This window comes from Ruegeria sp. D7 (assembly GCF_056534355.1).
Genome location: NZ_JBQFPG010000005.1, coordinates 53904 through 279443 on the forward strand (window position 1 = coordinate 53904; position 225540 = coordinate 279443).

213 protein-coding genes, 1 tRNA gene and 1 riboswitch (1 of these 215 cut by a window edge) are annotated in these 225540 nt (G+C 57.8%); of the genes, 90 read left to right on the top strand and 124 right to left on the bottom strand.

Going from position 1 to position 225540, the window contains the following annotated elements; translation table 11 throughout:
- On the bottom strand, positions 1 to 1038 hold the 5' portion of the coding sequence (locus ACRZ9U_RS09285; protein ID WP_170404221.1) for an aspartate aminotransferase family protein. It extends 150 nt beyond the left edge of the window; only the first 1038 of its 1188 coding nucleotides appear in the window; its start codon is at positions 1036 to 1038; its stop codon lies beyond the left edge, outside the window.
- A 294-nt stretch (positions 1039 to 1332) separates the two neighbouring features.
- Between ACRZ9U_RS09285 and ACRZ9U_RS09290 the strand changes: the two genes are divergently transcribed.
- Entirely contained in the window at positions 1333 to 2223 is an 891-nt protein-coding gene (locus ACRZ9U_RS09290; protein ID WP_170397236.1) for a DMT family transporter, read from the top strand.
- On the opposite strand, the gene ACRZ9U_RS09295 is transcribed toward ACRZ9U_RS09290, so the two are convergent.
- Positions 2205 to 3008 (bottom strand): ABC transporter permease, encoded by an 804-nt coding sequence (locus ACRZ9U_RS09295; RefSeq protein ID WP_170397238.1) that lies wholly within the window; start codon positions 3006 to 3008, stop codon positions 2205 to 2207. The two genes, ACRZ9U_RS09290 and ACRZ9U_RS09295, sit on opposite strands and share 19 nt — an antisense overlap.
- Before the next feature lie 126 nt (positions 3009 to 3134).
- Here ACRZ9U_RS09295 and ACRZ9U_RS09300 point away from each other — a divergent pair, with 126 nt between their 5' ends.
- Positions 3135 to 3704 carry a GcrA family cell cycle regulator gene (locus ACRZ9U_RS09300; RefSeq protein WP_170397240.1) on the top strand — a complete coding sequence of 190 codons (570 nt, stop codon included), beginning with the start codon at positions 3135 to 3137 and terminating at the stop codon, positions 3702 to 3704.
- A 53-nt stretch (positions 3705 to 3757) separates the two neighbouring features.
- On the opposite strand, the gene ACRZ9U_RS09305 is transcribed toward ACRZ9U_RS09300, so the two are convergent.
- The 3 genes from ACRZ9U_RS09305 to ACRZ9U_RS09315 all read right to left on the bottom strand — a co-directional run bounded on the left by ACRZ9U_RS09305 (position 3758) and on the right by ACRZ9U_RS09315 (position 8305).
- Positions 3758 to 4849 carry a Hint domain-containing protein gene (locus tag ACRZ9U_RS09305; RefSeq protein ID WP_170404224.1) on the bottom strand — a complete coding sequence of 364 codons (1092 nt, stop codon included), beginning with the start codon at positions 4847 to 4849 and terminating at the stop codon, positions 3758 to 3760.
- Positions 4850 to 4959: 110 nt separating this feature from the next.
- Complete coding sequence (locus ACRZ9U_RS09310) at positions 4960 to 6036, bottom strand: DUF2235 domain-containing protein (RefSeq protein WP_170397244.1); 1077 nt, start codon at positions 6034 to 6036, stop codon at positions 4960 to 4962.
- Positions 6014 to 8305, bottom strand: coding sequence for a xanthine dehydrogenase family protein molybdopterin-binding subunit (locus ACRZ9U_RS09315; RefSeq protein ID WP_170404227.1), 2292 nt, complete (start codon positions 8303 to 8305; stop codon positions 6014 to 6016). Before ACRZ9U_RS09315 ends, ACRZ9U_RS09310 begins: the two co-directional genes overlap by 23 nt.
- A gap of 177 nt (positions 8306 to 8482) precedes the next feature.
- Between ACRZ9U_RS09315 and ACRZ9U_RS09320 the strand changes: the two genes are divergently transcribed.
- The 4 genes from ACRZ9U_RS09320 (at position 8483) to ACRZ9U_RS09335 (ending at position 14316) form a co-directional block, all read left to right on the top strand.
- Positions 8483 to 9382, top strand: coding sequence for a phytanoyl-CoA dioxygenase family protein (locus ACRZ9U_RS09320; protein ID WP_170404230.1), 900 nt, complete (start codon positions 8483 to 8485; stop codon positions 9380 to 9382).
- Positions 9383 to 9475: 93 nt separating this feature from the next.
- Positions 9476 to 12637, top strand: a complete 3162-nt coding sequence (locus ACRZ9U_RS09325; RefSeq protein WP_170404233.1) for a valine--tRNA ligase — start codon at positions 9476 to 9478, stop codon at positions 12635 to 12637.
- A gap of 146 nt (positions 12638 to 12783) precedes the next feature.
- Positions 12784 to 13944, top strand: a complete 1161-nt coding sequence (locus ACRZ9U_RS09330) for a benzoate/H(+) symporter BenE family transporter (RefSeq protein ID WP_170404236.1) — start codon at positions 12784 to 12786, stop codon at positions 13942 to 13944.
- Between the two features lie 39 nt (positions 13945 to 13983).
- The gene (locus tag ACRZ9U_RS09335; RefSeq protein WP_170404239.1) at positions 13984 to 14316 is read left to right on the top strand and encodes a DnaJ family domain-containing protein; all 333 of its coding nucleotides are present in this window, start codon (positions 13984 to 13986) and stop codon (positions 14314 to 14316) included.
- Here ACRZ9U_RS09335 and ACRZ9U_RS09340 read toward each other — a convergent pair whose 3' ends face one another.
- Positions 14317 to 15099, bottom strand: coding sequence for a crotonase/enoyl-CoA hydratase family protein (locus ACRZ9U_RS09340; RefSeq protein WP_170404242.1), 783 nt, complete (start codon positions 15097 to 15099; stop codon positions 14317 to 14319).
- Positions 15100 to 15248: 149 nt separating this feature from the next.
- On the opposite strand from ACRZ9U_RS09340, the gene ACRZ9U_RS09345 reads away from it, so the two are divergent.
- Positions 15249 to 16358 carry a pyridoxal phosphate-dependent aminotransferase gene (locus ACRZ9U_RS09345; protein ID WP_170404245.1) on the top strand — a complete coding sequence of 370 codons (1110 nt, stop codon included), beginning with the start codon at positions 15249 to 15251 and terminating at the stop codon, positions 16356 to 16358.
- An 80-nt stretch (positions 16359 to 16438) separates the two neighbouring features.
- Here ACRZ9U_RS09345 and ACRZ9U_RS09350 read toward each other — a convergent pair whose 3' ends face one another.
- The 6 genes from ACRZ9U_RS09350 to ACRZ9U_RS09375 all read right to left on the bottom strand — a co-directional run bounded on the left by ACRZ9U_RS09350 (position 16439) and on the right by ACRZ9U_RS09375 (position 25264).
- The gene (locus ACRZ9U_RS09350) at positions 16439 to 17629 is read right to left on the bottom strand and encodes an aminotransferase class V-fold PLP-dependent enzyme (protein ID WP_170404249.1); all 1191 of its coding nucleotides are present in this window, start codon (positions 17627 to 17629) and stop codon (positions 16439 to 16441) included.
- Positions 17630 to 17680: 51 nt separating this feature from the next.
- Positions 17681 to 18313, bottom strand: a complete 633-nt coding sequence (locus ACRZ9U_RS09355; protein WP_170397269.1) for a bifunctional 4-hydroxy-2-oxoglutarate aldolase/2-dehydro-3-deoxy-phosphogluconate aldolase — start codon at positions 18311 to 18313, stop codon at positions 17681 to 17683.
- 4 nt (positions 18314 to 18317) lie between these two features.
- Positions 18318 to 20123 (bottom strand): phosphogluconate dehydratase, encoded by a 1806-nt coding sequence (gene edd, locus ACRZ9U_RS09360; protein WP_480901638.1) that lies wholly within the window; start codon positions 20121 to 20123, stop codon positions 18318 to 18320.
- A 2-nt stretch (positions 20124 to 20125) separates the two neighbouring features.
- Positions 20126 to 21571, bottom strand: coding sequence for a glucose-6-phosphate dehydrogenase (zwf, locus tag ACRZ9U_RS09365; RefSeq protein WP_170404252.1), 1446 nt, complete (start codon positions 21569 to 21571; stop codon positions 20126 to 20128).
- Positions 21572 to 21736: 165 nt separating this feature from the next.
- Entirely contained in the window at positions 21737 to 23980 is a 2244-nt protein-coding gene (ptsP, locus tag ACRZ9U_RS09370) for a phosphoenolpyruvate--protein phosphotransferase (RefSeq protein WP_170404255.1), read from the bottom strand.
- A 45-nt stretch (positions 23981 to 24025) separates the two neighbouring features.
- Complete coding sequence (locus ACRZ9U_RS09375; protein ID WP_170397275.1) at positions 24026 to 25264, bottom strand: aspartate kinase; 1239 nt, start codon at positions 25262 to 25264, stop codon at positions 24026 to 24028.
- Positions 25265 to 25419: 155 nt separating this feature from the next.
- Between ACRZ9U_RS09375 and ACRZ9U_RS09380 the strand changes: the two genes are divergently transcribed.
- A complete protein-coding gene (locus ACRZ9U_RS09380) occupies positions 25420 to 25776 on the top strand; it encodes a hypothetical protein (protein WP_170397277.1) in 357 nt (118 codons plus the stop codon).
- Here the strand turns inward: ACRZ9U_RS09380 and ACRZ9U_RS09385 are convergent.
- The 5 genes from ACRZ9U_RS09385 to ACRZ9U_RS09405 form a co-directional block, all read right to left on the bottom strand.
- Positions 25770 to 26408, bottom strand: coding sequence for an SDR family NAD(P)-dependent oxidoreductase (locus tag ACRZ9U_RS09385; protein ID WP_170404258.1), 639 nt, complete (start codon positions 26406 to 26408; stop codon positions 25770 to 25772). The genes ACRZ9U_RS09380 and ACRZ9U_RS09385 overlap by 7 nt on opposite strands.
- A 3-nt stretch (positions 26409 to 26411) precedes the next feature.
- Positions 26412 to 26867 (bottom strand): DUF1178 family protein, encoded by a 456-nt coding sequence (locus tag ACRZ9U_RS09390; RefSeq protein ID WP_170397281.1) that lies wholly within the window; start codon positions 26865 to 26867, stop codon positions 26412 to 26414.
- A 71-nt stretch (positions 26868 to 26938) separates the two neighbouring features.
- Positions 26939 to 27424, bottom strand: coding sequence for an NUDIX hydrolase (locus ACRZ9U_RS09395; RefSeq protein WP_170404261.1), 486 nt, complete (start codon positions 27422 to 27424; stop codon positions 26939 to 26941).
- Positions 27425 to 27504: 80 nt separating this feature from the next.
- Positions 27505 to 28272, bottom strand: a complete 768-nt coding sequence (locus ACRZ9U_RS09400) for an EcsC family protein (protein ID WP_170404266.1) — start codon at positions 28270 to 28272, stop codon at positions 27505 to 27507.
- 53 nt (positions 28273 to 28325) lie between these two features.
- Positions 28326 to 28820 carry a GNAT family N-acetyltransferase gene (locus ACRZ9U_RS09405; protein ID WP_170404788.1) on the bottom strand — a complete coding sequence of 165 codons (495 nt, stop codon included), beginning with the start codon at positions 28818 to 28820 and terminating at the stop codon, positions 28326 to 28328.
- Between the two features lie 72 nt (positions 28821 to 28892).
- On the opposite strand from ACRZ9U_RS09405, the gene ACRZ9U_RS09410 reads away from it, so the two are divergent.
- A complete protein-coding gene (locus tag ACRZ9U_RS09410; RefSeq protein WP_170397289.1) occupies positions 28893 to 29498 on the top strand; it encodes a flavin reductase family protein in 606 nt (201 codons plus the stop codon).
- Entirely contained in the window at positions 29498 to 30142 is a 645-nt protein-coding gene (locus ACRZ9U_RS09415; protein ID WP_170397291.1) for a CatB-related O-acetyltransferase, read from the top strand. Before ACRZ9U_RS09410 ends, ACRZ9U_RS09415 begins: the two co-directional genes overlap by 1 nt.
- A gap of 30 nt (positions 30143 to 30172) precedes the next feature.
- Here the strand turns inward: ACRZ9U_RS09415 and ACRZ9U_RS09420 are convergent, their stop codons facing one another.
- Positions 30173 to 31807, bottom strand: coding sequence for a SulP family inorganic anion transporter (locus tag ACRZ9U_RS09420; protein WP_170404268.1), 1635 nt, complete (start codon positions 31805 to 31807; stop codon positions 30173 to 30175).
- Between the two features lie 205 nt (positions 31808 to 32012).
- Here ACRZ9U_RS09420 and ACRZ9U_RS09425 point away from each other — a divergent pair, with 205 nt between their 5' ends.
- Positions 32013 to 32885: an S-methyl-5'-thioadenosine phosphorylase gene (locus tag ACRZ9U_RS09425; RefSeq protein WP_170404278.1), complete on the top strand. Its 873-nt coding sequence runs from the start codon at positions 32013 to 32015 to the stop codon at positions 32883 to 32885.
- A 2-nt stretch (positions 32886 to 32887) separates the two neighbouring features.
- Here the strand turns inward: ACRZ9U_RS09425 and ACRZ9U_RS09430 are convergent, their stop codons facing one another.
- On the bottom strand, positions 32888 to 33745 hold the full coding sequence (locus tag ACRZ9U_RS09430; protein WP_480901641.1) for an alpha/beta hydrolase: 858 nt from the start codon (positions 33743 to 33745) through the stop codon (positions 32888 to 32890).
- 284 nt (positions 33746 to 34029) lie between these two features.
- On the opposite strand from ACRZ9U_RS09430, the gene ACRZ9U_RS09435 reads away from it, so the two are divergent.
- Entirely contained in the window at positions 34030 to 34659 is a 630-nt protein-coding gene (locus tag ACRZ9U_RS09435) for a LysE family translocator (protein ID WP_170397298.1), read from the top strand.
- 2 nt (positions 34660 to 34661) lie between these two features.
- Here the strand turns inward: ACRZ9U_RS09435 and ACRZ9U_RS09440 are convergent, their stop codons facing one another.
- Entirely contained in the window at positions 34662 to 34835 is a 174-nt protein-coding gene (locus ACRZ9U_RS09440) for a hypothetical protein (RefSeq protein WP_170404284.1), read from the bottom strand.
- A gap of 107 nt (positions 34836 to 34942) precedes the next feature.
- On the opposite strand from ACRZ9U_RS09440, the gene ACRZ9U_RS09445 reads away from it, so the two are divergent.
- The 3 genes from ACRZ9U_RS09445 (at position 34943) to ACRZ9U_RS09455 (ending at position 36353) form a co-directional block, all read left to right on the top strand.
- Positions 34943 to 35077, top strand: a complete 135-nt coding sequence (locus tag ACRZ9U_RS09445) for a hypothetical protein (RefSeq protein ID WP_255612018.1) — start codon at positions 34943 to 34945, stop codon at positions 35075 to 35077.
- Between the two features lie 82 nt (positions 35078 to 35159).
- Positions 35160 to 35699 (top strand): adenine phosphoribosyltransferase, encoded by a 540-nt coding sequence (locus ACRZ9U_RS09450; protein WP_010441681.1) that lies wholly within the window; start codon positions 35160 to 35162, stop codon positions 35697 to 35699.
- Between the two features lie 171 nt (positions 35700 to 35870).
- Complete coding sequence (locus ACRZ9U_RS09455) at positions 35871 to 36353, top strand: fasciclin domain-containing protein (RefSeq protein WP_170397302.1); 483 nt, start codon at positions 35871 to 35873, stop codon at positions 36351 to 36353.
- 39 nt (positions 36354 to 36392) lie between these two features.
- Here ACRZ9U_RS09455 and ACRZ9U_RS09460 read toward each other — a convergent pair whose 3' ends face one another.
- The 11 genes from ACRZ9U_RS09460 to coxB all read right to left on the bottom strand — a co-directional run bounded on the left by ACRZ9U_RS09460 (position 36393) and on the right by coxB (position 46339).
- Positions 36393 to 37805, bottom strand: a complete 1413-nt coding sequence (locus ACRZ9U_RS09460) for an FAD-binding oxidoreductase (RefSeq protein WP_170404287.1) — start codon at positions 37803 to 37805, stop codon at positions 36393 to 36395.
- 38 nt (positions 37806 to 37843) lie between these two features.
- Positions 37844 to 38662 carry an MBL fold metallo-hydrolase gene (locus ACRZ9U_RS09465; RefSeq protein WP_170404290.1) on the bottom strand — a complete coding sequence of 273 codons (819 nt, stop codon included), beginning with the start codon at positions 38660 to 38662 and terminating at the stop codon, positions 37844 to 37846.
- A 101-nt stretch (positions 38663 to 38763) separates the two neighbouring features.
- Positions 38764 to 39348, bottom strand: coding sequence for a GNAT family N-acetyltransferase (locus ACRZ9U_RS09470; protein WP_170397308.1), 585 nt, complete (start codon positions 39346 to 39348; stop codon positions 38764 to 38766).
- Positions 39348 to 40610 carry a M16 family metallopeptidase gene (locus ACRZ9U_RS09475; RefSeq protein WP_170404293.1) on the bottom strand — a complete coding sequence of 421 codons (1263 nt, stop codon included), beginning with the start codon at positions 40608 to 40610 and terminating at the stop codon, positions 39348 to 39350. Before ACRZ9U_RS09475 ends, ACRZ9U_RS09470 begins: the two co-directional genes overlap by 1 nt.
- On the bottom strand, positions 40607 to 41995 hold the full coding sequence (thrC, locus tag ACRZ9U_RS09480; protein ID WP_480901644.1) for a threonine synthase: 1389 nt from the start codon (positions 41993 to 41995) through the stop codon (positions 40607 to 40609). The genes ACRZ9U_RS09475 and thrC overlap by 4 nt, the downstream gene beginning before the upstream one ends.
- Positions 41992 to 42669: an SURF1 family protein gene (locus ACRZ9U_RS09485; protein WP_170404301.1), complete on the bottom strand. Its 678-nt coding sequence runs from the start codon at positions 42667 to 42669 to the stop codon at positions 41992 to 41994. Before ACRZ9U_RS09485 ends, thrC begins: the two co-directional genes overlap by 4 nt.
- A gap of 156 nt (positions 42670 to 42825) precedes the next feature.
- On the bottom strand, positions 42826 to 43641 hold the full coding sequence (locus ACRZ9U_RS09490) for a cytochrome c oxidase subunit 3 (RefSeq protein WP_170397316.1): 816 nt from the start codon (positions 43639 to 43641) through the stop codon (positions 42826 to 42828).
- A gap of 22 nt (positions 43642 to 43663) precedes the next feature.
- On the bottom strand, positions 43664 to 44239 hold the full coding sequence (locus ACRZ9U_RS09495; RefSeq protein WP_170404304.1) for a cytochrome c oxidase assembly protein: 576 nt from the start codon (positions 44237 to 44239) through the stop codon (positions 43664 to 43666).
- Positions 44239 to 44400 (bottom strand): hypothetical protein, encoded by a 162-nt coding sequence (locus ACRZ9U_RS09500; protein WP_010441671.1) that lies wholly within the window; start codon positions 44398 to 44400, stop codon positions 44239 to 44241. Before ACRZ9U_RS09500 ends, ACRZ9U_RS09495 begins: the two co-directional genes overlap by 1 nt.
- The gene (cyoE, locus tag ACRZ9U_RS09505; protein WP_170404307.1) at positions 44397 to 45353 is read right to left on the bottom strand and encodes a heme o synthase; all 957 of its coding nucleotides are present in this window, start codon (positions 45351 to 45353) and stop codon (positions 44397 to 44399) included. Before cyoE ends, ACRZ9U_RS09500 begins: the two co-directional genes overlap by 4 nt.
- A 74-nt stretch (positions 45354 to 45427) precedes the next feature.
- Positions 45428 to 46339, bottom strand: coding sequence for a cytochrome c oxidase subunit II (gene coxB / locus ACRZ9U_RS09510; RefSeq protein ID WP_170404310.1), 912 nt, complete (start codon positions 46337 to 46339; stop codon positions 45428 to 45430).
- A gap of 176 nt (positions 46340 to 46515) precedes the next feature.
- Here coxB and tldD point away from each other — a divergent pair, with 176 nt between their 5' ends.
- From tldD to ACRZ9U_RS09535, 5 genes are all read left to right on the top strand, one after another.
- On the top strand, positions 46516 to 47937 hold the full coding sequence (gene tldD / locus ACRZ9U_RS09515) for a metalloprotease TldD (protein ID WP_170404313.1): 1422 nt from the start codon (positions 46516 to 46518) through the stop codon (positions 47935 to 47937).
- Positions 47938 to 48178: 241 nt separating this feature from the next.
- Positions 48179 to 49315: a DNA-processing protein DprA gene (gene dprA, locus ACRZ9U_RS09520; protein ID WP_170404316.1), complete on the top strand. Its 1137-nt coding sequence runs from the start codon at positions 48179 to 48181 to the stop codon at positions 49313 to 49315.
- A 169-nt stretch (positions 49316 to 49484) separates the two neighbouring features.
- A complete protein-coding gene (gene topA / locus ACRZ9U_RS09525; protein ID WP_170404320.1) occupies positions 49485 to 52109 on the top strand; it encodes a type I DNA topoisomerase in 2625 nt (874 codons plus the stop codon).
- 92 nt (positions 52110 to 52201) lie between these two features.
- Positions 52202 to 52906: a CoA transferase subunit A gene (locus ACRZ9U_RS09530; protein ID WP_170404323.1), complete on the top strand. Its 705-nt coding sequence runs from the start codon at positions 52202 to 52204 to the stop codon at positions 52904 to 52906.
- Complete coding sequence (locus ACRZ9U_RS09535; protein ID WP_170397333.1) at positions 52906 to 53532, top strand: 3-oxoacid CoA-transferase subunit B; 627 nt, start codon at positions 52906 to 52908, stop codon at positions 53530 to 53532. The genes ACRZ9U_RS09530 and ACRZ9U_RS09535 overlap by 1 nt, the downstream gene beginning before the upstream one ends.
- A 45-nt stretch (positions 53533 to 53577) precedes the next feature.
- On the opposite strand, the gene ACRZ9U_RS09540 is transcribed toward ACRZ9U_RS09535, so the two are convergent.
- Positions 53578 to 54396 (bottom strand): lytic transglycosylase domain-containing protein, encoded by an 819-nt coding sequence (locus tag ACRZ9U_RS09540; RefSeq protein ID WP_480893663.1) that lies wholly within the window; start codon positions 54394 to 54396, stop codon positions 53578 to 53580.
- A gap of 400 nt (positions 54397 to 54796) precedes the next feature.
- Here ACRZ9U_RS09540 and ACRZ9U_RS09545 point away from each other — a divergent pair, with 400 nt between their 5' ends.
- From ACRZ9U_RS09545 to pdeM, 15 genes are all read left to right on the top strand, one after another.
- On the top strand, positions 54797 to 54997 hold the full coding sequence (locus ACRZ9U_RS09545; protein WP_170404329.1) for a hypothetical protein: 201 nt from the start codon (positions 54797 to 54799) through the stop codon (positions 54995 to 54997).
- 70 nt (positions 54998 to 55067) lie between these two features.
- A complete protein-coding gene (locus tag ACRZ9U_RS09550) occupies positions 55068 to 55274 on the top strand; it encodes a hypothetical protein (RefSeq protein WP_480885549.1) in 207 nt (68 codons plus the stop codon).
- Positions 55275 to 55440: 166 nt separating this feature from the next.
- On the top strand, positions 55441 to 56322 hold the full coding sequence (cpaB, locus tag ACRZ9U_RS09555; protein ID WP_170404333.1) for a Flp pilus assembly protein CpaB: 882 nt from the start codon (positions 55441 to 55443) through the stop codon (positions 56320 to 56322).
- A 196-nt stretch (positions 56323 to 56518) separates the two neighbouring features.
- Positions 56519 to 57925: a type II and III secretion system protein family protein gene (locus ACRZ9U_RS09560; protein ID WP_170404336.1), complete on the top strand. Its 1407-nt coding sequence runs from the start codon at positions 56519 to 56521 to the stop codon at positions 57923 to 57925.
- Positions 57926 to 57942: 17 nt separating this feature from the next.
- A complete protein-coding gene (locus ACRZ9U_RS09565; RefSeq protein WP_170404339.1) occupies positions 57943 to 58566 on the top strand; it encodes an OmpA family protein in 624 nt (207 codons plus the stop codon).
- A gap of 201 nt (positions 58567 to 58767) precedes the next feature.
- On the top strand, positions 58768 to 60000 hold the full coding sequence (locus ACRZ9U_RS09570; protein WP_170404342.1) for an AAA family ATPase: 1233 nt from the start codon (positions 58768 to 58770) through the stop codon (positions 59998 to 60000).
- Positions 60001 to 60017: 17 nt separating this feature from the next.
- On the top strand, positions 60018 to 61457 hold the full coding sequence (locus ACRZ9U_RS09575) for a TadA family conjugal transfer-associated ATPase (protein ID WP_170404345.1): 1440 nt from the start codon (positions 60018 to 60020) through the stop codon (positions 61455 to 61457).
- A 12-nt stretch (positions 61458 to 61469) separates the two neighbouring features.
- Complete coding sequence (locus tag ACRZ9U_RS09580) at positions 61470 to 62438, top strand: type II secretion system F family protein (protein WP_170397358.1); 969 nt, start codon at positions 61470 to 61472, stop codon at positions 62436 to 62438.
- An 11-nt stretch (positions 62439 to 62449) separates the two neighbouring features.
- Entirely contained in the window at positions 62450 to 63427 is a 978-nt protein-coding gene (locus tag ACRZ9U_RS09585; RefSeq protein WP_170404348.1) for a type II secretion system F family protein, read from the top strand.
- Between the two features lie 52 nt (positions 63428 to 63479).
- The gene (locus ACRZ9U_RS09590) at positions 63480 to 64022 is read left to right on the top strand and encodes a tetratricopeptide repeat protein (RefSeq protein ID WP_480503818.1); all 543 of its coding nucleotides are present in this window, start codon (positions 63480 to 63482) and stop codon (positions 64020 to 64022) included.
- A gap of 30 nt (positions 64023 to 64052) precedes the next feature.
- Complete coding sequence (locus tag ACRZ9U_RS09595) at positions 64053 to 64904, top strand: tetratricopeptide repeat protein (RefSeq protein WP_170397362.1); 852 nt, start codon at positions 64053 to 64055, stop codon at positions 64902 to 64904.
- A 3-nt stretch (positions 64905 to 64907) separates the two neighbouring features.
- Positions 64908 to 65453 carry a prepilin peptidase gene (locus tag ACRZ9U_RS09600; protein ID WP_170404351.1) on the top strand — a complete coding sequence of 182 codons (546 nt, stop codon included), beginning with the start codon at positions 64908 to 64910 and terminating at the stop codon, positions 65451 to 65453.
- Between the two features lie 116 nt (positions 65454 to 65569).
- Positions 65570 to 66877, top strand: coding sequence for an ATPase (locus tag ACRZ9U_RS09605; RefSeq protein ID WP_170397365.1), 1308 nt, complete (start codon positions 65570 to 65572; stop codon positions 66875 to 66877).
- 49 nt (positions 66878 to 66926) lie between these two features.
- On the top strand, positions 66927 to 69338 hold the full coding sequence (locus ACRZ9U_RS09610) for a ligase-associated DNA damage response DEXH box helicase (protein WP_170404354.1): 2412 nt from the start codon (positions 66927 to 66929) through the stop codon (positions 69336 to 69338).
- Between the two features lie 40 nt (positions 69339 to 69378).
- On the top strand, positions 69379 to 70041 hold the full coding sequence (pdeM, locus tag ACRZ9U_RS09615; RefSeq protein WP_170404357.1) for a ligase-associated DNA damage response endonuclease PdeM: 663 nt from the start codon (positions 69379 to 69381) through the stop codon (positions 70039 to 70041).
- Positions 70042 to 70044: 3 nt separating this feature from the next.
- Here pdeM and ACRZ9U_RS09620 read toward each other — a convergent pair whose 3' ends face one another.
- The 18 genes from ACRZ9U_RS09620 to ruvC form a co-directional block, all read right to left on the bottom strand.
- Positions 70045 to 70674, bottom strand: coding sequence for a LytTR family DNA-binding domain-containing protein (locus tag ACRZ9U_RS09620; protein WP_480901651.1), 630 nt, complete (start codon positions 70672 to 70674; stop codon positions 70045 to 70047).
- Positions 70675 to 71003: 329 nt separating this feature from the next.
- A complete protein-coding gene (gene folD, locus ACRZ9U_RS09625; RefSeq protein WP_170397373.1) occupies positions 71004 to 71894 on the bottom strand; it encodes a bifunctional methylenetetrahydrofolate dehydrogenase/methenyltetrahydrofolate cyclohydrolase FolD in 891 nt (296 codons plus the stop codon).
- A gap of 53 nt (positions 71895 to 71947) precedes the next feature.
- Positions 71948 to 72253: a chorismate mutase gene (locus ACRZ9U_RS09630; RefSeq protein ID WP_170404363.1), complete on the bottom strand. Its 306-nt coding sequence runs from the start codon at positions 72251 to 72253 to the stop codon at positions 71948 to 71950.
- 57 nt (positions 72254 to 72310) lie between these two features.
- Positions 72311 to 73987: a formate--tetrahydrofolate ligase gene (locus ACRZ9U_RS09635; RefSeq protein ID WP_170404366.1), complete on the bottom strand. Its 1677-nt coding sequence runs from the start codon at positions 73985 to 73987 to the stop codon at positions 72311 to 72313.
- Positions 73988 to 74153: 166 nt separating this feature from the next.
- Entirely contained in the window at positions 74154 to 74729 is a 576-nt protein-coding gene (locus tag ACRZ9U_RS09640) for an MOSC domain-containing protein (protein ID WP_170404368.1), read from the bottom strand.
- 95 nt (positions 74730 to 74824) lie between these two features.
- Positions 74825 to 76741, bottom strand: coding sequence for an ATP-dependent zinc metalloprotease FtsH (gene ftsH / locus ACRZ9U_RS09645; RefSeq protein WP_170397380.1), 1917 nt, complete (start codon positions 76739 to 76741; stop codon positions 74825 to 74827).
- 77 nt (positions 76742 to 76818) lie between these two features.
- Entirely contained in the window at positions 76819 to 78072 is a 1254-nt protein-coding gene (tilS, locus tag ACRZ9U_RS09650; protein WP_170404371.1) for a tRNA lysidine(34) synthetase TilS, read from the bottom strand.
- Entirely contained in the window at positions 78069 to 78899 is an 831-nt protein-coding gene (gene ybgF / locus ACRZ9U_RS09655) for a tol-pal system protein YbgF (protein ID WP_170404791.1), read from the bottom strand. The genes tilS and ybgF overlap by 4 nt, the downstream gene beginning before the upstream one ends.
- Positions 78900 to 78903: 4 nt before the next feature.
- Positions 78904 to 79407 (bottom strand): peptidoglycan-associated lipoprotein Pal, encoded by a 504-nt coding sequence (gene pal, locus ACRZ9U_RS09660; protein ID WP_170397385.1) that lies wholly within the window; start codon positions 79405 to 79407, stop codon positions 78904 to 78906.
- Between the two features lie 86 nt (positions 79408 to 79493).
- Entirely contained in the window at positions 79494 to 80813 is a 1320-nt protein-coding gene (gene tolB, locus ACRZ9U_RS09665; protein ID WP_170404374.1) for a Tol-Pal system beta propeller repeat protein TolB, read from the bottom strand.
- On the bottom strand, positions 80810 to 81913 hold the full coding sequence (locus ACRZ9U_RS09670) for an energy transducer TonB (RefSeq protein WP_480901655.1): 1104 nt from the start codon (positions 81911 to 81913) through the stop codon (positions 80810 to 80812). Before ACRZ9U_RS09670 ends, tolB begins: the two co-directional genes overlap by 4 nt.
- A gap of 15 nt (positions 81914 to 81928) precedes the next feature.
- Positions 81929 to 82399 carry a protein TolR gene (gene tolR, locus ACRZ9U_RS09675; protein WP_170404383.1) on the bottom strand — a complete coding sequence of 157 codons (471 nt, stop codon included), beginning with the start codon at positions 82397 to 82399 and terminating at the stop codon, positions 81929 to 81931.
- 2 nt (positions 82400 to 82401) lie between these two features.
- Entirely contained in the window at positions 82402 to 83097 is a 696-nt protein-coding gene (tolQ, locus tag ACRZ9U_RS09680) for a protein TolQ (protein ID WP_170397391.1), read from the bottom strand.
- 105 nt (positions 83098 to 83202) lie between these two features.
- Positions 83203 to 83586 (bottom strand): tol-pal system-associated acyl-CoA thioesterase, encoded by a 384-nt coding sequence (gene ybgC / locus ACRZ9U_RS09685; protein WP_170404386.1) that lies wholly within the window; start codon positions 83584 to 83586, stop codon positions 83203 to 83205.
- Positions 83583 to 84206, bottom strand: coding sequence for a hypothetical protein (locus tag ACRZ9U_RS09690; RefSeq protein WP_170404389.1), 624 nt, complete (start codon positions 84204 to 84206; stop codon positions 83583 to 83585). The genes ybgC and ACRZ9U_RS09690 overlap by 4 nt, the downstream gene beginning before the upstream one ends.
- Positions 84207 to 84270: 64 nt before the next feature.
- Positions 84271 to 85290: a Holliday junction branch migration DNA helicase RuvB gene (gene ruvB, locus ACRZ9U_RS09695; RefSeq protein WP_170397397.1), complete on the bottom strand. Its 1020-nt coding sequence runs from the start codon at positions 85288 to 85290 to the stop codon at positions 84271 to 84273.
- Between the two features lie 16 nt (positions 85291 to 85306).
- Positions 85307 to 85984: a Holliday junction branch migration protein RuvA gene (gene ruvA / locus ACRZ9U_RS09700; protein WP_170404392.1), complete on the bottom strand. Its 678-nt coding sequence runs from the start codon at positions 85982 to 85984 to the stop codon at positions 85307 to 85309.
- On the bottom strand, positions 85981 to 86478 hold the full coding sequence (ruvC, locus tag ACRZ9U_RS09705; RefSeq protein WP_170404395.1) for a crossover junction endodeoxyribonuclease RuvC: 498 nt from the start codon (positions 86476 to 86478) through the stop codon (positions 85981 to 85983). The genes ruvA and ruvC overlap by 4 nt, the downstream gene beginning before the upstream one ends.
- A 333-nt stretch (positions 86479 to 86811) precedes the next feature.
- On the opposite strand from ruvC, the gene ACRZ9U_RS09710 reads away from it, so the two are divergent.
- Positions 86812 to 87027, top strand: a complete 216-nt coding sequence (locus ACRZ9U_RS09710; protein ID WP_170397404.1) for a DUF1127 domain-containing protein — start codon at positions 86812 to 86814, stop codon at positions 87025 to 87027.
- A 108-nt stretch (positions 87028 to 87135) separates the two neighbouring features.
- Here the strand turns inward: ACRZ9U_RS09710 and ACRZ9U_RS09715 are convergent, their stop codons facing one another.
- The 4 genes from ACRZ9U_RS09715 to ACRZ9U_RS09730 all read right to left on the bottom strand — a co-directional run bounded on the left by ACRZ9U_RS09715 (position 87136) and on the right by ACRZ9U_RS09730 (position 92031).
- Positions 87136 to 87480 (bottom strand): hypothetical protein, encoded by a 345-nt coding sequence (locus ACRZ9U_RS09715; RefSeq protein WP_170404398.1) that lies wholly within the window; start codon positions 87478 to 87480, stop codon positions 87136 to 87138.
- A gap of 104 nt (positions 87481 to 87584) precedes the next feature.
- On the bottom strand, positions 87585 to 88457 hold the full coding sequence (locus ACRZ9U_RS09720; protein WP_170404401.1) for a 50S ribosomal protein L11 methyltransferase: 873 nt from the start codon (positions 88455 to 88457) through the stop codon (positions 87585 to 87587).
- A 66-nt stretch (positions 88458 to 88523) separates the two neighbouring features.
- A complete protein-coding gene (locus ACRZ9U_RS09725) occupies positions 88524 to 89756 on the bottom strand; it encodes an MFS transporter (protein WP_170404404.1) in 1233 nt (410 codons plus the stop codon).
- Positions 89757 to 89835: 79 nt separating this feature from the next.
- Complete coding sequence (locus tag ACRZ9U_RS09730) at positions 89836 to 92031, bottom strand: primosomal protein N' (protein ID WP_170404407.1); 2196 nt, start codon at positions 92029 to 92031, stop codon at positions 89836 to 89838.
- An 88-nt stretch (positions 92032 to 92119) separates the two neighbouring features.
- Between ACRZ9U_RS09730 and fsa the strand changes: the two genes are divergently transcribed.
- The 4 genes from fsa to ACRZ9U_RS09750 all read left to right on the top strand — a co-directional run bounded on the left by fsa (position 92120) and on the right by ACRZ9U_RS09750 (position 95362).
- On the top strand, positions 92120 to 92773 hold the full coding sequence (gene fsa, locus ACRZ9U_RS09735; RefSeq protein WP_170404410.1) for a fructose-6-phosphate aldolase: 654 nt from the start codon (positions 92120 to 92122) through the stop codon (positions 92771 to 92773).
- A gap of 196 nt (positions 92774 to 92969) precedes the next feature.
- Entirely contained in the window at positions 92970 to 93677 is a 708-nt protein-coding gene (locus tag ACRZ9U_RS09740) for a DUF484 family protein (protein WP_170397417.1), read from the top strand.
- Entirely contained in the window at positions 93674 to 94594 is a 921-nt protein-coding gene (locus ACRZ9U_RS09745) for a tyrosine recombinase XerC (RefSeq protein WP_170404413.1), read from the top strand. The genes ACRZ9U_RS09740 and ACRZ9U_RS09745 overlap by 4 nt, the downstream gene beginning before the upstream one ends.
- A 54-nt stretch (positions 94595 to 94648) precedes the next feature.
- The gene (locus ACRZ9U_RS09750; protein ID WP_170397421.1) at positions 94649 to 95362 is read left to right on the top strand and encodes a CDP-alcohol phosphatidyltransferase family protein; all 714 of its coding nucleotides are present in this window, start codon (positions 94649 to 94651) and stop codon (positions 95360 to 95362) included.
- On the opposite strand, the gene ACRZ9U_RS09755 is transcribed toward ACRZ9U_RS09750, so the two are convergent.
- From ACRZ9U_RS09755 to ACRZ9U_RS09805, 11 genes are all read right to left on the bottom strand, one after another.
- Entirely contained in the window at positions 95347 to 95814 is a 468-nt protein-coding gene (locus ACRZ9U_RS09755) for a hypothetical protein (protein WP_170397423.1), read from the bottom strand. The genes ACRZ9U_RS09750 and ACRZ9U_RS09755 overlap by 16 nt on opposite strands.
- A 76-nt stretch (positions 95815 to 95890) precedes the next feature.
- Positions 95891 to 96349 (bottom strand): methylated-DNA--[protein]-cysteine S-methyltransferase, encoded by a 459-nt coding sequence (locus ACRZ9U_RS09760; protein ID WP_480901660.1) that lies wholly within the window; start codon positions 96347 to 96349, stop codon positions 95891 to 95893.
- Between the two features lie 137 nt (positions 96350 to 96486).
- Positions 96487 to 99396 (bottom strand): isoleucine--tRNA ligase, encoded by a 2910-nt coding sequence (gene ileS / locus ACRZ9U_RS09765; RefSeq protein ID WP_170404419.1) that lies wholly within the window; start codon positions 99394 to 99396, stop codon positions 96487 to 96489.
- A 164-nt stretch (positions 99397 to 99560) separates the two neighbouring features.
- Complete coding sequence (locus tag ACRZ9U_RS09770; RefSeq protein ID WP_170404422.1) at positions 99561 to 102269, bottom strand: DUF2339 domain-containing protein; 2709 nt, start codon at positions 102267 to 102269, stop codon at positions 99561 to 99563.
- A gap of 101 nt (positions 102270 to 102370) precedes the next feature.
- Positions 102371 to 102790 (bottom strand): DUF2269 domain-containing protein, encoded by a 420-nt coding sequence (locus ACRZ9U_RS09775; protein ID WP_170404425.1) that lies wholly within the window; start codon positions 102788 to 102790, stop codon positions 102371 to 102373.
- On the bottom strand, positions 102790 to 102888 hold the full coding sequence (locus tag ACRZ9U_RS09780; RefSeq protein WP_480758414.1) for a hypothetical protein: 99 nt from the start codon (positions 102886 to 102888) through the stop codon (positions 102790 to 102792). The genes ACRZ9U_RS09775 and ACRZ9U_RS09780 overlap by 1 nt, the downstream gene beginning before the upstream one ends.
- A 2-nt stretch (positions 102889 to 102890) precedes the next feature.
- Positions 102891 to 103058 carry a hypothetical protein gene (locus ACRZ9U_RS09785; RefSeq protein WP_480885527.1) on the bottom strand — a complete coding sequence of 56 codons (168 nt, stop codon included), beginning with the start codon at positions 103056 to 103058 and terminating at the stop codon, positions 102891 to 102893.
- A gap of 119 nt (positions 103059 to 103177) precedes the next feature.
- Positions 103178 to 103888, bottom strand: coding sequence for a VIT1/CCC1 transporter family protein (locus ACRZ9U_RS09790; protein ID WP_170404431.1), 711 nt, complete (start codon positions 103886 to 103888; stop codon positions 103178 to 103180).
- 54 nt (positions 103889 to 103942) lie between these two features.
- Entirely contained in the window at positions 103943 to 104932 is a 990-nt protein-coding gene (locus tag ACRZ9U_RS09795) for a YcjF family protein (protein ID WP_170404434.1), read from the bottom strand.
- Positions 104925 to 105380 carry a GNAT family N-acetyltransferase gene (locus tag ACRZ9U_RS09800; protein WP_170404436.1) on the bottom strand — a complete coding sequence of 152 codons (456 nt, stop codon included), beginning with the start codon at positions 105378 to 105380 and terminating at the stop codon, positions 104925 to 104927. The genes ACRZ9U_RS09795 and ACRZ9U_RS09800 overlap by 8 nt, the downstream gene beginning before the upstream one ends.
- Complete coding sequence (locus ACRZ9U_RS09805; protein ID WP_170404440.1) at positions 105377 to 106792, bottom strand: YcjX family GTP-binding protein; 1416 nt, start codon at positions 106790 to 106792, stop codon at positions 105377 to 105379. The genes ACRZ9U_RS09800 and ACRZ9U_RS09805 overlap by 4 nt, the downstream gene beginning before the upstream one ends.
- 107 nt (positions 106793 to 106899) lie before the next feature.
- Between ACRZ9U_RS09805 and truA the strand changes: the two genes are divergently transcribed.
- Positions 106900 to 107667: a tRNA pseudouridine(38-40) synthase TruA gene (gene truA / locus ACRZ9U_RS09810; RefSeq protein ID WP_170404443.1), complete on the top strand. Its 768-nt coding sequence runs from the start codon at positions 106900 to 106902 to the stop codon at positions 107665 to 107667.
- A gap of 2 nt (positions 107668 to 107669) precedes the next feature.
- Here truA and ACRZ9U_RS09815 read toward each other — a convergent pair whose 3' ends face one another.
- The 5 genes from ACRZ9U_RS09815 to ACRZ9U_RS09835 all read right to left on the bottom strand — a co-directional run bounded on the left by ACRZ9U_RS09815 (position 107670) and on the right by ACRZ9U_RS09835 (position 111940).
- Positions 107670 to 108608: a HoxN/HupN/NixA family nickel/cobalt transporter gene (locus ACRZ9U_RS09815; protein ID WP_170404446.1), complete on the bottom strand. Its 939-nt coding sequence runs from the start codon at positions 108606 to 108608 to the stop codon at positions 107670 to 107672.
- On the bottom strand, positions 108593 to 109240 hold the full coding sequence (locus ACRZ9U_RS09820; RefSeq protein ID WP_480901664.1) for a DUF1007 family protein: 648 nt from the start codon (positions 109238 to 109240) through the stop codon (positions 108593 to 108595). Before ACRZ9U_RS09820 ends, ACRZ9U_RS09815 begins: the two co-directional genes overlap by 16 nt.
- Before the next feature lie 69 nt (positions 109241 to 109309).
- Positions 109310 to 110110: a thioesterase family protein gene (locus ACRZ9U_RS09825; protein ID WP_170404452.1), complete on the bottom strand. Its 801-nt coding sequence runs from the start codon at positions 110108 to 110110 to the stop codon at positions 109310 to 109312.
- Between the two features lie 15 nt (positions 110111 to 110125).
- A complete protein-coding gene (locus ACRZ9U_RS09830) occupies positions 110126 to 111361 on the bottom strand; it encodes an acyl-CoA dehydrogenase family protein (RefSeq protein ID WP_170404455.1) in 1236 nt (411 codons plus the stop codon).
- A gap of 222 nt (positions 111362 to 111583) precedes the next feature.
- Positions 111584 to 111940 carry a hypothetical protein gene (locus tag ACRZ9U_RS09835; RefSeq protein WP_170404458.1) on the bottom strand — a complete coding sequence of 119 codons (357 nt, stop codon included), beginning with the start codon at positions 111938 to 111940 and terminating at the stop codon, positions 111584 to 111586.
- Between the two features lie 176 nt (positions 111941 to 112116).
- Between ACRZ9U_RS09835 and ACRZ9U_RS09840 the strand changes: the two genes are divergently transcribed.
- The 3 genes from ACRZ9U_RS09840 to ACRZ9U_RS09850 all read left to right on the top strand — a co-directional run bounded on the left by ACRZ9U_RS09840 (position 112117) and on the right by ACRZ9U_RS09850 (position 114420).
- Positions 112117 to 112950 (top strand): bifunctional allantoicase/(S)-ureidoglycine aminohydrolase, encoded by an 834-nt coding sequence (locus ACRZ9U_RS09840; RefSeq protein WP_170404460.1) that lies wholly within the window; start codon positions 112117 to 112119, stop codon positions 112948 to 112950.
- Between the two features lie 102 nt (positions 112951 to 113052).
- Entirely contained in the window at positions 113053 to 113376 is a 324-nt protein-coding gene (locus ACRZ9U_RS09845; RefSeq protein ID WP_170397457.1) for a hypothetical protein, read from the top strand.
- A 54-nt stretch (positions 113377 to 113430) separates the two neighbouring features.
- The gene (locus ACRZ9U_RS09850; RefSeq protein ID WP_170404464.1) at positions 113431 to 114420 is read left to right on the top strand and encodes a glyceraldehyde 3-phosphate dehydrogenase NAD-binding domain-containing protein; all 990 of its coding nucleotides are present in this window, start codon (positions 113431 to 113433) and stop codon (positions 114418 to 114420) included.
- A gap of 39 nt (positions 114421 to 114459) precedes the next feature.
- On the opposite strand, the gene ACRZ9U_RS09855 is transcribed toward ACRZ9U_RS09850, so the two are convergent.
- The 3 genes from ACRZ9U_RS09855 to puuE all read right to left on the bottom strand — a co-directional run bounded on the left by ACRZ9U_RS09855 (position 114460) and on the right by puuE (position 117855).
- Positions 114460 to 115887 carry a nucleobase:cation symporter-2 family protein gene (locus tag ACRZ9U_RS09855; protein ID WP_170404468.1) on the bottom strand — a complete coding sequence of 476 codons (1428 nt, stop codon included), beginning with the start codon at positions 115885 to 115887 and terminating at the stop codon, positions 114460 to 114462.
- A gap of 67 nt (positions 115888 to 115954) precedes the next feature.
- A complete protein-coding gene (locus ACRZ9U_RS09860) occupies positions 115955 to 116440 on the bottom strand; it encodes an ureidoglycolate lyase (protein WP_170404471.1) in 486 nt (161 codons plus the stop codon).
- Entirely contained in the window at positions 116437 to 117855 is a 1419-nt protein-coding gene (gene puuE / locus ACRZ9U_RS09865; RefSeq protein WP_170404474.1) for an allantoinase PuuE, read from the bottom strand. The genes ACRZ9U_RS09860 and puuE overlap by 4 nt, the downstream gene beginning before the upstream one ends.
- A gap of 163 nt (positions 117856 to 118018) precedes the next feature.
- On the opposite strand from puuE, the gene uraH reads away from it, so the two are divergent.
- On the top strand, positions 118019 to 118375 hold the full coding sequence (uraH, locus tag ACRZ9U_RS09870) for a hydroxyisourate hydrolase (RefSeq protein ID WP_170404478.1): 357 nt from the start codon (positions 118019 to 118021) through the stop codon (positions 118373 to 118375).
- Between the two features lie 2 nt (positions 118376 to 118377).
- Here the strand turns inward: uraH and ACRZ9U_RS09875 are convergent, their stop codons facing one another.
- Positions 118378 to 119292 carry a LysR family transcriptional regulator gene (locus ACRZ9U_RS09875; RefSeq protein WP_170397469.1) on the bottom strand — a complete coding sequence of 305 codons (915 nt, stop codon included), beginning with the start codon at positions 119290 to 119292 and terminating at the stop codon, positions 118378 to 118380.
- Positions 119293 to 119387: 95 nt separating this feature from the next.
- Here ACRZ9U_RS09875 and ACRZ9U_RS09880 point away from each other — a divergent pair, with 95 nt between their 5' ends.
- From ACRZ9U_RS09880 to ACRZ9U_RS09890, 3 genes are all read left to right on the top strand, one after another.
- The gene (locus ACRZ9U_RS09880) at positions 119388 to 120611 is read left to right on the top strand and encodes a urate hydroxylase PuuD (protein ID WP_170404482.1); all 1224 of its coding nucleotides are present in this window, start codon (positions 119388 to 119390) and stop codon (positions 120609 to 120611) included.
- 153 nt (positions 120612 to 120764) lie between these two features.
- Entirely contained in the window at positions 120765 to 122570 is a 1806-nt protein-coding gene (locus ACRZ9U_RS09885; protein WP_170404485.1) for a BamA/TamA family outer membrane protein, read from the top strand.
- Positions 122570 to 126652, top strand: coding sequence for a translocation/assembly module TamB domain-containing protein (locus ACRZ9U_RS09890; protein ID WP_170404489.1), 4083 nt, complete (start codon positions 122570 to 122572; stop codon positions 126650 to 126652). The genes ACRZ9U_RS09885 and ACRZ9U_RS09890 overlap by 1 nt, the downstream gene beginning before the upstream one ends.
- A gap of 48 nt (positions 126653 to 126700) precedes the next feature.
- On the opposite strand, the gene fdhF is transcribed toward ACRZ9U_RS09890, so the two are convergent.
- The 3 genes from fdhF to ACRZ9U_RS09905 form a co-directional block, all read right to left on the bottom strand.
- The gene (gene fdhF, locus ACRZ9U_RS09895) at positions 126701 to 129487 is read right to left on the bottom strand and encodes a formate dehydrogenase subunit alpha (protein WP_170404492.1); all 2787 of its coding nucleotides are present in this window, start codon (positions 129485 to 129487) and stop codon (positions 126701 to 126703) included.
- An 11-nt stretch (positions 129488 to 129498) separates the two neighbouring features.
- Complete coding sequence (locus ACRZ9U_RS09900; protein WP_170404495.1) at positions 129499 to 131202, bottom strand: NAD(P)H-dependent oxidoreductase subunit E; 1704 nt, start codon at positions 131200 to 131202, stop codon at positions 129499 to 129501.
- 85 nt (positions 131203 to 131287) lie between these two features.
- The gene (locus ACRZ9U_RS09905; RefSeq protein WP_170404498.1) at positions 131288 to 132169 is read right to left on the bottom strand and encodes a LysR family transcriptional regulator; all 882 of its coding nucleotides are present in this window, start codon (positions 132167 to 132169) and stop codon (positions 131288 to 131290) included.
- A gap of 269 nt (positions 132170 to 132438) precedes the next feature.
- On the opposite strand from ACRZ9U_RS09905, the gene ACRZ9U_RS09910 reads away from it, so the two are divergent.
- Complete coding sequence (locus tag ACRZ9U_RS09910) at positions 132439 to 132867, top strand: DUF4275 family protein (RefSeq protein ID WP_170404500.1); 429 nt, start codon at positions 132439 to 132441, stop codon at positions 132865 to 132867.
- A 28-nt stretch (positions 132868 to 132895) separates the two neighbouring features.
- Here ACRZ9U_RS09910 and ychF read toward each other — a convergent pair whose 3' ends face one another.
- Positions 132896 to 133993 carry a redox-regulated ATPase YchF gene (gene ychF / locus ACRZ9U_RS09915; protein ID WP_170397486.1) on the bottom strand — a complete coding sequence of 366 codons (1098 nt, stop codon included), beginning with the start codon at positions 133991 to 133993 and terminating at the stop codon, positions 132896 to 132898.
- A gap of 202 nt (positions 133994 to 134195) precedes the next feature.
- Between ychF and ACRZ9U_RS09920 the strand changes: the two genes are divergently transcribed.
- From ACRZ9U_RS09920 to ACRZ9U_RS09950, 7 genes are all read left to right on the top strand, one after another.
- Entirely contained in the window at positions 134196 to 134681 is a 486-nt protein-coding gene (locus ACRZ9U_RS09920; RefSeq protein WP_170404502.1) for an acyloxyacyl hydrolase, read from the top strand.
- 79 nt (positions 134682 to 134760) lie between these two features.
- Complete coding sequence (gene trpA / locus ACRZ9U_RS09925) at positions 134761 to 135552, top strand: tryptophan synthase subunit alpha (RefSeq protein WP_170404505.1); 792 nt, start codon at positions 134761 to 134763, stop codon at positions 135550 to 135552.
- A 163-nt stretch (positions 135553 to 135715) separates the two neighbouring features.
- Positions 135716 to 136882 (top strand): alpha-hydroxy acid oxidase, encoded by a 1167-nt coding sequence (locus ACRZ9U_RS09930; RefSeq protein WP_170397492.1) that lies wholly within the window; start codon positions 135716 to 135718, stop codon positions 136880 to 136882.
- Positions 136883 to 137136: 254 nt separating this feature from the next.
- On the top strand, positions 137137 to 137790 hold the full coding sequence (locus ACRZ9U_RS09935) for a 50S ribosomal protein L25/general stress protein Ctc (RefSeq protein ID WP_170397494.1): 654 nt from the start codon (positions 137137 to 137139) through the stop codon (positions 137788 to 137790).
- A gap of 130 nt (positions 137791 to 137920) precedes the next feature.
- The gene (gene pth / locus ACRZ9U_RS09940) at positions 137921 to 138604 is read left to right on the top strand and encodes an aminoacyl-tRNA hydrolase (protein WP_170404509.1); all 684 of its coding nucleotides are present in this window, start codon (positions 137921 to 137923) and stop codon (positions 138602 to 138604) included.
- Between the two features lie 72 nt (positions 138605 to 138676).
- Positions 138677 to 139840 carry a serine hydrolase domain-containing protein gene (locus ACRZ9U_RS09945; protein WP_170404511.1) on the top strand — a complete coding sequence of 388 codons (1164 nt, stop codon included), beginning with the start codon at positions 138677 to 138679 and terminating at the stop codon, positions 139838 to 139840.
- A 9-nt stretch (positions 139841 to 139849) separates the two neighbouring features.
- Positions 139850 to 140230, top strand: a complete 381-nt coding sequence (locus ACRZ9U_RS09950; RefSeq protein WP_170397502.1) for a DUF2237 family protein — start codon at positions 139850 to 139852, stop codon at positions 140228 to 140230.
- Here the strand turns inward: ACRZ9U_RS09950 and ACRZ9U_RS09955 are convergent.
- The 9 genes from ACRZ9U_RS09955 to ACRZ9U_RS09995 all read right to left on the bottom strand — a co-directional run bounded on the left by ACRZ9U_RS09955 (position 140227) and on the right by ACRZ9U_RS09995 (position 148609).
- Complete coding sequence (locus tag ACRZ9U_RS09955; protein WP_170404514.1) at positions 140227 to 140859, bottom strand: class I SAM-dependent methyltransferase; 633 nt, start codon at positions 140857 to 140859, stop codon at positions 140227 to 140229. The genes ACRZ9U_RS09950 and ACRZ9U_RS09955 overlap by 4 nt on opposite strands.
- 51 nt (positions 140860 to 140910) lie before the next feature.
- Positions 140911 to 142158: a tryptophan synthase subunit beta gene (gene trpB / locus ACRZ9U_RS09960; RefSeq protein ID WP_170397508.1), complete on the bottom strand. Its 1248-nt coding sequence runs from the start codon at positions 142156 to 142158 to the stop codon at positions 140911 to 140913.
- 67 nt (positions 142159 to 142225) lie between these two features.
- Positions 142226 to 142561 (bottom strand): hypothetical protein, encoded by a 336-nt coding sequence (locus ACRZ9U_RS09965; RefSeq protein WP_170404517.1) that lies wholly within the window; start codon positions 142559 to 142561, stop codon positions 142226 to 142228.
- A 45-nt stretch (positions 142562 to 142606) separates the two neighbouring features.
- The gene (locus ACRZ9U_RS09970) at positions 142607 to 143251 is read right to left on the bottom strand and encodes a phosphoribosylanthranilate isomerase (protein ID WP_170404520.1); all 645 of its coding nucleotides are present in this window, start codon (positions 143249 to 143251) and stop codon (positions 142607 to 142609) included.
- A 9-nt stretch (positions 143252 to 143260) separates the two neighbouring features.
- Positions 143261 to 143611 carry a LapA family protein gene (locus ACRZ9U_RS09975; protein WP_170397774.1) on the bottom strand — a complete coding sequence of 117 codons (351 nt, stop codon included), beginning with the start codon at positions 143609 to 143611 and terminating at the stop codon, positions 143261 to 143263.
- Between the two features lie 7 nt (positions 143612 to 143618).
- Positions 143619 to 143903: an integration host factor subunit beta gene (ihfB, locus tag ACRZ9U_RS09980; protein WP_050603110.1), complete on the bottom strand. Its 285-nt coding sequence runs from the start codon at positions 143901 to 143903 to the stop codon at positions 143619 to 143621.
- Between the two features lie 270 nt (positions 143904 to 144173).
- Positions 144174 to 145850, bottom strand: coding sequence for a 30S ribosomal protein S1 (gene rpsA, locus ACRZ9U_RS09985; protein WP_170404523.1), 1677 nt, complete (start codon positions 145848 to 145850; stop codon positions 144174 to 144176).
- 336 nt (positions 145851 to 146186) lie between these two features.
- Positions 146187 to 147872 (bottom strand): tryptophan halogenase family protein, encoded by a 1686-nt coding sequence (locus ACRZ9U_RS09990; protein ID WP_480901679.1) that lies wholly within the window; start codon positions 147870 to 147872, stop codon positions 146187 to 146189.
- A 200-nt stretch (positions 147873 to 148072) separates the two neighbouring features.
- Positions 148073 to 148609, bottom strand: coding sequence for a hypothetical protein (locus ACRZ9U_RS09995; RefSeq protein ID WP_170404529.1), 537 nt, complete (start codon positions 148607 to 148609; stop codon positions 148073 to 148075).
- Positions 148610 to 148828: 219 nt separating this feature from the next.
- Here ACRZ9U_RS09995 and ACRZ9U_RS10000 point away from each other — a divergent pair, with 219 nt between their 5' ends.
- Positions 148829 to 149305 carry a YHS domain-containing (seleno)protein gene (locus tag ACRZ9U_RS10000; protein WP_170404533.1) on the top strand — a complete coding sequence of 159 codons (477 nt, stop codon included), beginning with the start codon at positions 148829 to 148831 and terminating at the stop codon, positions 149303 to 149305.
- Positions 149306 to 149331: 26 nt separating this feature from the next.
- Here the strand turns inward: ACRZ9U_RS10000 and cmk are convergent, their stop codons facing one another.
- The 10 genes from cmk to miaB form a co-directional block, all read right to left on the bottom strand.
- Complete coding sequence (cmk, locus tag ACRZ9U_RS10005) at positions 149332 to 149946, bottom strand: (d)CMP kinase (protein WP_170404536.1); 615 nt, start codon at positions 149944 to 149946, stop codon at positions 149332 to 149334.
- On the bottom strand, positions 149943 to 151289 hold the full coding sequence (aroA, locus tag ACRZ9U_RS10010; protein ID WP_170404539.1) for a 3-phosphoshikimate 1-carboxyvinyltransferase: 1347 nt from the start codon (positions 151287 to 151289) through the stop codon (positions 149943 to 149945). Before aroA ends, cmk begins: the two co-directional genes overlap by 4 nt.
- 69 nt (positions 151290 to 151358) lie before the next feature.
- Positions 151359 to 152069 carry a tRNA (guanosine(46)-N7)-methyltransferase TrmB gene (trmB, locus tag ACRZ9U_RS10015; protein WP_170404543.1) on the bottom strand — a complete coding sequence of 237 codons (711 nt, stop codon included), beginning with the start codon at positions 152067 to 152069 and terminating at the stop codon, positions 151359 to 151361.
- Between the two features lie 92 nt (positions 152070 to 152161).
- On the bottom strand, positions 152162 to 153343 hold the full coding sequence (gene metK, locus ACRZ9U_RS10020) for a methionine adenosyltransferase (protein WP_170404546.1): 1182 nt from the start codon (positions 153341 to 153343) through the stop codon (positions 152162 to 152164).
- A gap of 5 nt (positions 153344 to 153348) precedes the next feature.
- Positions 153349 to 153397, bottom strand: a riboswitch (SAM-SAH riboswitch).
- A gap of 15 nt (positions 153398 to 153412) precedes the next feature.
- On the bottom strand, positions 153413 to 154945 hold the full coding sequence (gene lnt / locus ACRZ9U_RS10025; protein WP_170404549.1) for an apolipoprotein N-acyltransferase: 1533 nt from the start codon (positions 154943 to 154945) through the stop codon (positions 153413 to 153415).
- Complete coding sequence (locus ACRZ9U_RS10030) at positions 154942 to 155826, bottom strand: hemolysin family protein (protein ID WP_170397541.1); 885 nt, start codon at positions 155824 to 155826, stop codon at positions 154942 to 154944. Before ACRZ9U_RS10030 ends, lnt begins: the two co-directional genes overlap by 4 nt.
- Before the next feature lie 36 nt (positions 155827 to 155862).
- On the bottom strand, positions 155863 to 156357 hold the full coding sequence (gene ybeY, locus ACRZ9U_RS10035) for an rRNA maturation RNase YbeY (RefSeq protein ID WP_170404552.1): 495 nt from the start codon (positions 156355 to 156357) through the stop codon (positions 155863 to 155865).
- Between the two features lie 41 nt (positions 156358 to 156398).
- On the bottom strand, positions 156399 to 157421 hold the full coding sequence (locus ACRZ9U_RS10040) for a PhoH family protein (protein ID WP_170404555.1): 1023 nt from the start codon (positions 157419 to 157421) through the stop codon (positions 156399 to 156401).
- Between the two features lie 146 nt (positions 157422 to 157567).
- A complete protein-coding gene (locus ACRZ9U_RS10045) occupies positions 157568 to 158332 on the bottom strand; it encodes an outer membrane beta-barrel protein (protein WP_170404558.1) in 765 nt (254 codons plus the stop codon).
- 165 nt (positions 158333 to 158497) lie between these two features.
- Positions 158498 to 159817 carry a tRNA (N6-isopentenyl adenosine(37)-C2)-methylthiotransferase MiaB gene (gene miaB, locus ACRZ9U_RS10050; RefSeq protein ID WP_170404560.1) on the bottom strand — a complete coding sequence of 440 codons (1320 nt, stop codon included), beginning with the start codon at positions 159815 to 159817 and terminating at the stop codon, positions 158498 to 158500.
- A 120-nt stretch (positions 159818 to 159937) separates the two neighbouring features.
- Between miaB and ACRZ9U_RS10055 the strand changes: the two genes are divergently transcribed.
- Complete coding sequence (locus tag ACRZ9U_RS10055) at positions 159938 to 160801, top strand: hypothetical protein (RefSeq protein ID WP_170404564.1); 864 nt, start codon at positions 159938 to 159940, stop codon at positions 160799 to 160801.
- 3 nt (positions 160802 to 160804) lie between these two features.
- Here ACRZ9U_RS10055 and ACRZ9U_RS10060 read toward each other — a convergent pair whose 3' ends face one another.
- Positions 160805 to 161602: a phytanoyl-CoA dioxygenase family protein gene (locus ACRZ9U_RS10060; RefSeq protein ID WP_170397571.1), complete on the bottom strand. Its 798-nt coding sequence runs from the start codon at positions 161600 to 161602 to the stop codon at positions 160805 to 160807.
- A gap of 85 nt (positions 161603 to 161687) precedes the next feature.
- Here ACRZ9U_RS10060 and ACRZ9U_RS10065 point away from each other — a divergent pair, with 85 nt between their 5' ends.
- Positions 161688 to 162584 (top strand): LysR family transcriptional regulator, encoded by an 897-nt coding sequence (locus tag ACRZ9U_RS10065; RefSeq protein ID WP_170404567.1) that lies wholly within the window; start codon positions 161688 to 161690, stop codon positions 162582 to 162584.
- A 3-nt stretch (positions 162585 to 162587) separates the two neighbouring features.
- Here the strand turns inward: ACRZ9U_RS10065 and irrA are convergent, their stop codons facing one another.
- Positions 162588 to 163004, bottom strand: a complete 417-nt coding sequence (gene irrA, locus ACRZ9U_RS10070; protein WP_170397577.1) for an iron response transcriptional regulator IrrA — start codon at positions 163002 to 163004, stop codon at positions 162588 to 162590.
- Positions 163005 to 163191: 187 nt separating this feature from the next.
- Between irrA and fabA the strand changes: the two genes are divergently transcribed.
- The 4 genes from fabA to ACRZ9U_RS10090 are packed head-to-tail and all read left to right on the top strand — an operon-like array spanning position 163192 to position 166006.
- Positions 163192 to 163701: a bifunctional 3-hydroxydecanoyl-ACP dehydratase/trans-2-decenoyl-ACP isomerase gene (gene fabA, locus ACRZ9U_RS10075; protein ID WP_039538618.1), complete on the top strand. Its 510-nt coding sequence runs from the start codon at positions 163192 to 163194 to the stop codon at positions 163699 to 163701.
- 30 nt (positions 163702 to 163731) lie between these two features.
- Positions 163732 to 164961, top strand: coding sequence for a beta-ketoacyl-ACP synthase I (gene fabB / locus ACRZ9U_RS10080; RefSeq protein ID WP_170397584.1), 1230 nt, complete (start codon positions 163732 to 163734; stop codon positions 164959 to 164961).
- 5 nt (positions 164962 to 164966) lie between these two features.
- Positions 164967 to 165758, top strand: a complete 792-nt coding sequence (locus ACRZ9U_RS10085; protein WP_170397587.1) for an enoyl-ACP reductase FabI — start codon at positions 164967 to 164969, stop codon at positions 165756 to 165758.
- A 59-nt stretch (positions 165759 to 165817) separates the two neighbouring features.
- Entirely contained in the window at positions 165818 to 166006 is a 189-nt protein-coding gene (locus ACRZ9U_RS10090; protein WP_170397589.1) for a hypothetical protein, read from the top strand.
- 11 nt (positions 166007 to 166017) lie between these two features.
- Here ACRZ9U_RS10090 and ACRZ9U_RS10095 read toward each other — a convergent pair whose 3' ends face one another.
- Positions 166018 to 166446: an FKBP-type peptidyl-prolyl cis-trans isomerase gene (locus tag ACRZ9U_RS10095; protein WP_170404570.1), complete on the bottom strand. Its 429-nt coding sequence runs from the start codon at positions 166444 to 166446 to the stop codon at positions 166018 to 166020.
- A gap of 124 nt (positions 166447 to 166570) precedes the next feature.
- Here ACRZ9U_RS10095 and ACRZ9U_RS10100 point away from each other — a divergent pair, with 124 nt between their 5' ends.
- The 7 genes from ACRZ9U_RS10100 to ACRZ9U_RS10130 all read left to right on the top strand — a co-directional run bounded on the left by ACRZ9U_RS10100 (position 166571) and on the right by ACRZ9U_RS10130 (position 173207).
- Positions 166571 to 167257, top strand: a complete 687-nt coding sequence (locus tag ACRZ9U_RS10100) for a haloacid dehalogenase type II (RefSeq protein WP_170397595.1) — start codon at positions 166571 to 166573, stop codon at positions 167255 to 167257.
- Positions 167257 to 168084 (top strand): alpha/beta fold hydrolase, encoded by an 828-nt coding sequence (locus ACRZ9U_RS10105; RefSeq protein WP_170397599.1) that lies wholly within the window; start codon positions 167257 to 167259, stop codon positions 168082 to 168084. Before ACRZ9U_RS10100 ends, ACRZ9U_RS10105 begins: the two co-directional genes overlap by 1 nt.
- Complete coding sequence (locus ACRZ9U_RS10110) at positions 168081 to 169055, top strand: threonine/serine dehydratase family protein (protein ID WP_170404573.1); 975 nt, start codon at positions 168081 to 168083, stop codon at positions 169053 to 169055. The genes ACRZ9U_RS10105 and ACRZ9U_RS10110 overlap by 4 nt, the downstream gene beginning before the upstream one ends.
- A 75-nt stretch (positions 169056 to 169130) precedes the next feature.
- Positions 169131 to 169919 carry a 3-oxoadipate enol-lactonase gene (pcaD, locus tag ACRZ9U_RS10115; protein ID WP_170404576.1) on the top strand — a complete coding sequence of 263 codons (789 nt, stop codon included), beginning with the start codon at positions 169131 to 169133 and terminating at the stop codon, positions 169917 to 169919.
- An 11-nt stretch (positions 169920 to 169930) separates the two neighbouring features.
- Positions 169931 to 170644: an alpha/beta fold hydrolase gene (locus ACRZ9U_RS10120; RefSeq protein WP_170397608.1), complete on the top strand. Its 714-nt coding sequence runs from the start codon at positions 169931 to 169933 to the stop codon at positions 170642 to 170644.
- 214 nt (positions 170645 to 170858) lie between these two features.
- Positions 170859 to 171953 carry a Zn-dependent alcohol dehydrogenase gene (locus ACRZ9U_RS10125; protein WP_170404579.1) on the top strand — a complete coding sequence of 365 codons (1095 nt, stop codon included), beginning with the start codon at positions 170859 to 170861 and terminating at the stop codon, positions 171951 to 171953.
- A gap of 21 nt (positions 171954 to 171974) precedes the next feature.
- On the top strand, positions 171975 to 173207 hold the full coding sequence (locus tag ACRZ9U_RS10130; RefSeq protein ID WP_170404582.1) for a mandelate racemase/muconate lactonizing enzyme family protein: 1233 nt from the start codon (positions 171975 to 171977) through the stop codon (positions 173205 to 173207).
- Between the two features lie 23 nt (positions 173208 to 173230).
- Here the strand turns inward: ACRZ9U_RS10130 and ACRZ9U_RS10135 are convergent, their stop codons facing one another.
- Complete coding sequence (locus ACRZ9U_RS10135; protein ID WP_480901693.1) at positions 173231 to 176272, bottom strand: ABC transporter transmembrane domain-containing protein; 3042 nt, start codon at positions 176270 to 176272, stop codon at positions 173231 to 173233.
- 169 nt (positions 176273 to 176441) lie between these two features.
- On the opposite strand from ACRZ9U_RS10135, the gene ACRZ9U_RS10140 reads away from it, so the two are divergent.
- A complete protein-coding gene (locus tag ACRZ9U_RS10140; RefSeq protein ID WP_170397621.1) occupies positions 176442 to 176831 on the top strand; it encodes a DUF3307 domain-containing protein in 390 nt (129 codons plus the stop codon).
- A gap of 3 nt (positions 176832 to 176834) precedes the next feature.
- Here ACRZ9U_RS10140 and ACRZ9U_RS10145 read toward each other — a convergent pair whose 3' ends face one another.
- Positions 176835 to 177296: an Lrp/AsnC family transcriptional regulator gene (locus ACRZ9U_RS10145; protein ID WP_170404589.1), complete on the bottom strand. Its 462-nt coding sequence runs from the start codon at positions 177294 to 177296 to the stop codon at positions 176835 to 176837.
- 146 nt (positions 177297 to 177442) lie between these two features.
- On the opposite strand from ACRZ9U_RS10145, the gene ACRZ9U_RS10150 reads away from it, so the two are divergent.
- Positions 177443 to 180838 carry an indolepyruvate ferredoxin oxidoreductase family protein gene (locus tag ACRZ9U_RS10150; protein ID WP_480901696.1) on the top strand — a complete coding sequence of 1132 codons (3396 nt, stop codon included), beginning with the start codon at positions 177443 to 177445 and terminating at the stop codon, positions 180836 to 180838.
- On the opposite strand, the gene ACRZ9U_RS10155 is transcribed toward ACRZ9U_RS10150, so the two are convergent.
- The 6 genes from ACRZ9U_RS10155 to ACRZ9U_RS10180 all read right to left on the bottom strand — a co-directional run bounded on the left by ACRZ9U_RS10155 (position 180835) and on the right by ACRZ9U_RS10180 (position 188078).
- Complete coding sequence (locus ACRZ9U_RS10155; protein ID WP_170404596.1) at positions 180835 to 182139, bottom strand: FAD-dependent oxidoreductase; 1305 nt, start codon at positions 182137 to 182139, stop codon at positions 180835 to 180837. The genes ACRZ9U_RS10150 and ACRZ9U_RS10155 overlap by 4 nt on opposite strands.
- Entirely contained in the window at positions 182126 to 182809 is a 684-nt protein-coding gene (locus tag ACRZ9U_RS10160) for a TetR/AcrR family transcriptional regulator (RefSeq protein ID WP_170404600.1), read from the bottom strand. The genes ACRZ9U_RS10155 and ACRZ9U_RS10160 overlap by 14 nt, the downstream gene beginning before the upstream one ends.
- Positions 182810 to 184354, bottom strand: a complete 1545-nt coding sequence (locus ACRZ9U_RS10165) for a trimethylamine methyltransferase family protein (RefSeq protein WP_170404603.1) — start codon at positions 184352 to 184354, stop codon at positions 182810 to 182812.
- 2 nt (positions 184355 to 184356) lie between these two features.
- Positions 184357 to 186759, bottom strand: coding sequence for a GcvT family protein (locus tag ACRZ9U_RS10170; RefSeq protein WP_170404606.1), 2403 nt, complete (start codon positions 186757 to 186759; stop codon positions 184357 to 184359).
- 98 nt (positions 186760 to 186857) lie between these two features.
- Complete coding sequence (locus tag ACRZ9U_RS10175) at positions 186858 to 187487, bottom strand: glutathione S-transferase (RefSeq protein ID WP_170404609.1); 630 nt, start codon at positions 187485 to 187487, stop codon at positions 186858 to 186860.
- A 93-nt stretch (positions 187488 to 187580) separates the two neighbouring features.
- Positions 187581 to 188078, bottom strand: coding sequence for a class I SAM-dependent methyltransferase (locus ACRZ9U_RS10180; RefSeq protein ID WP_170404613.1), 498 nt, complete (start codon positions 188076 to 188078; stop codon positions 187581 to 187583).
- Positions 188079 to 188306: 228 nt separating this feature from the next.
- Between ACRZ9U_RS10180 and ACRZ9U_RS10185 the strand changes: the two genes are divergently transcribed.
- From ACRZ9U_RS10185 to ACRZ9U_RS10205, 5 genes are read left to right on the top strand one after another with little or no spacing between them, the layout of a single operon-like run.
- A complete protein-coding gene (locus tag ACRZ9U_RS10185) occupies positions 188307 to 190079 on the top strand; it encodes an ABC transporter ATP-binding protein (RefSeq protein WP_170404616.1) in 1773 nt (590 codons plus the stop codon).
- On the top strand, positions 190072 to 191985 hold the full coding sequence (locus ACRZ9U_RS10190; RefSeq protein WP_170404619.1) for an ABC transporter substrate-binding protein: 1914 nt from the start codon (positions 190072 to 190074) through the stop codon (positions 191983 to 191985). Before ACRZ9U_RS10185 ends, ACRZ9U_RS10190 begins: the two co-directional genes overlap by 8 nt.
- A 15-nt stretch (positions 191986 to 192000) precedes the next feature.
- A complete protein-coding gene (locus ACRZ9U_RS10195; RefSeq protein ID WP_170397654.1) occupies positions 192001 to 193029 on the top strand; it encodes an ABC transporter permease in 1029 nt (342 codons plus the stop codon).
- The gene (locus ACRZ9U_RS10200; protein ID WP_480901702.1) at positions 193026 to 194180 is read left to right on the top strand and encodes an ABC transporter permease; all 1155 of its coding nucleotides are present in this window, start codon (positions 193026 to 193028) and stop codon (positions 194178 to 194180) included. Before ACRZ9U_RS10195 ends, ACRZ9U_RS10200 begins: the two co-directional genes overlap by 4 nt.
- The gene (locus tag ACRZ9U_RS10205; protein ID WP_170404622.1) at positions 194177 to 195532 is read left to right on the top strand and encodes a CoA transferase; all 1356 of its coding nucleotides are present in this window, start codon (positions 194177 to 194179) and stop codon (positions 195530 to 195532) included. The genes ACRZ9U_RS10200 and ACRZ9U_RS10205 overlap by 4 nt, the downstream gene beginning before the upstream one ends.
- Positions 195533 to 195619: 87 nt before the next feature.
- On the opposite strand, the gene ACRZ9U_RS10210 is transcribed toward ACRZ9U_RS10205, so the two are convergent.
- The gene (locus ACRZ9U_RS10210) at positions 195620 to 198016 is read right to left on the bottom strand and encodes a mechanosensitive ion channel family protein (protein WP_170404625.1); all 2397 of its coding nucleotides are present in this window, start codon (positions 198014 to 198016) and stop codon (positions 195620 to 195622) included.
- A 382-nt stretch (positions 198017 to 198398) separates the two neighbouring features.
- Between ACRZ9U_RS10210 and ACRZ9U_RS10215 the strand changes: the two genes are divergently transcribed.
- The 8 genes from ACRZ9U_RS10215 (at position 198399) to rpe (ending at position 205713) form a co-directional block, all read left to right on the top strand.
- A complete protein-coding gene (locus tag ACRZ9U_RS10215) occupies positions 198399 to 199613 on the top strand; it encodes a hypothetical protein (protein ID WP_170404628.1) in 1215 nt (404 codons plus the stop codon).
- Complete coding sequence (locus tag ACRZ9U_RS10220) at positions 199610 to 200857, top strand: glycosyltransferase (protein WP_170404631.1); 1248 nt, start codon at positions 199610 to 199612, stop codon at positions 200855 to 200857. The genes ACRZ9U_RS10215 and ACRZ9U_RS10220 overlap by 4 nt, the downstream gene beginning before the upstream one ends.
- Positions 200857 to 201930 (top strand): glycosyltransferase, encoded by a 1074-nt coding sequence (locus ACRZ9U_RS10225; protein ID WP_170404633.1) that lies wholly within the window; start codon positions 200857 to 200859, stop codon positions 201928 to 201930. Before ACRZ9U_RS10220 ends, ACRZ9U_RS10225 begins: the two co-directional genes overlap by 1 nt.
- Positions 201930 to 202508 carry a histidine phosphatase family protein gene (locus ACRZ9U_RS10230; protein WP_170404636.1) on the top strand — a complete coding sequence of 193 codons (579 nt, stop codon included), beginning with the start codon at positions 201930 to 201932 and terminating at the stop codon, positions 202506 to 202508. Before ACRZ9U_RS10225 ends, ACRZ9U_RS10230 begins: the two co-directional genes overlap by 1 nt.
- Positions 202509 to 202510: 2 nt before the next feature.
- Positions 202511 to 203653: a glycosyltransferase gene (locus ACRZ9U_RS10235; RefSeq protein WP_170404639.1), complete on the top strand. Its 1143-nt coding sequence runs from the start codon at positions 202511 to 202513 to the stop codon at positions 203651 to 203653.
- On the top strand, positions 203650 to 204402 hold the full coding sequence (locus ACRZ9U_RS10240) for a polysaccharide deacetylase family protein (protein ID WP_170404641.1): 753 nt from the start codon (positions 203650 to 203652) through the stop codon (positions 204400 to 204402). The genes ACRZ9U_RS10235 and ACRZ9U_RS10240 overlap by 4 nt, the downstream gene beginning before the upstream one ends.
- A gap of 19 nt (positions 204403 to 204421) precedes the next feature.
- The gene (locus tag ACRZ9U_RS10245) at positions 204422 to 204898 is read left to right on the top strand and encodes a class I SAM-dependent methyltransferase (RefSeq protein WP_170404645.1); all 477 of its coding nucleotides are present in this window, start codon (positions 204422 to 204424) and stop codon (positions 204896 to 204898) included.
- 125 nt (positions 204899 to 205023) lie between these two features.
- On the top strand, positions 205024 to 205713 hold the full coding sequence (gene rpe / locus ACRZ9U_RS10250) for a ribulose-phosphate 3-epimerase (protein ID WP_480901709.1): 690 nt from the start codon (positions 205024 to 205026) through the stop codon (positions 205711 to 205713).
- A 153-nt stretch (positions 205714 to 205866) separates the two neighbouring features.
- On the opposite strand, the gene ACRZ9U_RS10255 is transcribed toward rpe, so the two are convergent.
- The 8 genes from ACRZ9U_RS10255 to ACRZ9U_RS10290 all read right to left on the bottom strand — a co-directional run bounded on the left by ACRZ9U_RS10255 (position 205867) and on the right by ACRZ9U_RS10290 (position 215463).
- Positions 205867 to 207960 carry a 3-hydroxyacyl-CoA dehydrogenase NAD-binding domain-containing protein gene (locus tag ACRZ9U_RS10255; RefSeq protein ID WP_170404653.1) on the bottom strand — a complete coding sequence of 698 codons (2094 nt, stop codon included), beginning with the start codon at positions 207958 to 207960 and terminating at the stop codon, positions 205867 to 205869.
- Positions 207961 to 208292: 332 nt separating this feature from the next.
- Positions 208293 to 208369: transfer RNA gene (locus ACRZ9U_RS10260), tRNA-Met, on the bottom strand.
- Positions 208370 to 208451: 82 nt separating this feature from the next.
- Complete coding sequence (locus ACRZ9U_RS10265; protein WP_170404656.1) at positions 208452 to 209423, bottom strand: alpha/beta fold hydrolase; 972 nt, start codon at positions 209421 to 209423, stop codon at positions 208452 to 208454.
- 202 nt (positions 209424 to 209625) lie between these two features.
- Complete coding sequence (locus ACRZ9U_RS10270) at positions 209626 to 210429, bottom strand: PaaX family transcriptional regulator C-terminal domain-containing protein (RefSeq protein ID WP_170404659.1); 804 nt, start codon at positions 210427 to 210429, stop codon at positions 209626 to 209628.
- Positions 210430 to 210481: 52 nt separating this feature from the next.
- The gene (paaZ, locus tag ACRZ9U_RS10275; RefSeq protein ID WP_170404662.1) at positions 210482 to 212506 is read right to left on the bottom strand and encodes a phenylacetic acid degradation bifunctional protein PaaZ; all 2025 of its coding nucleotides are present in this window, start codon (positions 212504 to 212506) and stop codon (positions 210482 to 210484) included.
- 27 nt (positions 212507 to 212533) lie between these two features.
- Positions 212534 to 213886, bottom strand: coding sequence for a TRAP transporter large permease (locus ACRZ9U_RS10280; RefSeq protein WP_170404665.1), 1353 nt, complete (start codon positions 213884 to 213886; stop codon positions 212534 to 212536).
- On the bottom strand, positions 213886 to 214389 hold the full coding sequence (locus ACRZ9U_RS10285) for a TRAP transporter small permease (RefSeq protein WP_170397701.1): 504 nt from the start codon (positions 214387 to 214389) through the stop codon (positions 213886 to 213888). Before ACRZ9U_RS10285 ends, ACRZ9U_RS10280 begins: the two co-directional genes overlap by 1 nt.
- Positions 214390 to 214443: 54 nt before the next feature.
- Complete coding sequence (locus ACRZ9U_RS10290) at positions 214444 to 215463, bottom strand: TRAP transporter substrate-binding protein (protein WP_170397704.1); 1020 nt, start codon at positions 215461 to 215463, stop codon at positions 214444 to 214446.
- A gap of 200 nt (positions 215464 to 215663) precedes the next feature.
- Between ACRZ9U_RS10290 and paaG the strand changes: the two genes are divergently transcribed.
- The 5 genes from paaG (at position 215664) to ACRZ9U_RS10315 (ending at position 219106) form a co-directional block, all read left to right on the top strand.
- Complete coding sequence (paaG, locus tag ACRZ9U_RS10295) at positions 215664 to 216449, top strand: 2-(1,2-epoxy-1,2-dihydrophenyl)acetyl-CoA isomerase PaaG (RefSeq protein WP_170404667.1); 786 nt, start codon at positions 215664 to 215666, stop codon at positions 216447 to 216449.
- Position 216450: 1 nt separating this feature from the next.
- Positions 216451 to 216879, top strand: a complete 429-nt coding sequence (paaI, locus tag ACRZ9U_RS10300) for a hydroxyphenylacetyl-CoA thioesterase PaaI (RefSeq protein WP_170397710.1) — start codon at positions 216451 to 216453, stop codon at positions 216877 to 216879.
- A gap of 15 nt (positions 216880 to 216894) precedes the next feature.
- Complete coding sequence (gene paaK / locus ACRZ9U_RS10305; RefSeq protein ID WP_170404670.1) at positions 216895 to 218202, top strand: phenylacetate--CoA ligase PaaK; 1308 nt, start codon at positions 216895 to 216897, stop codon at positions 218200 to 218202.
- A gap of 22 nt (positions 218203 to 218224) precedes the next feature.
- Positions 218225 to 218821 (top strand): TetR/AcrR family transcriptional regulator, encoded by a 597-nt coding sequence (locus tag ACRZ9U_RS10310; protein WP_170404673.1) that lies wholly within the window; start codon positions 218225 to 218227, stop codon positions 218819 to 218821.
- Between the two features lie 69 nt (positions 218822 to 218890).
- Positions 218891 to 219106 (top strand): hypothetical protein, encoded by a 216-nt coding sequence (locus ACRZ9U_RS10315; protein ID WP_170404676.1) that lies wholly within the window; start codon positions 218891 to 218893, stop codon positions 219104 to 219106.
- Between the two features lie 3 nt (positions 219107 to 219109).
- Here the strand turns inward: ACRZ9U_RS10315 and ACRZ9U_RS10320 are convergent, their stop codons facing one another.
- The 7 genes from ACRZ9U_RS10320 to pcaF are packed head-to-tail and all read right to left on the bottom strand — an operon-like array spanning position 219110 to position 224719.
- Positions 219110 to 219868 carry a Phenylacetic acid catabolic protein gene (locus ACRZ9U_RS10320; RefSeq protein ID WP_170736610.1) on the bottom strand — a complete coding sequence of 253 codons (759 nt, stop codon included), beginning with the start codon at positions 219866 to 219868 and terminating at the stop codon, positions 219110 to 219112.
- A gap of 12 nt (positions 219869 to 219880) precedes the next feature.
- Entirely contained in the window at positions 219881 to 220954 is a 1074-nt protein-coding gene (locus tag ACRZ9U_RS10325) for a 2Fe-2S iron-sulfur cluster-binding protein (RefSeq protein ID WP_170404683.1), read from the bottom strand.
- Between the two features lie 14 nt (positions 220955 to 220968).
- Positions 220969 to 221427 carry a 1,2-phenylacetyl-CoA epoxidase subunit PaaD gene (gene paaD / locus ACRZ9U_RS10330; RefSeq protein ID WP_170404686.1) on the bottom strand — a complete coding sequence of 153 codons (459 nt, stop codon included), beginning with the start codon at positions 221425 to 221427 and terminating at the stop codon, positions 220969 to 220971.
- 6 nt (positions 221428 to 221433) lie between these two features.
- Entirely contained in the window at positions 221434 to 222201 is a 768-nt protein-coding gene (paaC, locus tag ACRZ9U_RS10335; RefSeq protein ID WP_170404689.1) for a 1,2-phenylacetyl-CoA epoxidase subunit PaaC, read from the bottom strand.
- Positions 222201 to 222485, bottom strand: a complete 285-nt coding sequence (gene paaB / locus ACRZ9U_RS10340) for a 1,2-phenylacetyl-CoA epoxidase subunit PaaB (protein ID WP_170404692.1) — start codon at positions 222483 to 222485, stop codon at positions 222201 to 222203. Before paaB ends, paaC begins: the two co-directional genes overlap by 1 nt.
- Positions 222486 to 222508: 23 nt before the next feature.
- On the bottom strand, positions 222509 to 223501 hold the full coding sequence (gene paaA, locus ACRZ9U_RS10345; RefSeq protein ID WP_170404695.1) for a 1,2-phenylacetyl-CoA epoxidase subunit PaaA: 993 nt from the start codon (positions 223499 to 223501) through the stop codon (positions 222509 to 222511).
- Between the two features lie 15 nt (positions 223502 to 223516).
- The gene (gene pcaF / locus ACRZ9U_RS10350; protein WP_170404698.1) at positions 223517 to 224719 is read right to left on the bottom strand and encodes a 3-oxoadipyl-CoA thiolase; all 1203 of its coding nucleotides are present in this window, start codon (positions 224717 to 224719) and stop codon (positions 223517 to 223519) included.
- Positions 224720 to 225540: the final 821 nt, after the last annotated feature.

Consider the following 225540-nt stretch of genomic DNA (forward strand, 5'->3'; position numbering starts at 1 on the left):
GCCAGCGTTGACCACGTCGATATTGGCGGGCTTGCATTTCAGGCCTAGCATCAGGCCTGAGCCGCGCACCTCCTCGAATACTTCGGGGTGGTCCGCGATCAGGCCTTCGAGCTTCTGACGCAGCAGGCCCGCCTTGCGATTCACCCCTTCGAGGAAGGCCGGAGTGGCGACCTGATCGATCACCGCGCAGCCTACAGCGCAGCCCAAGGGGTTGCCGCCATAGGTCGAGCCGTGGGTGCCTGCCGTCATGCCGCTGGCGGCCTCTTCGGTGGCCAGAACCGCACCCAGAGGGAAACCGCCGCCGATGCCTTTGGCGACCATCATGATATCCGGCGTGATGCCGGCCCATTCATGGGCAAAGAGTTTGCCGGTCCGTCCAACGCCGCATTGGACTTCATCGAGGATCAGCAAAAGGCCGTTATCATCGCAAATCTGGCGCAAGGCTTTCAGCTCTGCATCCGGAACGGGGCGGATGCCGCCTTCGCCCTGAACCGGTTCGATCAGGATGGCTGCCGTGGTGTCGGTGATGGCGTTGGTGACACCGTCGAGGTCTCCGAATGTCAGATGCACAAAGCCGGGAAGCAGCGGTCCAAAGCCTTTGGTCATCTTCTCGGACCCGGCGGCGGCGATACCCGCCGATGACCGGCCATGGAATGAGCCGTCGAAGGTGATGATCTCGACCTTCTCGGGCTGACCTTTGTCATAAAAATACTTGCGGGCCATTTTGACGGCCAATTCGCAGGATTCTGTGCCCGAATTGGTGAAGAACACAGTATCGGCAAAGGTGTGTTCCACCAGCTTGTCCGCCAGTGCCTGCTGTTGCGGGATGTTATAGAGGTTTGAAACATGCCACAGCGCATGCGCCTGTTCCGTCAGGGCCGCCACCAGCGCCGGATGTGCATGACCCAGCGCGTTCACCGCTATGCCCGCGCCCAGATCCAGAAAACGTCGGCCATCCGCCTCGGTCAGCCAGGCGCCTTCGCCCTTCACGAATGTCAGGGGCGCGCGGTTATAGGTCGGCAGAACGGACGGGATCATCGGATCATCCTTTTCGAATAGCTTGAGCCCTGTGAGTGATACACTGGGGCCATGGTCGTCAACTGATTTGGTGGGGTTTGCGCGGATTTGGACAGCGCGAATGGATCAAACGGGCCGATTATGCGGTCAGGCGTCGGCGTCGGAGGCGCAGGATATGTGCGGTATTGATCATGTGAAGCCGTATAGCGGGGTGCACCGGGTCTGAAAACCCCGTTTTTGCGATCGGGGCAAAAATCATTCTGAGACCGTGATTTACCGCTTGTCATTTACCCGACGCTGGCGCACGGCTGAACCATGACACCGATACGTCAGAATCCTGCCCTTGCGGCCCTGCTGATCCTTGCGGCCAGCGCCCTTCTCGCAGGGACCACATTGCTGGCGAAAGCACTCGGGACGGATGTGCTTGGCCCTGCCCTGCATCCGATGCAGATCAGCCATGGACGGTTTCTGTTTGCCTTTCTGGTAATCGTGACAGCCGTCGGCATCATGCGCCCCCGCCTGAGCCGCCCGCATTGGGGTCTGCATATCGGACGGACAAGCTTCGGCTGGCTGGGGATCACGCTGATGTTTGCATCCGTTGCTTTCATACCGATTGCGGATGCGACGGCTATCTCGTTCCTGAACCCGGTCTTTGCCATGATGTTGGCAATCCCGCTGCTGAAAGAAGGTGTCGGCCCGTGGCGCTGGTTGGCCGCCATCGTGGCCTTGATCGGTGCTTTGGTTCTGTTGCGTCCAACGCCCGCTAGCTTTCAGCCCGCTGCATTACTGGCCCTGACCGCAGCAGTGATAATTGGGATGGAACTGATCTTTATCAAAAAGCTCTCGGGCCGAGAAATACCGATCCAGATTCTGCTGATCAACAATGCGATGGGTCTGACCATTGCGACAGTCGCGGTAAGTTTCGTTTTCCAGATGCCGACGCCTCAGCAATGGGCGGCGCTGGCCTCGATTGGTGTGCTAATGGCCTGTGCGCAGGCTTGTTTCGTCAACGGAATGGCGCGGGCGGATGCCTCTTTTGTGGCTCCGATCAGCTACGCTACGCTGATCTTCGCTGCCTTCTACGATTTCGCGGTATTCAAGGTGATACCGGATGGGATCAGCCTGATCGGCTCGGCCATCATCCTGACCGGAGGTCTGATTCTGGTCTGGCGCGAGGCGATACACCGTCAGGCCTTGAGCCGGTAGCCGGTGCGCAACATCTGCCAGGTCAATCCTCCAACCAACAATGTCGCGCTGGCGCAGATCGCCATGCCCAACCAAGGAGAGCTGTCGGACACGCCGATCATCCCATAGCGCAACCCGTCAATCAGATAGAAGACCGGGTTCGCATGGCTTAGCCGATTGAGCACTGGCGGTAGCGCCTGCACAGAATAGAAAGTGCCGGACAAGAAAGCCAAAGGCGTGACGATGAAGTTGGTGATCGCCGCCATCTGGTCAAACTTGTTGGCAAAAATCCCGGCAAAAAGCCCAAGCGCGCCCATGAACGCGCCACCTAAAACCACGAATATCAGTGCGATCAGCGGGTTCTGCGGCACGATGCCCAGAACCAACGCCAGAGCGATTGCGACAACAAGGGCGATCAGGATTCCGCGGGCGATGCCTCCGGCCAGATAACCCAACAGGATTTCCAGCGGCGATAGCGGCGGCATCAGCGTATCGACGATATTGCCCTGAACCTTGGCGATCACCATCGATGACGATGTATTGGCAAAGGCGTTCTGAATCACGGTCATCATCATGATGCCCGGTGCCAGAAAGGTCAGAAACGGCACCCCCATCACATCCGGTCGGCTGGGACCAATGGCAATGTTGAAGATCAGCAGGAACAGGCCTGCCGTCACCAGCGGTGCCAGCAGGGTCTGCGTCCACACGGCCAGAAAGCGCAGGGTTTCGCGCTGCGCCAGTGTATAGAGGCCCATCCAATTCACCGCGCCAAAGCGGCGTGCGTCGTGATCCATGAGATTATGCATGCTCTGCCCCATACCTGATTCGAAGACCGCTTGTAACTCGGGCCGCAGTGTTTAGAATAGGGCGCTGAGATGATTTCCCAAGGCGGCCCGAATCCGGGGCCGCTTTCCGCTTTTGAAAGGCAAATGATGTCCTGGACTGACGAGCGTGTAGAGCTGCTGAAAAAGATGTGGGGCGAGGGCCAGTCGGCCAGCCAGATCGCCAAGGAACTGGGCGGCGTGACCCGCAATGCGGTGATCGGCAAGGTGCACCGTCTGGGTCTGTCGAATCGCGCCACCGGTGCAAGCCCGGCAAAGGCCGAGCCTAAGGAAAAACCGGCCCCCGCGCCCAAGGCCGAGGCCAAACCGAAACCGACACCCAAGACTGAACCGGCCCGTCCGGTGCCAGCCCCCGAGGCCAAACCGGTCACCCCGGCCCGTCGCCAGATCATACCCGCCGGCCAGCCGCTGCCTCCGCAACCGTCGGCCAATGAGATCAGCCCCGAGGCTTTGGCCAAGGTCAACGAGATTGAAAAGAAGGCCAAGAAGCTGTCTTTGATGGAGCTGACCGAAAAGACCTGCAAATGGCCTGTCGGCGACCCCGCGACCGAGGATTTCTGGTTCTGCGGCCTGCCCGTCGAGGCAGGCAAACCCTATTGCGAAGCGCATGTGGGCGTGGCGTTCCAGCCGATGAGCTCGCGCAGAGATCGTCGGCGGTAATTCTTAGACATGACAGCGGGGGTTGGCCTTGGTTGGCCAACGCCCTATCAACATTAGTCTGCAGAACGGGTGCTTTCCGTATAGTCGGATAGCAATGATCGGGCGTGTTGAGCGTGGCGCGACAACAGCTGTTTCTGACGCGCGTTGTCCGGCACCAGATAACTGGTATCCGAGAGGCCCCCGGTCGAAATGCCCGAAAACAATACAGTAAGTTCCTCGACCATTGCAGGAGGGAGTGAATTCAACGCTTCCTGTCCCATCAGCAAGCTCTCGGTCGGGGCACCCTCGGCGATAATCACTTCGTGCGTCGCCAGGACCAGATGGAAATACGTGACGCTGTCTACGGTTTCATCGACATAAATCCCCGGCAGATCGGTCAGCCTTATCGCGGCGACCAGAACCTCAGAACGACCGAACATGCGTTTCACAATCGCCGAGGACACCAGCATGCGATGCTGACGCGAGACAAGCAGATCACGTCGGGGCAGGCCTTGTCCAAGTGCGCCCGCGCAAATTCGCACTGGATAGAGTTTCGGATTGCGGCGCAACTCGCGCGCAGTGAGTGAACGGCGCAAGATCTGCAGCAAAGGCTGGTTGCCACCCCGCGCCAGCAAAAGCAACTGGCCAGGCTTCAGATCTTCTACCGGCACCGGACCCAAATCAGTGGATACGAGTGTGCCCGCAGTCAGACAGGGGATGCTGCCCGGGGTGGGATCGGTATTGACTGTATATGTGCCGCCATTGTCGGTCGAAATCAGGGAATCGCCAGCGCCGGCCTGCCCGATGACTGTGGATTGCATACCATTGGCCGGGCCAGTGTTCGCAGTGATCGGGCCGGGACTTGGAGGATCGCTGAAAGAATTAAACTGATAAACCGTTGTCCCTTCGGAAAGCGAGATACCATTGGTTTTACCCAATCCGTTAAATGTCCCGGAACTTGTCGTGTCGATGACATAGATATCGCGACCGGCAACCGTTGTCGGCGTGATACCGGCCAGAGTATTGGTGGTACGGATCGAGCCATTGCTCAAATAGATCGTCACGACCAACCCCGAGACATCCGTACCAGCGTCAACCGCGACCTCAATAAAATCCAGGGTCGGGCCACCTAAGTATTTGAGCTCAGAAAAGTATGGATCCGGCATAAATCACATGTCTTTCGATGATGCTAAGACGTCCACCCGGCACTGACGGGACAGAAATGCTGTGGCTGCTGTTGATACAACTTTCATAGGAAGGCAAGCTGTTGCTTCTGTTACTGCGCCGGATGCGAAGGCAGATTTGGCATCGGCACCCATCGGGGTAGTTCCTCGGGCGAAACCGAGACATGCAGTTTCTCTGACCGGTCACGCCCTACTTTGCGATGCTTGCGCAGCAGGAAAATCTTACCCCAGCCGCGCCATGTGCCCACGGATTGCGCATGCGGATCGGTAGGGAAACGGTCGCGCCAGCCCTCGGGCAATGGCAGGCCGTGCAGCTCGGCCTTGTCCAGCATCCAGATCAGGGAGATGTTGCTGAGGGGGCGGGCCTCTTCGAACCCGTTCAGCTGGCCGCCAACATCGCCGTGGGTGCCGCGGAACCAAACCTGCTCGATATGGCCTTTGAAGTCAGGCGTGCATTTCCACAGCACCGGCTCGAACACCTCGCGGGTCTCGTCCAGCGCCATGGCGTGATAGCCGTGGCGGGTGGCAGGGCCAAGCTGGTGGTTGTGGAAGGCATGGCGTTCCTCGGCCCAGCGCCAGAGCAGCGGCAGGCGCAGGCCCAGCGCCTTGACCGTGTCCCAGACGCCGACCATCTCGATGGCGACATCCTCGTGACAGAACTCCCGACGAAAGACCGCCGCCGCTTCGCCATTGGCGTTACATTCATAGTGTCGATAGGCCTGTTTGATATTGCGGACAGTGGCGTGTTCGGCCTTGAGCAACCCGATAGCATCGATCACGCCCGCAAGGCTGCGGACCCCGTATGCGCCGCGTGAATAGCCGATGAAAAAGATCTTATCACCGGGTTTGTAACGCGAAGCCAAATAACCATAGGCCCGACGAATCTGACGGTTGATACCCCGCCCCATCATCACGTCCATAGTCGACTTCCAGCTTTCCCACTGCACGCCGGATTCGTAGAAAACCGAAACCTGGCTGCCCATCTCGCAGCACAGGCGCAGGGTCTGGCCCGCGTGGGTTTCCCGCCCTGCTTCCAGCGTCGACATGGTGCCGTCAAGAATGATGACATGGCTGACAGGTTCGCGGTGGCGCGTTTCGGCCGAGTGCTCGGACCGCAGAGGCCGTCCGAGCCATCCCAGTACCTTTCTACTCAGCCGCGACAGAACCATGCGTCAACAATTCCCAAACTTTGTGAGGTGTGAAAGGCATATCCGCCTGCCGCACCCCGTGATCCCAGAGCGCATCCTGTACCGCGTTCGCCACTGCGGCCAGTGCGCCCACGGTGCCTGCCTCGCCACAGCCTTTCATCCCCATCGGGTTGGCGGTTGACGGAACCGGCGCCGAGGTAAACTCTATCATGGGTATCTCAGCAGCGCGGGGCAAGGCGTAGTCCATGAACGAAGCCGTGAGCAGTTGCCCCTCGGCATCATGAACAACATGCTCGGTCAGTGCTTGGCCGATACCCTGCACTACCCCGCCATGCACCTGCCCCTCGGCCAGCATCGGGTTGATAAGATTGCCGAAATCATCCACCACCGTGTAGCGGTCGACCCATGTTTCACCAGTGAAAGAATCGATAACGACTTCGGCAACATGTGCACCATTGGGATAGCTGCGTGCATCTAGCGTGGCGCGGGCTTCGTGCTGCAACAGATCGGCGCGCCCGTCTGCGCGCGCCATCTCGGCCGCCTCGGTCAGCGTGGGGGTCAGGTTGGACCCGGGTGCGCGGAAGGTTTCATGGTCGAAGGTCACATCGATTTCCTCGATACCCATCTTATCCGCAAGATAGGGCGTGAATGCGGCGATCATCGTATCAACTGTGACCAGTGTCGCGTTGCTTTGGGTCGTTACCGAGCGTGATCCGCCGGTTCCGCCGCCCTGCGCCAGCCTGTCTGTGTCGCCTTGCACAACATTGATCAGGTGCGAAGGAATCCCTGTCTGGTCCGAAAGGAACTGGGCATAGACGGTCTCGTGCCCTTGCCCATTGGACTGAGTGCCGACATAGAGGTTCACCGTTCCGTCCTCGCAAAACTCGATCTTCGCGCCTTCGGAAGGGTCTCCCAAAATACTTTCGATATAGTAACAAAGCCCCTGACCCCGGATCAGACCGTTTTCGGCATCCGCCGCCTTGCGGGCCTCAAAGCCCGTAGTCTGTTCGGCGGCGCGGCTGAGGACCATGTCGAACTCACCCACATCATAGGTTTCGCCGGTTGCGGTCTTATAGGGGAAAGCTTCGGGTCGGATGAAATTCTTGCGCCGTAACTCCCACGGATCAATCCCCAACTCACGCGCAGCACGGTCCATGACGCGTTCCAGCACATAGATCGCCTCGGGTCGCCCGGCACCGCGATAGGCGTCGACCTGCGTGGTGTTGGTGAAGAATCCTTCGACCCGCAAGTAGGTGGTCTGAACATCGTAGACACCCATCAAAACCTTACTGAACAGGCTGGTCTGGATCGCCTGCGCGAAATGGCTGTTATAGGCGCCAAGGTTGATCTTGCTGTGGACCCGGTAAGCAGTGATCTTGTGATCGGCATCAAAGGCGAGCTCCGCCAGTGAGGTCAGGTCGCGGCCGTGGTGATCGGACAACATCGCTTCGGACCGGTCCGACATCCAGTGCACCGGCTGGCCCAGTTTCATGGCAGCAACAGCAACGGTGAAATATTCGGGATAAGGCATCGCCTTCATACCAAATCCGCCGCCGACATCTGGCGTAGTGACGCGGATCGCCTCGGGGTCCAGTTTCAGCTTTTGTGCCAGTTGCGCTTTCATCCCCCAGACACCCTGCCCGCCATATGAGAAATGCATACGGCCACCCGACCAATCGGCCTGACAGCCACGCGGTTCGATCGAACTCACGATGACCCGGTTGTCATGCACGTTCAGCGCGACGGTGCGCGCCGCTGCCTGAAAGGCGGCATTGGTCGCCTTCTCATCACCCAAGCCCCAGTCAAAGGCGCGGTTGTCGGGGGCTTGTGGATGCAAAGGTTCGCCACCCGCAGCGACATCCATCTTGACCGGCAGGTCTTCGGTTTCCATCCAGATCAATTCGGCTGCATCGCGGGCCTGTAACAACGAGTCGGCAATGACGACCGCAACGGGTTCTCCGACGAAACGCACGCGGTCCTTGGCCAGCATGTTCCGCTCGGACGCAGCGCCTTGACTGCCGTCGCGGTTGGCGACTGTAGTCGCGTTCATCACCGTATCGATCCCGGCGGCAGTCAGATCTTCCAGCGTCATGACCAAGCGCACCCCATCCGCTGTACGTGCATCTTCAAGGTCCAGCGACGTGATCGTGGCATGCGCCACCGGGCTGCGAAAGAATGCTGCGAACAGCGCATTCTCGGGCACAGAATCGTCCATGTATTGCCCCTGCCCGGTCAGAAACCGCTGGTCCTCGGTCCGTTTGATGGGCTGGCTTTTGCCGAATTTTTCCATGAGATGATCCTCTGGCTGCCTGAATGCGCGACCCTAGCGTGAAGCAGGACCTTGTCCAGTGGCTGAGAAAATTAACTCCGCACGGTCTGAAAGCGACATTCATGTCTGGAAACAGCGTTGCGCGCCGATCTGGGCCGCGCCTAGGCTGAACCTAAATTCAGTCGAGTGGAGGTTTCCATGCCCAAAGAAATCAAGCTGACGAATGGCCGATTGGACAGCCAAAGTGCCGAGGCCTATTGGGATGATGGGTTTATATTTCCGATCCCCGTGTTCTCTGCCGCAGAAGCCGCCGGGTACCGTGCCGAGTTGGAAGATGTCGAGGCCAGCTGGCGCGAGGCTGACCTGCCGCTACCCCTGAACATGTACAAACGCATCAACGCGCATGTGGTGATGCCATTCGCCACTCGCATCGCGTTGGACCCGCGCGTTTTGGACGTTGTCGAAGGTGTTTTGGGCCCAGACCTGCTGTTGTGGTCGGCTGAGCTGTTCATCAAGGAACCGCGCACGACGCAAGTGGTGGGCATGCATCAGGACCTGACCTATTGGGGCATGGGTGAAACCTCGGACCAGTTGACCGCCTGGATCGCCCTATCCCCTGCGACGGTTGAGAGTGGCTGCATGGATTTCGTGAAGGCCAGCCACAAGAACCCGATCCTGCCGCATAATGATACGTTTTCCGACAACAACCTTCTGTCGCGTGGGCAAGAGGTAGCAGTCGATGTCGCGGAGGAAGACAAAACCCATATCGAGTTGCAGCCCGGCCAGATGTCGCTGCACCATGGGCTGACCATTCACGGGTCAGGGCCGAACGTATCTGATGATCGTCGAATTGGCCTGGCTATCCGTTATCTCAACCCCAATGCGCAGCAAAAAGTGGCGGATCGCGACTATGCCATTCTGGCGCGGGGCGAGGACCGGGTGGGGAATTTCATCCATATCCCTGAGCCGACCGAGCTGTTTGCTCCTGAGGCGCTGGACCTGCACGCGCGCATCCGCAGCGATCAGGCCAAGGCGATGGGGCAAGGGGCCAGCGAAAAGCTGGATCTTTATGCGCCCGCCCCATCAAATCCCGGCTGATCATTGCAGGACCGCCGCGCAGGGCCTTCCCCTTCCTGCGTCCATTCGCTATTGCAGGCGCTGACCCGATATTGTTGACGCAGGACGCATCCCATGGCGATGGAAAAGACATTCAACGCGGCCGAGGCCGAGGCCCGCATCTATCAGGCCTGGGAAGCGGCCGGAGCCTTCAAGGCAGGCGCGAACAAATCGCGCGACGAGAGTTTTACCATCATGATCCCGCCACCGAACGTGACGGGTGCGCTGCATGTGGGCCACGCGTTCAACAACACGCTGCAGGATGTTCTGACCCGCTGGCACCGGATGCGCGGGTTCGACACGCTATGGCAGCCTGGTCAGGACCACGCTGGTATCGCCACGCAGATGCAGGTGGAAAAGATGTTGGCCAACACCCAGCAGCAGGGACGTCGTGAGCTGGGACGTGAGGCGTTTCTGGACAAGGTCTGGGAATGGAAGGGAGAATACGGCGGCACGATCATCGAGCAGCTCAAGCGCCTGGGCTCGTCCTGTGATTGGTCGCGCAACGCCTTCACTATGGCGGGTGCGCCGCGTGACCCGCGCACGGGCCACGAAAATTCTGCGAATTTTCACGACGCGGTGATCAAGGTCTTTGTCGACATGTACGAAAAGGGACTGATCTATCGCGGCAAGCGGTTGGTCAACTGGGACCCGCATTTCGAGACCGCGATTTCGGACCTTGAGGTCGAGAATATCGAAGTTGCGGGCCATATGTGGCACTTCAAGTATCCGCTGGCGGGCGGTGAGACCTATACCTACGTCGAGAAAGATGAGGACGGGAATATCGTGCTGGAGGAAGAGCGCGACTATATCTCGATCGCCACGACCCGCCCCGAAACCATGCTCGGCGACGGCGCAGTTGCGGTTCACCCATCCGATGAGCGCTATGCGCCCATCGTCGGAAAACTTTGCGAAATCCCGGTAGGCCCGAAAGAGCATCGCCGTCAGATCCCGATCATCACCGATGATTACCCTGATCCAGATTTCGGCTCGGGCGCGGTGAAAATCACCGGTGCACATGACTTCAACGACAATATGGTCGCCAAGCGCGGCGGCATTCCAATGTATCGCCTGATGGACACCAAAGGCGCAATGCGCGCCGATGGTGCGCCTTATGCCGAAGAGGCGGACAAGGCGCAGGAATACGCGCGCGGGCGAGAGTTCACCGAGAACGAGATCGACGCGATCAACCTGATTCCTGATCATCTGCGCGGCCTCGACCGGTTCGAGGCACGTGCGAAGGTGGTTGAGGAGATCACTGCAGACGGTCTGGCTGTCATGACTCGCGCCGATGACCCACGTCTGGGTTCGACCGCTTTAAAGCCGGAACACGAAGGCGCGGACAAGCTGGTGCCGCTGGTCGAAAGCAAACCGATCATGCAGCCCTTCGGCGACCGCTCGAAAGTCGTCATCGAGCCGATGTTCACCGACCAATGGTTCGTCGACGCCGCCAAGGTCGTCGGCCCTGCGCTGGACGCGGTCAAGGACGGCACTGTCAAGATCATCCCCGAGTCGGGCGAGAAGACCTATTACCACTGGCTGGAAAACATCGAGCCGTGGTGCATCTCGCGCCAGCTATGGTGGGGGCATCAGATACCGGTTTGGTATGGCCTCGATCTCTCGGCTGAGAATTTCAAGGACGACGAAAACGACGGCGACCTTGATTTGGTCGAATTGGGTCGTTTGCTGAACGAAGGCGGCATGCTGCATCGTGGCAATGTCATGGAATGCGCGGCAAGCCTTGAGGCCGTTACAGAGAAATTCCTCGACGACAATGCCAATATACCCAGCCCGCTGAGCCACGCGACGGTCATCGAAGTTGCCGATAAGCAGGAAGCGATCCATCAGTTCGCCGAAAGCCTTGCTCAATACGCAGTCGAACAAGACCCGACCAAGCTGGTCTACCCGGTCTGGCGCGACCCCGACGTGCTCGACACATGGTTCTCTTCCGGCCTCTGGCCTATCGGCACGCTGGGCTGGCCCGAAAAGACCGAAGAGTTAGAGCGCTATTTCCCAACCGATGTGTTGATCACCGGCTTTGACATCCTGTTCTTCTGGGTCGCGCGGATGATGATGATGCAACTGGCCGTAGTGAACGAGATCCCGTTCCACACCGTCTATCTGCACCAGCTCGTCCGCGACGAGAAGGGCAAGAAGATGTCCAAAACCACCGGCAACGTGATCGATCCGCTGGAGATCGTGGACGAATTCGGTGCTGACGCGCTGCGCTTTACCAATGCCTCGATGGCGGCTATTGGCGGGGTACTGAAACTGTCGCGCGAGCGCATCACAGGTTACCGTAACTTCGGCACCAAACTGTGGAACGCCGTCCGCTTTGCCGAGATGAACGAGGTCTTCACCGACGCTGTCCCGCAACTGGACGTGGCTGACCTGAAACCCAAAGCCGCCGTGAACCGCTGGATCATCGGTGAAACCGCCCGTGTGCGGGAAGAGGTCGACGCGGCGCTGGAAAGCTATCGTTTCAACGACGCGGCCAACGGGCTCTACGCCTTTGTCTGGGGCAAGGTCTGCGACTGGTACGTGGAACTCTCTAAACCCTTGCTGCAAGGCGACGACACCGAGGCACAGGCCGAGACCCGCGCCACCATGCGCTGGGTTCTGGATCAGTGCATGGTTCTGCTGCACCCGATCATGCCTTTCATCACCGAAGAGCTGTGGGGCCTGACCGGTAAGCGTGCCAAAATGGTTGTACACGCAGATTGGCCGACCTATGCGGCTGCCGACCTGATCGACGCGGATGCGGATCGAGAAATGAACTGGGTGATCTCGGTGATCGAAAACACCCGCTCGGCCCGCGCGCAGATGCGAGTTCCTGCTGGCCTCTACGTGCCGATGCTGGTGACTGAGATTGACGCGCACGGCCAAGCGGCATGGGACCGCAACGAAGCGCTGATCAAACGTCTGGCGCGGATCGACAGCCTGACCAAGGCGGTTGAACTGCCCAAGGGCACGATCTCGATTGCCGCCCCCGGTGCCTCCTTTGGCCTGCCACTGGCGGACATCATCGACATTGGTGCGGAAAAGGAACGGCTGGAAAAAGCCAAAGGCAAGTTGGCCAAGGAACTCGGCGGTCTGCGCGGGCGCCTGAACAACCCGAAATTCGTGGCATCGGCCCCGGAAGAGGTTGTTGCGGAAGCCAAAGCTAACCTTGCCGCCCGCGAAGAAGAAGAAGCCAAGCTAAACGAAGCTCTCGCCCGTTTGGCTGAAATCGCCTGATCTTTTTCCTGCTGCTGATATATTGAAATCGAACCTCACCACCCAACCGGCGGTGAGGTTTTTCTTTACCCTCAGAGCTTTCCCCTTGTTCACGCCACGCCCCGCTTGTTAGCACTTCGACGACACAACCTGGCGAGGCACTGACGATGCGATCTTTCCCTCCGATGCAGACCGTCTCAACCGGGTTGGTTGTGGCCATTGTCGGGTTCTTCAGCTCGTTTCCCATCGTACTGCAAGGGTTGGGCGCGATGGGAGCTTCATCGCAGGAAGCCGCCTCGGGTCTGATGAGTGCGGCGATTGCCATGGGGCTTGCAGCCATCGTCCTCAGCCTGCGGTACAAAATGCCGATCAGCGTTGCGTGGTCGACTCCGGGGGCCGCTCTGTTAGCCGTCTCGGCCACCCCGGTCGAGGGATTTTCAGGCGCGATTGGTGCGTTCCTGTGCGCCGGAGCATTTACGGTTCTGGCAGGGCTGTGGAAGCCGCTGGGACGATTGGCAGCAGCAATTCCCACAACACTGGCGCAAGCAATGCTGGCAGGTGTGCTCTTGCCACTATGCCTTGTGCCCTTCAAGGCGGCGATCGAGATTCCATGGCAGGCGTTGCCGGTGATCCTGACGTGGTTTGTCGCGGGCCGTTTCAATCGGTTGATCGCGGTTCCGGCAGCTGTGGTCGCGGCGGCTATCATTGTGTCGCTGAACGCAGGAGATGCCCAATTGATGCCGGATCGTTTGATCGCGGCTCCGATCTGGACCATGCCATCATTCTCGGTCGCGTCGGCCATCGGGATCGGCGTACCGCTGTTTATCGTCACGATGGCGACACAGAATATCCCCGGCGTCGCGGTGATGCGCAGCTTTGGCTTTGATCCTGTTCCCGGCCGGTTGTTTTCATCCGTCGGTGGCGCAAGCATGCTTTCGGCCCCTTTCGGGGCGCCCGCAACCTGCCTGGCCGCAATCACCGCAGCGATGTGTTCCAACGAGGAAAGCCACCCCGATCCGGCGCAGCGTTATTGGTCGGCAATCATGGGTGGCGTGTTCTACTGCCTCTTCGGTATCTTTGCCGTGGCGATCACCAGTTTTGCCGCCCATGCCGACCCGCTGCTTATGGGCACTCTGGCAGGTGTGGCCCTGATCGGGGTCCTGGCCAATGCCATGCATGCCGCGCTGGACGTCCCTGTCGAGCGCGAAGCGGCTATTTTGACACTGGCCATTACGGCCTCTGGCATAACGGTTTTTGGGTTGGGCGCGGCAGTCTGGGGGCTGTTGGCTGGGGGTATCGCATATCTGGCAACAAACCGAATGCGCTGAGCCCTTTCATCAGAACCCCTCAGGCGGTAAAATAAGCGCATGTTCGGATCGCTTGGAAAACTGATTGAACGCCAGATCAAAAAGGCGCAGGCCGAAGGCCAACTGCAGGGTCTTGAAGGCGAAGGTGCCCCGTTGCCCGACCGCTCGGGCGAGGCACAAGGCGATCCCGTCATTGCTGCGGGTCATCGGATCATGGCGCAGGCCGGAGTTCTGCCCGAGGAGTTCGACATCAAGAAACAGCTCGACGCCGCCCGCAAGGAGTTTGCAGCGCTGACTGACAATCAGGACCGCAGGGCAGCAATGAAAAAGATTGCTGATCTTGAGATGCGATACAACATGGCCCGCGATGCACGGCGCGCATTCATGCGGTGATCATTTGAACTCGGGCTTTCGGCCCTGCATCTGTGCCATGACAACTTCCATTTGATCCGACTTACCGATCAGGTCGACCTGTTCGGTAGACTCGGCCAACAGCACATCAGCACGGTCACGGGTTTCGGCCACATCAATCAACCGTTTGGCGGCGCGGATGGCGGACGGGCTTTTACCCGCGATGTCCTCGGCCAGCGCCAGCGCTTCGGTCAGGGGATCATCCGACAGTTTGGTAACAAGCCCCCAATCTGCCGCCTGTGGCGCTCCGATAGGGCTGGCGGTATAGGTCAGCAGGCGCAGCACGTCCGAGCGCACGAGCTCTGGCAGCAGAACCATGCCGCCCATGTCGGGGATAATGCCCCATTTCATCTCCATCACTGCCAGCTTGGCTTCGGGATGCGCGATGCGGATGTCAGCACCCAGCGCAATCTGTAGCCCACCGCCATAGGCGACGCCTTGAATAGCGCAGATCACCGGCACCGGGACGCGCCGCCAGATCAAGGCAAGTTCCTGCATTTCGTTGGCATCTTCGTGGCTGCGGGTCATCAGCCATTCGCTTGGGTCTGTGTGCGCCATGCTGGCAAAGCTGGCCATATCGAGCCCAGCGCAAAAGCTTTTGCCTTCCCCCGATAGCACCACGGCGCGAATGTCGGCTGCGGCGACCTCTTGACCGGCCGAAAGGATCGCCTTGATCATCGCATCGTCCAGCGCGTTCATCTTGTCGCCACGGGTCAGCGTGACACGTGCGATGTGGTCTTTGTATTCGATGGATACGCGGGACATGGGACCTCCGGGGCGTGTTTTGTTGTGTAAACATGCCAGCAAGACGCCAGCAGCGCCACAGCGACGTCAGGGCAAACCGCACATCCGAAGCCTCCTTTGAACTTCTGGCAAGGCTTGCCCCACCTGATCGGTTGCGCTTATCTGCGGCCATGACTGGTCCTCGTTATACCCCGCTTGCCCTCACGCTGCCCGCGACCGTGCCTTTTGTCGGCCCCGAAACGCAGGAGCGCCAACGTGGCGCGCCCTTCGTGGCCCGGATCGGTGCGAATGAAAGCGTGTTTGGCCCGTCCCCGCGCGCCATCGATGCAATGCAACGGGCCGCAGGCGAGATATGGATGTATGGCGATCCCGAGAATTACGAACTACGCCATGCGCTGGCGGTACATCATGGGGTTGCGCCTGAAAATATCGTGGTTGGCGAAGGCATTGACGGGTTGCTGGGCTATCTGGTGCGCCTGTTGGTTGGTCACGGCGATGCAGTTGTGACTTCGGATGGAGCTTATCCGACTTTCAATTACCACGTGGCCGGGTTTGGTGGGGTATTGCACAAGGTCCCCTACCGCGACGATCACGAGGACCCGACGGCACTGTTCGCCAAAGCGGCGGAGGTAGACGCCAAGTTGGTCTATCTGGCCAACCCGGACAACCCGATGGGAACATGGCATTCAGGTGAGGATATCGTGTCCGCTCTGGAGGCTTTGCCAGAGGGCTGTTTGGTGGTTCTTGACGAGGCATATGTCGAATGCGCGCCCGAAGGGACCGCTGCACCTGTCGCTGCTGATGATTCACGTGTGATCCGGATGCGAACGTTTTCCAAGGTTTATGGCATGGCCGGGGCGCGGGTAGGCTATGCTATCGGCTCATCCGAGTTGATTGCGAGCTTCAACAAAGTGCGCAACCATTTCGGCATGAACCGAGCCGCGCAGGCAGGGGCATTGGCCGCGCTAAAAGATGAAGATTGGCTGACGCATGTGCAGCAAAGGATTGCCGGGTCCCGGAACCGCATCGAAGAGATTTCACGGTCGAATGGTCTGCTGCCTTTGCCGTCTGCGACAAACTTTGTGGCGATTGATTGTGGGCGCGATGGGGTGTTTGCCAAGGCCGTGTTGGACGCGCACGTTGAACAAGGCGTGTTCGTGCGGATGCCATTTGCCGCGCCCCAGAACCGGTGCATTCGGGTCAGCTGCGGAGGTGAGGCGGAAATGGCGGCGTTTGAAGCTGCTCTGCCCACGGCCTTAGCAAAAGCCCGAGCCTCGTAAAGGGGGCTGTCTGCCCCCTATCGCGCCCAAGTGCGATTTCCCCGAAGGTATTTTAGGCCAGATGAAGAGGCGGATCGGGCTTATCCGGCCAGCGTCGCGGCGGCGGCTTCGAGCGCACCCTGACCACGGGGGATATCGAGCGCAGCCATAGCGGTTTCGACGCCACCCAGCATGGCCATGACCATTTGAGCGTTTACGTGCCCCATGTGGCCAAGGCGGAAGCAGCCATCCCAATCCTCCATTCCCAGACCGATGCCCAGCGTCAGACCCAGTTGGGTTTCGGTATAGCTGCGCAGCGGCGTGCCGCGCCCCTCGGTCAGGCGGAGGGCAGTGACCGCGTGGCTGCGATGGGCCGGGTCGGCGACGTTGAAATGCAGCGCGCCACCTTGCGCCCAGATTTCACAGGCGGCCCAGATGGCCGTTGCCAGGTGTTCGTGGCGGGCCCAGACCTGTTCGATCCCTTCGCCATGGATCAGGTCGAGCGCGGCGCGCAGGCCATACAGGTGGTGGGTTGGCGCGGTGCCGTTGAAATACTGATAGAACAGATCTGGATTGGCGCGTGGTTGCCAGTCCCAATAATGCGAGACGCGGGGCATTGTGGCGCGCTTGGCTTGCGCCTTGTCGTTGAAGAAGACAAAGCCGGTGCCCGCCGGGGTCATAAGCCCCTTTTGGCAAGCCGTGACAGTGACGTCGACACCCCAGGCATCCATCTCGAACCGGTCGCAGCCCATCGACGCGATGCAGTCAGCCATCAGCAAGGCTGGGTGGTCAATGTCGTCGAGCAACGCTCGCAAGGCCGTGATATCGTTGCGGATCGATGTGGACGTATCGACGTGGACTGCAAGGACCGCTTTGATCTTGTGGCTTGTATCGTTACGCAGGGCCTCGGCGATGCGGTCAAGATCCCAGGGCGAGGACATTCCGAAATCGATCAGGTCAACCTTAGCGCCGATTCCTTCGGCCATCTCGGCCCAACCGTGGGTGAATCGGCCAGAGGCCGGGGCAAGCACGGTTTCACCGGGTGCAATGACGTTGGAAAGCGCAGCCTCCCATGTACCGTGACCATTGGCGATATAGATGGCAACGTTGTGCTGGGTTCCAGCAACGCGTTTCAAGTCTCGGGTGAGCGCGGGCATCATCTCGATCAATTCGCCGTCATAGATATTGGGCGACGGACGGTGCATCGCCTGCAGCACCGTATCGGGCATGACCGAAGGGCCGGGGATGGCCAGATACTCGCGCCCATGCGCGAGGGAGGTTTGGTTTGTCATGAGGGCAACCTGTTTGAATTGAGGCCTACCCTAGCGTCTTGCCCTGCGGCGTCAATCCAGCAGACTGGCGGCCTCGCGGGCAAGTGTTTCGATCCCGGACCAATCACCGTTTTGAACCATCTGCTTGGGCGCGACCCAGCTGCCGCCGGCGCAGACAACATTCGACAGTGACAGGTAATCGAGGGCATTTGACGGCGATACGCCACCAGTTGGGCAGAAGGTGATCTGCGGTAGCGGTGCGCCGATGGCTTTTAGGGCGGGAGCCCCTCCTGAGGCCTCGGCGGGGAAGAATTTCAGCATGTCATAGCCCTTTTCCAGCAGAGCCATGGCTTCGCTTGCAGTAGCCGCACCGGGGAGAAGGGGCAGACCTTCGGCTTCGCAGGCGGCGATCAGGGCATCGGTCGCACCGGGCGAGACGCCGAACTGAGCGCCAGCCTCTTTGGCAGCGCGGACATCTTCGGGCGTGACCAGTGTACCCGCCCCGACAACACCGCCGGGGACGTTGGCCATGGCGCGGATCGCGTCGAGCGCGGCGGGAGTGCGCAAGGTGACTTCAAGCGCCGGGAGGCCACCGGCGACCAAAGCTTCGGCCAACGGGCGCGCATGGGCCGCGTCGTCGACGACCAGGACTGGAACAATCGGGGCCAGCGCGCAGATCTCGCGGGTGCGTTGGGTTTTGGACATTGGGTTACACTCCGAAAATGCTGGCGCCGGTGTCGGCTGAGCCGACATTCTGACGGAAGGCGCCGAAGAGGTCACGGCCAACGCCGTGTTGGTTTGCCGTAAGGTCGGCGGTGGCCGGATTGCGGTCGAGAACACCGGGGGTCAGGATTTCCAACTCGCCCTTGACCGCATCAACGCGCAACAGGTCACCGTCTTGCAGATAGGCGATCGGTCCACCATCCAGCGCCTCGGGGCAGACATGGATGGCGGCGGGCACTTTGCCGGATGCGCCCGACATACGGCCATCGGTGACCAGAGCCACCTTCTGCCCCCTGCCCTGCAGGATCGACAGGATCGGCGTCAGCGAATGAAGTTCGGGCATACCGTTGGCTTTTGGCCCTTGGAAGCGAACAACAACGATGACGTCATCGGTGAATTCTCCGGCTTTGAAAGCGGCTTTAACGGCGTTCTGGTCGTGGAATACACGCACGGGCGCTTCGACCACTTGGTGTTCAGGTGCTACAGCCGACACCTTCATGACCCCTGTGCCCAGATTGCCCGTCAAGCGAGAGAGCCCGCCCGTGGGTTGGAACGGGTCTTTGGCCGGGCGAACGATCTTTTCGTTCAGACTGTGGCCCGCGCCCTCTTCCCAGACCAACTCGCCGTCTTTCAGCTTGGGTTCTTTGGTGTAGTTGTGCAGGCCCTGCCCCGCGACAGTCAGCGTATCGGGGTGCAGCAAGCCATCTTCCAGCAGCGTACCGATGGCAAAGCCCAGGCCACCCGCAGCGTGGAAGTGGTTCACGTCTGCCAGACCGTTGGGATAGACGCGCGCGACCAAAGGCACGACAGCGGAGATGTCGGAAAAATCCTCCCAGTCCAGCACGATACCACCGGCACGCGCCATGGCGATCAGGTGGATCAGTAGGTTGGTGGAGCCACCGGTGGCCATCAGGCCGACGATGCCATTGACGAAAGCGCGCTCGTCAAGGATCTGGCAGACCGGTGTGTAGTGATTGCCCAACGCGCTGAGAGACAGGGCGCGGCGCGCGCCTTCCTCGGTCAGGGCATCGCGCAGGGGGGTGTTGGGGTTGATGAAGCTGGACCCTGGCAGGTGCAGACCCATGAACTCCATCAGCATCTGATTGGTGTTGGCGGTGCCGTAGAAGGTGCAGGTGCCGGGGCCATGATAAGCGGCCATCTCGGCCTTCATCAATTCATCGCGGCCGACTTCTCCGGCAGCGAATTTTTGGCGGACCTTGGCCTTTTCGTCATTCGGCAGGCCACTGGTCATCGGACCTGCAGGCAGGAAGACGGCAGGAAGATGCCCAAAGGCTTGCGCGCCGATGATCAGGCCGGGCACGATCTTGTCACAGACGCCCAGGAAAACGGCGGCGTCATAAGTGTTGTGGCTTAGCGCCACTCCGGTCGCCAGCGCGATCACATCGCGCGAGAACAGAGATAGTTCCATCCCCGCCTCGCCTTGCGTGACGCCGTCGCACATGGCTGGCACGCCGCCTGCAACCTGCGCTGTGCCGCCTGCTGCGCGGATCGCATCGCGGATCAGGGCCGGGTAGCGTTCGAAAGGCTGATGGGCCGAGAGCATATCGTTATAGGCGGTAACGATCCCCAGATTGCCAGCCGTGCCGGTGGCCATGGAGTCCTGATCTTCGCCCGCCCCGGCATAGGCGTGGGCCTGCCCGCTGCAGGACAGGTGCGCACGCGCAGGGCCCTTGGATTTGGCCTGCTCCATTCGTTCAAGATGCGGGCCACGCAGATCGGCGCTGCGGTCGATGATGCGTTTGGTGACGTCGGATATAACTGTGTTGACCATGATTACCCTCCGATCTGACGCCAGCGGCGTCCATCGCGATGCATCAGCATCAATGCTTCTTCAGGCCCCGAGCTGCCCTGATCGTATTTCGCGGGCTTATCTCCACGCTCTTCCCAGCCGTGAATGATGGGATCGACCCAGGCCCATGCGGCCTCGGCCTCATCGCCGCGCATGAACAAAGTCTGGTCGCCGCGGATGACATCCATGATCAGGCGTTCATAGGCATCCGGGGATTGGCCGTCATCGCCCAGCGCATCAGCGAAACTCATATCGAGTGCAACGTCGGACAGGCGGAACCCGCCCTGCCCCGGTTCCTTGATGGTGGTGCGGAGCGTGATGCCTTCATCCGGTTGCAGGCGGATCACTAGCACGTTGCCATGCAATGGTCCGACATTCGGAAAAATCGTATGCGGCGGATCGCGAAAGAACACTGCAATCTCGGATTCACGTGCGCGCAGGCGCTTGCCGGTCCGCAGATAAAACGGGACACCGGCCCAGCGCCAGTTGCCGATATGCGCCTTCAGCGCAATGAAGCTTTCGGTACGGCTGGCGGGGTTGCCGACGTGATCCAGATAGCCATCGCCCCCTTTATCGGTGCGGTACTGACCACGAGCGATATCCTTGGGTTCCACCGGCTCCAGCGCTTCGATCACTTTGACTTTCTCATCGCGCACCGCGTTGGGTGAGAATTTCGAAGGCGGTTCCATCGCCGTCAGGCACAGCAATTGAACCAGATGGTTCTGGATCATGTCGCGCATCGCGCCGGATTGATCGTAATAGGCGCCGCGCCCCTCGACACCCACGGTCTCGGCCACCGTGATCTGAACATTATCCACGTGGGTGGCATTCCAAAGCGGTTCGAAAAGCGAGTTGGCAAAGCGCAGCGCCATCAGGTTCTGCACGGTTTCCTTGCCCAGATAATGATCGATCCGGTAAATCTGATGTTCTTCAAAACAGGCCCGCAGCCCTTCGTTCAACGCTTTGGCTGATGCCAGATCGTGACCAAAGGGTTTCTCGACCACGATACGACTGTCAGGTGTGGACAGGCCGTGCTCGTTCAGACGTTGGGCGATGCCCGAGAAAAGGCTTGGGCCTACTGACAGATAGAAGGCGCGTACCACATCCGGTCGCAGCGTTTTCGCAAGGTCAGACCAACCCGCATCGCCAAGCGCATCTACCGGAACATACTCGACGCGGGTCAGAAAGCGATCAAGCGTATCCTTTTTGAAACCCGGCGCAAACTCTTGCATCGACGCACGCAGCTGTTCACGGAACCCGTCGCTGTCCATGTCGGATCGGGCGGTTCCAATGATGCGCGCATCCTCAGGCATCTGGCCGACTTCGAAGCGATGATAGAGGCCCGGCAGGATTTTACGCTGCGCCAAATCGCCCGTCGCGCCGAACAACACCAGGTCGAACGGATCTACCGGAATTACGCGTGAGACCATTGCAAGGCTCCTTTCGAATTCCCCGCCAGCATAAGCGAGGTTTCAGCCCGGGATTAAAACGCATGTGCGTCATTAGCTATGTTATCGCTAACATTCATCGGCTGAATAGAAAACCTGAGCGCAAAAATCAAGCGCGGATTTGCAGCTGGCATCGCGGAAGATCAGTCAGGACTGCGTCCGCAGCCAGTCCATCACCGCCGGACGCACGGATTGTTCTCCACGATGGCGGGCATCGGCGATAATTTTACGCACATCCTGAAGGTTCGACCGCAACAACAGGCTTTTGACCGGCCCGATTGAGGCCGGGCGCATCGAAAGGGTACGGATGCCCATGGCCGCGAGACACAGCGCCTCGACCGGGCGGCCGGCATCTTCGCCACAGAAGCTGAGCGGTGTGTCCGAGATCGAGCATCTCTCAACGATACGTTCAATGAAACTCAGAAAGCTGACATTCAGAGTATCGTAGCGACGGCGAACCAGTTCATTTTCGCGGTCGGCGGCGAAGAAAAACTGTTTCAGGTCGTTCCCACCGATCGAGATAAAGCCGACTTCGTCAAAGAACTTCTGCGGCGCAAAGGCAAGTGAAGGCGTTTCCAGCATCGCCCCCACTTCGAGCGATTCAGGCAGAACATGGCCCAGGCGCCGTTCACGCTCGATCGTTTTCTTGACCTCCCAGCGCGCCTCACGGAATTCGTCAGCCTGCGCGACAAACGGGAACATGATCGTCAGGGGGCGGCCATCGGCGGCCCGGATCAGCGCCTGCAACTGCATCCGCATCACGCCGCGCTTGTCCAGACCCACCCGGATCGCCCGCCAGCCCAGCGCAGGGTTCGGTTCTTCCACATGCTTCATATAGGGCAGAACTTTGTCTGACCCGATATCGAGTGTACGGAACACCACACGCTTTTCGCCCGCAGCATCCAGAACCCGTTTGTATTGCGTTACCAGCTCGGATCGCTTGGGCATCTGATTGCGGATCAGAAACTGCAGTTCGGTGCGGAACAGGCCCACGCCCTCGGCACCAGAATTGCTAAGTGAGGGCAGATCGGCCATCAGGCCCGCATTCATCACCATGTTGATTCGCGCACCATCCTGAGTAACGGTGGGCGTTTCACGGATCGAGGCGTAGCGCTCCTGCGCTTTGGCCTCCATCGCGATTTTGTCACGGAACGCACTGACGACGGTGTCTTCGGGGCGCAGATGAACGACACCGCTATCGCCATCAACCAGAATGTGATCGCCGTTCAGGGCTTCGGTGGTGATGCGGCCTACATGCACCACCAGTGGGATCGCCAACGCGCGCGCCACGATAGTGGCATGGCTTCCGACCGAGCCTTCTTCCAACACGATCCCTTTGAGAGAACGGCCATATTCCAGCAGATCACCGGGGCCGATATTTCGCGCAATTAGGATCGGATCGGGCGGCAGGTCAGCCCCATTTCCGTTACCCTGTCCAGTCAAAATTCGCAGCAACCGATTGCTGAGGTCGTCCAGATCGGCCAACCGTTCACGTAAATACGGATCGGTGACCTGCCCCATGCGGGCCCGCGCCTGAGATTGTTCTTTCTCGACCGCCGCCTCTGCGCTGAGACCAAGAGCGATGTCCTCCTCCATCCGGCGCATCCAACCCTTGGAGTTGGCGAACATCCGGTAGGCTTCCAGAACCTGCAACTGCTCTTTGTCGCCGCCCTGAGAAATCTCAAGCATCTTGTCGACGCCGACGCGTAGCTCTTCAACGGCCTCGGTCAGCCGCTCACGCTCACGATGCGGGTCTTCGGCAATGGGATTGGTGACAACAACACGAGGTTCATGCAGCCAGACATGGCCTTCAGCAGATCCCTCCTGCGCCGGGCCACCGGTAAGTTGCACCGATTGCTGGTGCAGCGGTGACAAGGCCGCGCCTTCGCCGACGAACGCGCCCAGTTCGGCCATTTCGGCCAGAACCATCGCGACAACTTCCAGCGCATAAACCTCATCCGCCGAAAACTCGCGCGCGTCCCGGGACTGAACCACCAGCACGCCCAGTTTCTGACCCAGACGCTGTACCGGCACACCAAGAAAGGACGAATACCGTTCCTCGCCGGTTTCCGGCATGTACCGAAAGCCCTTGGCCGAGGGCGCGTTCGCCGTATTCACCACCTTGCCAGATTTGGCAACGCGACCGACCAGCCCTTCGCCCATACGCATCCGCGTCTTGTGCACCGCTTCTGGGGACAGACCTTCGGTGGCGCACAGTTCAAGCGTATCCTCATCCCGAAACAGGTAGATCGAGCAAACTTCGCGACCGGTACTGTCGGCGATCAGGTGCGTGATCCGGTCAAGACGTTCCTGGCCGGCGGCTTCGCTCGCCATTTCTTCGCGCAGCCGTCCCAGCAACTTGCGAGATTCTGTTTCCGTGCCTTCCGCCATGGCCCACCCACGTTACGGTTTCAGACAGGACACTTGGCTGAAAGCTCAGGCCGCCTTGTCCAGTTCAAAGGCATCATGCAGTGCCTGAACCGCAAGTTCCATGTATTTCCTGTCGATCAGGACGGAAATTTTAATCTCGGAGGTTGTAATGACCTTGATGTTAATCCCCTCATCCGAGAGAATCTTGAACATCTTGGCCGCAACACCGGATTGCGAACGCATGCCGATCCCGACAACTGAGACCTTGCAAACGTCCTCATCCGCAACCAGTTCGGCGTAGTTCAGCTCACCCTGATCCTTGATCGCCAGCAATGCCTTTTCGGCGCGGGAGACCTGATTGGTCGGACAGGAGAAGGTCATGTCGGTGCGCCCTTCGTCCGAGATATTCTGGACGATCATGTCCACGTTCACACCCTCGTCGCTGAGCGCGGTAAAGATGATCGAGGCGATGCCGGGGCGGTCCGCCACGGAAACGACGGTCATCTTGGCTTCGTCGCGGGAATAGGCCACACCGGCCACAACATTGGATTCCATGATATCCTCCTCGTCGCAGACCAGTGTACCGGCCTCGTCGGATTGTTCCTCAAAGCTTGAAAGAACGCGCAGTTTCACCTTGTAGCGCATCGCCAGCTCGACCGAGCGGGTTTGAAGCACTTTGGCCCCCAGCGAGGCCAGTTCGAGCATTTCCTCGAACGAGATTTTGTCCAGCTTGCGCGCCTTTTCACAGATGCGCGGGTCGGTCGTATAGACACCGTCCACATCCGTATAGATGTCGCAGCGCTCGGCTTCGAAAGCGGCAGCAAAAGCCACGGCGGTGGTGTCCGAACCGCCCCGACCCAGCGTGGTGATACGACCTTCGGGGCTGATGCCCTGGAAGCCCGCGACCACCGCAACGCGCATCCCTTCGCCGAATTTCTGGTTGATATTCTCGGGCGGGATTTCTTCGATCCGGGCCGCTGAATGGGCACCGTTGGTGATCAGCGGCACCTGCCAACCCTGCCAGCTGCGCGCCGGGATGTCCATTTCCTGCAGGGTCAGCGCCATCAGGCCAGCTGTAACGTTTTCACCAGAGGAGACAACGGCATCATATTCGCGCGCGTCATAGAGCGGAGAGATTTCATCGACCCAGCCCACCAGCTCGTTGGTCTTGCCGGACATCGCCGAAACGATGACGATGACGTCATAGCCTTTGGCTACCTCGACACCAACCCGTTTGGCAGCACGGCGGATCCGGTCCAGATTGGCGACCGATGTGCCGCCGAATTTCATCACGAGTACGGGCATGGGGGCTAGTGTCTCCGCGCCTTGAATTTCTGATCCCGTGCCTCTTATGCGAGGGGGGGCGCAAGGGCAAGTGGGCAAAGTCTGCACCGCAGTGCTTTACTTTGGTCGTGCGTGGTGTAAGCGTTCGGTCAAAGTCTTATTCCACGAGGATTTCAATGTTCCGCTTTGCCCTTGCCCTAAGCCTGGTTTCGACTGCCGCAAATGCCCAAGTGGCCACCCTATCGGGTACGGATGGCGAGAACTCATTAGGCACCGTTCCATGCGCTGCATTGGCAGGTGATACACTGGCCAGTTGTCCGGCCGAATTGCGGAAGCGCGAAGATGGAACGGCGACGTTGGCGGTTCAGTTGAACACTGGCGAGGTTCGGCGGATTTACTTCACCAAAGGTGTGCCGGATTCCAGCAGTTCGACATCGAAACTGACCTATGAGACACGCGGTGATATCATGGTGATCTTCATTGATCCCGGTGAAGTCTACGAAATCCCCAAGGCGGCCCTGAACTCTCAGTAAGGGTGCGCCCGACCATCCCAGGTTTCAAAACAACCGGTAGTATCGAGCGAGAGAGCCGCAAATCGCTCGATCAAGCCGTTTGCCGCCTGATCGACCGTGATCTCTGCCGCAGCTCCGCCCATGTCCGTCTGCACCCAGCCCGGATGGTAGATTCCCACCGCAATGCCATCCGCCTGTAGGTCAGTCGCTAGGTTGCGGCCCAAATTCAGCGCCGCCGCCTTTGACGCACGGTAGATATAGCTGCCACCCGGCGCGCGCGTATGTGACGCCATCTGAGACGAAACGATGGCGATCCGGCCCCGCGCGTTTCGCAGGTTCGGCAACAAGGACTGAATGGTCAGAAACACGCCTGTCACGTTGGCGGCAAAGCTTTGCGCCCACATCTCGGCGGGATAGCCACTTATGTCGTGTCCTTTGTCCAGATAAACGCCCGCATTGCAGATCAGCAGGTCAATCTGGCGGCCTCGCAGTTGCTCGGCCATTGCAGCGTGCTGTTCTGGGTCCGTGACATCCAGCACGATATCTGCGCTACCGTCTCGGGCAGTTCCGGTCACTTCATGACCTTCTGCACGGTATTGATCCGCAACGGTTTTCCCGATCCCTCGGTTCGCGCCCGTAACAACGATGTGCATGGGTCAGTTGGTCTTGCGGCTAGGAACAAACGGCAACGGTGCGACCGGCACGCCGTCTTCAATCAGCGATTGCGCCTCTTCGGGCTTGGCCTCACCATAGATCGCGCGCTCGGGCGCATCCCCCAGATGGATTTTGCGGGCTTCTTTGGCGAAATCCTTGCCCACATAGTCCGAGTTTTCCTCGACCTTTCGACGCAGTTCGCTGAGGACCTCAGCGATCTCGGGCGAAGGTGTTGCCATGCTGATCTCATCCGCAGAAGGCTGCGCTGGTGCAACCTCGGTCACCGCCTTGCGCGCAGGCCGGACACGCGGTGTCATCACCGCCTTTTCCACCTTGTCGCAGCCGCATACCGCGCAGGTTACCAACCCGGCCGCTGACAGTTTGTCAAAGGCGGCTGCGGATTGAAACCAACTGTCAAAGCTGTGGTCATTGCTGCATTTCAATGCGTATTGAATCATATCACATCCAAAATCCGGTTGGCGAATAGATACCGACCAACATGGCAATATCAAGTCTTGATCTTGGCCCGCTATTGCCGATGCAACCCGAATCCACCCAAAAGCGCAGCAAGATCGGGCGACGACACCTTCAACGATGCCTTTTTGGGCGAAACCCATTTGCGCCTGCGCTCACCCGCTTCGGGAAACTGCGCCTCCAATCGCTGCACATGCAGCGGAAACACATCAACCAGACACAGCGCCGATGGCTTGCCAGGCCGGTTCTTGATATAGGCAAACCGACCAAGACTTTCGCTTCCGCACTGCCCCAAAACACCAGCCTCTTCCCAGGCCTCGCGGGCGGCTGTTTCAGAAGGGGTCAGCCCGTTGATCAACCAACCCTTGGGAATGATCCAGCGCCGCGCCCTGCGCGTTGTGATCAACAAAATCTCTGGCAGGTCATCATTGGTACGATAGCAAAGCGCAGCGGATTGAGCATAAACAGGCAGCGCCCCGGAAAGGGAGAGGTTTTCTGCCGAAAGCCCGGCAATCGCACCACTACTGCGCCCGTCAAACACGGTTCATATCCACTGCTCACTCCGCTTATGTTGCGGTTTATAAAGTGATATTTATCATATCCGGCAGAGTCTGCCAAGCTTTACGGGAAAGCCCCCTTGTTCAGAGCCATCCGCCCCGACAAACGCCGCACCAGCTCGTCATGAGGGATGTCGGCATCAATCGCCAATCGACGCAGCCCAAAATGCACATGCGCGATCTGCTGGTAGTAGCGGGTATAGACAAAATTTGTACCGCCCCCGGCAAGCGCCCCAAGCAACGGTACAGACTGCGCCGCCAGCTTCTGGCCCAGCACTACGGACAGGCGCGGCGCCACCATCGCAATGAGGCGTTGCATGGTCGGTCCGGTCAGGGTCATGCGCATTGAGAAAAAGCCCAGATCAGCCCCGTCATCCTCGGCCAAAGGACCTGCGGCTGACAACACTCGGATCGAGTCGAATTTCACGTTCTCGGCGGTCGGATCAAATCCTTCCCGCATCGCTGCGCCTTGGATCGCGCGCAGCATCATGGCGGTTGTCGCGGGCAGCTCGACAAGTGCTGTGGACACTCCACCCAGACCTCCGGCTGCGCCCATGGCAGTAGTCAAGGCTGTGTTGACCCATGGTTTCTGGTCCGGCACGGCACGCCGAGAGCCTTCGGCCGCATGCATGGCAAGCCAAAGCGCCTGTTCGGTTGCTTCGGTCAGACCTTCTCGCACCGGCTTAGGTAACTGATCCAATAAGGATTCCGCCGAACCACCAAGCTTGTTCAGCAGATTCACTCCTGCGCCACCTGCCGCACCGTACAGCTGCGCAAGCCGATCAAGCTCGGCCTCAGGATCGAGTTTTTCGACAAGAACCACGTCCTGCATCTGTGCCCTCCTGTCCTGAAAACATCGGGACTTTGCAGCGGGTTTTCAATGGGTCAACGGGTCCAGCGACTAACAAGCCCCTGAATTTCGGACCAAACTCCGGGGATCAGTTCCAAACCCAGTATGCGATCAGGGTTGGTGGGCGGGGGCATTTCGACACCCGTCAGCGGGGTGAACCCGAACCGGGCATAATAGGGCGCATCGCCCACAAGCATGACGCGATCCCACCCTTTGGCGCGTCCGGCCTCTACCCCCTGATGGATCAGATATCCGCCCAACCCTTCGCCTTGATGGGTCGGGTGGACCGCCACTGGACCTAGCAGCAGCGCGTCATGTTCACCCACATGCACGGGCCAAAACCGGATTGCACCAGCCAGAATGCCCTGCCCATCGCGCGCGACCTGCGACAGGCCAGCGACAGGCGGCACGTCATCGCGCAGACGATAAGACGACAACGCCTCGCGCCCCGGAGCAAAGCACAGGTCATAGAGCGCTTCGACCTCCCACCAGTCTTCCGGCTCTTCCGGCCTGATCTTGAATTGCTGCACGCGCGCCCTCTTATCCTTGCTGGAAATCGCCCTAGCACTTCGATAGGCCTTGGGCAAACGCTTGGAGTCCATATGTTCTATCGCCCCGAAGACGGCCACGGCCTGCCACACAACCCCTTCAACGCCATCATAACCCCACGCCCTATCGGCTGGATTTCGACGCGCGATGCTGACGGGATCAACAACCTGGCCCCGTATTCCTTCTTCAATGGTGTCGCTTATACACCGCCCCAGGTGATGTTCGCCTCAACCGGCTCCAAACACGATCAGGATGGCGGCAAGGACAGCATCGCCAATATCGAGGCCACGAAGGTATTCTGCGTCAACGTGGTGGCCCATGCGCATCGCGACGCAATGAATGCCAGCTCAGAGGGTTTGGGAAAGCACGTCGACGAGTTCACTCATGCTGGGCTGACACCCGTTGAATGCGAAACCATAAATTGCTCTCGGGTCGAGGGAGCGCCCGCAGCGCTGGAATGCAAACTTACCCAGATCGTAACTCTGCCGGGTGAGTCCAATCGGGTGGTGTTCGGAGAGGTCACTGGTGTGCACCTGCACGATGACCACATCCGTGACGGCAAATTTGACGTGACCTCATTCAACCCGCTCGCGCGGTTGGGTTATCGGGACTATTCTGTGGTGACAGAATTGTTCAGCCTTTCACGCCCGGATGACTAATGCCACTGCCTGATCCTACACGCAGATATCCGATTGTTCTGCCCGACGGCTCTAGCCACAACGGAACAGTGTTTCTGTCTCAGGCCATCGATCATCCCCGCTTTGAGGCAGGAGCTTACACTTATGCGTCGGATTTCGATGCACCGAAGGACTGGGCGCAGCGGCTTGCACCGTATCTGTTTCCCTTTTCAGAAGAAAAGCTGATGCTGGGCAAGTTCTGCCAAATCGCTCATGGAGTAAGGTTTATCACTGCCTCCGCAAATCACGCGACCGATGGCTTGACCTGCTTTCCATTTCCAATCTTCGATCCGGATCGCATGTCAGGCTACCAGCCTGATACACGTGATACCGTTATCGGGCACGATGTCTGGATCGGTTACGGAGCTTTGATTTTACCCGGAGCGCAGATCGGAAATGGCGCGATTGTTGGCGCAGGCTCGGTCGTGCGGGGTCAGGTTCCACCCTATGCAGTCGTTACCGGAAATCCGGCAAAAGTCCGGCGCTATCGTTTTGATCGCGATGTGATTGAAAGGCTGCAAGACTTGCGATGGTGGGATTGGCCCGCAGAAACCATCACTCGGGCCGAAGATGCCTTGCTTTCAGGCAATATCGATGCGTTGGAGCGCATTGCTTCTGAGATATAAGGCGGCCAATCCGGCCGCCCTTTCGCGTATTCAGTGCCCGCCCAGAATACCGGTGCGGACCGAATAATCCACAGCCAGTTCGTAATCCGGGTCATCATCGCTGTCGACCATCAGATGGCCGGCCTTGTTCAGCAGTGTATGACAGTCACGGCTCAGGTGCCGCAGCATGACGCGTTTGCCAGCCGCTTCGTATTTGGCGGCGATGTTTTCGATAGCCTGCAGCGCGGATTGGTCCACCACACGGCTGGCTGCAAAGTCGATGATGACGGTCTCGGGGTCGTTTCTTACGTCGAACAGCTCCACGAAGCCCTCGGACGAGCCAAAGAACAGCGGGCCCTGAATTTCATAGACCTTCGCCCCTTCTTCCGTTTCCGAGTCGCGCGTAACCGCGTGGATGCGTTTGGCGTTATTCCATGCATAAGCCAGGGCAGAGACAATCACACCTACCACAACAGCCACCGCAAGGTCTTCCATCACGGTGACGACTGTCACCAGTACGATCACGAACGCATCCATCAAAGGCACCTTGCGCATGATCTTCAGCGAATTCCAGGCGAAGGTTCCGATCACCACCATGAACATCACACCGACAAGTGCGGCCAGTGGAATCTGCTCGATCAGAGGCGAACCCACGAGGATGAAGAGCAACAGAAATAGCGCTGCAGCGATACCTGCGATACGCGTGCGCCCGCCTGACTTCACGTTGATCATCGACTGACCGATCATCGCACAACCGCCCATACCGCCGAAGAAGCCAGTGACCACGTTCGCTGTGCCTTGCGCGATACATTCCTGCGAGGCACCACCGCGCTTGCCGGTAATCTCACCCACAAGGTTCAGCGTCAGCAGGGATTCAATCAGACCGATTGCGGCAAGGATCAGGGCATAGGGCAGGATGATTTCAAAGGTCTCCCAGTTCAGCGGCACCATAGGTATATGGAAGCTGGGCAGGCCGCCTTCGATCGAAGCCAGATCACCGACACGCGGGACGTCCAGCCCAATGCCAATGACCAAAGCAGCGACAACAAAAATCCCGGCCAGAGGCGCTGGGATGACGCGGGTGATGCGGGGCATGATCCAGATCACAGCCATGGTCAGAGCAACCAGACCCAGCATTGTGTAGAGCTGTAGGCCTGAAAGCCACTCGCCACCGCCCATGCCGTGGCCGGTATTTTCCATGGTTCCGGGCACTTTGAATTGCCCCAGCTGCGCCAGAAAGATCACAATCGCCAGGCCGTTCACAAAGCCCAGCATCACCGGATGCGGCACAAGTCGGATGAACCGGCCCCAATGCATCGCACCTGCGATGATCTGCATAATCCCCATCAGCACCACCGTTGCGAACAGGTATTCGACCCCGTGTTGTGCGACCAGTGCGACCATGACAACCGCAAGCGCCCCGGTCGCGCCCGAGATCATGCCGGGGCGACCACCGATCAACGCAGTGATCAGACCGACCAGAAACGCCGCGTAAAGCCCGACCAGAGGGTGCACCCCGGCGACAAAGGCAAAGGCCACGGCTTCGGGGACCAGCGCCAAGGCGACGGTGAGACCGGACAGCAGTTCGATCCGCAGGCGGGAAAAGGTCAATCCCTCATCCGGGACCCAGCGCAAATCGGGTTTGGCTATACGATTGGCAAAGCTTGCCAGCATGGCTCGGGGCATGGATCGGTCCTGTTGGTCGGTTTTGTTCGCGCGAAAGGGGCCTTCTAGCGGTCAAACCGGTCTTGAGATACCGCGCCAGGCGGGACCCTGATATGCGCCCTGCGCATAGCTTGACCCAAGCACACACAAACCGTTGAACCCACTTGTCAAATGAAGCTGTGGCCCGCAGAACTCACACAGCAGGAATTTTCAATGGAGAGCACTCGTGACCCAAACAATAATCGCCGTCATTGGAGGATCGGGCATTTATGACATCGATGGTCTGGAGAATGCCGAGTGGGTCACAGTAGAAACGCCATGGGGCGATCCGTCGGATCAGATCCTGACCGGGTCGCTGGATGGGGTCGAAATGGCCTTCTTGCCGCGTCACGGTCGCGGACATGTGCACTCGCCGACCGAGGTGCCCTATCGCGCCAATATCGACGCGTTGAAACGGCTTGGCGTAACGGATGTAATCTCAGTCTCGGCCTGCGGGTCGTTCCGCGAACATATGGCGCCGGGTGATTTCGTGATCGTGGATCAGTTCATCGATCGAACATTTGCCCGTGAAAAGAGCTTTTTCGGGACTGGCTGCGTCGCCCATGTCAGTGTTGCGCATCCGACCTGCCCGCGCCTGTCGGACGCTTGTGAGACTGCTGGCAAGACGGCTGGTATCACCATCCACCGAGGTGGAACCTATCTGGCGATGGAAGGACCGCAATTCTCGTCATTGGCGGAATCCAAATTATATCGCGAACAATGGGGGTGCGACGTGATCGGCATGACCAACATGCCCGAAGCGAAACTCGCCCGCGAGGCCGAGCTTTGTTATGCCTCAATTGCCATGGTCACCGACTATGACAGCTGGCACCCTGATCACGGTGAAGTCGACGTGGCCGCCATCATCGCCACGCTGACCGGTAATGCGGAAAAAGGCCGGGCATTGGTCAAAGGTCTACCCACTCTGCTGGGGACCGACCGTGCGCCCTGCCCGCATGGCTGCGACCGGGCGCTGGAGTATGCCATCCTGACCGCGCCTGAAAAGCGCGATCCGGAATTGTTGGCCAAGCTGGATGCTGTGGCTGGGCGGGTGTTATGAACTCAGTTCTGAGACAGGTTCTTTTGCACCTCGTCCCATAGGCCATGCGACCACAAATCGTTGTGGGTACCGTCGGGGATCACGTAAATCTGCGCGGTATCGGACATCTCGGCCAGAGCTTTTCCGTGATGCAGTGGAATAGTTTCATCCTCGGTGCCGTGAAAAATCAACGTCGGCACCGAGATCTGTTCGATAAGATCACGTGTGGCGAACTGATCCCTCATCAAGGCTGAGACCGGCAGGAAAGGATAGCGTTCCGCCGCGACATCAACGGTTGCAGTGAACGGGGCCTCAAGCACCAGAAGTTCTGCATCGGGACGCTCGGCTGCCACAGCGGCAGCAATGCCGGTGCCGAGGCTCTGACCGTGCAGCACCACAGCTTCGCCCTGACCCGCCAGCCTGTCATAGAGCTGAACTCCATCAGAGATCAGCGCCAGTTCCGAGGGCTCGCCTTCGCTGCCCGGAAAGCCGCGATAGCTGGGGGCAAGCAGCCCGTAGCCCGAGTTGAGGATTTCGCGCAGCCGTTCAGCACGGTCCCCCAGATTGCCGCTTTGGCCGTGGAAGAATAGGAGGGTCGGTGCATCCGGGATTGCAGCGGGTGCAGCCCAGACCGTCAGGGCAGTACCATCAGCCATTGTCAGCGACAGCGCATCAACATCCGACAACCCCACCGAAGCCGGATCCGGTAACGTACCTTCGGGTTTGTACAGCAGAGATTGCTGGTTGAAAAACATGTATCCGAGGACGCCCGCATACAAGATCGCCCCGGCCAACAGCAGTCCTACCAAGATGCTTTTGAGGCGCTCGACACCGGATCTGGCGCGGCCGGTATCGGCCTCAGCGTGTTGGGTTTGAACCATGGCTCCCTCCTTTGGGTCGCATTGCGAGAGTGGGGTACATTGGAGGCGTTTCAAGATGCATAAGCCAAGCTTCATCCAATCTTAAACCTGTTGCGGCAATCCCAGATCGCATTGCACGCCTGAATTCCCTGCCCCATGTCCTCGGTATTTAGGCGACCCCGGCTTCGCAAATCCGAACGCCAACCCGTTGGAGCCGGTGTTTCACCACGAGAATGTGCCCGCAAAGCCTTGACCAATACGTCGTGCCAAGGCTTGGTGTGGGAAACACTCTAATAGGATACTCCATGTCCATTGAAATCTGGCTGGCCTTTGTGGCCGCTTCGACTGCGCTGCTGCTGATCCCAGGCCCGACCGTGTTGCTGGTGCTTAGCTATGCGCTGTCGAAAGGACGCAGTGTGGCGGTTGCCTCGGCCACTGGGGTCGCATTGGGGGATTTGGTGGCGATGACCGCGTCGCTGCTGGGGCTGGGGGCGCTGGTGCTGGCCTCTGCCACACTGTTTACCGTGCTGAAATGGGTTGGGGCAGCCTATCTGGTCTGGCTGGGTGTAAAACTCCTGCGCAGCGCACCGTCGGGCGGGCTGCAAGCAATTGAAACCGAACGTGACGTGACCGCCCGCAGTGTTTTTGGCCATGCCGCTGCAGTCACCGCGCTGAACCCGAAATCCATTGCCTTCTTCATCGCTTTCGTACCGCAATTCTTGCGTCCAGCCGAGCCTTTGGGTCCGCAATTCGCGATCCTGATCGCAACATTTGTGGGTCTCGCGGGGTTGAACGCGCTGGCCTACGCGCTGCTGGCGGACAAGCTGCGCCGGATGATCGGACGCGCGAATGTCATCACGACCATGACCCGGTTCGGAGGGTTGACCCTGATCGGAATGGGCATCGCCACAGCGGTTCTGCGCCGCCCGGCGTGATTTCAGTTTTCAGCGTTTTCCTTCATGAACCCCCGGATAAACCGGCGAATTTCGCGGGCGGCGGAGGTGTCCAGATCCCTGCACAACTCGACGAATGCATCGCGCTCATCCTTGTCGAGACGCAAAATCAACTGACTGTTTTTCTTGGTAGATTTCTTTCCATCTTTCTTGGTCACACGTCCAGTCCCCGTCCTGCCCTTGATTCTAAGCGAGATGCATTGTATATACATAGAATATAAAATGTAGATATCGCGCACATAACAGCAAAAGTGAGATTAAAGCAATGAACCTTCATGTCGCGCAAGCCATTCTTCTTCGGGATCAACGCAACTGGCGCAAGCCGCACCTGTCCTGGCTTCCGAACGCGCTGTATCGCTACTACGGCCTGCCTAACGCCATGCGCGGCCGCAGCAAGTAGCCGCAGGGGCCAGAGTTCTCTTGCATGACCCCACCTTATGGGCGAAATACCCCGCGCGTGTTTGATGCCAAAGGGGTGGCCCATGTCCAGAAACAAAACGGTCAAGGATTACATTCGGACCATCGTCGATTTCCCGCATGAAGGGATCATGTTCCGCGATGTCACCACCCTGTTTGCCGACCCGCGTGGGTTCCGCATGGCAATCGACCAGATGTTGCACCCTTACGCCGGTGAGCGAATCGACAAAGTTGTGGGCCTTGAGGCGCGCGGCTTTATTCTGGGCGGTGCGATTGCCCACCAGCTGAGCGTTGGATTCGTGCCGATCCGCAAAAAGGGCAAACTGCCCGGCACCACGATCAGCCAGGACTACAAGCTGGAATATGGCGAGGCGATCGTCGAAATTCACGATGACGCCATCCAGCCGGGTGAGAAGATCCTGGTCGTTGATGATCTTCTGGCTACCGGAGGCACCGCCGCCGCGGGGATCAAGCTGATCGAACGGCTGGGCGGCGAGATCATCTCATGCGCGTTCATCATCGATCTGCCCGAATTGGGTGGTCGCAAAGCGCTGGAAGATTTGGGCATGGACGTGCACGTTCTGTGCGAGTTCGAAGGGCTCTGATCTCCACAAACTTCACAAACTCGTGACTGGAAATCGCGTGCGCCGCAGGCTTAGCGCGATTGGGGTCACATTCAAGAAACAGTTGCCTCTGGATTCTGTGATCTTGTCGCGACCTGACTGCGTACCCCGAATGATGCCACCTAAGGCATTCTCAACAAGGGAAATCATGTCATGTTGCGCAAATTCGCTGTTGCTGGAGTTGCCAGTTTTCTGTTGACCACCTCTGCTTTGGCAGATGGGCACGCCAAGGATATCGTCGATACTGCGGTGGGCGCGGGCAGTTTTGAAACGCTCGTCGCTGCCGTTCAGGCCGCCGAACTGGTTGAAACGCTGAAAGGCGAAGGGCCGTTCACCGTTTTCGCCCCAACGGATGAGGCTTTTGCAGCGCTGCCCGAGGGCACGGTCGAAAATCTTCTGAAGCCCGAAAACAAGGACCAGTTGGTCGCAGTGCTGACCTATCACGTTGTCCCGGGCAAAGTGATGTCGGGTGATCTGTCCGATGACATGACCGCCGCCACCGTGCAGGGCGGAGATATCACCATCGATCTCGACAATGGCGTCATGGTGAATGATGCCAACGTTGTGCAAGCCGATATCGAAGCCGAGAACGGCGTGATCCATGTGATCGACAAGGTCATTCTGCCCGCGTCGTAAAGAACCGCAGCGCCCCGGTATACGTCCGGGGCGCGTCTATTAGGCCAGAACCGCCCCGGGGTTCATAATCCCCTGAGGATCAAGCGCTGTTTTAATCGCCCTCATGGCCTGCAACTTGACCGGATCACCATAGCGTTCCAGATCATCTGTCTTGAGCCTACCAACACCGTGTTCGGCGCTGACCGATCCACCAAATTCTTGAACCAGATCATGTACCGCGCGTTTGACCGCGCCCCGCTGTGCGACAAACTCCGCCTTATCCTGCCCGGCAGGTGGAAACACGTTATAGTGCAGATTACCGTCGCCCAGATGTCCAAAGCAGTTCACGCGAAACGGCCCCTGCCCAGCCACCACATCCGCACCGCGCCGAATGAACTCTGGAATGCGGGAAATCGGGACCGAGATATCATGGCTGGAAACTGACCCGATCAGCCGGTTGGCCTCGGGGATGCGCTCGCGCACGGCCCAGAGATCTGACCGCTGTGCTTCGCTCTGCGCGATGACCGCATCGCGGACCAGATCGCGCTCATCAGCGGCGACATAAATCGCCTCAAGCATGTCCGAAGGGTCTTGGCCGACAGACAGGCCCAGCTCGATCAACACACTCCATTCCGGTTTTGCCGCAAAGGGTTGCCGCACGTCGGGCAAAACCTCGGTCAGGAATTTGAGTCCCTGCCCATGGATCAACTCAAACGTACTGACCGCTTCCCCCACTTGATCCCGCGCCACTGACAACAGATCAATGGCAGCCTCGGGTGAGGAGACCTGAAACATTGCGGTTCCAACGCCCCTGGGTCGCGGGAACAGCTTCAACGCCGCCGCCGTAATTATGCCAAGTGTCCCTTCGGACCCGATCATCAGGTTACGCAGGTCATAACCGGTGTTGTCCTTACGCAACCGGCTAAGCCCATGCCAGATCTCACCACTGGGCAATACCACCTCAAGCCCCAGGCACAGATCGCGCGCATTGCCATAGCGCAACACATTCACGCCACCCGCATTGGTGGCCAGATTGCCGCCAATCCGGCAAGAACCCTGCGCAGCCAGCGACAGGGGAAATAGACGGTCCGCATCTTCAGCGGCGGCCTGGACGTCGGCCAGAATCGCACCGGCCTCGGCCACAAGTATGTTCTCGGTGGGGTAAGTCGCCCGTATCGCCGTCATCCGTTCCAGGGAAACGATCAAAGGGACAGGACCATCCGGAACAACCTGCCCTCCTACCAGACCGGTGCCGCCGCCATAAGGGACAACAGGCACCCGAGCGTCTGCGGCCAATTGCACCAGAGCCGACACATCTTCCACAGTGCGTGGCAAGGCAAGCAAACCGGGCTGCCCGACAAACCGCTGACGCGGCTCTTCAAGGTAACGATCTGCAATCGGGCGCAAAACGTCAGCACCCAATCGGGCTCTGATTGCTTCGGCAAGGCGGCTGTCTGCAGGGTTCAGTTTCATGGCTCTTCCCTGCCAAAGGCCACGGGCCGCGACAAGCCCTATTCCAGCTCTATCAGGTACTGAGGCTCCAGCACCACAACCGTCGGCCTGTCGGGCAGCGTGCGCAACGAGACGACAATCTCGGACACCCCATCCCGTTCAACCGGGAATTCATCCCGAATATCCACCAAAAACCGCTGGATCGAAAAGTCCGAGAACCAATGCATCGGGATAATGACCGAGCTTTTGAGGCGTTTCAGAACCTGAACCATCTCGGGCAAGGGCATCGTGGTGCCTCCGTCCACCGCCGCCATGACCACATCCAGCCGACCCAGTGCAGCGAATTGTTCATCCGACGGAATGTGATGCAGATGCCCCAGATGGCCGATGCACAACCCCTCGACCTCGAACACAAAGATCGAGTTTCCGCGATCTTCAATACCGCCATAGGCCGAACGGATATCGGTCGACACATTGCGAATCAGCATCTCACCCAGATCAAGATGGTGCTCGATGCCTTCGCCGAACTCGCCCCAGCCCGGCAAGACATACGGGATGGCCGGATCGGGATGGGCAGTCCAGTGGGTGCTGTGCGCATGGTTCATTGTGACCACGTCAGGAATTAGCGCAGCGCCGCCGATAAAACCGGTGAAATCGGTCACCGCGTTCAGCCCGCCCTGTGTCTGGATCAGAAACGATGCATGCGCGACATAGCTGATACGAACCGAAAACTCGGGCACGGGATCCTGCCACGCCGCTTTGTGAAGATATTCAATCCCCGGTGCCGCATCTGCGATGGCGATGCAGTGACTAGGCCGCCGCTCCTGCGCCACAGCCCCGCCTGCAATCATCATCAGTCCCGCAACAAACCGCCACATAGGGCAAGTGTAGCGCAATGGGCCAACAAGTCATGCCCTTGTTGATCTGGCCACGGATATCTCCAGGACAGGAGGCTTGCCATGCCTGGCGGCAGAGCCCTCTAGCCTGCCTCAGTCTTGCCCCGACGATCGGACCTTAGGCTGGCATACAGAACATGTGTTCGCCAGCGCCCATTGATCTGCAGATAAGACTGCGCCACGCCTTCGTATTTGAAGCCTGAGCTTTCCAGCAGACCGCGAGAGGCCTTGTTCTCAGGCAAACACGCGGCCTCGATCCGGCTTAAATCAAGACGGGTGAAGGCGTGATGAACAACGGCGCCAATTGCTTCGCGCATGAACCCCTGACGCGCAAAGGCTTGCCCGGTCCAATAACCCAAGGTGCCAGCCTGCGCCGGACCACGGCGAACATTGTCCAACGTGATCGCCCCCAGCAGAATATTGTCTGTGCGACGAAACAGGAACAGAGGTATCGCCGTTCCACTCGCGACTGAGCGCTGGGCCCAATAGACCCGGTTGGTAAACGACTTTCGGCTCAGATGGTCCTTGGCCCAAACCGGCTCCCACGGCACCAGATAGTCCTTTGAAGCACGCCGCAAGGCGGTCCAGTCGTTGAAGTCGGAATGCATGGGCGGGCGCAGCGTCAAGCGCTCGGTTTCGAGTTTCAGCTTGCGTCTGCCTAACAGCATCAAGCCGCGCGCCTCTCCTGTAAGTCAGCCAGTGACGGTGCACCCGAGACCGGGCCATAAAGCGCCAGCGCGGCCGGGGCTTTGACTGCCATGTCTTCGGCAAAGGCACGCACGTCCTCGGTGCTGACCGCATCGATCTTGGCCACGGTGTCCTCAAGCGAGGGCACACGTCCCCAGATCTGCACCAGTCGCGCCAGACGTTCGGCCCGGTTCGATGGGCTTTCCAGCCCCATCAGCATCCCGGCCTTCATCTGGGCCCGCGCACGGGCAACCTCTTCTGCGCTCATGTCTTCGGCAGCGCGCTTCATCTCGTCGATGGTAATCGTCGCCAATTCGCCCACCTGATCGGCCGAGGTGCCTGCGTAAATCGTTGTCGTACCGGTATCCGCATAAGCACCGGTCTGAGCAAAGATCGTATAACAAAGCCCGCGAGTTTCGCGCACTTCCTGAAACAAGCGCGAGGACATGCCTCCACCCAGAGCGGTCGAGTAAATCTGAGCCGTATAGATCGCATCATCGCGATAGCCCGGACTTTCCAGCGCCAGCGCGAAATGCGCCTGCTCCAGTTCTTTCTCCTGCCGCGCCTCACCACCAGTGAACCGCGCAGCGTCGGGGATCAGACCCTTGCGCGGCTGCAGGTGGCCGAACATCTCTTCGGCCAGTTTCATCAGCGCATCGTGGTCCACAGCTCCAGCTGCAGACAGGATCATCTGTTCCGGCCCGTAGTGTTCGGCCACGAAACCAGACAAGTCCTCGCGGGAAAACGTACTGACGCGCTCGGTCGGGCCCAGAATGGTGCGGCCAAGGGGTTGGTCGTGATAGCTCTGCTCTTGCAGCCAGTCAAAGATTACATCGTCCGGCGTATCATAGGCCTGACCGATTTCCTGCAGGATCACGCCGCGCTCGACCTCGATCTCGCGCGGGTCGAATACCGGGTTCAGGACGATGTCGCCGATGACATCCATGGCCAGCGCCACATCGTCCTTCAATACGCGTGCATAATAGGCCGTAACTTCGCGCGAGGTATAGGCGTTGATGTACCCGCCCACATCCTCGATCGCTTCGGCGATTTGCAGCGCAGAACGCCGCTGGGTTCCCTTGAACGCCATATGCTCAAGGAAATGCGCGATACCGTTCTGCTCGATCCGCTCGTGCCGCCCACCGGCGGTTACCCAGATGCCGATGGCCGCAGATTGCAGCCCCGGCATATGTTCACTGACGACACGAAATCCGTTCTTCAGTTGGTCCTGTCTGACTGTCACTCAGCAATATGCCTTCTGATATGATCCTCAAGGGCACCCAGATCGTTCGCAACGCGGGTCACCCGTTCCGGACGTTCATACAGATCAGACATGCGGGATGGAAGAGGCGGATGTTCGCCGCTTGCCTTCTCGACGGCTGCCGGGAACTTCGCGGGATGCGCGGTTGCGAGCGTGATCATGGGCACATCGGCAGCGCGGTGGTCTTCAGCCACTTTGATCCCAACGGCGGTGTGCGGACAAACCAACTCGGCGCTGTGGACCATCGTGCGCCTGATCGTCTCAAGCGTCTCGTCCTCAGAAACGCGGCCCGAGTCAAAGCTTTCTCGCAGAGCCTCCATCGCGCCTTGGCTGACATTGAAGCCTCCGCTCTTGAGTTCGTCCATCAACTGAGCGACTGCGCCGCCATCTTCGCCATAGGCGTAGTACAGTGCACGTTCAAAGTTCGAGCTAACCTGAATATCCATCGACGGGCTGATCGAAGGGATCGTGTCACCCTTGAAATACCCCTCGCCTGAGAGGCAACGGTGCAGGATGTCGTTCTGGTTGGTCGCCACCACCAGACGATCGACGGGCAGCCCCATACGTTTGGCCAGATAGCCTGCGAAGATATCGCCGAAATTCCCTGTCGGCACGGTAAAGCTGACCTTGCGATGTGGCGCGCCGAGGCTGACGGCGGCGGAGAAATAGTAAACGATCTGTGCCAACACGCGGGCGAAGTTGATCGAATTGACGCCTGCAAGTTTCACACCGTCGCGGAAATCAAAGTCGTTGAACATGTCTTTGAGCGCTGCCTGACAATCATCGAAATCGCCGTCTACCGCCAAAGCGTGCACATTACTGTCTGCAGGCGTAGTCATCTGACGGCGCTGCACTTCTGAAACACGGCCATGCGGGAACAGGATGAACACATCCACCGCATCCAGGCCACGGAACGCTTCGATTGCGGCAGAACCGGTGTCACCGCTCGTCGCGCCGACAATGGTAACGCGATCTTCGCGCCGTTTGAGCGCGACCTGGAACAGCTGGCCGATTAGCTGCATGGCAAAATCTTTGAAGGCCAGTGTGGGTCCGTGAAACAGCTCCAGCAGAAAATGGTTCTCGTTCAGCTGCTTCAAGGGCGCGCGGGCGTCATGGCCGAAGCCCTCATAAGCGCGCGCTATGATATCTTTGAACTCATCATCAGAGAACGAGCCACTCACATAGGGCCACATCACGCGGAATGCGATTTCTTCGTAGGACAAGCCAGCCAACGCAGCAATTTCGTCCTGCGACATCACCGGAATTTCAGCGGGCAAGTACAGACCACCATCACGGGCCAGTCCGGTCAGCATCGCCTCTTCAAAGGTCAGTTCGGGCGCCTGCCCGCGGGTTGAGATGTATTTCATGTCGCGTCACTTTCGGAATTGGCACAGCTGCGCCACAGGAAGTATCCGGTCATTGCGGCCCAGACCAGAGCAAGACCAAACCAGATGATTGCATATTGCAAATGATCGTTGGGGATGCCCGCCGTATCCACCGGCATTGGCGTTACATTCGGATCGGTTTCCGAGCGGGCAATCAGCAACACCGGCTCAGCCCCCAGCGCGGCGGCCAGACTGGGCACATCACGGGCGAACCAGATGTTGCCGCCAATATCTGCGTCAGGCGTGTAGCCATCAACTTCATCGGGCCAGTGCAGGTTGCCGGTGATTTCCATCGGGCCAGTCAGGCGAACAGCCTGCTTGGCTGTGGTCGGCACAAAGCCGCGATCCACCAGAATAGTCCGGTCGTTGGTGGCAAAGGACTGGATGATCCGATACCCCGGCCCCACCTGCTTGACCGAAACCAAAACGTGGATCTCGCCCGGTTCGATCTCGCCTGTGACCGTCACCGGCAGGTATTTGTCCGCATCTTCGGACACCTGCAATGGCAAGGCGACAGGATCGGCAGCGATGCGGCTTTCGATCTCGGCCAGCACCTCCTGTTTCCAGGTCAGCCGCTGCAGTTGCCAAGTGCCCAGCGACAGCAGCAGGCCCAGACCGGCAAAGCCGAAGATCAGCAGAAACAGAATGCGACGCATATTGGGATCAGACCTTGTTGCGTGAACCGGCGCCTTGTTAAGGGGCACGTGAACCGAAGTGCAACCATGTAATTGTATGGGGCGCAATCTTGCGCCCCTGATTGAGAAAAAGCCGCCCCGTGGGGCGGCTTTTGCAATTGGATCACCTGCGTGGCGTTACATCAGCGGGGCCTGACCCCAGATGTAGACGGCGAAAAACAGGAACAGCCAGACGACGTCAACGAAGTGCCAGTACCAAGCGGCAGCCTCGAAACCGACGTGTTTCTCGGGCGTAAAGTCCCCCTTCAGGGCGCGGATCAGACAGACCGACAGGAAGATGGTGCCGATAATCACATGCGCGCCGTGGAAACCGGTTGCCATGAAGAAGTTCGAATAGAACTGATCGCCACCGAACTCCCAACCCTCATGGGCCAGTAACTCATAGTATTCAAACGCCTGAAGCGCAGTAAAGGCGATGCCCAGAACGATACCAATGGCCAGACCATTGATCAGCGCCTTGCGGTCATTGTCATGAACAAGCGCGTGGTGGGCCCAAGTAATCGCACAACCTGACAGCAACAGGACCAAAGTGTTGATCAGTGGCAGGTGGAACGGATCAACGGCGTGGATATCCGGCTGGATGTATTCAGTACCGGCATAGTCGTACATCGGATACATGCGATGTTTGAAGAACGACCAGAACCAGGCGAAGAAGAACATCACCTCGGACATCACGAACAGGATAAAGCCGTAGCGCAGGCCAATACGCACGACCGGCGTATGATCGCCCTGACGGCTTTCGACCACGACTTCGGACCACCATGCAAACATGGTATAAAGAACCCCGACCAGCCCCATCCAGAAGATCCACGGGGTGATCCCGTGCATCCAAAGAACGGCCCCGAACAGCATCACAAATCCGCTTACCGCGCCGATCAGTGGCCAGATTGACGGGTTCAGAATGTGGTAATCATGGTCTTTTGCGTGTGCCATCAGCGTCCCTCACCTACAGGCGTTAGTTCTTGTTTGTCTCAGCCTGCACGTCAAGGGCGGCAAAGCCCTCGGGCAGGTCAATTTCGTAGAATGTATACGACAGAGTGATCGTATGCACATACTTGGCTTCCAAATCTTCGACCATTTCCGGGTCGACGAAGAAAGTCACCGGCATCTCAACCCGCTCTCCGGGCTGCAGAACCTGCTCTTCAAAGCAGAAACAGGCAATTTTCTGGAAATATCCACCGGCAGAATACGGGGCGACATTGTACGACGCCTGCCCCGCAATCGGGCGGTCGGTTGGATTATAGGCTTCATAGAAGGCCAGGCCAGTCTCACCAATGCGGACTTCCATCTCGCGCTCGACCGGCTTGAATTCCCAGGCCATGTCTTTGGCTTTTGAGGCGTCAAAGCGCACGGTGATGGTGCGGTCCAGAATCTCGTCAGGAGCAACTTCGGCCACGCCGGTGGTCCCACCAAACCCGGTGACCCGGCAGAACCAGTCATAAAAAGGCACAGCAGCCCAAGCGAGGCTGCCCATCAGGACAACCACACCAACCGTCTGCGCAACAGTTTTCTGAGGACCGGTCAGCGCCATCAGTTCTGCACCTCCTGTGGTGCCATATTGAAATCAGTGCCCGAGACCTTCACGATCGTCAGTCCAAAGATGATCACGATGAACGCGGCCAGTGTCAGGCCCACGCCCAGATTGCGGCTGAACCGGCGCTGATGCAGTTCGTGGCTTTTACGCAAGCTCATGACCAGCCCCCTAGCCCATAGGGTTTCAGTAGCGCTTCGGCCAGAATCGCGCCAAAATGCAGGAAGAGGTACAGCAGCGACAGCTTGAAGAAACTGCGCTCGACCTTGAAATTGTCGGCTTCGGAATCGTCTTCGTTTCGACGGGAAATCTGCCACGCACCGCGCAGGAACAAGCCGTTCAGAACCAGTGCGACCACCAGATAGATCGGGCCTCCGATATCCGAGAACGCAGTACCCACCGCCAGCACCGCCAGCAGCGCGGTATAGACAAGAATGTGCCAGCGTGTGGCGCGTCGACCGTGCGTGACGGTCAGCATCGGCACGCCTGCGTCGTCGTAGTCCGAGCGCATAAACAGCGCCAAAGCCCAGAAATGCGGCGGCGTCCACATGAATGTTAGGGCGAACATCAACCACGGCTCAAGCGTCATCGAACCTGTGGCCGCGACCCATCCGATCACCGGAGGGAACGCCCCTGCGGCACCACCGATCACGATATTCTGCGGTGTCGAACGCTTTAGCCACATCGTATAGACGACGACATAGAAGAATATGGTAAAGGCCAGAAACGCCCCGGCGAACCAGTTGGTTGCCAGACCCAGCATAATGACGGACAGGCCAGACAGAGCCAGTCCCAACGCCAGTGCCTCACCCTCTTCAACCTTGCCGGACGGGATCGGGCGGCCTTTGGTGCGCTTCATCACGCGGTCGATATCCGCGTCCCACCACATGTTCAGTGCGCCGGATGCACCACCACCAATAGCAATGAACAGGATGGCGCAGAAGCCAACAAACGGATGTATCGGAACCGGAGCCGCAAGCAGTCCGACCAAAGCCGTGAATACGACCAGCGACATCACGCGCGGCTTCAGCAGGGCGAAATAATCGCCAAAGCTGGCCTCGTCCGCGCGGGTTTGCGCAGAGACGGTGCTGGCATTAAAGCTTGCGTCGCTCATATCCGGTCCTTGTCGGGGCAAAAGCTGCGCGATTTCCGCGCAGCCCGCATGTGTTTACCTAGGCCGCAAAGGGCTTAGTTCGAGGCCACTTGGAAGGAAGCAGGCTGACCTGCATATTCTTCAAGCGCACCCTGCAGCCACTGTTCATATGCCTCTTCGCTGACCACTTTGACGGTGATTGGCATATAGGCATGGTCTTTACCGCACAGCTCAGAGCACTGTCCGAAATAGACGCCTTCCTTGTCTGCTTCGAACCACAGTTCGGCCAGACGACCAGGAACGCCGTCCTGCTTCACGCCGAACGAAGGAATGGTCCAGGAATGGATCACGTCCGATGCGGTAACCTGCATCACGACAATCTTGCCGACCGGAACAACGACCGCGGTGTCGGTGGCGAGCAGCCATTCGTCTTCGCCATAGCCTGCATCGGCCAGCTTCGCCCGCATCGCATCGTCCAGAACAAACGGTGTTACGTCGGCATCCGCCGGGCGCGCGCCCTCGTCGAGGGTGGCCGGGTGGCCCAGGAGATAGCTATCGAAGGCAAAGTCATGATCGACATATTCGTAGGTCCAGTACCACTGGTTCCCCACGACTTTGATGGTGATGTCGCCTTCGGGAATCTCTTGTTGCTTGAAAAGAACCGGCAGCGAGAAAGCCCCGATGAAGACCAGAATCAGGATCGGGCCCAAAGTCCAGGCAATCTCAACCGGAGTGTAATGCGAGAACCGAGCCGGGTTCGGGTTTACGCGCTGGTTGTAGCGTACGATGCAGTAAACCAGCAGACCCGCAACAAACACACAGATCGCGGTGATGATCACCAGAATCATGTTGTCCAGCGACTGAATCCCTTCAGCAAGGCTGGTGGCAGCAGGCTGGAACCCCATGCCGCCGTCAACCGGCTTGCCAATAATCTCAAGCTCCTGAGCCATGGCGGGAAGGCTGGAGAGGGCCGTAGCAAGCCCGGAAAGCATCAAAGCATTCTTCATTTTCTGTCCTGATCGTTTGATCTTTGCGTCTCTCGCGAAAAGGTGTGAATCGGTCGCACCTCTCCCGTTGTCTTTGGCCGCGTTAAAAACCATATTCCGTCGGGTAGATAAAGCAAAATGCTTGCGTCAAACAGACGCTATTTTTGATCTGGATCAAACCCGAAAGGTCACAACTGATGACTCAGGCCCCGTTTCGCCCGTTTGAAAGCGTTCTTCCCAAGGATGAAGCGCTTGCTGTACTGAAGGCTGCAACTGATGGCGCCGAGGATGGGGAACTGTTCGTAGAACGGCGCAAATCCGAATCTTTGGTGTTTGATGACGGTCGATTGCGCACGGCCTCTTACGACGCTTCCGAGGGATTCGGTCTTCGCGCGGTGCAGGGTGAAGTGGCTGGATACGCGCATTCAACGGATGTTTCGATTCCCTCTCTGAAGCGCGCAGCCGAAACCGCACGGTTGGCGGTCGGCGATGGTGGTGGGACGCTGGCCGGGCCACCACGTGCCACCAATACCAGGCTATATACCGATGAAGACCCGATCGAATCCGCCGCCTTCCCGGTCAAAATCGAGACACTGCGCGAGATAGACGCTTTTACCCGTGGTCTGGATTCCCGGGTTGTGCAAGTCAGCGCCACGATTGCCGCTGCAGTGCAGGAGGTCGAGATTCTTCGCCCCGATGGTGTGCAGGTGCGCGATATACGCCCGATGACCCGCCTGAACATCTCGGTTATCGTAGAACAGAACGGCAGGCGCGAAAGCGGTTCTGCAGGAGGTGGTGGACGTGTTGGGCTGGATGGCTTGATCGATCCCTCAGACTGGCAAGATAAGGCGCGTGAGGCTCTGCGGATCGCGATGGTCAATCTGGATGCCGTCCATGCCCCTGCCGGCGTGATGGAAGTCGCGTTGGGCCCCGGTTGGCCCGGTATTCTGTTGCACGAGGCCATCGGCCACGGGCTTGAAGGTGATTTCAACCGCAAGGGCAGTTCCGCTTTTGCCGGGCTGATGGGGCAGCAGATCGCTTCGAAAGGTGTAACAGTCGTGGATGATGGGACGATTGCAGACCGACGCGGTTCGATATCAGTGGATGACGAGGGTACACCCAGTTCGCGTACAGTTCTGATCGAGGATGGAATCCTCACCGGATATATGCAGGACCGCCAGAACGCACGCCTGATGGGCGTTGCTCCAACCGGGAACGGCCGGCGTCAAAGCTATGCCCATAAACCGATGCCGCGCATGACCAACACAATCATGTTGGGTGGCGATGCCGATCCGGCCTCGTTGGTGGCAGATATCAAAGACGGCATCTGGGCTGTGGGCTTCGGCGGTGGCCAGGTCGACATCACCAACGGCAAGTTCGTGTTCTCCTGCACCGAGGCATATCGTGTCGAGAACGGCAAGATCGGCGCTCCGGTCAAAGGCGCGACGCTGATTGGCGACGGCCCCTCGGCGCTAAAACGCATTCGGGGACTGGGCAATGACATGGCGCTGGATCCCGGCATGGGCACATGTGGCAAGGATGGGCAATGGGTGCCGGTCGGTGTCGGCCAACCTACCGTTTTGATGGATGGGCTGACTGTGGGCGGCTCTGCCACCTGAGTCAGCTCAAAAGAAGAATCAAGGCGCGAAGGGTTAACACACTACCCTTCGCGTCAAATCAAAAACTCATCCATGGACTATGTGTGCCAAGAAAATTCGCACGAATTTTCTCTTTTTCTTTCAATGAGATAATCACCTCTCCGAGGGATGGGTTCGAAAAATACCGATCTAATTTTCTAAGATTCACAGGCTGTTAACCCGCTGCACCGTAAACCAGTTTTGCAATCAGGCGGAGCATCGGATGACCGAAGGGCAGCTTTCTTCCAATCACCCCCCACTCCCACCCACCACGGAAGAGGACCGGTTTTCCTGGCTCCGTCTGTTGCGCTCACGCAAAGTAGGGCCGGCAACATTCCGGCGCTTATTGCGCGAACATGGCTCGGCGCAGAACGCGCTGGCCGCGTTGCCGGAAATGGCGCGCGCTGCCGGGATCGAGGATTATGAAATCTGCCCGCCCGGCGCAATTGAGGCGGAGCTCAAGGCCGCAAAGGTCGCCAAAGCGCGGCTTTTGTGCCTTGGGGCCGCCGATTACCCTTACGCGTTATGTGACCTTTCGGATGCGCCCCCGATGCTTTGGGCAATCGGCGATCCGTCGATCTTGAAACGCCGGGCAATTGCCATGGTCGGGGCACGGAACTGTTCTTCGCTGGGCGCGCGCATGGCGCGGGCGTTGGCGACGGATCTGGGTAAGCAAGACTATGTCGTGGTCTCGGGGCTTGCCCGCGGCATTGACACCTCGGCGCACCTCGCCACGTTGGCGACCGGTACTGTGGCAGTGTTAGCAGGTGGGGTAGATGTGATTTATCCGGCCGAAAATGCCGATCTTGCGCGAGATATCGCAGAAACCGGTCTTCGCCTATCTGAACAACCGATGGGCACAACACCTCAGGCACGACATTTTCCGCGCCGCAATCGCATTATCTCGGGTCTGGCGCAGGCAGTGGTCGTTGTCGAGGCCGCGGCGAAATCCGGCAGCTTGATCACCGCGCGGGACGCCCTGGACCAAGGGCGCGAGGTTCTGGCCGTGCCCGGCCATCCCTTTGACGCCCGCGCGGCAGGATGCAATCTGCTGATCCGAGACGGGGCTATACTCGTCCGCAATGCAGAAGACGTGATTGATGCTTTGCCCAAGCAACAGCTACAATCCTCCGCCAAACAAATCCTACCCCTTGGACCCGAGGCAGACACAGCCGAAATCACGCCCCAAGCCTTGCACGAGGCGATTCTGACTCGACTTGGCCCATCTCCGATCGCGGAAGACCAGTTGATCCGGGACATCGCGGCATCTGCGGGCGAAGTCGGCCCTGTGTTGGTCGATCTGGAGCTTGAGGGCAAGATTCAGCGGCAACCAGGCGGCCTGCTGTCACTTTGCCCCTAAGCTATCGAACGGATTCGACACCGGATTTCGCGAGCGGTGCGGCCAGAACCGGCTTGAATTCAGAGTATTTTTAGTAGTGAAAACGAACGCATTGACAATTCGATCTTGCCCCACACATTTTGCACGGTCATACAAAGCGCAAAATCCGTCGAGCGAGGATTCCTCTTAAATGCCCGTAGTTGTTGTAGAATCTCCGGCCAAAGCAAAAACGATCAATAAGTATCTTGGCCCCGACTACACCGTTTTGGCCTCATATGGCCATGTGCGGGACCTGCCGCCGAAGGATGGGTCGGTCGATCCCGAGCATGAATTTTCAATGAAATGGGAGGTCGGCAATGACAGCCGTAAGCATGTCAAGGCGATCGCCGACGCTCTGAAAGAAGACAACGCACTGATCCTCGCGACCGACCCTGATCGAGAAGGCGAGGCAATCAGCTGGCACCTCCAAGAAGCGCTGACCAAGCGGCGTTCGATCAAGAAGGACACGCCAGTCAGCCGTGTGACGTTCAACGCGATCACCAAGGACGCCGTGACCGACGCGATGCAGAACCCGCGTGAGGTCGATATGCCGCTGGTCGAGGCCTATCTGGCCCGCCGCGCGCTGGACTATCTGGTAGGGTTCAACCTGTCACCCGTTCTGTGGCGCAAGTTGCCGGGTGCCCGTTCAGCGGGGCGCGTGCAATCGGTCTGCCTGCGCCTCATCGTTGAACGCGAGATGGAGATCGAAGCCTTCAAGCCGGTCGAATACTGGTCGGTCAAAGCTGTGTTCGAGACGCCTCGGGGCCAGACCTACGAGGCGCGTCTAGTCACGCTGGCAGGCAAGAAACTGGACAAGCACGATCTAGCGAATGCAACGCAAGCCGAACTGGCGGTTCAGGCGATCACCAGCCGTGATCTGAGCGTGACATCGGTCGAGGCCAAGCCTGCCGCGCGCAACCCCTCTGCCCCGTTCATGACGTCGACCTTACAGCAAGAAGCCAGCCGCAAGTTCGGCATGGGCGCACGCCATGCGATGCAGGTGGCCCAGCGGCTGTATGAGGCCGGATACATTACCTACATGCGAACCGACGGTATCGACATGGCCCCCGAGGCCGTGGCGGCAGCGCGCGATGCAATCGCCGACCGTTATGGTGCGGAATACGTGCCAGACAGCCCGCGCATGTACAAAAACAAGGCCAAAAACGCTCAGGAAGCACACGAGTGTATTCGCCCGACAGATATGTCGCGCGATGCCAAGGCGCTGAAGGTGACCGATGAGGATCAGCGCAAGCTTTATGATCTGATCTGGAAACGCACCATTGCCTGTCAGATGGCTGCCGCACGGCTTGAACGCACGACTGTAGAGATTACCAGCACGGACGGCCAGGTTGGCCTGCGCGCCACTGGTCAGGTGGTGCTGTTCGATGGCTTCATGCGCGTTTACGAAGAAGGCCGCGATGACGTGGTCGACGATGACGACAAGCGCTTGCCACAGATCATGCAGGGCGATCCCGCACGTTTTGCCAAGACCTCGCTGCGTGATCAGTTTGCCAAGGCCACCGCCGACTCGGAAAAGGCCGCCATTCTGGCCGAGAACGAATCCGTTCTGGCGCTGCAGCACCACACCCAACCCCCCCCGCGCTATACAGAGGCCACGCTGGTCAAACGGATGGAAGAGCTGGGGATCGGGCGTCCGTCGACCTATGCCTCGATTGTCACCACGATTCAGGATCGTGAATATGTACGTAAAGACAAGAATCGGCTGATCCCCGAAGAAAAGGGCCGGATCGTCACCATCTTCCTGCTGAATTTCTTTCGCCAGTATGTGGGCTACGAGTTCACCGCCAATCTGGAAGAAGAGCTTGACGACGTCAGCGCAGGTGAACGCGACTACAAGGATCTGCTGGGCAAGTTCTGGCGCGATTTCTCTGCCGCGATTGGTGAGACATCGGAGCTGCGTATCTCGGAAGTGCTGGACAAGCTGGACGAAGCGCTGGCACCGCAGCTGTATCCGCCGCGTGAAGATGGCTCGGACCCGCGCATTTGCCCGAAATGCGGTGTTGGCCAGTTACATCTGAAAACTTCGCGCACCGGCGGGTTTGTCGGTTGTGGCAACTATCCTGAGTGCACTTATACCCGTCCGATCGCTGGTGAGGGCGCGGAAGGTGACGAGCGTTTGCTGGGCGAAGATGGGGGCGATGAGATCTGGCTGAAATCCGGTCGATTTGGGCCATATGTCCAGCGTGGAGAGCCCACGCCTGAGAACAAGAAGCCTCCTCGTGCGTCCCTGCCCCGTGGCTGGAGCAAAGACGACATGGATCTGGAGAAAGCTCTGACGCTTCTGTCCTTGCCCCGTCAGATCGGCGAGCACCCCGAAGGCGGCATCATCAGTTCGAACTTTGGTCGCTTTGGACCTTATCTAATGCATCAGTTGGCCGACGAGGCAAAGCCTGTCTACGCCAACCTCAAAGACCCGAACGATGTGTTTGAGATCGGCATGAACCGCGCCGTCGAACTGTTGGCCGAAAAACGCGCCAATCCAGGTCGCGGACGTCGGGCGGCCGCGAAGCCGCTGAAAGAGCTGGGCGACCATCCCGATGGCGGCGCGATGCAGGTACTGGACGGGCGCTATGGGCCATACGTGAAATGGGAAAAGGTCAACGCGACGATCCCGAAGGACATCAAACCAGAAGATGTCACGCAGGAAATGGCCATTGAACTGGTCAATGAGCGCGCCGCCAAGAAGGGCACCAAGAAAAAGGCAGCACCCAAGAAGAAAGCCGCTGCCAAGAAGACCACCAAGAAAGCAAGTTAGGTAGAAATACCACCTGCCCCTTGGATTCGTTGACTTCCCCGTGACGTGGCGGCACAAATCGGCCCAACACCATGTCATTGGGGGAGTTTTCCATGAAGAAAATCTATGACAATGCCGATGAGGCGCTCGATGGGGTGATATCGGACGGCATGCTGATCGCTGCGGGCGGCTTTGGGCTGTGCGGTATCCCGGAAATGCTGCTTGAAGCAATCAAGGCCTCAGGCGCGAAGGATCTGACATTTGCCTCGAATAACGCAGGTGTGGATGATTTTGGCATCGGCATCCTGCTGCAAACCAAGCAGGTAAAAAAGATGATCAGCTCTTACGTTGGGGAAAACGCCGAATTCATGCGCCAGTATCTGAGTGGAGAACTGGAGCTGGAATTCAATCCACAAGGCACACTGGCCGAGCGGATGCGGGCCGGTGGCGCTGGCATCCCCGGGTTTTACACCAAGACGGGCGTGGGAACGGTGATCGCTGAAGGCAAAGAGCACAAGGACTTCAACGGCGAGACCTATATCATGGAGGAAGGCATCTTCGCCGACCTCGCGATCGTAAAGGCGTGGAAAGCCGATGACACCGGGAACCTTGTGTTCCGCAAGACTGCCCGCAACTTTAACGTGCCCGCAGCGACTTGCGGCAAGATTTGTGTGGCTGAGGTTGAAGAAATCGTCCCGCGCGGCTCGCTGGACCCGGATGGCATCCACCTGCCCGGCATCTATGTGCATCGCATTATCCAAGGCAGCCACGAAAAGCGCATCGAACAGCGCACCACCCGCAAGAAGGAGGACGCATAATGCCCTGGGATCGCAATCAGATGGCCGCACGTGCGGCAGAAGAGCTGGAAGACGGCATGTATGTGAACCTCGGCATCGGTATTCCGACGCTGGTGGCGAACTATGTAGGGGACAAGGACATCACCCTACAGTCCGAAAACGGTATGCTGGGCATGGGGCCTTTCCCGTTTGAGGGCGAGGAAGACGCTGACCTGATCAACGCGGGCAAGCAGACGATTACCGAACTGTCCCGCACCTCTTACTTCGATAGCGCGACCTCGTTCGCCATGATCCGAGGCGGTAAGATCGCTGCTGCGATTTTGGGTGCGATGGAAGTGGACGAGAAAGGAGACTTGGCCAACTGGATGATCCCCGGCAAGCTGGTCAAAGGTATGGGCGGTGCGATGGATCTGGTCGCTGGCGTTGGTCGCGTGATTGTAGTGATGGATCACACCAACAAGCATGGTGATTCAAAAGTGCTGAAGGAATGCACGCTGCCTCTGACTGGCCAGGGCGTTGTGGATCGCATCATCACCAATCTGGGTGTTCTGGATGTCGTCGAAGGTGGCCTGAAGATCGTCGAACTGGCCGATGGCGTCAGCGAGGACGAGATGCGAGGAGCGACTCAGGCAACAATCGTAGATTGACCTCAGGCCAATGAATCATAAGGCCCGCTGCGACGCGGGCCTATTTTAGTTCGAAGTCTGAAAAATGCAGGGGTCCGAAACGAACTGCGGTGTCGTCGTACAAAGAGCACTCGCGACCTGAAACGCGGCTAGAACCTTGGGTACGTAGTCTCTGGTCTCGGCATAAGGTGGCACACCGCTATGCTTGCGCACGGCCCCTTCGCCCGCATTGTAGCCTGCCAATACGAGAATCGGGTCATTGTCGAACTCGTTCATAAGCCAATGCAAGTATTTGACCCCACCTTCGATATTCTGTTCAGGTTTCAGGCTGTCCTCTACCCCAAAACGTTCGGCGGTAGCTGGCATCAATTGCATCAAGCCCTGCGCCCCGGCAGAACTGACAGCCTGTGTGCGGCCCGCAGATTCTACTGAGATCACGGCTAGGACAAGTGCGGGTGAGACATTTGTCCCTACGGTCGAACGTAGAATATCCACCCCTCGCTTTTCTGCGATGTCTTGCAAGGTCTGCAGACGCGGCGCCGCGACACCCGTGGCAGTAAGCGCTTGAACGGCCTCTCTCAGCCTACCTGCGCTGGCCTGCGCTAGATCGGGGGATACCCGGCTCCAGAATGCTTTATAGGAGCCAACTGGCTTGGTCGCTCCCGCAATCTTCTGAGGAACCGATGGGGGCGGCTTTGCGATAGCGGCAATCTCAGGCACTTCCAGCTTGGCGCCAGTGCTGGGGGCTGATGGTGATGCTGCATGTTGTTCGGGCGTGATCTGAATCGTCACACGCGGACGTGTCCCCGGTTTAGGGGCCTTTATGCGCTTATAGACGCCGCGCGGCTCGGTTTCGGTTGCAGTGACAGGAATTGCACCCGTCATCAGAAACACCGCTGCACCGGCGCATAATACTGCGTCCCGGAAATACATTTGCCTGCCTCGATTTCTTATCTTTTGAAGCATTTTGAACATCATAACGGCCCGCAACACCAGAAAAACCAAGCGAATTGGGGCAATTTCGCCTCAATTGCCGCCATTTTGCATCGCCCACACAATTGAAGTGCAAAAAATATTCTATTTTTCTTATTTACTTTCAGTCTGTTACCAAATTCACCAACGAAAAATTAGGCTTTTAGCAAAAAAATATTGGTTTGGCCCAATTCCTGCCACGCACAGAGGTCAAACATATATGCATACCGAGACGATCGGGAGCGGACTGAGAGAGAAAGCTCTGAAAGACGCCGAGGTTAATTACTTTTTGATCCTTTAGGAGGGACGTAACATGATCAAGTTCATCAAGAACTTCCGCAAAGACGAAGACGGCGCCGTAACTGTAGACTGGGTCGTTCTGACCGCAGCCGTTGTTGGCCTGGCAGCCGTTGCTTACAACCAGATCTACAACGGCGCCAGCAACTTGGCGGGCGACATTGATACTGCTCTGTCCGGCGTTACTGTGACCACTCCGGACCCAGACGGCAACTAATCCAGTCTTGGTATAGAGTAACAAATGGGGGCCATGTCTTTATTCAAAGGCGTGGCCCCTATTATTTTCAATGAAATCGCTTTGGCGTGAACCAATGTTGTACAAAATTAAGAGATACAAAGCCGATGAAACCGGCGCGATTACAGTGGACTGGGTCGTTCTGACTGCTGCTGTCATTGGTCTTGCGACATTAATGTACAGTATCCTTAGTCAATCTCTTTCAACTTCAGGGCAGCCAATCAGAAATGTCGAAGTTGAAGAGATGGATTTCAATTGAAGTATCGCGCTGGCACGTTATCCAACCACCATTATCGTGCACATATACATATTTTTGCAAAATAATCGTGTGATTGTCCGCTTTTTCGACACAATTGAATAATATCTTGGACCCTGAAACGATGTGACTTCCAGAGTCGCGGTCTACGGAAAATAATGAGGGACAAATGCGAGCTGTTTTTGGACTTGTTCTTATCATCGGGGTCGCTTTGGCCGGTGGTGCTGTCTATATGGCACGCGAGTACATTACGGACAATCAGGCCAAACTCGCGAACGAACGCAAGTTGCGCGAAGAGGCGCTTGCCAATGCGCAGGCGGGCATTGTCCCGACAGTAGGCGTTTTGGTTTCGAATCGCTCCTTCAAATACGGCGAACGTTTGAACCAGGAAGATATCCGCGTCGTTCAGTGGCCAGAGGATGCGATTCCCGAGGGTGCCTTTGTGGACATGACAACCCTATTCCCGGAAATCAAAAACAATGAACGATTCGTTCTCCGCGCGATGGAGAAAGACGAAGCGATTATGGAAGTCAAAGTCACCAATCCAGGCGAGACTGCTGGCCTCAGGTCACAATTGCCCAAGGGAATGCGCGCATTTGCGATAAGCGTTGATGTGGCATCTGGCGTATCGGGCTTTTTGCGCCCAGGCGATACGGTGGACGTGTATTGGACCGGCTCATTACGTGGCACCAGCGATTCTGGCCGCGGTGAGATTACTCGTTTGGTACTGACGAACATCGAATTGGTCGCTGTTGATCAGTCGGCGGGTCTGGATGTGACCGGCACAACCATTGCTCGCACGGTCACAGTTGCAGCGACGCCACAACAGATCGCCGCTTTGGCACAGGCTCAGAACACGGGTCGCATGTCGCTGGCACTGGTTGGCGCTCAAGATGACAAGGTGGCAGAGGTGGTTGAAGTCGATCAGCAGTCTTTGCTTGGCATTGAAGAGAGGGCCCCGGCCCCCGTCGCGGCTCCGGAGAAGGTCTGCACAATCCGCACCCGTCGTGGCGGCGAGACGGTAGAGACCCCAATTCCCTGCACAAACTAACTAATTTTCAGACCTTTACGAGACAAAGACCGCGCATTTTGCGCGGTCTCTTTCTTTGTGTTGTTGCGCATAATCCACATAAGGAACCTTCCAGAAACCATTGATTATTGCAATAAATCTGGTTCTGTCGCAGGGTTTCATAGCATAGGGCATAAGACCCAAAAAAAATCGAGTGGTGATCGGAGAGGCAGGTCACATGACAATACGTTCCTGGATCAGCGCAACCCTGCTGGGGTTGTCGCTAGTTGTGAGCCCAATCGGCGATGCCGCTTGGGCCCAAAATCTTCGCGTGGTTAAAAAGGGTACGGCGGAAACGCTGGATGTCCCCGTAAATCGCGCAATCGTGGTGGAAAGCGAACAACCGTTCGCAGACATCAGCATTGCCAATGCAGGCATAGCGGATATTTCGACCCTGTCGGACCGCACTATCTATGTTCTCGGTCGGGCACCGGGTACAACCACCCTGACAATGTTCGACGGCGCGGGTAATCTGATTACCAACGTGCGTGTGCGTGTTTCCCCTGATGTTTCGGAATTCAAAGAACGCTTGCGTCAGATTCTTCCCAGTGAGCGAATCGAGGTTCGGACCGCCAATGATGGGATCGTCTTGTCGGGAACAGTTTCCAGCAGTGCCAAACTGGCGCGTGCGCTTGAGTTGGCAGAACGGTATGCCCCTGAACGTGTATCGAACCTGATGAATGTCGGTGGCGTGCAGCAGGTCATGCTGAAAGTGCGCTTTGCGGAAATGAACCGCTCTGTAGCCAAAAACTTGTCGGCATCCTTGGGCTTTGGCGGTGGCGACACCACTGCGGGCTTCAATACCTTGAATAACCAGGGCGCACTGAACAACGCACTGGCGAACAACATCCCGTTTGTTCAGACAAATTCCGGTGCCATTCTATTCGGTTTCGGCGCGGGTTCGACGCAGGTTCGACTGCTTTTGGAAGCCCTTGAAACCAAGGGTTTGGTTCGCAGCTTGGCAGAACCGAATCTTTCTGCACTGTCTGGCCAAGAAGCGGAGTTCCTTGCCGGTGGCGAGGTGCCAATCCCAGTACCCCAAGGCGACGGTGTCGTTGCGATCGAGTATCGTCAGTTTGGCGTACAGCTCCTGTTTGTTCCGCGCGTCGTCGATGGCAACCTGATCAACCTGGAACTGGGTGCATCAGTATCGAGCATCGACCAGAGTGCGAACTTCACGATCAACGGCGACAATGTTCCCAGCTTCATCACGCGTCAAACACGGACAACCATCGAGTTGCGCGACGGTGAGAGCTTTGCCATTGCAGGCCTAATCCAGGATGATTTCACGGATCTGAACAGCCAGGTTCCCTGGCTTGGCGATGTGCCCGTATTGGGCGCGTTGTTCAGGAGCGCTCAGTATCAGCGTGAGCAGAGCGAATTGATCATCATCATTACCGCGCATCTGGTGTCGCCCACTCGTGGCGAGGCGCTTGCCCTGCCGACCGATCGCGTGAAACCGCCCAGCGAGTTCGATCTGTTCGTAAACGGCAAGATCTCTCGGACTGAACGCGCCGGAAATGGTGCAGCCTCTGAAGTTGCCAATCAGGATTTTGGCACCTCTTACGGCTACGTGCTGGACTGATAGAGAGGATAGAACCAATGGAAAAGTGGATCATCACACTGGGTCTTTCGGTTGCTGTCGCCGGTTGTACACGCGAGGCCGGGTACGAAATCGATCAGGGCACGTTTGGTAACGCTACACTGAACAACATTCAGGTCATGAATGGTGAGTTGACGTATGGCCAAATCCTCGCGCGGCGTTTCGCTGCCGAGGTGCCAACACAGATCAACTTTGCCTTCGATAGCGCGCAATTGGACGCTTCGGCGCAACGAATCCTGTTGCAGCAGGCGGCCTGGATCAAACAGTTCCCCGAGGCGCGGTTCCGTGTCTATGGGCACACGGATGCTGTTGGCTCTGACGCATACAACAAGCGATTGGGCCAGCGCCGCGCCAATGCAGCTGTTGCATTCCTGACACGACAGGGCATTTCGCGTTCACGGTTGGAAGCCGTTGTTTCCTTTGGAAAATCCAGACCATTGGTTGCCACCCAAGACCGGGATCGACGCAATAGGCGGACGGTGACCGAGGTATCCGGCTTCTTTGACCGGCATCCAAATATTCTCGATGGAAAGTATGCGGACGTGATCTATCGCGAATACATCTCAAGCGCGATCCCGCAGAGCTACATCCAAAGGCAAGAAGACGCCAGCGGCGGCGAATAATAAACAGGAGATGGGCGACATTGTCGCCCATTTCCCTACAATTGGTTCTTTTGCGCCCAATTCTCGCCCAACTTCCAAGCCACTTTGTGAACAATTGGGTGACCTGCGGCCAAAATCGACCGCATCGGGCGACAGCATACCAGAACTGAATCTTCTCGCGTTCAAATGGTTTGCTCAGCCCTCTCGATGAGGATTGTGTTAATGACAAGCGCGACGCCGCAAGACGATAATAACGCCATTTTGGCCTGCACGATCAGCCGTGATGTCCAGAACTTCGACCTTTTGATCGAGGATATGGAAGCTGCGCTGGGCGAACGCTGGGGTGATCTTGGATTTGCCGAAGCGCTTGCGTTCTTTAGCCAACCCGAAGCCAAGACGCTTCAATTTGTAGCGCTGGCGCTGGACGGCGATGACGAAGACAACCTGACACTGATGGGTGAGATCATCACTCAGGCCAAGGAAAAAGGCATTAAGGTTGTCTTGATCGCCGAGGATGTCACCCCTGCCGCATTGCATCAGCTGCTACGCAGAGGTGCGGACGAGTTTGTCCCCTACCCGCTTCCCGAAAATGAACTTCAGGAAGCCATCGATCGTATGCAACAACCCGATCCGGTTGTGGCACCACAAGCAGCGCCTATTGCGACGAACGGCTCCTCGAAAGAAGGGGCGCTTTTTGTCGTGCAGGGTCTAGCAGGTGGAGTTGGTTCTACAACCATGGCGGTCAATCTGGCATGGGAACTTGCAACGGTTTCAGCCAAAGAAGCCCCGAAAGTGTGCCTGATCGATCTAGATCTGCAATACGGCACAGTTTCGACCTATTTGGATCTGCCTCGTCATGAAGCCGTGTTCGAAATGCTCTCAGACACGGATTCGATGGACGAAGACTCTTTCGGACAAGCGCTCCAGACGTTTGAAGAGAAGCTGCAAGTTCTAACGGCACCATCTGACATGGTGCCGCTGGACATCATCACGCCTGAGGACATTCAGCGTGTGATCGACACCGCACGCGCGAATTTTGATTATGTCGTCATAGACATGCCAAAAACACTTGTTCACTGGTCAGAAACGGTTCTGCAGGCCGCCCATGTCTATTTTGCCTTGCTCGAGCTGGATATGCGCTCGGCCCAGAATGCATTGCGTCTGAAACGGGCACTGCAGGCCGAGGAATTACCCTTCAACAAACTGCGGTTTGCTATGAATCGGGCTCCGAAATTTACTGATCTCAACGGTAAAAGCCGGGTTAAACGTATGGGCGAAAGTCTGGGTATTTCCATTGATTTGCTTCTGCCCGATGGCGGCAAACCCGTCATGCAAAGCGGCGATCACGGTTTACCGCTGGCAAATTCAGCGGCCAAGAACCCACTGCGCCGGGAAATCGCCAAATTGGCTCAATCGCTTCATAGCCTTGGCAGCAGTGACGCCGAAGCCGCATAACTCAAAGGGGAGCTGCCGTGTTTTCAAGATACAAAAAACAGCCTTCGGCACAGCCGGTTGAAACCCAGGCGTCGAAAGTCGAAGCCCCGGCAGCAGCAGCTGCGGCACCAACTGCCAACGCAATTGCGCGCAAGCCGGTCAAGAAAAAGGCAGCAGAAGTTGTTGGAAACGACAAGGAACGCAAGCGCAAGGAACGGCTGGGCGAAATCAAGCTTGAGCTGCACCGCGAGCTTCTTGAAAACCTGAACCTCGCAGCCCTTGAAAAAGCCGAAGAATCCGAACTGCGGACAGAAATCAGCGCGATTGCCAGCGAAGTTCTGGAAGCCCGCAACATCGTTTTGAACCGTGAAGACCGCAGCCAGCTAAACAAAGAGCTTTATGACGAGGTCACCGGTCTCGGGCCGCTGGAAGCGCTGCTACAAGACGACTCGGTCAACGATATTCTGGTCAACGGCCCCCAGCAGATTTTTGTCGAACGGGCCGGTAAGCTTGAGATCAGCGACATCACGTTCAAAGACGAAAAGCACCTGATGCGGATCATCGACAAGATCGTTTCTGCCGTTGGTCGCCGTGTCGATGAATCCAACCCGTATGTTGACGCCCGCTTGGCTGATGGCTCACGTTTCAATGCGATGGTGCCGCCGATCGCGGTGGATGGTTCGCTTGTTTCCATTCGTAAGTTTAAGAAAGACAAGCTCGGCATCGACGATCTGGTCAATTTCGGTGCGTTTACCGAAGAAATGGCAGCCTATCTGCAAGCCGCCGTGTCGACTCGTCTGAATATCATTGTTTCGGGCGGTACCGGTTCCGGTAAAACGACAACGCTGAACGCGCTGTCGAGCTTTATCGACGACGCCGAGCGCATTCTGACCATTGAGGATACGGCGGAACTTCAGCTGCAGCAGACACATGTTGGCCGGATGGAAAGCCGCCCGCCCAACGTTGAAGGCAAAGGCGAGGTCAGTCCGCGCGATTGTTTGAAAAACGCCCTGCGGATGCGCCCCGACCGCATCATCGTGGGCGAGACCCGTGGCGCCGAAGTGATCGATATGCTGCAGGCCATGAATACCGGCCACGACGGATCAATGACCACGATCCACGCGAACTCGGCCCGTGACGGTATCTCGCGTCTTGAAAACATGATCGCCATGGCGGGGATCGAAATGCCGATCAAAGCGGTCCGCAGCCAGATCTCGTCGGCTGTGAATCTGATCGTTCAGGCCAGCCGTCTGCAGGATGGTTCGCGCCGGATGACATCAATCACCGAAATTACCGGCATGGAAGGTGACGTCATCTCGATGCAGGAAATATTTAAATTTCAACGTGTTGGCCTGACCCCAGACAACAAGATCATCGGTCATTTCACCGCCACAGGTGTGCGCAGCCACTATTCCGAGCGCTTCCGTCTGTGGGGCTTCGATCTGCCCGCCTCGATCTACGATCCAACCACGATGTAGGAGAACCAAGATATGCAACTGCCTGTCGAGGCGCTCATCTACATCGTGATTTTCGTCGGGGTCTTTGCCCTGGTCGAAGGTATCTATCTCGTCGCATTCGGAAAATCGATCAGCCTGAACAGCCGCGTCAATCGCAGGCTGGACATGATCGATAAGGGCGTCGGGCGCGAGCAAGTACTGGAGCAGCTGCGCAAGGAAATGCAGCAGCACATGAAGTCGCAGAGCATACCGCTCTACTCGCTATTGGCAGACAAGGCGCAGAAGGCGGCGATCGCCTTCTCTCCTCGGCAGTTGATTGTGATCATGGCACTGGTTTCAGGGCTGGCTTTTGTAGGTTTGAGCGTAGGAACAGCTACCGAACCGACGCTTCGGGCGGCTCTATCGGTCGCGATCGGGGTCGGAGCGGTGTACGCTTGGGTCAATAACAAAGCCAATAAACGTATGGCCTTGATTGAAGAACAATTGCCCGACGCGGTGGAACTGATGGTTCGGTCACTTCGCGTCGGAAACCCATTTGTTTCTTCGATCCAAATCGTTGCTAACGAGGTCGAGGACCCCCTTGCGACAGAGTTCGGTGTTATCTCGGATGAATCCGCTTATGGCCGGGATGTCGGTGAAGCACTCAAGGATATGGCAGAGCGGCTGGACATGCAGGATTTACGGTTTTTGGCCGTCGCCGTTTCGATCCAGCAGCAATCGGGGGGGAACCTTGCCGATATTTTGGCCGGATTGGCCAAGGTGATCCGCGCACGTTTCCGACTGTTCCGCCGGGTGAACGCCATCACCGCAGAAGCCAAATGGTCGGGCAAATTCCTGTCGGGCTTCCCGGTCGCCTGTCTGCTGTTCATCATGGTCAAAGATCCGAACTATTACGACGCCGTGATAGACGATCCGCTTTTTATTCCGGCATGTTTCTTCGTCGGCATCACGCTGACCTTGAACCTGATCGTCATGCGTATCCTGACCGACATTAAGGTTTAAGAGGCCCAAAGATGGAATTTTTGAACCAGATCAATGAACTGTTGAAGCAGAACTTGGGTGAATTCGGTCCGCTGATTGTCGTGGGTGTTTTGGGATTGTTCATGATCCTTGTCACAATCCCGCTGATGCTGAACCAGCCGGAGGACCCACTAAAGAAGTTGCAGCGGTCAAATTCACCGCCCAAAAACAATAAAAAAGAGAAGAAAGAACGGCTCAGAACCGCCAGCCGAAACGAGCAGCTTGAAAAATTTGCCAATTTCCTCGAACCAAAGAATGAGGAAGAGTATACCGCTGTTCAGCTTAAGCTACGGCAAGCCGGCTACCAGTCCAAGGACGCGGTTCGTTTCTATCACTTCGCTCAGTTCGCATTGGGCATAATCGGAATACTGATCGGCGTCTCACTGGTTACCGTGTTTGCCGGCGATCAGGAATTTGACTCAACACAAATCCTCATACGCGTACTTGGACCTGGTACTGCGGGATACTTCGTGCCTAGATACTGGATCACGCGGCGCGTAGAGGAACGCAAGGAAGCGATCGTAAAAGGTTTTCCTGATACGCTCGATCTGATGTTGGTATGCGTCGAGGCCGGGCAGTCCCTGGATCAGGCCATTGTAAGGGTCGCGTCCGAGATGAAAGCATCTTACCCAGACATCGCGCTTGAGTTCGAGGTTGTCGCCTACGAAATGAAAGCGGGTAAAGAAAAAGACACCGTTTTGCGCGACTTCGCGACGCGATGCGGCGTTCAGGACGTTAGCGCGTTCGTCACCGTGATGATCCAATCGGCGACATTCGGGACATCCATTGCCGAAGCGTTGCGGGTTTATGCCGATGAAATGCGTGACAAACGCGTGATGCGCGCCGAAGAGGCAGCGAATAAGTTGCCAACCAAAATGACGCTTGCGACAATGATGTTGACCGTCCCTCCTCTGCTGGTCATCCTTGTTGGACCTTCGGCAAAAGGTATTATGGAGTTTGGAAACCGATAACGCCTTCCCGCTTCTTCGCTGGGTTGCCAAATCAGGTTGTTGGCACCTTCGTATGACAATTCCGGCCGCCATGGTTTTCACCATGGTGGCCTCTTGCACTGAAACAGGCGCGACAGACGATCCGTTTGCCCCTGGCGTCGATCCTGATGGGCCTGCGGTAGATGAGGTGACGGTCGGAAACCGATTGATGGCGGCGGGCGAATATGAGCTTGCACTTGAATCCTTCACCCGTGCCGCGTTGCAACAGGGTATGACCCCGCAAATCCTGACTTCGCTTGGGACAGCTAATTTGGGATTGCGCCGGATTGGCCAAGCTGAACCGCTATTGCGTCGTGCTGTCGAGGACGATCCCGAGTGGCCTGTGGCATGGAACAACCTGGGTGTCTTCTTGGTGGAAACGGGCGAATATGCCGAAGCCGCGCAGATGTTCCGCAGAGCCTATGCGCTGGACAATGGCGAAAGTGACGCAATCCGCGACAATCTGCGGTTAGCACTCGCAAAAATGGAAAATCCTGTTAATAATACCCCACAAGAACAAGAATTTGAACTGGAGCAGCGCGGCAACGGGCAATTTGTTCTGCGTAAAATCCAGTAATAGAGGCAGAGCAGTAAAGGACGCACAAAAATGCGCCAACCCTTCTTGATTCCGACGATGCTGGCGTGCGGGCTGGTTTTGGCCGCCTGCGCAAAGGAAACCGAAGAGGAAAAGGTTGAACGTACTTTTCAGGAAGTGAACGTTATCGACGAGACCAACCTGAATGACGTGATGCTGAATGCGGCCGATCCCAATGAGGCGGTGACCTATTTCCAAAGTGCGGCCGCCAAGAACCCCGACCGCATCGACCTGCAACGAGGACTAGCGATCACGCTGACCCGTGCAAAGCGCAGCACTGAAGCTTCCGCCGCGTGGAAACGTGTGCTGAGCATGAAAGGGGCCAACAACGCCGACCGTGTCGAATACGCTGATGCTCAGATTCGCAGCGGCAACTGGGATGGCGCAAAGGCGACATTGGACAAGATCCCCCCTACATATGAAACCTTTAAACGGTATCGGCTTGAAGCGCTGGTGGCAGATGCCAAAAAAGACTGGAATCGCGCCGACCATTACTACGAAACCGCGGTGGGCCTGACGACCCGCCCTGCCGGAGTCATGAACAACTGGGGCTATTCCAAACTAACGCGCGGGCAATATGCGGAAGCCGAGCGGCTGTTTACCGACGCCATTAGGCAGGACAATTCTATGTTCACCGCCAAGAACAACCTTGTTCTGGCGCGCAGCGCGCAAGGCAACTACAGCGTCCCTGTTGTCCCAATGACGCAGACCGAACGGGCGAAACTGTTGAACACCATGGCCATTTCAGCCGTGAAACAGGGGAATATCAACCTGGCCAAGAACCTCTATCGCGAGGCGATTTCCACCCACCCGCAGCATTATGACGAGGCGGTCCGCTCGCTTCGGGCCCTTGAGGACGCCTGATCCATGATCATACCAGCGGCAGCGGCGGCCTGGTTTCTACCTTTTGTTCTGCCGATCTGTTTCTACGTTGCCTTTACGGATATGCGTGAGATGCGGATCAAGAACCACGCTGTCGTCGCGCTGGCGGTTGTTTATCTCATCGTCGGGCTTATCGCATTGCCACCGTGGTCCGGTCCGTGGATCCCCGGCAACATCGGGCCGTTAACCCTGACCCTGCCTGTCTACGGATGGCAGCTGCTTCACATGGTTGTCGTTCTTGTTATCGGCATCGTGCTAAATGCAGCTGGTGTGATGGGGGCCGGAGACGCGAAGTTCTGTGCCGCAGCCGCAGCGTTTGTCTGGGTCGGTGACCTGATGTGGGTCATGGTGATTCTGACGGCAACTCTGCTGGGAGCGTTCTTTGCCCACCGGTTGGCGAAATACACCCGGCTGCGCCAGATCGCACCACATTGGGAAAGCTGGGATCGCGGCAAACAGTTCCCTATGGGTCTGACGCTGGCTGGCAGCCTCGTTGTTTATTTGATTTTGGGCATAATCCACGGATCGTGAACAATCATCAGCGCGCCTTGCCCGCGCCTTTGTCCTGCCACAAATCCGCGCCAAATTCTTCCAAAGCGGCCCCGCAAGGGCCTTTTGCGTGATTTTTGGATGGACGAGCCCCGCTCATGAATATGCAGACCTCCTCTGTGATTGCCCCCCCTGCCCCTAAAGGCCTGGGAGAAATGCAACTTCCGCTGGTGATGATGCGGGACATTCTGTTGAAGACCGTCTTTCGCAAGAACGTGGATACGGTCAGCGAAATTGCGGGTGCCATCTGTCTGCCCGGGTCCGTGACACAGGAACTAGTTGATATCGCACGCGAGCAGAAACTGCTTGAAGCGACCGGGACTCTGAACGCCAACTCCGGCAATGAAATGGGCTATCAGCTGACCGATGCAGGCAAGGCCCGGGCGCTGGACGCGTTGAGCCAGTCTGAGTATTTCGGCGCGATGCCCGTGCCGCTCGATGTTTACCGCGAGCAGGTCAAGCGCCAGTCGATCCGCAACATTCAAGTCACCCGCGACCAGCTAACCGGCGCGATGGGCCATCTTGTTCTGCCCGACAGCCTGCTGGATCATCTGGGCCCGGCGGTCAGCGCCGGTCGCTCAATTCTGATGTATGGCCCTCCGGGCAATGGTAAATCCTCGATCTCGAACGGCATTCGTGATGCTTTGGGGGACAACGTCTATGTTCCGCGCGCAATCGAATATGCCGGTCAGGTGATTACGGTCTACGACCCGATCGTGCACACCGCGATCGAGCAAGAAGAGGACGATCCCAACAGTCTGCGCCGTCGCAAGCGGTTCGACACTCGCTATGTTCAATGCGAACGTCCCACCGTTGTGACTGGTGGTGAACTGTCACTGAGCATGCTGGATTTGGTCTACAACCCCACCGCGCGTACCTATCAGGCGCCTTTGCAGCTGAAATCCACCGGCGGCATCTTCATCGTGGACGACCTTGGACGTCAGGCAGAGCCCCCTCAGGCCCTGATCAACCGCTGGATTGTTCCGCTTGAAGAAAGCAAGGATATCCTTGGCCTGCAATCGGGTGAGAAGTTCGAAGTACCATTCGACACGCTGGTTATATTTTCGACCAACTTCCACCCGAATGAGATTTTCGACCAAGCGGCCCTGCGCCGGATTTTCTTCAAGATCAAAATCGACGGCCCGAACCAAGAGAACTTCCTGAAGATCTTTGCCATGGTCGCCCGCAAGCGCGGTATGCCACTAGACGAGGCGGCGCTAGTGCATTTGCTGAAGGTCAAATACCCGACCATCAACAACATCTACGCAAACTATCAGCCGATCTTCCTGATCGACCAGATGATCTCAATCTGCGAGTTTGAGGGTATCCCGTATCAGATGAGTCCGGACCTGATCGACCGAGCCTGGGCCAACATGTTCGTGAAGGAAGAAAAGATCATTCACTGATCCCCTGGTCCTGGTTTCCATGGCCTGAGGGCTGCGCTAGGTTCGTCGGATGGTGCAGATTCCTCCGGCAATCCAAAACTGGTTTTCGAACAAAGGCTGGTCGATTCATCCGCATCAGCAAGAAATGTTTGAGCGGGCGAATGATCCCGCGACCCTTCTTATCGCTCCAACTGGTGGCGGCAAAACCATGGCCGGTTTTCTACCTTCCCTGGCCGAGTTGGCCGAAGGGCAGCATGACGGATTGCACACGCTTTATGTATCTCCTCTCAAGGCGCTGGCAGCGGATATCAGGCGCAATCTGCGCGTTCCCGTCGAGGAAATCGGCCTGCCAATTCGGATCGAAGATCGCACCGGCGACACATCGGCCACGCAGAAGAAACGCCAGCGCGCCGATCCTCCACATATCCTGCTGACCACGCCCGAAAGTCTGGCGTTACTTACTTCATACGAAGATGCTCCGCGCATGTTTGCTGGGGTCCAGCGCATTGTTGTCGACGAAATACATGCACTTGCAGAAAGCAAACGGGGGGATCAATTGATGCTGGCGCTCGCACGATTGCAGACACTCTGCCCCGATCTGCGCCGCGTAGGCTTGTCCGCCACGGTTGAAGACCCCGAAGGCATCGCACGATTTCTAGCCCGCAATCCCGATCCTTGCCGAGTTATTCAGGCTGATCCCGGCCCTGACCCCGATATCTCGATGCTGCAAACACAAGAGATGCCGCCATGGTCGGGCGGTGGCGCAGCCTATTCCATCCCCGCTGTGATGGAGCAGATCAAAAAGCACAAGACGACACTTATCTTTCACAATACTCGGGCGCAGGCCGAGATTTTCTTTCACAACCTCTGGCTCGCCAACGACGACGCTCTGCCCATTGGTATTCACCACGGCAGTCTGGATCGGCAACAACGCGAACGGGTCGAGGCTGCGATGGTCAGGGGTGATCTGAGGGCAATTGTCTGCACCGGCAGCCTCGATCTGGGGATCGACTGGGGCGATGTGGATCTGGTGATCCAGATCGGCGCGCCGAAGAACGTCAAGCGGCTGGTGCAGCGGATCGGGCGCGCAAATCACCGCTACAATGCCCCTTCCAAAGCTATTCTCGTCCCAGCCAACCGGTTCGAAGTGGTCGAATGTGTTGCTGCACTGGAAGCTGTGCAAGAACATGATCTGGATGGCGACCCCCGCGGGCCAGGACCCAGGGACGTTTTGTGCCAGCATATTCTGATCGCCGCCGCAGCGGGACCCTTTGATGCAGATGCACTCTACGCCGAAATGACGGCTGCCGGGCCTTATGCGCAGATCACCCGTGCTGAATTCGATGCCTGTTTGGAATTCTGCGCCACCGGTGGATATGCCCTGCGAGCCTATGATCGGTGGCAGAGGCTTCAGCAGCGCCCGGATGGAGCGTGGCAATTGCGCGACCCGAGGGCGGCACAGCGTATCCGCATGAACCTTGGCACGATTCAGGACACCGACACGCTGAAGGTTCGGCTTAAGCGTAATCGCGGGGGCAAGCCTCTGGGTGAGGTAGAGGAGGGATTCGCGGCCTCGCTAACCCCCGGTGATACCTTTCTGATCGGTGGTCAGATCGTCCGCTATGAGGGTCTGCGAGAGATGGTGGTCGAGGTCAGCCGCCGCGCTGACCGCAAGCCCAAGATCGCGACCTTTTCGGGCACCAAGTTCGCCACGTCCACCCAGCTGAGCGACCGAATCCTACGGATGTTCGCACAGCCGGATTGGCCTCAACTGCCCGGACATACTGCCGAATGGCTGGGTCTTCAGCGCGAGATATCACGCCTGCCGCAAAGTGACCGCCTGTTGATTGAGAGCTTCCCTGACAGGGGGCGCGAGCATCTATGCGTCTACGGATTTGCCGGCCGCAATGCGCAACAGACGCTGGGCTTGCTGTTGACCAAACGCATGGAGGAAACCGGCCTTGCGCCGCTGGGATTTGTAGCCACTGACTATGCCACCTTAATCTGGGGGCTGGATGCGGTGACCGATCCGCGCCCACTATTTCAGTTGGACGCGCTACGAGAAGGATTGGAGACTTGGCTGGCGGGTAACGCCGTGATGAAACGCACATTTCGTGCTTCGGCCACAATCGCGGGGTTGATCGAACGCAACACTGGTGGGCAGCGCAAGAGTGGTCGGCAGGCGACATTTTCGTCAGATATCCTCTATGACACCTTGCTGAAATACGATCCTGACCATCTGCTGATGCAAATCACCCGCGAAGAGGCCATGCGCGGGTTGGTCGATTTCGGACGGATCGAAGCCATGGTCGCCCGGATCGGAGACCGGATTGACCTGCTGCGGCTAGACCGCGTCTCACCCCTGGCGGCGCCTCTGTTCCTCGAAGTTGGCAAAGTCCCCGTCAAGGGCGAAGCCGAGGAACGCCTGCTTGCGGAAGAAAGTGCCCGGTTACTGCAGGCCGCCGGATTGCAACCGGCATAAACCACTTGCGCAATCCGCAAAATCGTATGAAGAACGGATCATGAACAAGATCGCGTTTTCATTTTCCGGCCAAGACCTGACTGCGCTTGGGTCGGGCGCACTATGGTGGCCGGAACAGGGCTTGCTCTGTGTTTCCGATCTGCATTTAGGAAAATCCGAACGGATCGCCCGCAGGGGCGGCCCGACCTTGCCGCCGTATGACAGCCGCGAAACATTGACCCGATTGGCAAGTGATCTTGCCCGTACCGGTGCCACGACGGTCATCTGTTTGGGGGACAGCTTTGACGATCTCGATGCCTCGGGCGCGTTGGCTGCTGAGGATAGGCAACAGATCACCGCCATGCAGGCTGGTCGACGTTGGATCTGGATCGAGGGGAACCATGACCCCGGCCCGGTAGAAATGGGCGGCACACATCTGTCCGAGTGGGCTTGCCACGATCTGATTTTTCGCCATATCGCCCAGCAAAACAGCGCAGGTGAAATCTCGGGCCACTACCACCCCAAAGTTAACCTGAATGCCCGAGGGCGCTCGATCACCCGCCCGGCTTTTTTGCTGGATCAATCACGTCTGATCCTTCCAGCTTATGGCGCTTACACTGGGGGGTTGCGCAGTTCAGCAGAGGCTCTGAGCGGCATCATGGCACCGGATGCGCGGGCAATTCTGACCGGTGCGCAGCCTCAACTCATCCCGATGCCCAGATAGGTTCTAGAGCAACCCGTCGTCCACGAGCTGTTGCTTGTATTTCCTGCTGACAGGAACCTGATCGCCGTTGCTGAGGTACAAAAAGGATTTTCCCTTTTCTTTTTCGACCCCAACAATCGCCGAATCCACGACCCAGTGAGAACGGTGCGTACAATGGCCTTGTACCGGCTCCATCTCGGCAATCGCGTCGGTAAAGCGCGAGCGGATTGTAAACGTGCCATCGGACGTGACCACGTCGACATAGTGATCGCGCACGGTTAACCGATAAACCTGCCCCTCGAAAGTGGCGGGCAAACGATTGAAAAGACGTGGTCTGGGTTCGAATACCGGTGCTGCAGTTTCTTCCCGTTGACGCACCAGAAAAAGTCCGGTGGCGAAGAGAAGACCATAAGGGGCGACTTTCAATATGCCCGGTGCCATCAATCCATTTAGCGTGAACAGAATCCAGGTCAGCAACCACAGCGACGGGGCAAACAATGTCAGGATCAACAGGACGAAGGCAAAATCACGCACCAGCAATCCTGATCGATTGAGCCGTTCGCGTACCAACTTTCCAGCCGACCAAGTCGCTGCAAGCGCGAGCAGCATAACACCTGTCCAGAACACCATCCGCTGACTGAATGGCAGTGTCATATCCCGAAAGGGGGCAAAGGAATACGCCAATAAAGGAATAAAAACGAGGCCCGCCACTACCCGTTGAAGGCTTATTAACGAGAGGATCGGACTCAGCTTCATCATACCAGGTAACGCACCTCGCCAAAGGTAAAACCATGAAACACGAACAGACAGGATTATAACCCCTTAAACGGCTGGAATAGAAGGATTATCACCGACCGACGCTAGGTCAAGTCAAGATGTAGTTATACAAATATCCTAATCTAATGAAAAAGGCCGGAGAGCTTTTCGCTCTCCGGCCAATTCAATCATGGACGTTGCACCCGGATTGAACACCGAGGCTGCTATTAAGCAGTCAGACCTTCAGGTTCAGGCAAGCCGTTTGCGCGGCAAGCCGCGGTGAGCGTGTTCGCAAGAAGGCAGGCGATCGTCATAGGGCCAACTCCGCCGGGAACAGGGGTAATCGCACCAGCGCGTTCTGCCGCAGTTGCGTAGTCAACGTCGCCAACCAGCTTGTTCTTGCCGTCGCGTTCGATCCGGTTGATGCCGACATCGATCACGGTTGCGCCTTCCTTGATCCAGTCACCCGGAACCATCTCGGGGCGACCAACTGCGGCGACCACAATATCAGCACGGCGCACAACATCGGGAAGGTCTTTGGTGCGGCTATGCGCGATGGTCACGGTGCAACTGTCGCCCAGAAGCAACTGCGCCATCGGCTTACCCACGATGTTCGACCGACCGATCACTACAGCATCCATGCCGGACAAAGAGCCGTGGTGATCGCGCAACATCATCAGACAGCCCAGCGGAGTGCACGGCACCATTGACTTCTGACCTGTTCCCAGCAGGCCCACATTCGAGATGTGGAACCCGTCCACATCCTTTGCCGGATCGATCGAGTTGATCACCAGATCTTCGTTCAGATGCTTGGGCAGCGGCAGTTGCACCAGAATGCCGTGCACCGCAGGGTCATTGTTCAGTTTGTCAATCAGCGCCAGCAGGTCCGCCTCGGACGTGTCCACATCCAGCTTGTGCTCGTACGAGTTCATGCCGACCTCGACGGTCATCTTGCCCTTAGAACGGACATAGACCTGACTGGCCGGGTCTTCACCTACCAGAACCACCGCCAGACCGGGGGTGATGCCGTTCTCTTCTTTCAGCTTTGCAACCTGGTCAGCCACCTGTGCGCGCACTTTGGCGGCAAAGGCCTTTCCGTCGATAACCTGCGCTACCATTCTTTGATCCCTTCTTTCACAAAACGGATCGGGCGCACTAGGCGCCCGTTTCTTCAGTCTGGGCCGAGCACGCGTTCTTCGCGGGCAATCGACCAATCAATCAGTATACGCCAGAGCTTTTCGGCAAGATCGGGGTCCATACCCAACTCATCCGAGCTCTTGCGGACGCGCTGCACCACATCTTCGACACGTTCCGGGATGCGGGCGGGCAGGCCCTCGCCGGGTTTCAGCTGCGACGCGCGGTCGATATAGGTTGCGCGCGTTACCAGCAATCCAATCAATTGGCGGTCCAGCTTGTCGATCTGAGGCCGCAATTCCTGCATCGAATGACAGTCTTGCGGAGGTATCAGAGTGGGCATTTTGGTCTCCTGCGGCCCGGGGATATCCCCGGACCACGAGATGTCTTATTTGAGCGCTTAGAACAAGCCCTCGATCTCACCTGCGTCGTTAAGGCAGATGGTTTCGGCTGCCGGTTTGCGCGGCAGACCGGGCATGGTCATGATCTCACCACAGACAACGACGATGAAACCAGCACCGGCGCTCAGGCGCACCTCACGCACCGGAACCGAATGGCCGGTGGGCGCGCCACGCAGGGTTGGGTCGGTCGAGAACGAATACTGTGTTTTCGCCATGCAGACCGGCAGGTTGCCATAGCCCGCTTCTTCCCATTCGCGCAGTTGGTTGCGGATCTTGTTGTCGGCCAGAACTTCGTCGGCGCGATAGATACGCTTGGCGATAGTTTCGATCTTCTCGAACAGCGGCATGTCGTCTGGGTAGATCGGTGAGAAGTTCGCGGCGCCGTTTTCGACGATTTCGACAACTTTTTCGGCCAGAGGCGCAGAGCCATCCGAACCCAGTTCCCAGTGACGCGACAGGATCGCCTCAACACCATGCTCGCCGCAGTAGTCCTTGACCGCCTGAACTTCGTCATCGGTGTCGGTGACGAAGTGGTTGATCGCGACGACAACCGGAACACCGAAGGATTTGACGTTTTCGATGTGGCGACCCAGGTTGGCGCAACCTGATTTCACAGCGTCAACGTTTTCCGCACCCAAGTCAGCCTTGGCCACACCGCCATTCATTTTCATCGCGCGCACGGTGGCAACCAGTACCACTGCCGACGGAGCAATACCCGCCTTGCGGCACTTAATGTTCATGAACTTCTCGGCACCGAGGTCAGCACCAAATCCCGCTTCGGTGACAACATAGTCGGCCACTTTCAGAGCGGTTTTGGTTGCGATAACCGAGTTACAGCCGTGCGCGATGTTTGCAAACGGGCCGCCGTGGACGAAAGCCGGGTTGTTTTCCAGCGTCTGCACCAGGTTCGGCTGCATCGCGTCTTTCAACAGAACGGTCATTGCACCTTCTGCCTTGATATCGCGGCAGTAAACCGGGGTCTTGTCGCGGCGGTAAGCAACAATGATGTCGCCCAGACGCTTCTCCAGATCTTTCAAGTCGTTTGCCAAGCAGAGGATCGCCATGACTTCGGACGCCACGGTGATGTCAAAGCCTGCTTCACGCGGGAAACCATTCGACACGCCGCCCAGAGACGCCGTGATCTGACGCAGAGCACGGTCATTCATGTCGACGACGCGGCGCCATGCAACGCGGCGTGTGTCGATTTCCTGCTCGTTACCCCAATAGATATGGTTGTCGATCATCGCCGACAGCAGCGAGTGGGCCGAGGTGATGGCGTGGAAGTCACCTGTGAAGTGCAGGTTCATTTCTTCCATCGGAACAACCTGCGCGTAACCGCCACCTGCGGCGCCGCCCTTCATGCCGAAGTTCGGGCCAAGCGAAGCTTCGCGGATACAGATCATCGCGTTCTTGCCGATGCGGTTCAAGCCGTCGCCCAGACCTACGGTGGTGGTGGTCTTGCCTTCACCTGCGGGGGTTGGGTTGATCGCGGTCACCAGGATCAGTTTGCCGTCTTCGCGGTCCTGTACCGAGTTGATGAAGTCCTGGCTGACTTTGGCCTTGTCATGGCCGTAAGGCAGCAGATCATCGCTGGAGATACCCAGCTTCGCGCCGATTTCCTGAATCGGCTTTTTGTTCGCCTCGCGGGCAATCTCAATGTCGGATTTGTAGCTCATTGGGCAGGGTCCCTGATTGAATTCCGTGCAAAACCGACGCACGGGCGTCGGCGCTGCGCAACATATACTGACGTACACAACTCTGATGGCTAAGGATTCCGACATTTTCATGCCGCGAAACGGCGTTGCGAGAAATCGTAATGCGCAAATCGGAAACGGATTGAACCTATGGGTTCCAAAGGGGCTGATCCGGCACAAACAATTGCATCTTGTCGCCGCGTTTCAGAGCCCCCGGGCGTTCGACCCAAGCCGTTATCCCGCGTCGCCCTTTGGCCGCAGGTTTGAATGCCGCCCCGTAACCGGTGTGATCCGCCTCGATCTCACGGCCCGGAAGAACGCAGGGGGCGTTTTCCATGTCCACAGTGATCGTTAAACCGCTCTCGGCCTGCAACCGCGAAGATGGAGGGATATGAGAGAAATCGGGAATGCCCTTCAGGACAATCGAAGCCCCAAGGTAAGACGGATCAAGCGTTGCCAACTCCATCTCAGCCGCAATATCACCCAATTCCTCTGCCGACAGCACGGACAGTTGCCGCACATTCCGGATCTCGGTGCCCTTTGGATAGAGATTCGCTACCCGAACACAGGACGCCCTATTGAGCCCCTGATGCCGTTCCCCCTGAACGCCATCGAAGCTCAGGTCCAAAACATTGACAGGCTTGGCCCGCAAAGACTGGCCTGCTGGCACATGGCCCAGCCATACCACCTCGGCCGAATATTCAGTTTCACATAAGAACGGCATGAGATGCCCCCATTCATCTGCAGGTTTGTAGGCATAATGCCCGGCAACGCCCTGATGAAAAGAGAAAACCCGGAGGCTGGCTCCGGGTTTTGCAATTATGCGGTGGGTTCTGGTTCCATACCGCCATCTGGCGGCGATTTCTTGGACTTGGTCTTCGGGATGGCAGTTACGCTGGGGGCGTTGCCCTCATCGGGGCTGTCACCCTCATCATCGCTTTCGGTGGGCGGTTCGCCATTCATGACGCGCTTGATCTCCTCGCCGGTCAGGGTCTCATACTCAAGCAGGCCTTGCGCCAGTCGCTCCCATTCCTCGTTCTTGTCGGTCAGGATCTTGTGCGCGCGTTCATAGCCTTGCTGGATCAGGCGCTTTACCTCTTCTTCGATCAGCTCTTTGGTATGGGCCGATACCGAGAACCCGGCGGTGTTGCCCTGATAGCCTTCATGCGCCTCGGCATAGTCGATGTTGCCGACCTTGTCGGACATGCCCCAGCGCATCACCATGGCGCGCGCCAACTGGCTGGCCTGCATGATATCGCCCGCAGGGCCATTCGAGACGTGGTCCTCACCATACTTGATCACTTCAGCGGCTTTACCGGCCATGGTCATGGCCAGCTTCTGCTCACACTCATCGCGATGATAGTTCAGACGATCCATTTCGGGCAGCGACACAACCATACCCAGCGCTCCACCGCGCGGAATGATGGTCGCTTTATAGACCGGATCGCACAGCGGCAGTTCCAGACCCACAACGGCATGGCCGGCCTCGTGATAGGCGGTTTTTTCCTTCTGGTCCTGCGTCAGCACCATCGAACGGCGCTCAGCCCCCATCATCACCTTGTCTTTGGCGTTCTCAAAGTCCTCCATGGTGACAAAGCGACGACCGACGCGGGCGGCCATCAATGCGGCCTCGTTCACGAGGTTCGCCAGATCAGCACCCGAAAAGCCCGGCGTGCCGCGCGCGATGATGCGCAGATCGACATCGGGACCCAGAGGCGTCTTGCGCGCGTGAACGCCCAGAATTTTTTCACGGCCTTTGATGTCGGGGTTGCCGACGGTCACGTTACGGTCAAACCGGCCCGGACGCAGCAGCGCGGGGTCCAGAACGTCCTTCCGGTTGGTGGCAGCCAGAATGATCACGCCTTCATTGGCCTCGAAACCGTCCATCTCAACCAGCAGCTGGTTGAGGGTCTGTTCGCGTTCGTCGTTTCCGCCGCCATAGCCAGCACCACGATGGCGCCCCACGGCGTCAATTTCATCGATGAAGACGATACAAGGCGCGTTCTTCTTGGCTTGCTCGAACATGTCACGCACACGCGATGCACCAACACCAACGAACATTTCAACGAAATCGGAACCCGAGATCGTAAAGAACGGCACACCTGCCTCGCCCGCAATCGCACGGGCAAGCAGCGTCTTACCAGTGCCCGGAGGGCCCACAAGCAGCGCGCCTTTGGGAATCTTACCGCCCAAACGCGAAAATTTCTGCGGGTTGCGCAGGAATTCCACGATCTCTTCCAGCTCTTCCTTGGCCTCGTCGATGCCCGCAACGTCGTCGAACGTCACCCGGCCATGCTTTTCGGTCAGCATCTTGGCCTTGGACTTGCCAAAACCCATCGCACCACCTTTGCCGCCACCCTGCATCCGGTTCATAAAATAGACCCAGACACCGATCAGCAGCAGGAAAGGCAGCAGCGTGATCAGGAACGACTGGAAACCCGATTGCTGCTGTTTTTCAGCACGTACGGGGATGTTCTTGTCGATCAGCAGCTTCGTCACCTCGGCATCGGTGGGTTTGATGGTGACAAAGTCCTGATTCTCATTCGTGCGATAGCGGATCTGTTCGCCATCCAGCGTGACGCTGGTGACGTCTCCGGCGTCCACGGCGCTGACGAATTCGGAATAGGTGCGTTCATTGTTCTGAAGCGACCCGCTGGGTCCACTGAATAGGTTGAACAGTGCCAGGATCAGCAGAAACAGAACGACCCAGAAGGCGATGTTGCGAGCGTTGCCCAAGGAAAATCTCCCGAAAGGTTTCGGCAGGTGGGGACCTGCCGGGGTTGTTCCTTAAAATAGAGAGGATTGTGGCAGGTTCAATGAGATAAAATCACCGCATCGAAGTCGGACCTTTCTGGAAGCAGTTCGGCGCGCCATTCGTTTGCAAAACCGACCAGGGGTGCAGCCAATAGAGTGCCTTCGGCCCAAACCGAGGGCGTCGACAACACTGCAGCGCGAGGTTTGCCCACAGAGCGCCAGTTTTCCAGCTGCAATATACCATCCTCACCAAGCGCCCGGATTTCCGCAACTTCAGTTTTTGGCCCGGACATAATCCAACGCCTGTCCCAAGGTTCTGAGGGGCGCGCGTGCTGATTGCTGACGGCGTTTAGCTCTCTGCAAATCCAAGTTTTTTTGCCTTCCGGGGTAAAAATACAGCCCCTAAGGGTGGCCGTCTGAGCAGACGATATCGAATCCAACACTTGATCCACCGCTTTGTGTCGTGGCGGATACTCTCCCCCTGCGATCCATGAAACAGACGCGGTCACAAGCCGACGACGGATTTCTTCGGGCAGAGTTTCGAAACCTTCGCGATCAATGCAAAGATCGCCATCCGTCACCGTCATGCACCGGAAAGCGGATTCTTGCGCGTATTGCGCCAATGCTTCACGCGCTTGCGCCATATTTTCAGCGACCCGTGATAATGACTCTGCCGTGATCCCGATTTGATTTAATCCGGAAAGTGCCTGGCGGGCTTTGATCCGGTCAAAACGAGGGTCCTGATTCGACGGATCATCAATCCACGAAATACCTTGCGCAGTCAGATATTCCCGAAGATCGGAGCGTGTCGTGGACAGCAATGGGCGCAGCAATGTGACCAGACCTTCTTTTCGCGATAGAGCCATGGCCGAAAGCCCCGAAACGCCCGAAGCACGGGCCAGCCGCATCAGTACCGTTTCAGCCTGATCATCCTCCGTGTGGCCCAGCGCAACTGCCTCTAGGCCCTTCGATTCGGCCCACGCGACCAGCAACCGGTATCTCGCACGCCGCGCCTGATCCTGCAGATTTCCGGATCCATCCCACCCCTGCCATTTCAGCGTTTCATGAGGAATGCCTAAGCGCTGCGCCAGGGTTGCGACAGCCAAGGCCTCTGACGCAGATTCAGCTCGCAGGCCGTGATCAACGGTCGCCGCAAACAGCTCGATCTGCTCTTGTCGCGCGATATCAACAAGTAATCGCAACAGGGCAGTCGAATCACTGCCCCCTGATACCGCCACCCCCAGACGGCGCGGCAGTGGATCGGGCAGACCTGCCCGCAAATTGGCCCGAAGCGTATCGGCGTCAGAGGTCAAGAACAGCCCAGCGTTGCCATTTCCTGTGTGGCCGAAGCAGCTGGTGCCGATGCCGGAAACCGAACGCCAACTTCGCCGAGAGTGATGCAAGCCTGATCGGTTTGGCCCAGCTGTCCAAGCGCTGCGCCCAACTCAAACAACGCCTCGGGTGCCAGAGGCCCTTCGGAGTCGCCCGTGAAGCTGGCCAGAAAGGCGCGCGCCGCTTCGCGTGTATCGCCCACCCCTTTCAGCGCCTGCCCGCGCCGCAGGTTGGCTTGGCTCGCCAGCGGGCTGCCCGGATAGGACTGGTCGAATTGCGCAAACAGATCGGCCGCGGTCTGGAAATCTCCATCCACCAGGGCCTGCGAAGCGGCATCAAAATCCGCTTGTTCACCGACTGCAAGCTCACCCTGATCAGTGACCGTGGGTTGCGTAGGGTTGGGGGTGGGTGCCACAGCCACATCGGTCGATGTCTCACCACCCAGCGTTGAGGTTTCACCCAACGCGCTCAGATCACCGCCTTCAAGTTCAACCAGACGAAACTCCAAATCACCGATACGGTTGGTGCCATCGGTCACGACATTCTGCACCCTTTGGTTCAACTGCTCGGTCTGGCGTGTCAGGCGCTGCAATTCTGCCTCGATCGCATCAACGCGCTCAAGCACGGAACTGCCAGACAGGTTTGGCGCGGGGGACCCAGTGGTTGAAAACTCGCGCTTGAGACGCTGAATTTCCACATGCAGCACGGTTAATTCCTGACGGATATCCGCCAGCGTCTGCTGATCCTGTGCCTGTGCCATACCAGCGACGGTCACGACCGCCGCCAGAACCAAACCTGCAATTCGCATCATCTTACCCCAAGGTTGAACCGGTCAGCACCGTCACCGCGCGGCGGTTTTTCGAATAGCAATCCTCGGTGCTGCAAATTTCGATCGGGCGTTCCTTGCCATAGCTGACGGTGGTCAACCGGTTGCCTGCCACCCCGCGTGAGATCAGATACTCCCGCGCCGCATTGGCCCGACGAGCTCCAAGCGCAAGGTTGTATTCGCGCGTGCCCTGCTCGTCCGCATGGCCTTCGATATTGGCGACAAAATCCGGATTGGCGAGCAGCCAATCGGCCTGCCCTTGCAGAATCGTCTGCGCCTGCGGGCTGAGCGTGGACTGATCGACCGCGAACAGAACCCGGTCACCAACTGTCTGCTGGAAATAAGCCGGTGAGCGCGGATCACTGGGTGAGCCCGGAACCAGCGCGCCGCTGCCACCAGCGCCGCCACCAAGAGCCGACGGATCATTATTGGAACAGGCCGCAATCAGGGTCAGCGCCCCAATTGCCGCGACTTTGCTCAACAGTTTCATCTCAAGTGCCTCGTGTTTCGTTGTTTATTGCCGCGCTTCTATCACATTGCGGGTTTGTTGTGAACTTTACCTGCTGTCAGTTCCGATCAATTCTGCAGTGGCCCCCAAGACGGGTCGCTACCGCCATCCGGCGTTCTAACAGGACGCAAGTTACGGCCCGAAATATCCACAGAGTAAAGCGTCGATCGACCGCTTGCCCCCTGCGTTTCGCGGGTGAACATGATGACCCGCCCGTTTGGCGACCATGTGGGACCTTCGTCCAGGAACGAGGCGGTCAAAAGGCGCTCTTCGCTGCCATCCGTGCGCATAACACCGATGTGGAAGCGACCTTTGTTCTGCTTGGTAAAGGCAATCAAGTCACCACGCGGAGACCAGACCGGCGTGCCATAGCGGCCTTGCCCAAAACTGATCCGCGTTGCCTCGCCTCCGTTGGCGGGCATGATGTAAAGCTGCGGGGTGCCGGATCGGTCGCTTTCGAACACAATCCGGCTGCCATCCGGCGCATAGCTGGGGGCAGTTTCAATTGCCGGCGTGTTGGTCAGCCGCACGCTCTGGCCCGAGGCCAGATCCATTTTCCACAAATCCGTGTTTCCGCCTTGGGTCAACGAGTAAACAATTGAACGACCATCCGGAGAGAAGCGCGGTGAGAAACTCATGGTGCCTTCCTGCGTTTTCAACTCTTGCCGCTTCACGCGGCCGACATCCAGAACGTAAATACGCGGCTGACCGGTCTCGTAGCTGGTATAGAGCAACTGGTCGCCCGCCGGTGAGAACCGAGGCGCCAGAACAATCGCTGCGCTGTCGGTCAGATACTGCACATTAGCGCCGTCGTAATCCATTATGGCCAACCGTTTGCGCCGTTGATCCTTTGGGCCGCTCTCCGACACAAACGCGACACGGCTGTCGAAATAGGCGCCCTCTCCCGTGATCCGGGTATAAACCTGATCCGCGACCTTATGCGCCATGCGCCTCCAACCGTCGGTTGTTCCTGCAAACTGCAACCCGTTGCCGAGTTCCTGTCCCGAGAAGACATCCCAGACCCGGAACCGAACCGTCAGGCGCTTGCCCGACACGTTGACCGCCCCTGTCACCAGTGCTTGAGCGTTGATCGCCTTCCAATCAGCGAACTGTACCGGCGCATCGAAACTGCTGACGCGGCTGATATATGCATCCGACGAGATTTCACGAAACAGGCCCGTTCCGGTCAGGTCAGACACGACCACCCGCGAGATATCTTGTGCATATTGTGCCGCCGAGGGACCGTCAGGCACAAAGCTTGGCACGGCAAACGGCATTGGTTCGATGATCCCTTCATCGATTTCCAGACGCAGCGGGCCACTTTGGGCGTAGGCCGAGGTCGAAAGAAGGGTCAGGCCAATTAAGAGGCTGGTCAGAAGTTTCATCATTTGATCCGCATCCTCTCGGGATTGAATGTAATCTCAATATCCTGCCATTGATCGTATTTGTCAGCAGGTAGGTCATATCCTTTAGACCCACAGCGCAAAATTGCGCGGCGCGCAGCTTCGTAGGCTTGTTTTGCTGATGCGGCCGAGCCGCCTGTACTGTCGAGTAGCTGCAAACTGCCGCCAACCACTTTGCCATCTCTGGTTAACGAAAACCCGACAACAACCACAGTTTCCAGCGCATCCGTCGACAGGGACCCGACATTCCAACACCGCGACACCGCAACCCGCATCGCGTCTTTTTCACCGCTAGTCAGTGGTGGGCCCGAAGGTTCGGTGCCATTGCCCAATGCTTCGGCCAGGGCGTCATTGATCGCTTGCTCGTTTTGCGCAGGCTCAGTCGGCGCGGGCTCGGGCGTTTCTGCAACCTCGGGCTCTGGCTGGGGTGCCGGCCGGTTCGGGCGCACGCGCGGACGAGGAGAAGTTCGCGGGGCCGGATCTTCGACTTCTTCCGCCTCGGTCACGATCTCGGGAGCGGCCTCTTCTGGTGCCGTTTGATCCTGCTGTTCTTGTTGGATTTCCGCCCCTTCATCCAGCGAAACCGGAGGGGTTTCAATTTCATCCGGCTTGGCCTCGGGCGGAGGAGGAGCAATCTGCTCGGGCGCGATCTTATCCGCTGGGCTTGGTTCTGCCTCTGGGCCTGGAGGCGCAGGAAGCGCCGCCAGCTCAGGCTCGGGCTCTTCAAGCGTTGGAGGCTGTTCTATCAGTTCGGGTTCAGGTGGGATTTCCACTGTTTCTGGTTCTGGTTCCGGTTCCGGATCCGGTTCGGGTTGAGCAACCTGCTCAGGTTCGGGCGTATCTTCCGGCGTCGGGTCCAGTATTTCGATCTCATCAGGTTCTGCAGGCTGTTGCAGTTCAGCCGGGTCAGTCGGCACCTCGGGTGCCTCGCGTTGCGCGGTCATGGCCGCAAACTGCTCAGCCGAGATCACCGAGACATCCTGTACAGCCATCGGCAGCGGCTCGGACCGGAAGGTCCCGCCGATCAGCGCCCAGCCAATCAGACTGACATGCGCAATTGCCGAAATCTTGGTGCCGGTATCCACCGCGCAGCCTCACTCTCACCCTTCGTCCAGCGTTGGCCCGCCGGTATCGGTCACAAGGCCTACGTTGGAAAACCCACCCGCGTTCAAAGCGCCCATGACCTGCATCACTTGCGCGTAGGGAATCGCGCCGTCAGCACGCAAGAACACACGGTCGCTGCTGCGCTCAGCTGCGATCGCGCGCAGCTTACCGATCAGTTCTTCGCGCAGCACATCCGTGGTCTGGATCTGCACGCGCCCATCTGCGGTCAGGGTCACAGTCAGCGGCTCTTCGTTGTCACCGGGTAAGGCACTTGCGGCAGTCTTGGGCAGATCGACAGGTACGCCGACGGTCAACAATGGGGCCGCCACCATAAAGATGATCAGCAACACCAGCATGACATCAACAAAGGGCGTTACGTTGATCTCGGCCATCGGTTGGGCGCGCCCGCGCCGCCGTCCGCGCCTGCGTCCGTTCCCGCCCGAGCCTTGCTGAACTGCCGCACCCATCGTCAGCTATCCAACTGACGCGACAGGATAGTGGCGAATTCATCGGCAAAGGCCTCGTAGCCGCCGACGATGCGGTCACTGTCTGCGCTGAGTTTATTATAGAATATCACCGCCGGGATCGCGGCCAGCAAGCCAAGACCGGTGGCCAGCAACGCCTCGGCAATACCCGGGGCCACAACGGCGAGGTTTGTGTTCTGCTGCTCGGCAATCTCGATAAAGGCATTCATGATGCCCCAAACGGTGCCAAACAGGCCGATAAACGGCGCTGTCGATCCGACAGTGGCCAGAATGGGCAACCCTTTTTGCAGCCCCTCAGCCTCTTTCGCGATCGCCACGTCCATCGAGCGATCGATCCGCGCCGTCGCCCCTGCGATCAAGCCGCCATCGGTGCGGTGCGAGCGTCGCCACTCGATCATCCCCGCCGCGAAAATCTTCTCGGAACTGCCATCGGGCTGGGTTCCGATCTGCTCGAACAGCTCATCCAGCGGATTGCCAGACCAGAAGCTTTCATCGAATACCTGCGCCTCGCGCCGCGCGGCTCGGTAGTTGATCAGTTTCTGAATGATAATGCCCCAGGACCAGATGGATGCACCGATCAGCATCAACATCACCAGTTTGACGATAAAGGTCGCGCGGGCATACAGCCCCCACATGGAGAAATCGATCTCCTGCGCCAGCGCCAGCGTTTCAGCTTCCATGAACCTGCTCTTTGTTTTGCCTGATGGCCATTTGGCCTTGTTTTGCCAAACGCTAACGCAGATGGAGATGAAAAGCCAACAGAACCACCCCGGAGGCTGAAAATGTTACATCAATGCGCGAATCTCTGCCGGAAGACGAACGGGCTTACCTTGCGCATTCATGCAGACAGCCGTTACCTCGGCGCGGAAAATCTCGGTCTCGCCACGCTTGACCAATTGCGACATTGTCAACCGAGCGCCCGATAGCGAAACCATCTCGGTCTCGACCATCAGCTCGTCTTCAAACCTAGCGGCGGCGAGATAATCCGCCTCGATCCGCCGCACGACCCAGACAATGCCTGCGTCCCGCATTGCGTTCTGATCATTACCCAGTTTACGCACCCAGTCCGACCGGGCGCGTTCGATGAATCTCAGATAATTTGCGTGATAGACCACGCCTCCCATGTCGGTGTCTTCGTAATAAACACGGACCGGGTAGTGATGCTTCATTGCGACGGCTCCAATCTGGCGAACAAGCGCAGCGCATGAGAGGGATCCTGCGCGGCACCGGGCAGAACAGGATCGTAGGTGGCGCGGATCAAGGCCGCAATATCAGGCCGCAAGATCGTCGCGTCACCAGCAATCGCCAGAGGTGAGACGCTGCGAAAAGCTGTGTCGGACCAAAGCAGGATCGTTTGCACGACCTGGTTTAGCGCGAGCGTTTCTGCCGGCACTTTCGACAGCTCTTTGTCCATGCGCAAAAACACAAATGCCGCGCGGATGGCGCCGTCTTCTTCGAACCGGAAAATGCGATACTGATTGGCATCGGCAGCCACCAGCCGGTCGACCAGTGGGGCCAGATCCGGGATCAGGCGATCCAGATCGGGCACGTCCAACAATTCCTGCCACTCACGGAAGAAGAACACCATGCAATTGGCACCCAGTTCGGGATCCGTCTCGGCCATCTTGTGATTTGCCAGAGTGACAACCGCCTCGAACGCACCTTTTACGGTCGACAGCGTTTCATCCTCGACACCAAACACGATGGGCACGATGGGTCTGCCCCAGCGCGCAAACAGAAACTCACCGCTATCGCGTGTGAACAGCGCCTCAATCTCATCGGGTGTCACGCCCCAGTCCTTCTTCTCGATTTAGATACGACTGCCTGAGGCTTAAAATCTAATGCGCCCCACTTCAACCAAACAGATCGCTCTGTCCTTTGGGTGCAGCCATCCCCAGATGCGTCCATGCCTTTTGCGCCAGCATCCGTCCGCGCGGAGTGCGCTGGATCAGGCCTTGCTGCAGGAGATAAGGCTCGATCACCTCTTCCAGCGAATCCCGGCTTTCAGACAACGCCGCCGAGAGTGTTTCAATCCCCACTGGCCCGCCCGCATAGTTCTCGGCAATCAGCTTCAAATACCGACGGTCGGCCCCGTCCAGACCAAGGTTATCGACCCCCAGCCGGGTCAGTGACCCATCCGCCAAGTCGCGCGTAATCCGCCCATCGCCTTCAACAATGGCAAAATCCACTACGCGTCTGAGCAGACGACCGGCGATCCGTGGCGTTCCACGAGACCTGCGCGCGATCTCACGCGCGCCTTCGTCATCCGCAGGTGCGCCCAGTTTGCGGGCATTGCGGGTGACGATCTCGTGCAACTCGTCGACCGTATAGAACTGCAGCCGGGTCGGGATGCCAAACCGATCGCGCAACGGCGTGGTCAGCAACCCCATCCGCGTTGTCGCCCCGACCAGCGTAAATGGCTGCAGCTCGATCCGTACAGTCCGCGCCGCCGGACCTTCACCAATGACAAGATCCAGCTCGAAATCCTCCATCGCGGGGTACAACACCTCTTCGACCGCCGGGTTCAGACGGTGAATCTCGTCGATGAACAAGACATCCCGCGATTCCAGATTGGTCAGAATCGCCGCCAAATCCCCCGCCTTGGCCAGAACCGGCCCCGAGGTCATGCGGAAATTCACTCCCAACTCGCGCGCCATGATCTGCGCAAGCGTGGTCTTACCCAATCCAGGTGGACCATGGAACAGCGTGTGATCCATCGCCTCACCGCGTTGGCGGGCCGACTGGATGAAGATGCGTAGGTTGGCCCGCGCCTCGGCCTGACCAATGAATTCATCCAGCCCCTGCGGGCGCAGGGCGCGGTCATTGTCCTCGGGCATCGGTTCGGGTCGCAGGGCGGGATCAGCGTCTACCATTCAGTTACCCTTTCACTCAGCCCTTGGGGGCCAGTAGCTTCAGCGCGGCGCGTATCAGATCGGCCTCGCCCGCATCTGGCATATTAGCCGCTGCCTCGGCCACGGCCGATGCCGCCTCGGACGGTCCATAGCCCAGATTGCCCAACGCCGACAGCGCATCCGCAGAAGCAGCGGCAGCGCCCGAGGCCGGTTTGGCCACCCGTTTCGGAACAGGCGCAGGCTTGGTCGTCTCAACCACTTCAAGTGCCGGGCCATCCATCGCTTCGGTCACCGTGCCGCCCATCGCCATCACACCCGGGGCCTTGTCCTTGAGGTCAAGAACGATCCGTTGTGCGGTCTTGGGGCCGACACCCTTTGCGGCCTTCACGGCCCCCCAGTCGCCCAAGGCAATCGCGCGGCTGACACCATCGGGCCCCAGCGCACTAAGAATGGCCAGCGATACCTTCGCACCCACACCCTGAACCGAGCACAGCAGACGGTGCCATTCCTTCTCGACCAAGGACAGAAAACCATAAAGCTGCATCAGGTCTTCGCGCACGACCATATCGGTGTAGATTGACATTGCCTCACCCACCCCCGGCAGGGCCGCCATGGTCCGGTCCGAGCAATAGACGATATAGCCGACCCCCCGCACGTCGATCAGAACGTGATCCGCCGCGCGGTAATCCAGCCGTCCAGTGAGCTTGCCGATCATGCGCGTACCTCTTTCATCCGTGCCTGCGGTGCGGCGCCATAGTAAGAATGGCAGATGGCAATCGCCAATGCATCCGCAGCATCCGCCCCTTTGGGGGAACAACCGGGCAGTTGGAGTTTGACCATATGCAGAACCTGCTCTTTTTCGGCGTGGCCGACGCCCACCACAGTTTTCTTGACGCGGTTGGGGGCGTACTCGCCAACCGGCAAACCCGCCTGCGCAAGCGTCAGAAGCGCAACACCACGCGCCTGACCCAGTTTCAGTGTACCGGCCCCATCTTTGTTGACGAAGGTCTGTTCAATTGCCGCCTGATCTGGATTGTGCTCGGCGATGACTTCGACGATTTGATTGTGTAGCGACAGCAGCCTTTCCCCCAGATCATCACCATCGGATTTGCACAATCCATTCGCAACGTGGCTCAGGCGGCTGCCATGCGATTCGATGACGCCCCATCCCAAGGTTCTAAGCCCTGGATCAATGCCCAGAATTCGCATGTTTTGTCTCGGCCTGCTCGGGTTTGTGTGATCTTTTTTCATCGACTAGCACGAAGCGTGAACATTTTCCAAGGAAATCAACTCAGGGTCCAAAACCGACATCCATGTCGCCTCTGGTTCCTCGCGGCCTGTTTGCGACCGGGTTAGGTTCGTTTTCGACGCTTTTCCGATCGAACTTTAACCAATGATTTAAGGGGTTTTCATCAATTTCGAGCGTTGCAAAAAATGCATAGGACACATGCAATTTCTGAGCTTGCGCACGGCGAAACTCATCACTAGATGCCGCTCAGATCGCAAGATCAGAGTTTAACACAAACCAGAAGGAAACAGGATATGGCTGCACTGGATACCACCCGCACCACCACTGGCTCATTCGGCCTCGTCGGCCGTATCGGCGCACTTTTTGCATCGGTTGTAAACGCCGTTGTTGAATGGAATGACGCCCGCGCAACCCGTAACGCGCTGAACGGTCTTTCTGACCGCGAACTGGACGATATCGGACTATGCCGCGGCGACATCGACGTTGTCGCCGAAGGCCGCCGTTACTGAGATAACGGACTACCGCATACGCCCCTTCCTCCTCCCTGTGGGGCAAACAGAAACACCGCACGCCGTGAGGCATGCGGTGTTTTTATTAGGAGGGTGCAAGATATCCGATTAGAACCATACCTTGTTCAGTTGGCTCGAGAAAAACGCGGTCACCGGATCGGCCTGCATGATCCAGGCGCCAGCTTTCTCAACCGGCGTGCCCTGATTCAGGCTTTCAACACGCGTTTCGTACGCAGTCGGGCCAAGATGGGACAGTAAAAAGGCCTTGAATGCAAAGAAGCCAATCAGACACAGCAACAAAACCCTCGCTGAAACTGCTGAACGCATACGCTGTGGTTTCATCACCACCAGCCCGTCTGAGCGCAACGTGGCACGATAGCCGCGGCTGAGTTTCTGATGCTTTTTGTTCAAACGCGAGATGCGTTGATCGAATTCGAGTTGTTTTCCTGTCATGGCAGCCTCCGATAACCGCCCCCCGAGTGCATTGAAAGACGGTAATTAGAGAATGCGACAAAAACGTGGCAAAAATCCACAAAACTCCCGTAAATGGCCTAAATTCAGCCCTGTTTGCTTAAGATTAGCGTCGCCCACTCACCAATTCGATCCTGGCGAACCAGATTGAAGCCGTTTTGGAGATAAACCGAGATCACGTCATCGGCCTGTTCATTGAGGATTCCCGATAGAATCGCTTGTCCACCCCCCCGCAGGTTCGCCGAAATTTCAGGCGAAAGGGCCACGAGCGGACCTTTTAGGATATTGGCGAATATCAGATCGTAAGGCGCATGCGCCTTCAGATCCGGGTGATCGAAACCTGCCGCTTCAACGCATTTAACCGCACCCGCCATACCGTTCGCCCGAAGGTTGGCCTCGGCCACGTCGACGGCAACCTCATCAATGTCGCTGGCGACAATCTGGCCCTCCCAGACCCGCGCTGCGGCCATCGCCAATACGGCGGTGCCACAGCCGATATCGGCAACCTTACTGGCCGTGAACCCAACATCCAGAAGATGGTCCAAAGCCTTGAGGCAACCAAGCGTTGTCCCATGGTGCCCCGTGCCAAAGGCCATCGCAGCTTCGATCAGCAGCGGAATGCGGCCCTCGGGCAGTTTGTCGGCATCATGGCTTCCATAGACAAAAAACCGACCGGCCTCGACCGGGGCTAGTTCGCGGCGGACATGGGCGACCCAATCCGTTTCGGGCAGTTCCGAGACCACAAAGGGCTTGGCCACGAACGCGGCGGCCAGAACCGCCAGCGCGGTTTCATCCGGGGTTTCGGTAAAATAGCCGCCGACTTCCCACAGGCCCGAGCCATCCTCGACCTCGAACACGCCGACGCCGGTTGGTTCCGGGTCCAGCCGTTCCATCGCCTCGCCCAATCCTTCGGCGGTTTTCTTGCCGGTCAAAGTGGTCAGAGCAGTGAATGTTGGCATGGGGGCCTCCTGTTTCGATCGAAACAGCGCCTAGGGGCACCGACCGCCAAGGTCAAGCGGAGTCGCTTATTCGGCGGGCGCGGGGGCGTATTTCGACAGGATGGTTTCGTTGCCCGGTTCCGGATGACGCGGGATCAGTAATGACAGCAGAAGCGAGATGATCGCCATTGCAGCGGCCAAACCAAACACTGCGCCGGGCGAAACGACCCATAGCAGACCTAAAAGTGCTGGCAGGAAAACAGCGGCGATATGATTTATGGTAAATGCCACCGCCGCAGTGGGCGCAATATCCGCCGGGTCGGCGATCTTCTGGAAATAAGTTTTCAAAGCCAACGCCAGAGCAAACAGCACATGGTCGATCACATAGAGGATCGCCGCCAGCAGCACGCCCCAGCTAAACCAGTAGATGCCGCCATAGGCTGCGAAAACGATGGCGAGCCCGGCATATTCAAAGATCAGAGTGCGGCGTTCGCCAAACCGCGCGACTGCCTTGCCCAGCAGCGGAGCCGCCATCATGTTGATCATAAGGTTGATCAGGTAAAGGCTGGTCAGTTCGTGTACTTCAAAGCCGAATTTCTCGACCATCATGAAACCGGCGAACACGACAAAAATCTGCCGCCGCGCGCCCGCCATGAACTGTAATGCATAATACAGCCAGTAGCGGCGACGTAGGATCAGCTTCTTGGTCTGCGGCGTCGGTGCGTCGAATTGCGGGTAAGCAATCAAGCAAAACACTGCCAGCAAAGTTGTCGCGCCGCCTGCCGCCATGAACACGAAGTTATAGGACAGGTCGAAGCGGTCCCATGTCAGGACGATCAAGCCATAGACCACAGCCGTCGCAGCCGAGCCCATAGCCACCAGCCAGCCAAGCACCTGCGGCGCACGGTCTTTAGGCAGCCATTGCAGCTGCAGTGACTGGTTCACCGTCTCATAGTAGTGAAACCCGATCGAGCTGAACAGCGTCACAAACAGCAACCCGCCAAGGCTGGGAAACCAGGCCGTCACCGCCGTCGCCACGCCCAACATCATCAATGAGATCATGGCCAGTACTTGCTCGCGGATGAAAATGATCACCGCAATCACGCCAACGGCCAGGAAGCCCGGAATCTCGCGTACCGTGTGCAAAAGCCCGATATCCGCCCCGTCGAAGTTCGCCGCCTCGATGACGAAATTGTTCAGCAATGCACTCCACGCGTTGAACGCGATCGGCATGGTCAACGCCATCACGAACAAGAGCGTCATAGGTCGGCGCCAGAGCGGAAGACTCTGCGCCTCAGACAAGGGCATGGGTTTCAGCATGAGGATGCTCTACGCCCATTTGTACTTTTTGGCGAGGGGAAAGCGGCCGGCGCACAGCGGCTCTGCACTGATGCAGGGGTCAGTAGAAGCTTTGCGGATCGATATCCACGGTCAGGCGGATATCGCCTTTCAACTTCAACGGGGCGATCCAGCGGGCTATGGCGTCCTGAATAGGCGCACCTTTCGGGGCTTTGACTAACAGCCGGACGCGGTGACGCCCGCGTATGCGCGCGATCGGGGCTGGAGCAGGGCCAAATACCTGAGCACCAACATCGCGCAACGGCGCATCGTTGCGCGCCATGGCGTTGCCGATGTCGAAGACCGGCCCGACCTCGGGGCCAGACAGGACAATCCCGGCCATTCGACCATAAGGCGGCACCCCGGCGGCCTGACGCCCGGCGGCTTCAGCCTTCCAGAACCCTTCTTCATCGCCCGATAGAATCGCCCGGATCACCGGATGTTCCGGCTGGAATGTCTGCAACAACGCCTGCCCCGGTTTTTCCGCACGACCTGCCCGGCCCGCTACCTGCCGCATCAATTGAAAAGTTCGTTCCGCCGCGCGCAGGTCAGCACCATGCAGGCTAAGGTCCGCATCGATCACCCCAACCAGTGTCAGCTTTGGAAAATTATGTCCTTTGGCCACGAGTTGCGTCCCGATAACGATATCCGCATCGCCTTCGGCAATCTCTTCGATCTTGGCCTTCAGGGCACGAGCCGAACCAAACAGATCAGAGCTGAGCATAGCGATTTTGGCTTCAGGGAACGCCGCCTCGGCTTCTTCTGCCAGCCGTTCAATCCCGGGTCCGACCGGTGCCAGTTTACCCTCGACCCCGCAGGATGGGCAGGCCTCTGGCATTGGCTTGGTCTCACCACATTGATGGCACATCAGACGCTTGAGGAACCGATGTTCAACCATTCGCGCGTCGCAATGATCGCAGGCAATCTGCTCCCCGCACGCCCGGCATAGTGTCACGGGCGCATAGCCACGGCGGTTGATGAACAGCAGTGACTGCTCTTCGTGTTCGATACGCTGTTGCACCGCCTGCCGCAGCGAGGGGGAAATCCAAGTCCCGGCCTGCATCTGCTCGGCGCGCATGTCGATCGGCTTCATTTCGGGCAGGACTGCTGCACCAAAACGCGAGGTCAGGTCCAGCCGTTCGTATTTACCCGCCTCGGCATTGGCCCAGCTTTCCAGTGAAGGCGTCGCGCTGGCCAGAATCACCCGCGCTCCGCAGGTGGCCGAACGCAGAACGGCCATATCCCGCGCACTATAATGCACCCCATCTTCTTGCTTGTACGAGGTGTCGTGTTCTTCATCGACAACTACGAGACCAAGATCGCGAAATGGAAGAAACAGTGCTGACCGGGCCCCAACGACCAGTTGCGCATCACCCTGACCGACCATCCGCCAAACCCGGCGACGTTCAGTCATGGTCGCGCCCGAATGCCATTCCGCCGGACGCGCACCAAATCGCGCCTCGACACGGGTCAGAAATTCAGCCGTCAGCGCGATCTCGGGCAGCAAGACCAGTGCTTGCCGCCCTACGCGCAGGGCCTCGGCGACCGCCTCAAGATAAACTTCGGTCTTGCCCGAACCCGTCACTCCCTTCAGAAGAGTCGTTCCATAATCTCCCGTCCGTTGCCCGGTCTGAAGCCGCATCACGGCCTCCGCCTGATCCTCGGTCAGGTCCTTTCCCGGCAATTCTGGATCAAGATGAGGATAAGGAAGATCACGCGGGCTGTCCTCTTCACGCACAGCGTTCTGTTTGACCAACCCCTTGATGACCGAAGATGTGACCCCCGCTTGCTCGGCCAGTTCCTTCAGCGTAAAAGCCAAGCCGCCATAGTCTCGCAAAACTTCAAGTACCCGCATTCGTGCGTCGGTCATTCGGTCCGGTTGACCACCGCCCAAACGATAAACCTTGCGCATCGAGGGCGGATCGCCCAACCCCGGCGCGCGCGTTGCTAGCCGCAGCATCGCAGGCATCGGCGTCAGGGTGTAGTCAGCCACTTTCCCCAGAAACACCCGCATTTCTTCACGCATCGGCGCGACCTCAAGCACCCGGTTCACCGATCGCGCCTTGGCCAGATCAAAACCACCCTGCCCCGGCCCCCAAACCACACCCAAGACTTTGCGCGGGCCCAAAGGCACCTCGACAAACGCCCCAAGAAAGCACCCGCCCTCGGGCGCTTTGTAATCCAACGTCCGGTCCAGCGGCTGCGTGGTCAGCACCGCAACCAGCTCTCCTTCGTCGAAAAATCCGTTAGCGCTCACGGTATATCCTTCGCAGGGGGTTCCAGCATGGGTCTCTTTGAGGTAAAGCCATCCGCGACCAAGGCCAACCCATCAAAGGACTGCCCTCATGAAATTCTTCGTAGACACCGCCGAGATCGACGCCATCGCCGAACTGAACGATCTGGGCATGGTGGACGGCGTAACCACCAATCCCTCGCTGATCCTGAAATCGGGCCGCGACATTCTGGAAGTCACCAAAGAGATCTGTGATCTGGTCGACGGCCCCGTCTCGGCCGAAGTTGTCGCCACCGAGGCCGAAGACATGATCGCCGAAGGCCGTAAGCTGGCCAAGATCGCGCCCAACATCGCAGTCAAAGTACCGCTGACATGGGCTGGTTTGAAAACCTGTAAAACACTGACCGACGAAGGCCAGATGGTCAACGTGACCCTGTGCTTCTCGACCAATCAGGCGATTCTGGCGGCCAAAGCGGGCGCAACCTTCATCTCGCCGTTCATCGGACGTCTGGATGATATCAACCTCGATGGCATGGACCTGATCGCAGATATTCGCCAAGTTTATGACAATTACGGGTTCGAGACCGAAATCCTCGCCGCCTCGATCCGCACCGTAAACCACGTGACCGACAGTGCCCGCATCGGGGCTGACGTGATTACAGCACCTCCGGGCGTGATCAAAAAACTGGCCGACCACCCGCTGACCGACAAAGGCCTTGAAACTTTCCTGGCCGACTGGGCCAAGACAGGTCAGAAAATCCTCTGATCCCAAGCATTGCCGCGCGGTGCCATCAGGCACCGCGCCCGGCCCAACGGCAAAAGCTGATCTTTGATCAGCGCCGGGCAGGCGGGAGCGCCCGCCACAGCAGCGATGAAATTCGCCTTTCGCGTGCATTTTTCCCAAGGCAAATCCAGCAACCCATGTTATAAGCCCGCCAAACAAAAAAACGACCGGACGGGACATGAGCAGCGATCCTAAACTCAAGGACAATCTCCGCGCCGCAATTCTGGCTGAGCCTGACGCCGTGCTGGATGACAAAGACCTGATGCAGGCCTTGGTGGCTGCAAATGAGCAGGCGCGTGGTGACAACGTTATCGACCTGCGCGGTATCGCCATGCAGCGGCTTGAGGCGCGTCTTGACCGCCTTGAGGACACTCATCGCTCAGTCATCGCAGCGGCGTATGAGAACTTGGCGGGCACCAATCAGGTGCATCGCGCCATTCTTCGCCTGTTGGAGCCCACCGTGTTCGAGGATTTCCTGCGCGCGCTAGGCAATGACGTGGCCGAAATCCTGCGTGTCGATCACATCACTCTGGTCCTCGAAACAACCGTCGTACGTGATGATCCGGTGGTGAACCAGCTCGGCGGCGTGTTGACTGTGGCTGAGCCCGGCTTTATCGATAGCTATCTAACCGCTGACCGCAACGGTCAGCCGCGCGAGGTTACCTTGCGCGAAATCCGCCATCCCAATCCGCAAGTTTACGGTAAACAAGCCGATCAGCTACGATCCGAGGCCTGCCTGAAACTCGATCTTGGCACTGGCCGCCTACCCGGCATGATTGTCATGGGCGCGCGCGACCCGAGGCATTTCTCACCTCAGCTTGGAACTGATCTTCTTGCCTTCTTTGCCGGCGTGTTCGAACGCTCTATGCGCCACTGGCTGTCGTGAGCCTGATTTCCCCAGCCTGCCGCGATGCTCTGCAGCATTGGCTGGACAGTCTGGGGGCGCTGGCGGGGCGGTCTGAAAATACGCTCGACGCCTATCGCGGCGACGTGACAGAATTCCTGTCCTTCATGACCTTGCATCACAGCGAGCGCCAAGGGCTGGCCGCGCTGGAACGCATCAGCGTTTCTGACATGCGGGCCTGGATGGCAGAGCAGCGAAATTCTGATGTCGGCGCGCGATCTCTGGCGCGCAAGCTTTCAGCCGTCAAAACCTTCTATCGCTGGTTGGCCGAACGCGAAGGGTTCGAACCTACTTCGGTGCTGTCCACCCGAGCGCCTAAATTTACCAAGAAACTGCCCCGACCCCTGGCCGAAGATGCCGCGCGCGCAATGATCGACACGGTCGAGCTACAATCCTCATCGAACTGGGTCGCTGCACGGGATGTTGCAGTTGTGACGCTCCTCTACGGGTGCGGGTTGCGGATTTCCGAGGCGTTGTCTTTGACCGGTGTGGACGCTCCTCTGCCAGAAACGCTGCGCATATCGGGTAAGGGCGATAAGGAAAGAATCGTACCGGTCTTGCCTGCCGCTCGGGCTTCGGTGGATCGCTATCTTCACCTTTGCCCACATCCGCAATCCCCTGATAAGGCGTTGTTCCGAGGTGTCAGGGGCGGCCCGCTAAACCCCGGAATCATTCAGGCTGTGGTCGCCAAGGCACGGACGCAACTTGGCCTTCCCGCAACAGCCACCCCGCACGCGATGCGCCACAGCTTTGCCACCCATCTGTTGTCTGCGGGCGGCGACCTGCGCGCGATCCAAGAGCTTTTGGGTCACGCCTCGCTTTCAACCACGCAGACCTATACCGCAGTCGATACGGCCCGGTTGATGGAAGTCTATAACCGCACGCACCCAAAAGCCTGAAGCAAAGACCCTTTTTGCTTTGCATCTGCGCCTTGCTTCCGTCATGACACCACCATGACACTCAGATTCAAAGCGCTTTCCGTTCATCTCTTCACCGCCACAGGTGCCGTTTTCGCAATGCTCGCCATGTTGGCAGCAGTCGAAGAGAAATGGAGCCTGATGTATCTCTGGCTCGTTGTCTCGTTCATCGTCGATGGCATCGATGGCCCGCTGGCGCGGCACTATCACGTTAAGAAGAACGCACCCGAGTTTGACGGAGTCTTGCTGGACCTGATCATCGACTATCTGACCTATGTTTTCATCCCTGCCTTTGCCCTGTTCAAATCGGGTCTGATGGACGGTTGGACCGGCTGGTTTGCAATCATCGTCATCACCTTTGCAAGCGCGATGTACTTTGCGGATACCCGCATGAAAACCAAGGATAATTCCTTCTCTGGCTTTCCAGGCTGCTGGAACATGTTCGTCATTGTGATCTTCGCCCTGGAGCCCAACTTCTGGGTCATCCTGCTGCTGGTCACCTTGCTGTCTGTCGCAATGTTCCTGCCGCTGAAATTCATTCACCCAGTCCGGACCGAGCGTTGGCGCACCCTGTCATTGCCTATGGCTTTTGCGTGGACATTCTTTGCAGGCTGGGCCGCCTGGGTCGACTTTCACCCCGAAAGCTGGGCCCATTGGGGGCTGGTGATCACCAGCTTGTATTTGGTCTCGGCCGGTATTGCGCAGCAGATCATTCCGCCGCGCAAGGCCCGGGATTACAAGACTTCCTGAACCTCGAACTCAGTCCCGTTATGGGTAAACACGTCACCCTCTTGCAGGCCAACCATAGCCAGATAGATCGGGCTTTGGGTCGAAATGCCCATGTAGGTTTTGCCGTCCACTTCAAATCGAGTCGTTGAGACACATACGACGAAGCGGCGATTGTTGAACTTGATTACGGCGCCGGGCTGCACCGTATCCGTGAGGCCAAAATCGGTGTTCTCGATCACGTCAATCTTGGCGTGATGCGCATGAACAGGCGCATCAAAGGCGGCCGCCAGATCTGCATTCTCGCGCGAGGCAGCGATGTCGTCCTTGTCATGCCCTTCTCGGTCATCCAACTGCGAGTCCTTAAGGAAGGCATCATAATGTGCCTGTGCGGTTGCCAATTCCTGTTCTTCCAAAGACATCAGATGGTCAATGATGGCTTTCTTGCGTGCGGCGGGGTCTGTCTGGCCGGTCATTCAATTCGGTCCTTCAAATTCACTATTCGATATAGGTTGGGGCCGTGCCGCTCCGATTGCAACAGATAAGTACCGATCAGATCAACAGGCTGGCAGCACCTTCGTGACGCAGCAGAGCCACTTTGGTCTCAACACCGCCGTGGCCTGAAAACCCAACCATTTTCCCATCTGCACCCAAAACCCGGTGACAGGGAATAATGATGGGGATGGGATTTCCTCCGCATCCGCGCCCAACCGCTTGCGCCGAGTAGCCAAGGTCGTTAGCCAACTCGCCATAGGTGCGCGTATCACCAAATGGGATAGCATACATTGCATCGCACACCTGACGCTGAAATTCCGATCCCTTGAGCCGGTAGGGCAGTTCGAACTGCTGCAAACGCCCTTCGTCATAGGCACGCAACTGCGCCGCCGCTTCTCGCAGAACCGGGGTGGCTAGACCTTCGTCACGGCCATTCCAGACAAGACGCGTGATGGCGCCGCTGGTCTCTTCGACACCAAGGCAACCAAACTTAGTTTCTACGGCGATCATCGGCATAAGAGAACGGTTGCAGATGTTTCACCACACCTGCAACCCGAATCCTGACGATCCGCCTCTTCATCTGGCCAAAAATACCTCGGAGCGCGAGGCAGAGCCTCGCATCAGCGATCTCTCTCTCGCGCTCCGTTCGAATGTCAGCTCAGCGCCTCGTTACAGCGCCCGCATACGCCCGGATGGGCGTGCAGCCCAACATCAGGAAGGATTTTCCAGCAGCGCTGGCATTTGTCGCCTTGGGCTTTTTCGAACACTACAGCTACGCCCTCGATTTCCGGCACACGGAACGCCTCAGCCGGGGCCGGATCGCCTGTGACGGCCAGACCAGAAGTGATGCACATGTCATCCACGTCGAAAGTCGCAAGCAGATCGCGGGTTTCCTGATCTTCGACATGCACGATCGGTGCGGCCTCAAGGCTGGATCCGATCACCTTGTCCTGCCGCTGAATTTCCAGCGCTGCGGTCACGGCGCGGCGCACGCGGCGGACTTTGGCCATGCTGGCTTCCAGGTCTTCATGGCGCCAATCAGCGGGCGTTTCAGGGAAATCCATTAAATGGACCGAACTATCATCGGCCGGGAACCGTTCCAGCCAGACCTCTTCCATAGTGAAGACCAGAACTGGGGCCAGCCATGTGGTCAGACGGTGGAATAGGATATCCAGCACAGTCCGCGCGGCACGGCGGCGTAGGCTGTCACCGTCGCAATAAAGCGCGTCTTTGCGGACATCGAAATAGAACGATGACAGATCAACCGTGGCGAATGTGAATACGGCGCTGAATACACCCTGGAAGTCAAATGCTGCATAACCTTTGCGCACCTGCTCATCCAGATCGGCCAGTCGGCTTAACACCCAGCGTTCCAGGCGCGGCATATCTTCAGGCGCAACCCGATCCGCTTCGGTGAAGTCCGCCAGCGAGCCCAGCATGAACCGCATGGTATTGCGCAGGCGGCGATAGCTGTCGGCTGTCCCTTTCAGGATCTCCGGTCCGATCCGCTGGTCGGCGGTGTAATCGGTCTGAGCCACCCACAAGCGCAGGATATCGGCGCCGTATTGTTTAACGACCTCTTCCGGCACGATGGTGTTGCCCAGCGATTTGGACATCTTGTTGCCCTTGGAATCCAGCGTAAATCCGTGGGTCACTACGTTGCGGTATGGTGCACGCCCCTTGGTGCCGCAAGCCTGCAGCATCGACGAATGGAACCACCCGCGGTGCTGGTCGGTGCCTTCCATATAGACGTCAGCGATACCGTCCGCGGTCCCGTCCTCACGATCACGCAGCACAAAGGCATGGGTCGAGCCAGAGTCGAACCACACATCCAGCACGTCGAACACCTGATCGTAGTCGTCGGGGTTCGCGATACCGTCGAGGATCTTCTCCTTGAACCCGTCCGTGTACCAGACGTCTGCGCCATCCTTCTCAAACGCGGCTTTGATGCGGGCATTGAGTTCGTCATTGCGCAGCAGGTAGTCCGCATCGGTCGGCAATGCCCCCTTCTTGGTGAAGCAGGTCAGCGGCACGCCCCAGGCGCGTTGGCGCGACAGGACCCAGTCCGGGCGTGCTTCGATCATGGAATACAGACGGTTGCGGCCGGTCTGCGGCGTCCATTTCACCAGTTCATCAATCGAGCGCAGAGCACGTTCACGGATGGAGTCGCCCATCTCGCCCATGCCGTCCTCCAGCTTGCGGTCGACCGAGGCAAACCACTGCGGCGTGTTGCGGTAGATGATCGGCGCCTTCGAGCGCCACGAATGCGGATAGCTGTGCTTGATCTTGCCGCGCGCCAACAGCCCGCCGACCTCGGCCAGCTTGTCGATCACGGCCTTGTTGGCATCACCCTCACCGCCCTTACGAGACAGGATGTATTTGCCACCAAAGAACGGCAGATCAGCGCGGAAGCTGCCATCATCCATCACGTTATAGGTGATGACCTGCTCCAGCATGCCCAGATCGCGATAAAGCTCGAATTCCTCCATCCCGTGCGAAGGTGCACAGTGGACAAAACCGGTCCCTTCGGTGTCGGTCACGAACTCCGCGGCGCGGAAATCGCGAATGTCGTCCCATTCGCCGTTGCCGCCCTCGGCCCCGGCCAGCGGGTGGGTCAGCTGGATCTTGGCCAGATCTTCCTGCGTTACATCGCACAGACGGCGATACATCGTGTCATCCAGACGCGCGCGCGCAAACACATCTGCGGCGCGGTCATCGGCCAGCAGATAACGTTCGCCAATCCGTGCCCAGCATTCCTCGGGGCGACCTGTAACCTCGTAGAGACCGTAGGAGATGTCCTCACCGTACACCACGGCCTTGTTCGACGGCATGGTCCATGGGGTCGTCGTCCAGATCACCACATAAGCATTGTCCAGCGTCACATCGCCGGTGTTCACGACCTTGAACTTCACCCAGATGGTGAAGCTTTCCTTGTCGTGATACTCGACCTCGGCTTCGGCCAGCGCGGTCTTTTCGATGGGGGACCACATCACGGGTTTCGAGCCCTGATAAAGCGTCCCGTTCATCAGGAACTTCATGAACTCATCCGCGATCACGGCTTCGGCGCGATAGTCCATGGTGATGTAAGGATCGGGCCAGTTACCGGTGATACCCAGACGTTTGAACTCTTCACGCTGGATGTCGATCCAGCCTTCGGCAAACTTGCGGCATTCCTGACGGAAGTCGACGATGTTCACCTCGTCCTTGTTCTTGCCTTTCTTGCGGTACTGTTCCTCGATCTTCCACTCGATCGGCAGGCCGTGACAGTCCCAGCCGGGCACATAACGCGAGTCAAAGCCCATCATCTGATGGGACCGAACGATCATGTCCTTGATGGTCTTGTTCAGTGCGTGGCCGATATGCAGGTGGCCGTTCGCGTAAGGAGGGCCGTCATGCAGGGTAAAAGGCTTGCGGCCCTCTTTCTCGCGAAGGCGGTCATAGACGCCGATCTTTTCCCAGCGGTCCAGCCATGCTGGCTCGCGCTTGGGCAGGCCTGCACGCATGGGGAATTCGGTTTTCGGCAGGTTCAGCGTGTCTTTGTAGTCAGGTGTTTCGGCGCACATTTGGGGCGTCCTCAGGATGTTCTGGTCGTGTATGGATCGAAGCGGTCAGTGCGATAACTCAAGCACCTTTGCCCGGCGTCTCGCGATATCAGAGCGCCGGGGATATAATTCGAATAATGATGGCCAGCCAGTCAAACATGGCCGCGCTTATAGGACGCCTGCTCTCAATGGTCCAGAGGTTCCGGGTCTTGCGACGAATGGCGCAGCTTGGCCCAGCGATTGAGCCATGCGAGACCCGCCAGTGCGAGACCGAGCGCCAACAGCGAAAACACCCGGATCAGCCCGCCCAATCCGGCAATATCGATCAGAAACACCTTGGCCACCGCGAGGCCAATCACGGCCAAACCGGCCTTACGCATCAAATCGGACCGGCGGGCCAGCGACTGGTAGAACAACCCTGCGCCGACCACCAACAAGGCGATGGTGTATGAATAAAGCTCGGGCTGGGTGACGCCGTTGCCTTCATACATGCCACTCGCCCCCTGCCAGACATGACGGATTGTAAGCCCCAGCCAAAAAGCGATCAGGGCACCGGCGACCCCATAACTGATCTGCTTCAGTAGCACGGGCTGCGTCACGACGCGCCAAGCCGAGAAGCCGATGGCCAGCGCAGGCAACAGATAGGCCACTGCCAACGTGTTCAGCACCGGCAGGCCGAGCACGGGTTCGGCAAATGGGTCGAGCAACGGGTTAGCCTCAGACAAAGCCTGAACCAGACGCATCATGCCGTGTGCCGCAAAGAACGCCGCGAGCGCGTAACGCGCGTAGTTCAGCTTACCGCCAAGCTCGAACCGCTGTATTTGTGCAAAAGCCAGCAGCAGCCAGATCACCGCCAGCAGCCCCAGCCCCCAATGGCTGTCTGTCGCGCCGCCTTCTCCGAAGCTTTCCAGCCAGCGCAGCAACAAGAGCGATAGCAGTATTCCCGCCGTTGCCCAGGCCGCGCTTTCAAGCAGCAATGAGGCAATCGGGCGGTCCAAGGACCTTAGCAACGCCCACCCCATGATGAACCCGGCAACCGCCACTGCATAGACCAAGGTCATTTCGATCAAAGGCGCGGTTTCGGCCCAATCGAGCCCCGGGTCGAGCACCAGCCGTACGGTCACCGTGAACACACCCGCCCAAATGAACCAACTCATCGGAGCCAGAACAAATCGCCGGTCCAGCGCCGCGGCCACAACAATCATGGCGACAAGTGCTACGGTCAATGCGGCGGAACTGAGTACGATGATGCAGGCAAAGCTAAGGCACGATAGCGCAGACAGAGTTGCAAGGGCAGGCCGCATCCGTTTCTCACCATCGGCCCGCGCAAACCGTTCGGCCAAAACCACCATCATCGCGCCTATTGCGATTGCGTGTAAGGCCCACGCATAAGCTCCGATCACGTTTGCAGGCTGCCAACCGACTTCAAGCGCGATCGCCAGCGTCGGAGCATATAGGGCTGCACCCCCGGCCCAGACCACAGCGTAGCGCCCGGCGTGGAAGGACCGCCACGCAGCGAGCACGCTGATCAAGGCCCCGAGGGCAACCAATAGCGTGACTACCCAAGGATAATCGGCCTCGGCCGTTTCCACGTATGTGTCGGCAAAGCCGCGCCACACGGAGCCACCGTCCAACCCGTGCAGCAGAACAAACCAGATCAGACCCATCGCAGGCAGCGCCGTCACATCCTGCAGCGCACGCGCAGCTTTTGTCCAAAGGATCAGCGCCAGTATCAAAGCGGTAAACAGAGCAACGCCCAGCCAAAACTCACCGCTTGAATCCGACCAATGCAGCGACAGGATGATGGAACTGGTGAGAACTGCACCAAAGGCAATTCGGGTTGGAAACTCGGGCCATGGATCCCCTTTCCGTCGCCGAATGACTTCAGCAATCATCGGGCCGGTGTGTTCGGGCCAGATACTGCGCACGGGTATCGCCATCGCAATAAGCGCCAGTGCTGTCACACAGGTCAGATACCCCGGTTCCGTGGAGGGGGAAGACAGCACCAGCAAAAACGCCGCCCCGTATGCACCTACTAGCGTCAAAATGGAAATCCATGCCCAACGCCTGACGGTATCGATACCCAAGCCCAAAATGGCGATAATAAAGAAATAACCATAAAGCCAACTGGGATCGTCCGATGCGCCTCCAACCATAAAGGGCGCGGCAAAGGCTCCGATTAGGCCTACGGCGGCCAGCAGCGGCCCGTGGAACCATCCCAAGACCAACGCAAACAGAGCGATGATAACGAGACCGGCCAGAGCGGCCTCGGGGCCGATCAGATCATAAAGCTGGCGCGCGGCAAGGACGCCACCAAACAAGGTCACCAGACCCGCGCCCGAGAAGACCGATGGTAGATAAGCGGTCGACGCGTCCTCGTCATCGCCGAAGCGGCGGCGGATCACTTCACCTGACCCAATCAGCAGAAGGCCAAAGATCAGGGCTGCGGCGACCCGCGCGGTGGGTGGCAACAGCCCGTTCTCAACCCCGTACTGAACCAGAAAAATCCCCGCCAACGCCAGTGACAACGCCGAAACCGCGTAGAACCAGTTTTCACGCATCCAAGCGCCCAGCGCGGCGATCTTTTCCTCACGAAAAACGATGGTGGCAGGAGGATCGGCGGCCTCAACGGCCTGCGGCGCATCCGATGGGCTTTCGTCATAGGTAGATGAGGTTCTCGCCGCGGCCCAGGGATCAGGCTTGGTTTGCGTCGTCGTCGGCTCCGGCCTTGATGCCTGGGAGGTTTCGGCGCCGCTTTCTGGTATTTGCCTGGCCAATTGCCGCTCAAGCTGTTCGACGCGCTTACGCAACCGCGATTGACCAATCAGCAAAGCGATGATCGAAACAGGAATGGCCAGGACGATCAGACCAACGAGGACAAGCAAGGATTCCAACCGAAACCTCCGGGATGCGATGCGCCAAACGTACCGTGCAGACAGGCTGGTTTATAGTCTGGAAATCCGCATGGATACCGCCTGCTGCACAGGTAATCGGCCTAGAAAAGCAGGATGTGAGGGCGTGCCAGCATCAGCCAAGGGATCGCCAGCACTGCGGCAAAGGCCGGAATACCGCAAACGAACCATGTGCGGAACAGTTTGTAGTACTTGCTTGGCAAGGTCGCACCAGCCAGATCAGCCTTCCTTGCATAATCCCTCAGCCGAATCTGAATCCAAACCACCGGTAGCCAGAACAGGCCAGTCAGTATGTAAAGCAGCAGTGATATCGCGATCCAACCCTCCGACAGCGACCAGCCCAGTCGCCGGGCCAGCAACACGATTCCCGCCGTATGAGCAATCACCCGTGCATCTGCCGTGCGGTGCGCCATCAGCATGAAAATGGCGATCCCCGCGCAAGTGCCCAATAGAACGCATGCTCCGATCACGTGAAGCCAACGCAAGATCAGATCCGGGTCCATCAGCGGCTCTCCAACATGGGTCGCGCGATCAGTGATAGCATCAAAGCCGGTGCTATCTTGACCAACGGTCCCAAAGGGTCGAGCCACAGTTCAGGCACCGTCAATCCGCCGCCGACTTGAAATCACGTAGATCCCCCGAGATCAGCGCAATATCCGAAAGGGCCCGTTCAGCCGTCTTCCGGCTGCGCACAAGACCCTTCACACAGGCACCATCCGCATGCAGCGACCCACCCACCGCAGCGCCGATGAAGCCATAAGCGCCCCGCACCTAAACAGTTTTCTCAGGACGGTCCGTAGCCACGAGGTGCCTCGCATTAGTTTACAACACCTTAGCGGATCAGATTCTGAGGACCAGCCTGATCATCCCGCCCGCGACAACAGCACCATTCAGGGGTGAAACAACGAGCCAACCCAGAAAGCGATGGCTGCCGCGGCACCCCCGATCAGCAGGGTTTCTCCGCCTGATCGCCACCACGGGGCAAGCGACCACCGGCTTTTCATCGCGCCAATGGCAAAGAACACGCCCGCAGTCATCCAGGCCGATACCGTGAACGCATTTGCAACGGATAAGAGGAACGGCAACAACGGAATCATCCCCGCGATCAGAAAGGCGAAGAACGTCGCCATCGCGGCTTTGAGGGGATGCGGGTCGACGCTGCCCAGCCCGTACTCGCCCTCGATCATCAGGTCGACCCAATTGTCGTGATTCGAAGTGATTTCAGCCGTCGCGTCATCCAGAACGCTGCCTGAAAGGCCTTTTTGTGCGAGGATTTCGCGCACCTCCTTTCGCTCGCCATCCGGGTACAACTTGATATGCCGTTCCTCGATGGCTCGAATACGGTGGATGTTATCGAGCTCGGCCTTGGTTCCCGAGTAGTTGCCCGCCGCCATCGAGAAACCATCCGCCAGCACGTTGGCCAGCCCAAGTGCCACGATGACAAAAGGCGATAAACCTGCCCCGGCAACCCCGGCAACGATCGCGAATGTCGTGACTGAGCCATCGATGCCGCCATAAACCACATCGCGCAGAACCCCACGACCCGGAGGCGCATTGATCCGTTCGAAAATCTCTTGCTGGCTGTGGCCGTGTTCGGTCATGGCTGGCTCCGTCCTGTTTATGCAGGACAGGTTCAGGCACGGCCTTGCGCCAGATCAAGTCCTGGAGAACAACCCGCTGAGCGCGCGTTTGATCATGCCACGGGTCGAGGGCTGGTGGCGTTTCGAGAAAGGCAAAGGTCGACAGACCTCCATCGCAGCGACACCCACGCGGGCGGTGAGCGCGCCGTTGACCAGCCCCTCACCGAACCGGCGCGACAATTTGCTGAGAACCGAGCCGCCCAAAATCGGCTCCAGAAGATCATCCCCCACTGCCACCGCGCCAGTTGCAATCAGATGCACGAATACGGCGCGGGTTAGGCGCCAACTGCCCAAGAAACCTGCGCGACCGCCATAGATTTCCGCAATCCGCCGGATCATGCGCAATGAACTTGCCAGCGCCGTCGCTACATCCGCCAGAGCAAGCGGGACCAGAGCGGTCACGGTCGCGACCTGCCGCGCTGCGGCCTCGACCTCGCGGCTGGCGGCAGCATCCAGCGGGGCCAGAATCTCGTCTTCGGCCAAGCTCAGCAGGGTTGCCGCATCGAATTGCTCTCCCATGCGTTCGGTCAAACGGTCGCGACCCCAGCGTGTTTCATCGCGTCCCTTATAGAACGCAATCAGCCGTGTGGTTACAGCGCGGGCTTGCGACAAGTCCTCATCTGTTAAAGCTGTGTCCGCCGCGCGCCGCAGCCCGTCGACGCGAGACAGACGGCTGATTGCGGCCAACTCGCGCAGTGCAATGATCAGGACGACCAGCAACAGCGCAGCGATCAGACCGGTGACGATCCAACCCAGAATTGGTGCGCGTTCCAGCAGAGAGATGGCAAAATCCCATGCGGCGACCGAGACCACCGCCCCCACAACGGCTAATGCCAACCCCCAGAACCAACGCGCCAAAACCGAAGGTTTCCGCGCTGCAAACCGCACCGCTGACTGCATCGCCTGCCCCTGCGGAGGCGCGATGTCCGGAACAGGAGGCGCGGTCGAGACATCAACTGCCGAGGCATCGTCTTCCAGATCAATCAAAACGGGGCCTTTAGCCATCGACCAACTCCTCGCGCGTCCAAACATATCTGATGTCGGGCAGGTTTTCGTCATTTTCGGACCCATCGCCGCGTGCGACCTCAACAAAGCCGTTGCGCTCATAGAACCGGCATGCGGAAGGATTGGCCTGAAACGCATACAAGTTGAGCGTGGGACGCTGTGTTTTGGCACGATCCAGCAATTGCTGCCCGATCCCCTGCCCGCGCGCCGAGGCCGCCAGATAGAGCGACTGCACTTCGTCCCCATTCAACGCCAGAAATCCGGCCACCTGCCCCTGCATTTCGGCCACCGTGACCCAGCCGAGATCAATCATCCTGCCGCAAAACGCAATGGTCTCGGCCTCAGAATGCAGTTCAGGCATCCAGTCGTTTTCGCGGGCGAACCCATGCAGAATAGCGCCTGTGGTTCCGGCATCGGTACTGCGAGCAGGACGAAGGATCACGTTCACAGCCGGTCTCCGATCAGAAACTGCGCAGCCCGGTCCAGCCGAATATGTGGCGGACCATCACCAGGATTCAGGGTCAAATGTGCGGGTGCAAAGGCCATATTGCCATAGTCGTCGCCCAGCCATCCCTCGGCCCCATTGCGCGCGGGGCCCAGCAGATGGGCAGGGTCCTCTGGCAAATCACCGGGGTAAAAGGCCGCCTGCTTACCGCTGTCTAGCAGAGTGCCGCGCACGCATGGCAGTTCTACGCCGTTATGGCTGCGCATCTCTTCCGTCGTTGTCCGAAGTGAAGCCAACGATAAGGCCGCAGTTTCAGCCCCGGCAAAGCTGGCGCGGTCGCGGGCCTCACGGGTCAGGGCCTCAATGATCGCGGTCAGGCGCGGGTGCTGCAGATGGTGCAGATGGTCCGCTTTGGTGGCCGCAAACAGAATACGCTCGACCCGCTTGCCAAGCAGCAGCCTGTTGAGCCATGCGTTGCGACCGGGGCGGAAGGCCGACAGGATATCGGCCATCGCGCGGCGCATATCCTCGACCGCTTGCGGGCCTTTATGGATTGCCCCCAACGCATCTACCAGAACGATCTGCCGGTCGATCCGGGCAAAGTGGTCGCGAAAGAAAGGTTTGACCACACGCGATTTGTACGCCTCGTACCGCCGCTCCATCTCGCGGTGTAGTGAACCCCGAATTGACACCCCCGACACCGGGAGCGGCGCGAATGTCAGCACAGGAGACCCGGCCAGATCGCCCGGCAGAAGAAACCGACCGGGAGTGCAGTCATAGAAACCGGCATCACGCGCGGCATTAAGGTAATCGGTGAAGCTGCGGGCGAGGTCCTGCGCCTGCGGCTCATCATGTGGCGCGGTTGGGTCGGTCGCCTGAACCTTTGCCATAAATGCCCCTGCTTGTGGGCGATTGGATATGTGTTCCAGCGTGTCCCGCGACCAATCTTCATAGGATTTGTCCAGTAGGGCCAGATCCAGCAGCCACTCACCCGGATAGTCCACAATGTCCAGATGCAATGTTCGGGGGCCCTGCAATCCCGAAAGCAGACCTGCGGGCTGGACTTTGAAGGACAGGCGTAACTCGGAAACAGCACGCGTGCTGTCCGGCCAGTGCGGCGCTGGTCCGGTCAGCGCGGACAGATGGGATTCGAAATCGAACCGGGGCACGGTGTCGTCGGGTTGCGGCTGCAGATAGCTGGCGGTGACACGCCCCTCTTGCTGCGCCACAAGACCGGTCATGCGGCCCCGATCCAGCAGGTTGGCGACCAGTGATGTGATGAACACTGTCTTACCCGACCGCGCCAATCCCGTGACGCCCAGCCGGATGACCGGTTCGAAGAATGTCTCGGACACACGGTCACCCACGGATTCGACGCCGCGCACCAGACTGTCTGCCAATGATGAGATGACCAAGCTGTCGCCCCGCAATTATCGTTTTGCCCAAGATAGGTAGCGGTTGCGGCACTTGCCAGAGCTTTCGCCCCCTTGCCCGTCCGACCAAGGCGCGATACCAGCGCGCCATGCCCAGATACGCGCTGCAAGTCGAATACCAAGGGGAACCGTTTGCCGGATGGCAGCGGCAGAAAGAACTGCCGTCGGTTCAGGGCGCGATCGAACTCGCCCTGTCGCGGATCGAACCCGGAGACCACACCATCGCCGCCGCCGGTCGTACCGACGCGGGGGTTCACGCGCTAGGACAAGTGGCGCATTGCGATCTGGTCAAAGAATGGGACCCGTTCCGCCTGTCCGAGGCGTTGAATTATCACCTCAAGCCGCAGCCCGTTGCCATCGTGCAAGCTACACGGGTGGATGATGACTGGCACGCGCGGTTTTCGGCGCTTGAGCGCCAATATCTGTTCCGCATCCTGATGCGTCGCGCACCTGCAACCCACGACAAGGGGCAGGTCTGGCAGATCAATCATTCTCTGGACGTCGCGGCGATGCAAGCCGGGGCGGATATGCTGATCGGGCGGCATGACTTCACCACCTTCCGGTCCTCCATCTGTCAGGCCGCCAGCCCGGTCAAGACACTGGATGAGTTGCGGGTGGAACAGGTTCAGGGCTTCTCGGGGGCCGAAATCCACTTCCATGTTCGCGCCCGATCGTTCCTGCACAATCAGGTACGTAGCTTTGTTGGCACGTTGGAGCGCGTGGGGGCCGGAGCTTGGACGCCCGAAGACGTTCGCGATGCGCTTGAGGCGGTTGACCGTGCGGCCTGTGGACCGGTTTGCCCGCCGCAAGGGTTGTATCTGGCACGGGTCGGATATCCCGAACCGGTGTTTGGCTAAGTCTACAAGGCCCGCAGTAGCAGCCCGCTTGCAATCACGGCGATGATAAGACCCGCAACCAGTTCGATGGTCGGGGCCAGTACCGATGCAAAGCGCGTAGCCGAGGCTGAGGCCAGCAACCCGCCGCGCAACCCAAAGGATGTCCAACCGACCAAAGTGGTGACGGTTGCGGTGCCTAAAGCCATGGCGAATGCGCCTGCGATGCCGACCATTGCGATACCCATCTGCCATGTCAGGATCAGCACAAACAACGCGCCCGTACAGGGGCGTGCGGCTATACCAGCGATCAGGATCAACGCCTCGCGAAAGCTGCCGACCTGAGCGACCTCATCGGCCGTCGGGCCGTGGCGGTGGCCGCAGTCAGCGCAAACCTCGTGGTCGTGATGATGGTGGTCGTGATCATGCGCATGGTGATGGTGGTCGTGCGCTTGAGAGGCTTGGTTTTTGTGACGCCGCGCAAAACTGCGGATGGCGCGGAAAACCAGCCACAGGCCTATAGCGGCAATTGCGCCGTAGCTGATCGGTGCCATGACCTGTTCGGTCGTGCCTACAAGCGACTCGCGTGACATCTGGAATACCAATACCCCGGCATAAACCAGCACAACCGCCGTCACTGCTTGCCCTAGGCTCGATAGGACACTGATTGCAGAAAGTCGCCAAAACGCAACGCGACGGCCAAGCCCATATCCTCCGATCAGAACCTTGCCATGGCCCGGTCCGATGGCATGAAAAAACCCATATGCAAAACAGACCGTCAGTAGCGTTGCCACAGCTTCGGGCTGCTCGGCGCGTGCTGCGCGCAGGGCGCGGGCGATCTGGTTCTGGAATTCGCGCTGCTCTCCGGCAGCCCAAGCGGCCAGATGGTCAAAAACACCGCTGCCCCAGAACCACAGCAGCACCGCGCAGGCGATGGCAACGGGAACGATCAGGTATTTGGACATGAAAGCCGAATCTCGGTTGCGAATTTCTCACCGACCAGAGGGATATCGTTTTCTTCAAGGTCATACTCGGCATCCAGCGTCAGCAAAAAAGCCTGCATCTGGGCCAGTTCGTTGTCGATATCCGGATCGCTCCGTTCAATCTCACAGGTCGTGGGGCCCGAAACCAGAACCGGGCGGGTCACTTCGTATGCGGTATAAAAGCTCTCATCAAAGGCTTTGATCGACAGCGCATCCGCCGGAACAGGGTCTCCTTCGATCGCGCGCAGATGTGTGGTCACGATGCGGGCATCCTCGGTCGTGGCCTGCGGCTCAAGCGGCCCAGAGAGCGGGATCACATTTTCGCCCATGCGGATGACCAGATCGCCATTGTAACCTTCGACCCACTGCGCGTCGAAGCCACTTAGAAACTGCTCTTCAGCCTCGGTCAGCACGCCATCTGCATCCTGATCCAGTCGCATGTCTTCGAGAACCAGCAATGAATAGAACTCATCATAGGCCCAGGTCACACGCACATGGGTCAGGTTGCCTGCGTCATCGACCATGAACTCTAGCCCCGTGTCGATAAAGACATGGGGATGAGCCAGAGCCGGTGTCGGCAGAAGGCAGGTCAAGGAGAAGGCAAGCCAGCGCATGTTGCAAAGATAGAATGCGCAGCGGGAATCGGCAATCCGACTAAACACTAGGCTGCAGAATCCCGCCATTTACTCCGGCGGGAACAAGACCAATGTCTGCAAAGCCGTCCCAACTGGCCCCTGTGTATCAAAAAGAACTGACTGCGACATACCGATCCCCGAGGGTTGCCAGTGCGAGATCGAGTCAGAGGCCAGCCAGTCCGAGACAGGCTCGCGGTGGACTTGCACAGTCAGGTCGGTATTCATGAAACCCATCTCAGATGTGGGCGCGTTCCACGATATGCCATTGCCGCAATCTGCAAGCGGGCAGAGCGCTTGGATCGGCGATGGGTCCTCTCCTTCCAGCAAGGCAGGTGTGCGCATCCAGACGGTTTTCGGACCCGCCCCTTGGTTGCCATCAGCGGGATAGCCGATCTGGGAGTGATGGGCAAAACCGGGCAACTGATGGCGCATCTCACCGATCGGGAACGGGCCATCGACCATATCTTCGACCCTGGGCGCGGGCAGTTTGACATTAGGCACGGCCCCAAGGTCTTTGCGCACCATATGCATGGTTGTGGCGGTGGCGCAAAGCGTGTCGTCCAGATCATGTACGGTGACCCGTGTGGTCGCCAGCGTCTTGGTATGGCGTGTCGTCTCTGCCGCGACTCGCAAACCAGCCAGAGGCAATGGACGCAGCAGATCGACGGTCAACCGAGTCAACATCTTCTCAGGGCCGACTTCGGTTTCTGCCGCCCGCACGATCAATCCGCTGACTGGCCCAGCATGGCAATGATCGGCCGACCAAGGCCCGCGCGCGGGGTCATTTCCGACAAACACACCCTGCGCATTTTGGTGGAAATACGCCTGCCCCAACACATCCGATGTCATTGTGGTTCTGTCGCCTCAGACTTTTTCCTGCGTGTATTTCTTCAACTCGACGCGAGCGACCTGACGGCGATGCACTGCGTCCGGCCCATCCGCCAGACGCAGGGTGCGCACATGGGTCCATGCATTTGCCAAGGGCGTATCCTGACTGATCCCCTGTGCGCCGAACATTTGCACGGCCTCATCGATCACCTTCAGCGCGACCTTGGGGGCAACGACCTTGATCTGGCTGATCCATGGGGCCGCCGCCCGTGCATCGCCCTGATCCATGTACCAGGCGGCCTTGAGGCACAGCAAACGGGCCATTTCGATCTCCATCCGACATTCGGCGATGATGTCGTAGTTTGCCCCCAGCTGCGCCAGTTTCTTCCCAAACGCCTGGCGCTGTAGTGAACGCTTGCACATCTGCTCCAGCGCAGACTCGGCCTGACCAATCGCGCGCATGCAATGGTGAATACGGCCCGGCCCCAAGCGCCCCTGCGCGATCTCGAACCCGCGCCCTTCGCCCAGTAGAATGTTTTCGGCCGGGACCCGAACTTCTGTGAAACGGATGTGCATGTGACCATGGGGCGCATCGTCGTGGCCATAGACCTCCATCGGGCGCAATACCTCAATACCCGGCGCGTCTGCTGGGACCACGATCATCGACTGGCGCTGGTGCTTTGGCAGATCGTCCCCGCCGGTTTTGACCATCACGATATAGACCTTGCAACGCGGATCGCCCGCCCCAGACGACCACCATTTCTCGCCGTTCAGAACATATTCGGCCCCGTCCCTCACGCAGGACATCGAAATGTTGGTGGCATCCGATGAGGCCACATCGGGTTCGGTCATCAGATAAGCCGAGCGAATCTGCCCGTCGAGCAAAGGCTTCAGCCACTGCTCTTTCATCGCGCCTGACCCGTAGCGTTCAAACACCTCCATATTCCCTGTATCGGGCGCGGAGCAGTTGAAAACTTCGGCCCCCAAGGGCGTCTTGCCCATCTCCTCGGCGAAATAGGCGTATTCAACTGTACTGAGGCCAAAACCTTTGTCGCTGTCTGTCAGCCAGAAGTTCCAAAGCCCCGCCGCCTTGGCCTTGGCTTTCAGCCCCTCGAGAATCTCGGCCTGTCGCTCGGTATATTTCCAACGATCGCCTTTATTGATTTCTGCCTGATACTCATCTTCAAGCGGCATGACCTCGTCGTGAATCATATCTCTCACCCGCTGTAACAGGGCGCGGTTTTCCTCACGCAATCCGAAAGTCATGGTCATGTCTATTCCTTCCCTGTGGCGCAATGCGGGTCTTTGGCTTTGGTCCGAGGATGGCTTAGTGGCCATGAGCGTGTCCAGCTAAGTGACGGTACGTCATTCACGCAAATTGAGCCCGGTCCAGCATCAATGCGATGCCCAGCAGGGGGCCTGCGGTAAAATTAGCTGGAGCAAATCACAAGGGTGCAGCTGTGCTAGTTCGGGTGCTGGCCAAGGCAACGGCCTTTAAGGTGTCAGGATCCAGTTCCCATCAGCGGTCTTGCAGCGGCGCGTTCTGATATCGCGGGCCTGTGCAGCACCTTCAGGCTGCACAAAGTGCTGAAGTATCACACAATTGCCCTGAACGCTTTGCACGCGGATTGTCCCCTTCGAGCCGGTGTCCTGATTGAGCCAAGCCCTCTCCTGCCCCACGGATGGAGTGCCCGTCGACAGCAACGCGTTTGAGGTGTCGTTCAACACCTCAAAGTCAGCGGGGCTCAACCCCATTTCCGCGATGATTCGGGAAAGTGGTTTAGCCTGTGCTATTCCACCCACCCCCAGAAAAAGTGCAGCAACCAGCGCTGTGTAAACAAAGGCTTTCATCAAAGGGCCTCGCCGATTTGAATGACTTTCACGTCCATAGATATACCTCTATGCGTGTGCGGCCAAGCCCCACTTGGCCACCTTCAAATTATCCCGAACAAACCTTTCGCAAGGCGGGCGCTAGGTCCGCCCGTGAGATCGCCTCATATTGTGCCCAGACGAAGCAGAGGCATTTGATGACACATCCTAAATATTATGCACCGATAGGCGGACATCCGGGGCAAGAGCAACTGTTGACCGACCGTGCCATGTTCACCGATGCCTATGCGGTAATCCCCAAGGGCACGATGCGCGACATCGTCACCAGCTTTCTGCCTTTCTGGGAGAATACACGTCTTTGGGTCTTATCCCGGCCTTTGAGTGGTTTTGCCGAGACATTCTCGCAATACATAATGGAGGTGCAGCCCGGCGGTGGCAGCGATACGCCTGAAACCGACCCAAATGCGCAAGGGGTGATCTTCGTGGTCGAGGGCAGCGTTGCGCTGACCCTGAACGAAGCGGATCATGTTCTTGAGATCGGTGGATATGCCTATATCCCCCCGGGCAGCGACTGGACGCTGCACAACCATGGCGATTCAGTTGCCCGGTTCCATTGGGTGCGCAAGGCTTATGATGCAGTGCCCGGCCTGCCCGCCCCTGACCCGATCATCACCAATGAACGCGACGTGGTACCCAACGAAATGCCTGGCACCGAAGGCCGCTGGTCTACCACCCGCTTCACCGATCCGCAGGACCTGCGTCACGATATGCATGTCAACATCGTCAATTTCGAACCCGGTGGCGTGATTCCCTTTGCCGAAACCCATGTGATGGAACACGGCCTTTATGTGCTTGAAGGCAAGGCTGTTTACCGGCTCAATCAGGATTGGGTCGAGGTCGAGGCCGGTGACTACATGTGGCTGCGCGCTTTCTGCCCACAGGCCTGTTACGCAGGCGGACCGGGACGGTTTCGCTATCTGTTGTACAAGGATGTGAATAGGCACATGCCGTTGTCTGTACCGTCTAGGTAGCTGACGATCGGGGCTTTACCGGGTCAAGTTCAGGTAAAGGGGTTCACAGAATCGCTGGAATCTGATGAAATCAAATGAGTTTTCAGCACTGGAGATTGTTCGATGTTACTGCGCGGTACGATGATTGCACTGGTTGCCACCCTTGGCCTTTCGGCGTTCAACGCCGCCCCGGTCGCAGCCAAGGAAGAAACCAAATCCGTTTTCGTCATGAGCCGCACATGGGCGGTGACGCAGGTCTCGGACGCGCCTGTGGTTTATCGGGCGACGCGGGATAATAACAATCTGAACCCCTTTGGCCCGCCGCCACGTCTTCGCACCATCCAGGCAATGGCCGCGATACAGAAGGCGACTGGCTGCAAGGCGATCTATTCCAGCATGTATCAGAACATTTCGGGCCAGTTCTTTTCGCAGGTCAGCTGCAACTGAAATTGGTACAATACTTTGATTGAGATCGCCTGATCTGCCTGCCATAGCTTGCGCATGAAACTCGCGATCAACGGATTCGGCCGTATCGGCCGCACCATTCTGCGTCAGGTCTTAAGCCTGCCGCAGCATTCGGATGTAGAACTAGTGCTGATCAACGATATCGCACCGCTGGAAACATGCGCATACCTGTTCAAATATGACAGCACGTTTGGCCCCTATCAGGGTTCGGTCACGACCGAAGGTGAAGCACTGAATATCGATGGCCGCGTTATTCTGATGTCTCACAGCGCCGATTTGGCACAGGTCGATCTGTCCGGCGTCGATGTCATGCTCGATTGCACCGGCATCGCGCGAACATCCGACGTGGCCAGCCGGGGCTTGACTGCTGGGGCGGATAAAGTGTTGATTTCCGGCCCTTCACCCGCTGCCGAAGTCACACTGGTGCTGGGGGCAAACGAAGATCAATTGGGCAGCGCACGGATCGTTTCAAATGCATCCTGCACCACCAATGGTCTGGCACCGCTCGTCAAGCTGATTGATGAAATCGGCGGGCTTGTGTCCGGGCACATGACCACCATCCACTGCTATACAAACAGCCAGCCGATGGTCGATGCGCCACGCGGGGATCTAGCCCGATCGCGCGCCGGGGCATTGTCGATGGTGCCCACGACCTCGAGCGCGACGCATTTGATTGATATCGTCTTGCCAGACCAGGCCGGTCGTGTGTCGGGGGCCGCGGTGCGTGTTCCGACGGCCAGCGTATCTGCCATTGATCTTGTCGCCACGCTCGAACGTGGCATGAGCCCAGATCAATTCGAACAAGCGTTTCGCGACGCGGTCGCAGCTTCTGCCGTGCTGGGATGGACCGATCTGCCCTTGGTGTCATCTGATTTGCGGTCGCGCCCTGAGTCACTGGTGGTGGCGGGGCCCGAGACGCGCATGATTGGAGAGAGGCAGATCAGGGTTTTTGGCTGGTACGACAATGAATGGGGGTTTTCAGCCCGTATGCTGGATGTCGCGCGCCTGATGGCAAACGCCGGGTAATCCGCAGCGCTGAAGCACGCTGCGGATTACTTCAAGACTTCAATCGTGAGGTAGGCTACCCGCCCCGTGACCGGCCATACCCCCTGAAACCTCTTCAGTCGATTCTTCGGCCAATTCTTCTGGCAGGACCAAATTCAGTACAATGGCGATCAGCGCTGCGGGCAGCAGGCCGCTGGTCATCAGGATACGAAGTGTATCAGGTAGGTGCTGAACCGCGCCGGGTTCCAGCTGCAACCCAAGACCGATCGACAGCGAAATCGCAAAGATCACCATGTTGCGACGGTTCCAATCCACGTCTGACAGCATCGAGATACCTGCCGCGACCACCATGCCGAACATGACGATCACACCACCGCCCAGCACTTCGATAGGCACGGTGCGGATAATTGCCCCGACTTTTGGAACAAGGCCACACAGGATCAGGAAGATAGCTCCACAGGTCACGACATGGCGGCTCATGACGCCCGTCATCGCAATCAAACCGACATTCTGGCTGAAGGACGTATTGGGAAACCCGCCAAACATACCGGCAATCGCTGTTCCGAAACCATCTGCATAAGTCGCGCCCGCGATTTCCTTGTCGGTTGCTTCGCGACCTGCACCACCTTTGGTGATTCCCGATACGTCACCGACGGTCTCGATGGCCGAGACGAAAGACATGAGACAAAAGCCGATCACGGCGGCCAGAGAGAACTCAAACCCATATTTAAACGGCACGGGCAGAGCAAAGGCAGAGGCACGTGACCAACTTGTGCCAATGGCCTCGAACGTCACCATCCCGACCATCAGGGCATAGACGTAGCCGATGGCCAAACCAACCAGTACGGCAGACACCGACAGCATACCGCGTGCAAAGAACTTGAGGCCAAGCGTCACAACAACCACAACCAAAGCTGCCGACCAGTTAAGCAGCGATCCGTATTCCGGGGTGCCAATCGCAGGCACACCACCAGCGGCGTATTGAATACCGACCTTGACCAGCGCCAAACCGATCATTGTTACGACAAGTCCGGTGACTAGCGGCGGAAGCGCAAACCGTATCTTGCCTATGAAGAGGCCAAGAAAGGCATGAAACAAGCCGCCAACCAGGACACCGCAAAACAGCGCCCCTAAGGCATCCACGCCTTTTCCGGCGACCAGAGGGATCATGATGGGCAAAAACGCAAAGCTCGTTCCCTGTACAATCGGCAGAGCCGCTCCAACCGGGCCAATCGTGATAGTCTGCAGCAGTGTCGCCAGCCCTGCAAACAGCATCGACATCTGGATCAGGTACAGCAGTTCGGGAAAATCCGGGGAGTTCGACCCAAATCCAAACCCGGCAGCACCCGCCACGATGATGGCCGGTGTCACGTTCGAGACGAACATCGCCAATACGTGCTGAATGCCTAGCGGTATCGCCTTGTGCAAGACAGGTGTGAAGTTCGGGTCCCGAAGCTGTTCGGGCGTCCCTATCGAAGTTTCTGCCATGATCTCATTGTCCTCCCTAAGATCCAATGGGGTTCTTACCGCTTCTCCGGCGGCTTCGGTTCTGGTTTCAGCGGTTGACCACCTCGTACGGTGTGCTGAACCAGTATTCCTCCAAGTTCGGGCCTTCCCCGATCCGATCAACGACTGCGAACAGACCGGGTCCATGCAAGGGTGTCAGAACTCCGTGCCATGTTCCCCGGTGATAGTTCACCGCCTGTCCTGGCTGTGTAATGAACGCGCGAGGACGACCCGGTTGCCCCTCCTCATCCGGGGCGACGATCACGAGAAAGGGCTGGTGAGTCATCGGAATGAACGCCTGGCTGCCGTCGGGATGACGCTCAACCATCGCTAGCTGATAAGGCAGTTCGCGTGGGTTTGCATTGAACAGGCTGATGCCCGCGTGGGCATCACCGAAATCCAGCCTTGCCCGATCATGATACCGCCCGCACTGGCCCTGGTTGATGATCTTGTCGGCCTCACCTGACACATCAATCAGATCACCAAACGGTGCGAAAGCTTCGGCCGAGATCGGTTCAGCGACAATCCGTGTCATGAGGGCAGCACATCGCGAAGACGGAACTCGGCAATCCGCTCGACCTGTCGGCAGGCCTCGGCGAACTCGGTTTCGCGATCCTGTTCGATGCGCCGTTCGAATGCGTTTAGGATCGACGCTTTGTTGTGGTCCCGTACGGCAATGATGAACGGAAAGCCGAATTTTTCCGTATAGCACTGGTTCAGTTCGGTGAAACTGGCGCGTTCCTCGTCCGTCAGCGCATCCAGCCCTGCCGAGGCTTGCTCGGACGTGCTTTCCTGTGTCAGCCGCTTAGCCTGCGCCAGTTTGCCTGCCAGATCAGGGTGGGCCGTCAAAACGCCCAACCGTTCCTCGGTTGAGGCGGACCGGAACATGCGGGTCAAAGCATTGTGTAATCCGCCTGCCGTGTCATGCGCCGCGCCCAATTCCAGATCAAAGGCGCGCTCGGCGATCCAAGCGGAATGCTCGAAGATACCTCCATACGCAGAGACGAATTCTTCGCGGCCCATTTGCGAGGGTTGTGGACGCTCAGCCGCCGGGTGCTTTTCGGCCCAATGCTCGGCAATCTGCAATCGCGTCGCGAACCACACGTCCGAGAACCCGCGCGCGTAATCCAGAAACCGTTTCAGCGCCATGACGCGTCCCGGTCGCCCGATCAGGCGACAGTGCAAACCGATCGACAGCATCTTGGGTGCACCAGCCTCACCTTCCGCATAAAGCGCATCGAAACTGTCTTTCAGATATGAATAGAACTGATCCCCGGCGTTGAACCCCTGTGGCGTCGCAAAGCGCATGTCGTTGCAATCCAGCGTGTAGGGAACAATCAACTGATCCCGACCACCGGTTTGCATCCAGTAGGGTAGATCGTCTGCATAGGTATCGGCAACATAAGCAAAGCCACCTTCCTCGGCGACCAGACGCACGGTGTTGTCCGAACAGCGCCCAGTGTACCAGCCGCGCGGGCGATCCCCTACAACTTCGGCATGCAGACGGATCGCTTCAGCGATCTGGGCCCGTTCTTCCGCCTCGGGCATATCCTTGTGCTCGACCCATTTCAGGCCATGGCTGGCAATCTCCCACCCTGCCGATTTCATCGCCGCAACCTGATCTGGCGAACGCGCTAACGCGGTAGCCACACCATAAACGGTGATCGGTAGGTCTTTCATCAAGCGATGCAGGCGCCAGAACCCCGACCGCGAGCCGTATTCATAGATCGATTCCATGTTCCAATGACGCTGGCCCGGCCACTGCGCCGCCCCAACGATCTCGGACAAGAACGCCTCGGACGCAGCGTCCCCGTGCAGGACACAGTTCTCGCCGCCTTCTTCGTAGTTCAACACAATCTGCACAGCCAGTTTTGCACCGTCGGGCCATGCGGCGTCAGGTGGGTTGGCTCCGTATCCGATCATATCGCGGGGGTAACGAGGCGGCTGCATAGGGTCTTCCAGTCCGATTAGGTGTTTTGACAGCTTTACCGCAGAAACGGTCTATTGATTATCAAATCAATCCGAACACTGTTTCCACTTCTTTCGGCATTTCAACCATTTTGCGGTTTGGCCCAGACTGTGGCACACCAAAAGAAACACATAGGAGAGACCCTTGGCTGGCTATCTGACAACCCACGTTCTCGACACGGCGCGCGGCTGCCCCGCTGAGGGGTTGAAAATCGCGCTCTACAAAGTGTCAGGGAACTCGCACCGTAAACTGGTCGAGATGGAAACCAACGCGGATGGCCGAACCAATAGCCCGATCTTACCGCAGGACGACTTTAAAACCGGCACTTATGAGCTGATATTCTTCGCCGGAGATTACCTGCGCGCGACAGGTCAGGATGGCGATGATCCTCTGTTTCTGGATCAGGTGCCGATCCGCTTTGGCATGTCCGATGCGGACGCGCACTACCACGTTCCGCTGCTGTTGTCCCCCTACGGCTACTCGACCTACCGGGGCAGCTAGCCCTAGATTTCGGCGCTTCGAACCACTTTGCCGATCCGGTCAATCATGAAATCCATAAACAGCCGCGCTTTCGGGTCCTGATGGCGGCGATGCGTATACAGGCAGGCCATTTGCACGGGAACCGGAGGCGTCTTCATCGCCACCGGGATCAGCCTCCCCGCCTTCAAGTGCTCTGACACCTCAAAAACGGGTTTCATGGCAATACCCTGCCCGGACAGCGCCCAATCGGTCAAAACATCACCATCGTCACATTCATACCTGCCCGAGACAGCAAATCGTTTCGGGCCATCGGGAGTTTCCAGCATCCACTGAAACTCTGCCGCGCCGGGGAAGCGCAGGTTCAAGCATTCATGCTTGCCTGAAATCAGATCGGATCCAGCTTCTGGCATCCCACATCGGCTCACGTAATCAGGGGCTGCACATAGCACACGCTGGCAATCCGCAATCTTGCGAATGCGCAATGTGCTGTCTTCGGGCTGACCGATGAAAAAAGCCAGATCCAAGCCTTCGGTGGTCAGATCAACCGAGCGGTCTGTCAGTCTTAGACGCACATCAATTTCAGGGTATTCTGACAGAAAATCAGGTACATGAGGCGCCAATAACCGGCGCCCGACACCTAAAGGCGCGGCAACAAACAGAGACCCGCGGGGGGCTTCGGTCAGATGCGTGACCTGGGCTTCTGCCTCATCAACTGCATCCAGAACCGCAACCGCGCCGGGGTAGAACGCCCGTCCCTGTTCCGTTGGTGTCAGGTTCCGGGTTGTGCGCTGAAACAGGCGTACTCCCAGATGATCCTCCAACTGCGAAATTCGCGCCGACGTCACCGCAGGTGAAATTCTCATATCCCGCCCGGCGGCTGACATGCTGCCCAAGTCATAGACCCGGACAAAGGTTCGAATGTTGTCGAGATAGGACATCTTATCGTTTTTTTTGATACAGTTTGACAATATACGGGAATACCGAAGAAAAGCCCGTTTGCCTAGTGTGGCGCAACGCAATCGGAGACATAAGCATGTACGACTTCGCCGTTTTCTGGGATTGGATTGGTTTTGGCGTGCGCTGGTTGCACGTTATCACCGCGATTGCCTGGATCGGATCATCCTTCTACTTCATCGCGCTGGATCTTGGTTTGAACCGCGATATCCCCGGACCGGCGGACGGCGAGGAATGGCAAGTCCATGGCGGAGGATTCTATCACATCCAGAAATATCTCGTCGCTCCGGAGCGTATGCCCGACCACCTGACCTGGTTTAAATGGGAAAGCTATGCCACATGGCTCAGCGGTGCCGCGCTACTGATGATCGTCTACTGGGTAGGCGGAGAGCTCTATCTGATCGATGCCCAAAAGGCGGATCTGGCGCTATGGCAAGGCATATTGATCTCGGCTGCCTCGCTGACTGTCGGTTGGCTGGTCTACGATTTTCTTTGCAAGTCGGGATTGGGCGAGCGTCCGACATTGCTGATGGTTCTTCTGTTCGTGCTGCTGGTGATTATGGGCTGGGGATATAACCAGATATTCACCGGTCGCGCGATGATGCTGCATCTGGGGGCTTTCACGGCCACAATCATGACCGCAAATGTGTTCTTCATCATCATGCCAAACCAGCGCATTGTGGTGGACGACCTAAAGAACGGGCGCACACCTGATCCGAAATACGGCAAGATCGCCAAGCTGCGTTCGACCCACAACAACTATCTGACATTGCCGGTCGTGTTTCTGATGTTGTCGAACCACTATCCGCTGGCTTTTGCGACCGAGTACAATTGGATCATCGCCGCGCTGGTCTTCCTGATGGGTGTCACAATCCGGCACTATTTCAACACCCGCCACGCGCGCGCTGGAAACCCAACCTGGACTTGGCTGGTAACGGCTTTGCTGTTCATGACCATCATGTGGTTGTCGACCGCTTCGATGAACGACCCGTTGGAAGAGGCCGAAGCACGGCAACTAACGCCCTACGAACAGAAATTCGCATCAGCGGATGGCTTTCAAGAAGCACAGGACATAGTTCTGGGTCGCTGTTCTATGTGCCACGCGCGCGAGCCTGTCTGGGAAGGCATCCTGTGGGCACCCAAAGGTGTCCTGCTGGAAACCGAAGCCGACATTGCACAGAACGCGCAACAGATTTATCTGCAATCCGGCGTCACACATGCCATGCCTCCCGCGAACGTGACCTATATGGAACCTGAAGACCGGGATGCGATTGTTCGCTGGTTCCGAAATGCCGGTCTGTAGCGGATTGGCACACGAGTTTGCCAATAAAAACACCTGAACTTTGTTTAGTTCTTCCCCTAAGCGCCGTCAGATGCTCTAAATGAATTCAACACGCCGCATTCGTTTTGTTTCGCGGCCATAGCGATTTCGACTTGGGGCAGTTGGAGCCAGACAATGACAGGGAGCAGACCGCGCAGCGATCTGAGAGGCTGGCTTTTTGGTGCGTTTGTGGCCTTGTCCCCCAATCTTGCTACCGCGCTAGAAACGACCCTATCCGCCCCTGGTGCATCTGAAGATCTGGTCGACCGCTTGGAAGAGACTTCATCCATCTTCACCTCGGAATCGCGTGGTCTTGATACGTCACTGGAAATACTGTCGGCAGCTTTGTCCGACTACCGCACCATCGTTCAAATCATGTACGACGAAGGCTATTTCAGCCCCGTCGTCAGCATCAAGCTTGACGGGCAGGAAGCCGCCAAAATCAATTCGCTGAACGTTCCAGCCCAATTCAAACGGGCGACTATCCTTGTCACACCAGGGCGGAAGTTCAAGTTCGGAACGGCTGTCGTGCAACCGCTGGCACTGGGCACGGAACTGCCCGAAGAGTTCGCCACGGGCAAGACTGCGACCACCGGAGCGATCCAACAGGCGGCTTCGGCCGGGGTGCAGGGCTGGCGCGATACAGGCCATGCCAAGGCGGAAGTGGAAGATCAGAAAGTAATAGCGCGCCATGCGCAGGCACGGCTGGACGCGACAATTGATCTGGCTCCGGGGCCAAGGTTGCGGTTCGGCAAAATGATCATTCAGGGCGATACAAATGTCCGCCATCGGTCGATCGAGAAAGTCGCAGGCTTCCCGTCGGGTGAGGTTTATTCGCCTGAACAGGTCCAAAAGGTTGGCACCCGCCTGCGGCGTACCGGCACATTCGCTACGGTTTCGCTCAAGGAACATGAAGAACCCAACCCGGATGGCACGCTTGATTTCGACGCGACGTTTGAAGACCTGCCACCGCGCCGCCTGACCTTTGGGGCCGAGATTGCCTCGCGCGACGGGGTTGATCTTACCGCTACGTGGACCCATCGAAACGTTTTCCGGCGAGCCGAAAGGCTGCGGTTCGAGGCGGCAATCCGCAATATCGGCGGTGCCGAGGATATCGATGGACGCATTGGTCTGCGGCTGGATCAACCTGATCGTCTGGGCCCTGACGACAATACATTCTGGAGCGCCCTGCTGGAACGGCGCAATACCGAAAACTATAACGTCACCGTCGCCTCGCTTGCCTATGGTGCACGCCGCACATTCTCTGACCGCCTCTACGCCGAAGCCTCGGCAGGTTTCCAATGGTCGGACGCGGATGACGCCTATGGCGATGGGCGCAAGTTTCGATACTTCATTCTTCCGTTCCGGTCAGAGTGGGATGAACGCGACAGCAAAGTCAGTGCTACGCGCGGTTATTATCTAGACTCGCAAGTCATGCCCTTTGTCGGGTTCTCCGGGTCGGATACCGGCCTGAGAATGTTCTTTGACGGTCGCGCCTATAACGATCTGGGCACCGCCGGTCGGCTGGTGTTGGCAGGCCGGGTGCAGTTGGGATCGGTCCTCGGACCTCCGGCAGATGGTGTGACTCCAGATTTCCTGTTCTTCTCGGGTGGTGCCGGTACAGTACGGGGTCAGCCATTTGAAAGCCTAGGTATCCCCGTCGGGGATGGTGTCGCCGGTGGCAAATCCTTTCTGGGGCTCTCAGCCGAGGTCCGAGGCAAAGTCACTGACGCAATCTCGTTGGTTGGGTTTTATGACTACGGTGTGGTCGACACGTCCTCATTCATCGGCGGCGGCGCGGAAGAGCATTCTGGCGCGGGCCTTGGAATCCGTTATGATCTGGGCGGCTTCGGGCCCTTGCGCTTTGACCTTGCGGTGCCGGTTCAGGGCGATACGGGTGACGGGCTGCAATTCTACCTCGGGATCGGGCAAGCCTTTTGATGCGTCGCGTTGTATATCCCCTGTTGCTAAGTTCAGCAGCGATCACCGTTCCCATCGCGGCGACCGCTCAGGACGAGGGCGGCAGCATGATCGAGCAGTTTCTGCAAGATACCCTGTCTGGTGATGATCAGAATGTGCGGGTGATCGGCCTTGAAGGAGCTCTGAGTTCGCGTGCGACGATTCAAGAAATCACAGTCGCCGATGACGACGGCGTCTGGCTCACCATTAAAAACGCTGAATTGGACTGGAACCGATTGGCACTGCTGCGCGGTCGGTTCTCGGTCAACACACTATCGGCGCAGGAAATCGATATCGCCCGCGCACCCGGTACAACAACTAAGGACGCACCGCCCCCTTCAGCCGAAACCCAACCCTTCCAACTACCTGAGCTTCCGGTTTCGATCGAAATCGGAGAGCTGCGTGTCGATGACCTGTATTTAGGTGAGCCGCTGATCGGCGTCGCTGCCGAGCTTGCCGTGAACGGCAACCTATCGCTGGCTGATGGAACACTGGATACTACGCTGGATATCGACCGACTGGACCGCGCCGGGGACACGATTGATCTGAAAGCAGGCTTTCAGAACGACAGCCGCCAGATCGATCTGGACTTGACCGTAGCCGAAGCCTCAGGCGGGCTGATCGCGACGGCCCTATCCATCCCCGATGCCCCGCCGCTTGAGCTGACTGCAAAAGGCTCGGGGCCGATAACGGATTTTAATGCTGATATCGGTCTAAGCAGCGATCAGCAGCTTCGCGTGTCCGGTCAGGTACGACTGCGCACGGCCGAAGAGAGTGGCAACGCCTCCGATGGAATCGCGTTTACTGCCGATGTCGGAGGCGACCTGACGCCGTTTCTGGCCGAAGAGATGGACACGTTCTTCGGTACCGACACACGGCTGTTTGTAGATGGGCGCACCCATTCTGACGGGGCGCTGGATATATCGGATATCGAGATTACCTCGGAAGCGCTGGACCTCAAAAGCGAACTCAGCCTTGCTTCGGGTGGTGTTCTGAAACTGGTCGCCCTGCAAGGTCGTATCACACCGCCGGAAGGTGACAAGGTCGTTCTGCCCGTCAGCGGCGGCGAAACGTCAATCGGCGCGGCTCAGATTTCGGCCTTGTACAATACCGAGAATGGCAATCTCTGGGACCTGAGCCTGACGACCAACAAGATTGAAACCCCCAACCTGAACCTCGATCATGCACGGATCAGCGGGCAAGGCACGCTAGATCAATCCAGCGGGCTGTCGGTCGATGGCGATCTGCAGGCTGTGCTCGATGGCATTGATCTGACAGATGTCGCACTGAATGCCGCCGTCGGAAATCAGATCACACTGGATGGACAGTTCGAGTACGGCAGCGACCAGACATTGCAATTGTCCGGGGTCGAACTGGTCGGCAGCGACTATACTCTAGACGCTGATGCGTTGATCAGCGGGCTTGCGACCGGGTTGCAGGTTGATGGCACGGCACTGCTGCAGGCGACCGACCTGTCGCGGTTCTCGGACCTGGCACAGCTTCAGCTTGGTGGCGAGGCTTCGGTCCAGGCGGCTGGAAAGGGCTCGCCACTGGAACGCAGCTTTGACGGCAAGGTCACGGTGAATGGGCGTGATCTGGTGACCGGGCGTGACGATATTGATCCAATGATCACGGGTGAAACCGAAATCGTTCTGGATGCCAAACGCGACACCGATGGGGTAACAATTCGCGAATTCACCGTGAATGGCGACGCTCTGACAGCGCAGGCCAGCGGCACGGTCACGACGCCAAATGGCAATCTGACAATTGACGGTCAGGCCAGCGTGAACGCCCCCGATCTGGCGGTGTTCTCAGGCATCGCACAGCGTGATCTGGCGGGCGCATTACAGGCCCGGCTGGATGGCAAAGGCACCGTACAGACGTTGGAATTCGACGGCCAAGCCAGCGTGATCGGAACAAATATCGAAACCGGGATGAGCGAGTTCGACCCGCTGTTGAAAGGCCGGACGTCAATCAATCTGGACGGTGCGCATTTGGGCAACCAAATCGTTATTCGAAACGCCACGGTCAAAAGTGCTGCTATTACTGCTGAGGTAGGCGCAACCATCGATGACCCCACCGGAAACATCGCGGTGGATGGAAGCGCCAAGCTGAACGCCCCCGACCTGTCTTTGTTCTCCGGCCTCGCCGGGCTTGATCTGGCCGGGTCGATTGATGCCGACGTCACCGGTCGGGCCGCGCAAAGCAGCAAGGCCTTTGATATCAAAGGCAACCTGAGCGCAGACGACCTTGCCACGGGTATCCAAGCCGTAGATGCGTTGGTACAGGGACGAACCACGCTGAACGTGGATGCCGCCAACGATGATCAGGGGCTGAACATCCGCACTTTCAGTCTGAACGGAACCGCGCTGACCGCAGATGCATCGGGCCGATTGGATCGGGAGGCCGGTGGCCTCGATTTCTCGGCCATGCTGGACGACATCGGCCGTCTATCTTCGACATTGTCCGGGCCGCTCACGCTGGATGGCAACGTCGCCCCTACAGGGTCCGGTTTGGAAGGCAATGCGCGCCTGCAGGGACCAGATAGCTCGTACGCCAATTTAACCGGAACTGTAGAAACCGGTGGCACCGCGGATCTAAATTTTGACGCCCGCCTGAATCGGGTCGAACGTTTTGTGCCCGATTTCCCCGGAACCGTCGCCGCCAGTGGTACCGCCCGCCGCGAAGATGGGATGTGGACCATCGACGCAAAGGCTAATGGCCCGGCCGATATCAATTCAACGGTTGCCGGGACCTTTAACGAAACCAGCGGCGAAGCGGACCTGAAGATGCAGGGCGGTGTCAACATCGGTATCGCCAATGCATTTATCTCTCCCAACAATCTGGCCGGTACTGCCCGGTTCGACCTGGCCCTGAAAGGGGCACCTGCGCTGGATGCGCTTAGCGGAACGATTTCAACATCCGGCGCGTCGATGGCCTTGCCCGATGTGGGACAGACAATCACTGGCATCGGGGGTTCCGTAAACATCGCGCAAAGCCGCGCCACGATTGCACTGCAGGGTGGGTTACGAGCGGGCGGAGGGTTTACCGTCAACGGCCCGATTGATCTGACGCCACCCTTCAACGCCCAGATAACCACAGCGCTCAACAATCTCGTGCTGACAGACAAGCTGCTCTATGAGACCACATTGAACGGTCAGATCGCCCTGACCGGGGCATTGGCCGGTAACAGTTCGCTGGCCGGGCAGATCAACTTTGGCGAAACCAACATCAATCTTGCAGCCGCCGCAGGAGCAGTCGGCGCAGCACCAATTCCGACGATCCAACACCTGAACGAAAGCCGTGCCGGTTTCGTAACGCGGGAACGCGCCAATCTGGTGGAAACCGAGGATGAGACTAAAAGCAACTCGCGCATGACGCTCGACATCGGATTGCTTGCACCCAAGGCAGTTTTTGTCCGAGGACGCGGCGTGAACGCGGAACTGGGCGGTCGCATACAAATTGGTGGAACTACAACTTCTGTTGTGCCGTCAGGCCAGATTGAGCTTATCCGCGGTAATATCGATATCCTTGGTCGCCGCCTTGCGCTGACTAAAGGTGTGGTCACCCTGCAGGGTGACCTGACGCCATATATCGAGTTTGAATCGTCCTCCAGCACCTCGGACGGCACCGCAACGATCGAGATCGCCGGGCCGCTGGACTCACCCGAGGTCGACGTATTCTCCGATCCAGAGCGCCCGACCGAGGAAGCGCTGGCCATGTTGTTATTCGGCAACCGCTTCTCGGAGCTGTCGCCTTTTGTGATCGCCCAGATGGCGGCCTCACTTGCCCAACTCAGCGGCGCGGGCGGGGATACTACCAAAGGGGTGCGCGAGGCCACGGGCCTGGACACTATCGACCTAGGCGCAACTGAGGGCGGCGGGGGCAGCCTTGGTGCGGGCGCATATCTAAGCGACAATCTCTACACCGATTTCACCGTCAATACCGAAGGTGACACCGAGGTGAACTTGAACCTCGACGTCACCGACAGCTTCACGGTTCGCGGCACGGTGGATGGCCGGGGCGAGACGGGTTTGGGTATCTTTTTCGAACGCGACTACTGAAAAAACAGGCGACCCCAAAGGGCCGCCTTTTTTTCAGTTGATTGAAGACTATTCCGCCGCGACGGCGTCTGCGATCTTTTCGACGCGAATTGCCGAGAACTTGAACTCGGGGATCTTGCCATAAGGATCGATGGCCGAGTTGGTCAGGATATTCGCCGCCGCCTCGACATAGGCGAACGGGATGAACACCATATCTTCGGCAATCGCCCGGTCGGCCCGCACCATGATTTCAATCGAACCGCGGCGAGTAGTCAGACGGATCATATCGCCCGGCTCAATTCCCATCAGTTTCAATGTACGCGGGTTCATCGAGCAGTTCGCTTCAGGTTCCACGGCATCCAGAACGTTGGACCGGCGGGTCATCGACCCGGTATGCCAATGCTCCAGCTGGCGCCCAGTGGTGGCGATCATCGGGTATTCATCATCCGGGGCCTCATCCGGTGGGATGACACTGGCTGGCGTGAACCGGGCGCGACCATCCGCACGTGGGAAACCATCGCCGAACACAATCGCCTGACCTGGGTCTGTCTCGGACAGTGACGGGTAAGTGATCGTCTCCGTCTCAAGCCGTTCCCACGTAATGTTGTCGAGCGAATTCATCGTCAGCTTCATCTCAGCAAAGACCTGAGAAACATCGGAATAATCCCAGTTCAAACCGATCCGCTGCGCCAGCTCAACGGTGATCTTCCAATCCTCGCGCGCCTCACCCGGAGGGGTCACGGCGGGCCGCACACGCTGTACCTGACGGTTGGTGTTCGACACGGTGCCGTTCTTCTCATAGAGCGCTGAGGCGGGCAGAATGATGTCGGCATAGTTCGCCGTTTCGGTCAGGAAGATATCCTGCACGATCATCAGTTCCAGCTTGGCCAGTGCGTCGCGCGCGTGATTCACATCGGGGTCGGACATGGCAGGGTTTTCCCCCTGGATGTACATACCCTTGATGTTGCCCGCATAAGCCTGATCGATGATCTCGGTGACGGTCAGCCCCTTCTCGTTCGAGAAGTCGCGGTCGTCATTCCAGACGTTAGTGAACTTGGCCCGAATGCCGTCGTCGGTAACGGACTGATAGTCCGGCAGGAACATCGGGATCAGGCCCGCGTCTGAGGCACCTTGTACGTTGTTCTGCCCGCGCAGAGGGTGAAGACCTGCACCGGGTTTACCAACATTGCCGGTCATCAGAGCCAACGAGATCAAGCAGCGCGAGTTGTCGGTGCCATGGATGTGCTGGCTGACACCCATACCCCAGAAAATCAGACCGGCCTTGGCTTGCGCAAAGGTGCGCGCCACTCGGCGCAGTTGATCCGGTTCGATGCCACAGATCGGCGACATAGCCTCAGGCGTGAACTGGCGAAGGTGTTCTTTTTCGGCTTCCCAGTTTTCGGTCCAGCGGTGGATGTACTGGCTGTCATAGAGCTCTTCTTCCACGATCACGTTCATGATCGCGTTCAGCATCGAAACATCCGCACCGGGACGGAATTGAAGCATCTCATCAGCAAACTTACGCATCCCAACGCCGCGCGGGTCCATAACTATCAGCTTGCCACCACGTTTGGTGAACTGCTTGAAGTAGGTCGCAGCGACAGGGTGGTTTTCAATCGGGTTGGCCCCGATGATGATCGCCACATCCGCGTTTTCGATCTCGTTGAAGGTCGCGGTCACAGCACCCGAGCCCACATTCTCAATCAGGGCCGCAACAGATGACGCGTGGCACAGACGGGTGCAGTGGTCGACGTTGTTGTGGCGGAAGCCCTGACGGATGAACTTCTGGAACAGATAGGCTTCTTCGTTGGTGCACTTGGCCGAGCCGAAGCCTGCAACGCTGCGTGGGTCTTTGTCGCGCAAGTCTATCAGCTTGGTCGCGGCCAAATCCATCGCCTCTTCCCACGTTGCTTCACGGAAATGGGTATCCAGGTTGCCGGGATCGACGTTCAATCCCTTGGCTGGAGCATCCTCGCGACGGATCAGCGGCTTGGTCAGGCGATGCGGATGGTGAATGTAGTCAAAGCCAAAGCGGCCTTTGACGCACAGACGACCTTCGTTTGCAGGGCCGTTGATGCCCTCGACATACTTCACCTTGCCGTCTTTGACCTTGAGCGAAACCTTACAGCCCACGCCGCAGAACGGGCAGACGCTTTCCGTTTCCGAGTCGTAGTCCTTGCTGTCGCCTCGCTGCTGGTCATCCAGTACGGTTGCTGGCATCAAAGCACCGGTCGGGCAGGCCTGCACGCATTCACCACAAGCCACACAGGTCGAAGCACCCATCGGGTCGTTCTGGTCGAACACCACCTGCGCTGTGTGGCCACGACCGGCCATACCAATCACGTCGTTGACCTGCACGTCGCGGCAGGCCCGGACGCAGAGGTTGCAGTTGATGCAAGCGTCCAGATTGACGCGCATCGCAACGTGGCTGTCATCCAACAGCGGGATTTTCTCGGCCTCTTTCGCCGGGAAACGGCTGTCGCTGACATGGTTCAGCTTGGCCATATCCCAGAAGTGGCTGGAGGTGTCGTGCGCTTCCTCAGGCTGATCCGCGACCAACAGCTCCATGACCATCGCGCGCGATTTCTCGGCCCGGTCGCTGTCGGTCTTAACCACCATGCCGTCGGCTGCCGGACGGATGCACGAGGCGACCAGCGTGCGCTCGCCTTCTACCTCGACCATGCAGGCACGGCAATTGCCGTCGGGTTTGTAACCGGGTTGCGGCTTGTGACACAGGTGAGGGATAGTGAACCCCTGCCCCTTTGCGGCTTCCCAGATGGTCCAGCCCTCGGGCACGGTGACATCTTCGCCATTCAGGTTGAAGGTGACGGTCTTGTTTGGGCTTGCATCAAGCATGGCTGTCTCCCTCAGATTTCGTCAGCGAAATGTTTCATGACCAGGCGGATCGGGTTCGGGGCCGCCTGCCCCAGACCGCAGATCGAGGCATCGCCCATGACCTGACACAGGTCTTCCAGCAGTTCCTGATCCCATTTGTCGGCTTGCATCAGCTTGACCGCCTTTTCGCAGCCTGCACGGCAGGGCGTGCACTGGCCGCAGCTTTCGTCTTCGAAGAAGCGCAGCATGTTCAGTGCCGCATCGCGGGCGGTGTCCTGATCGGACAGAACCACAACCGCAGCGGACCCGATGAAGGTGCCATGCGGTTGCAACGTGTCGAAATCCAGCGGGATGTCATCCATCGATGCAGGCAACAGACCCGAGGATGGACCACCCGGCTGATAAGCCTTGAAGGTCTGGCCCCCGGCCATGCCTCCGGCAGCCTCGATCACGTCCAGAATGGTCGAGCCAGCGGGCAGAAGGTAAACGCCCGGCTTTGCGACACGACCCGAGACCGAATAGCTACGCAAACCCTTGCGACCGTTCATTTCGGTGCTGTTAAGGCATTCAGGCCCTTCACGGCAAACTTTGGTCACCCAATAGAGCGTCTCGACATTGTGCACCAAGGTCGGGCGGTTAAAGACCCCAACCTGCGCCACGAACGGAGGGCGGTGACGCGGCAAGCCTTTCTTACCTTCGATCGACTCGATCATCGCGGATTCTTCGCCGCAGATGTAAGCGCCAGCACCACGGCGCAGGTCGATATAGCCTTCTTCGACGATCCCGGCTTGTTCGAGCGCGGTAATCTCACGACGCAGGATTTCCAGAACTGCCGGGTATTCGTCGCGCATATAGATAAAGCAGGTCTCTGCCTCGACGGCCCAAGCGGCGATCAGCATCCCTTCGAGGAAGACATGCGGCGTGCGCTCAAGATAGTAGCGGTCCTTGAATGTCCCGGGCTCGCCCTCATCGCCGTTGACAGCCAGATAACGCGGGCCTTCATTCATGCGAACAAAGCCCCATTTCTTGCCCGACGGGAAGCCAGCGCCGCCCAGACCACGCAGGCCCGAGGACAGTACGTCTTCCTGCACCTTCTCCCAATCGCCGCCCTCGCGCAGCTCTTTCAGTTTGGCGTAGCCACCTTCGGCCTCATAGGCCGCGAAGGTTTCGTAGTCGGGCAGGTGCGCATGGGTGTCATCGGCAACAATAGCGGCCCGCACTTTTTCGGGGGTCGCGTGGTCGATGTGGTTGTGACCGATCTCCAGCACTGGAGCGGTGTCGCAGCGTCCCATGCAGGGCGCACGGACAACGCGGACCTGCGAGGCATCCAAACCGTCTTCCAGCGCTTTTTGCAGCTGCTGGGCACCTGCCATTTCGCAGGACAGCGAATCGCACACACGGATCGTCAACGCCGGAGGAGGCGTTTCACCCTCTTTCACTACATCGAAATGGGCATAGAAGGTTGCGGTTTCGTAAATCTCAGCCTGCCCGATCCGCATCTCAACGGCCAGAGCGGCGATGTGGTCGGCGCTGATATGGCCGTGTGCGTCCTGAATCAAATGCAGAAATTCAATCAGCAGGTCGCGACGTCGCGGGCGGTCACCCAACAGTCGTGCAATTTCCGCTTGTGCCTCGTCCGAGAATTGACGGCCTTTGGGCGTGTGCCGCCCCTTGCCTTTACCTGACTTCCAGACGCCCTTTGGCGCGCCTGATGGCTTGGTGTCTAATGGTGCCATGATGCCCTCCGATTGAGGCCCCGTGTCTCATCAGATTAGCATATCGTCAAATCGCATATTTCAATCGCACGATAACGACAGTTTATCACCGCAAAGACGCCATCACTGTGCGTAAGGCCGCGACCGTGGGCAATTCCGGGTCGCGAGTGAGCGTGGCCAGACAAATCGGCTTGCTCACCACGGGTTCGATCAGGGACAGAACCCTTGTGTCCTTCAGGTCGCCCAGCGCCCGCACCAGCACGCGTGGAATCACGGTGGCCGCTAGCCCCTCGCGTGCCATGACCATCGAGGCAGTGAATCCGCTGGTCTCGGCCACAATATCCGGGTGCAAGCCCTGTTCGGCGAATATCCGATCCAGAATCCGCCGGTTCTGCATCTGTGGTTCCAGCAGGCTCAGGGGAAACTCGGCCACGCGGGCCCATGGGATCGGGCCTGTCTCATCGGTCATATGCGAGGGGACCAATAGGACATAGGTTTCTTCGTACAAGCGCTGCACTTGCCGTAGATCGGTACCGATACTGTCGCCATAAGTGATGCCAGCATCCAGACTTCCTTCGTCCAACCGGTGCTGAATGGCTGTTGCAGACATTGTTTCAATCCGGGTCACGATACGTGGATGCGCATCGCGCAACCGCTTCGTAAGACGCCCGGTGAAGGCAATCGCGGTAGGGATTACACCCAAAATAAGCGTGCCGGTGATCTCACCCTTTGCAGCGAGCACCTGTTGTTCCAAAGCCTTGGTGTCGTCGAGAATGCGCCGCGCGCGCTGGACAATCATCTCGCCCTCTTCGGTCAGCCCCTGAAATCTGTTTGCGCGGCGAACGATGGAGACACCCAGCCGATCCTCCAGGTTTCGGATTCGCATCGAGAACGCAGGCTGTGAAATCCCGCATTCCTCGGCTGCCTTGGCGAAATGACGATGCCGCGCCAATGCGCTGAGCAATTGCAGGTCGCGGATTTCGATCATCTAGAGCTGTCTCAAGTATCAGGTCAAAATCCAAACTAACCACATTTCTGCACGAGAGAAATGTGTGAGATGCGAGCATCGTCAATTTGTTGGCTGCCAAAGGATCGGCGCTTCAGATACATGCAATACTCGGGTGGTTGAGCCTGCCGAACTGCTGTTCCAGCCCAAATGAAACTAACAGGATCGCATCTTGCCACCTGAGCGGTTTTGACACTTCGCCATAACGCGCGATATGCCGGTTCAACAACAACATAGAACCGAATTATTCCATGAACCTTACGAGAAACCAAATTGAGGACTTCTTGTTGCGTGAATGCGTCGATTTTGATCCTCTCGATTCCAAAGAAGGTGGTGAGGTTGTTCAATGCTGGCATCAGACATTCGCCGGGAACGTAAAGAAATCAACCGGTTCCTGGATTCACAATCGCTTTCGCTGGCATGGTTTCAGTTACGGGTTTCAAATCGCGCGGGCGGGCGATGACGCTTTAAATGCCTATAAGAATCAGTGGCCTGCCGCGTATGTTATCTTTGATGAAGATATCAAATGGTCGTATCGCTGCGTCTCAGAAACATATCCAGATTTCACATCTTTTGGCGCGGATATCTACGTAGCCCACCACAACATGAAGTGGACAATGGCATTCACGCACGAGCAACCCGATATCGGCCCGTTCTTCGCAGAAAATCCGAGGTTATAAGCTGAGCAGTGACTGCTTTGGTGGCTTCTCAGGTGTTGAACAAAAAGTGCATCACATCGCCATCCTTGACGATGTAGCCTTTTCCTTCGGCCCGCATCTTACCCGCCTCTTTGGCACCCTGTTCGCCATTGGCGGCGATGTAGTCGTCATAGGCGATAGTCTCGGCACGGATGAAACCCTTCTCAAAGTCTCCGTGGATGACACCTGCGGCCTGTGGTGCGGCGGTGCCGGTGCGGATGGTCCAGGCCCGGGCCTCTTTCGGGCCGACGGTGAAATAGGTTTCCAGCTTGAGCAGGTCGTAACCGGCACGGATCAGACGGTCGAGGCCGGGCTCTTCCAGACCCATTTCCTCTAAGAACATCTGTGCCTCGTCGTCTTCCAGAAGGCTGATCTCTTCCTCGATCTTGGCACTGATAATGACATGAGCATTACCTTGCGCGGCAGCCATCTCAGCGACTTTGGCAGAGTACTCGTTGCCTTCGGCGGCCTCTTCTTCGGACACGTTGCAGACATAAAGCACCGGCTTGGTTGTCAGAAGTTGCAGCATTTTCCATGCCTTGGCGTCTTCATCAGACACTTCAACCAGACGCGCTGGCTTGCCGTTTTCCAGCATCTCCTGCGCCTCGGCCAGCAGGCGGTCCTGCTGTTGCGCTTCTTTGTCATTGCCCTTCAGCTTGCGCACCAGATTGGCGCGACGCTTTTCGATGCTTTCCAGATCGGCCAGCATCAGCTCGGTCTCGATCGTATCGGCATCGGCCACCGGATCAACGCGGCCATCCACATGGGTCACGTCACCATCTTCGAAACAACGCAGCACATGGGCAATCGCGTCAGTCTCGCGGATGTTTGCCAGAAACTGGTTGCCCAGCCCCTCGCCTTTCGAGGCCCCTTTCACCAGACCAGCGATATCCACAAAGGTCATGCGCGTCGGGATGATCTGTTTCGAGGACGCAATCGCCGCCAGTTTATCCAGCCGGTCATCAGGAACGGCGACATCCCCCACATTGGGTTCGATGGTGCAGAACGGGAAATTCGCCGCCTGAGCTGCCGCAGTTTTGGTCAGTGCGTTGAAGAGAGTCGACTTGCCAACATTCGGCAAACCCACGATTCCCATTTTAAAGCCCATGACGGCCTCCTGATACCATTCGAGCGCCGCTTCTAGGCAGGTCCGGTGCAATGCGCAAGGCAAAGTGCCTGAACACTGCCGCGAGTCTATTCTGCCACATCACAAAATCGACATCGATTTGTGTTCTTGCGTCCATTGAAAACATGCACCTACATTCCTCAATAAAACCAATACCAACGAACGACGGACATAGTAGGTAAAAATGAAATCCCTTGTTATTCTGGCTTTTGCGCTGACAGCCGCTACTGCAGCACAAGCCCAATCCATCATTTTCGGAGCAGGCTACGCAGATTATTCCAGCGCTGAGAGCGAAGATCAGGCAATTGTTTCGCTGGAATACCAGCATCGCTCTTTCTACGAGGCGACCCGTTTCAGCGCCACCTGGGGTGCGTCCCTGTCTGTTGATACCGACGGTGACACGCATGTTGGCGCGGGCCTGATCGGGCTTTACACTTTTGCGGACCGTTGGTTCATCGAGGGCAGTGTCATGCCGGGATACTATAGTGAATCCAACGAACTGAATGATCTGGGCGGCAGTTTTCAGATACGTAGCTTACTGGGCCTTGGCTATACGCTGGAAAGCGGCAACAAACTGTCTGCCGCTATCACTCATATATCCAACGCCAGCACGCAGGAAGACAACCCAGGCGTAAACGCACTTTTGCTGAGATACCATTACGCCTTCTGATCGGAAGCCCACCAAGCGGGATTGATTTTCAGCGAAAGTTTCTGCACATCAGGTCCAAACCCGAGTGCAAGGATTTCCGATGACCCGTATTGACGCCAAATTCGACGCCCTGCAAAAGCAAGGCAAAAAGGCATTTGTAGCTTATGTCATGGCCGGGGATCCCGACTACGACACATCGCTGGAGGTCGTGAAGGGTTTGCCCGGCGCAGGTGTCGACGTCATCGAGTTGGGCCTGCCCTTTACCGATCCGATGGCCGATGGCCCGACCATTCAGGCTGCTGGCCAACGGGCGTTGGATGGTGGAATGACATTGCAACGCACTCTGGATTTGGCCCGCGCCTTTCGTGAATCCGATGACACCACACCGATCGTGCTGATGGGATATTACAATCCGATCTACAGCCGAGGTGTCGAGAAATTCCTGGCAGATGCAAAATCAGCGGGGATCGACGGGCTGATCGTCGTCGACCTGCCCCCCGAAGAGGACGAAGAGCTTTGTCTGCCCGCGCAAGCTGCCGGGCTGAACTTCATCCGCTTGGCGACGCCGACGACCGATGACCAACGCTTGCCTCGCGTACTGCAAAACACATCCGGCTTTGTGTATTATGTATCGATTACCGGCATAACCGGTGCCGCCGAAGCGCAGGCAACCGATGTTGGGCCCGAGGTCGCTCGGATCAAAGCTGCAACTGATTTGCCTGTGATCGTCGGTTTCGGGATCAATACGCCAGAAAAGTCTCGAAACATCGCGAGTGTATCCGATGGCGCGGTAGTTGGATCTGCCATTGTCAGCCAGATCGGTTCCGGAAAACCGGTGACCGAGGTTCTGGATTTTGTCAAAACACTGTCAGATGGCGCACACTCCGCCTAACAATTTCTTTCCATTTTCAGATGGTTCTTCACCGCAGCAGGCGCGCCGCCTACTGCGGTGTTTTTAGTTTTGGCCACGCGGCAACCAACTGCAGAAAGCGGGCATTGCAGTGTTTCAAAATAATTGGTAAAGAAACTTAACCAATCCTGCGAGAGCCTGATCAATGCCAGTCATTACTAATATCGAAGACCTCAAACGGATCTATGAGCGTCGCGTACCCCGCATGTTTTTTGACTATGCAGAAAGCGGCAGCTGGACCGAACAAACCTTCCGCGAGAATACGTCGGATTTCGAAGATATCCGCCTGCGCCAACGGGTCGCCGTAGACATGACAGGGCGCTCGACCGCATCGCAGATGATCGGGCAGGATGTATCCATGCCCGTTGCATTGGCTCCGGTAGGCCTGACAGGAATGCAGCACGCGGATGGTGAGATCAAAGCGGCCAAAGCCGCCGAAGCCTTTGGTGTACCCTTCACACTGTCGACCATGTCGATCAATTCGATCGAAGATGTTGCTGAAAACACTTCGGCCCCTTTCTGGTTTCAGCTCTACACTATGAAAGATCAGGACTATGTCGGGCGACTTATCCAGCGCGCGAAGGATGCGAAATGCTCGGCCCTTGTCATTACACTTGATCTGCAAATCCTTGGCCAACGACACAAGGACCTGAAGAATGGCCTATCTGCGCCGCCAAAGCTGACCCCAAAGACCATCGCCAACCTGATGACAAAATGGGCCTGGGGCATCGAGATGCTAGGTGCCAAGCGCCGAGAATTCGGGAATATCGTCGGTCATGTCGATAGCATCACAGATACGCGCTCGCTGGGCACATGGACCGCCGAGCAATTCGATCCCAGCCTCGACTGGGGCAAAGTCGAGAAACTGATGGAACAATGGGGCGGCAAGGTGATCCTCAAGGGCATACTCGATGCCGAGGATGCCAAAATGGCTGCCAAGCTGGGCGCAGATGCAATTGTTGTCTCAAACCATGGTGGACGGCAGCTGGATGGTGCGCTCAGCTCGATCCGGGTTCTGCCCGAGATCATGGATGCCGTCGGCAGTGATGTCGAAGTGCATCTGGATAGCGGCATCCGTTCAGGGCAAGACGTGCTGAAAGCTCTGGCGCTTGGGGCCAAAGGCACCTTTATTGGTCGCGCCTTTGTCTATGGGCTGGGTGCAATGGGTCAGAAAGGCGTGACAACGGCATTGGAAGTGATCCAGAAAGAGCTCGATACAACGATGGCACTTTGCGGTGAACGTAACGTAGCCGATCTTGGGCGCCACAATCTTCTGGTCCCCGAAGACTTTGGCGGTCGCTGGCAGGCTTGATCCTGCGCCTCCCACGTAGATGGAGACGCCGCATGGCCGCCCATTGAGCGTCTCGTTCAAGGTACTTGCAGCCAGATGAAGCAGAGGATCCGTCCTTCATCTGGCCGTAAATACCTCGGAGCGCGAGGCAGAGCCTCGCAAAATTTCTCGGGCTACAAAAAGCCCTTTCCAAACCAACTGAATCAAGCTAAGGACGCGGCTTCACGCGGGCATACAGCCTTGGAGGATGCCCGCCCTAACATTGGAGAATTATCATGGCTGGAGAGATTCCTGATCTCGTAGCTCTGGAACGGACGGGGACAGGCAAGGGCGCCGCTCGTCAAGCACGCCGCGATGGCATGGTTCCGGGCATTGTTTTTGGTGGCGACAAAGAGCCGCTGCCGATCCAGATCCCGTTCAACGTACTGTTCAAGCGCCTGAAAGCAGGCCGGTTCAAGTCGACCCTGTGGAACCTGAAAGTCGAAGGTCACGAAGACGTGCGCGTCATCTGCCGCGATGTCCAGCGTGACGTTGTCAAAGACCTGCCGACCCACCTGGACCTGATGCGCCTGCGTCGGACCACCAAGATCGCGCTGTTCATCCCCGTTGAATTCATCAACGAAGAAGAAGCCCCCGGTATCAAAAAAGGTGGCGTTCTGACCGTTGTCCGCCCCGAGGTTGAACTGCTCTGCACAGCCGGTGACATTCCTGAGAAGATCACTGTTGATCTTACTGGCATGGAAATCAACGACGTTGTCACCATCTCTTCGGTTGTGCTGCCCGAAGGCACCAAGCCCACCATCGATCGTGACTTCGTGATCGCCAACGTCTCGGCACCCACCGGTCTGTCGACCAGCGACGACGAAGAGGGTGATGAGGAAGAAGTGGCTGCAGATGAAGTTGAAGTCATCGGCCAGGAAGAAGAATAAATCCGGATCAAATCCAGATTTGAAACGGGGCGCCATCTGGGGCCCCGTTTTCTTTTGCGTGTACGGGGCTGGAAAACATCCCCTGATCCATGCAATGAGATAACGACGCGAGACTGTAAGGGACAAAGCGATGAAACTGTTTGTCGGTTTGGGAAATCCGGGATCAAAATACGCTCGCAACCGGCACAATATCGGCTTCATGGCGTTAGATCGAATTGCCCAAGATCACGGGTTTGGTCCATGGAAGTCCAAGTTCCAGGCGGAAATTGCCGAAGGACGTCTAGGCGGCCAGAAAGTGCTGCTAGTCAAGCCGCAAACCTTCATGAACCGCTCTGGCCAGTCAGTGGGAGAGGCAATGCGCTTCTACAAGCTCGACTCGACGGACGTGACCGTCTTCCATGATGAGCTGGACTTGGCACCCGGTAAAGTGCGCGTTAAGGCAGGCGGTGGCCACGCAGGCCATAACGGGTTGCGGTCGATCCACGACCATATCAGCCCGGCCTATGATCGCGTGCGGCTGGGTATCGGTCATCCGGGCCGCAAAGAAATGGTCTCGCCTTATGTTCTAAGCGACTTTGCAAAGGCGGATGCGGACTGGCTGGATGACGTGCTGCGCGGCGTCTCGGACGGTGCCACTTATCTTGCCGATGACGAATGCGGGAAATTCATGAATGCCGTTGCACTGCGCACTGCTCCACCCAGATCATCGAAGCAGCCCACTAAACCTGAAACGCCCCCCAAAGCTGCCGCCGAAGCCGTTTCAGCGCCCGATGAGCGTTCGGCCATGCAAAAGCTGCTGGATAAATTCAGATAATCATTCCGCAACGTTGCGCTTGCGCAAAGCCTCAGGCCAAAGTCCAATGTCAGAGGCAAAGGGAGGTGTCGAATGAAAACAGCGCTCAGATGGCTGCTGCGTATCCTGTTGACCTTGGCATTGGCAGCGGCGGTTGTCGGATTTTGGAAACGCGAGGAAATCCAACGCCTGATGGCGGTGAATTCGCTGTTTTCAGAAGAAAAGATCGTCCACAACTTTTCGCATATGGACGAAGCCTTTCTGACGGTCACTCTACCGCGTGGCAATGGCCCGACCTGGGAGCTGCCGTATGGGCCTGGCTTCGATCTTCCCGATGGAACAGACCAGTGGATCGAAGATCGCTCGGTAACATCCCTGTTGGTGATGCAGGACGGAGAAATTCGCTTCGAAGAATACTATCTGGACACCGGGCCGGATGATCGCAGGATCTCGTGGTCAATTGCTAAAAGCTATCTGTCTGCCTTGTTCGGTATTTTGCTGGATGAAGGCGCGATCAACTCGCTCGACGATCCGGTTGTGCAATACGCACCTGACCTCAAGGGCAGCGCCTATGAGACCGCCACGATCCGCAACGTGTTGAACATGGCCAGCGGCGTGACCTTTGACGAGGATTATCTGGACTATAACTCCGACATCAATCGCATGGGCCGCGTCGTGGCGCTGGGGGGTGAGTTGGACGACTTCGCGGCTTCGTTGAAGGACAGTTTCGTCGCGCCGGGTGAAACATGGCAATATGTGTCGATCGATACTCATGTGATCGGAATGGTCATCCGGGGGGCAACAGGACGCAGCGTTGCAGAGTTACTGACCGAGAAAGTGATCACACCGCTGGGGTTGGAGCGAGAAGGTTACTACATCACCGATGGAGCAGGCGTTGCATTTGTTCTGGGTGGTCTCAACTTCACAACGCGCGATTTTGCCCGGTTCGGGCAGTTGATTTTGCAGGATGGCGAACGCGATGGACGGCAGATTGTACCCGCGGATTGGATCGACGCCGCTACTTGGCCAAGCGCACCGACCGAACCGGGCAAGATAGGGTATGGCTATCAATGGTGGATTCCGATCGGTGCCCATGAAGGTGAATTCATGGCGCGGGGCGTGTATGGGCAGTACATTTACTTCGACCAGCCACGTGGTGTTCTGATTGTCACGACGGGCGCAGACCGAAAGTTCCGCGAACCCGGTGTCGGTGAGCAGAACATAGAAATATTCCGCAAAATTGCGCGAAGCCTGTAAGATACCATCATGCAGAAGCAAGACAGCATCAATGTTCTGGGCGGCGTGCTCGCGCCCTGTTCGCGCAAACCATTAACCGGTTTCTTTCGCGACGGTGCCTGCAACACCTGCCCCGAGGATCAGGGAAGCCATACGGTCTGCGCCGTGATGACGGCAGAGTTTCTGGCATATTCGAAATATGTCGGAAATGACCTGAGCACACCCCGGCCTGAATTCGATTTTCCTGGGCTCAAGCCTGGTGATCGCTGGTGCTTGTGTGCGGGGCGCTTTTTGCAAGCCCATGACGAGGGATGCGCGCCCAAGGTGCACCTTGAAGCCACGCACCAGAGGGCGCTGGATATCGTACCTCTCCATATTCTAAAAATGCAGCGCGCTGAAGACGAGCACTAGATGGCGATCGCCCGATATCCGCGAGACGTGCGCGACGGCGGCCCGGTTGGAAAGCCATGCTCGGCCTGCAGATCCCAGCCCGAACGCGCGAGCATCTCCGCCACAATATCCGGTCGATAGGTTCGGTGCCGCCATTGGAACCAGATGATCGCATTACACCAATGTGGCTTGCTGACTACCAACCAAAGCGTTGCACCCGGTTCAGCCAGATCGCGCATGCGGCGCAAAGCATCTATCGGATCAACGCAATGCTCCAGAACATGCGCAGCCAACAGGCAGTCAAAACGGGATGCCGGATGGAACTCTTCCAAGCGCGATTGGACAGTCTCGGCGTTTCCACCGCGCCGTTGCAACGCTGACCCTGCCAGTTGCAGCATTCGGGCCGAAGGTTCCAAAAGCGTCACATGCCCTTCGCGCCGGATCACGGCGCGTGCTTCGGCAAAGGCTCCCGTACCGCACCCGATATCCAGTGCGTTACGGCCCAATTCGACCTGCGGGTCCGAGGACAGAAAACCCAGATAGGCATCGAAATACCCCAGCAGACGCATCTTGTCTGCCCAGCTCGGGGCGGCCTGATCGTATTTCTGGTCAAGTCGGTCGGGTCCGGCCTTTGAGGAAACACTGCACATGCAATGCAAACTGGCACAGTTCCTCAAAGGCGCAAAGCCTGTTAGGCCTAATCAGTCCGCTGCGCGACCTTCGGTATCCGACATATCAAAGTTCAGGTACCGTGCGACGGTCTGCACATCTTTATCCCCCCGGCCACACATATTCATGCAGATCAGGTGGTCCTTGGGCAATTCCGGCGCGATTTTCATAACATGCGCCAGCGCATGGCAGGGCTCCAGCGCAGGGATGATACCTTCGGTGGCGCAGCACAACTGGAACGCTTCAAGCGCTTCTTTATCCGTGATCGAGACATAGTTGGCGCGACCGATGTCGTGCAGCCAGGAATGCTCGGGGCCAATGCCCGGATAGTCCAGACCGGCCGAGATCGAATAGCCTTCGAGAATCTGCCCATCATCATCCTGCAGCAGATAAGTGCGGTTGCCGTGCAGCACGCCCGGACGACCTCCGGTCAATGAGGCGCAATGCTCCATCTTCTCGTTAACCCCCTTGCCGCCCGCTTCAACACCGATGATATTCACATCCTTGTCGTCGAGGAACGGGTAGAACAGGCCCATCGCATTCGAACCACCTCCGATGGCGGCGATGATGGTGTCGGGCAAACGGCCCTCGGCCTTTTGCATCTGTTCCTTGGCTTCCTTGCCGATGATCGACTGGAAGTCGCGTACCATCGCCGGGTAAGGATGCGGGCCAGCAACGGTGCCGATGCAGTAAAAGGTATCGCGCACATTGGTCACCCAGTCGCGCAGAGCGTCGTTCATCGCATCTTTCAGCGTACCCCTGCCGGATGTCACCGGGATCACTTCGGCTCCCAACAGGCGCATACGGAACACGTTCGGGGCCTGGCGCTGAACGTCATGGGCACCCATGTAGACAATGCACTTCAGGCCGAATTTGGCGCAGACGGTGGCTGTGGCCACGCCGTGCTGCCCTGCCCCGGTCTCGGCGATGATCCGGGTCTTTCCCATGCGCCGCGCCAGAATGATCTGGCCCAGCACATTGTTGATCTTATGCGCGCCGGTGTGGTTCAGTTCGTCACGCTTCAAGTAAATCTTTGCGCCGCCCAGATGTTCGGTCAGGCGTTCCGCGTAGTAGAGCGGCGAAGGGCGACCCACGTAGTTTGCCCACAGATCGTCCATCTCGGCCCAAAATGTGGGGTCATCCTTGGCCTTGTCATATTCCTCTTCCAGTGACAGGATCAGCGGCATCAGCGTTTCGCTGACAAAGCGCCCGCCGAAGATGCCAAAGCGGCCTTGTTCATCGGGGCCGGACATGAAGGAATTAAAAAGATCGTTGGCCATGGAAGTCTCCCTCGTCGTACCCGATGTTCATAGGAGGTGATGGAGTGATTTGCCATCGCAAAACGTATCATTCCGCCGCCTGAGCGCACTGTTCCCACACCTGAAGTGCCTGAACTCGACTTGGAACAGCAATGCAGGGAAATTGACAGAACACATTGATATCGGCCAGACGGGTCGACGCGCGTACTACACGGCGATGAGGGCCGGAATATGCGAATGTCAGCATAGCTTCGACATCATGCCAGACTGTGTATGAAAAATAACAGCCTTGACGCACAAATACCTCGGCATGCAGGCACAGCGCGTCACCGCGTGCCTGCCGCAAGGATTGATGAGCGCGCCAGAAGAACTCGGGCCCGTGATACCATCGTTTAAGTGAAACTCCGCCGATCACTGCCAGCATGCTCTTCCCCATTTTGAGGAGATACGCAGGTTCGTGCAGATCAGATCAACTTGCCGCGTCGATAAAGGCGCGGATCAGCCCGGCATCCTTTACACCCGGAGAGCTTTCGACGCCGGATGAGACATCCACCTGCTGTGCGCCGGTCATTCGCACCGCTTCTGCAACATTGTCAGGGGTCAGACCTCCGGCCAGCATCCATGGCCTACGCCAGTATTTACGACCTGCCAGCAGGCGCCAATCAAAAGACAAACCGTTACCACCAGGCAGTTCCGCGTTTCGCGTTGGCTTTGCGTCGATCAACAGCTGATCCGCCACATCTGAATAGAGATCGATGGCCGCGAGGTCTTCGGCCTCGGCCACACCAATGGCCTTCATTACTGGCAGGCCGAAGTGGTCTCGCACTTGCTGCACACGCTCAGGACTTTCTTTGCCATGCAGTTGCAACATATCCAGAGGCACGATCGAAAGAATGTGGTCCAAATCCTCGTCCGTCGCATTCACTGTCAGCGCCACCTTGGCGACGCCCGCAGGCACCTTCTGTGCCAATGTCGCAGCTGTCTGGGGCTCAACATGCCGCGGGGATTTGGGGAAAAACACAAAGCCAACATAACCCGCGCACGCATCCACAGCAGCGCGCACGTGGTCAGGGGCGGTCAGGCCGCAGATTTTAACTCGGATATCAGCGGGCATCGTAGGGCCTCAGCTTGCCTCATCCAGAATGGCCAGCACATCATCCTGACCTTCATTCTGCTTTTTCTTGAGCTTCTTAACTTCACGCTCAAGCTTGCGCACTTCGCCTTGCTTCACGGTCACATCCTTGCGGTGCTTATGCTCGCGCAGCCATTCCCACAGGAAGCCGATGACTAGGCCGGCAACAACCCCACCCAGCACGACCAGAAACAGCGGCAAGGAGGTTGACAGGTTGAACCCCAGCAACTCGGACAAAGCATCCGGCATAAGCTTAAGTTCAACAATTTGGCGATTGGCCAGCGAAACCGAGACCAGAACGATCCCCAATGCAGCCAGAAAAGCATAACGAATGTAGCGCATCATGAGGCTAGGCTTTACCGTTCAAACGGTCCCTTAGCAACTTGCCAGTTTTGAAAAATGGAACACATTTTTCTTCAACCTGCACAGTTTCACCGGTGCGGGGATTGCGGCCTACACGTGCGTCACGCTTTTTCACCGAAAACGCGCCGAAACCGCGCAGCTCTACGCGGTCGCCGCGTGCCATGGCGTCGGTCACTTCTTCAAAAACGGTATTCACGATCCGCTCGACGTCGCGTTGATAGAGATGCGGGTTTTCGTCGGCAATTTTCTGAATCAATTCTGAACGGATCATACGCAATACCCTCCCAGGCGGACGATGTGACAAGCCTATAGTTCTGACAGTATAGGAAAAAACCCGGATCGGGGGAACGGATACTCTGCCAGCAAAGGCGGCATTTTGCGACAATCTCACGCGAATTTTTGCCCGTTGGCCTGATTTCCACACTTCATGCGCGAACGATAGGCAAATTAAGCCGACTATTTGGAAGATATTGATTCGCAACAAAAACGGCCCCGCACCATGGTGCGAGGCCGAATTTCATGTTTGGGATACGCCCCGGACTTAGTCGCCCGACTTCAGTGCTGCACCCAGGATATCGCCCAGCGACGCGCCCGAGTCGGAAGAACCGTACTGTTCCACGGCCTCTTTCTCTTCGGCGATCTCGCGTGCCTTGATCGACAGGCCCAGACGGCGGGTCTTGCTGTCGACGTTGGTGACGCGGACGTCGACCTTGTCGCCGACCGAGAAACGCTCGGGGCGCTGCTCAGCACGGTCACGCGACAGGTCCGAACGACGGATGAACGACTTCATGCCTTCGTACTCGACCTCGATGCCGCCATCTTCGATCGCGGTCACTTCGACGGTGATGACCGAACCACGCTTCACGCCGCCCACGGCTTCGGCGAACTTGTCACCGCCCAGGGCTTTGATCGACAGCGAGATACGCTCTTTCTCAACGTCAACTTCCGAGACGACGGCCGAAACCACGTCGCCTTTGCGGTAGTTCTGGATCGCATCTTCGCCACGCTCGTCCCAGGACAGGTCGGACAGGTGAACCATGCCGTCGATGTCGCCTTCGAGGCCAATGAACAGACCGAATTCGGTGATGTTCTTGACTTCGCCTTCGACCTCGGTGCCCTCGGGGTGCGTTTCTGCAAACACTTCCCATGGGTTGCGCTGGGTCTGCTTCAGGCCCAGAGATACGCGACGCTTGGCGCCGTCGATTTCCAGAACCATGACGTCGACTTCCTGGCTGGTCGAAACGATCTTGCCGGGGTGGACGTTTTTCTTGGTCCAGGACATCTCGGACACGTGCACCAGACCTTCGACACCGGCTTCCAGCTCGACGAACGCGCCGTAGTCGGTGATATTGGTGACGCGACCCTGATGGACCGAGCCCAACGGGTATTTCGCAGCAACCAGATCCCACGGATCTTCCTGCAGCTGCTTCATGCCCAGGCTGATGCGGTGGGTCTCTTTGTTGATTTTGATGACCTGAACCTTGATGGTTTCGCCGATCGTCAGGATCTCGGACGGGTGGTTCACACGGCGCCATGCCATGTCGGTGACGTGCAGCAGGCCGTCAACGCCGCCCAGGTCAACAAATGCACCGTATTCGGTGATGTTTTTGACGACACCCTCGACGGTCTGACCTTCGGACAGGTTGCCGATGACTTCGGCACGCTGTTCGGCACGCGATTCTTCCAGGATAGCGCGACGCGAAACAACGATGTTGCCACGGCGGCGGTCCATTTTCAGAATTTGGAACGGCTGCTTCAGACCCATCAGCGGGCCAGCGTCGCGCACGGGGCGAACGTCAACCTGCGAGCCGGGCAGGAACGCAACTGCGCCACCCAGATCGACGGTGAAGCCACCTTTGACGCGACCAAAGATTGCACCTTCGACGCGCTGGTCGTCGGCATATGCTTTTTCCAGACGGTCCCATGCCTCTTCACGGCGGGCCATCTCGCGCGAGATGACGGCTTCGCCACGGGCGTTTTCTGCGGCGCGCAGGTACACTTCGACCTCGTCGCCTACAGCGATTTCAGGGGCTTCGCCGGGATTTGCGAATTCTTTCAGATCAACGCGGCCTTCCATTTTGTAGCCTACGTCGATGATGGCTTGGCCGGCTTCGATCGCCAGAACCTTGCCTTTGACAACAGAACCCTCTTCGGGCGTGTCCATTTCGAAGCTTTCATTCAGGAGGGCTTCGAATTCCTCCATGGATGCGTTAGCCATGTGGCGTTGTTTTCCTTTACATAACGTTTTTGCTGGCCGAGCGGTTGTCTCCGCCGGTCTTGTTTCATGATGCCTGAATGCGTGATCCAGAACGCGCCCGAGCTAACAAACACAAAGGGCCGAGGTAACCCGGCCCTGCTCAGATACGTCATCCGGACGTTAACCGCCCTTGTTCAGACAGCGCGCGTATAGGCGGATTCCGTGTCATGTGCAAGAGCAAAGCCCTCAAACACTGGCCAATCCCACAAAATCCGAACATCAGGTCCGGGCATCGAAGCAAACGCGATCCGATCCCCGGCCTTCTTTGTCAGTTCTGCCGAATGATACCATGCGGCGCTAGAACAGTTGCAGATCCTTCTTGCCGCTTTGAATCTCAGCGAGGTTTGGCATGTTCTCAATCACCACGGGTGCCGGTTTCGCGCCCGGCATTGCGACAGTCGGCTGCCCCATTGCGGCCTTGCCAAAGGCAGGCTTCTCCAACTCGCCCCGGATATCTCGCAGCAGGGTTTTGTGATCCGGCATGGTCTTGAGGATCTGTGCAAGGTCCATTTTTGCCCCCTTCCACCACTGGAACCAAATCGGTTTCTTCAGCGGTCGCAGACGATCACGGATACCTTCGCCATACCCCGTATCATACACCTGTTTGCCTAGAAGAACCGTCTGATAGACGCGGAAATTGAACAGCGTCGCAAACTCGATATCGTGTTCCATCGGCAGACGATGCTGCCACAGCTCAAGGTTCTCGGCCAACCGATCCGGAATCTTCATCTCGGTGCGGGCGTCGATCCAATATTGATCATCGGCGCGGTTACCCAACCGGTAGTGCAGGCAGATAAAATCCAGTACCTCGTCATAAAGCTTGTTCATCTGCCGGTTATATCGGTTGCGCAGCGCGGGCTCGATATCGCGGGTCGGCAGATGCTCGGCAAACCAGCGGATCGCGTGATCGATCATGTGGATCGCGGTACTTTCAAGCGGTTCGATAAATCCACCAGACAAACCGATCGCCAAGCAGTTCTTAACCCAGGCATTGCGGACACGACCAACACGCATGGGGATCACGCGCGGTGTCAGCCCCTTGCCGCTGTCGCCCAACCACTCAAGATATTCGTCCGCCGCCTGATCATCGGTCCGATGCGCGGATGAATACACATATCCCGTACCTACACGATTGTAGAGCGGCACACGCCACGTCCAACCCGCACCAAGCGCGGTCGAGCGTGTAACGCTTTCGATCTTTTCGGGGTTAGGGTGCTCGATCTGCAAGGCCATGGCACGGTCGTTGGGCAAGTAGTCCGAGTAATCCATGAACGGCTCGCCCAACGCTTGATTGATGATCAACCCCCGGAAACCCGTGCAATCTATGACCATCTCAATGTCATGGCGTCCCTTGCGCTCTAACATCAGGTGGCTGACATTGCCCTGCTCGTCCAGTTCGACCGATTGCACCTCATCCTGAATATGCTCGACGCCGCGCTTGGCGCAGACCTTTGTCAGCATGCCCGCAAATTTCACGGCATCCAGATGATAGGCATAGCCAAACCGCTGTTCGAACTCAGGTGCACCCAACGGGCGCGCACCCTTGCACAACCGGGCCAGATCATCATGCGGTGAGATTGACTGCGTGAAATCCCGATCCCCGTTACCAAAACGCAGAAAATACTCGGCAGCCTCCAATCCCTCCAGCAATTGACCATGGGCAAACGGGTTTACGTAGTCGATCCGATTGCCCTTGGCGTCGTTGTTCCAATTGCAGAACTTAACTCCCAACTTGAACGATGCGTTGGTTTCGCGGAAGAAATCCCGCTCTGATATGCCCGCCTGACGGAGCGTGACCGGCATACGCGGCACCGTCGCTTCACCGACACCCACAGTCGAGATGTTGGGGCTTTCGATCAAGCAAATGCGTGGGCGATCCTTGGGTGCTGACGTGCGGGAGAACACCATGTCCAGGATGAGCGCAGTCATCCAACCCGCCGTACCACCACCCACGATGGTGATCTTACGCAAACGATTATTCATATTTTTTTGTCCCTGTTGGCTTGGGATTTTGTAGCTGCCTCCCCCTTTTTTTGAGTGTTGGGGATTAACAGCAGCTTTCCCTTATTTAGCTGTGGGAAGACTATAACAGCTTTCAAGCATCCAGCTAGAGCCTATGACACCCATGGTCGCTGGCACATTCGTCATCAGAATTCAGGCTGTGCGCCTACTTTGGACAAGTGTCAGATTTCCTCACCCTTCTTCAGAAGTTCTTCGATCAGCTCACGCTGCAGATCATGGCTGTCGCCCCCTCCGAATTCCGCCGCACCACCGGTGTACAATGTGCCATAGGTGTTGGCGATATTCACAGTCTGGGCCAGCCCCGAGATCAACTGATCCCTTTGCAACAGCGAAAGCGGGTGAATGAACGCAGCCCATAAGGTGCCATTTGCGATCGCATAGCGCGCATCCAGCGTGCTGTCGAAATTTGCCTGCATCATCCGTTGCAAATCGGCTGGCGACAAATCCGCAGCACTGCCGATCGCGACCATCGCCCGCATGCGATCAGCATTGGTATCGGTGACAACCAGCACCGTCACATCAGATATCGTCAACTCAAACCCCGGCCCGATCGGTTGCGCCTCGGGATCTAGCGCAAAGATGATTTTTCCCAGACGCTCGTAAGTCATCGGAGGTTCGGCCTCGGGCACCGGCGTATCTGATTGCTGCGCAGCTACGCTACCTGCAAGAAAGAACAAAAACAGGGCTAGTCTGATCATGGGCCACTCCTACGGTTGTCCAGCAAGCTTAGGCGGCCATCGGACAGGTGGCCAAACAAAGCTATGTGAACGGTTTTTGCAAAACGCACTGATCTTTGGACGATCTGCAAAATCTCATGACCTATCTGCGATTACCCGTCCGAATAACCTTTTCTAACTTAGTTACATCGGCTTGGGGCGGACCCGAGCCTTGAACCAAAATGGGAAAGGACCCCTACTATGAAATCGCTCGCACTTACTGCATTAGCCGCAACTCTGGCCCTGGCAGCTCCGGCTTTTGCCGCAGACGAAATCAACGTCTCCAAAGGCCTGTCGGCGGCTGGTGCACCCCTGGCAGCCCATGGCGTCGATCTGGTCGCGCTTGTCAACAATGGCAATCCGGTAGAAGGCTTCGCCAATCATTCGGCGACTTATGACGGCGCATCCTTTTACTTCACCAGCGCGGAAAACCTTGAAGCGTTCGAGGCCAATCCGGCGGCTTACTTGCCCCAGCACGGTGGCTATTGTTCGTTCGGGGTGTCTGTTGGCAAAAAGTTCGACGGCGACCCGGATCAGTACCTGATCGCAGACGGCAAGCTGTATCTGTTCCTGAATGCTGATACCCGCGCTGCTTTCCTGAAAGACGTCACCAGCACCGCTAAAACCGCAGATGACCAGTGGGCCAATATCAAGAGCATCGCAGTTGGTGAATTGTAACTGACGGACCCTTGTCCGCAGCCACTTCAGGCTGCGGGCAGGTTCTGTTCTATCGTTTCGAGCGCCCGTGCCAACGCGGCCTCGATGCTCAGGTTTGACGTATCAAGCTGCACGGCGTCATCTGCAGGTTTCATCGGTGCAGTGCTGCGATCCGCGTCACGTGAGTCACGCTCTTTGACATCCGCAAGCACCTGTTCGCGTGACACGTCCGAACCTTTGGCCGAAAGCTCAAGATATCGCCGTTCCGCCCGGACTTCGGGACTGGCGGTGACAAACAGTTTGACCTCAGCGTTTGGGCAAATCACGGTTCCAATATCGCGCCCGTCCAGCACGGCGCCTCCGGCGCGACGGGCAAACGCCCGCTGAAAATCAACGAGTGCGCTTCGGACTTCAGGAATGACCGCAACTTTCGAGGCCGCCTGTGCGATCTCAGCCGTACGCAGATCGCCCTGCTGCAATTCTTCTGCTGTCAGGGACCCAGCCGCTGCAACCGGTTCGTCACCTTGCAGCATACGACGCCCCACTGCGCGATAGAGAAGACCGGTATCCAGATGCGCAAACCCGAAATGCGCAGCAACGCCCTTGGAAATCGTCCCCTTGCCCGCCGCCGCAGGGCCGTCGATAGCTACGGTGAATCTCATGTACGCTCGACCTTGGCACCGAGCGCGGCCATCAAAGGCTCAAAAATCGGGAACGACGTTGCGATCGGTCCGCCGTCATCCACCGAAACCGCCTTTTTAGCCCCCATCCCCATGACCATGAACGACATGGCAATGCGGTGGTCCAAGAAGCTTTCGCAGGTCCCACCACCGGGCACACCGCCGATGCCGAGACCGTCGACTGACCACCATTCGTCACCCTCGTTCACGGTCACACCGTTGGCGCGCAGGCCACGGGCCATTGCGTCGATCCGGTCACTTTCCTTGACGCGCAGCTCTTTCACGCCGCCCATCATTGTTGTGCCGGTCGCATTTGCGGCCACAACAGACAGCACCGGGTATTCATCGATCATCGACGCCGCGCGTTCGGGCGGGACGTTGATCCCCTTCATGTTGGGCGAGTATTTTGCACGCAGATCGGCAACCGGTTCACCCCCCTCTTCGCGCTCGTTTTCGTAGGTCAGATCGGCACCCATTTCGCGCAGCGTGGTGAACAGGCCTGCGCGGGTCGGGTTCAGGCCGATACCGGGGACCAACACGTCCGAGCCCGGTGTGATCAGTGCGGCACAGACGGGGAAGGCCGCACTGGACGGGTCGCGCGGCACGGCGATGACTTGTGGCTTCAGCTCGGGCCGACCGGTCAGCGTAATGACGCGCCCTTCATCCGTGTCCTCGACCGTGATTTCGGCACCAAAGCCCGCAAGCATCCGTTCGGAATGATCGCGGGTCGCTTCCTTCTCGATCACGATGGTCTTGCCGGGAGCGTTCAGCCCTGCCAGCAGAACGGCTGATTTCACCTGCGCCGAAGGCACAGGCACCTCATAGCGCACCGGGGTGGGGTCCGCAGCTCCGACAATGGTCATCGGCAGACGTCCACCGTCTCGGCCGACAGATTGCGTTCCGAACAGCGCCAGCGGATCGGTGACCCGCGCCATCGGACGTTTGTTCAGGCTCGCATCTCCGGTGAAGGTCGCTGTGATCGGAGAAGTCGCCATCGCCCCCATGATCAGGCGCACGCCAGTGCCCGAATTGCCACAATCGATTACCTGATCTGGTTCGGAAAAACCACCAACGCCTACACCATGCACCGACCATTCGCCACCGCCATGATCCGTTACTTCGGACCCAAAGGCACGCATGGCCTTAGCGGTGTCCAATACGTCCTCGCCTTCCAGCAGGCCCGATATCTTGGTTTCTCCCACAGCCATTGCCCCCAGGATCAGGGACCGGTGCGAGATCGACTTGTCCCCGGGCACCTCTGCGGTGCCTGTCAGCGGGCCGCAAGGCTGCGACGTCATCGGGGTGGGCGTGCCGTGTCCGGACATGGGGGCTCCTGTTTTCGCTATCAGTCCTCAGGCCGATTAGCGAATTGGGGCCAGTTGGTCCAGCAACAATCAGTCTTTGCGGCGGAAGGTCAGGTAATGGGGTGTACGGCCTTCGCGCAGCGCCTTCTGTTCGTAGCGCGTGGAAATCCAGTCATCCCACGGCTCACGCCAGTCGGCGGGGCGCTCGGCCAGCCATTCGAAGCCCGCCCGCGGCAACTCTTCCAGCGTTTGGCGCACATAGTCAGGGATGTCTGTTGCAACGCGAAAAATTGCGCCCGGCTTTAACGCGCGCGCCAAAGGCTCCAGATGTTCAGGTGTGACAAACCGGCGTCGGTGATGCCGGGTCTTAGGCCAGGGATCGGGATAGAGCAGAAAAGCGCGCGATATGCTGGCTTCAGGCAAAACGTCGAACAAGTCTCGCGCGTCCCCGGGATGTACGGCAAGGTTTTCAACACCGGCCTGACGGATTTTACCCAACAGCATCGCAACACCATTGATATAGGGTTCGGCTCCGATGATGCCGATATCCGGGTTTTGCTGAGCCTGATGCACCAGATGCTCGCCGCCGCCAAAGCCGACCTCAAGCCAGACAGGCTTGCCTCTGAATAGACCATCGAGATCGAGCGGATCGCGTTCAGGATTACCGTCCCAATCCACCGCACCGGGGGACAAGGCGGCAAGATCTTCCGACAGATAAGTCTTTTGACTGGGCTTCAGGGTTTTGCCCTTAAAGCGGCCATAAAAATTTCTGCGCGGGCGTTGTGGGGTCTTTGTACTCATGGCGCAGCCCTTACTGCGGGGCTGAAATTGTTGCAAGTGGTCGCCGACTTGCAAAAAACGCGCCGAAACCGGCGCGTTTTACTAATTGTTGATCAGACCGCCTGTTTCAGCGCTTCTACCAGATCGGTGCGCTCCCAGCTAAATCCGCCGTCCGCATCGGGTTCGCGACCAAAGTGGCCATAAGCAGCGGTCCTCTGATAAATCGGCTTGTTGAGTTGCAGATGTTGGCGAATTCCGCGCGGAGTCAGGTCCATCACCTGCCCAACTGCTTTTTCGATCACCGCATCGGCAATCTGGCCAGTTCCGTGCGTGTCAGCATAGATCGATAGCGGCTTTGACACCCCAATCGCATAGCTCAACTGAATGGTGCAGCGCTCTGCCATCCCTGCAGCAACGACATTCTTGGCCAGATAACGCGCCGCATAAGCCGCCGAGCGGTCCACCTTGGTTGGGTCTTTGCCCGAGAATGCACCACCGCCGTGAGGGGCCGCGCCGCCATACGTATCGACGATGATCTTGCGACCGGTCAGACCCGCATCACCATCCGGACCGCCGATGACGAACTTGCCGGTGGGGTTCACGTGCCACTCGGTCTCGGCGGTCAGCCAGCCGTCGGGCAGGGTTTCGCGGATGTAAGGCTCAACAATGGCGCGGATATCATCCGAGGTCAGCGCCGCATCCAGATGCTGCGTCGACAGCACGATCGAGCTGACACCGACAGGGGTGCCGTCACGGTAAACCACCGACAACTGCGATTTCGCATCCGGGCCCAAGGCAGGTTCACTACCATTTTTGCGGACTTCGGCAAGTCGGCGAAGGATGGCATGCGAGTATTGGATCGGCGCAGGCATAAGCGCTGGCGTCTCGGTCGTGGCATAGCCGAACATGATGCCCTGATCGCCCGCGCCTTCGTCTTTGTTATCGGCAGCATCCACGCCCTGCGCGATATGGGCCGACTGCTCATGCAGAAGGTTGGTCACTTCGACGGTTTCGTGGTGAAACTTGTCCTGCTCGTAACCGATATCTTTGATACATGCCCGCGCGATATCGTCGATATGCGCCATATAATCATGCAACTTGTCCTGATCCGACAGACCCACTTCACCGCCGATTACTACGCGATCCGTGGTGGCAAAAGTTTCGCAGGCAACGCGGGCCTCGGGTTCTTCGCGCAGGAATGCGTCTAGTACTGCATCGGAAATACGATCGCAGACCTTATCCGGGTGTCCTTCGGAAACGGATTCCGAAGTAAAAGTATAATTCTGTCGGGACATGAATGTGCTCCATTAAGTTTACCCCACCACGTCAGGAAGCCGTTGTGACAGGCGTGCGACCGAATACGCTTAGCGTTTGACAGGGTCAATCGGAATTTGGTCGTTTACGCGCCGGGTGTGTCGCCATAGCAGCGCGAATAGCACCAATAGAGCTACTAATACCGGACTATCACCAATTCGGGAATAAACGGTCGGAGTTTGTGGGCGCGGCAATTCGGCGTCGATAAACCCCGCCTGCCCAAGCGCCAGCGCCTCGGTGATCTGCCCCGCTGGGTCAATCATTGCCGAAACTCCGGTATTGGCCGAGCGCAACATCGGCAGGCCTTGTTCGATTGCACGCATCTGCGCCTGGGCGAGGTGCTGATACGGGCCGGAACGCGTTCCGAACCAAGCGTCGTTTGTAATCTGCAAAAGAAAATCCGCACGATCCGGCGCGGATAAAATATCCTGCGTGAAAACCGCCTCGTAGCAGATCAGCGGCAGCGCCTTGCCCAGCACGCCTACATCCATCAATGCGGCACCCGGTCCCGCGCTAAAGCCATTCCCTGTGGTTGCGGCCATCCCGTAGATGCCGAACCTTGCCATCACTTCACCAAATGGCACATATTCCCCAAAGGGCACCAAGTGATGTTTATCGTATAGCCCGTCTTGCTGACCCTCCTCATTTAGATAGATCATCGAGTTATAAATCTGCTGCCCATCTGCACGCTGAATGCCCAGGATCACCGGGGTGCCCTGTGCCGCTTCGCCAATGGCTGAAAGATAGGGCTGTGCGCTGCCCAGCCATGCCGGGACCGAGGTTTCCGGCCAGACGATCAGGTCCGGGCGGGGCTCGGCCGCTGTGAATTCAAGTTGGCGTGCGAAAAACACTGACGCATAGGCAGGATCCCATTTCTGGTCCTGGGGTGCATTGGGTTGAATCAGCCGCACGATATGACCAGAGGGCATGACTGGAGGTCGGTTCGCTGCATAGATCAAAGCCAATACCGCACAGCCTGCGGTCAACGCGATCGGTACAACGATGCCGCTTCGGGTACGATTGCTGAACAAGGCTGCGCCCAATGGCACTGTGGCAAGCAGTGTCAGCGCCCCCAAACCATAGGGGCCGACAAGTGACAGAGTCTGGGCAAATGGCGTATCCACCCAAATCTGCGCGATGCCTGCCCAAGGAAATCCGGTCAGAATGTAGCCACGCGCAAACTCGACCAGCGCCAGCGTTACAGACAGCAAAGCCCCCTGCAAGACGGGCGCTCCACCGATGCGCTTCGAAACTCCGAAGGCCAACGCCCAGAACAAGGCCAACCCGCCCGACAAGAAGATCAGAGCAAAAGGGGCCATCCACGCATGGCGTTGGACATCAACCAGAAACGGCTCGATAATCCAGCTTAATGCGTGCGCAAAATAGCCCGTTGCGAAGACCCAACCCAGCAAAACCGCTCGGCGATTTGTCTCAGTGCTCAGATACAACGGCGCTATCAGCACCAGCGACAGCAAGCTTATTGGCCAATATCCCAATGGTGCCTGACCACTGGCCGCTGCGACACCCAACAGCGCCGCCAGCACCAACCGCAGCCAAAAGGGCCACCCCTCGGCAGGGTTCATGCAACAATATCCGGCAGCATGACACGCAACCGTTTTATGCGGCGCGGGTCTGCGTCAATGACCTCGAACTCGGGCCCTTCGGGGTGGCATACAACCTCACCACGCGCCGGAACCCGCCCCGAGAGCATGAAGACCAAACCGCCCAATGTGTCGATCTCTTCTTCGTCTACATCTTCGTGGCTGGTCAGAGAGCGGCCAATCTCGGCCTCGAACTCTTCAAGTGGTACACGCGCCTGAACCACGTAGCAGCCGGGTTTCTCTTGTATCCATAGCTGATCTTCGTCGGCATCATGTTCGTCGGCGATTTCTCCGACAACCTGTTCAATCAGATCTTCGATAGTCAGCAAACCATCGACTCCACCGTATTCATCGATCACCAGAGCCATATGGCGACGTTCTGTCTGCATCTTGGTCAGCAAAACGCCAATTGGCATCGATGGTGGCACGAACAGCAATGTCCGCAGCATCGACCTCAGATCGAACTCGGAGGAGTTGCCGTTAAAGCCATGGGTCAGCGCAAAGTCCCTGAGATGCACAAACCCCAAGGGCGTATCCAAAGTGCCATCGTAAACCGGAATGCGTGACAAGCCGCTGTCGCGGAAAATCTGGACAAGTTCGTCTTTCGGGGTTGTCGAGGGGACCGATACGATTTCGGCTGTTGGGATCGCAACATCTTCGACCCGCATTCTGCGCAGGTTGATCATGCCCCTTGGCTGAGCGCTGACGACCTCTGCCCCGTTTAGCTGGCTGGTCTCTTCGCCCTGAGAAGAAAATACGTCGATGAGTCGAGAAAAAAGCCCGCCTCTTTCGTCGCTGTCATTGCTGCTGTTCTGAGAATGCGCGCCATGCGCCGCCCTAGAACTGCCGTCTGTTTCGCCCATTATCCTGTTCCAAATGATCGGGCAAAGGTGCCCATGTCATACATTATATGGGTCATCTATACCCAGTTTGCCAAGTATCTCGACCTCGACCCTTTCCATCAAAGTGGCGTCGAGGTCACGAATGTGATCATACCCCAGCAAATGTAGTGTACCGTGAACGATCAGATGCGTCACGTGATCGTCGGTGCTTTTGCCGGCTTCAGCTGCTTCGCGCGCGCAGGTGTCATAAGAGATCGCAATGTCGCCCAGCACGATTTCGCCAGTAAAGTCAGGTTGCGGAGCCGGCGGAGTGTCTCCCGCCCGATCCGGGGCCAGTTCTTCGGCAGGCCAGCTGAGGACGTTGGTCGGCGTGGATTTTTCACGAAATTCAGCATTCAATTCAGCGATCCGTGCATCATCGCAGCCCAGCAAGCTGATTTCGCATTGATCCGCCTCAAGATCGCAATACTCCAGAACAGCAGCAATTGCGCGCGTGGCCAAAGGCTCCAGCCCGCGCCAGCGATCATCCTCAAGCGTGATTTCCAGATTCATACCTTTGGCTCCGAGCCCAGCTTCAATCGGCGCCTTGAAAGTTATCCGGTTTCGCGCCCCGCATCGGCCTCATACGCCTCGATAATGGCGGCGACAAGCGGATGGCGGACGACATCTTTCGAGGTGAAATAGTTGAAGCTGATATTCGGGATCGTTTTCAGCAACCGTTCGGCATCCTTGAGACCTGACTGCACACCGCGCGGCAGATCAACCTGAGACCGGTCGCCGGTGATAACCATCCGGCTACCTTCACCAAGCCGAGTCAGGAACATCTTCATCTGCATCGTTGTGGCATTCTGCGCCTCGTCCAGCACCACAAATGCATTTGCCAGCGTACGACCGCGCATGAAGGCAAGCGGAGCAATCTCGATCCGCTTTTCTTCGATCAGCTTGGCAAGTTGTTTTCCGGGCAGGAAATCATTCAGCGCGTCATAAAGCGGCTGCATGTAGGGATCGACCTTATCCTTCATGTCACCGGGCAGGTAACCGAGCTTTTCACCGGCCTCGACCGCCGGACGGCTGAGAATGATGCGGTCAACGTGCCCGCCAATGAACATGGACACCCCGACCGCGACGGCCAGATAGGTTTTGCCGGTGCCAGCGGGACCAATGCCAAAGGCCAGTTCGTTGTTGAACAGCGACTGCACATAGGCCTTCTGGGCGTCGGTGCGCGGCTCGACCAGTTTTTTGCGTGTCTTGATCTCGACCGTGCCACCCTTGAACATCTCAAGCTGGTCACCATCGCGCGTGCCAGTTCCGACCTCGGAATTGCCCATGCGCAACTCGCGGTCGACATCTGCGGCTTCCACATCACGCCCACCTTCGAGCCGTGTATAGAGGGCCTGTAGAACCTCAATCGCCTGCTTTTGCGAATCCTCGTCGCCCAGCACGACAAGCTGATTGCCGCGTCGCACAATCTGCACCGAGAGCTTCTGTTCGATATCGGTCAAGTTGCGGTCATACTCTCCGCACAAATCGATCAATAATCTGTTGTCTGGAAATTCAACAAGCGCCTCACGCTGGGGCATGTCATCTTGCGGTGGGGTCAGGGCACCGATGGCCAATCCGTTCTCCTGTCTTGGCGGTTCACCTTGAGCGTAGACAAACTGAAGAGGTAGACGCAAGCGGCAGTTTCAAAATTTGCACACCTCATGACAAATGCGCCGATGAACGCTGAAACAGCCAACTTTAAACGCCAATCGCGCGGATATCAGAATGTATAGTTCAAACCGATCCGCAGTCCGCGATAGCTTGGCGTCGATTTGGTCGAGAATGACGGACCCAGTTCGACCGTTTTTGATTCGAACTGCAGATACTCGATCTCGCCGGTGATCGACCAATTTTCGTTCAGTTTGTGTTCAGCGCCCAAGCTGGCCGAGAAACCTTGTCGGCGGTCCTCGCTCTCAAATCGGCTTGTCCCGCTTGCATCAGTTAGTGAGCCTGACGTGGTGATATCGCCGCGGACATAACCCAGAGTCACGAAATAGAGGACACTGCCGCTGCGGTTGGTAAGCCCGTTCCGCAGGCGGATGGACAATACATCCGAGATCGCGGATCTGCCGCTGACCTCTGCCCCACCGGATCGGGACGAGGTGATGTCATCGAGCGTGCCAAAGTCATAGCCGACTTCCAGCCCATACACATAGTCGCGCCCACCTCTGGCTGGCAGAATGCCGCGCCAGCCACCGCGAAAACCTGCGAAATTTCCGCTTGGCTTAAGGTCGCCCGCAGCAAACGTGTCTCCGTCGTTCACGCGCAGGCCAAACTCGTCCGAACCGCCCGAGGCATGTCCGGCGCTGACCCCCAGATAGAACGCATTGACGTCGCGCGCGAAACGCTGAGACGAGATTACGTCGGGCTCAGTGACTTCCCCGACGACATCGCCGGCCAAAGTCGGGGCAGCGCAAGATAGAAACACGACAGTCGCCGACAAAACACGGGAAAGGTTTACACTCGGAAAACGTATCCAGCTCACTACTCGTACCCTCCGCAAAGGCGGGCCGTCAGGCGGGGTCGGTGCGTTTGTCGACACCCAAAATTCGGCCCAGAAAAATCTAGCCTTCCTCGGAACATAGTTCCAAGCCATAAATCAAGGGTTAAATTTCAAGGCGAAAACCCTTTGCGGGCCAGCCACAAGGGATCAGACCAACTCACCACCCAGCGAGTTCGCGCCAGACGATTTTATCCTTACCTTACGTAAGTCGCCGCTCGCGATATCAGCGTCCGCGACGTGAACCGCATGCAGATACTCGGATTTTCCAACCATCTGGCCCGGTTGCCGCCCAGGCTTTTCAAACAGGACATTAACTGTCTTTCCGACCATCGAGTCCTGAATCTCGCGCTGGTGGCGCGTGATCAACCCTTGCAAGCGCTGCAGGCGTGCATCCGCCACTTCGGCCTCGACCTGTGGCCGTTCTGCTGCAGGTGTGCCGGGTCGCGTCGAGTATTTGAAGGAATAGGCGTAGCCGTATTTGACCTCTTCGACCAAATCCAGAGTGGCCTGAAAATCCTCTTCCGTCTCTTCCGGGAAGCCCACGATGAAATCGCCGGACATCAGAATATCGGGGCGCGCTTCTCGGATACGCTCGATCAATCGCAGATAGCTTTCAGCCGTATGGCTGCGGTTCATCCGCTTCAGAATTTTGTCCGACCCCGACTGCACCGGCAAATGCAGATATGGCATCAACTTCTCACAGGTGCCATGCGCTTCGATCAGCGCATCATCCATGTCGTTCGGGTGCGAGGTGGTAAAGCGTATGCGCTCTAGCCCGTCGACCTTGTTCAATTCCCAGATCAGACCGGCAAGGGTCATGTCTCCGTCCGGTCCAGCCCCGTGATAGGCATTGACGTTCTGCCCCAGCAGCGTGATCTCACGCACACCGCGTTCAACCAGATCGCGGGCCTCACGCAGGATGCGATCTGCCGGGCGGCTGACCTCGGCCCCGCGTGTATAGGGCACAACGCAGAAGGCACAGAACTTGTCACACCCCTCCTGCACGGTCAGGAATGCCGTCGGTCCGCGCTTGGCCTTGGGGCGGTTCTTGAGCTTTTCGAATTTGTCTTCTTCGGGGAACTCGGTATCCAGCGCCTTTTCACCCGCGCGCGTCTTCGCCTCCATCTCGGGCAGGCGATGATAGCTTTGCGGCCCCACCACCAGATCGACAAGCGGCTGGCGACGGATGATTTCCTCGCCTTCGGCCTGAGCGACGCAACCTGCGACACCGATTTTAAGTTCCGGCTTTTCCGCCTTGAGGCCCTTGAAACGGCCCAGTTCGGAATAGACTTTCTCAGCTGCCTTTTCTCGAATGTGGCAGGTATTGAGCAGGATCATATCCGCATCATCGGGCGATTTGGTCTCGACATAGCCCTGTCCGCCCAGCGCTTCGGCCATGCGTTCGCTGTCATAGACGTTCATCTGACAGCCATAGGTCTTGATAAACAGCTTTTTCGGTTCAGACATGGGTTGGCCTTTTCAGTCGCTGGGTCGGCGTCGTCTATACGTATCGAACGCCGCTTGCAATGCTGGCGCAATTACCCGAATTTGGCGGGAATTTCCAGCAAGGCGGCAACGAAACCAACGATGCAGTACGAATCCCTTGATCACCTTCTGAATTCCGATCGGTCGATCCTGAGCAAGGGACCCGTGGCACTGATATTTGCCGAAGATGATGTCGAGCTAGAAGGGACGCTGCACCATCATTTGAAGCTGGGGTTCAAATCCGTGATCACATTCCTACCCCAGGAATTCACGCTGGATGAAGCGCTGGAGGAAAGGGTTCATCGAGTGACGATGACCTGCGCGCCCAGAACCGTCGTATTTGAGGCCGTCAATCGGATCATTCAGGCGGCTCAAGGCACATGGGTATACTACTGCTACAACTCTGAATATCTGTTCTACCCTTTCTGCGAGACCCGCTCGGTCGGAGAGTTACTGGCCTTCCATTCTGAAGAACGGCGCCAGGCCATGCTGACCCATGTGATCGATCTTTATGCGAATGATCTGACGGCCTATCCAAACGGAGTGGCCCCCGATCACGCAATGCTGGACAAGACCGGATACTACGCCCACACGCGGCATGACGCATCTGGCAAGCCGCTAGAGCGGCAACTGGATATGTCCGGTGGTCTGCGCTGGCGGTTCGAAGATCATATCCCGTATGAACGACGCCGGATCGATCGGATTTCGCTGTTCAAAGCAAAACCCGATCTGAAACTTCTGCCTGATCACACTTTCAATGAGCCGGAATACAACACCTACGCCTGCCCATGGCACAACAACCTGACCGCCGCGATCTGTTCGTTCCGGGCGGCCAAAGCATTGAAGACGAACGCCGGATCGACGTTTGATATCTCCAACTTCTGCTGGATCCATTCAACTCCGTTCGAGTGGGACTCGCGCCAATTGCTGGATCTGGGCCTGATCGAATCGGGCCAGTGGTTCTAGGTTCTAACGCTGTAACAGAACTGGGAACCAGTCCTCGCGCAGCCGCTGCCCCGGCACCATTTCATGTCCCGGAAATGGCGGCGAAGTCCGGCCTGGACGCTCGACATAACGTGCATCATCACCAACCAATCGCAGCGAAAATGCCCTGCGTCGGCTATCGGAAGTATTGCCTCGGGCCCCGTGTAGCGTGCGATAGTTGAAGGCCACTGCGTCACCGGGCTCCATTTCAAATTCTACAATCTTCATCCCTTCGGCATCTGGGTCCGGAATCGGCATGTACTGGCCCTCGTCAGGGAAGAAACCTTCTTCCGAGACCCAGCGGGTAGGTAGCACTTCTTTTTCCCAGCGGTGCGAACCGGCAACGCAGCGCAAGGTCGCTTGTTTCACCGGATCCAACGGTGACCAGAAGCTGATATTCTGTTGACCATCCACAAAATAGTATGGCCCATCCTGATGCCACGGCGTTGCCATCGAGGTTCCGGGTTCCTTCACCAGAACATGGTCATGGAACATCTGCACAGATTGCGACTGCATGAGGTCGGCCGCTACTTCAGCAGCAGGAGATTTTTCGATCACTTCACGAAACTGCGGGATACGGGACCAGTTGCAATAGTCGTCAAAAAAACGGCCGGTTTCGCCATCTTTCCTGTTCTCCGAAGCATAAGGACCCGGCTCGGCCATATTCGCGGCAACCCCGGCCCGTAGGGTTTCAATGTGATCGGCGAACAGGCCTTTGACCAACACAACGCCGTCCGTCTGGAAGTTGTCGATCATGGCCTGAGAAACAAGAGGGTGAGTCATCGCGGTCTCCTTAGATTTGTCGCCCGATCTGCGCATGAATAAGACATCTGTTCAAATCATATCTTTCAAATTAGGTATTAACTCTATGTTATACCTCACTCTGCGCCAGTACGAATATGTTTGCGCCATCGGCCGGCATGGCAGCCTGTCTGCTGCGGCACAACGCCTAAATGTCTCGCAACCTGCCTTGTCCAATGCGCTGACCCGGGTCGAAACACGTTTGGGATATCCACTGTTTGCCCGAAGACGGGGTGCCGCGATGGCGCTGACCCCGCAGGGCCGCAAATTCATCGAAGAGGCCGAGGCCTTGTTGAAGCGAGCTGCGCTTTTGGAACAGTCAAAGCAGCCGATAACCGGCGAGCGCCGATTGCGCCTGGGATGCTTTGTCGATCTGGCACCCTTTCTTCTGGCCCAATCTCTGCACCGCCTGCAAGAAGCTTTGCCCGACGTCGTCCTGACACACGGGGTTGAGACGTTCGAAGGCCTGATTTCCGGCCTGATCGATGGCAGATACGATTTTGCACTCACCTATGACCTCGGCATGGATGCCGGTTTTTCCTGCAAGAAGTTGTTCGACAGCACCCCACACGCACTGCTTTCACCTGATCATACACTGGCGGCGGCCAAGCAGCTAACCCTGACCGAGCTAGCGTCATATCCACTGATTCTGTCTAAAGAGGGTTTGTCTGCACAGCATGTACTCGCGCTTTTCAGACGCAAAGGTCTGAACCCCACAATCTCGCACCGAGCGGAATCATTGGAGCTTTCGCGCAGTCTGGCCGCTCATGGGGAAGGCATCGGGATAAGCTATACCAGCCCTAAAAACGGCTTCAGTTATGATCAGGTCCGCGTGATAAGCCTGCCGATCACCGATCCAGATGCAACCGAATCTGTTGTATTGGCACGGCATGGCACGGGGCCGACAGATCCAATGATCATGCAGGCTGAGCATGCGTTGGTTACGTTGTTATGTAAGGATTAGAGGTTACTTCTTCCGCAGGCGGATCACCACATCGACCGATGCGATTTCGACGCCTTCAGGAGCTTCCGGCAATTGTTGGATCACCAATTGGTCGGATGGTGCATCGCTCAGACGGCTTTCGTCTTCCCAATAGAAATGCGGATGGTCATGCGTGTTGGTGTCGAAATAGCTTTTGGACCCGTCAACAGTGATCTCTTGAAGCACCCCGGCATCGCAAAACGCCCGCAATGTGTTGTATACGGTCGCCAGCGAAACCGCGTCACCTTTGGCTTTTGCGGATTCAAACAGGCTTTCCGCTGTCACATGACGATGCAGACCGTCGCCCACAAGCAATTCGGCCAAAGCAACCCTTTGGCGCGTGGGGCGCAAACCTGCGTCAACCAACCAATTTGCAGCGATCTCACGGCTCTGAGGTGTCATGAATCCGATACCTGTGTTTTGCTGCCCTTAATATAAGTGCGCCCTGCCTGCAATTTCAAATGAAATTCATTCGCAAAGAATATTGTAGTCACAACAAGATATGGAGTGCTGGTCTTGCAGGACCTTGCATACGGGTGATAGACGAGGCCAGATGTAATAAACGGACCCAGGCAGGAGAGGCGGCAGAATGGCCCAATTCCCGAGCAGTTTTGACAAGGACGATCTGCTGAAATGCGCCCGCGGCGAACTATTTGGCCCTGGCAACGCGCAGTTGCCGGCTCCGCCGATGTTGATGATGGACCGCATTACCGAGATTTCCGGCGACGGTGGAGCGCATGGCAAGGGTCATGTGCTGGCCGAATTTGATATCACACCTGACCTTTGGTTCTTTGACTGCCATTTCCCCGGCAATCCGATCATGCCCGGCTGTCTGGGCCTGGACGGTTTGTGGCAACTGACCGGCTTCAACCTCGGCTGGCGCGGCTGGCAAGGACGTGGCATGGCCGTTGGCGTCGGAGAGGTCAAGTTGACCGGCATGGTGCGCCCGGACCGGAAGATGCTGACCTATAAGATTGATTTCAAAAAGGCGATCCAGACGCGCCGCCTGACCATGGGTGTGGCAGATGGCATCGTCGAAGCCGATGGCGAATTGATATACGACGTCAAGGATATGAAGGTCGTTCTGTCAGACGCCTGAGCCTGACCGGCCGCAATAAGGAGTACGCACATGCGTCGAGTAGTCGTCACCGGTCTGGGGGTTGTGTCCTCGATCGGGAACAATGCCGAAGAGGTGCTCGCCTCGCTCAAAGCAGGCAAATCCGGCATCGTAGCAAGCGAACAGATGGTCGAGCACGGCTTTCGCAGCCAAATCGCCGGTTCGCTGAAAATCGATGTGGCCGATCACGTGGACAAGCGGACCCTGCGGTTCATGGGTCCGGGTGCTGCCTATGCCCATATCGCGATGAATCAGGCCATCGCGGACGCCGGGCTGACCGAAGATCAGGTGGTCAATCCGCGCACAGGTCTGGTGGCCGGTTCGGGTGGACCATCGACCAGCGCGATGTTGACCGCGCACCAAACCGTGCTGAAAACCGGCGCAACCAAACGGATCGGCCCGTTTGCAGTGCCAAAGTGCATGTGTTCTACGATTTCTGCGAACTTGGCGACCGCGTTCAAAATCAAAGGTATCAACTACTCGATCACCTCGGCCTGCTCGACCTCGCTGCACTGCATCGGCAATGCGGCTGAACAGATCATGCTGGGAAAGCAGGATGTGATGTTCGCAGGTGGAGGAGAAGAGCTGGACTGGACCCTGTCCTGCCTGTTCGACGCGATGGGTGCGATGTCGTCCAAGTACAACGACACACCTGATAAAGCCTCGCGCGCATTCGATCAGAACCGCGACGGATTTGTGATTTCCGGCGGTGGCGGCATCGTGGTTCTGGAAGACCTCGAGCATGCGCTGGCGCGCGGTGCGAAAATCTATGCCGAAGTAACCGGCTATGCCGCGACATCTGATGGGCACGACATGGTGGCACCATCCGGCGAAGGCGGCGAGCGCGCGATGCGTCTGGCGCTGTCGACCGTGCCCGAAGGCCGCAAGGTCGGCTATATCAATGCCCACGGCACCTCGACCCCAGTGGGCGACGTCGGAGAAGTCGAAGCCGTACGCCGTATCTTTGGTGAAGGCAGTGTGCCTCCGATTTCATCGACAAAATCGATGACCGGTCACGCGCAAGGCGCAGCGGGGGCGCTTGAGGCGATCTTCTGCCTGCTCATGCTGGAACATGATTTCATTACTCCGTCGATCAATGTCGACACACTTGCCGACGGCATCCTGCCCGGTGAAATTGCAACTCAAGTGGTTGAAAACGCAGGCTTGGACAGCGTGATGACCAATAGCTTCGGCTTTGGCGGCACCAACGGATCCATGGTTCTGTCGAAGTATAACGGGTGAACAAGATGTCGGATATTCTCAAGGGTAAACGCGGCCTGATCATGGGCGTGGCTAATGACCGCTCTATCGCGTGGGGCATCGCCAAAGCCATGCACGAAGCGGGCGCTGAGCTGGCTTTCACCTATCAGGGCGAGGCGTTTGGCAAACGGCTTGAACCGCTGGCCCAAAGCTTGGGCAGCGACTTCATGGTCGATGCGGATGTGACCGATGATGATTCACTGGATCGCGCGTTTGGCGAGTTGTCCGCCCGCTGGCCAACAATAGATTTTGTTGTCCACGCTATCGCTTATTCGGACAAGTCCGAACTGACCGGTCGATTCTTGAACACCACGCGGGCAAACTTCAAACACTCGCTGGATGTGTCGGCCTATTCGTTCATCGAAGTTGCCCGTCGCGCCTATCCGCTGATGAAGGACAATGGCGGCACATTGTTGACCCTGACCTATCAGGGATCGAACAAGGTTGTACCAAACTACAATGTCATGGGCGTCGCCAAGGCTGCGCTGGAATCGGCGACGCGCTATCTGGCGAACGATCTGGGCCCTGAGGGTATTCGCGTGAACGCCATCTCGCCCGGCCCGATGAAAACATTGGCGGGTGCGGCTATTGGTGGTGCACGCAAGACCTACAAGTTCTGCGACCAGAACGCACCGATGCGTTCGAATGCCACGCTGGAGGCCGTCGGAGGCACCGCCGTTTATCTTGCGTCCGACGCCGGCAGCTATACTTCGGGTGAGATCATCCGCGTCGACGGCGGGTATCATATTCTGGGCATGCCCCAGCCAGAGGCCATGTGACTATATCTTTCCCTGCGGGTGCCAAGATTTGAACATCTTTGCCCCGCAGGGATTACGATATGAGCAAACTTGAACAGATCCTTGCGAGCAACACGCGCTCGCCAGCTTTGAAACGCAAATCAGGAAGCGGACGTGCGCGTCTTTTGCTGCTGATTCTCACATCGCTGCTGATTGCCTTTGTGTTTCTGACCCAACCGCCCGTGCGCGATGCGATTGAGCCGTTGTTGTCACATATCCCGGGCCTTTGATCCAATCAGCATCAGTTGATCGAAACGATTTCGATATCGAAGACCAGATCTTGCCCCGCTAGTGGATGATTTGCATCCAAGGTCACTGTCGCCTCATCTACCTCGACGACAGTCACTGGCAATGCCTGACCGTCAGGAGTTTGCATCTGTAACTGCGTGCCGGGTTCAAGCTGAATGGCATCCGGGATGCCTTCACGCGGGATCTGTTGCCGCATGCCCGGATTGATCGGGCCATAGGCGTCAACGCAATCGATCTCGACACGCTTCTTCTCGCCAATCTCCATGCCCGGCAGGGCAGCGTCCAGACCGGGTATGATCTGCCCGGAACCAACCGCAAACTCCAACGGATCGCGCCCCTCGGAACTGTCGAAGACTTTGCCGTCCAGCAGAGTTCCGGTGTAGTGGATGCGAACCGTGTCGCCTTGTTTGATTGCGGTCATGATGGCCTCCGGCCTGAAAAGAAATGAACGGCGCAGCCTAGAGGCTGACACAGCATTGTAAACCCTGCCCTCTTTAACCCCGGAACCGGTTGTGTTTACCTGCGCCCGATCAGGGGAGGATCGGATGGCTATCACCACGTGTGTATTCGACGCTTATGGCACTCTGTTTGACGTGGCCGCCGCCGCAAGGCAGGCCGCAGCGGAACCGGAGTTCGAAACGTTGGCTGATAAATGGCCCGAGTTGGCCAATCACTGGCGTTTAAAGCAACTGCAATATACTTGGTTGCGTGCTGTCGCTGATGCGCATTGTGACTTTTGGGATGTCACGCAAGATGGGCTGGATTGGGCCTTGGAAGCGGTTGGCCTTCAAGGGGATATCACCCTTCGGCAGCGTCTGCTTGATTTGTATTGGGAATTGCAGGCCTATCCCGAGGTCCCCGATATGTTGAAGGCGCTGAAGGCCGGTGGGTTGCAGACCGCCATCTTGTCCAACGGTTCACCCCCGATGCTGAACGGGGCGGTGCAGTCTGCCGGGATCGGTGATGTGCTGGATGATGTTCTGTCGGTCGAAAGCGTGGGGGTCTTCAAACCCCATGCCAGCGTATACGATCTGGTGCAGAACCGCTTCGGCTGCGCGCGCGATGAAGTGCTGTTCGTCAGCTCAAACGGGTGGGACGCTGCCGGGGCAAGCGGCTATGGATTTGTCACAGCTTGGGTCAACCGCGCTGGCGAACCAATGGATCGCCTGCCGTGGAATCCTGCACATGTGCTGCCGGACCTGACGACGATCCCACAATTGGCAGGGCTTTGATGGCATATTTCACCACCTCGGACGGCAAACGCCTGTACTATGAAGATACCGGCACGGGCCATCCTCTGCTTTGCTTGGCTGGCTTGACGCGCAACTGCCGCGACTTTTCATTTCTTGCGCCACATATGAGTGATCTTCGTATGATTGCGATGGATTATCGCGGGCGCGGCAAGTCCGATTTTGATGCGAACTACATGAATTACAACATCCTGCGCGAGGGGCTGGATGCGGTTGAACTGCTGGATCAACTGGGCTTGAAGAAAGTGACCCTGTTGGGCACATCACGCGGGGGGCTGATCGCCATGGCCTTGGCCGCCAGCCATCCTGACCGGCTGGCAGGTGTGATATTAAATGACGTTGGCCCGGTAATCGAACCCGCCGGCATTGCCAAGATTATGGACTATGTCGGCAATCCCCCAAGTTCACAATCCTATGATGAGGCTGCGCAGGTCCTACACGCGATGATGGCACCTCAGTTCCCCGGCGTTGCTCAGGACGTCTGGAAACAGCAGGTAGAACATCAATACATTCAAACCGATACCGGGCTGGAGTTGCGCTATGACCCCGCATTGCGACAAGCGTTGATCGAGCAGGCCGCCATCACCCCAACGCCGGATCTGTGGTCTTTGTTCGACGCCCTGAGCACGATCCACACCGGCGTGATCCGCGGTGCAAATTCCGACTTGTTGAGCAAAGCCACGGTGCAGAAGATGCACGCACACCACCCCGAATTGATCTCGACCGAAGTGCCGGACCGAGGACATGTCCCGTTCCTGAACGAGCCTCAATCCCTAGACCTGATCCGCAAGATACTGGACGCCAAATGAGCAACATAGACATGATCGAAGCCGCCGCCGAGCGGCTGAAAGGTCACGTGCGCGAGACGCCGCTTTTGTCATCACCCTTTCTGGATGAAATCGCGGGTCGCCGCGTGCTGATCAAACCCGAATGCCTGCAACACACCGGCAGCTTCAAATTTCGCGGCGCGTGGTCAGCTATTTCGGCATTGGATGAAGCGGCGCGCAACCGGGGCGTCATCGCCTATTCCTCGGGCAATCACGCGCAGGGTGTTGCCTATGCAGCGGCTCAACATGGAATCTCGTCCGTCATCGTCATGCCCTCGGATGCGCCGAAGCTGAAGATTGAAAATACGCGCGCGCTGGGCGGTGAGGTCGTCCTATATGACCGTGCCAGCGAAAGCCGCGAAGACATCGGCGAGGCATTGGCTGCCGAGCGCGGTTTGACCTTGATCCGGCCTTATGACGAACCGCAAGTGATCGCTGGCCAGGGAACAACGGGACTGGAGCTGGCGCGTCAGGCACGGGCGCTGGGCGTGACCGAAGGTGACGTTCTGATCTGCTGTGGCGGCGGTGGGCTGACATCTGGTATTGCGCTGGCGTTAGAGCGTCACGCGCCCGGTCTGCGCCCTCGTCCATGCGAGCCTGAAGGGTTCGAAGACGTGAAACGCTCGCTGGCAAGCGGGACGATCCAAAGCAACGACGCTACTTCGGGAAACATCTGCGACGCAATCCTGACGCCACAGCCGGGGCAGATTACCTTTCCCATCCTGCAGCGGCTTTGCGGCCCTGGTCTGTCGGTATCTGAACAGGAATCACTACGCGCCATGGCCCTTGCGTTTCTGCGTCTGAAGATCGTGCTGGAACCGGGCGGAGCTGTTGCTATAGCCTCTGCCCTGTTTCGCAAGGATCAGATTGATGGGGATGCGGTGATCGTAGTCGCCTCGGGCGGCAACGTGGATCCGCAGATCTTTGAACGGGCGTTGGAATTCCTTACCTGACAATTGCTTACAGCCGGTGCAAAATCCGGTCGTAGTCGTTTTAACCGACACCCTGAGCAGACGGGGACGCTAAACATGCATATCGCTGACCTCAAAGATGTTCGGATACACTACCGAATTGATGGCGACGCCGCTGGCGCCCCCATCGTGTTTGCTAATTCACTGGGCACGGATATGCGGCTGTGGGACCCGATATTGTCGCTACTGCCCAAAGGCCTGCGCATCATTAGGTACGACAAACGCGGGCACGGATTGTCAACAGCACCCTCAGCGCCCTATTCCATGGGAAATCTGGTGCGCGACGCCGAGCAATTGCTGGATTATCTAGAGGTCAAGGATTGCGTATTCGTGGGTCTGTCCGTCGGTGGCATGATTGCGCAGGGACTGGCGGTCAAGCGTATGGATCAGATCCGCGCGCTGGTGCTGTCGAATACGGCCGCCAAGATCGCCACTCCCAAGATGTGGCAGCAGCGTATGGATGCTGTCCATAAAGGCGGGATCGAGGCACTGGCGGACGCCACTATGGATCGGTGGTTCTCGAAATCATTTCGGGCCAGCGCCGAGATGACGCTTTGGCGCAACATGATGGTCCGACAACCGGTCGATGGCTATCTGGGCTGTTGCGCTGCAATCTCTGGCACCGATTTCTATACGCCAACCAGCGGATTGCGCCTGCCGACCTTGGGGATTGCGGGCAGCGAAGACGGCTCAACCCCGCCAGATCTGGTGCGCGAAACGGTCGATCTGATCCCTGGCTCGCGCTTTGCGCTAATCCGAAAGGCAGGCCACCTGCCCTGCGTCGAGCGCCCTCAGGACTTTGCCCAACTGATCGGTGATTTTCTGACCGAGATCGGACATATTTGAAGGAGGGATTGTTGGCAGATTTCTTGCTTGTACATGGCTCGTGGCACGGTGCCTGGTGCTGGCGCGATCTGATCCCGGAATTGACCACATTCGGACATACCGCCCGCGCCATCGATATGCCAAGCCACGGCTCGGACCCGACGCCTATCCGCGATGTAACCCTTGGAACGTGCAGAGATGCCGTGCTGAAGGCTTCGACACCAAAGACCATCATCTTAGGGCACTCGTGGGGTGGATATCCCGTAAGTGCGGCTGCCGAGACCGACCCGAACGCCATGCGTGGTGTGATTTATCTAAGTGCCTATGTTCCGAAATCCGGGCTATCTATGGTCGAAATGCGCAAACGAGCCCCACGCCAACTGATCGGAAATGCCGTCGAAGTATCCGGCGACGGGTTGTCGTATTCGGTGGTTCCGGATCAGGTGCACGACCTGCTTTATCACGACTGCGCGCGCGAGGTGGTTGCCTATGCATTTGCGCGCCTGTGCCCCCAGGCGATCGCACCGCAGACTACCCCCCTAGACGTCGGCGATAACTTCGCGCGCGTTCCAAAAGGGTACATCAGAACCACCGATGACCGAATCGTTCCGACCGAATATCAGGCCGAGATGGCGGGCTGTGCGGACCCTGATATGCACCTCACGATAGACAGCTCTCACTCGCCGTTTTTTTCGCATCCTGAGCATCTTGCCGGGTTGATGCACCAGATCTCGCAACGAATGTAAGCAGCCCCTATGGATGTACCATCCCGATACGCGGTGAACCAACCCAATTGGTTGTCGTAAATCGAACAGATGATCAGCGCGAGGCGTTTTGATATGCGGTTTCTTTTGCGTCTAGCCAGCATTGGCATAACAACGACACCTCCGTGACGGTTTCCACCTTGCAGGCCGCGCCGGGACGGGTCACCGTGATCCTGTTAGGAAGCGGGAAAAACTCATGCAAACCATCAAAGCAGCTGTATGCCGAGCCTTCGGCGAACCTCTGGTCATCGAAGACATCCTGATTGCACCGCCCGGCATGGGCGAGGTCGAGGTCACGCTGGATGCGGTCGCGATTTGTCATTCGGACATTTCCTTTGCAAGCGGCGCGTGGGGCGGCCACTTGCCCGCGGTTTACGGGCACGAAGCGGCTGGCCTCGTTTCTGCTGTTGGCGAAGGCGCAGGGGATTTCAAACTTGGTGATCCCGTTGTGGTAACCTTGATCCGCGCCTGCGGGTCCTGCCCGTCCTGTGCCGGTGGCATGCCCACCATTTGTGAAACACCTTATGACACCGTGAAAGGTCCGCTGCAGACTGTAGACGGTGATGCGCTGGAACAGGCCATGGCATGCGGGGCCTTTGCCGAAAAGGTAGTTGTCAGCCACCGACAAATCGTCCGCATTCCCGAAACGCTGCCCAGGGACCTTGCCAGCCTGCTGTCCTGCGGGGTGATCACCGGTGTTGGTGCAGCAGTCAACGCCGCCCAGCTTCGCCCCGGGCAGGACGTGGTTGTCATCGGCGCCGGGGGCGTCGGCTTGAACGCAATCCAAGGCGCACGTATTGCCGGAGCTCGCCGTATCGTTGCGGTCGATATGACACAGGATAAGCTGGATATCGCAATGGAGTTCGGCGCGACCCATGGTGTTTTGGCCAGCCAGAAAGAGCCGTGGAAAGCCGCCTACAAGGCGTTGGGCGGACGTGGCGCAGACGCCGTCTTGATTACTGTTGGTGCAATCCCGGCCTATGATCAGGCCCCGCGTTACCTTGGTCGGGGCGGCAAGGCGATCATGATCGGGATGCCCCATTCTGGTGACATGTCCAGCTACGAACCCGTCGTGCTGGCCGCGCTTGGCCAGGGCATGGTGGGCTCAAAAATGGGCGATGTAGTGATCCAGCGCGACATCCCGTGGATGATCGATCTGTATGAACAGGGGCGGCTGAAACTGGACGAGTTGATCTCGGGTCGCTGGACCCTGTCGCAGATCAATGAGGCCATCGAAGACACCAAGTCCGGTGCGGCCAAACGCAATGTAATCTTGTTTGATCGCGACTGAACCCCGCAAAAGGAACACCCGATGAAACTGCAAGATCTCGATGTCATTGTCACCGCGCCTCCGGCACCGGGTTGGGGTGGGCGCTATTGGATTTTGGTCAAGGTCACCACGGATACGGGCGTGATCGGTTGGGGGGAATGCTACGCGTCCTCGGTTGGTCCCGAAGCCATGACCCATGTCATTCGCGATGTATTCGAACGGCACATGCAGGGCGAAAACCCCGAGAATATCGAGTTGATGTTCCGCCGCGCCTATTCCAGCGGCTTCACTCAGCGACCAGACCTGACCGTCATGGGTGCGTTCTCGGGGCTCGAAATCGCCTGCTGGGACATTTTGGGCAAGGATCGTGATCGTCCGGTCTATGCGCTGCTGGGTGGGCGGATGAACGACCGTATCCGGGCGTACACCTATCTCTACCCACTTCCTCAGCATAACCTGACGGACTTCTGGACTTCACCTGAGCAGGCCGGAGAAAGTGCTGCTGAAATGGTCCGGCGCGGCTATACCGCCGTCAAGTTTGATCCCGCCGGGCCTTATACGATCCGCGGTGGACACATGCCCGCGATGTCCGATATCTCTATGTCGATAGCGTTTTGCAAAGCGATCCGTGAGGCAGTTGGAGACAAGGCCGATCTGCTGTTCGGCACTCATGGCCAGTTCAACACAGCCGGAGCTATACGTCTGGGCCAAGCGCTGGAACCCTTTTCGCCGCTGTGGTTCGAAGAACCCACACCCCCCGATATGATCGAGGATATGGCCCGTGTGGCGCGCAATGTCCGTATCCCTGTCGCAACCGGTGAACGGATGACAACCAAAGCGGAATTTGGCGCGGTCCTGCGCGCCGGGGCCGCCGAAATCCTTCAGCCTGCGTTGGGACGCGCTGGCGGTATATGGGAGATGAAGAAAGTCGCCGCAATGGCCGAGGTTTTCAACGCCCAGATGGCACCCCATCTGTATGCGGGACCGATCGAGTGGGCGGCGAATATTCATCTGGCGGCGTCGATCCCGAACCTGCTGCTGCTTGAAAGCATCGAGACCCCATTCCACGATCAACTGATAAAGGGAAGCATCCGCGTCGAGAAGGGGTTCGTCACTCCTCCGACCGAGCCCGGCCTTGGTATCGAGGTCGATGAAGGCCTTGCCCGAGCCCATCCCTACAAAGGTGACGGGCTGCACCTACAGATGCAGGAAACCCCATGTGACTATGCAAATGGGAATGCGTTTCAAGGCGGTGCACCCGCAACCGAAGGGTAACAATCGACAGGCGAGCAAGCCGATCAGTTCGAGACATACCCCGCGATGACCTGCAACAGTTTAAAGGCTGTGGCTGCATCGTTCTCGACGACCGCCAGAAATTCCTCCTCACCGATCCGTAGGCAGGACAGTTCCGTTTCAGCCACCATGCTCAACGCCCGAGGCTCTTTTCGGATCAACCCCAGCTCTCCCACCAACGCGCCCGCACCAACCGTTGTGATCAGTTGATCGGCCTCGCCCGAACGCGGCAGGTACAATCCTGCCTCGCCCTCAAGGATGACATAGGCGCCATCGGTTGGCTGATCATCCTTCAGAAACACCACCTGGCCAGGTTTCGCTTCGAACCAGCGCGCACCAAAGGCCAGCAGTCGAAGCTGGCGACGGTCGAGCCCAGAGAACAACGGGGTCTGCTCAAGCGCACGCAATTTGCGTACCAGATCGGCAGACGCCGCACCGTCGCCGTCGACGTCGGTTGGGCCTTCACCCGTCACGACCCGGCCCTGACGGATTTCAACATACATGTCGAAAACATCTGGATTTTCGAACGCATCATTTAGATAGATTACAGTAGTTTCGGGCAGCAATTCACGCAGATTTTTATAAACTGCGACCTGTGTCTCCATATCATAGCTGGCAAGCGCGGTTTCCAGGATCAGAATATCCGGCTTTTTGATCGCAGCGCGGGTAAAGGCCAGCGGTTCGGCAAATACCGCAGGCAAGTTCTGGCCGCCAATCGAGACCGGAACATCATAGATCAGTTCCACCACCATCGGTCGCGCCCCGTTCTCGGCCAGAACATCGACGATCAGTTTGCGCGCCTCGTCGGTCCGCGCACCGCCGATCTGGCTGACCTTGCCAAACAGTGCGTTTTCCATGACCGTCAAACCGGGTGCAAAGGCATCTTCATCCAACGGGACGAATACATCGTGCAACGGTTCCAGCAATTTGGCCGAGTGGCTGTGGCGAAGCTCAAGAATGCGGTTCTTCAGCTCATCCGAAAACGCCGGGCCAATCTGCTCGGCCGAGATCACAAATGGCACCGAAAGCAAGCTAGCCAATTGTTCGTCATCCAGCCCGTTTGCGCCTTCTTTGCGGGTTTGCTCGACCAATTCAACCGCGGCCTCGTAGGTCTGGGCCTCAAGCCCCAGCTTGCGAAACAAAGGATGATCTGTTCCATCAAGCCCAAATATCTGGCGCAGCATCTCAATTACGTCGCGTGTCAGGCTGATCAGGGTTTCATCCAACCCCAACTCGCGCAACTGGCCCAGAAACACGGTCTGCTGTGCCAGCAATTGCCGTGTCACTGGAACACAAGGGGTGGCAAACAACAGGTTCTCAGCAACGGGTAGCGCAGGGTTATACGCGCAGCGATCGAAAATCAGCGCCTGCTGATCAAGCCCGGCCTCGCGCACCGCCTTCTGCACCCGAGGGCGCAATTCGACCAGCTTTGCTGCCAGTTCCGGGCGCACATTCGCATCAAACACCTGCTCGGCACCGCGCTGAAACAACGCAGCGCCCGAGCCCATGCCATCGATCAGTTTCAGCCACCAATCGCGCAGCCGTGCTGTATCGTCAAAGCCTGCCGATCCTGGATCTAGCCATTCGACGTGGAATGGATCAGCACTGTTACCTGCCCTCAGCGTCTCGGGGAAATCCGGATCCTCCGTGGACTTGGACAATGGATGTGACCGCATCGGCATCATCACATTTTCACCCAACGTGCCCTGAAACATTATGGGGCGCGAGGTTGCTAGACCTATTCGTCGGGCAACAACGCTTTGATGCAGGCCAGCCATATTGATGCCGCCGATTTCAATACGGCCAGAGGTTGGCAGTATCTCGCGGGTCAGCAACTCGGTCAGCGCATGGCGATCTTCCTCGCTGGTGGCCGAAATGCCGACCGTTTTACCTGCTGGGAACGTCAGGTCCAGATCATCCAAAACCTGATTGCCGTCGATATCACGAACCGAGACCTGATTCAGTACGATATCGCCATTCAGATGCGGACGATCCGCTGGCTCTCCGTCAAACAGGGCCTCATCAATCATTCCATCCGGTGCGAAACGATCAATCACAACATCCCATCGCAGCGACATGTCCTGCGTTTGATTATAATAGGTCAGCAGTTCCTTCCAGGGCGAACTCAAGTCTTTGTAAGCCGCCAGCGCAGCCACCAGAGCACCCAGCGAAACAGATCCCTGCAACACCAGCAGGCCACCGACAAGGTAGAACATGAATGGCGTCAGCTGCGATATGAAGTTGTTGATGAACTTCATAAAGAACTTCTTCTGATAGATCTCAAAGCGGATGGCGAACAGCCGCCCCAGTTGGTCCGAGATCATCGCCCTCCGATATCGCCAACCGCCATTGGCCCGTAGGGTCGAGGCTCCGGCAGCGTTCTCGCCGATCTGGGCAGCCAAAACGCGGACCTCTTGAATGCGCTTCTTGTTCAGAAGATTGATCTGGCGTTGCAATCGCGGGATCAGCCAGGCCTGCAGCGGGATCAACGCCACCGCGGCCAGTCCGAACCAAACGCTTTGGAGGAACAGAAAGGACAGGATCGTGATCATTTGTCCGGCCTGCAGCACGGGCTGACTGATCGCATCCCCCATCAGCCCACCCATCGGTTCGCTTTCAGCGGTTATCATCGAGACCATTTCGCCCTGACTGACCCGCTCAAAATATGGTTGTGGGAAGCGAAGCGCGCGGTTGATCAACTGATAGCGAAAGCGACGCAGCATACGCTCGCTCAGTACACCCTTCATGGTGTTGATACGCATCTTCATGAGCCCGTGCGCCAGCACCGCAGCCAGAAAGGCAAAGCACAGGATCATCAGAAAAGTGGTCTGCGTCAGGCTATAACCCCAGACATCGACAATCTGACTTGTCGCGCCGATTGCGTCATTGATGATGCGCTTGGGCAGCTCCAACGTCAGGTAAAGCAAAGGAAACAAGGTCGACGTCACGGCCAGCAAAATCAACTGGTCGCGCTTCGAGTATTTCCAGATGAACTGAAAGATCGATCGTTCTATTGAACCCGCCCCTACTAACGATCCGCCGCTCAAATCACTGATTTTGGCGTTAATACAACGGGCCGAATTTACCGCAATCGTATCCTCGGAAGCAAATGAATTTCCGATTTGCGCCTAATTTGCGTTGTGTGAACAAGTTCATTTGCGCGTTTCGCGTTTACCCCCTAATCTCCTGATTCAGGACGATATCGGGAGGATTCATTTGCCTGCCAGCTTTGGCGCTGTGTTTCTGTTGCTGTGCCTGCTTCAGATCAAACACATGTTCGCCGACTATTATTTACAGACGCCCAAGATGCTTTCCGGGCGAGGCACGTATTTCCACATGGGGCGCGCGCAACATGCTGCTGTGCATGTTGTGGGTTCGGTCGTGATTTTCGCGCTCTTTCGCGCCCCGATTGAATTCATACTGATCATCGCTGCGTTGGAATGGATCGTGCATTTTCACATCGACTTTGCCAAAGCCAACTATTCTGACCGCAAACAGTTGCAACCCAATCAGGCCGCTTTTTGGCGTGCCGCTGGTCTGGATCAGTTGTTTCACAACCTTACTTATATTGGCATGGCCTGGGCTTGGGTGGCTTTCGCGGCTTAAGCTTCAGGGTACCACCGGTCGGTTCCGCTTGATCGTCCGCAGCACGACATTCGTTTGCGCGCTGGCGACGGCGGGCAATCGAAACAAGAAATCTTCCAGAAACGTGTTGTAAGCAGACAGATTCCTGCACAAGACACGCAGATGATAATCCGCCTGACCTGTCGTGGCGTAGCATTCCTGCACTTCGGGGCTGATCTCGACGGCCCGGATGAAGTCGACAATCTTGTCCGGGTCATGCCGGGTCAGGTGAACATGCACGATTGCTTCGAACGTCAACCCCATCTCGGCAGGGTTCACCAAAGCGCCGTACCGTTCGATCACCCCAGCCTCTTCCAGCGCGCGCACCCTGCGCCACAGGGCTGAGGCTGACATGCCGACAGCATCTGCCAATTCGGCGTTTGAAACCCGGCTGTCATTTTGAAGCAGCGTCAGAATGCGGCGGTCCCGATCATCAAGAGCGGCCATCTTGGAATGATTCATCCGTAATTTTAACTAAATCTGGTGAATCCTATCATATTTTGCAGAACACTCACAAACTCTGAAACAGAAATTCACCTGCGGGGGGTTAAAATAACCGAACACCAAGGACAAAAACCCATGGACGCGCAGCAATGAGCCACCACGAACCCTCCCCCCGCACCTATCGGCTTGAAGACCGCTATACCCTGACGCAGGGCCGGGTTTTTCTAACAGGCACGCAAGCCTTGGCGCGGATTATGATGGACCAGGCCCGACGCGATCGTCAGGCCGGGCTGAACACGGCGGGGTTTGTCTCGGGCTATCGCGGATCGCCACTGGGCGGGCTGGATCTTGAGCTATGGCGCGCAAAGGACCGGCTGAAGACGGATCGCATCACGTTTATGCCCGCCGTGAACGAAGACCTCGGCGCAACGGCGGTTCTGGGTGCGCAACAGGCCATTTTGGACCCGCATTGCGAGGTCGAGGGCATCTTTTCGATGTGGTACGGTAAAGGCCCTGGTGTCGACCGATCAGGCGATGCATTGAAACATGGAAACGCATATGGGTCTGCGCCAAAAGGTGGCGTGCTAGTCGTGGCAGGCGATGATCATGGTTGCGTCAGTTCTTCGATGCCGCATCAGTCGGATGTGGCCTTCATGACGTGGTTCATGCCGACATTGAACCCAGCCTCGGTCGAGGAATATTTGGAATTCGGCGAGTACGGGTTCGCTCTGTCCCGTTTCTCAGGCACCTGGGTCGGGTTCAAGGCGGTCTCGGAAACGGTCGAAAGCGCACGGTCCGTCGATCTGCACCCGGATCGCAGCTTTTCCCTGCCGCAGATCGACTTGCCCGAACGCGGCTTGCACGTCCGCACCGCCGATTTGCCCTCGCCCGAGATCGAGACCCGCATCCAACACAAGTTGCGCGCCGTTCGGGCCTTTGCCGAAGAAAACCCCATCGACCGGCGTATTTATGACATCGACAACGCGAAGTTCGGCTTCGTGACCACCGGCAAGGGGCACCTCGATCTCATGGAGGCGCTGCGTTTGCTGGACCTTGATGAAGCCGCCTGTCGCCGCTTGGGGATCGACATCTACAAGGTTGGCATGGTCTGGCCGCTGGCCCGTCGCAACGCGTTGCGCTTTGTGAAAGGCAAGGCCGAGGTTCTGGTCGTCGAGGAAAAGCGCGGCATCATCGAAAGCCAGTTCAAAGAATACTTCTATGACTGGACCGGCGACAAACCCCATAAGATGGTAGGTAAATATGACAGCCATGGCGAACCGCTGATCCCATGGACCGGGGAACTCAGCCCTTTGATGCTGGCCCCTATTGTTGCCGCCCGACTTAACACGTTCTTCCCTGAAGAAAACCTGCCTGCCAAAGCGCGTGCACTGACCGAGACGGAACCTCCCGTGATCAATGTCCCGGGCGCAACACGGACACCCTATTTCTGCTCGGGCTGCCCGCACAATACATCAACTAAAGTTCCCGAAGGCTCTACCGCTGCCAGCGGCATTGGTTGTCATGTAATGGCATCTTGGATGGATCGCGAGACGGTCGGCTATGCACAGATGGGAGGCGAAGGCGTACCCCATGTGGTGGCCTCACAATTCAATGGCGGCAAGCATATCTTCCAGAACCTTGGCGAAGGGACGTGGTACCATTCGGGATCACTCGCGATCCGTCAGGCCGTCGCGGCAGGGACAAATATCACCTATAAAATCCTCTACAATGATGCGGTCGCAATGACCGGAGGGCAGCCGGTGGATGGGCCCGTCAGCGTGGCAGGTATTGCGCAAACCTGCCGGGCCGAGGGGGTTGAGCGGATCGCGCTGGTCTCGGACGACATTGCCAAGTTCAGCCGATCCGATTTCCCGGCAGGCACTACGTTCCACGACCGGGCAAAGATGGACAGCCTGCAACGCGAATTGCGCGACATTCCCGGTGTTACGGTCCTGATCTACGAACAGACCTGCGCCACCGAGAAACGCCGCCGCCGCAAGCGTGGGACAATGGAGGACCCCTCAACGTTCGTCTGGATCAACGATCTGGTCTGCGAAGGCTGCGGCGACTGCTCGGTCGCGTCGAATTGCCTAAGCGTTGAGCCGCGCGAAACCCCGCTGGGGCGCAAGCGCAAGATCAACTTAAGTTCGTGCAACAAGGATTTTTCGTGCCTGAACGGATTCTGCCCAAGTTTCGTGACCGTTGCAGGCGCAACCCGGCGAAAGCGGGCCATAGATCTGGACCTCGACGCGCTTGAGGCAGACCTGCCAGACCCAAAGCTTCCGTCTTTGGACACACCGTTTGATCTGCTTGTGACAGGCGTGGGTGGCACTGGGGTTGTCACGGTTGGGGCCTTGATCACTATGGCCGCGCACCTGGAAGGCAAAGGTGCCTCGGTCCTGGATTTCACCGGATTTGCGCAGAAATTCGGCACGGTACTCAGTTACATCCGCCTTGGCGCAGCTCCGGATGCGCTTAACCAAGTACGCATAGATCAAGGCGCTGCGGATGCGGTGATTGGCTGTGATGTGGTGGTGAGTTCGGCCCCCAAAGCCTCAGCTCATTTTGCCCGCGGGACACGCGTTGTGCTGAACAGGGCTGAGATGCCCACCGGCGATCTTGTCCTGCGTCGCGATGCCCAATTGCGGGTCGATAAGCGGGAACAGGCAATCGCAGATGTGGTTGGGGTGGACAATCTCGCCAGCCTTGACGCAAATGCAATAGCTGAGGCGCTACTGGGGGATTCCGTCTTCGCCAACGTCATTTTGCTGGGTTATGCATGGCAAAACGAGCTGGTTCCGGTATCGCACCTTGCATTGGCTCAGGCCATCTTGCTGAACGGTGTTGCCGTCGAAAAAAACCGGCTGGCCTTTGCTCTTGGGCGTTGTCTGGCGGCTGACCCCGACCGCATTCACGGGCTGGCACTACCCGAAGAGGCAAACGGCACCTTGGATCAGGTGATTGCGCGTCGGGTGGCGTTTTTGACAGATTATCAGGATGCCGCATATGCGGATCGCTATGCGCAACAGATTGAAGCAATCCGCGCGTCGAACCCGAAAATATCCGACGATCTTCTAGAATCCGTAGCCCGTAACCTGTTCCGCTTCATGGCCTATAAGGACGAGTTCGAAGTGGCCCGGCTGCAAACGTCCCAAAACTTCGACAACGAACTGAAGCAACAGTTCGAGGGAGATTTCAAAACCAGTTACCACTTCGCCCCGCCAATGCTCAGCTGGCGCAAGGACGAACGGGGCCGCCCCCTCAAGTTTGCACTGGGTCCATGGATGCGCCCGGTTCTGCGGGGACTGTCCCGTCTACGTGGTTTGCGTGGCTCGGTCCTGAACCCCTTCGGCTATCACTCCGAAGCGCGACTGCATCGAGATATCCTAAACTGGTACCAATCGCTGTTGGACATGTATCTGACAAACCCCTCCGCCCATTCCGAGGCCGAGTGGCTGGACGTGCTGTCAGCTGCGGACCAGATACGCGGTTTCGGTCCAGTACGGGAAGAAAGCTATGAGAAGGCGCGCGCGATGGCGCGTTAACCAAGCACCGAGAAACTGCTATCGGTATTGACCGGTCGCTTGCGGGAATAGAAACCGGTGTCGATTGTGCGCCCAATGCAAGGCAGTTCAAACTGCATCGGCTTGTCGTCATGATCCGCACCGCCTTCGACGTAGTCGATCAGCGCAGCCATCATTTTGCCCGCAATCGGCGCGTTCTTGTATTGGTTACCGCTGGTGCCGCAGGCCATGTAAAACCCCGGCAGGCTGGACTTGTCATAGATCGGAATCCAGTCAGTCGAGGCATCATACAAATCCACCACCCCACGGGTTCTGGAGGGTATCCCCAAGCTCGGGACCCGCTGGGCATAACGCATGGCCTGCGTGGTCCATTGATCCGTAAAATCGTGGTTATAGCTTACATCATCTTCGCACCATTGATGCGGATCACATGCCGGATCCTCGGAACCGATCAGAATATGATTGCCATGTTCTGGACGGCAATACAGCGCGATATCACTATCCGAGACAATTGTTCCTTGCGTTTCGAAATCAAATCCTTCGGGCGCGGGTACATGCACCACCTCCTGCCGCAGCGGGCGGGTTTGAATGGTCATGTCACCCAGAACCCCGGCCATTTCGTTGACAAACGCTGACCCGGGACCGGCAACATTCACCACCACTTTGGCGTGGATTTCTTCACCAGAGGCAAGTCTGACACCTGCGACGCGCCCCTGCTGCGACAGGATTTCGCCCACGTCTGCGCCCGTTCGCACTTCGGCACCATACAGCTTGGCGGCATCCATCAGGTTTTGCGCCGACAACGCCGGATCGGTCACATAACCTGCTTTCGGCCAGAACACTGCGCCCTGAATCCGATCTCCGTTCGGTTGGCCGAACTCCGGATCATCCATGCGCCGCGCCGGGGCAAAGCTGTCCAGAGAATAGATCGGCAGACGTTCGGTAATCCGCTCAGGTGTCCATTCTTCAAACGGACAATCCAGTTCGGCGCTGTACTTCTTATGTTTCTCAAGAAACCCATTGGCCTCGGTCTTGACGACCAAACAACCGGTCTCACGAAACTGCGCCAAATCGGCTGTGTCGGGCAAGCCCAGATAGTTCGCCCAATCACGCCAATAGTGATAGCCTTCCCAAGCGAACGCGGTTCCATCGAGGGTCGAATAATGCATCCGAATTATCGCGCAAGAGCCTGCGGTCGAGCCATGCCCAACCTGCGCATTGCGATCCAACGACAGAGTTTTCCAACCGGCCTTGGACATCTCGAACGCGATGGCGGCTCCGATCACACCGGTGCCAATGATGATTGCGTCAGGTTGGTTCATGTCCTGCCCCTTCCCAGAAACGTTTCGCATATGCGCTGAATTCGGTGATTTCCTCGGGTCGCGGTTCGACCCCTGTAAAAACATAAAGGTAGTGTGGAACCATCGACAGCCTGATCGCCAATGGTTCGTTTAACTGCGCCAGATCATATCCGATCTGCATATAATATAGCACCCGCGCCCGCGTCTCTGCCTCGGTCTCATCATAGTTGAACCGGATGAACATCGCGCGCAGCGCGGCCAGGCGACGGGCATCGGACTGGTCCAGCATACGCCGCACCTTTCCCGATCTTCGTGCCCAATCCCGCACAGCAAAATCAAGCGCCGTATCAAATAGTTCGGTATTCACAACGCAGCGCTGAACATTGCACACCGCAGCCGTGATCGTTTCAGCAGGCAATTCGGATTGAGCGATCAAGGCCGCGGTATTTGTCGCCTGCCACCGCGCCAGCAGCGCATCCAGTAATTCCTGCCGCGACTTGAAGTACCAGTAGAATGATGAGCGCGAGACCGCCATCCGCTCGGCAAGGTTCATGACTTTCACCTGCTCGACCCCGTCCGAAATCAGGACGTCCATGGCCACGTTCAGCCAATCATCGCGCGTGACCTTGACGTTACCAATCAGTGGCTCAGCTTCGGGATCGTCCCTGTGCAGGATGGGTTTGGTGCTCATTCAACTCTCCGGCGGTGCGCCGCCCTCTTCTGTACGGCGCGCTATGAAATCCTTCAACGCACCAAGGCGATCCGTATCTGATGCCGGTGCTTTGAAATTTGCCAGGATTTCCTTCCATACACCGGTCGCGCGATGGTTGGCGTCGATCGCGCCACGCTCGGTCCAGGTGCCAAAATTTGCGTAATCATGCAGGTGCGGCTCATAAAATGCGGTATTATAGCGCTCCATTGTCTGGCTCGTGGCGAAGAAATGTCCGCTGGGTTCAACCTCGCTCAGCGCAGTATCAAACCCGATCTCTGCACCATTGGCCTGTGCCCCTGCACAAAGCTCGGCCACCATGTTCAACACTTCGGCATCGCAGATCATCTTCTCGAAAGATACGGTCAGGCCACCTTCGAGCCATCCGGCCGAATGAATGATCACCGTCGCCCCGGCCATCAGGCAGCCCCACAGGCCGAACTGGTTTTCATTGGCGGCCTGAACGTCGTTGATATTTGCCGCAGACCCCGCCGCAGACCGCCAGGGCAGGCCCAGATACCGGGCCAACTGGCCCGCCGCCAAAGACGCCTGAAAATGCGAGGGTGTCCCGAATGCAGGCGCCCCTGATTTCATGTCGACATTGCTGGTAAAGGTCCCATAGCACACCGGCGCACCGGGGTTGGTAAGCTGGGTCAGCGTCAAGGCCGCAAGCGCCTCGGCATGGGACAGCGTGATGGCCCCGGCCACCGTGATCGGAGCCATTGCGCCCATCAGGGTAAAGGGTGTGATGATCGACATCTGACCATGGCGCGCAAAGTCGATCAGCCCCTGAGCCATTGGAATATCCAGCGTCCGCGGGCTGTTGGTGTTGATAATCGTGTAACAATGGGCGTTAGCGCGGAACTCCTTGTCAGACAGACCTCGCGCCGTCGAGAGCATCTCGAAGCAGTCCATCACTTGCGGCGTGCCTCGCGAGAAGAAGAACGGGAACTTATCCGTCAGCTCCATCTGCGCTTGTGTGGTGAAATAGTGCCGCAAATTGGTTGGCACGTCCTGCGGTTCGACCTGCGGTGAGATCATCTGGAAGACATCAAAGTGATGAGTGAGCTTTAGGAACTCCAGATAATCCTGCCCACTCGCTGGCCGCCGACCGCGTTCCAGATCGGTCGCGTTTGGAGCGCCAGCGCCGGGTTGGAACACCAAAGAGCCCAGCTCCAACGTGAAATCCCGGTGCCGAGCGCCTGCGCGGCAGGCTATGGATTTCGGGGCCGAGGCAACGGCGGCCTCAACCATATCCCGCCCGATAAAGACCATTTCGCTGTCTTCATCCACGCGTGCGCCACCCTGCGCAAAGATCCGCCGCGCTTCGGGCAACAGAACTTTCACGCCCAACTCTTCCAGCGTGCGCAAAGCGGTGTTGTGCATTTCTGCGATTTGATCTGCGGGGAACACTTCCATCTGCGGAAACGGATTGCGCAGCTGGCGATAATTCACATCACGGCTAGGTTGCGGGGCGGCATCTGCACCGCGCCCGCGCCGTCGGCGTCTTTGGCCCAAGTCCGACATGGTCAACCTCGCATCGCTTTGCCCTGCGGGTCATAAGGCGACGGCGCAATTACGCGGGCGGGTCGTTCCACACCGACCACATGCACCGACAACTCGGTGCCCGGTTCAGCCTTGTCGCGGTTGACCAAAGCCATGGCCAGCGACTTGCCCGTGTAGTGGCCATAGCCACCCGAAGTCACAAAACCCACCCGCTCTTCCCCGGCCCAAATCGGTTCATACCCGCTGGCATCGGCATCCAGCGCGTCAACCTCAAGCGTCACTTGAACTTGCGCCGGACCGTTGCCATCGCGTTCAGCCAGCGCAGCCTCTTTGCCAACGAAATCCTTGTTCCAGTCGATCCAGCGATCCATTCCGGTCATGCCTGGCGTGTAAAGCTGAGTGAATTCTGCAGACCAGATACCAAAGCTCTTCTCAAGCCGCGTCGACAGCATCGCGTTGAATCCGCATTCGCGGATACCGTCCCCGGCCCCAGCCTCAAGCAGCATCCGGCGCAGTTCGATGTGGTCGCCATAGCGGCAGTTTATCTCATACCCTTTTTCGCCCGTCACCGACATACGCGCCACACGGGCACGCACCAGACCGATATCAAAGTCGCCGCAGCCCATGAATTTCAGGCCCGAGATATCCTGTTCGGCCAGTTTCTCGACCACAGCCTGCGATTTCGGTCCAACCACGGCAAAACCACAATATTCCTCGCCCAGATCGCGGATATTCACGGCGTCCATCATGTGATCATTGAACCAGCGCATATGCCATGCGCGCAGATAATAGCTGCCCATGATCCACCAGGTCCCGTCGCCCCAGTTCAGCACGGTCAGATCACCCTTGAGGCGACCGTTCTCACCCAGCATTGGAGCTAGTTTGGCACGCCCCGGTGCAGGCAGTTTCGACGCCATGGTCCTGTCCAGCCAAGCCTCGGCATTTGGCCCAGTGACCTCGAAGCGCGAAAAGCCCGAGATATCCAGTAGTCCCACGCCTTCGCGGATGGTTTTGCACTCCTCAGCCACGATGTCGTGCGCATTCGAGCGTTTCAGCGTCGGCGTCTCTTCAAAGCCCTTGGGCGCAAAGTAAAGCGGCACTTCCAGATCCCAACTGACGCCCCATTTGCACCCCGCCTCGGTCATTGCATCATGGGCTGGGGCCATCTTCAGCGGGCGACCTGCGGGCAGTTGCTCGTTCGGGTAAGTCATCACGAAACGACGAGAATAGAACTGACCGGTTGTTTCGCGGATGTAGCGTTTGTTCTGAGCGAAATCGCCATAGCGCGCCACGTCCATAGGCCATGCGTCGGCCTCAGGCTCGCCATGGATCATCCATTCGGCAAGCGTCTTACCAACGCCGCCACCCTGCAGGAATCCGGCCATCACCGCACAAGCTGACCAATAGCCACGCTTGCCCGGGACCGGACCGACCAGCGGGTTGCCATCGGGTGAGAAGGTGAACGCGCCGTTCACCCATGTTTTGATGCCAACATTCTGGATCGACGGGTACCGTTCAAAGCCCAGCGTCAGCTCGTTCTCGATCCGGTCGAGCTGTTCCTGGAACAATTCTTCACCGTAATTCCACGGCGCACCGTCCATAGCCCAGTGCTCGTGATCGACCTCGTAGATGCCCACCAGAATGCCCTTCTGGTCCTGTCGCATATAGGTGAAGCCTTCAAGATCAACCGTCATCGGCATCTCGAAATCCGCCTCGGCCACCTCAGGCACCGTATCGGTGATCAGATAATGGTGTTTCAGCGGCGAAACCGGCAGTTCCACTCCGGCCATGCGCCCCACCTGTTTGGCCCAGAGGCCAGCTGCGTTGACCACATGTTCACAAGTGATAGTGCCTTTGTCGGTCACAACTTCCCAACCATCCGCAGTCTGCGTCAGGCTTTCGACCTTGGTTTCTTCGTAGTATTCCGCGCCGCGTTTCTTGGCCGCTGTTGCATAAGCCTGAACCGTACCGGTTGTATCGATGTAACCTTCGCGATCCGCCCACATCGCGCCCAGCACGCCGTCGGTGGACATGATCGGGCAGCGTTTCTGCGCCTCCTCTGGCGACAAAAGCTCACAGTCGTCGATGCCGATAGACTGGAAAATGCGGTAGTTGGCCTGCAGCCACTCCCACCGTTCGGGTGTGCCCGCCAGCGTCAGTCCACCGGTCATGTGCAGGCCGATATTCTGGCCCGACTCTTTTTCGATCTCGCTGAGCAGATCAATCGTATAGGCCTGCAGCGACGCCATGTTCGGATCTGCGTTCAGCGCATGGATGCCTCCCGCCGCGTGCCACGAAGACCCCGAGGCCAAACGCCGCCTCTCCAGCATGACCACATCTGACCAGCCAAACTTGGCGAGATGGTACAGAACCGAGGCGCCGACAACGCCGCCACCGATGACTACGACACGATACTGAGATTTCATCCTGCGCTCCCCTGCATGACTCGCAAAGGACGCTAGAGGCACTGTTCACTTCTGTCTAGACATTTCTGTACAGTTCGAGGGACAGCACCCGGATCAGCTTAAAGCCGGGCGCTCGGGCGTGTCTGAACGGCATCAAACCAGGCGCGTGTGGCCGTGTTCTCTTCTGGGATACGCATCTTGATGACACGTGCGAAATCGACAAACACAAATGTGGTGATATCGGCCAGTGAAAACATTTCACCCGCAACGAAACCGCTCACTTGCAGACGGGCCTCAAGAAAATCGAAGAAGGCACGCACCCGCTCAGCCCCCCGCTGCGCTAGTTCAGGGATTTGCGCGTGGTTTGCAGGCCCGGTGATCGCGCGGTCTTTGAACGAAGGATGGGTGTTTCGCAAAGTTTCCGCGATTGGTGCGCCACATTGTTGTTCGGCGATGGCATTCCACATCAGAATTTCGCCTTTTTCATCCGGCGTTTGCCCCATCAAGGCAGGTTCCGGAAAGCGCGCCTCGAGATAGGCGGCGATGCCAAGATTTTCTGTGAGCGTGGTACCTTCATCCGTAACAAGCACAGGAATCGTTGCACCGGGGTTCACGGTCCGGAAGGCATCACTAAACTGTTCACCCTTGGCGATTGAGATATCACGAGTGTCAATCTTCAGCCCCTTTTCCGCGATAAACATCCGGGCACGGCGCGGGCTTGGCGCGGTCGAGCAATCGTAGAACAGCATTTTTGACGGTCCCCTCCAAAGCTTCACGCCTCGGACGTTAGACCGGGCCAGCACTAAAGCGCGAGTCGGATCACACAGTGACCCTACGGCAGATCAACGCCGATAGATGAAACAGCGCCCGTCGACCGCCCCTTCTGGCAGCGGCACCTCGGTCAGTGTTTCGAAATACATTCGATCGCTAGAAACCATCAGTCCGCCCCGCGCCAGAAGCGGTTCGATCAAAGGTGAGACGAGGCGGGCAAACGCATCATTCTTTTGCCGGTTGTGTCCCCCAAGATCGGCATGGATCAGACTGGCCGACGCGCCAAATCGTGTGACCGAAGCAGGCAATGTTTCGCGCACATCACCGAGAATCACCAGATCATCGGGCGGTGTCGAATCGGGATGAGACGCAACGGCCCGTTCAAAAACATAAACAGGACGGTCCTGAATGTGCTTAACCATGTGGTGATATGTGCGCCCATTTCCCAATCCCAGCTCAAAAACCGGACCAGGCTGCCCAGTGGTCTGCGCGATAGCAAAGTCCAGACAAGCGCGTTGCGAGACCATTCGGTCAATGAACAGATCCAATCGGCTTTGTTGCTCGGACACGGGGCACCTCTTTCAAAATCATTCGACACCAGTCGGGGGGCGATTGCGCCTTTGATGGCAAAAACTCAAGACTTTGTGTAGCCATACGGCCCGAGTTTCACGATTCCGCGACAATTCGGGTGAAGAAGGTGTTTGACTACGCCGCCCCAACCGCGCGAAACTGCTCAAAAAAGACAGGGAGTTCACAAAGCCGATGTTTTCTAGCGGCCAGACGGGTGGAAAACCCGCATGAGTGCGTTGTTGTCCGTTCGGGATCTCAGCATCGGCTTCGGCACGGGTCCATCCGTTGTCCAAGATGTCAGCTTCGAGGTCGAACCCGGGCAGACACTTGCATTGGTTGGAGAATCCGGTTCGGGCAAAACGATTTCCTGTCGCGCTGCACTGCGTATTCTGCCGCGTACCGCCCAGATCCGTAGCGGAACGATCACGCTGAACGATTCCAAAGGCACCGCTAATCTGATCGAACTGAGTGAAAGACAGATGCGTGGTATTCGCGGCAATCGGGTTTCTATGATTTTTCAGGAACCGATGCGATCTCTGTCACCGCTTCACAAAATCGGAAATCAGGTCAGCGAAGTTCTTTGGTTGCATCGCGGCGCATCCGATGCACAGGCCCGCAAAGAAGTTCTGACCCAGTTTGAGAGGGTTGGTTTCCCCGACCCTGCCCGCGCCTACGACAGCTATCCGTTCGAGCTGTCTGGCGGCATGCGCCAGCGCGCCATGATTGCCATGGCCATGGTGTCCAAGCCTGAATTGCTCATCGCGGACGAGCCGACAACAGCGCTGGATGTTACCACCCAAGCGCAGGTTCTTGGGCTGATCAAAGAGCTGCAGCGCGAAACCGGTATGGCGCTGATCCTTGTCACCCATGACCTGGGTGTAGTTGCTAACATGGCCGAGCGGGTGGTCGTCATGCACAAAGGCCGCGTGATGGAAGCTGGCCCGGCAGCACCAATTCTGAATGATCCGGCGCACCCCTATACGCAGCAGCTGTTCGACGCTGCGCCTGAGATACCCGATCAGGATGCCGTCGGCATACCGATGCCCGACGAGGACCTAATTCTGCAGATGACCGGGGTCTCAAAGACCTACACGATGCGATCGAGCAAAGGTTGGAAAGCCGACAAACTGATCCATGCCTGCCGGGGCGTAGATATGAAGCTGGCGCGCGGCAAGACGCTTGCAATCGTTGGCGAAAGCGGGTCTGGCAAGACAACCGCCGCCAGAATCGCTCTGGGCGCTGAACTGCCCGACCCGGGCGGCGAAGTTCTGTTCAGAACAACAAGGGATTCCGAACCGATAACGGTTCACAGTATGACACGGACCGAACGCACCGCGTTTCAGCGCAAGGCGCAAATGGTGTTTCAGGATCCCTATAGCTCTCTTAGCCCCCGTATGCGCATTCAGGATGCCATGACCGAGCCGTTGGAGATACACCGCCTCGGCACCGTGGCAGAGCAGCGCGACAAAGCGGCCGCGATGTTGCAGCGGGTCGGGCTGAATGCCGATATGCTCAAACGCTATCCGCATGCGTTTTCTGGTGGACAACGACAGCGCCTGTCTATCGCCCGCGCGATGATGCTGGACCCGGCGTTGATTGTTTGTGACGAGCCAACCTCGGCACTGGATGTATCCGTTCAAGAGCAAATTTTGACCCTGCTCGAAGAACTGCAGGACAGTCTGAACCTGTCATACCTGTTCATCTCACATGATCTGGCCGTCGTCGCGCGCATTGCCGACGAAGTCGCCGTCATGCGCCGGGGTCTTGTGGTGGAACAAGCCCCACCCGAAACCCTGTTCTACAATCCACGTCATCCCTATACCAAGGCACTGATTGCCGCCCAGCCCGAACCGGATATCAATCGCCCGATTGATCTGAAACTGGTTGCGCTTGGTGCCGGTTCACCCGACAGTTGGGATGACGCCTTTCGATTTTCCGACTCCGTGATACCTTCTTTGATAGAGTTGGAGCCCGGCCATAAGGTACGTTGCCATGTTTAAGACCACTCACCGATTGATTTTGGCCGCGACGCTGGCCTTCGCAGGAATGCTGCCCGCTGCGGCAGAAATTCCGTCTAATCTTCAGGAAAACGCGTTCTGGCAAACCGAGGTTGAAAGCGGCGACCTGCCACCGGTTGCTGAACGTATTCCGCAAGATCCGCTGATCGTGGACTTAGCCGCCAAAGGTCGCGAATTCGGTGTACCCGGCGGTACACTGCGCACGATGGTCACCCGGTCCAAAGACATTCGGCAAATGGTGGTCTATGGCTACGCAAGGCTTGTGGGCTTCGATCAGGATTACAACATCGTCCCGGATTTGCTGGCTTCATTCGAAAATGAAGACAATCGCAAATTTACTTTGAACCTGCGACCCGGCCACAAATGGTCGAACGGATCCGCGTTCACATCCGAAGACTTCCGGTACTGGTGGGAGGATGTGGCCAACAACGAATTGCTCAGCCCCTCAGGCCCACCAGATTTCCTGCGGGTTGAAGGCAAAACACCCACCGTCACCTTCCCCGACGAAACAACGGTTGTATTCGAATGGGATGACCCCAACCCGAATTTCCTGCAATCACTTGCTCAGGCGCGGCCGCCCTTTATCTATCGACCGTCTGAGTTCCTTAAGCAGTATCACGAGAAGTTTGCAGACCCCGAAGAACTGGCATTCAAGGTCGAAGATGCGCGGGTAAAAAGCTGGGCGGCGCTGCATAACAAGTTGGACAATCTATATAAGTACGACAATCATGAACTGCCGACGTTGCAGCCATGGCTCAACGCAAGTTCGGGCAAGAAAATCCGGCACAACTTTGTCCGTAACCCTTATTACCATCGGGTGGATTCAAATGGGGTTCAGCTGCCCTATATCGACGTAGTCGAAATGGAAATCGTCGCACCGGGTTTGGTTGCGGCCAAAGCAAATGCGGGTGAAACTGACTTGCAAGGTCGCGGATTGGCATTCCGCGATGCCTCGATCTTGAAAAAGGGCGAGGCTGAAGGTGGATACAAGACGCTTTTGTGGAAAACAGGCGTCGCGTCGCAGATCGCGATTTATCCCAATTTGAACTACACTGACGATGCGTGGCGCGAGGTTCTGCGCGATGTACGTGTACGCAGGGCACTGTCGCTCGCCATTGATCGCAAGACGATCAATCAGGCGCTCTATTTCAAGCTGGCCCAACCCGGCGCGATGTCGGTTCTGCCCGCATCGCCCTTCTACGACGAAGCGAATGCGCAGGCTTGGGCACAGTATGACGTCGACAAGGCGAATGCTCTGCTTGATGAGGCTGGGCTGACCGAGCGTGACAAAGATGGTATCCGACTGTTGCCCGACGGGCGTCCGATGGAGCTGATCATCGAAACCGCAGGTGAGCGGCAAGAGGTTGAAAACGCCCTGCAGATCGTCACGGATACCTGGCGTGAGATCGGAGTCGAACTGGTCATGCGACCATTGGATCGAGACATTCTGCGCAACCGGGTCTTCTCGGGCAATACAATGGCGTCGGTCTGGTTCGGCTGGGATGACGGCATTCCGCAAAGCCACACATCGCCGGCCTATCTCGCCCCGACCGATCAGGTCTTTCTGGCATGGCCTAAATGGGGCCAATACTATCAGACAAATGGAGGGTCGGGCGAACCACCAGACATGCCCGAGGCCGAACTTCTCATGAAGCTTGCCCACGATTGGGAAATCGCCTCCACGGATGAAGAACGCGGCGCAGTCTGGTCTGAGATGCTGAAAATTCACGCCGACCAGCTTTATGCGATCGGTATCCTGAACGGCGCACCGCAGCCTATTGTCGTGTCGAACCGCCTGCGCAATGTGCCTGAGCAGGCCATGTGGGCATGGGAACCCGGCGCACATTTCGGCATTCACCGTCCCGACGAGTTCTTCTTCGCCGACTAATTCAGGAGCAGCTAAATGGTCATGCTGCGCTACGCGGTGTATCGCTTTTTCACGATGCTGCTGACATTGCTGGTGGTGTCGGTTCTGATTTTCGTGATCATCAACCTGCCCCCCGGCGACTATCTCAGCAACCAGATCGCCGAACTGCAGGCTTCAGGACAGTCCGCCGGTGTCGCCAAGGCCGAGTTTCTGCGCAAGGAATACTCATTGGACCGGTCGTTGCCCGAGCAGTACCTGATCTGGATGGGCTTCTGGCCCGGACCGCATGGGTTCGAGGGCCTGTTACAGGGCAATTATGGCTGGTCCTTCGAATTCGACCGCCCCGTGCGCGAGATCGTGGGCGATACGCTGTGGTTGACGGTTGTGGTCAATCTGGCCGCCATTCTATTCGTCTATGCCGTTGCTCTGCCATTGGGGGTCATCGCTGCGGCCAGATCACGGACGTGGATTGACTATACCTCGGCCTTTGTAGGCTATCTGGGTCTTGCGACCCCGAACTTCCTGTTGGCGCTGATCCTGTTCTACTACGGCCATCGCTATTTCAACCTGCCCATCGGCGGACTGATGGACCCTTCCTTTGAGGGACAACCGATGAGTTGGGACAAGTTGAAATCCATCCTTGTCCACCTGATCGTTCCGACCTTCGTCATCGGAACCTCGGGTGCTTCGGCCATGATGCAGCGCCTGCGCGCCAATATGCTGGATGAACTAGGGAAACCTTATGTCGAAACAGCAATCGCCAAGGGCATGTCCCCATCGCGGATGCTGACGAAATACCCATTGCGCGTGGCCTTCAACCCGTTTGTCGCCGACATTGGAAACCTGCTGCCCTCGATGGTTTCCGGGTCGGTTTTGGTCTCGGTAGTTCTGGGTCTGCAAACAATCGGCCCGACCCTGCTGACTGCCTTGAAAACGCAGGACCAGTTCCTGTCGGCCTTCATTCTTATGTTCGTGGCTCTGCTGACGCTGATCGGCACCATGATTTCCGATATCCTGCTGGTCATGCTTGATCCGCGCATTCGTTACGAGGGGCGCGAAGCATGACCGATAAACCCGATGGTCGCTATGTCGACGACGCGCCATTTGACCCGCAGGCCTCTATTCAGCAGCTTGAGCGCGCAGATCTCGATGCCCCTAATTGGGTGCTGGTCTGGCGCAAGTTCAGGACCCACAAGCTGGGTCTGATTTCTGGCCTCTTCTTACTGCTCTGCTACTTGATGCTGCCTTTTGCGGGCTTTATTGCCCCCTACGGCCCCAATGATCGGAACGGAGAGCACCTGTATGCTCCACCCCAGTCGGTCAACTGGTTTCATGAGGGGAAGTTCATCGGCCCCTACGTTTATCCAATAGTTGCAGAGGCGGACCTTGAAACTTTCCAGTGGAAATTCGTCGCTGACACGGAAGACCCGCGCCCAATCCGGTTCTTCTGCGAAGGGTCAGAATACAAACTCGCAGGCCTGATAAAATCCGATACGCACCTGTTTTGCGCACCCGATGGGGCCACGCTGTTTCTGTGGGGCTCGGACCGTCTGGGCCGCGATGTATTCAGCCGCATCCTATATGGCGCGCAACTGTCGCTGACAGTGGGCCTGATCGGCATTTCGGTATCCTTCTTCCTCGGCATCCTGTTCGGGTCAATGGCCGGGTATTTCGGAGGGCGCATCGACTGGACCATCAACCGTGTGATCGAAATCTTGCGCTCTCTGCCGGAACTTCCCCTCTGGCTGGCCTTATCCGCCGCGGTGCCATCAAATTGGAGCCCGGTCGCGGTATTCTTCATCATCTCGATCATCCTCGGTATTCTCGATTGGCCAGGCCTTGCCCGATCTGTCCGCGCAAAATTCCTGTCTCTCAGGGAAGAGGAATACGTACGTGCGGCCGAGATGATGGGCGCAAGTTCCGGTCGTGTGATCCGAAAGCACCTGCTACCCAATTTCATGTCGCATCTGATTGCCTCGGCCACGCTATCAATCCCTGCGATGATCTTGGGCGAAACCGCCCTCAGCTTCCTTGGCCTTGGACTGCGGGCCCCGGCGGTCAGTTGGGGCGTGATGCTGAACGATGCGCAGAACCTCGCCTCAATCGAAATCTATCCATGGACCGCGATCCCGATGCTGCCAATCATCGTCGTCGTGCTGGCCTTCAACTTCCTTGGCGACGGGTTGCGCGACAGCCTTGATCCTTATCAGCAATGAGCTTGCTGTCCGCCCTCCCCTCACCTGACACCTACAGGGTCAATGGGGCGGGTGCGCGGCCCAGCGACTTTGCGGTCTCGGAACTGGCGACGGCCAGTTTTGCGGCAGTCGGGCAGGAGCTGTCGCGCCTTGTGACAGCCTTGAACCTGGCGCCAGCGCCTCCGGAGGTGGCCGTAGATCATCGACTGGCCTCCTTGTGGTATGGCTTTTCCTTCAAACCCGAAGGGTGGGATATGCCCAGCCTTTGGGACGCGATTGCTGGCGACTATCAGGCCTCTGATGGGTGGATCAGGCTGCACACCAACCTGCCCAGTCATCGCGCCGCCGCCCTGAACGTTTTGCAAGTCGCGTCGGACCGTGCGCTGGTATCGCGCGCGGTTCGGGATTGGAGCATCTCTGAACTGGAAGCCGCGATTGTCGCCGAGGGCGGCGTCGCTGCCGCAATGCGCAGCCGCTCTGAGTGGCATGACCATCCGCAAGGACGCATATTGGCCCGCGAGCCGTTGATCGGATGGCAGGGGCCACGCAATATTCAACTACGTGATCGGCCTCAGGCGACTGCCGCGCGACCTCTTGCTGGGCTGCGTGTGCTCGATCTGACCCGCATTCTGGCCGGGCCAGTCTCGACACGAACACTTGCGGGTTTTGGCGCCGAGGTCCTGAGGATCGATCCACCCGGCTGGGATGAACCTGGCGTCATTCCTGACATTTCTCTCGGCAAGCACTGCGCCTATCTGAACCTGAAATCACCCGATGGAAAAGCAAAACTGCAAGAGCTGCTGGCCCAAGCGGACATACTTGTCCACGGGTATCGGCCCGGCGCTTTGGACGCACTCGGTCTGGGTAAAAACACGCGGGATCAGCTCGCCCCCAACAGGGTTGAAGTCACGCTAGACGCCTATGGCTGGCAAGGACCTTGGGCAGCGCGCCGCGGTTTTGACAGCCTTGTACAGATGAGTTCCGGAATCGCACATGCAGGGATGGGTTGGGCGGGGGCCGACAAGCCAACTCCGTTGCCTGTTCAGGCACTGGATCACGCAACTGGCTACTTGATGGCAGCCGCTCTGCTCTCGGCGCTCGCCGAAGCCGCATCCGGTCAGGCAGTCATGGATGCCCGGCTCTCGCTGGCGCGCACCGCCGAATTGCTGGCCACCCTCGCCAAGAGCGAGCCCGGTGACGAAATTACCGAGTCGCTGCCTGTCGATTATGCGGATGCGCTCGAACCTTCCGGGTGGGGGCCCGGCTATCGATTGAAGCCGGCGCTAACCGTTGGATCCGCAAAGATGCACTGGGCTTTGCCTGCGTCCAAACTGGGAACTTCACAGCCCACTTGGCCGTCACTTACCGCTTAAAGCTGCCGCCGCGCGGGACGCGCGGCCCGGCCCAACGCTTTGGTTGACGTCTCGCCAGAGACGCAAACCAAAGGGGCGGGAGCCCTCCTAGCGATCATCGCCACCGCCGGGGCCGATATCGTCCAGATAGTCTTCGTCAATCGCGGCCTGAACGGCCCCTGTGACAGCCTCGCGTTGTTTGGGAGTCAGGTCCTCGGCCTCTTTGTCATCCGCCAGTCGCACGGTGACTTCCCGATGCGCAAACCGGATGCCTTCACGGGCAAACAGCTCACGAATATCCTGATAGACTTTCTTGCGCACCAGCCACTGATCACCCGGTTTGGTCATGAACTTGACCCGGATAATCATCGCCGAATCCTGCATCTCGATCACACCCTGCGATTTCAGCGGCTGAATGAAGTTATCACCAATCACCGGATCGCTCAGCAGCTCCTGACCCAGCTTCTTGATCAGCTTCCGCACCTTTTCGACATCGGTGTCATAGGTCACCCGCAACGGCAGCTTCATGATTACCCAGTCGCGGGAATAGTTTGTCAGAACCTTGATCTCTCCAAATGGGATCGTGTTGAGCGCACCAAGGTGGTGGCGCAGTTGGAAGGACCGGACCGATATCTTTTCGACCGTCCCTTTCACATCACCAATGTCGATGTATTCACCCTTTCGGAAAGCATCATCCATCAGGAAGAACGCACCCGAGAAGATGTCGCGGACCAAGGTTTGCGACCCGAAACCAACGGCCAGACCCACAACACCTGCACCGGCAAACAGCGGGCTGACATTGATCCCCAGTTCCATCAATACAATCAGCGCGATGGTCACAACGACCACAGCCAGAATGGCCCCGCGGAACAGAGGCAACAAAGTTGCAAGACGGCTCTGCCCGCCTTCGCCTCCTTCGTCGCCCAGCTCGGCTTCAGCACCGCCGTCATCCGTCTCTTCCGCGATCTTGCTATCTATCCAGACGCGGAAGAAGTGAAACAGAATGTAACCCATAAACAGGATCACCATCACATCCAGCGCCCGCTCGATAGGCAAGTCATCCGACCAATTGGCCTGCGGGTTCCATATCACTACCAGCGCATAGAGCCCCACCACAAAGGCCAGAATGCCTGCCACACGACGGGCAAGGTCTTCGTACGTCAGAATGGCGTGTTTGCGCTTTTCGGCCTGCGGCGTATCAGCCACCAGCTCATCCTCGATCTGCTCAGCCGCTTCTGCGTCGGCATTCATCACCTCAATTCTGCGATTGCGATCAAAATACCTTTCAAGCAGATAGTTCATCGCGCCGTAGGCCACGACGACGGACATAAAGATGGCATAGCTGCTGGCCACGATCGGGATCGAATCCTGAACCTCGAGCACCAGATCAACGGCCAGTTTGAACCAGCTGAACACCATATAAAGCACCAGAACCGGCGCCCAGGCGAAAGAGATGAACTTCAGTATCCAAGACACCTGATCCGGAGCACGCCCGCCACGAATAGCGTTCGAAATCGCGCGTGCATTGAACAGGATCATCAGTATGTTGCCTAGCGCTCCGATCAGCGTCAGGCTGCCATAGACCATGGCATAGACGTTATAGTTCAGCCCAAAATCCGCTACCCATGTCGAGAACAGAACAACCGAGATATCATAGGTCGCCAGTGCTGACGCCCAGATATACAGGCGCTTGGCGTCCCGATCTGAAAAAGGCGGCAAGCGATACTGGCTGAGGTAAGGCGACAAAACCATCCGCCACAAGTCCGAGACGGTGCGCGACAGGAAGAACGCGGTAAAGATTGCCGTAACGGTAAACTGGATCGATATGTCTTCCGCTTCACCAAAGAACAGATAGCCGACGATCAGCGCCATGAGCATGGCAAAGACCGTACCGCCAATTCCCATCACGAAGCGGTAAACCAGGAAAGGCATCTTTTCACGATAGCCGACCGGGTTTTCCTTGATGCGCGCAACCACCCAACGCTTTGCGAAGCGCTTACCGTAGATTTCAGTCGACAACCAGCGCCCCAACAGCAGGAACAACACGTTCAGGATCAACACTTCGACATAAGTCTGAATCCGTCCGTCCGGACTGGTCTGTCTGAGGATGTATTGGACCTCAAAGACCGAATAGGGCAGCGCCTCCATCCGCGAGCGTACGGAATCCCGGAACTTTGAGAACCGCTCTTGCGCCTTCATCAGCTGAGAACCCTCAGCCATGTGATCAATGCTATCTGCCTCTGGCGTCGCATCACCGCTATTGCCCGCAGCCGATACAACCTGCCCGGCGCTGTCGATTACGATTACGCTTGCGCCCGCCTCGGAAGCGGAACGAATGGCCGCCGCCAGATCGCTGTCAGCGGCAGAGCTTGAAGAACCGGTTTCCTCGCTTGATCCTATTGGGTATCCAGGAATAAGCGAAGTTTGCGCAACCGCGTCAGTTGCACTGGCCAGCATTGCCGCCCAAATCACCAAAATCAGCCCGGCCAGAACATTCATTTTCATCGTATATCGCATCCAATTCGTAGCTGCGTCCAAGACTATAGAACCTCAGAAGGCTGTTCAAATCATCCGCACACGCGGTGTCAACATCGTGAGAGCCCGTGTTCCTGACGCAATGGATGGGATAAAGTGTTTCCAAGACAACAAAAATTGAATATGACCACCTGAGGCGTCCAGCCTCCGAATTGGCTTGTGCATGAAGAACCATCGGCCTGCATATCGCAAGGTGCGCCTGTTGCCGGCGGTGGCATTATGCTGTTGCCAATTCGCAATGTTTGGCGCATTTGGACGGCGGAATCTGTGCCTTTGGCAAGAAGGTCTGGCAGAATTACGATAATCAGGTGCAGACGCGCGGAGTTGCACCGGAACCGAAACAGGCGAAGGCATGAGCCTAGGGATCAAAAACGAAAATCACGGCCGCGCACCGCGCATCCTGCTATATAGTCACGACACGTTCGGCCTAGGTCACCTGCGCCGGTCACGCGCGCTGGCTGCGGCCATAACACAAGCCGATCAACGCGCTTCGGCCCTCATATTGACCGGTTCACCCATTGCCGGACGGTTTACTTTTCCGCGTCGGGTTGACCATGTCCGTCTACCCGGGGTCACCAAACGCGCCGACGGCTCGTATGCTTCGCAGACCATTGGCATGGGCATCGATGATGTGACTGAGTTGCGCGCAAGCCTGATCCAGACATCTGTCGAACAGTTCGACCCCGATGTACTGATCGTCGACAAAGAGCCTACCGGTTTTCGCGGTGAGCTGCTGCCGACGCTTGAGTATCTTGAAAACTCCTGCTCAACCAAATTGGTTCTGGGCCTGCGCGACGTTCTGGATGAGCCCGAAGTACTGGCCGCCGAATGGGAGCGTAAGGACGCGATCTCGGCGACTGAACGATTCTATGATGAGATCTGGGTATATGGGTTGCGATCGGTCTACGATCCTACACAAGGCCTTCCCCTCAGCCCGGCGACGCAACAGCGCATTCATTGGACAGGGTATCTACGTCGCGATCTTGGGCCGGTTGGTGAGCCACCAGAACAACCGTATATCCTGATCACCCCTGGTGGTGGCGGGGATGGCAAGGCGATGGTCAATTTGGTGCTGTCCGCATATGAAAAAGACCCGGATCTGTCACCCCGCGCTGTGCTGGTCTATGGGCCCTTCCTGTCAGGCGAACTACGCGAAGATTTTGAAACCCGTGTCGCCGCCCTAAATGGCCGTGTGACCGCCGTTGGCTTTGAATCGCAGATCGAAACGCTGTTCGCGGGCGCTGCCGGTGTGGTCTGCATGGGCGGGTACAATACCTTCTGCGAGGTTTTGTCCTTCGACAAACGCGCCGTCATTGTTCCGCGCACGACGCCGCGGCTGGAGCAATGGATTCGTGCCTCGCGCGCCGAGGATCTGGGTCTGGTACGCATGCTGGATGAAAACCGTGACGGTCTGACGGCGGATGCAATGATCCGCGCGATCCGCGCCTTGCCCCATCAGCCGCTGCCTTCGCAGGCCATTCGCGCAGGGTTGTTGGACGGGCTAAACTACGTCACTCATCGCATAAACGCGCTGCTAGGCGCGGAACAAGAGCGCGCCACCGGATGACGCGCGAACCCCCCAAGCTGGCGGTGCTGGTCAAAGGCTGGCCGCGCCTGTCCGAGACGTTCATCGCGCAAGAATTGGTGGCCTTGCAGGAGGCAGGGCACAGCTTCGATATCTGGTCGTTGCGCCACCCGACCGATACCAAGCGCCATCCTCTGCACGATCGCTTCAAGGGGCAGGTGCATTACCTACCGGAATACCTTTATGAAGAGCCTGAGCGGCTGGCGACTGCGCGAGACATTGCAGCTCGTCTGCCCGGATACGCGCAAGCTTACCAGGTCTGGCGGCAAGACCTTCGCCGAGACCCGACTCACAACCGAATTCGCCGGTTTGGTCAGGCCTGCGTATTGGCCGCTGAGCTGCCCGATCAAACGCAGGCGCTGTATGCGCATTTCATGCACACTCCGTCTTCGGTCGCCCGCTATGCGTCTATCATGCGCGGCCTGCCCTGGAGTTTTTCGGCGCATGCCAAAGATATCTGGACCTCACCAGACTGGGAAAAGCGGGAAAAGCTGCAACTGGCCTCTCACGGCGCCATCTTCGGGGCAACCTGTACTGCCATTGGTGCCGCACATCTGCGCGAACTGGCGGATGATCCTGCGCGGGTAGAACTGATCTATCATGGGCTGGACCTGTCGCGGTTTCCTGCACCTCCCCAGCAGTGTTCGCGTGCAGCGGATGCACCCTTTCACATGCTGTCGGTCGGGCGTCTTGTCGAAAAGAAGGGCTTTGACCGGCTTCTCCAAGCTTTCGCGCTGCTCCCCAGATCGCTGAATTGGCATTGGACCCATATCGGCGGCGGAAACCTGGGCGATGAGTTGAGCGCACAAGCCGATGCCGCAGGGATTTCCGATCGGATCACGTGGATGGGGGCTTGCGATCAACCGGAAGTCATTGCCGAGATGCGCCGCTCTGATCTGTTTGTCCTGCCCAGCAGAATTGCTGCCGACGGCGACCGCGATGGTTTACCCAATGTTTTGATGGAAGCCGCGTCCCAGCGCCTCCCGATCCTGTCAACGCCGGTGTCAGCCATCCCGGAGTTCATTGATTCCGGTGTTCACGGTCAGTTGTCAGCAGATGACCCGACCTCTCTGGCCTCGGCTATTGCGGATCTCGCCCAGAACCCGACCAGAACGGCCGAGATGGCTGAGGCCGCGTATGACCGGTTGATCGCCGACTTCCGGATGGACCCGGGCATACGTCGCTTGTCCGAGCGGCTCAGCGCCTTGTGCGCGGACGGACCCTGATGGCGCGGGTGGCTTTCTATGCACCGATGAAGTCCCCCGACAGTCCCAAGCCCTCGGGTGATCGCGAAATGGCCCGCAACCTGATGCAGGCCCTCGGCGCTCAGGGAGACATTGTCGACTTGGCCTCGCATTTGCGGATTTACGACAAAGCAGGCGACCGCGCGCTTCAGGACGAATTCCGCCGCAAGGCAAATGCCGAGGCTGCACGACTGGCTGAGGAACTGCCCTCTGACACGAACCTGTGGGTGACTTATCACAACTACTACAAGGCCCCCGACCTGCTCGGCCCGGCCGTGAGCCGCGCAAGAGACATCCCGTATGTGCAGCTGGAAAGTACCCGCGCCACCAGCCGGCTTGCAGGCCCATGGGCTGATTTTGCGCAAGCGGCGCACGACGCGTGCGATTCTGCGGAGGTGATTTTTTACCACACTGCCAACGATCTGATCACGTTAGAACGGGAAAGGTTCGGTACGCAGGCGCTCGTCGAGCTGCCTCCGTTTCTTCCCATCACGGAATTACCCCCTGTTTCGACCCGTGATGGGCCGATGCTGACCGTGGGCATGATGCGGCCGGGGGACAAGCAGGCCTCGTACGCCATTCTGGCCGACACGCTGGAACATCTGACAGGGGATTGGGCGTTGGACGTGGTAGGCGATGGCCCGGCCCGATTGGAAGTCGAGGCGCTGATGGCGCGGTTCGGACCTCGTGTCCGGTTTCTGGGTCAGCTGGATCGGGACGCGTTGCGGGCCCGGTACAGCCAAGCGTCCTTGTTCGTTTGGCCTGGGGTCAACGAAGCCTATGGTATGGTCTATCTTGAGGCCCAGGCCTGCGGCGTTCCCGTCGCAGCGCAAGATCGCCCCGGTGTTCGTGATGTGCTGATACCTTCCGATCATCCCGATACCGGATCGGGTGCCAAAGGGTTGGCCGCGCGTATACAGAGGTTTCTGGACCATCCCGACCTGAGCCAGTCTGAGGGCAATCGTGCCCGCGCCTATGTCGCGCACCGCCATCTGATGCCATCCGCCACCGAGCGGTTCTGGACCACTGTGCGCCCCTTGTTGGAGAAAAGTTGATGACCCGTCTCGCCCTTCTGCGCCATGGACACACGGATTGGAATCGCGCGGGTCGCATTCAGGGGCGCAGCGACATCCCGTTGGATACCGACGCGCGGGCTGAACTTGCGGGGTATTGCCTGCCATCGCCGTGGAACGCAGCATCAATCTGGTCCAGCCCGCTAAGCCGCGCGTCTGAAACAGCGCAGTTGGTATCGGATAAAGCGCCCAAAACTTCTCAGGCGCTGACCGAGATGAATTGGGGCGAATGGGAGGGACAGCGCGGTGCTGAGCTGATCGAGACACCCGATAGCGGTTACCGCCACATCGAAGACTGGGGCTGGGATTATCGGCCACCGGGCGGTGAAAGCCCGGCTGAATTATGGGCAAGGCTTAATCCATGGTTGACCGAGTTGCGGGGAGACAATCTTGCTGTCTGCCACATCGGAATCATGAGGGTAATATTGGCCAAGGCCTGGGGCTGGAATTTTGCCGGACCCGCACCGTTTAAGATCAAGCGTAACAGACTGTTTATCGTAAACCTGGACGAAATGCGGCCTGAACCCGAACCCGTTCGATTGATTGCGCGTGAGGTTTGACCATGAAGGTGATGATCGTTGTTACCCATCTGTTGGGCACCGGGCATCTGAGCCGAGCCCTCACATTGGGGCGCGCATTCGCCGAACAGGACCATGAAGTGTTTATGGTCTCGGGCGGAATGCCTGCGCCACAGCTTGACACACGTGGGTTGTCATTTCTGAACTTACCGCCGCTGCGGTCTGACGGCACCGATTTCACCCGCCTGCTTGATCAGAGTGGTACTGTTGCTGACCCGGCCTATTTCGCTGCGCGCACCAACGCTCTGACGCAGGCGGTCCGCAGCTTTGGGCCACAAATATTGATCACCGAGCTCTATCCGTTCGGGCGGCGCTCCTTGGCCGCAGAATTCCGTTCTGCGTTGGAAGCCGCGCGGAACCTTCCTCAGCCGCCCATCATCCTGGGTTCGATCCGTGACATTCTTGCACCGCCATCGAAGTCTGCAAAAGTAACCCAAACGGATGAGGTTATCGCAGAGTTTTACGACGGCGTTCTGGTCCATTCCGACCCCAAGATCACCGAACTGGAGGTCAGTTGGCCTGTCTCGGATCAACTGGCATCGCGCCTGCATTATACCGGTTTCGTGGCCCCAAGTGCTGCGCCAAGTCATCCGGATGGCATAGGCCAGGGCGAGATATTGGTCAGCGCGGGTGGCGGGTCGGTCGGCCAGCCGATCTTTCAAGCGGCCATCGAGGCCGCCCGAAAGATGCCCAACAGGCGCTGGCGCCTGTTGGTGGGCGGGCAGGATGCCAATGCGCGGATCGCCGAGCTTTCGCAAATGGCCGAGGGTTCATCGGTTCTTCTTGAAACCGTCCGCCCTGATTTTCGCCAAATGCTGCCGCTTGCCGCCGCCTCGGTCAGCATGTGCGGTTACAACACCGCCATGGACCTGCTGCAAAGCGGTACCCCGGCGGTTCTGATCCCCTTCGATGATGGCAAAGAGGTTGAGCAATCTTTGCGCGCGCGATCTCTTTCGCAGTTGAACGGGATCGAGGTGCTTAACAGTTCTGACCTGACCGCCGGCTCGCTGGCCAATGCGCTGGAGCATGTCATTTCGAGTGTTGAACGCCCCCCGATGACCGAAGGGTTTGATGGCGCGCGCCGGTCAGTGGATATTGCAGTGAGCTTGTACGAGGCCAGCCGATGAGGCCTGATTGGCGCCCCTTGCAGTCAGAGTTGCGGCGCTGGCAGGATGCAGGATTGACCCTGCCCTTGTGGTGGCGTGATGACGATGCAGTTGCAGTGACACCACAGATAGAAAAGCTATCGGCCATGTCAGACGAGCTCGGCATGCCAGTCCATCTGGCGGTAATCCCGCGTGAGGCGCAGACGGTACTTGCAGAGTATGTGTCAGATCAGTCTGTTTTGATCCCGGTTGTGCATGGCTGGGCGCATCAGAACCACGCGCCTGCGGACGAGAAGAAAGCCGAATTTCGCCTGCACCGGCCCCTTGAAGCGGTAGTTGCAGATGCCGAGGCTGGATTGTACCGGTTGCGAGAATTGTTTGGTGACAACTTGCGTCCGATGTTTGTGCCCCCGTGGAATCGGATCGACTCCAAAGTCGCCATGCAGCTTCACGGGCTGGGCTATCGGGTTCTGTCGACGGCGACCCCCCGAAAGATACTGCTCGCAGCGCCCGGCCTCGCGCAGGTAAACACACATCTCGATCCAATCGACTGGCGCGGGACGCGCGGTTTAATCGACCCTGACAGACTGATCGCACAGACAGTTGAGCTGCTGCATGACCGACGCACCGGTCGCGCAGACAATGCCGAAGCATTTGGGGTGTTGACGCATCATCTGGTCCATGATCAGGACATCTGGACGTTTACACAGGATCTGTTGCACAGGCTGCTTGATGGACCGGGCACACCCTGGACCGCGCCACGTAACTGAACTCGCAAGGAGAGCCCGAATGAGCCGACTGGATTCCATGCTGCGCCGCCTGACGGCGCAACGCGACGGGCTAAACTGGGCCGCCGCACAGATCGGCACCATGGAAGGGGACGTTCTGGACCTGGGGCTAGGTAACGGACGTACCTATGATCATCTGCGTGAAATCCTGCCCTCTCGGCGTATATGGGTGATGGATCGCGTCTTGCAGTGTCATCCCGACAGCACGCCACCGGCACAGGATTTCCTGCAGGGTGAGGCAGAGCCGATGTTGCGTAAACTGGCGGACGCAGGCCAAACAATCGCGCTGGCGCACTACGATTTCGGCCGCGGGATCAAGTCAGAAGATGTTGCCGAAGCGGCGCGCCTCAGCCCTCTGATCAAACAGGTCATGCGACCCGGTGGGTTGTTGATTTCAGGGCAACCGTTGACGGGTTTTGCGCAGATTGAAGGCCCCGAGACCATCGCGCCCGATCGATATTTTTTCTATCGCGCCTGAGCAGGCTTTGAACAGGCGGGTTTGTATATTGAATCTATCGATAAGCTTCACCGCAGTCAGGCCTATGCATTGACGCGAGTCGAGGGTATACGCCACCGCAACAGCACACCCACATGAGGCCAGTCATGAGCTTTGACCGTTCCATCAAGATCGCTCCCTCGATCCTGTCAGCCGATTTCGCAAATTTCGGACAGGAGATTCAGGCCATCGAAGCGCAAGGGGCGGATTGGGTTCATGTGGACGTGATGGACGGCCACTTTGTCCCAAACCTCACTTTTGGTCCCCCAGCGGTCAAAGCGTTTCGCCCACATGTTAAGACCGTCATGGATGTGCATTTGATGATCACTCCGGTCGATCCTTATATTCAAGCCTATGCCGATGCGGGCGCTGATGTGCTGACCGCGCACGTCGAAGCGGGGCCGCATTCGCACCGCACGCTGCAGGCGATACGCGCTGCGGGAATGAAAGCAGGGATCGCGTTGAATCCCGGGACGCCTGCCGAGGCCGTCGAACATCTGTTGGACCTGACTGATCTGGTGTGCGTCATGACCGTCAACCCCGGCTTCGGGGGTCAAAAATTCATCGACATGACCGCAAAGGTTAGGCGCCTGCGCGAGATGATCGGTAACCGTCCTGTGCATATCGAAATCGATGGCGGCGTTGATCCTAAAACAGCGCCTCTGGTGGCCGCTGCAGGCGCTGACGTGTTGGTCGCCGGATCAGCAGTTTTTAAAGGCGGGTCAGTTTCAAACCTGTCGGTCTATGGCGACAATATTCGCGCTGTGCGGACTGCTGCCGAAGGTGCACTGGGTTAACAACAAACCCTCCCGCCAGTCGTCGACGTTTCTTACGAAACGCCTCCTCCTGTTGGGCCCGGCATCGCGCTTTGCGCGATGCCGGGCCCAAGGCGGCTAGCAATATTGGCGCAGCCAATGTTGCGCAGGCGCGGGAGCCTTTGCCCCGAGACTTCAGGCATCTTTGTTGAGATCATCAAAGCAGCGGTTCTCGGCCACCAGTTGTTCAAGCAGGGGTGCAGGTTGCCAGAAAAAGGCATCTTCTTCAGCCCACTTGCGAATATCGTTGAATACGCCCGGCAAACCCTGCAAATCTGCCCATTTCAGCGGCCCACCCCAGTAGCGCGGAAAACCGTAGCCATAGAGCAGCGTAACGTCCACATCCAGCGGTCTACGCGCGATGCCGTCGCCTACCACCTTCGCCGCCTCATTCACCATCGCGACCATATAGCGACGTATGATCTCCTCATCCGTAAACGCGCGTGGAGTTATGTTCTGGGCCGCACGCTCGGCTTCGATTAATGATGTCAGCTCGGGGTTCGGCTCTCCACCCCGCTTGCCATTTTCATATATGTAATAGCCCTTGCCGGTTTTTTGGCCGAAATGTCCGGCCTCGCACAGCTTGTCGGCATAGAAACTGTCGCGAACGCGTGGATCCTGGCCTGCCGCCCGTTTCCGCTTGCGCGCCGCCCAGCTAATGTCCAATCCGGCCAAGTCTGACACTGCATAGGGGCCCATCGCAAATCCAAACCCGGTCAGCGCAGCATCGATCTGGAATGGGCTCGCCCCATCCAGCACCATGTGATCAGCACAGTTCCGATATGTGCCCAAAATCCGATTACCTATGAACCCGTCGCACACACCTGCCCGAACGGCCACCTTGCCCAACCTCTTGCCCAACGCGAAACCCGTTGCCACAACTTCGGGCGCGGTGTGATCCGCCACCACGATCTCAAGCAGTTTCATCACATGTGCTGGGGAGAAGAAATGCAGACCGATGACATCCCGTGACCTTTCGGTCGATCCGGCAATTTCGTTGATATCAAGGTATGAGGTATTGGTCGCCAATACCGCACCGCTTTTGCAGACCGCATCCAGTTGCGCAAAAACCTTTTTCTTCACTGCCATGTCCTCGAACACGGCTTCGATCACCAGATCGACGCCACTCAGTGCGTCATAGTCCGTGGCCAGGGTCAGCCGGTTCTGCAGAATATCATCATGTTTGTCCTGGCTCAGCTTTCCGCGCCTCACGGCGCCAGCCAGATTTGCCGCGATACGATCTTTAGCGGACCGCGCTGCCTCGTGTGACATCTCAAGCAGCACGACAGGAAGCCCCGCCAGCAGAACTGAGGTGGCAATCCCAGCGCCCATCGTGCCGCCGCCGATGACGCCGACCTGTTGCAGGTCCCGCGGCTCGACCCCATTCAACTCGGGCAATTTTGCAACCGCACGTTCCGCAAAGAATGCGTGGATCAACCCTTTGCGCTGATCCGAGCCCATCAGGTCCATGAACAATTCCCGTTCGCGAGCCAAACCGGATGCAAAATCCTCGGCCTCGCAACTGGCTTGTATTGCCCGCACTGCAATCGCAGGCGACAGTTGGCCCCGGGCCTTCTTCAGCACCGCGTTATAGGCCGCATCAAAATCGATTGGGGCGGGCCGGTCCATATCGCAAACAGGACGCCGAGGTGCATCGGTTGCAAGCAGCTCTCTGACATAGGCCAGGCCGATCTCGCGCGGATCACCATCCTGAACTTTGTCCAGCACACCCATCTCAAGCGCTTCTGGCGCACGAACGTGCCGCGCCGTCGTGATCATGTTCAATGCGGCCTCGACCCCGGCAACACGCGGCAGTCGCTGGGTGCCGCCAGCACCGGGAATGATACCAAGATTAACCTCGGGCAACCCCACCTTCGCAGACGGCACGGCAACGCGATAATGACAGGATAAAGCAACCTCAAGCCCACCACCAAGCGCGGTTCCATGCAACGCAGAAACCACCAGCAAGGGCGACGCCTCAATCCGATCACAGAGTGCGGGCAGCCACGGGTCCTGTGGCGGCTTGCCAAACTCGCGAATGTCTGCGCCTGCAAAATAAGTCCGACCCTCACCATAGATCAAAACCGCGCGCGCGCCCTCTGTTTCGGCACGTTCGATCGCAGACAACAAACCCCGGCGCACATCCACGCCCAGCGCGTTAACGGGTGGGTTCTCAGCCGACAAAACGGCGATATCGCCCACTTTCTCATACCCGATGACTTGGGTCATATGATCCTGCCTCCTCAGACGAAATGCAATGCCAGTAGTAAATCGGGGAATCCCCGGACACGGCGCGATCAAAGACTGGCCCGGTCTGCGTTCGTATTCAACTACATTTTCGACCGATCGTTCGGTTTATTTGATTTTCTCGGATTTAGTACCATAATCACGCGGTTCATGCCCGGAACCAACCTTTTACGTTGCGGTAGAACTTGCTTCGCGACCTCAGACCAACGAAGCGCAAAGATCTGCAGTGCTTGGTCTGAATTCGCACGGAACCCGAGGGCGCGATCCAAATGGAAACGCAGCTAACAGGGCCTTAATACTTGTTTGGGAAGTTCTGGTAGCGGAGGAGGGACTTGAACCCCCGACACGCGGATTATGATTCCGCTGCTCTAACCAACTGAGCTACTCCGCCACGAGTGAGAGGCGATTTAAGCGAGGGGCCGGGGAGGGTCAAGAGGGAAAAGCGTGCCTGCCGAGATTCTTTATTGCGTTATTCAATGCGCGTCCTGCTCTGCCAGCCGGGTGCGGGAATTCTCGGCGATCTGGCGGATGAAACGCGCGCAGACTTCGGGTTCTGTGATGAGTATCATGTGACCCCGGTGTTCCAGGACCTCAAAGGTCAGGCCGAATTTCGTCATTGTAGCACCGTGTAGCTCGGCGGACAGGATCGGGTCCTCTGTGCCGAACAGGATGCCTCCGGGCACGCGCAGGTCGTTATAGCGTGAAGTCAGGGCACCCATGCTGGCCTCTACCCCAACAACATCCTGTGAAGCGGTGATAAAGGCCGAGGGGCGAAGACCAAGGGCACCCCCAGCACGGTTCAGGAAGTCTGAGGGCGCGGGCTCGGGTGCGAAGACGTCTTTCAGGACGAGAGGTGCGGTTTTTCGGGCCATCGGGACGGCGATTGTATTGCCAATAAGGTTGCGCAGCCACTCGGTACGGATTTCAAGTGGTTTGAAAACGGCGGGCGGTTCCGGCATTTGTTGCGTCAAGGGGGCCAGAAGCGCCAATGCCGCCGTGTTGTCGGGATAATCCAGTGCCATCGCAAGAGACACAGCGCCACCTAGAGAATGACCGACCAGTGTGGCTTGATCGACGTTCTTTGTTTCCAGAAACTCGTGGATCATGCGGGCTTGTTCGGGCAATTCCGCCAACTGGGCAGCATCGCGCGTGGAATAGCCACAGCCCGGACGGTCAACCGCGAGAACGTGATAATCCTGAGCAAGATCATCCACTAACGCATACGTAAAATGCTGCAATTGGCCTGATAGGCCATGGATCATGACAATAGTCGGGTTGGAAGGGTCGCCTTTTTCGACATAGTGAATGCTGCCACCGTGAACGGGCACGATCCGCCCCAGTTGCGGCACCATTTCGGTGCCCTGCCGCGTTAGGCGGCGAGTCCAGATGTGCATCCCCAGCAAAAGGGACATCAGCAACAAGACAATCGTTAGCAAAATCGACATCACGGTTCTCCGGCAGGTTTGCACAGGCGATGGTATTGCCCGGAGCCCGATTGCACCATGCGTTTTCTGAACGGCTGAATTGGCAGGCAGATAACCGCAACCTAATTATTGGTGTGTAAATTGGTATGACTTGGTCAGAAAAGCTCCCAGCACCCGGTATGTGCGCCGCACTGATAATATGGTTGAACAGACCGCTCAGCGGTCAACTACTACCGCTCAGTACGTCAGCCGAGGGGCGTGGCAGCAGATCAAGCAGCCCGAACACGCTATCGCGACAAGCAGGGCCAGCCCAATCAACAGGATAAAAAGCCAAAGGTAAGTCCGGCTGGCGTAGCACGACGCGCCGCCACCGATGCACCAGCAGGGTGCGCAGTGTTGCGCTCTGCAAGGGGGTTGGCGCCCAGCCTTCGGGACGGGACTTCGCGGCGCGTTCGACCGCGCCCAGAAGAGCCTTGCAAGAGGCGCGCAATTCGGGTGGACACAACCGATCCTGCACCCATTTGGGAGCTGCGTGCGGAGAGATGTCCAAGGCCAGCAAACCGTCTGACTGATCGGACACAGGCCCCGCACCCATCGCTACGTTGCGCCCAATAGGGATATAGTCGTCGCTGAGCATCACGTCCTCAAGCACCTGAGTGCCCGACCCGTCTTCGGCGATCAGAAGATGCCAATTTTCAATGGGCGAAGGACCGCGCGCATATATGCGCGGCGTGACGGCGGCGGATTGCGTCCGGCCGAATTCCGAGAGGACATGGCGCGAGACGCGTCCAATCCGGTCACTTTCAATCCAGCCGTCCTTGCGCAGCCGGTGCAGAGCGACGCGGATCGCTTCGGGTTTGATGCCCATCGGCTCAATTATCCGGGTCAGAACACCGCCCGAGATTTGCGCGCCGGGCTCTTGTGCCATGTCACCAAACAGCGAGACGATAATCGACCAGACCCGCTGGTCTTGCGGGTCCGCCAGTTCGGCCACAGCCATTTCGAACCACGAGGTCTTTTCGGTCATGGACCCAGTTTAACCCATTAGGCCCAATAAGAAAAACAGGTAGTACAGCGGGTCAGCGGGCGTTCATGGTCAGAAGCTCGTATTCTGCGACCGGTTCGTCATCTTGATTGGTCAGGGACACGTGCCAGCGAACCTCGCCATAATCGTCATTGCGTGGGGTTTTCTGCTTTACCGTCAGGCGCACCTTGATGCTGTCGCCAGCAACAACGGGCTTCATGAACCGCAGCCCGTCCAGCCCGGTATTGGCCAGCACCGGCCCCTCGTTCGGTTCAACAAATAGGCCCGCCGCAAAACTGAGCAACAGATAACCATGCGCCACACGACCGGGGAAGAACGGATTTCGCGCCGCCGCGTCCTCGTCCATATGCGCATAAAAGGTATCGCCGGTGAAATTGGCGAAGTGTTCGATATCCTCCAGCGTGACAGTGCGCGGGGCTGTGTGCAGCGTCTCGCCGACCTGCAACTCACCAAATTTACGGGTGAAGGGATGGGCCGGACCTTGGATTTCGGGCGCTCCTGGCACCCATTTGGTGCTGATACCACTGAGTATGCGCGGGGAGCCCTGAATGGCCGTGCGCTGCATATAGTGTTTCACACCGCGCACGCCGCCCATTTCCTCACCACCGCCCGCACGGCCCGGCCCTCCATGCACCATATGGGGCAACGGAGATCCGTGGCCGGTCGATTCAGCCATCGAGTCGCGGTCGTTGATGTAAATCCGCCCGTTATAGGCTGCGGCCCCCATCACTACGTTGTGCGCGACCTTTGTGTCGTGAGTGATCAGCGACGTGACCAGAGACCCCTGCCCGCGATTGGCAAGTGCCACCGCATGATCCAGATCGCGGTAGCCCATGAGGGTCGAAACTGGGCCGAAGGCCTCGGTATCGTGCACGCGCTGCGCTTTGTCGGGGTCAGCACAGTAAAACAGCATCGGGGGAACGAATGCGCCGGTTTCAGGGCCGTGCAGGTCGAACGCGTCGGGGTTGCCATAAACCCGTTCAGCCTCTTGCCCGATCAGAGCTGCCTTTTCCAGAACGTCGGCTTTCTGCCCGTTCGACACCAGCGCGCCCATGTGAGTGGTGTCGGAACGGGGGTCGCCGATGGTGATATTTGCCAATCGGTCAGACAGCGCGGCAATTATGGCGTCGACCTGCAGCTGGGGCGCGATGATGCGTCGGATCGCAGTGCATTTCTGGCCCGCCTTTGTGGTCATCTCGCGCGAGACTTCCTTGACGAACAGGTCAAATTCGGGCGTGCCGGGCGTGGCATCGGGCCCGAGGATGGAAGCGTTCAAGCTGTCCTGCTCGGCCACAAACCGGACCGAGTTCTGCAAGATCGCAGGCGTCTGCCGCAGCTTCAACGCGGTGTTCGCCGAGCCTGTGAAGCTGACCACATCCTGACAATCCAAGTGATCGAGCATGTCGCCCAACCCGCCTGAGACCAGCTGTAGCGCACCGGCAGGCAGGATGCCGCTATCCAGCATGATCCGCACTGCCAGTTCGGTGACGTAGCAACTGTTGGTAGCCGGCTTGACGATTGCAGGCACGCCAGCCAGCAGCGTCGGGGCCAGCTTTTCCAGCATCCCCCAGACCGGGAAGTTGAAGGCGTTGATATGAACCGCGACCCCTTGCAGGGGCGTGCAGATATGCTGCCCTAAAAAGGTGCCATTGCGTGACAACTGCTCGATTTCGCCGTCCAGATAAACCTGCGCATCCGGCATCTCGCGCCGGCCTTTTGAGGCAAAGACAAACATCGTGCCGATGCCACCATCGATATCGATCAGGTGGTCCTTCTGCGTAGCTCCGGTTTCGAAACTCAGGTCGTAAAGGGCTTGTTTATGCGCCGAAAGCTCTTGCGCCAACGCCTTGAGCATCCGAGCACGGTCGTGGAACGTTAACTTGCGCAGCGTGGGGCCACCGGTATTGCGCGCATAGTCAAGCATCGCCTGCACGTCGAGCGCGGCATTGCCAGCGCTTGCAAACGGTGCGCCAGTGATGGCGGACGCGATGGTGCGTGCGCCTTCTCCAGGCGCGACCCAAGTACCAGCGGCGAAGCTGGAAATCTGATGCAGGGACATGGTGTTCTCCTGTTTGATGCGGTGGGACTAGTGTCCCAAAGCGCCCATTTGCTGCGGCAGATACAGCACCACGATGGGCACCAGCACGATCAGCGCGAGGCGGAAGATATCGGCGATCCAGAACGGAGTGACGCCACGAAATATGGTGCCGGTCGAGACGTCACCCACCACGCCTTTCAGAATGAAGACGTTCAGGCCTACGGGTGGAGTGATCAGCGAGATTTCGGTGACAACCACGACGACGATGCCAAACCAGATTGGGTCATAGCCCAGAGACGTGACCAACGGGAAGAAGATCGGAACCGTCAGCAACAGCATCGAGAGAGATTCGAAGACGCAACCCAGAATGATGTAGATACCAAGGATCATCAGGATCACGACAAACGGAGCCACATCATAGGCGGTCACCATCGCGATCAGGGCTTCGGGCAAACCGGCCAGATTGATGAAATTTGAGAATATCTGCGCACCAATCAACACCGCGAACAAGGCAGACGCAGTAAAGCAGGTCTCTTTCAGCACCTCGAATGTCGAGCCAACCGTGAGACCCCCACGAAAGAGTGCAATCAGAAAGGCCCCAGCGGCCCCCATACCTGCGGCCTCGGTGGGTGAGAATGTCAGGTTTAGGGGCTCAAAATCGAAGGCTCCATAAAGCCCGCCAATCACTAGGAAGAACAACAACAGCACCGCCCAAACCGAACCCAGCGCACGGATGCGTTCGGACCATGTGGCACGCTCTCCGGCTGGGCCGGCCTCGGGGTTGCGCCAGACGGTCCAGCGCACGGCGAAGAGGTAGAACAGAATGCCGAGGATGCCGGGGATGATGCCCGCCATGAACAGTTTCCCGATCGAGGTCTCGGTCAGCAACCCGTAGATGACCAGAATGACCGATGGAGGGATCAGAATGCCAAGCGTGCCACCGGCGGCAATCGAGGCGGTCGAGAGTTCATCGGAATAGCCGTAACGCCGCATCTGCGGCATCGCGACCTTTGACATCGTGGCGGCGGTTGCCAGCGATGATCCGCAGATAGCCGAAAATCCGCCACAGGCCGCAACCGTTGCCATGGCAATACCACCGCGCATGTGGCCAAGAAAGGCGTTGGACACCGCATAAAGCTCGCGCGCCATGCCGCCCTTGTTCACGAACAGGCCCATCAGGATGAACAGCGGCACAACCGACAGACCATAGTCCTGCGCAGTGTCGGTGATCTGTCGGCCCACCATGGACATGGCAGCCTTCATCCCGCGCTCATCAAAGATTGAGCCGCCACGCTCATAGGCAAAGCCCAATGTGCCGACCAGACCCATGGCAAAGACGATAGGAAGGCGCACCAGCACCAGGGTCAATACAATCGCAAATCCGATCAGTGCTGCGGTCATTACATAGGCTCCGACAGAGTATTTGGGGCGAAGGCCTTTAGCAGCCCGGTGGCGATCATCACCAGTGCGGTGATGGCAACTGACAGGGTAATGAACCAGCCGATCAGGTAGGTGGGGATTGAAAGATACTCAGTCACATCCCCATAATCCCGCGCCCGCTCAGCCAGGACCCAAACGCGTTGGACTGGCCAGAACAGCATGATGCCGCTAACCACATAGATCACCACGTCCCGCGCGCGCGACAGGTGCAGACGGTGGAAGAACCCGTCTGTCAGATCAACCGCGATATGGCCGTTGGTGGTGGAGACGATCGGGAGGACAGAAAACACCAGAATTGCCATCAGAATGCGCGTCAGCTCGGTGGCGGCCTCAATGGGCGCATTGAAGACCGAACGCAGGATCACGTCGCAAAAGGTCATTACCATCAGGATAAACAGTGCAATGCAGGCCACGATCACGGGAAGGGCGCTGGCACGGCGCACAAGCTGAATAATAGGGGTCATGGGAAACTCGCGCAGGGTAAGTCAGGGCGGCGCAAGAGCCGCCCTGCAGTCGGATCAGTTGGAGGACATTTCCGATTTGATCATGTCATATGCGGCCTGAGCGTCGACACCTGTTGCGTCAACCTCGGCGATGACCTTGCCGCGGATGTCTTCGGCGATGGCCGAGAACTTCTCCATATCCGCATCTGTGGCAGCGTTGATCGCATTGCCCTCCGCCGCCTCGGTTGCCTCACGTCCAGTGGCGTCGATCTCATCCCAGATTTTGCCGATCTCACGGCTCAGCGGTTCACCGAATACGTTTTCTTCCAGCGCCGTCTGCAGCTCGGGTGGCAGATCTGCGAAGGTGTCTTCGTTCATGATGAATGCAAACGAACCACGATAGAGGCCACCGGGCATCTCATAGACGTTCTGCGCAACCTCGGTCAGCTTGAAACCCTTGCGCGATTCCAGTGGCATGACCACGCCGTCAGCGGCTTTCGATGCCAGTGTTTCATAGACTTTCGGAGCGGGCACCTGGATGCCGGTCGCGCCAAGCGCCGCACCAACGTCTCCGCCAACGCCACCCGGGATACGTACTTTCAGGCCCGAAACCTCATCCAGAGTGGTTACTGGCGCGCTGGAATGCAGCTGCGCGGGTCCATGCGTGTGCAAGGCGATGACTTTGACACCACGATGCTCGTCAGCAGCTTTCAAGTACTTGTCGTAGGCGCGCCAGTAGGCAACCGAAGCGTCCTCGGCCGAGCCTTCGTAACCAGGCAGTTCGATCAGCTTGGTGGTGACGAAGCGTCCCGGTTGATAGCCGTGAAAGATAATCGAGGCATCGGCCGCGCCATCCATAATCAGGTCCATCTGCGCAGGCGGTGGAGCGATACCCAGCTTAAGCTCTGCGGTGACCTGCCCGTCAGTGGCCTCCTCTACCATTTCGACGAATTTGGGCCACATCTTTGCGTTGATGCCGTGGGTGGGTGGGGCCCAGCTGGAAATTGTCAGGGTGTAGTCAGCCGCAAAAGCAATGGTGCCGGACACCGCCAAGGTTGCAGACGCCAACAATGTGGTGAGCTTGGTGAATTTCATGACCGGGTCTCCTCCTCAAAATCGCAAGTCGTGAATGTGTTAATGGTACGTTTTGTAACTATCAACGACGAGAAATGCTGTTCCGCCCGCTGGCCAAATGGCATTTCCGATCGCCGAGTCACAAACGGCTATAGAATTTATTGACCAACCGTTCGGTTTATGCAAGAAGTTTGTTGTAACTTATGAAAAGCGAACCGGGCATGTCCGACACGATTATTTCGCAGAATATGGGTCAATGGGTTGAAATTACACTCAATCGCCCTGATCGCCTGAACAGTTTCACGGATGAGATGCACCATGCCCTGCGCGCTGCACTTGAGGCCGCGCGTGACGGAGGTGCACGAGCGGTGCTGTTAACCGGCGCGGGGCGCGGGTTCTGCGCAGGGCAGGATTTGGGCGATCGAAACCCTGCCACGATGAAGGGTCCGCCGGATTTGGGCTATACGGTTCGCACCTTCTACGCGCCTTTGGTCCGCCTGATCAGGTCCTTGGAATTACCTGTTGTCTGCGCCGTCAATGGCGTTGCCGCCGGGGCGGGTGCGAATCTAGCCCTGGCTTGTGATGTGGTACTTGCCGCTGACTCCGCCAAGTTTATCCAATCATTTTCCAAAGTGGGCCTGATACCTGATACCGGCGGCAGTTGGCATCTGCCACGTTTGCTGGGTGAAGCCCGAGCCAAAGGGCTGGCCCTAACTGGGCAACCCCTGCCAGCAAAGCAGGCTGCGGATTGGGGGCTGATCTGGAAAGCAATTCCAGACGCTGAACTAATGACCGAGGCGCGCGCACTAACGGAACAGTTCGCCAATGGTCCAACGCTGGGACTTGGCCTGACGAAACAGACGATACAGGCGGCTGCCACGAATACCCTGACCGATCATCTCGAGATTGAGGCGGACGCAATGAAAACCTGCGGCGAAAGCGTCGACTATGCCGAGGGCGTTACTGCGTTTCTGGAAAAGCGCGCGCCAGTATTTCGGGGAGAATGAGATGACGCCGAAGGAACGCGCCCAGAAAGCCGCTGCTGCCATGTGGGGGCGGGACAATGCCTCGAAATGGGCAGGCATGGAACTGGTCGAGATGGATGAAGGCGCTGCGACGCTGGCGTTGCAGGTGGCTGACCATCACTGCAACGGGCACGGGATCTGCCATGGAGGCGTGACATTCATGTTGGCCGACAGCGCCTTTGCCTTTGCCTGCAATAGTCGCAACCAGTCCACGGTCGCCCAGCACAATGTGATTAGCTACGTCGCGCCCGCGCGATCCGGTGATCTGCTGACGGCCCGCGCAACGGAACTGAGCCTGACAGGGCGCAGCGGTATCTATGACGTATCCATAACCAACCAAGCCGGACAAAAGATCGCAGAATTTCGGGGCTTTTCCCGCGCGGTCAAAGGTCCGGTGTTTGACGAGACCTGAGATGAGGGGGATGGCATGAAGGATCTTACTCCGAACAAGGCGGATCTTGATCCGATCGAGATCGCCTCGATTGATGAAATCCGCAACCTACAGTTGGATCGGCTGAAATGGTCGCTGCGCCATGCTTATGACAACGTGCCTATGTACCGGCAGCGGTTTGATGAGGCCGGTGTGCATCCTGACGACCTTCAGTCCCTCAGTGATCTGGCACGGTTTCCGTTTACCTACAAAAACGATCTGAGGGAAAACTATCCCTTTGGTCTGTTTGCAGTCCCGCGTGAGCAGATCATTCGTGTTCATGCCTCGTCGGGAACCACGGGCAAGCCAACCGTCGTGGGGTATACGCAAGGCGATATCGATAATTGGGCGGATCTGGTGGCGCGGTCGTTGCGTGCCAGCGGTTTGCGCCGGGGCGACATGGTGCACAACGCCTATGGCTATGGCCTGTTCACCGGCGGTCTGGGCGCGCATTATGGAATCGAACGTCTGGGGGCCACGGTCGTCCCGATGAGCGGTGGGCAGACCGGCAAGCAGGTCGACCTGATCACTGACTTCAAACCTGACGGGATTATGGTAACACCATCCTATATGCTGAACATTCTTGAGCAGTATCACAAGATTGGACTCGATCCGCGCGAATGTTCCTTGGCTGTCGGCGTCTTTGGCGCTGAACCTTGGACGGATTCGATGCGCTCCGAGGTTGAACAAGCATTCGATATGCATGCCGTCGATATCTACGGCCTGTCCGAGATCATGGGACCGGGCGTCGCCAATGAGTGCGTCGAAACCAAAGACGGGCCCGTGATCTGGGAAGACCACTTCTACCCCGAAATCATCGACCCGAAGACCGGCGAGGTCATGCCTGATGGTGAGATTGGTGAACTGGTGTTCACCACGCTGACCAAAGAAGGTCTTCCGATGATCCGCTATCGCACCCGTGACCTGACGCGGCTTTTGCCCGGTACGGCTCGGTCGATGCGTCGGATGGAAAAGATCACGGGCCGCTCGGATGACATGATCATTCTGCGGGGTGTCAACGTCTTCCCCAGTCAGATCGAGGAGCAGGTTCTGGCAACCGGCGGTCTGGCGCCCTACTACCAGATCGAACTTTACAAAGCTGGCCGGATGGACGCGATGCGCGTGCATGTCGAAGCAACGCCGGATGCAGCCGATGAGCTGAGCAAAACCGCCGCTGCTCGGATGCTATCTCGCCGGATTAAAGAGGTGGTTGGCATCTCGACCGAGATCGATATAGGCGAGCCGGGCGAGGTAGAACGCTCACAAGGCAAGGCCCGGCGCGTGATTGACAATCGGGACAGCTAAGCGACAGACGGAGGGTCAGGATTTGGCGCGCACGATAGCAAAAGACCACGACCATAAACGAACTCGCATCCTAAAATGCGCCGCCCGCGTCTTCGCGCAGGAAGGATTTGATCGGGCGTCAATGTCTCAGCTGGCGCGGGAGTGCGGGATATCCAAGGCCAATATCTATCACTACTACGACAGCAAGGACGCCATTCTGTTCGATATTCTCGACAGTTACCTGCTGCAATTGCGTGACCAGGTTTGCGGCTTGGACCTTGACGGGATGGAACCCGCGGATCGCTTGAAACGGGTGGTGCGGGAAATCCTACTGGCCTATCAAGGCGTGGATGATGAGCATCGCGTGCAAACCAGCGGCATGTCCGCATTGCCCGAAGAGCAGCAGTATCTGCTGCGTGGCTATCAGCGGGATCTGGTGGTGTTCGTCAGTGACATCATCGCCAGCATCTCGCCTGCAACTTTCAAGGATGATGCGGCCAAGCTTCGGGCCACGACCATGTCCGTTTTCGGAATGTTGAACTGGTTCTACATGTGGAATGCCGGGGCGGATGCCGACGCGCGCAGCGATTACGCCGCGTTGGTAAGCAATCTGACATTATCAGGTGTTGATGGCCTTTGAACCCTTGTTGGCACAGAGTTGATTTGGCTCTGCGGTCAGGATGAGGTTCAATATGGGCGGAGGTCACCCATGCAACGCCCTGATCGTTTCGATAAATTCTATTTCGCCAATGTAGGTCTGGGCGAAGCCTGTGGCTGCGCCGAGCGGGTGATTGACGTTTTTGAGTTCAATCGGAAATGTGGTGCTAAAGCCCAGCAGTCATTGAAGAAAGATCGGCGAAAGCGTCGCACGCTTCGCGGATTGGCCGTGAAGTATGGGTTGCTGAGCCGTAAACGCCAACTTTGAAAGCTAGGGTACTTTAAGTCCCAGCTTTTCGATCTGTTCGGTCGCTTTTACTGTCCACTGATCTTTCATCTCAATCCCGGTTAATTGCCGCAGCCCCAGCTTGCGGAGCGTTTCGGTTTTCTCGGCTGTGCCCGCCCCAAAACTTGCCGCGACCCGGGGCCACCAATATTCGACCGACGCTTGCATTTCTGCAGCCTTTCCCTGTTCTATCAGCTTGCCCGCACCCTCAAGCGCAAGCTCCCCATGGCGCGCCTCGATTGGGGAAATCTCGCGGAAGGCCTCGGCCAGAGGCTGATAGGATAACTGCGAAAACTGGGCGAGTTGGACGTCAACCGCCTGGCTCATCAGCAGGTTCATAACCACGGCATCTTCCCATCCTTCGATCGGATAGTTGAATACAGCAAGGCGCATGTCGTGTTCGGACCGCGTAGCCCCGATATCCGCATCACGATCCAGACGTGTGGTCCAGGGATGGTGATTTGCATAGCGGTCAGTGTTGGCTCCGAACTCGCCCATGATTTTCAGGACACGATCTGCGTTGTCGGTCTTTTCCAGCACAATCTTGGCCGCCGCGATGCGTTCCTTTATGCCCGGGCCCAGATTTATGATGTCGGCAAAGCCCGCTGCGCCGGCCAGTTCGCTGTCCACGAAGGTCGCCATCAATTTCATGAGCTCTGCACGATAGCGCGGAGGCACGTTGGTTGGATTACTCAGGACACCACCCGCTGCCAAATAGCTCTCGATTGTCATGTCTTCAGCCATCATTCCCTCCGTCTACTGATCGTAGTCCACGACTACAGTGTCGGTCAGCGGATAGGCCTGACAGCTCAGGACGTATCCTTTCTCGACTTCGTAGTCTTCCAATGCGTGATTGGCGACCATCTCGACCTCGCCCTCAAGCACCCGGCAGCGGCAGGTTGAACAGACCCCGGCCTTACAGGCGTAAGGCGCGTCCATCGCATTCTCCAACGCGGCATCGAGAATCGATTGATCCTTCGGCATGGTGATCGTTTGCGTTGCCCCGTCCATGGTGATTGATGTTTTGGTCTGGTTGTCCTGAGATGCCGTGTCCGCCCCGCTCACTTTGCGCTTGACCCGACCGGGTTGAGCGCTGGCGAAGAGTTCAAACTTGATCTGCCCGTCGTTCAGCCCATGCGCCCGCAGGGCTGAGGCAATGCCCAGCATCATCGGCTCGGGGCCGCAGATAAAAGCCGTGTCGACGTTCTGAATATCGATCCAGTGTTCAAAAAGTTCGGCACATTTGTCTTGCGTGACCAGACCTGTAAAAAGCTCGATTTCCTGCGCGTCTGTTTCCAGAATATGGATCACGTTCAGACGCCCCATATAGAGGTTCTTGAGGTCCTCAAGCTCCTCTCGGAACATGATCGTGTTCACGCCCTTGTTGGCATATACCAATGTGAACCGCGAATGTGGTTCTCGGGCAAGCATCGTCTTCAGGATCGAGAGAACCGGCGTGATGCCCGACCCACCCGCAAAGCCCAGATAATGCTTTTCGGCGGAGGGATCGATTGCGGTGTAAAAGCTGCCCATCGGCGGCATCGCCTGCACCGTATCGCCCACCTTTAGATCGGAGTTGGCCCAGGTCGAGAATGCGCCGCCATCCACGCGCTTGATCCCCACCTGCAGAATGCCCTCATCCTTGCCCGCGCAGATCGAATAGGACCGGCGCAGTTCTTCCCCGTCGAAATCGCGGCGGAAGGTCAGGTACTGGCCTTGGGTAAAGTCGAATTCATCGGCTGAACCGTTTACAGGTTTCAACGTCACGACCACCGCATCGCGGATGGTTTTGTGAACATCGGTAACTTCCAGATCATGAAAGCGTGCCATCCGGTGATCCTCCCTCAGATGCACTTGAAATAGTCAAAAGGTTCCAGGCAGTCGGTGCAGCGCCAATGGGCCTTGCAAGGGGTCGAGCCAAACTGGCTGACCTTTTCAACCGCCTTGCTACCGCAATGTGGGCAGCGTTCAGGTCCACCTGCAGGCTGCGGCGGGGCGATGCCGTAATCCTCGAGCCGAGCACGGCCCTTGTCGCTGAGCCAATCGGTGGTCCAAGCCGGTGCGATACTTGTCTCGATCCGCAGATCGTCGATTCCATGATCACGCAGCGCAGTTTCGATATCCATGCTGATGACCGAGGTCGCCGGGCAGCCTGAATAGGTCGGCGTGACGGTAACCGTCAGAGTGTCTTCATCCCATCGCACATCGCGTACAATGCCCAGATCGACGACCGAGATCACCGGAATCTCAGGGTCTGGTACAGCGTCCAGCCATTCCCACACCTGATCCGTTGAAGCCCGCATTGATCCTTACCACTTCGCGCCGGGATATGCGCGCTGCAACCACTGCATCTGTGTCAGAAGATGGCCCAGATGCTCGGTATGCATGCGACCGTCGCGCCCGCCCTTATGGGCAAAGCGGCTTTCGGGAATGGTTAGTGTCGCCTCGGACAGCACACGCTCGATCAGAGCGTCATATTCTGCGCGCAGATCTGCCGGGTTCGGGGCAATCCTCGCCGTAACCATTTCTTCATCAACATCGTCACTGGCAAACATCTCGCCGACATATGGCCAGAGATAGTCCAGCGCCTCTTGCATGCGGGCATGACTTTCCTCGGTCCCGTCACCAAGGCCCACAACCGTATCGCCCGAACGTTCGAGGTGATAGCTAACTTCTTTGCTGGCCTTGGCGGCGATCGCCGCGACACGTTCGTCAGAGGATTTCATCAGATGCCCCAGCATGATCGAATGCCAAGCATCAAACAGGAACTGACGCATCAGCGTGCGGCCGAAGTCGCCGTTCGGCACTTCGACCAGCAGCACATTGCGGAAATCCCAGGCGTCGCGCAGAAAGGCCAGATCATCGGCGGATTTGCCGCCGTCGATCTCACCCGCAAGACCCAGCCACATCTGAGTCTGACCGATCAGGTCCAGCGCGGTATTGGCCAGCGCGATGTCTTCCTCCAGCACAGGCGCATGGCCGCACCATTCGCTGACGCGATGGCTGAGGATCAGGGTATTGTCCCCCATCCGAAGCAGAAACTGCAGCAAAGCGTCATTGGAAACCGGAACACTCATTACATCGCCCCCACTTCTTCGGGAATATCGAAGAAGGTTGGATGGCGGTACACTTTGCTTTCGCTGGGCTCGTACAGCGGACCTTTGTCGCTGGGCGATGAGGCCGAGATGTTGTTGGCCTCAACCACCCAGATCGAAACGCCTTCGTTGCGGCGCGTGTAGACATCGCGCGCGTTCTTGATCGCCATTTCCGCGTCCGGGGCGTGTAACGACCCAACATGGCGGTGGCTCATGCCATGTTGTCCGCGGATGAAGATTTCCCACAGGGGCCATTCGTTGTTCATTTGGTATCCTCCTCAGGGCAGTCTTATTCTGCAGCCAGATTTGCGGCGCGTTTCTTGCGGGCATGAGCCAGCAGCCCGTCGCGAACCCATTTACCGTCGTCCCACGCCTTGTTACGCGCGGCCAGCCGGTCGACATTGCAGGGGCCGTTGCCCTTGATCACATCGAAAAACTCGGACCAGTCCGGGTCGGTGTAATCATAATGGCCCCGTTCTTCGTTCCATTTCAGGTCCGGGTCAGGGATACTCAGACCCAGATATTCGGCCTGAGGCACGGTCTGATCCACGAATTTCTGGCGCAGCTCGTCATTGGTGTTGATCTTGATCTTCCACGCCATGGATTGCGCCGAATGCACGCTTTCCTTGTCCGACGGCCCGAACATCATCAGCGACGGGTACCACAGTCGATTTATTGCATCCTGCGCCATCTTACGCTGCTCTGGCGTACCCTCTGCCATCTTGCGGATCGCATCATAGCCCTGGCGCTGGTGAAAGCTCTCTTCTTTGCAGATGCGGATCATTGCGCGCGAGTATGGTCCGAAGGACGTCCGCTGCAGCGGAACCTGGTTCATGATCGCGGCACCATCGACCAACCATCCGACCGCGCCGATATCAGCCCAGTTCAGGGTCGGATAGTTAAAGATCGACGAGTATTTCATGCGCCCGTCCAGCAGCATCTCGGTGATCTCATCCCGGCTGACACCCAGCGTTTCTGCCGCGCAATAGAGATACAGCCCATGCCCGGCCTCATCCTGCACCTTGGCCAGCAGGATCGCCTTGCGCTCCAGCGTTGGCGCTCGGGTGATCCAGTTTCCTTCGGGCAGCTGGCCTACGATTTCAGAATGTGCGTGCTGGCCAATTTGACGGATCAGTGTCGCGCGATAGTCGTCGGGCATCCAATCCTTGGGCTCGATCTTGATATCGGCGTCGATCTTGTCCTGAAACGCACGTTCCTGCTCGGTCATCTCCTCGCGGGATTTCACGCCTGTTCCGGCTGTTTTAATCATCTGAGCGTACATGTGAGGTCTCCTCCCTTACACACGTTCAAGAATAAGTGCGGCACCCTGCCCTACCCCGACACACATGGTGCAGAGCGCGTAGCGGCCTCCGGTGCGGCGCAGTTGATAGGCAGCAGTCATCACTAGCCGCGCACCGCTCATTCCAAGCGGGTGGCCAATGGCGATTGCCCCGCCATTTGGGTTCACATGCGGCGCATCATCGGGCACCCCGAGTTCGCGCAGCGTGGCTAGGCCCTGCGAGGCAAACGCCTCGTTCAATTCTATCACATCCATCTGATCGATGCTGAGCCCAGCCCGTGCAAGCACCTTACGGCTGGCTGGAACCGGGCCGATGCCCATCACGCGCGGCTCCACTCCAGCAACGGACATGCCAACCACACGGGCAATCGGGGTCAGGTCGTTCTTTGCCGCAGCAGATTCATTTGCCATCAGGATCGCCGCCGCGCCGTCGTTAACACCCGAGGCGTTTCCAGCGGTCACAGTCTTGTCCACCCCGTTGATGCCCTTTAGGCCAGACAGTTTCTCTGCTGTAGTCCCCGGACGTGGATGCTCGTCCGTATCGACCACCACCGGGTCACCTTTGCGCTGGGGAATTGTGACCGGGGTGATCTCCTCCTGAAACACCCCGGTCTGGTGCGCCGCGGCCCAGCGGGCCTGGCTGCGTTCGGCAAACGCGTCCTGATCGGAGCGACTGATACCATAAGCTTCCGCTACGTTATCCGCTGTTTCGGGCATCGAGTCGATACCAAATTCCTTTTCCATTTTCGGGTTCACAAAGCGCCAGCCGATCGTGGTGTCGTAAACGGCATTGGCACGAGTAAAGGCGGATGTTGCCTTGGGCATCACAAATGGCGCACGCGACATGCTTTCGACCCCACCCGCTATCGCCATGTCATAATCCCCAGCCTTGATGGCGCGCGCAGCCATGCCCACCGCATCCATGCCAGACGCGCAGAGCCGATTGATTGTCGTTCCCGGTACATCCACCGGCAGCCCTGCCAGCAACGCTGCCATCCGCGCCACATTGCGGTTGCTTTCACCAGCTTGGTTCGCATCGCCATAAATCACGTCGTCCAGACTGGACCAATCCACCTGTGGGTTACGCGCGACAAGCGAAGCGATTGGCAGGGCGGCAAGATCATCTGTGCGCACCTGGCTTAGTCCACCACCATATCGTCCGATCGGGGTGCGCTGGGCGTCGCAGATAAAGGCGTCCATAGGTCGATTACTCCGAATTTGAATTCACATCATTAAGTGACCGATAGGTCGGTTAATAAGCCTCTCATCGATTCGCAGCAAGCTTTATGTTACTTCATATACGTTTTCTTGTTTTTTCCGTAACGCTTTGGCTCGCTGCGAGTAACTTGGCCGTGTGAAACGTAGTCTTTGCCGGCTTACCACCTGCCCCAATACCGTCTCAGACCTTTGATAAGGGTTCCTTCAACGCGAAATTTGACAAAGCGAAAACGTACTTAGTCCGCTTCGAATAGGCAGTTTGAAATGTTGCCATTCTGAGATTGGAGTTCCGGTAAACGTTTGTATCTGCGGCAGACATCGCACCAGATTGTCTGGTTTTGACCTGTAGCGTTTAATGAATGACACTTAACAACTTTCGTCCCAAAAGCCGCCTTCAGTCATCGACAATCATCAAGTTAACTTTGAAAAGAAGCGTTGAATGATCTATACACAAAAGCCGAGGTGATGGCGATCATCCGCTGCCTTCTGTCGGAGACCCAGTAGGTCCCCAAAGAACGGAAGTATGCGATTAAACTTGTTGGGGAACTTGCGGATTTGCTTACTTTGGGGGCGTCCCAGAATGAACAAAACCGCCCTAGGGCGGCGCGTAAATATCTGATGTTGCACGGTGTTTTTTTCAGCATTAGGAATTGAACCTACGGCCTTCATGTTATGAGCCTGACGAGCTGAAGACGTTAAGCAATTGATCGGAGTGATCAATTGTAGTCTGCGCGGGCTGCTCTGGGATTTTCTAAAGTTGGTTGCGGGAGCAGGATTTGAACCTGCGACCTTCAGGTTATGAG

What these genes read in the sequence shown, in the direction of transcription:
- ACRZ9U_RS09450 (WP_010441681.1), top strand. Translation starts at nt 35,160, where the DNA reads ATGTCCAGAAACAAAACGGTCAAGGATTACATTCGGACCATCGTCGAT.
- ACRZ9U_RS09850 (WP_170404464.1), top strand. Translation starts at nt 113,431, where the DNA reads ATGAAACTCGCGATCAACGGATTCGGCCGTATCGGCCGCACCATTCTG.
- ACRZ9U_RS09605 (WP_170397365.1), top strand. Translation starts at nt 65,570, where the DNA reads ATGAATATGCAGACCTCCTCTGTGATTGCCCCCCCTGCCCCTAAAGGC.
- ACRZ9U_RS09755 (WP_170397423.1), bottom strand. Translation starts at nt 95,814, where the DNA reads ATGACCGGCCAGACAGACCCCGCCGCACGCAAGAAAGCCATCATTGAC.
- ACRZ9U_RS09830 (WP_170404455.1), bottom strand. Translation starts at nt 111,361, where the DNA reads ATGACCATGACTTTCGGATTGCGTGAGGAAAACCGCGCCCTGTTACAG.
- ACRZ9U_RS09340 (WP_170404242.1), bottom strand. Translation starts at nt 15,099, where the DNA reads ATGTCCCGCGTATCCATCGAATACAAAGACCACATCGCACGTGTCACG.
- trpA (WP_170404505.1), top strand. Translation starts at nt 134,761, where the DNA reads ATGACCCGTATTGACGCCAAATTCGACGCCCTGCAAAAGCAAGGCAAA.
- ACRZ9U_RS09630 (WP_170404363.1), bottom strand. Translation starts at nt 72,253, where the DNA reads ATGCCCACTCTGATACCTCCGCAAGACTGTCATTCGATGCAGGAATTG.
- ACRZ9U_RS10245 (WP_170404645.1), top strand. Translation starts at nt 204,422, where the DNA reads ATGAGCCGACTGGATTCCATGCTGCGCCGCCTGACGGCGCAACGCGAC.
- pth (WP_170404509.1), top strand. Translation starts at nt 137,921, where the DNA reads ATGAAACTGTTTGTCGGTTTGGGAAATCCGGGATCAAAATACGCTCGC.
- ACRZ9U_RS09455 (WP_170397302.1), top strand. Translation starts at nt 35,871, where the DNA reads ATGTTGCGCAAATTCGCTGTTGCTGGAGTTGCCAGTTTTCTGTTGACC.
- ACRZ9U_RS09635 (WP_170404366.1), bottom strand. Translation starts at nt 73,987, where the DNA reads ATGAGCTACAAATCCGACATTGAGATTGCCCGCGAGGCGAACAAAAAG.
- pcaF (WP_170404698.1), bottom strand. Translation starts at nt 224,719, where the DNA reads ATGGACGCCTTTATCTGCGACGCCCAGCGCACCCCGATCGGACGATAT.
- ACRZ9U_RS10255 (WP_170404653.1), bottom strand. Translation starts at nt 207,960, where the DNA reads ATGACCCAAGTCATCGGGTATGAGAAAGTGGGCGATATCGCCGTTTTG.
- ACRZ9U_RS10215 (WP_170404628.1), top strand. Translation starts at nt 198,399, where the DNA reads ATGAGCCTAGGGATCAAAAACGAAAATCACGGCCGCGCACCGCGCATC.
- metK (WP_170404546.1), bottom strand. Translation starts at nt 153,343, where the DNA reads ATGTCCCGACAGAATTATACTTTTACTTCGGAATCCGTTTCCGAAGGA.
- truA (WP_170404443.1), top strand. Translation starts at nt 106,900, where the DNA reads ATGCCCAGATACGCGCTGCAAGTCGAATACCAAGGGGAACCGTTTGCC.
- edd (WP_480901638.1), bottom strand. Translation starts at nt 20,123, where the DNA reads ATGGTCAACACAGTTATATCCGACGTCACCAAACGCATCATCGACCGC.
- rpe (WP_480901709.1), top strand. Translation starts at nt 205,024, where the DNA reads ATGAGCTTTGACCGTTCCATCAAGATCGCTCCCTCGATCCTGTCAGCC.
- ACRZ9U_RS09890 (WP_170404489.1), top strand. Translation starts at nt 122,570, where the DNA reads ATGCGTCGCGTTGTATATCCCCTGTTGCTAAGTTCAGCAGCGATCACC.
- ACRZ9U_RS10205 (WP_170404622.1), top strand. Translation starts at nt 194,177, where the DNA reads ATGAGCTTGCTGTCCGCCCTCCCCTCACCTGACACCTACAGGGTCAAT.
- trpB (WP_170397508.1), bottom strand. Translation starts at nt 142,158, where the DNA reads ATGGCCAACGATCTTTTTAATTCCTTCATGTCCGGCCCCGATGAACAA.
- cyoE (WP_170404307.1), bottom strand. Translation starts at nt 45,353, where the DNA reads ATGAGCGACGCAAGCTTTAATGCCAGCACCGTCTCTGCGCAAACCCGC.
- ACRZ9U_RS09535 (WP_170397333.1), top strand. Translation starts at nt 52,906, where the DNA reads ATGCCCTGGGATCGCAATCAGATGGCCGCACGTGCGGCAGAAGAGCTG.
- ACRZ9U_RS09495 (WP_170404304.1), bottom strand. Translation starts at nt 44,239, where the DNA reads ATGGCGCTGACCGGTCCTCAGAAAACTGTTGCGCAGACGGTTGGTGTG.
- tolR (WP_170404383.1), bottom strand. Translation starts at nt 82,399, where the DNA reads ATGGGTGCGGCAGTTCAGCAAGGCTCGGGCGGGAACGGACGCAGGCGC.
- ACRZ9U_RS09290 (WP_170397236.1), top strand. Translation starts at nt 1,333, where the DNA reads ATGACACCGATACGTCAGAATCCTGCCCTTGCGGCCCTGCTGATCCTT.
- ACRZ9U_RS09725 (WP_170404404.1), bottom strand. Translation starts at nt 89,756, where the DNA reads ATGCTGAAACCCATGCCCTTGTCTGAGGCGCAGAGTCTTCCGCTCTGG.
- ACRZ9U_RS10055 (WP_170404564.1), top strand. Translation starts at nt 159,938, where the DNA reads ATGCAGTACGAATCCCTTGATCACCTTCTGAATTCCGATCGGTCGATC.
- ACRZ9U_RS09310 (WP_170397244.1), bottom strand. Translation starts at nt 6,036, where the DNA reads ATGGTTCTGTCGCGGCTGAGTAGAAAGGTACTGGGATGGCTCGGACGG.
- ACRZ9U_RS09885 (WP_170404485.1), top strand. Translation starts at nt 120,765, where the DNA reads ATGACAGGGAGCAGACCGCGCAGCGATCTGAGAGGCTGGCTTTTTGGT.
- ACRZ9U_RS09825 (WP_170404452.1), bottom strand. Translation starts at nt 110,110, where the DNA reads ATGACATCGGATGTGTTGGGGCAGGCGTATTTCCACCAAAATGCGCAG.
- fabA (WP_039538618.1), top strand. Translation starts at nt 163,192, where the DNA reads ATGGCCCAATTCCCGAGCAGTTTTGACAAGGACGATCTGCTGAAATGC.
- ACRZ9U_RS09740 (WP_170397417.1), top strand. Translation starts at nt 92,970, where the DNA reads ATGAGCAGCGATCCTAAACTCAAGGACAATCTCCGCGCCGCAATTCTG.
- ACRZ9U_RS09970 (WP_170404520.1), bottom strand. Translation starts at nt 143,251, where the DNA reads ATGCCCGCTGATATCCGAGTTAAAATCTGCGGCCTGACCGCCCCTGAC.
- ACRZ9U_RS10095 (WP_170404570.1), bottom strand. Translation starts at nt 166,446, where the DNA reads ATGACCGCAATCAAACAAGGCGACACGGTTCGCATCCACTACACCGGA.
- coxB (WP_170404310.1), bottom strand. Translation starts at nt 46,339, where the DNA reads ATGAAGAATGCTTTGATGCTTTCCGGGCTTGCTACGGCCCTCTCCAGC.
- ACRZ9U_RS10110 (WP_170404573.1), top strand. Translation starts at nt 168,081, where the DNA reads ATGAGCAACATAGACATGATCGAAGCCGCCGCCGAGCGGCTGAAAGGT.
- ACRZ9U_RS09380 (WP_170397277.1), top strand. Translation starts at nt 25,420, where the DNA reads ATGTTCCGCTTTGCCCTTGCCCTAAGCCTGGTTTCGACTGCCGCAAAT.
- ACRZ9U_RS09315 (WP_170404227.1), bottom strand. Translation starts at nt 8,305, where the DNA reads ATGGAAAAATTCGGCAAAAGCCAGCCCATCAAACGGACCGAGGACCAG.
- ACRZ9U_RS09335 (WP_170404239.1), top strand. Translation starts at nt 13,984, where the DNA reads ATGTTCGGATCGCTTGGAAAACTGATTGAACGCCAGATCAAAAAGGCG.
- topA (WP_170404320.1), top strand. Translation starts at nt 49,485, where the DNA reads ATGCCCGTAGTTGTTGTAGAATCTCCGGCCAAAGCAAAAACGATCAAT.
- ACRZ9U_RS09470 (WP_170397308.1), bottom strand. Translation starts at nt 39,348, where the DNA reads ATGCTGTTAGGCAGACGCAAGCTGAAACTCGAAACCGAGCGCTTGACG.
- trmB (WP_170404543.1), bottom strand. Translation starts at nt 152,069, where the DNA reads ATGAGTACAAAGACCCCACAACGCCCGCGCAGAAATTTTTATGGCCGC.
- ACRZ9U_RS10155 (WP_170404596.1), bottom strand. Translation starts at nt 182,139, where the DNA reads ATGAACCAACCTGACGCAATCATCATTGGCACCGGTGTGATCGGAGCC.
- ACRZ9U_RS10065 (WP_170404567.1), top strand. Translation starts at nt 161,688, where the DNA reads ATGTTATACCTCACTCTGCGCCAGTACGAATATGTTTGCGCCATCGGC.
- ACRZ9U_RS09540 (WP_480893663.1), bottom strand. Translation starts at nt 54,396, where the DNA reads ATGACGGGTGCAATTCCTGTCACTGCAACCGAAACCGAGCCGCGCGGC.
- ACRZ9U_RS10060 (WP_170397571.1), bottom strand. Translation starts at nt 161,602, where the DNA reads ATGACTCACCCTCTTGTTTCTCAGGCCATGATCGACAACTTCCAGACG.
- ACRZ9U_RS09815 (WP_170404446.1), bottom strand. Translation starts at nt 108,608, where the DNA reads ATGTCCAAATACCTGATCGTTCCCGTTGCCATCGCCTGCGCGGTGCTG.
- ACRZ9U_RS09420 (WP_170404268.1), bottom strand. Translation starts at nt 31,807, where the DNA reads ATGCCCCGAGCCATGCTGGCAAGCTTTGCCAATCGTATAGCCAAACCC.
- zwf (WP_170404252.1), bottom strand. Translation starts at nt 21,571, where the DNA reads ATGGTCTCACGCGTAATTCCGGTAGATCCGTTCGACCTGGTGTTGTTC.
- ACRZ9U_RS09330 (WP_170404236.1), top strand. Translation starts at nt 12,784, where the DNA reads ATGCGATCTTTCCCTCCGATGCAGACCGTCTCAACCGGGTTGGTTGTG.
- ruvB (WP_170397397.1), bottom strand. Translation starts at nt 85,290, where the DNA reads ATGGTAGACGCTGATCCCGCCCTGCGACCCGAACCGATGCCCGAGGAC.
- tldD (WP_170404313.1), top strand. Translation starts at nt 46,516, where the DNA reads ATGACTCAGGCCCCGTTTCGCCCGTTTGAAAGCGTTCTTCCCAAGGAT.
- ACRZ9U_RS09760 (WP_480901660.1), bottom strand. Translation starts at nt 96,349, where the DNA reads ATGCCGATGATCGCCGTAGAAACTAAGTTTGGTTGCCTTGGTGTCGAA.
- ACRZ9U_RS09500 (WP_010441671.1), bottom strand. Translation starts at nt 44,400, where the DNA reads ATGAGCTTGCGTAAAAGCCACGAACTGCATCAGCGCCGGTTCAGCCGC.
- ACRZ9U_RS10030 (WP_170397541.1), bottom strand. Translation starts at nt 155,826, where the DNA reads ATGGGCGAAACAGACGGCAGTTCTAGGGCGGCGCATGGCGCGCATTCT.
- ACRZ9U_RS09610 (WP_170404354.1), top strand. Translation starts at nt 66,927, where the DNA reads ATGGTGCAGATTCCTCCGGCAATCCAAAACTGGTTTTCGAACAAAGGC.
- ACRZ9U_RS09305 (WP_170404224.1), bottom strand. Translation starts at nt 4,849, where the DNA reads ATGCCGGATCCATACTTTTCTGAGCTCAAATACTTAGGTGGCCCGACC.
- paaC (WP_170404689.1), bottom strand. Translation starts at nt 222,201, where the DNA reads ATGAGTGTTCCGGTTTCCAATGACGCTTTGCTGCAGTTTCTGCTTCGG.
- ACRZ9U_RS10160 (WP_170404600.1), bottom strand. Translation starts at nt 182,809, where the DNA reads ATGAGCACCAAACCCATCCTGCACAGGGACGATCCCGAAGCTGAGCCA.
- ACRZ9U_RS09710 (WP_170397404.1), top strand. Translation starts at nt 86,812, where the DNA reads ATGGCTGCACTGGATACCACCCGCACCACCACTGGCTCATTCGGCCTC.
- ACRZ9U_RS09590 (WP_480503818.1), top strand. Translation starts at nt 63,480, where the DNA reads ATGACAATTCCGGCCGCCATGGTTTTCACCATGGTGGCCTCTTGCACT.
- ACRZ9U_RS09750 (WP_170397421.1), top strand. Translation starts at nt 94,649, where the DNA reads ATGACACTCAGATTCAAAGCGCTTTCCGTTCATCTCTTCACCGCCACA.
- ACRZ9U_RS10210 (WP_170404625.1), bottom strand. Translation starts at nt 198,016, where the DNA reads ATGAAAATGAATGTTCTGGCCGGGCTGATTTTGGTGATTTGGGCGGCA.
- ACRZ9U_RS09430 (WP_480901641.1), bottom strand. Translation starts at nt 33,745, where the DNA reads ATGGTTCAAACCCAACACGCTGAGGCCGATACCGGCCGCGCCAGATCC.
- cmk (WP_170404536.1), bottom strand. Translation starts at nt 149,946, where the DNA reads ATGAGATTCACCGTAGCTATCGACGGCCCTGCGGCGGCGGGCAAGGGG.
- ACRZ9U_RS09715 (WP_170404398.1), bottom strand. Translation starts at nt 87,480, where the DNA reads ATGACAGGAAAACAACTCGAATTCGATCAACGCATCTCGCGTTTGAAC.
- ACRZ9U_RS09990 (WP_480901679.1), bottom strand. Translation starts at nt 147,872, where the DNA reads ATGAATAATCGTTTGCGTAAGATCACCATCGTGGGTGGTGGTACGGCG.
- ACRZ9U_RS09545 (WP_170404329.1), top strand. Translation starts at nt 54,797, where the DNA reads ATGATCAAGTTCATCAAGAACTTCCGCAAAGACGAAGACGGCGCCGTA.
- ybeY (WP_170404552.1), bottom strand. Translation starts at nt 156,357, where the DNA reads ATGAATCTGGAAATCACGCTTGAGGATGATCGCTGGCGCGGGCTGGAG.
- ACRZ9U_RS09445 (WP_255612018.1), top strand. Translation starts at nt 34,943, where the DNA reads ATGAACCTTCATGTCGCGCAAGCCATTCTTCTTCGGGATCAACGCAAC.
- ACRZ9U_RS09995 (WP_170404529.1), bottom strand. Translation starts at nt 148,609, where the DNA reads ATGATCAGACTAGCCCTGTTTTTGTTCTTTCTTGCAGGTAGCGTAGCT.
- lnt (WP_170404549.1), bottom strand. Translation starts at nt 154,945, where the DNA reads ATGAACCCTGCCGAGGGGTGGCCCTTTTGGCTGCGGTTGGTGCTGGCG.
- ACRZ9U_RS09845 (WP_170397457.1), top strand. Translation starts at nt 113,053, where the DNA reads ATGTTACTGCGCGGTACGATGATTGCACTGGTTGCCACCCTTGGCCTT.
- ACRZ9U_RS09560 (WP_170404336.1), top strand. Translation starts at nt 56,519, where the DNA reads ATGACAATACGTTCCTGGATCAGCGCAACCCTGCTGGGGTTGTCGCTA.
- ACRZ9U_RS09580 (WP_170397358.1), top strand. Translation starts at nt 61,470, where the DNA reads ATGCAACTGCCTGTCGAGGCGCTCATCTACATCGTGATTTTCGTCGGG.
- ACRZ9U_RS10200 (WP_480901702.1), top strand. Translation starts at nt 193,026, where the DNA reads ATGACCGATAAACCCGATGGTCGCTATGTCGACGACGCGCCATTTGAC.
- ACRZ9U_RS09920 (WP_170404502.1), top strand. Translation starts at nt 134,196, where the DNA reads ATGAAATCCCTTGTTATTCTGGCTTTTGCGCTGACAGCCGCTACTGCA.
- ACRZ9U_RS09390 (WP_170397281.1), bottom strand. Translation starts at nt 26,867, where the DNA reads ATGATTCAATACGCATTGAAATGCAGCAATGACCACAGCTTTGACAGT.
- ACRZ9U_RS09945 (WP_170404511.1), top strand. Translation starts at nt 138,677, where the DNA reads ATGAAAACAGCGCTCAGATGGCTGCTGCGTATCCTGTTGACCTTGGCA.
- fabB (WP_170397584.1), top strand. Translation starts at nt 163,732, where the DNA reads ATGCGTCGAGTAGTCGTCACCGGTCTGGGGGTTGTGTCCTCGATCGGG.
- ACRZ9U_RS09935 (WP_170397494.1), top strand. Translation starts at nt 137,137, where the DNA reads ATGGCTGGAGAGATTCCTGATCTCGTAGCTCTGGAACGGACGGGGACA.
- ACRZ9U_RS09355 (WP_170397269.1), bottom strand. Translation starts at nt 18,313, where the DNA reads ATGTCCAAAACCCAACGCACCCGCGAGATCTGCGCGCTGGCCCCGATT.
- ACRZ9U_RS10280 (WP_170404665.1), bottom strand. Translation starts at nt 213,886, where the DNA reads ATGACCGCAGCACTGATCGGATTTGCGATTGTATTGACCCTGGTGCTG.
- ACRZ9U_RS10100 (WP_170397595.1), top strand. Translation starts at nt 166,571, where the DNA reads ATGGCTATCACCACGTGTGTATTCGACGCTTATGGCACTCTGTTTGAC.
- ychF (WP_170397486.1), bottom strand. Translation starts at nt 133,993, where the DNA reads ATGGGCTTTAAAATGGGAATCGTGGGTTTGCCGAATGTTGGCAAGTCG.
- ACRZ9U_RS09975 (WP_170397774.1), bottom strand. Translation starts at nt 143,611, where the DNA reads ATGCGCTACATTCGTTATGCTTTTCTGGCTGCATTGGGGATCGTTCTG.
- ACRZ9U_RS10265 (WP_170404656.1), bottom strand. Translation starts at nt 209,423, where the DNA reads ATGTCGATTTTGCTAACGATTGTCTTGTTGCTGATGTCCCTTTTGCTG.
- ACRZ9U_RS09900 (WP_170404495.1), bottom strand. Translation starts at nt 131,202, where the DNA reads ATGGCACCATTAGACACCAAGCCATCAGGCGCGCCAAAGGGCGTCTGG.
- ACRZ9U_RS09910 (WP_170404500.1), top strand. Translation starts at nt 132,439, where the DNA reads ATGAACCTTACGAGAAACCAAATTGAGGACTTCTTGTTGCGTGAATGC.
- ACRZ9U_RS09640 (WP_170404368.1), bottom strand. Translation starts at nt 74,729, where the DNA reads ATGCCGTTCTTATGTGAAACTGAATATTCGGCCGAGGTGGTATGGCTG.
- ACRZ9U_RS09860 (WP_170404471.1), bottom strand. Translation starts at nt 116,440, where the DNA reads ATGACACGGATTGTCGCTGAACCGATCTCGGCCGAAGCTTTCGCACCG.
- fsa (WP_170404410.1), top strand. Translation starts at nt 92,120, where the DNA reads ATGAAATTCTTCGTAGACACCGCCGAGATCGACGCCATCGCCGAACTG.
- ACRZ9U_RS09295 (WP_170397238.1), bottom strand. Translation starts at nt 3,008, where the DNA reads ATGCATAATCTCATGGATCACGACGCACGCCGCTTTGGCGCGGTGAAT.
- ACRZ9U_RS10085 (WP_170397587.1), top strand. Translation starts at nt 164,967, where the DNA reads ATGTCGGATATTCTCAAGGGTAAACGCGGCCTGATCATGGGCGTGGCT.
- ACRZ9U_RS10145 (WP_170404589.1), bottom strand. Translation starts at nt 177,296, where the DNA reads ATGGCCGCTCTTGATGATCGGGACCGCCGCATTCTGACGCTGCTTCAA.
- ACRZ9U_RS09880 (WP_170404482.1), top strand. Translation starts at nt 119,388, where the DNA reads ATGTACGACTTCGCCGTTTTCTGGGATTGGATTGGTTTTGGCGTGCGC.
- ruvA (WP_170404392.1), bottom strand. Translation starts at nt 85,984, where the DNA reads ATGATCGGCAAGCTCACTGGACGGCTGGATTACCGCGCGGCGGATCAC.
- ACRZ9U_RS09375 (WP_170397275.1), bottom strand. Translation starts at nt 25,264, where the DNA reads ATGCCCGTACTCGTGATGAAATTCGGCGGCACATCGGTCGCCAATCTG.
- ACRZ9U_RS09490 (WP_170397316.1), bottom strand. Translation starts at nt 43,641, where the DNA reads ATGGCACACGCAAAAGACCATGATTACCACATTCTGAACCCGTCAATC.
- rpsA (WP_170404523.1), bottom strand. Translation starts at nt 145,850, where the DNA reads ATGGCTAACGCATCCATGGAGGAATTCGAAGCCCTCCTGAATGAAAGC.
- ACRZ9U_RS09435 (WP_170397298.1), top strand. Translation starts at nt 34,030, where the DNA reads ATGTCCATTGAAATCTGGCTGGCCTTTGTGGCCGCTTCGACTGCGCTG.
- paaK (WP_170404670.1), top strand. Translation starts at nt 216,895, where the DNA reads ATGAAGGATCTTACTCCGAACAAGGCGGATCTTGATCCGATCGAGATC.
- ACRZ9U_RS09820 (WP_480901664.1), bottom strand. Translation starts at nt 109,240, where the DNA reads ATGCGCTGGCTTGCCTTCTCCTTGACCTGCCTTCTGCCGACACCGGCT.
- ACRZ9U_RS10000 (WP_170404533.1), top strand. Translation starts at nt 148,829, where the DNA reads ATGAAATCGCTCGCACTTACTGCATTAGCCGCAACTCTGGCCCTGGCA.
- ACRZ9U_RS09775 (WP_170404425.1), bottom strand. Translation starts at nt 102,790, where the DNA reads ATGGACCCGGATCTGATCTTGCGTTGGCTTCACGTGATCGGAGCATGC.
- ACRZ9U_RS09965 (WP_170404517.1), bottom strand. Translation starts at nt 142,561, where the DNA reads ATGCTGGCAGTGATCGGCGGAGTTTCACTTAAACGATGGTATCACGGG.
- folD (WP_170397373.1), bottom strand. Translation starts at nt 71,894, where the DNA reads ATGGTAGCGCAGGTTATCGACGGAAAGGCCTTTGCCGCCAAAGTGCGC.
- ACRZ9U_RS10185 (WP_170404616.1), top strand. Translation starts at nt 188,307, where the DNA reads ATGAGTGCGTTGTTGTCCGTTCGGGATCTCAGCATCGGCTTCGGCACG.
- ACRZ9U_RS09930 (WP_170397492.1), top strand. Translation starts at nt 135,716, where the DNA reads ATGCCAGTCATTACTAATATCGAAGACCTCAAACGGATCTATGAGCGT.
- ACRZ9U_RS09565 (WP_170404339.1), top strand. Translation starts at nt 57,943, where the DNA reads ATGGAAAAGTGGATCATCACACTGGGTCTTTCGGTTGCTGTCGCCGGT.
- paaD (WP_170404686.1), bottom strand. Translation starts at nt 221,427, where the DNA reads ATGCGGGCTTCAACGGATCAGGTGTGGGAATGGCTGGACGCTGTACCA.
- ACRZ9U_RS09585 (WP_170404348.1), top strand. Translation starts at nt 62,450, where the DNA reads ATGGAATTTTTGAACCAGATCAATGAACTGTTGAAGCAGAACTTGGGT.
- ACRZ9U_RS09530 (WP_170404323.1), top strand. Translation starts at nt 52,202, where the DNA reads ATGAAGAAAATCTATGACAATGCCGATGAGGCGCTCGATGGGGTGATA.
- ACRZ9U_RS09855 (WP_170404468.1), bottom strand. Translation starts at nt 115,887, where the DNA reads ATGGCAGAAACTTCGATAGGGACGCCCGAACAGCTTCGGGACCCGAAC.
- ACRZ9U_RS10125 (WP_170404579.1), top strand. Translation starts at nt 170,859, where the DNA reads ATGCAAACCATCAAAGCAGCTGTATGCCGAGCCTTCGGCGAACCTCTG.
- ACRZ9U_RS10090 (WP_170397589.1), top strand. Translation starts at nt 165,818, where the DNA reads ATGAGCAAACTTGAACAGATCCTTGCGAGCAACACGCGCTCGCCAGCT.
- ACRZ9U_RS09350 (WP_170404249.1), bottom strand. Translation starts at nt 17,629, where the DNA reads ATGACAAACCAAACCTCCCTCGCGCATGGGCGCGAGTATCTGGCCATC.
- ACRZ9U_RS09485 (WP_170404301.1), bottom strand. Translation starts at nt 42,669, where the DNA reads ATGCGTCGCATTCTGTTTCTGCTGATCTTCGGCTTTGCCGGTCTGGGC.
- ACRZ9U_RS10170 (WP_170404606.1), bottom strand. Translation starts at nt 186,759, where the DNA reads ATGAAATCTCAGTATCGTGTCGTAGTCATCGGTGGCGGCGTTGTCGGC.
- ileS (WP_170404419.1), bottom strand. Translation starts at nt 99,396, where the DNA reads ATGTGCGCCGAAACACCTGACTACAAAGACACGCTGAACCTGCCGAAA.
- ruvC (WP_170404395.1), bottom strand. Translation starts at nt 86,478, where the DNA reads ATGCGAATTCTGGGCATTGATCCAGGGCTTAGAACCTTGGGATGGGGC.
- miaB (WP_170404560.1), bottom strand. Translation starts at nt 159,817, where the DNA reads ATGTCTGAACCGAAAAAGCTGTTTATCAAGACCTATGGCTGTCAGATG.
- ACRZ9U_RS09955 (WP_170404514.1), bottom strand. Translation starts at nt 140,859, where the DNA reads ATGTGCAGTGTTTCCTCAAAGGCCGGACCCGACCGACTTGACCAGAAA.
- ACRZ9U_RS09385 (WP_170404258.1), bottom strand. Translation starts at nt 26,408, where the DNA reads ATGCACATCGTTGTTACGGGCGCGAACCGAGGGATCGGGAAAACCGTT.
- paaA (WP_170404695.1), bottom strand. Translation starts at nt 223,501, where the DNA reads ATGTACGCTCAGATGATTAAAACAGCCGGAACAGGCGTGAAATCCCGC.
- ACRZ9U_RS10220 (WP_170404631.1), top strand. Translation starts at nt 199,610, where the DNA reads ATGACGCGCGAACCCCCCAAGCTGGCGGTGCTGGTCAAAGGCTGGCCG.
- paaB (WP_170404692.1), bottom strand. Translation starts at nt 222,485, where the DNA reads ATGAACAACGAATGGCCCCTGTGGGAAATCTTCATCCGCGGACAACAT.
- ACRZ9U_RS09795 (WP_170404434.1), bottom strand. Translation starts at nt 104,932, where the DNA reads ATGGCTAAAGGCCCCGTTTTGATTGATCTGGAAGACGATGCCTCGGCA.
- ACRZ9U_RS09905 (WP_170404498.1), bottom strand. Translation starts at nt 132,169, where the DNA reads ATGATCGAAATCCGCGACCTGCAATTGCTCAGCGCATTGGCGCGGCAT.
- ACRZ9U_RS09620 (WP_480901651.1), bottom strand. Translation starts at nt 70,674, where the DNA reads ATGACACTGCCATTCAGTCAGCGGATGGTGTTCTGGACAGGTGTTATG.
- ybgF (WP_170404791.1), bottom strand. Translation starts at nt 78,899, where the DNA reads ATGCGAATTGCAGGTTTGGTTCTGGCGGCGGTCGTGACCGTCGCTGGT.
- ACRZ9U_RS10105 (WP_170397599.1), top strand. Translation starts at nt 167,257, where the DNA reads ATGGCATATTTCACCACCTCGGACGGCAAACGCCTGTACTATGAAGAT.
- ACRZ9U_RS09300 (WP_170397240.1), top strand. Translation starts at nt 3,135, where the DNA reads ATGTCCTGGACTGACGAGCGTGTAGAGCTGCTGAAAAAGATGTGGGGC.
- ACRZ9U_RS10230 (WP_170404636.1), top strand. Translation starts at nt 201,930, where the DNA reads ATGACCCGTCTCGCCCTTCTGCGCCATGGACACACGGATTGGAATCGC.
- ACRZ9U_RS09835 (WP_170404458.1), bottom strand. Translation starts at nt 111,940, where the DNA reads ATGAAAGCCTTTGTTTACACAGCGCTGGTTGCTGCACTTTTTCTGGGG.
- ACRZ9U_RS09320 (WP_170404230.1), top strand. Translation starts at nt 8,483, where the DNA reads ATGCCCAAAGAAATCAAGCTGACGAATGGCCGATTGGACAGCCAAAGT.
- ACRZ9U_RS10270 (WP_170404659.1), bottom strand. Translation starts at nt 210,429, where the DNA reads ATGACCGAAAAGACCTCGTGGTTCGAAATGGCTGTGGCCGAACTGGCG.
- fdhF (WP_170404492.1), bottom strand. Translation starts at nt 129,487, where the DNA reads ATGCTTGATGCAAGCCCAAACAAGACCGTCACCTTCAACCTGAATGGC.
- aroA (WP_170404539.1), bottom strand. Translation starts at nt 151,289, where the DNA reads ATGTCCGGACACGGCACGCCCACCCCGATGACGTCGCAGCCTTGCGGC.
- ACRZ9U_RS09465 (WP_170404290.1), bottom strand. Translation starts at nt 38,662, where the DNA reads ATGTGGCGGTTTGTTGCGGGACTGATGATGATTGCAGGCGGGGCTGTG.
- ACRZ9U_RS09790 (WP_170404431.1), bottom strand. Translation starts at nt 103,888, where the DNA reads ATGACCGAACACGGCCACAGCCAGCAAGAGATTTTCGAACGGATCAAT.
- ACRZ9U_RS10290 (WP_170397704.1), bottom strand. Translation starts at nt 215,463, where the DNA reads ATGAAATTCACCAAGCTCACCACATTGTTGGCGTCTGCAACCTTGGCG.
- ACRZ9U_RS09345 (WP_170404245.1), top strand. Translation starts at nt 15,249, where the DNA reads ATGACTGGTCCTCGTTATACCCCGCTTGCCCTCACGCTGCCCGCGACC.
- tolQ (WP_170397391.1), bottom strand. Translation starts at nt 83,097, where the DNA reads ATGGAAGCTGAAACGCTGGCGCTGGCGCAGGAGATCGATTTCTCCATG.
- ACRZ9U_RS10175 (WP_170404609.1), bottom strand. Translation starts at nt 187,487, where the DNA reads ATGCTGTTCTACGATTGCTCGACCGCGCCAAGCCCGCGCCGTGCCCGG.
- paaZ (WP_170404662.1), bottom strand. Translation starts at nt 212,506, where the DNA reads ATGTCCCTGCATCAGATTTCCAGCTTCGCCGCTGGTACTTGGGTCGCG.
- ACRZ9U_RS09460 (WP_170404287.1), bottom strand. Translation starts at nt 37,805, where the DNA reads ATGAAACTGAACCCTGCAGACAGCCGCCTTGCCGAAGCAATCAGAGCC.
- ACRZ9U_RS10165 (WP_170404603.1), bottom strand. Translation starts at nt 184,354, where the DNA reads ATGTCGGACTTGGGCCAAAGACGCCGACGGCGCGGGCGCGGTGCAGAT.
- ACRZ9U_RS10235 (WP_170404639.1), top strand. Translation starts at nt 202,511, where the DNA reads ATGAAGGTGATGATCGTTGTTACCCATCTGTTGGGCACCGGGCATCTG.
- irrA (WP_170397577.1), bottom strand. Translation starts at nt 163,004, where the DNA reads ATGACACCTCAGAGCCGTGAGATCGCTGCAAATTGGTTGGTTGACGCA.
- ihfB (WP_050603110.1), bottom strand. Translation starts at nt 143,903, where the DNA reads ATGATCCGTTCAGAATTGATTCAGAAAATTGCCGACGAAAACCCGCAT.
- thrC (WP_480901644.1), bottom strand. Translation starts at nt 41,995, where the DNA reads ATGAAATACATCTCAACCCGCGGGCAGGCGCCCGAACTGACCTTTGAA.
- paaG (WP_170404667.1), top strand. Translation starts at nt 215,664, where the DNA reads ATGTCCGACACGATTATTTCGCAGAATATGGGTCAATGGGTTGAAATT.
- ACRZ9U_RS09875 (WP_170397469.1), bottom strand. Translation starts at nt 119,292, where the DNA reads ATGTCCTATCTCGACAACATTCGAACCTTTGTCCGGGTCTATGACTTG.
- ACRZ9U_RS09550 (WP_480885549.1), top strand. Translation starts at nt 55,068, where the DNA reads ATGAAATCGCTTTGGCGTGAACCAATGTTGTACAAAATTAAGAGATAC.
- ACRZ9U_RS10190 (WP_170404619.1), top strand. Translation starts at nt 190,072, where the DNA reads ATGTTTAAGACCACTCACCGATTGATTTTGGCCGCGACGCTGGCCTTC.
- ACRZ9U_RS10225 (WP_170404633.1), top strand. Translation starts at nt 200,857, where the DNA reads ATGGCGCGGGTGGCTTTCTATGCACCGATGAAGTCCCCCGACAGTCCC.
- ACRZ9U_RS10325 (WP_170404683.1), bottom strand. Translation starts at nt 220,954, where the DNA reads ATGGCACGCTTTCATGATCTGGAAGTTACCGATGTTCACAAAACCATC.
- ACRZ9U_RS10150 (WP_480901696.1), top strand. Translation starts at nt 177,443, where the DNA reads ATGAGCCACCACGAACCCTCCCCCCGCACCTATCGGCTTGAAGACCGC.
- ptsP (WP_170404255.1), bottom strand. Translation starts at nt 23,980, where the DNA reads ATGGCGGAAGGCACGGAAACAGAATCTCGCAAGTTGCTGGGACGGCTG.
- ACRZ9U_RS09415 (WP_170397291.1), top strand. Translation starts at nt 29,498, where the DNA reads ATGCCACTGCCTGATCCTACACGCAGATATCCGATTGTTCTGCCCGAC.
- ACRZ9U_RS09595 (WP_170397362.1), top strand. Translation starts at nt 64,053, where the DNA reads ATGCGCCAACCCTTCTTGATTCCGACGATGCTGGCGTGCGGGCTGGTT.
- ACRZ9U_RS09325 (WP_170404233.1), top strand. Translation starts at nt 9,476, where the DNA reads ATGGCGATGGAAAAGACATTCAACGCGGCCGAGGCCGAGGCCCGCATC.
- ACRZ9U_RS10320 (WP_170736610.1), bottom strand. Translation starts at nt 219,868, where the DNA reads ATGGCTGAAGACATGACAATCGAGAGCTATTTGGCAGCGGGTGGTGTC.
- ACRZ9U_RS10315 (WP_170404676.1), top strand. Translation starts at nt 218,891, where the DNA reads ATGCAACGCCCTGATCGTTTCGATAAATTCTATTTCGCCAATGTAGGT.
- ACRZ9U_RS10285 (WP_170397701.1), bottom strand. Translation starts at nt 214,389, where the DNA reads ATGACCCCTATTATTCAGCTTGTGCGCCGTGCCAGCGCCCTTCCCGTG.
- pcaD (WP_170404576.1), top strand. Translation starts at nt 169,131, where the DNA reads ATGCATATCGCTGACCTCAAAGATGTTCGGATACACTACCGAATTGAT.
- ACRZ9U_RS09400 (WP_170404266.1), bottom strand. Translation starts at nt 28,272, where the DNA reads ATGCAGGACGTGGTTCTTGTCGAAAAACTCGATCCTGAGGCCGAGCTT.
- ACRZ9U_RS09720 (WP_170404401.1), bottom strand. Translation starts at nt 88,457, where the DNA reads ATGCCAACATTCACTGCTCTGACCACTTTGACCGGCAAGAAAACCGCC.
- ACRZ9U_RS10195 (WP_170397654.1), top strand. Translation starts at nt 192,001, where the DNA reads ATGGTCATGCTGCGCTACGCGGTGTATCGCTTTTTCACGATGCTGCTG.
- ACRZ9U_RS10130 (WP_170404582.1), top strand. Translation starts at nt 171,975, where the DNA reads ATGAAACTGCAAGATCTCGATGTCATTGTCACCGCGCCTCCGGCACCG.
- ACRZ9U_RS09950 (WP_170397502.1), top strand. Translation starts at nt 139,850, where the DNA reads ATGCAGAAGCAAGACAGCATCAATGTTCTGGGCGGCGTGCTCGCGCCC.
- ACRZ9U_RS09840 (WP_170404460.1), top strand. Translation starts at nt 112,117, where the DNA reads ATGACACATCCTAAATATTATGCACCGATAGGCGGACATCCGGGGCAA.
- ACRZ9U_RS10240 (WP_170404641.1), top strand. Translation starts at nt 203,650, where the DNA reads ATGAGGCCTGATTGGCGCCCCTTGCAGTCAGAGTTGCGGCGCTGGCAG.
- tolB (WP_170404374.1), bottom strand. Translation starts at nt 80,813, where the DNA reads ATGATGAAACTTCTGACCAGCCTCTTAATTGGCCTGACCCTTCTTTCG.
- puuE (WP_170404474.1), bottom strand. Translation starts at nt 117,855, where the DNA reads ATGCAGCCGCCTCGTTACCCCCGCGATATGATCGGATACGGAGCCAAC.
- ybgC (WP_170404386.1), bottom strand. Translation starts at nt 83,586, where the DNA reads ATGAAGCATCACTACCCGGTCCGTGTTTATTACGAAGACACCGACATG.
- pal (WP_170397385.1), bottom strand. Translation starts at nt 79,407, where the DNA reads ATGAAACTGTTGAGCAAAGTCGCGGCAATTGGGGCGCTGACCCTGATT.
- cpaB (WP_170404333.1), top strand. Translation starts at nt 55,441, where the DNA reads ATGCGAGCTGTTTTTGGACTTGTTCTTATCATCGGGGTCGCTTTGGCC.
- ACRZ9U_RS09570 (WP_170404342.1), top strand. Translation starts at nt 58,768, where the DNA reads ATGACAAGCGCGACGCCGCAAGACGATAATAACGCCATTTTGGCCTGC.
- pdeM (WP_170404357.1), top strand. Translation starts at nt 69,379, where the DNA reads ATGAACAAGATCGCGTTTTCATTTTCCGGCCAAGACCTGACTGCGCTT.
- ACRZ9U_RS09600 (WP_170404351.1), top strand. Translation starts at nt 64,908, where the DNA reads ATGATCATACCAGCGGCAGCGGCGGCCTGGTTTCTACCTTTTGTTCTG.
- paaI (WP_170397710.1), top strand. Translation starts at nt 216,451, where the DNA reads ATGACGCCGAAGGAACGCGCCCAGAAAGCCGCTGCTGCCATGTGGGGG.
- dprA (WP_170404316.1), top strand. Translation starts at nt 48,179, where the DNA reads ATGACCGAAGGGCAGCTTTCTTCCAATCACCCCCCACTCCCACCCACC.
- ACRZ9U_RS09410 (WP_170397289.1), top strand. Translation starts at nt 28,893, where the DNA reads ATGTTCTATCGCCCCGAAGACGGCCACGGCCTGCCACACAACCCCTTC.